At 72.0% G+C, this 220,024-nt stretch carries 222 protein-coding genes, 1 tRNA gene, 3 pseudogenes and 1 riboswitch (2 of these 227 cut by a window edge); of the genes and pseudogenes, 109 read left to right on the top strand and 117 right to left on the bottom strand.

Translation table 11 applies throughout. From position 1 onward, the window contains the following. The 4 genes in view from DEJ46_RS18270 to DEJ46_RS18255 are tightly spaced (at most 46 nt apart) and all read left to right on the top strand, a layout consistent with a single transcriptional unit that may run on beyond the window. Positions 1–1,290 carry the 3' portion of an N-6 DNA methylase gene (locus DEJ46_RS18270; RefSeq protein ID WP_190622736.1) on the top strand. The gene continues 288 nt to the left of window position 1, outside the view, so the window shows 1,290 of its 1,578 coding nt (coding positions 289–1,578); its start codon lies off the left edge, out of view; the stop codon is at positions 1,288–1,290. Continuing rightward, complete coding sequence (locus DEJ46_RS18265; RefSeq protein ID WP_150267810.1) at positions 1,287–1,949, top strand: restriction endonuclease subunit S; 663 nt, start codon at positions 1,287–1,289, stop codon at positions 1,947–1,949. Before DEJ46_RS18270 ends, DEJ46_RS18265 begins: the two co-directional genes overlap by 4 nt. Positions 1,950–1,995: 46 nt before the next feature. Further along, positions 1,996–2,487: a Fur family transcriptional regulator gene (locus tag DEJ46_RS18260; RefSeq protein ID WP_223834751.1), complete on the top strand. Its 492-nt coding sequence runs from the start codon at positions 1,996–1,998 to the stop codon at positions 2,485–2,487. Between the two features lie 32 nt (positions 2,488–2,519). Further along, a complete protein-coding gene (locus DEJ46_RS18255; RefSeq protein WP_150267808.1) occupies positions 2,520–3,485 on the top strand; it encodes a YgfZ/GcvT domain-containing protein in 966 nt (321 codons plus the stop codon). A gap of 4 nt (positions 3,486–3,489) precedes the next feature. Here the strand turns inward: DEJ46_RS18255 and dtd are convergent, their stop codons facing one another. Beyond that, the gene (dtd, locus tag DEJ46_RS18250) at positions 3,490–3,915 is read right to left on the bottom strand and encodes a D-aminoacyl-tRNA deacylase (protein WP_150267806.1); all 426 of its coding nucleotides are present in this window, start codon (positions 3,913–3,915) and stop codon (positions 3,490–3,492) included. Positions 3,916–4,044: 129 nt separating this feature from the next. Here dtd and DEJ46_RS18245 point away from each other — a divergent pair, with 129 nt between their 5' ends. From DEJ46_RS18245 to DEJ46_RS18230, 4 genes are all read left to right on the top strand, one after another. Further along, entirely contained in the window at positions 4,045–4,680 is a 636-nt protein-coding gene (locus DEJ46_RS18245) for an ABC transporter substrate-binding protein (RefSeq protein WP_150267804.1), read from the top strand. Between the two features lie 143 nt (positions 4,681–4,823). Continuing rightward, positions 4,824–6,071: a GNAT family N-acetyltransferase gene (locus tag DEJ46_RS18240; RefSeq protein ID WP_150267803.1), complete on the top strand. Its 1,248-nt coding sequence runs from the start codon at positions 4,824–4,826 to the stop codon at positions 6,069–6,071. A gap of 12 nt (positions 6,072–6,083) precedes the next feature. Next, positions 6,084–6,713, top strand: a complete 630-nt coding sequence (locus DEJ46_RS18235) for a TetR/AcrR family transcriptional regulator (protein WP_150267801.1) — start codon at positions 6,084–6,086, stop codon at positions 6,711–6,713. A gap of 69 nt (positions 6,714–6,782) precedes the next feature. Next, positions 6,783–8,858, top strand: a complete 2,076-nt coding sequence (locus DEJ46_RS18230) for a HelD family protein (RefSeq protein WP_150267799.1) — start codon at positions 6,783–6,785, stop codon at positions 8,856–8,858. A gap of 304 nt (positions 8,859–9,162) precedes the next feature. On the opposite strand, the pseudogene DEJ46_RS39965 reads toward DEJ46_RS18230, so the two are convergent. The 3 genes and pseudogenes from DEJ46_RS39965 to DEJ46_RS18215 form a co-directional block, all read right to left on the bottom strand. Beyond that, positions 9,163–9,318, bottom strand: a pseudogene (locus tag DEJ46_RS39965) (HTH domain-containing protein); the annotation flags it as partial. Next, the gene (locus tag DEJ46_RS18220) at positions 9,315–10,829 is read right to left on the bottom strand and encodes an MFS transporter (protein WP_150267796.1); all 1,515 of its coding nucleotides are present in this window, start codon (positions 10,827–10,829) and stop codon (positions 9,315–9,317) included. The pseudogene DEJ46_RS39965 and the gene DEJ46_RS18220, both read right to left, overlap by 4 nt. Positions 10,830–10,930: 101 nt before the next feature. Beyond that, positions 10,931–11,416, bottom strand: a complete 486-nt coding sequence (locus tag DEJ46_RS18215; RefSeq protein ID WP_150267793.1) for a MarR family winged helix-turn-helix transcriptional regulator — start codon at positions 11,414–11,416, stop codon at positions 10,931–10,933. Positions 11,417–11,554: 138 nt separating this feature from the next. Between DEJ46_RS18215 and DEJ46_RS18210 the strand changes: the two genes are divergently transcribed. Beyond that, the gene (locus tag DEJ46_RS18210; RefSeq protein WP_150267791.1) at positions 11,555–12,049 is read left to right on the top strand and encodes a hypothetical protein; all 495 of its coding nucleotides are present in this window, start codon (positions 11,555–11,557) and stop codon (positions 12,047–12,049) included. A 19-nt stretch (positions 12,050–12,068) separates the two neighbouring features. Here the strand turns inward: DEJ46_RS18210 and DEJ46_RS18205 are convergent, their stop codons facing one another. The 3 genes from DEJ46_RS18205 to DEJ46_RS18195 all read right to left on the bottom strand — a co-directional run bounded on the left by DEJ46_RS18205 (position 12,069) and on the right by DEJ46_RS18195 (position 13,594). Next, a complete protein-coding gene (locus DEJ46_RS18205; protein ID WP_150267789.1) occupies positions 12,069–12,659 on the bottom strand; it encodes a DinB family protein in 591 nt (196 codons plus the stop codon). 55 nt (positions 12,660–12,714) lie between these two features. Further along, a complete protein-coding gene (locus DEJ46_RS18200; protein WP_150267787.1) occupies positions 12,715–13,134 on the bottom strand; it encodes a VOC family protein in 420 nt (139 codons plus the stop codon). 67 nt (positions 13,135–13,201) lie between these two features. Next, positions 13,202–13,594 carry a helix-turn-helix transcriptional regulator gene (locus tag DEJ46_RS18195; protein WP_150267785.1) on the bottom strand — a complete coding sequence of 131 codons (393 nt, stop codon included), beginning with the start codon at positions 13,592–13,594 and terminating at the stop codon, positions 13,202–13,204. Between the two features lie 89 nt (positions 13,595–13,683). Between DEJ46_RS18195 and DEJ46_RS18190 the strand changes: the two genes are divergently transcribed. The 3 genes from DEJ46_RS18190 (at position 13,684) to DEJ46_RS18180 (ending at position 15,199) form a co-directional block, all read left to right on the top strand. After that, entirely contained in the window at positions 13,684–14,136 is a 453-nt protein-coding gene (locus DEJ46_RS18190) for a helix-turn-helix domain-containing protein (protein ID WP_150267783.1), read from the top strand. A gap of 35 nt (positions 14,137–14,171) precedes the next feature. Further along, positions 14,172–14,747 (top strand): hypothetical protein, encoded by a 576-nt coding sequence (locus DEJ46_RS18185; protein WP_150267781.1) that lies wholly within the window; start codon positions 14,172–14,174, stop codon positions 14,745–14,747. A gap of 107 nt (positions 14,748–14,854) precedes the next feature. Further along, positions 14,855–15,199, top strand: coding sequence for a DUF2516 family protein (locus DEJ46_RS18180; protein ID WP_150267779.1), 345 nt, complete (start codon positions 14,855–14,857; stop codon positions 15,197–15,199). A gap of 37 nt (positions 15,200–15,236) precedes the next feature. Here DEJ46_RS18180 and DEJ46_RS18175 read toward each other — a convergent pair whose 3' ends face one another. The 3 genes from DEJ46_RS18175 to DEJ46_RS18165 form a co-directional block, all read right to left on the bottom strand. Beyond that, complete coding sequence (locus DEJ46_RS18175) at positions 15,237–16,544, bottom strand: PP2C family protein-serine/threonine phosphatase (RefSeq protein WP_150267777.1); 1,308 nt, start codon at positions 16,542–16,544, stop codon at positions 15,237–15,239. A 322-nt stretch (positions 16,545–16,866) separates the two neighbouring features. Beyond that, positions 16,867–17,925, bottom strand: a complete 1,059-nt coding sequence (locus DEJ46_RS18170; protein ID WP_150267775.1) for a C40 family peptidase — start codon at positions 17,923–17,925, stop codon at positions 16,867–16,869. Between the two features lie 273 nt (positions 17,926–18,198). Beyond that, on the bottom strand, positions 18,199–18,993 hold the full coding sequence (locus DEJ46_RS18165; protein ID WP_150267773.1) for a class I SAM-dependent methyltransferase: 795 nt from the start codon (positions 18,991–18,993) through the stop codon (positions 18,199–18,201). 319 nt (positions 18,994–19,312) lie between these two features. Here DEJ46_RS18165 and mshA (DEJ46_RS18160) point away from each other — a divergent pair, with 319 nt between their 5' ends. The 3 genes from mshA (DEJ46_RS18160) to DEJ46_RS18150 all read left to right on the top strand — a co-directional run bounded on the left by mshA (DEJ46_RS18160) (position 19,313) and on the right by DEJ46_RS18150 (position 22,911). Beyond that, positions 19,313–20,680: a D-inositol-3-phosphate glycosyltransferase gene (gene mshA, locus DEJ46_RS18160; RefSeq protein ID WP_150267771.1), complete on the top strand. Its 1,368-nt coding sequence runs from the start codon at positions 19,313–19,315 to the stop codon at positions 20,678–20,680. Beyond that, complete coding sequence (locus DEJ46_RS18155) at positions 20,673–21,167, top strand: YbjN domain-containing protein (protein ID WP_150267769.1); 495 nt, start codon at positions 20,673–20,675, stop codon at positions 21,165–21,167. Before mshA (DEJ46_RS18160) ends, DEJ46_RS18155 begins: the two co-directional genes overlap by 8 nt. Before the next feature lie 85 nt (positions 21,168–21,252). Then, positions 21,253–22,911 carry a glycosyl hydrolase family 28-related protein gene (locus tag DEJ46_RS18150; RefSeq protein WP_150267767.1) on the top strand — a complete coding sequence of 553 codons (1,659 nt, stop codon included), beginning with the start codon at positions 21,253–21,255 and terminating at the stop codon, positions 22,909–22,911. Here DEJ46_RS18150 and DEJ46_RS18145 read toward each other — a convergent pair. Then, on the bottom strand, positions 22,898–23,857 hold the full coding sequence (locus tag DEJ46_RS18145) for an AraC family transcriptional regulator (protein ID WP_150267765.1): 960 nt from the start codon (positions 23,855–23,857) through the stop codon (positions 22,898–22,900). The two genes, DEJ46_RS18150 and DEJ46_RS18145, sit on opposite strands and share 14 nt — an antisense overlap. Before the next feature lie 106 nt (positions 23,858–23,963). Between DEJ46_RS18145 and DEJ46_RS18140 the strand changes: the two genes are divergently transcribed. Then, positions 23,964–24,911 (top strand): MBL fold metallo-hydrolase, encoded by a 948-nt coding sequence (locus DEJ46_RS18140; protein WP_150267763.1) that lies wholly within the window; start codon positions 23,964–23,966, stop codon positions 24,909–24,911. A 28-nt stretch (positions 24,912–24,939) separates the two neighbouring features. Here the strand turns inward: DEJ46_RS18140 and DEJ46_RS18135 are convergent, their stop codons facing one another. Further along, a complete protein-coding gene (locus tag DEJ46_RS18135) occupies positions 24,940–26,319 on the bottom strand; it encodes an MDR family MFS transporter (protein WP_150267761.1) in 1,380 nt (459 codons plus the stop codon). Positions 26,320–26,444: 125 nt separating this feature from the next. On the opposite strand from DEJ46_RS18135, the gene DEJ46_RS18130 reads away from it, so the two are divergent. After that, positions 26,445–27,203: a phosphoglyceromutase gene (locus DEJ46_RS18130; RefSeq protein ID WP_150267759.1), complete on the top strand. Its 759-nt coding sequence runs from the start codon at positions 26,445–26,447 to the stop codon at positions 27,201–27,203. Positions 27,204–27,398: 195 nt separating this feature from the next. On the opposite strand, the gene DEJ46_RS18125 is transcribed toward DEJ46_RS18130, so the two are convergent. Continuing rightward, complete coding sequence (locus DEJ46_RS18125) at positions 27,399–28,259, bottom strand: FG-GAP repeat domain-containing protein (protein WP_150267757.1); 861 nt, start codon at positions 28,257–28,259, stop codon at positions 27,399–27,401. 185 nt (positions 28,260–28,444) lie between these two features. Next, entirely contained in the window at positions 28,445–28,741 is a 297-nt protein-coding gene (locus tag DEJ46_RS18120) for a hypothetical protein (RefSeq protein WP_150267755.1), read from the bottom strand. A 458-nt stretch (positions 28,742–29,199) separates the two neighbouring features. On the opposite strand from DEJ46_RS18120, the gene DEJ46_RS18115 reads away from it, so the two are divergent. Continuing rightward, on the top strand, positions 29,200–29,712 hold the full coding sequence (locus DEJ46_RS18115; RefSeq protein ID WP_150267753.1) for a GNAT family N-acetyltransferase: 513 nt from the start codon (positions 29,200–29,202) through the stop codon (positions 29,710–29,712). Positions 29,713–29,777: 65 nt separating this feature from the next. On the opposite strand, the gene DEJ46_RS39190 is transcribed toward DEJ46_RS18115, so the two are convergent. Beyond that, on the bottom strand, positions 29,778–29,930 hold the full coding sequence (locus tag DEJ46_RS39190; protein ID WP_190622734.1) for a hypothetical protein: 153 nt from the start codon (positions 29,928–29,930) through the stop codon (positions 29,778–29,780). A gap of 100 nt (positions 29,931–30,030) precedes the next feature. Continuing rightward, a complete protein-coding gene (gene phoU / locus DEJ46_RS18110; RefSeq protein ID WP_024756335.1) occupies positions 30,031–30,711 on the bottom strand; it encodes a phosphate signaling complex protein PhoU in 681 nt (226 codons plus the stop codon). Between the two features lie 265 nt (positions 30,712–30,976). Between phoU and DEJ46_RS18105 the strand changes: the two genes are divergently transcribed. Both DEJ46_RS18105 and DEJ46_RS18100 read left to right on the top strand, forming a co-directional pair. Further along, complete coding sequence (locus DEJ46_RS18105; RefSeq protein ID WP_150267751.1) at positions 30,977–32,206, top strand: sensor histidine kinase; 1,230 nt, start codon at positions 30,977–30,979, stop codon at positions 32,204–32,206. Then, positions 32,203–32,883: a response regulator transcription factor gene (locus DEJ46_RS18100; protein WP_017242433.1), complete on the top strand. Its 681-nt coding sequence runs from the start codon at positions 32,203–32,205 to the stop codon at positions 32,881–32,883. Before DEJ46_RS18105 ends, DEJ46_RS18100 begins: the two co-directional genes overlap by 4 nt. A 124-nt stretch (positions 32,884–33,007) precedes the next feature. On the opposite strand, the gene DEJ46_RS18095 is transcribed toward DEJ46_RS18100, so the two are convergent. Beyond that, entirely contained in the window at positions 33,008–33,634 is a 627-nt protein-coding gene (locus tag DEJ46_RS18095) for a DUF461 domain-containing protein (protein ID WP_150267749.1), read from the bottom strand. A 658-nt stretch (positions 33,635–34,292) separates the two neighbouring features. Here DEJ46_RS18095 and DEJ46_RS18085 point away from each other — a divergent pair. The 6 genes from DEJ46_RS18085 to DEJ46_RS18060 all read left to right on the top strand — a co-directional run bounded on the left by DEJ46_RS18085 (position 34,293) and on the right by DEJ46_RS18060 (position 40,732). Further along, positions 34,293–34,775 carry a CarD family transcriptional regulator gene (locus tag DEJ46_RS18085; protein ID WP_003953493.1) on the top strand — a complete coding sequence of 161 codons (483 nt, stop codon included), beginning with the start codon at positions 34,293–34,295 and terminating at the stop codon, positions 34,773–34,775. 367 nt (positions 34,776–35,142) lie between these two features. After that, entirely contained in the window at positions 35,143–35,892 is a 750-nt protein-coding gene (ispD, locus tag DEJ46_RS18080) for a 2-C-methyl-D-erythritol 4-phosphate cytidylyltransferase (RefSeq protein ID WP_150267747.1), read from the top strand. Continuing rightward, entirely contained in the window at positions 35,882–36,400 is a 519-nt protein-coding gene (gene ispF / locus DEJ46_RS18075; RefSeq protein ID WP_150267745.1) for a 2-C-methyl-D-erythritol 2,4-cyclodiphosphate synthase, read from the top strand. Before ispD ends, ispF begins: the two co-directional genes overlap by 11 nt. A 122-nt stretch (positions 36,401–36,522) precedes the next feature. Further along, entirely contained in the window at positions 36,523–37,923 is a 1,401-nt protein-coding gene (cysS, locus tag DEJ46_RS18070; protein ID WP_150267743.1) for a cysteine--tRNA ligase, read from the top strand. An 80-nt stretch (positions 37,924–38,003) separates the two neighbouring features. Beyond that, positions 38,004–38,960: a 23S rRNA (guanosine(2251)-2'-O)-methyltransferase RlmB gene (rlmB, locus tag DEJ46_RS18065; protein WP_150267741.1), complete on the top strand. Its 957-nt coding sequence runs from the start codon at positions 38,004–38,006 to the stop codon at positions 38,958–38,960. A gap of 128 nt (positions 38,961–39,088) precedes the next feature. Next, a complete protein-coding gene (locus DEJ46_RS18060) occupies positions 39,089–40,732 on the top strand; it encodes a DoxX family membrane protein (RefSeq protein WP_150267739.1) in 1,644 nt (547 codons plus the stop codon). A gap of 120 nt (positions 40,733–40,852) precedes the next feature. Here the strand turns inward: DEJ46_RS18060 and DEJ46_RS18055 are convergent, their stop codons facing one another. The 3 genes from DEJ46_RS18055 to DEJ46_RS18045 all read right to left on the bottom strand — a co-directional run bounded on the left by DEJ46_RS18055 (position 40,853) and on the right by DEJ46_RS18045 (position 43,361). Further along, on the bottom strand, positions 40,853–41,569 hold the full coding sequence (locus DEJ46_RS18055) for an NDP-sugar synthase (protein ID WP_150267737.1): 717 nt from the start codon (positions 41,567–41,569) through the stop codon (positions 40,853–40,855). Between the two features lie 49 nt (positions 41,570–41,618). After that, entirely contained in the window at positions 41,619–42,029 is a 411-nt protein-coding gene (locus DEJ46_RS18050) for a hypothetical protein (protein WP_150267735.1), read from the bottom strand. Between the two features lie 234 nt (positions 42,030–42,263). After that, complete coding sequence (locus DEJ46_RS18045) at positions 42,264–43,361, bottom strand: ABC transporter ATP-binding protein (protein WP_150267733.1); 1,098 nt, start codon at positions 43,359–43,361, stop codon at positions 42,264–42,266. Between the two features lie 182 nt (positions 43,362–43,543). On the opposite strand from DEJ46_RS18045, the gene DEJ46_RS18040 reads away from it, so the two are divergent. Next, positions 43,544–43,617: transfer RNA gene (locus DEJ46_RS18040), tRNA-Thr, on the top strand. A 71-nt stretch (positions 43,618–43,688) separates the two neighbouring features. Here the strand turns inward: DEJ46_RS18040 and DEJ46_RS18035 are convergent. The 11 genes from DEJ46_RS18035 to DEJ46_RS17990 all read right to left on the bottom strand — a co-directional run bounded on the left by DEJ46_RS18035 (position 43,689) and on the right by DEJ46_RS17990 (position 50,644). Next, the gene (locus DEJ46_RS18035) at positions 43,689–44,825 is read right to left on the bottom strand and encodes a tyrosine-type recombinase/integrase (protein ID WP_150267731.1); all 1,137 of its coding nucleotides are present in this window, start codon (positions 44,823–44,825) and stop codon (positions 43,689–43,691) included. After that, positions 44,825–45,028 carry a helix-turn-helix domain-containing protein gene (locus tag DEJ46_RS18030; RefSeq protein ID WP_150267730.1) on the bottom strand — a complete coding sequence of 68 codons (204 nt, stop codon included), beginning with the start codon at positions 45,026–45,028 and terminating at the stop codon, positions 44,825–44,827. The genes DEJ46_RS18035 and DEJ46_RS18030 overlap by 1 nt, the downstream gene beginning before the upstream one ends. A 2-nt stretch (positions 45,029–45,030) precedes the next feature. Continuing rightward, entirely contained in the window at positions 45,031–46,434 is a 1,404-nt protein-coding gene (gene repSA / locus DEJ46_RS18025; RefSeq protein ID WP_150267728.1) for a replication initiator protein RepSA, read from the bottom strand. Between the two features lie 5 nt (positions 46,435–46,439). After that, entirely contained in the window at positions 46,440–46,607 is a 168-nt protein-coding gene (locus DEJ46_RS39185; RefSeq protein ID WP_190622731.1) for a hypothetical protein, read from the bottom strand. A 91-nt stretch (positions 46,608–46,698) separates the two neighbouring features. Beyond that, positions 46,699–47,247: a GGDEF domain-containing protein gene (locus DEJ46_RS18020; RefSeq protein ID WP_150267726.1), complete on the bottom strand. Its 549-nt coding sequence runs from the start codon at positions 47,245–47,247 to the stop codon at positions 46,699–46,701. Positions 47,248–47,601: 354 nt separating this feature from the next. Further along, positions 47,602–47,757, bottom strand: a complete 156-nt coding sequence (locus DEJ46_RS39180) for a hypothetical protein (RefSeq protein WP_099054313.1) — start codon at positions 47,755–47,757, stop codon at positions 47,602–47,604. A gap of 19 nt (positions 47,758–47,776) precedes the next feature. Further along, on the bottom strand, positions 47,777–47,965 hold the full coding sequence (locus DEJ46_RS18010) for a mobile element transfer protein (protein WP_411757760.1): 189 nt from the start codon (positions 47,963–47,965) through the stop codon (positions 47,777–47,779). Between the two features lie 20 nt (positions 47,966–47,985). After that, positions 47,986–48,663, bottom strand: a complete 678-nt coding sequence (locus DEJ46_RS18005) for a DUF2637 domain-containing protein (protein ID WP_150267724.1) — start codon at positions 48,661–48,663, stop codon at positions 47,986–47,988. 20 nt (positions 48,664–48,683) lie between these two features. After that, positions 48,684–48,878: a hypothetical protein gene (locus DEJ46_RS18000; RefSeq protein ID WP_150267722.1), complete on the bottom strand. Its 195-nt coding sequence runs from the start codon at positions 48,876–48,878 to the stop codon at positions 48,684–48,686. Positions 48,879–48,962: 84 nt separating this feature from the next. Further along, positions 48,963–50,312, bottom strand: a complete 1,350-nt coding sequence (locus DEJ46_RS17995) for an FtsK/SpoIIIE domain-containing protein (protein ID WP_150267720.1) — start codon at positions 50,310–50,312, stop codon at positions 48,963–48,965. A 2-nt stretch (positions 50,313–50,314) separates the two neighbouring features. After that, positions 50,315–50,644: a hypothetical protein gene (locus DEJ46_RS17990; RefSeq protein WP_150267719.1), complete on the bottom strand. Its 330-nt coding sequence runs from the start codon at positions 50,642–50,644 to the stop codon at positions 50,315–50,317. 155 nt (positions 50,645–50,799) lie between these two features. On the opposite strand from DEJ46_RS17990, the gene DEJ46_RS17985 reads away from it, so the two are divergent. Together DEJ46_RS17985 and DEJ46_RS17980 are read left to right on the top strand one after the other, a co-directional pair. Beyond that, positions 50,800–51,594, top strand: a complete 795-nt coding sequence (locus DEJ46_RS17985) for a GntR family transcriptional regulator (RefSeq protein ID WP_150267717.1) — start codon at positions 50,800–50,802, stop codon at positions 51,592–51,594. Further along, positions 51,591–52,274, top strand: a complete 684-nt coding sequence (locus DEJ46_RS17980; RefSeq protein ID WP_150267715.1) for a YdcF family protein — start codon at positions 51,591–51,593, stop codon at positions 52,272–52,274. The genes DEJ46_RS17985 and DEJ46_RS17980 overlap by 4 nt, the downstream gene beginning before the upstream one ends. On the opposite strand, the gene DEJ46_RS17975 is transcribed toward DEJ46_RS17980, so the two are convergent. After that, complete coding sequence (locus tag DEJ46_RS17975; protein WP_150267714.1) at positions 52,247–53,161, bottom strand: nuclease-related domain-containing protein; 915 nt, start codon at positions 53,159–53,161, stop codon at positions 52,247–52,249. The two genes, DEJ46_RS17980 and DEJ46_RS17975, sit on opposite strands and share 28 nt — an antisense overlap. A 930-nt stretch (positions 53,162–54,091) precedes the next feature. Further along, the gene (locus tag DEJ46_RS17970; protein WP_150267712.1) at positions 54,092–54,523 is read right to left on the bottom strand and encodes an SMI1/KNR4 family protein; all 432 of its coding nucleotides are present in this window, start codon (positions 54,521–54,523) and stop codon (positions 54,092–54,094) included. A gap of 475 nt (positions 54,524–54,998) precedes the next feature. Between DEJ46_RS17970 and DEJ46_RS17965 the strand changes: the two genes are divergently transcribed. Next, positions 54,999–55,451, top strand: a complete 453-nt coding sequence (locus DEJ46_RS17965; RefSeq protein WP_150267711.1) for a hypothetical protein — start codon at positions 54,999–55,001, stop codon at positions 55,449–55,451. Positions 55,452–55,508: 57 nt separating this feature from the next. Here the strand turns inward: DEJ46_RS17965 and DEJ46_RS40515 are convergent, their stop codons facing one another. The 3 genes and pseudogenes from DEJ46_RS40515 to DEJ46_RS17945 all read right to left on the bottom strand — a co-directional run bounded on the left by DEJ46_RS40515 (position 55,509) and on the right by DEJ46_RS17945 (position 57,676). Then, positions 55,509–55,919, bottom strand: a complete 411-nt coding sequence (locus DEJ46_RS40515; protein WP_263411753.1) for a tyrosine-type recombinase/integrase — start codon at positions 55,917–55,919, stop codon at positions 55,509–55,511. A gap of 773 nt (positions 55,920–56,692) precedes the next feature. Beyond that, a pseudogene (locus DEJ46_RS17950) lies at positions 56,693–56,851 on the bottom strand (FAD-dependent oxidoreductase); the annotation flags it as partial. A gap of 336 nt (positions 56,852–57,187) precedes the next feature. Further along, positions 57,188–57,676, bottom strand: a complete 489-nt coding sequence (locus DEJ46_RS17945; protein WP_150267709.1) for a hypothetical protein — start codon at positions 57,674–57,676, stop codon at positions 57,188–57,190. Between the two features lie 131 nt (positions 57,677–57,807). Here DEJ46_RS17945 and DEJ46_RS17940 point away from each other — a divergent pair, with 131 nt between their 5' ends. Beyond that, on the top strand, positions 57,808–58,290 hold the full coding sequence (locus DEJ46_RS17940) for a DUF4240 domain-containing protein (protein ID WP_190622728.1): 483 nt from the start codon (positions 57,808–57,810) through the stop codon (positions 58,288–58,290). Positions 58,291–58,306: 16 nt separating this feature from the next. Here DEJ46_RS17940 and DEJ46_RS17935 read toward each other — a convergent pair whose 3' ends face one another. Then, entirely contained in the window at positions 58,307–59,698 is a 1,392-nt protein-coding gene (locus tag DEJ46_RS17935; RefSeq protein WP_150267706.1) for an NAD(P)/FAD-dependent oxidoreductase, read from the bottom strand. 399 nt (positions 59,699–60,097) lie between these two features. Between DEJ46_RS17935 and DEJ46_RS17930 the strand changes: the two genes are divergently transcribed. The 3 genes from DEJ46_RS17930 to DEJ46_RS17920 are packed head-to-tail and all read left to right on the top strand — an operon-like array spanning position 60,098 to position 61,850. Next, positions 60,098–60,991, top strand: a complete 894-nt coding sequence (locus tag DEJ46_RS17930; RefSeq protein WP_150267704.1) for an aminoglycoside phosphotransferase family protein — start codon at positions 60,098–60,100, stop codon at positions 60,989–60,991. Between the two features lie 19 nt (positions 60,992–61,010). Then, positions 61,011–61,499, top strand: a complete 489-nt coding sequence (locus DEJ46_RS17925; protein ID WP_150267702.1) for a GNAT family N-acetyltransferase — start codon at positions 61,011–61,013, stop codon at positions 61,497–61,499. Positions 61,500–61,520: 21 nt separating this feature from the next. After that, complete coding sequence (locus DEJ46_RS17920; protein WP_056652160.1) at positions 61,521–61,850, top strand: hypothetical protein; 330 nt, start codon at positions 61,521–61,523, stop codon at positions 61,848–61,850. A 36-nt stretch (positions 61,851–61,886) separates the two neighbouring features. On the opposite strand, the gene DEJ46_RS17915 is transcribed toward DEJ46_RS17920, so the two are convergent. Together DEJ46_RS17915 and DEJ46_RS17910 are read right to left on the bottom strand one after the other, a co-directional pair. Beyond that, positions 61,887–62,891 carry a zinc-binding dehydrogenase gene (locus tag DEJ46_RS17915; protein ID WP_150267700.1) on the bottom strand — a complete coding sequence of 335 codons (1,005 nt, stop codon included), beginning with the start codon at positions 62,889–62,891 and terminating at the stop codon, positions 61,887–61,889. A 69-nt stretch (positions 62,892–62,960) separates the two neighbouring features. Further along, positions 62,961–64,124 (bottom strand): NAD(P)-binding protein, encoded by a 1,164-nt coding sequence (locus DEJ46_RS17910; protein WP_150267698.1) that lies wholly within the window; start codon positions 64,122–64,124, stop codon positions 62,961–62,963. A gap of 151 nt (positions 64,125–64,275) precedes the next feature. Between DEJ46_RS17910 and DEJ46_RS17905 the strand changes: the two genes are divergently transcribed. Further along, positions 64,276–64,944: a pentapeptide repeat-containing protein gene (locus tag DEJ46_RS17905; RefSeq protein WP_150267696.1), complete on the top strand. Its 669-nt coding sequence runs from the start codon at positions 64,276–64,278 to the stop codon at positions 64,942–64,944. 15 nt (positions 64,945–64,959) lie between these two features. Here the strand turns inward: DEJ46_RS17905 and DEJ46_RS17900 are convergent, their stop codons facing one another. The 4 genes from DEJ46_RS17900 to DEJ46_RS17885 all read right to left on the bottom strand — a co-directional run bounded on the left by DEJ46_RS17900 (position 64,960) and on the right by DEJ46_RS17885 (position 68,749). After that, on the bottom strand, positions 64,960–65,460 hold the full coding sequence (locus DEJ46_RS17900; protein WP_055642162.1) for a hypothetical protein: 501 nt from the start codon (positions 65,458–65,460) through the stop codon (positions 64,960–64,962). Positions 65,461–65,548: 88 nt separating this feature from the next. Further along, a complete protein-coding gene (locus DEJ46_RS17895) occupies positions 65,549–66,772 on the bottom strand; it encodes an FAD-dependent monooxygenase (RefSeq protein ID WP_150267695.1) in 1,224 nt (407 codons plus the stop codon). A gap of 79 nt (positions 66,773–66,851) precedes the next feature. Further along, positions 66,852–67,472 (bottom strand): response regulator, encoded by a 621-nt coding sequence (locus DEJ46_RS17890; RefSeq protein WP_024760510.1) that lies wholly within the window; start codon positions 67,470–67,472, stop codon positions 66,852–66,854. 149 nt (positions 67,473–67,621) lie between these two features. Beyond that, positions 67,622–68,749 carry a sensor histidine kinase gene (locus DEJ46_RS17885; RefSeq protein WP_223835474.1) on the bottom strand — a complete coding sequence of 376 codons (1,128 nt, stop codon included), beginning with the start codon at positions 68,747–68,749 and terminating at the stop codon, positions 67,622–67,624. 314 nt (positions 68,750–69,063) lie between these two features. On the opposite strand from DEJ46_RS17885, the gene DEJ46_RS17880 reads away from it, so the two are divergent. From DEJ46_RS17880 to DEJ46_RS17870, 3 genes are all read left to right on the top strand, one after another. Then, positions 69,064–69,603, top strand: a complete 540-nt coding sequence (locus DEJ46_RS17880) for a GlcG/HbpS family heme-binding protein (RefSeq protein ID WP_150267691.1) — start codon at positions 69,064–69,066, stop codon at positions 69,601–69,603. A gap of 158 nt (positions 69,604–69,761) precedes the next feature. Next, on the top strand, positions 69,762–71,255 hold the full coding sequence (locus tag DEJ46_RS17875) for a M1 family metallopeptidase (protein ID WP_411757759.1): 1,494 nt from the start codon (positions 69,762–69,764) through the stop codon (positions 71,253–71,255). 125 nt (positions 71,256–71,380) lie between these two features. Continuing rightward, positions 71,381–73,609, top strand: a complete 2,229-nt coding sequence (locus DEJ46_RS17870) for an FG-GAP repeat domain-containing protein (RefSeq protein ID WP_150267690.1) — start codon at positions 71,381–71,383, stop codon at positions 73,607–73,609. A gap of 17 nt (positions 73,610–73,626) precedes the next feature. Here DEJ46_RS17870 and DEJ46_RS17865 read toward each other — a convergent pair whose 3' ends face one another. Together DEJ46_RS17865 and DEJ46_RS17860 are read right to left on the bottom strand one after the other, a co-directional pair. Next, positions 73,627–74,154, bottom strand: coding sequence for a GNAT family N-acetyltransferase (locus tag DEJ46_RS17865; protein ID WP_150267688.1), 528 nt, complete (start codon positions 74,152–74,154; stop codon positions 73,627–73,629). Positions 74,155–74,252: 98 nt separating this feature from the next. Beyond that, entirely contained in the window at positions 74,253–74,828 is a 576-nt protein-coding gene (locus tag DEJ46_RS17860; RefSeq protein WP_055642156.1) for a TerD family protein, read from the bottom strand. Positions 74,829–74,943: 115 nt separating this feature from the next. Between DEJ46_RS17860 and arfB the strand changes: the two genes are divergently transcribed. Beyond that, entirely contained in the window at positions 74,944–75,384 is a 441-nt protein-coding gene (gene arfB / locus DEJ46_RS17855) for an alternative ribosome rescue aminoacyl-tRNA hydrolase ArfB (RefSeq protein WP_150267686.1), read from the top strand. Positions 75,385–75,389: 5 nt separating this feature from the next. Here the strand turns inward: arfB and DEJ46_RS17850 are convergent, their stop codons facing one another. Continuing rightward, positions 75,390–75,956: a flavin reductase family protein gene (locus DEJ46_RS17850; RefSeq protein ID WP_190622726.1), complete on the bottom strand. Its 567-nt coding sequence runs from the start codon at positions 75,954–75,956 to the stop codon at positions 75,390–75,392. 319 nt (positions 75,957–76,275) lie between these two features. Between DEJ46_RS17850 and cdgB the strand changes: the two genes are divergently transcribed. Together cdgB and DEJ46_RS17840 are read left to right on the top strand one after the other, a co-directional pair. Then, entirely contained in the window at positions 76,276–78,045 is a 1,770-nt protein-coding gene (gene cdgB, locus DEJ46_RS17845) for a diguanylate cyclase CdgB (protein WP_150267684.1), read from the top strand. A 107-nt stretch (positions 78,046–78,152) separates the two neighbouring features. Then, entirely contained in the window at positions 78,153–79,127 is a 975-nt protein-coding gene (locus DEJ46_RS17840) for a CBM35 domain-containing protein (RefSeq protein ID WP_150267682.1), read from the top strand. A gap of 4 nt (positions 79,128–79,131) precedes the next feature. Here DEJ46_RS17840 and DEJ46_RS17835 read toward each other — a convergent pair whose 3' ends face one another. From DEJ46_RS17835 to DEJ46_RS17825, 3 genes are all read right to left on the bottom strand, one after another. Next, positions 79,132–80,052: a 1-phosphofructokinase family hexose kinase gene (locus DEJ46_RS17835; protein ID WP_150267680.1), complete on the bottom strand. Its 921-nt coding sequence runs from the start codon at positions 80,050–80,052 to the stop codon at positions 79,132–79,134. A gap of 133 nt (positions 80,053–80,185) precedes the next feature. Beyond that, entirely contained in the window at positions 80,186–81,340 is a 1,155-nt protein-coding gene (gene nagA, locus DEJ46_RS17830) for an N-acetylglucosamine-6-phosphate deacetylase (RefSeq protein ID WP_150267678.1), read from the bottom strand. Further along, on the bottom strand, positions 81,340–82,290 hold the full coding sequence (locus tag DEJ46_RS17825) for an ROK family protein (RefSeq protein WP_150267676.1): 951 nt from the start codon (positions 82,288–82,290) through the stop codon (positions 81,340–81,342). The genes nagA and DEJ46_RS17825 overlap by 1 nt, the downstream gene beginning before the upstream one ends. 286 nt (positions 82,291–82,576) lie before the next feature. On the opposite strand from DEJ46_RS17825, the gene DEJ46_RS17820 reads away from it, so the two are divergent. From DEJ46_RS17820 to otsB, 3 genes are all read left to right on the top strand, one after another. Then, a complete protein-coding gene (locus tag DEJ46_RS17820; RefSeq protein ID WP_150267674.1) occupies positions 82,577–83,860 on the top strand; it encodes an extracellular solute-binding protein in 1,284 nt (427 codons plus the stop codon). A gap of 12 nt (positions 83,861–83,872) precedes the next feature. Further along, complete coding sequence (locus DEJ46_RS17815) at positions 83,873–84,139, top strand: DUF3263 domain-containing protein (RefSeq protein WP_150267672.1); 267 nt, start codon at positions 83,873–83,875, stop codon at positions 84,137–84,139. A 110-nt stretch (positions 84,140–84,249) separates the two neighbouring features. Next, positions 84,250–85,092, top strand: coding sequence for a trehalose-phosphatase (gene otsB / locus DEJ46_RS17810; RefSeq protein WP_150267670.1), 843 nt, complete (start codon positions 84,250–84,252; stop codon positions 85,090–85,092). Between the two features lie 29 nt (positions 85,093–85,121). Here the strand turns inward: otsB and DEJ46_RS17805 are convergent, their stop codons facing one another. Both DEJ46_RS17805 and DEJ46_RS17800 read right to left on the bottom strand, forming a co-directional pair. After that, on the bottom strand, positions 85,122–87,437 hold the full coding sequence (locus tag DEJ46_RS17805) for an immune inhibitor A domain-containing protein (protein WP_150267668.1): 2,316 nt from the start codon (positions 87,435–87,437) through the stop codon (positions 85,122–85,124). Between the two features lie 160 nt (positions 87,438–87,597). Continuing rightward, on the bottom strand, positions 87,598–88,479 hold the full coding sequence (locus DEJ46_RS17800; RefSeq protein ID WP_150267666.1) for an NAD(P)-dependent oxidoreductase: 882 nt from the start codon (positions 88,477–88,479) through the stop codon (positions 87,598–87,600). A 98-nt stretch (positions 88,480–88,577) separates the two neighbouring features. On the opposite strand from DEJ46_RS17800, the gene DEJ46_RS17795 reads away from it, so the two are divergent. After that, positions 88,578–88,919 (top strand): winged helix-turn-helix transcriptional regulator, encoded by a 342-nt coding sequence (locus DEJ46_RS17795; RefSeq protein WP_150267665.1) that lies wholly within the window; start codon positions 88,578–88,580, stop codon positions 88,917–88,919. Here DEJ46_RS17795 and DEJ46_RS17790 read toward each other — a convergent pair. The 3 genes from DEJ46_RS17790 to DEJ46_RS17780 all read right to left on the bottom strand — a co-directional run bounded on the left by DEJ46_RS17790 (position 88,916) and on the right by DEJ46_RS17780 (position 93,368). Further along, positions 88,916–90,364, bottom strand: a complete 1,449-nt coding sequence (locus DEJ46_RS17790; RefSeq protein WP_150267663.1) for a trehalose-6-phosphate synthase — start codon at positions 90,362–90,364, stop codon at positions 88,916–88,918. The genes DEJ46_RS17795 and DEJ46_RS17790 overlap by 4 nt on opposite strands. A 137-nt stretch (positions 90,365–90,501) precedes the next feature. Then, complete coding sequence (locus DEJ46_RS17785; protein WP_150267660.1) at positions 90,502–92,361, bottom strand: DUF11 domain-containing protein; 1,860 nt, start codon at positions 92,359–92,361, stop codon at positions 90,502–90,504. 38 nt (positions 92,362–92,399) lie between these two features. Next, a complete protein-coding gene (locus DEJ46_RS17780) occupies positions 92,400–93,368 on the bottom strand; it encodes a glucosyl-3-phosphoglycerate synthase (protein ID WP_150267658.1) in 969 nt (322 codons plus the stop codon). Positions 93,369–93,517: 149 nt separating this feature from the next. Beyond that, positions 93,518–93,664: riboswitch (SAM riboswitch) on the top strand. On the opposite strand from DEJ46_RS17780, the gene thrC reads away from it, so the two are divergent. The 4 genes from thrC to groL all read left to right on the top strand — a co-directional run bounded on the left by thrC (position 93,658) and on the right by groL (position 97,848). Then, entirely contained in the window at positions 93,658–94,968 is a 1,311-nt protein-coding gene (thrC, locus tag DEJ46_RS17775) for a threonine synthase (RefSeq protein ID WP_150267656.1), read from the top strand. Its footprint overlaps the riboswitch before it by 7 nt. A 14-nt stretch (positions 94,969–94,982) precedes the next feature. After that, complete coding sequence (locus DEJ46_RS17770) at positions 94,983–95,258, top strand: MoaD/ThiS family protein (RefSeq protein ID WP_055642141.1); 276 nt, start codon at positions 94,983–94,985, stop codon at positions 95,256–95,258. A gap of 400 nt (positions 95,259–95,658) precedes the next feature. Continuing rightward, a complete protein-coding gene (locus DEJ46_RS17765; RefSeq protein ID WP_015035246.1) occupies positions 95,659–95,862 on the top strand; it encodes a cold-shock protein in 204 nt (67 codons plus the stop codon). A 357-nt stretch (positions 95,863–96,219) separates the two neighbouring features. Next, positions 96,220–97,848 (top strand): chaperonin GroEL, encoded by a 1,629-nt coding sequence (gene groL / locus DEJ46_RS17760; RefSeq protein WP_150267654.1) that lies wholly within the window; start codon positions 96,220–96,222, stop codon positions 97,846–97,848. Positions 97,849–97,941: 93 nt separating this feature from the next. Here groL and DEJ46_RS17755 read toward each other — a convergent pair whose 3' ends face one another. Together DEJ46_RS17755 and DEJ46_RS17750 are read right to left on the bottom strand one after the other, a co-directional pair. Further along, the gene (locus tag DEJ46_RS17755; protein ID WP_150267652.1) at positions 97,942–99,636 is read right to left on the bottom strand and encodes a hypothetical protein; all 1,695 of its coding nucleotides are present in this window, start codon (positions 99,634–99,636) and stop codon (positions 97,942–97,944) included. Beyond that, the gene (locus DEJ46_RS17750) at positions 99,626–101,293 is read right to left on the bottom strand and encodes a hypothetical protein (protein ID WP_150267650.1); all 1,668 of its coding nucleotides are present in this window, start codon (positions 101,291–101,293) and stop codon (positions 99,626–99,628) included. The genes DEJ46_RS17755 and DEJ46_RS17750 overlap by 11 nt, the downstream gene beginning before the upstream one ends. A 175-nt stretch (positions 101,294–101,468) precedes the next feature. Here DEJ46_RS17750 and DEJ46_RS17745 point away from each other — a divergent pair, with 175 nt between their 5' ends. Next, complete coding sequence (locus DEJ46_RS17745; protein WP_150267649.1) at positions 101,469–101,939, top strand: SRPBCC domain-containing protein; 471 nt, start codon at positions 101,469–101,471, stop codon at positions 101,937–101,939. On the opposite strand, the gene DEJ46_RS17740 is transcribed toward DEJ46_RS17745, so the two are convergent. After that, on the bottom strand, positions 101,932–102,672 hold the full coding sequence (locus DEJ46_RS17740; protein WP_150267647.1) for a class I SAM-dependent methyltransferase: 741 nt from the start codon (positions 102,670–102,672) through the stop codon (positions 101,932–101,934). The genes DEJ46_RS17745 and DEJ46_RS17740 overlap by 8 nt on opposite strands. A gap of 381 nt (positions 102,673–103,053) precedes the next feature. Between DEJ46_RS17740 and DEJ46_RS17735 the strand changes: the two genes are divergently transcribed. Next, positions 103,054–106,164 carry an FG-GAP repeat domain-containing protein gene (locus DEJ46_RS17735; RefSeq protein ID WP_150267645.1) on the top strand — a complete coding sequence of 1,037 codons (3,111 nt, stop codon included), beginning with the start codon at positions 103,054–103,056 and terminating at the stop codon, positions 106,162–106,164. Between the two features lie 66 nt (positions 106,165–106,230). On the opposite strand, the gene DEJ46_RS17730 is transcribed toward DEJ46_RS17735, so the two are convergent. The 3 genes from DEJ46_RS17730 to DEJ46_RS17720 form a co-directional block, all read right to left on the bottom strand. Beyond that, on the bottom strand, positions 106,231–106,953 hold the full coding sequence (locus tag DEJ46_RS17730) for a transporter substrate-binding domain-containing protein (RefSeq protein ID WP_150267643.1): 723 nt from the start codon (positions 106,951–106,953) through the stop codon (positions 106,231–106,233). A 4-nt stretch (positions 106,954–106,957) separates the two neighbouring features. Next, positions 106,958–107,926, bottom strand: coding sequence for an aldo/keto reductase (locus tag DEJ46_RS17725; RefSeq protein ID WP_150267641.1), 969 nt, complete (start codon positions 107,924–107,926; stop codon positions 106,958–106,960). A 65-nt stretch (positions 107,927–107,991) separates the two neighbouring features. Continuing rightward, on the bottom strand, positions 107,992–108,468 hold the full coding sequence (locus DEJ46_RS17720) for a hypothetical protein (protein ID WP_150267639.1): 477 nt from the start codon (positions 108,466–108,468) through the stop codon (positions 107,992–107,994). 101 nt (positions 108,469–108,569) lie between these two features. Here DEJ46_RS17720 and DEJ46_RS17715 point away from each other — a divergent pair, with 101 nt between their 5' ends. After that, positions 108,570–110,102: an alpha/beta hydrolase gene (locus tag DEJ46_RS17715; protein ID WP_150267637.1), complete on the top strand. Its 1,533-nt coding sequence runs from the start codon at positions 108,570–108,572 to the stop codon at positions 110,100–110,102. A 141-nt stretch (positions 110,103–110,243) separates the two neighbouring features. Here DEJ46_RS17715 and murQ read toward each other — a convergent pair whose 3' ends face one another. Beyond that, a complete protein-coding gene (gene murQ, locus DEJ46_RS17710) occupies positions 110,244–111,182 on the bottom strand; it encodes an N-acetylmuramic acid 6-phosphate etherase (RefSeq protein ID WP_150267636.1) in 939 nt (312 codons plus the stop codon). 76 nt (positions 111,183–111,258) lie between these two features. Continuing rightward, complete coding sequence (locus DEJ46_RS17705) at positions 111,259–112,176, bottom strand: MurR/RpiR family transcriptional regulator (protein WP_150267634.1); 918 nt, start codon at positions 112,174–112,176, stop codon at positions 111,259–111,261. Between the two features lie 112 nt (positions 112,177–112,288). Between DEJ46_RS17705 and DEJ46_RS17700 the strand changes: the two genes are divergently transcribed. Both DEJ46_RS17700 and DEJ46_RS17695 read left to right on the top strand, forming a co-directional pair. Beyond that, positions 112,289–112,645 carry a hypothetical protein gene (locus tag DEJ46_RS17700; protein ID WP_150267632.1) on the top strand — a complete coding sequence of 119 codons (357 nt, stop codon included), beginning with the start codon at positions 112,289–112,291 and terminating at the stop codon, positions 112,643–112,645. A gap of 85 nt (positions 112,646–112,730) precedes the next feature. Beyond that, a complete protein-coding gene (locus DEJ46_RS17695) occupies positions 112,731–113,003 on the top strand; it encodes a DUF4031 domain-containing protein (protein ID WP_150267630.1) in 273 nt (90 codons plus the stop codon). Between the two features lie 12 nt (positions 113,004–113,015). Here the strand turns inward: DEJ46_RS17695 and DEJ46_RS17690 are convergent, their stop codons facing one another. Next, positions 113,016–113,453, bottom strand: a complete 438-nt coding sequence (locus tag DEJ46_RS17690) for a GNAT family N-acetyltransferase (RefSeq protein WP_150267628.1) — start codon at positions 113,451–113,453, stop codon at positions 113,016–113,018. 80 nt (positions 113,454–113,533) lie between these two features. Then, positions 113,534–114,766: a Cmx/CmrA family chloramphenicol efflux MFS transporter gene (locus tag DEJ46_RS17685; RefSeq protein WP_150274527.1), complete on the bottom strand. Its 1,233-nt coding sequence runs from the start codon at positions 114,764–114,766 to the stop codon at positions 113,534–113,536. Between the two features lie 312 nt (positions 114,767–115,078). Here DEJ46_RS17685 and DEJ46_RS17680 point away from each other — a divergent pair, with 312 nt between their 5' ends. Continuing rightward, positions 115,079–115,279 (top strand): hypothetical protein, encoded by a 201-nt coding sequence (locus tag DEJ46_RS17680; RefSeq protein WP_150267626.1) that lies wholly within the window; start codon positions 115,079–115,081, stop codon positions 115,277–115,279. Positions 115,280–115,314: 35 nt separating this feature from the next. Here DEJ46_RS17680 and DEJ46_RS17675 read toward each other — a convergent pair whose 3' ends face one another. Next, on the bottom strand, positions 115,315–115,989 hold the full coding sequence (locus tag DEJ46_RS17675) for a hypothetical protein (protein WP_150267624.1): 675 nt from the start codon (positions 115,987–115,989) through the stop codon (positions 115,315–115,317). 176 nt (positions 115,990–116,165) lie between these two features. Between DEJ46_RS17675 and DEJ46_RS17670 the strand changes: the two genes are divergently transcribed. From DEJ46_RS17670 to DEJ46_RS17590, 17 genes are all read left to right on the top strand, one after another. Next, entirely contained in the window at positions 116,166–117,602 is a 1,437-nt protein-coding gene (locus DEJ46_RS17670) for an MFS transporter (protein ID WP_150267623.1), read from the top strand. Positions 117,603–117,713: 111 nt separating this feature from the next. Next, positions 117,714–118,895 carry a trans-sulfuration enzyme family protein gene (locus DEJ46_RS17665; RefSeq protein WP_150267621.1) on the top strand — a complete coding sequence of 394 codons (1,182 nt, stop codon included), beginning with the start codon at positions 117,714–117,716 and terminating at the stop codon, positions 118,893–118,895. Between the two features lie 98 nt (positions 118,896–118,993). After that, positions 118,994–119,536: a MaoC/PaaZ C-terminal domain-containing protein gene (locus DEJ46_RS17660; RefSeq protein WP_150274525.1), complete on the top strand. Its 543-nt coding sequence runs from the start codon at positions 118,994–118,996 to the stop codon at positions 119,534–119,536. Positions 119,537–119,608: 72 nt separating this feature from the next. After that, the gene (locus tag DEJ46_RS17655; protein ID WP_150267619.1) at positions 119,609–120,451 is read left to right on the top strand and encodes a class I SAM-dependent methyltransferase; all 843 of its coding nucleotides are present in this window, start codon (positions 119,609–119,611) and stop codon (positions 120,449–120,451) included. Then, positions 120,448–121,491, top strand: coding sequence for a class I SAM-dependent methyltransferase (locus tag DEJ46_RS17650; RefSeq protein WP_150267618.1), 1,044 nt, complete (start codon positions 120,448–120,450; stop codon positions 121,489–121,491). The genes DEJ46_RS17655 and DEJ46_RS17650 overlap by 4 nt, the downstream gene beginning before the upstream one ends. 27 nt (positions 121,492–121,518) lie before the next feature. Next, entirely contained in the window at positions 121,519–122,412 is an 894-nt protein-coding gene (locus DEJ46_RS17645) for a diiron oxygenase (protein WP_150267616.1), read from the top strand. Positions 122,413–122,443: 31 nt separating this feature from the next. Further along, positions 122,444–123,331: a hypothetical protein gene (locus DEJ46_RS17640; RefSeq protein ID WP_150267615.1), complete on the top strand. Its 888-nt coding sequence runs from the start codon at positions 122,444–122,446 to the stop codon at positions 123,329–123,331. Position 123,332: 1 nt separating this feature from the next. Further along, the gene (gene acpS, locus DEJ46_RS17635) at positions 123,333–123,782 is read left to right on the top strand and encodes a holo-ACP synthase (protein ID WP_150267614.1); all 450 of its coding nucleotides are present in this window, start codon (positions 123,333–123,335) and stop codon (positions 123,780–123,782) included. A 19-nt stretch (positions 123,783–123,801) separates the two neighbouring features. Then, a complete protein-coding gene (locus DEJ46_RS17630; protein ID WP_150267612.1) occupies positions 123,802–124,065 on the top strand; it encodes an acyl carrier protein in 264 nt (87 codons plus the stop codon). After that, entirely contained in the window at positions 124,062–125,270 is a 1,209-nt protein-coding gene (gene metK, locus DEJ46_RS17625) for a methionine adenosyltransferase (RefSeq protein ID WP_150267610.1), read from the top strand. Before DEJ46_RS17630 ends, metK begins: the two co-directional genes overlap by 4 nt. Before the next feature lie 3 nt (positions 125,271–125,273). Next, positions 125,274–126,257, top strand: a complete 984-nt coding sequence (locus DEJ46_RS17620; RefSeq protein WP_150267608.1) for a carbohydrate kinase family protein — start codon at positions 125,274–125,276, stop codon at positions 126,255–126,257. Next, positions 126,254–129,709, top strand: a complete 3,456-nt coding sequence (gene metH, locus DEJ46_RS17615; RefSeq protein ID WP_150267606.1) for a methionine synthase — start codon at positions 126,254–126,256, stop codon at positions 129,707–129,709. Before DEJ46_RS17620 ends, metH begins: the two co-directional genes overlap by 4 nt. Further along, positions 129,706–130,584, top strand: a complete 879-nt coding sequence (gene metF / locus DEJ46_RS17610) for a methylenetetrahydrofolate reductase [NAD(P)H] (RefSeq protein ID WP_150267605.1) — start codon at positions 129,706–129,708, stop codon at positions 130,582–130,584. Before metH ends, metF begins: the two co-directional genes overlap by 4 nt. Next, positions 130,577–131,998, top strand: coding sequence for an adenosylhomocysteinase (ahcY, locus tag DEJ46_RS17605; RefSeq protein WP_150267603.1), 1,422 nt, complete (start codon positions 130,577–130,579; stop codon positions 131,996–131,998). Before metF ends, ahcY begins: the two co-directional genes overlap by 8 nt. 2 nt (positions 131,999–132,000) lie before the next feature. Further along, positions 132,001–132,672: a maleylpyruvate isomerase family mycothiol-dependent enzyme gene (locus tag DEJ46_RS17600; protein ID WP_150267601.1), complete on the top strand. Its 672-nt coding sequence runs from the start codon at positions 132,001–132,003 to the stop codon at positions 132,670–132,672. Positions 132,673–133,022: 350 nt separating this feature from the next. Beyond that, positions 133,023–136,733, top strand: coding sequence for an amino acid adenylation domain-containing protein (locus tag DEJ46_RS17595; RefSeq protein ID WP_150267599.1), 3,711 nt, complete (start codon positions 133,023–133,025; stop codon positions 136,731–136,733). A gap of 322 nt (positions 136,734–137,055) precedes the next feature. Continuing rightward, positions 137,056–137,445, top strand: a complete 390-nt coding sequence (locus DEJ46_RS17590) for a hypothetical protein (protein WP_150267597.1) — start codon at positions 137,056–137,058, stop codon at positions 137,443–137,445. A 151-nt stretch (positions 137,446–137,596) separates the two neighbouring features. Here DEJ46_RS17590 and DEJ46_RS17585 read toward each other — a convergent pair whose 3' ends face one another. Beyond that, positions 137,597–138,088: a hypothetical protein gene (locus DEJ46_RS17585; protein WP_150267595.1), complete on the bottom strand. Its 492-nt coding sequence runs from the start codon at positions 138,086–138,088 to the stop codon at positions 137,597–137,599. Between the two features lie 90 nt (positions 138,089–138,178). On the opposite strand from DEJ46_RS17585, the gene DEJ46_RS17580 reads away from it, so the two are divergent. The 5 genes from DEJ46_RS17580 to DEJ46_RS17560 all read left to right on the top strand — a co-directional run bounded on the left by DEJ46_RS17580 (position 138,179) and on the right by DEJ46_RS17560 (position 141,580). Continuing rightward, positions 138,179–138,742, top strand: coding sequence for a dihydrofolate reductase family protein (locus DEJ46_RS17580; RefSeq protein WP_150267593.1), 564 nt, complete (start codon positions 138,179–138,181; stop codon positions 138,740–138,742). Positions 138,743–138,862: 120 nt separating this feature from the next. Continuing rightward, positions 138,863–139,153, top strand: coding sequence for a hypothetical protein (locus DEJ46_RS17575; RefSeq protein ID WP_150267591.1), 291 nt, complete (start codon positions 138,863–138,865; stop codon positions 139,151–139,153). Between the two features lie 44 nt (positions 139,154–139,197). Next, the gene (locus DEJ46_RS17570; protein ID WP_150267589.1) at positions 139,198–139,506 is read left to right on the top strand and encodes a DUF2087 domain-containing protein; all 309 of its coding nucleotides are present in this window, start codon (positions 139,198–139,200) and stop codon (positions 139,504–139,506) included. Continuing rightward, positions 139,503–140,114 (top strand): LysE family transporter, encoded by a 612-nt coding sequence (locus DEJ46_RS17565; RefSeq protein WP_150267587.1) that lies wholly within the window; start codon positions 139,503–139,505, stop codon positions 140,112–140,114. Before DEJ46_RS17570 ends, DEJ46_RS17565 begins: the two co-directional genes overlap by 4 nt. Before the next feature lie 128 nt (positions 140,115–140,242). Beyond that, entirely contained in the window at positions 140,243–141,580 is a 1,338-nt protein-coding gene (locus tag DEJ46_RS17560) for an amino acid permease (RefSeq protein WP_150267585.1), read from the top strand. On the opposite strand, the gene DEJ46_RS17555 is transcribed toward DEJ46_RS17560, so the two are convergent. From DEJ46_RS17555 to DEJ46_RS17540, 4 genes are all read right to left on the bottom strand, one after another. Then, positions 141,534–142,214, bottom strand: a complete 681-nt coding sequence (locus tag DEJ46_RS17555; RefSeq protein ID WP_150267583.1) for a TetR/AcrR family transcriptional regulator — start codon at positions 142,212–142,214, stop codon at positions 141,534–141,536. The genes DEJ46_RS17560 and DEJ46_RS17555 overlap by 47 nt on opposite strands. Positions 142,215–142,366: 152 nt before the next feature. After that, positions 142,367–142,864 carry a cupin domain-containing protein gene (locus tag DEJ46_RS17550; RefSeq protein WP_150267581.1) on the bottom strand — a complete coding sequence of 166 codons (498 nt, stop codon included), beginning with the start codon at positions 142,862–142,864 and terminating at the stop codon, positions 142,367–142,369. Between the two features lie 92 nt (positions 142,865–142,956). Further along, positions 142,957–144,120, bottom strand: a complete 1,164-nt coding sequence (locus DEJ46_RS17545) for an MFS transporter (RefSeq protein ID WP_150267579.1) — start codon at positions 144,118–144,120, stop codon at positions 142,957–142,959. Further along, positions 144,117–145,019, bottom strand: coding sequence for a pirin family protein (locus tag DEJ46_RS17540; protein WP_150267578.1), 903 nt, complete (start codon positions 145,017–145,019; stop codon positions 144,117–144,119). Before DEJ46_RS17540 ends, DEJ46_RS17545 begins: the two co-directional genes overlap by 4 nt. Before the next feature lie 135 nt (positions 145,020–145,154). Here DEJ46_RS17540 and DEJ46_RS17535 point away from each other — a divergent pair, with 135 nt between their 5' ends. After that, positions 145,155–145,745, top strand: a complete 591-nt coding sequence (locus tag DEJ46_RS17535; protein WP_150267576.1) for an NADPH-dependent FMN reductase — start codon at positions 145,155–145,157, stop codon at positions 145,743–145,745. 126 nt (positions 145,746–145,871) lie between these two features. On the opposite strand, the gene DEJ46_RS17530 is transcribed toward DEJ46_RS17535, so the two are convergent. After that, positions 145,872–146,186, bottom strand: a complete 315-nt coding sequence (locus DEJ46_RS17530) for a hypothetical protein (RefSeq protein ID WP_150267574.1) — start codon at positions 146,184–146,186, stop codon at positions 145,872–145,874. Between the two features lie 193 nt (positions 146,187–146,379). Between DEJ46_RS17530 and DEJ46_RS17525 the strand changes: the two genes are divergently transcribed. Together DEJ46_RS17525 and DEJ46_RS17520 are read left to right on the top strand one after the other, a co-directional pair. Beyond that, a complete protein-coding gene (locus DEJ46_RS17525) occupies positions 146,380–146,952 on the top strand; it encodes a dihydrofolate reductase family protein (RefSeq protein WP_150267572.1) in 573 nt (190 codons plus the stop codon). Positions 146,953–146,993: 41 nt separating this feature from the next. After that, positions 146,994–147,641, top strand: coding sequence for a dihydrofolate reductase family protein (locus tag DEJ46_RS17520; protein WP_150267570.1), 648 nt, complete (start codon positions 146,994–146,996; stop codon positions 147,639–147,641). 45 nt (positions 147,642–147,686) lie between these two features. On the opposite strand, the gene DEJ46_RS17515 is transcribed toward DEJ46_RS17520, so the two are convergent. Next, positions 147,687–148,574 (bottom strand): helix-turn-helix transcriptional regulator, encoded by an 888-nt coding sequence (locus DEJ46_RS17515; RefSeq protein ID WP_150267568.1) that lies wholly within the window; start codon positions 148,572–148,574, stop codon positions 147,687–147,689. A 226-nt stretch (positions 148,575–148,800) separates the two neighbouring features. Here DEJ46_RS17515 and DEJ46_RS17510 point away from each other — a divergent pair, with 226 nt between their 5' ends. Both DEJ46_RS17510 and DEJ46_RS39950 read left to right on the top strand, forming a co-directional pair. Beyond that, positions 148,801–150,219 (top strand): MFS transporter, encoded by a 1,419-nt coding sequence (locus tag DEJ46_RS17510; RefSeq protein ID WP_411757758.1) that lies wholly within the window; start codon positions 148,801–148,803, stop codon positions 150,217–150,219. 265 nt (positions 150,220–150,484) lie between these two features. Continuing rightward, positions 150,485–150,789: pseudogene (locus tag DEJ46_RS39950) on the top strand (hypothetical protein); the annotation flags it as partial. On the opposite strand, the gene DEJ46_RS17500 reads toward DEJ46_RS39950, so the two are convergent. The 6 genes from DEJ46_RS17500 to DEJ46_RS17485 form a co-directional block, all read right to left on the bottom strand. Further along, positions 150,730–151,272, bottom strand: coding sequence for a GNAT family N-acetyltransferase (locus DEJ46_RS17500; RefSeq protein ID WP_223834747.1), 543 nt, complete (start codon positions 151,270–151,272; stop codon positions 150,730–150,732). The pseudogene DEJ46_RS39950 and the gene DEJ46_RS17500 sit on opposite strands and share 60 nt — an antisense overlap. Positions 151,273–151,396: 124 nt before the next feature. Next, on the bottom strand, positions 151,397–151,561 hold the full coding sequence (locus DEJ46_RS39175) for a hypothetical protein (protein ID WP_223834746.1): 165 nt from the start codon (positions 151,559–151,561) through the stop codon (positions 151,397–151,399). A gap of 50 nt (positions 151,562–151,611) precedes the next feature. Then, positions 151,612–152,118 (bottom strand): DinB family protein, encoded by a 507-nt coding sequence (locus tag DEJ46_RS17495; protein WP_150267563.1) that lies wholly within the window; start codon positions 152,116–152,118, stop codon positions 151,612–151,614. Positions 152,119–152,171: 53 nt separating this feature from the next. Further along, complete coding sequence (locus DEJ46_RS39170; protein WP_190622724.1) at positions 152,172–152,318, bottom strand: hypothetical protein; 147 nt, start codon at positions 152,316–152,318, stop codon at positions 152,172–152,174. A gap of 35 nt (positions 152,319–152,353) precedes the next feature. Continuing rightward, the gene (locus DEJ46_RS17490) at positions 152,354–152,548 is read right to left on the bottom strand and encodes a hypothetical protein (protein ID WP_190622722.1); all 195 of its coding nucleotides are present in this window, start codon (positions 152,546–152,548) and stop codon (positions 152,354–152,356) included. 144 nt (positions 152,549–152,692) lie between these two features. Next, entirely contained in the window at positions 152,693–153,292 is a 600-nt protein-coding gene (locus DEJ46_RS17485; RefSeq protein ID WP_150267559.1) for a TetR/AcrR family transcriptional regulator, read from the bottom strand. Positions 153,293–153,452: 160 nt separating this feature from the next. Between DEJ46_RS17485 and DEJ46_RS17480 the strand changes: the two genes are divergently transcribed. Then, complete coding sequence (locus DEJ46_RS17480; protein ID WP_150267557.1) at positions 153,453–154,373, top strand: TIGR03620 family F420-dependent LLM class oxidoreductase; 921 nt, start codon at positions 153,453–153,455, stop codon at positions 154,371–154,373. Positions 154,374–154,406: 33 nt separating this feature from the next. Here DEJ46_RS17480 and DEJ46_RS17475 read toward each other — a convergent pair whose 3' ends face one another. After that, the gene (locus DEJ46_RS17475; RefSeq protein WP_150267555.1) at positions 154,407–155,375 is read right to left on the bottom strand and encodes a hypothetical protein; all 969 of its coding nucleotides are present in this window, start codon (positions 155,373–155,375) and stop codon (positions 154,407–154,409) included. Positions 155,376–155,485: 110 nt separating this feature from the next. After that, positions 155,486–156,226 (bottom strand): PIG-L deacetylase family protein, encoded by a 741-nt coding sequence (locus tag DEJ46_RS17470; protein ID WP_223834745.1) that lies wholly within the window; start codon positions 156,224–156,226, stop codon positions 155,486–155,488. A 158-nt stretch (positions 156,227–156,384) separates the two neighbouring features. On the opposite strand from DEJ46_RS17470, the gene asnB reads away from it, so the two are divergent. The 6 genes from asnB (at position 156,385) to DEJ46_RS17440 (ending at position 163,527) form a co-directional block, all read left to right on the top strand. Continuing rightward, a complete protein-coding gene (gene asnB, locus DEJ46_RS17465; RefSeq protein WP_150267553.1) occupies positions 156,385–158,196 on the top strand; it encodes an asparagine synthase (glutamine-hydrolyzing) in 1,812 nt (603 codons plus the stop codon). A 76-nt stretch (positions 158,197–158,272) separates the two neighbouring features. Next, positions 158,273–159,142, top strand: coding sequence for a PrpF domain-containing protein (locus DEJ46_RS17460; RefSeq protein WP_190622720.1), 870 nt, complete (start codon positions 158,273–158,275; stop codon positions 159,140–159,142). Positions 159,143–159,244: 102 nt separating this feature from the next. Next, positions 159,245–159,991: an SDR family oxidoreductase gene (locus tag DEJ46_RS17455; protein ID WP_150267550.1), complete on the top strand. Its 747-nt coding sequence runs from the start codon at positions 159,245–159,247 to the stop codon at positions 159,989–159,991. 64 nt (positions 159,992–160,055) lie between these two features. Next, a complete protein-coding gene (locus tag DEJ46_RS17450) occupies positions 160,056–161,621 on the top strand; it encodes a class I tRNA ligase family protein (protein WP_150267548.1) in 1,566 nt (521 codons plus the stop codon). 139 nt (positions 161,622–161,760) lie between these two features. Then, positions 161,761–163,062, top strand: a complete 1,302-nt coding sequence (gene mshA / locus DEJ46_RS17445) for a D-inositol-3-phosphate glycosyltransferase (protein ID WP_411757827.1) — start codon at positions 161,761–161,763, stop codon at positions 163,060–163,062. Positions 163,063–163,290: 228 nt separating this feature from the next. Further along, positions 163,291–163,527 carry a hypothetical protein gene (locus DEJ46_RS17440; RefSeq protein ID WP_150267546.1) on the top strand — a complete coding sequence of 79 codons (237 nt, stop codon included), beginning with the start codon at positions 163,291–163,293 and terminating at the stop codon, positions 163,525–163,527. 93 nt (positions 163,528–163,620) lie between these two features. Here the strand turns inward: DEJ46_RS17440 and DEJ46_RS17435 are convergent, their stop codons facing one another. From DEJ46_RS17435 to DEJ46_RS17390, 10 genes are all read right to left on the bottom strand, one after another. Further along, the gene (locus DEJ46_RS17435) at positions 163,621–164,718 is read right to left on the bottom strand and encodes a helix-turn-helix transcriptional regulator (protein WP_223834743.1); all 1,098 of its coding nucleotides are present in this window, start codon (positions 164,716–164,718) and stop codon (positions 163,621–163,623) included. A gap of 153 nt (positions 164,719–164,871) precedes the next feature. Next, positions 164,872–165,906, bottom strand: a complete 1,035-nt coding sequence (locus DEJ46_RS17430; RefSeq protein WP_150267544.1) for a helix-turn-helix domain-containing protein — start codon at positions 165,904–165,906, stop codon at positions 164,872–164,874. A gap of 98 nt (positions 165,907–166,004) precedes the next feature. Next, entirely contained in the window at positions 166,005–166,445 is a 441-nt protein-coding gene (locus DEJ46_RS17425) for a Fur family transcriptional regulator (RefSeq protein ID WP_223834741.1), read from the bottom strand. Between the two features lie 80 nt (positions 166,446–166,525). Further along, a complete protein-coding gene (locus DEJ46_RS17420) occupies positions 166,526–167,380 on the bottom strand; it encodes an SAM-dependent methyltransferase (RefSeq protein WP_190622716.1) in 855 nt (284 codons plus the stop codon). Positions 167,381–167,634: 254 nt separating this feature from the next. Then, on the bottom strand, positions 167,635–168,003 hold the full coding sequence (locus DEJ46_RS17415; RefSeq protein WP_223834739.1) for a GNAT family N-acetyltransferase: 369 nt from the start codon (positions 168,001–168,003) through the stop codon (positions 167,635–167,637). A gap of 274 nt (positions 168,004–168,277) precedes the next feature. Then, positions 168,278–169,189: a M56 family metallopeptidase gene (locus DEJ46_RS17410; protein WP_150267538.1), complete on the bottom strand. Its 912-nt coding sequence runs from the start codon at positions 169,187–169,189 to the stop codon at positions 168,278–168,280. Beyond that, the gene (locus tag DEJ46_RS17405; protein WP_150267536.1) at positions 169,186–169,587 is read right to left on the bottom strand and encodes a BlaI/MecI/CopY family transcriptional regulator; all 402 of its coding nucleotides are present in this window, start codon (positions 169,585–169,587) and stop codon (positions 169,186–169,188) included. The genes DEJ46_RS17410 and DEJ46_RS17405 overlap by 4 nt, the downstream gene beginning before the upstream one ends. 296 nt (positions 169,588–169,883) lie before the next feature. Then, positions 169,884–170,165 (bottom strand): metal-sensitive transcriptional regulator, encoded by a 282-nt coding sequence (locus tag DEJ46_RS17400; RefSeq protein WP_051494446.1) that lies wholly within the window; start codon positions 170,163–170,165, stop codon positions 169,884–169,886. 38 nt (positions 170,166–170,203) lie between these two features. Continuing rightward, entirely contained in the window at positions 170,204–172,471 is a 2,268-nt protein-coding gene (locus DEJ46_RS17395; protein WP_150267535.1) for a heavy metal translocating P-type ATPase, read from the bottom strand. Between the two features lie 102 nt (positions 172,472–172,573). Continuing rightward, positions 172,574–172,858, bottom strand: a complete 285-nt coding sequence (locus tag DEJ46_RS17390; protein ID WP_150267533.1) for a heavy-metal-associated domain-containing protein — start codon at positions 172,856–172,858, stop codon at positions 172,574–172,576. 198 nt (positions 172,859–173,056) lie between these two features. Between DEJ46_RS17390 and DEJ46_RS17385 the strand changes: the two genes are divergently transcribed. From DEJ46_RS17385 to DEJ46_RS17375, 3 genes are all read left to right on the top strand, one after another. Further along, on the top strand, positions 173,057–174,061 hold the full coding sequence (locus tag DEJ46_RS17385; RefSeq protein ID WP_150267531.1) for a hypothetical protein: 1,005 nt from the start codon (positions 173,057–173,059) through the stop codon (positions 174,059–174,061). A gap of 52 nt (positions 174,062–174,113) precedes the next feature. After that, a complete protein-coding gene (locus DEJ46_RS17380; RefSeq protein ID WP_150267529.1) occupies positions 174,114–174,812 on the top strand; it encodes a copper homeostasis protein CutC in 699 nt (232 codons plus the stop codon). A 266-nt stretch (positions 174,813–175,078) separates the two neighbouring features. Then, positions 175,079–175,975, top strand: a complete 897-nt coding sequence (locus tag DEJ46_RS17375) for an aminoglycoside phosphotransferase family protein (protein WP_150267527.1) — start codon at positions 175,079–175,081, stop codon at positions 175,973–175,975. Positions 175,976–175,999: 24 nt separating this feature from the next. Here the strand turns inward: DEJ46_RS17375 and DEJ46_RS17370 are convergent, their stop codons facing one another. The 4 genes from DEJ46_RS17370 to DEJ46_RS17355 all read right to left on the bottom strand — a co-directional run bounded on the left by DEJ46_RS17370 (position 176,000) and on the right by DEJ46_RS17355 (position 180,309). Continuing rightward, entirely contained in the window at positions 176,000–176,878 is an 879-nt protein-coding gene (locus DEJ46_RS17370) for a transporter substrate-binding domain-containing protein (protein WP_223834737.1), read from the bottom strand. Positions 176,879–176,965: 87 nt separating this feature from the next. Further along, complete coding sequence (locus DEJ46_RS17365) at positions 176,966–177,670, bottom strand: hypothetical protein (protein WP_150267523.1); 705 nt, start codon at positions 177,668–177,670, stop codon at positions 176,966–176,968. A 2-nt stretch (positions 177,671–177,672) separates the two neighbouring features. After that, positions 177,673–178,158 carry a hypothetical protein gene (locus tag DEJ46_RS17360; RefSeq protein ID WP_150267521.1) on the bottom strand — a complete coding sequence of 162 codons (486 nt, stop codon included), beginning with the start codon at positions 178,156–178,158 and terminating at the stop codon, positions 177,673–177,675. A 102-nt stretch (positions 178,159–178,260) separates the two neighbouring features. Beyond that, positions 178,261–180,309, bottom strand: coding sequence for a HelD family protein (locus DEJ46_RS17355; RefSeq protein WP_150267519.1), 2,049 nt, complete (start codon positions 180,307–180,309; stop codon positions 178,261–178,263). A 228-nt stretch (positions 180,310–180,537) separates the two neighbouring features. Between DEJ46_RS17355 and DEJ46_RS17350 the strand changes: the two genes are divergently transcribed. Both DEJ46_RS17350 and DEJ46_RS17345 read left to right on the top strand, forming a co-directional pair. Continuing rightward, positions 180,538–180,726, top strand: a complete 189-nt coding sequence (locus tag DEJ46_RS17350) for a hypothetical protein (protein ID WP_017239332.1) — start codon at positions 180,538–180,540, stop codon at positions 180,724–180,726. A gap of 49 nt (positions 180,727–180,775) precedes the next feature. Continuing rightward, the gene (locus tag DEJ46_RS17345; protein ID WP_150267517.1) at positions 180,776–181,108 is read left to right on the top strand and encodes a hypothetical protein; all 333 of its coding nucleotides are present in this window, start codon (positions 180,776–180,778) and stop codon (positions 181,106–181,108) included. Between the two features lie 11 nt (positions 181,109–181,119). Here the strand turns inward: DEJ46_RS17345 and DEJ46_RS17340 are convergent, their stop codons facing one another. Together DEJ46_RS17340 and DEJ46_RS17335 are read right to left on the bottom strand one after the other, a co-directional pair. Continuing rightward, positions 181,120–182,760: a DNA repair helicase XPB gene (locus tag DEJ46_RS17340; RefSeq protein WP_150267515.1), complete on the bottom strand. Its 1,641-nt coding sequence runs from the start codon at positions 182,758–182,760 to the stop codon at positions 181,120–181,122. 122 nt (positions 182,761–182,882) lie between these two features. Then, positions 182,883–185,408: a helicase C-terminal domain-containing protein gene (locus DEJ46_RS17335; RefSeq protein WP_150267513.1), complete on the bottom strand. Its 2,526-nt coding sequence runs from the start codon at positions 185,406–185,408 to the stop codon at positions 182,883–182,885. Between the two features lie 72 nt (positions 185,409–185,480). Here DEJ46_RS17335 and DEJ46_RS17330 point away from each other — a divergent pair, with 72 nt between their 5' ends. Next, positions 185,481–186,503: a hypothetical protein gene (locus DEJ46_RS17330; RefSeq protein ID WP_150267511.1), complete on the top strand. Its 1,023-nt coding sequence runs from the start codon at positions 185,481–185,483 to the stop codon at positions 186,501–186,503. A gap of 8 nt (positions 186,504–186,511) precedes the next feature. Here DEJ46_RS17330 and DEJ46_RS17325 read toward each other — a convergent pair whose 3' ends face one another. Genes DEJ46_RS17325 through DEJ46_RS17315 form a run of 3 tightly spaced genes read right to left on the bottom strand, consistent with a single transcriptional unit; the run spans position 186,512 to position 189,368 of the window. Then, on the bottom strand, positions 186,512–187,315 hold the full coding sequence (locus DEJ46_RS17325; protein WP_150267510.1) for an ABC transporter ATP-binding protein: 804 nt from the start codon (positions 187,313–187,315) through the stop codon (positions 186,512–186,514). Next, positions 187,312–188,367: a FecCD family ABC transporter permease gene (locus DEJ46_RS17320; RefSeq protein WP_150267508.1), complete on the bottom strand. Its 1,056-nt coding sequence runs from the start codon at positions 188,365–188,367 to the stop codon at positions 187,312–187,314. Before DEJ46_RS17320 ends, DEJ46_RS17325 begins: the two co-directional genes overlap by 4 nt. Then, positions 188,364–189,368 (bottom strand): FecCD family ABC transporter permease, encoded by a 1,005-nt coding sequence (locus DEJ46_RS17315; protein WP_150267505.1) that lies wholly within the window; start codon positions 189,366–189,368, stop codon positions 188,364–188,366. Before DEJ46_RS17315 ends, DEJ46_RS17320 begins: the two co-directional genes overlap by 4 nt. Positions 189,369–189,470: 102 nt before the next feature. Between DEJ46_RS17315 and DEJ46_RS17310 the strand changes: the two genes are divergently transcribed. After that, entirely contained in the window at positions 189,471–190,118 is a 648-nt protein-coding gene (locus tag DEJ46_RS17310; protein WP_150267503.1) for an HAD family hydrolase, read from the top strand. Here the strand turns inward: DEJ46_RS17310 and DEJ46_RS17305 are convergent. Further along, a complete protein-coding gene (locus tag DEJ46_RS17305) occupies positions 190,106–190,384 on the bottom strand; it encodes a hypothetical protein (protein WP_190622714.1) in 279 nt (92 codons plus the stop codon). The genes DEJ46_RS17310 and DEJ46_RS17305 overlap by 13 nt on opposite strands. Before the next feature lie 141 nt (positions 190,385–190,525). Between DEJ46_RS17305 and DEJ46_RS40775 the strand changes: the two genes are divergently transcribed. Next, entirely contained in the window at positions 190,526–190,909 is a 384-nt protein-coding gene (locus DEJ46_RS40775) for a cold-shock protein (protein ID WP_033211384.1), read from the top strand. Between the two features lie 6 nt (positions 190,910–190,915). Here DEJ46_RS40775 and DEJ46_RS17295 read toward each other — a convergent pair whose 3' ends face one another. The 4 genes from DEJ46_RS17295 to DEJ46_RS17280 form a co-directional block, all read right to left on the bottom strand. Next, complete coding sequence (locus DEJ46_RS17295) at positions 190,916–191,761, bottom strand: 1,4-dihydroxy-6-naphthoate synthase (RefSeq protein ID WP_150267499.1); 846 nt, start codon at positions 191,759–191,761, stop codon at positions 190,916–190,918. Continuing rightward, the gene (locus DEJ46_RS17290) at positions 191,758–192,567 is read right to left on the bottom strand and encodes a futalosine hydrolase (protein ID WP_150267497.1); all 810 of its coding nucleotides are present in this window, start codon (positions 192,565–192,567) and stop codon (positions 191,758–191,760) included. The genes DEJ46_RS17295 and DEJ46_RS17290 overlap by 4 nt, the downstream gene beginning before the upstream one ends. A gap of 7 nt (positions 192,568–192,574) precedes the next feature. Further along, positions 192,575–193,057 carry a DUF2771 domain-containing protein gene (locus tag DEJ46_RS17285; protein WP_150267495.1) on the bottom strand — a complete coding sequence of 161 codons (483 nt, stop codon included), beginning with the start codon at positions 193,055–193,057 and terminating at the stop codon, positions 192,575–192,577. 87 nt (positions 193,058–193,144) lie between these two features. Beyond that, positions 193,145–194,533: an MFS transporter gene (locus DEJ46_RS17280; RefSeq protein ID WP_150267493.1), complete on the bottom strand. Its 1,389-nt coding sequence runs from the start codon at positions 194,531–194,533 to the stop codon at positions 193,145–193,147. Positions 194,534–195,046: 513 nt separating this feature from the next. Between DEJ46_RS17280 and DEJ46_RS17270 the strand changes: the two genes are divergently transcribed. Next, positions 195,047–195,976, top strand: a complete 930-nt coding sequence (locus DEJ46_RS17270; protein ID WP_150267491.1) for a DUF3027 domain-containing protein — start codon at positions 195,047–195,049, stop codon at positions 195,974–195,976. Between the two features lie 228 nt (positions 195,977–196,204). Then, a complete protein-coding gene (locus DEJ46_RS17265; RefSeq protein WP_150267489.1) occupies positions 196,205–199,348 on the top strand; it encodes a sacsin N-terminal ATP-binding-like domain-containing protein in 3,144 nt (1,047 codons plus the stop codon). Positions 199,349–199,481: 133 nt separating this feature from the next. Here the strand turns inward: DEJ46_RS17265 and DEJ46_RS17260 are convergent, their stop codons facing one another. The 5 genes from DEJ46_RS17260 to DEJ46_RS39165 all read right to left on the bottom strand — a co-directional run bounded on the left by DEJ46_RS17260 (position 199,482) and on the right by DEJ46_RS39165 (position 202,728). After that, positions 199,482–199,865, bottom strand: coding sequence for a VOC family protein (locus DEJ46_RS17260; RefSeq protein WP_150267487.1), 384 nt, complete (start codon positions 199,863–199,865; stop codon positions 199,482–199,484). Between the two features lie 61 nt (positions 199,866–199,926). Continuing rightward, positions 199,927–201,054: an ATP-grasp peptide maturase system methyltransferase gene (tgmC, locus tag DEJ46_RS17255; protein ID WP_150267486.1), complete on the bottom strand. Its 1,128-nt coding sequence runs from the start codon at positions 201,052–201,054 to the stop codon at positions 199,927–199,929. Continuing rightward, on the bottom strand, positions 201,051–202,001 hold the full coding sequence (gene tgmB / locus DEJ46_RS17250) for an ATP-grasp ribosomal peptide maturase (protein WP_190622713.1): 951 nt from the start codon (positions 201,999–202,001) through the stop codon (positions 201,051–201,053). The genes tgmC and tgmB overlap by 4 nt, the downstream gene beginning before the upstream one ends. Next, on the bottom strand, positions 201,998–202,309 hold the full coding sequence (gene tgmA, locus DEJ46_RS17245; protein WP_150274511.1) for a putative ATP-grasp-modified RiPP: 312 nt from the start codon (positions 202,307–202,309) through the stop codon (positions 201,998–202,000). Before tgmA ends, tgmB begins: the two co-directional genes overlap by 4 nt. 248 nt (positions 202,310–202,557) lie before the next feature. Beyond that, entirely contained in the window at positions 202,558–202,728 is a 171-nt protein-coding gene (locus DEJ46_RS39165; protein ID WP_190622710.1) for a hypothetical protein, read from the bottom strand. Positions 202,729–204,000: 1,272 nt separating this feature from the next. On the opposite strand from DEJ46_RS39165, the gene DEJ46_RS17230 reads away from it, so the two are divergent. From DEJ46_RS17230 to DEJ46_RS17220, 3 genes are all read left to right on the top strand, one after another. Continuing rightward, entirely contained in the window at positions 204,001–204,579 is a 579-nt protein-coding gene (locus DEJ46_RS17230) for an HD domain-containing protein (RefSeq protein ID WP_150267484.1), read from the top strand. A gap of 292 nt (positions 204,580–204,871) precedes the next feature. Next, entirely contained in the window at positions 204,872–205,693 is an 822-nt protein-coding gene (locus tag DEJ46_RS17225; RefSeq protein WP_150267482.1) for a hypothetical protein, read from the top strand. Positions 205,694–205,702: 9 nt separating this feature from the next. Next, entirely contained in the window at positions 205,703–206,506 is an 804-nt protein-coding gene (locus DEJ46_RS17220; RefSeq protein WP_150267481.1) for a class I SAM-dependent methyltransferase, read from the top strand. Between the two features lie 13 nt (positions 206,507–206,519). Here DEJ46_RS17220 and DEJ46_RS17215 read toward each other — a convergent pair whose 3' ends face one another. Then, entirely contained in the window at positions 206,520–208,928 is a 2,409-nt protein-coding gene (locus DEJ46_RS17215; RefSeq protein ID WP_150267479.1) for an HAD-IC family P-type ATPase, read from the bottom strand. A gap of 88 nt (positions 208,929–209,016) precedes the next feature. Continuing rightward, positions 209,017–209,325 (bottom strand): DUF2530 domain-containing protein, encoded by a 309-nt coding sequence (locus DEJ46_RS17210; RefSeq protein ID WP_150267477.1) that lies wholly within the window; start codon positions 209,323–209,325, stop codon positions 209,017–209,019. A gap of 146 nt (positions 209,326–209,471) precedes the next feature. Here DEJ46_RS17210 and DEJ46_RS17205 point away from each other — a divergent pair, with 146 nt between their 5' ends. Next, entirely contained in the window at positions 209,472–210,923 is a 1,452-nt protein-coding gene (locus tag DEJ46_RS17205) for an NCS2 family permease (RefSeq protein WP_150267475.1), read from the top strand. Here DEJ46_RS17205 and DEJ46_RS17200 read toward each other — a convergent pair. Next, positions 210,893–211,120, bottom strand: coding sequence for a ribbon-helix-helix protein, CopG family (locus DEJ46_RS17200; RefSeq protein WP_150267473.1), 228 nt, complete (start codon positions 211,118–211,120; stop codon positions 210,893–210,895). The two genes, DEJ46_RS17205 and DEJ46_RS17200, sit on opposite strands and share 31 nt — an antisense overlap. Before the next feature lie 287 nt (positions 211,121–211,407). On the opposite strand from DEJ46_RS17200, the gene DEJ46_RS17195 reads away from it, so the two are divergent. The 3 genes from DEJ46_RS17195 (at position 211,408) to DEJ46_RS17185 (ending at position 214,942) form a co-directional block, all read left to right on the top strand. After that, positions 211,408–211,851 carry a MarR family winged helix-turn-helix transcriptional regulator gene (locus tag DEJ46_RS17195; RefSeq protein ID WP_150267471.1) on the top strand — a complete coding sequence of 148 codons (444 nt, stop codon included), beginning with the start codon at positions 211,408–211,410 and terminating at the stop codon, positions 211,849–211,851. Between the two features lie 27 nt (positions 211,852–211,878). Then, the gene (locus DEJ46_RS17190) at positions 211,879–213,216 is read left to right on the top strand and encodes an MFS transporter (protein ID WP_150267469.1); all 1,338 of its coding nucleotides are present in this window, start codon (positions 211,879–211,881) and stop codon (positions 213,214–213,216) included. Positions 213,217–213,517: 301 nt separating this feature from the next. Continuing rightward, on the top strand, positions 213,518–214,942 hold the full coding sequence (locus DEJ46_RS17185; protein WP_223834728.1) for a signaling protein: 1,425 nt from the start codon (positions 213,518–213,520) through the stop codon (positions 214,940–214,942). 32 nt (positions 214,943–214,974) lie between these two features. Here DEJ46_RS17185 and DEJ46_RS17180 read toward each other — a convergent pair whose 3' ends face one another. After that, the gene (locus DEJ46_RS17180) at positions 214,975–215,475 is read right to left on the bottom strand and encodes a GNAT family N-acetyltransferase (protein ID WP_150267465.1); all 501 of its coding nucleotides are present in this window, start codon (positions 215,473–215,475) and stop codon (positions 214,975–214,977) included. A 39-nt stretch (positions 215,476–215,514) separates the two neighbouring features. Here DEJ46_RS17180 and thpR point away from each other — a divergent pair, with 39 nt between their 5' ends. Both thpR and DEJ46_RS17170 read left to right on the top strand, forming a co-directional pair. After that, positions 215,515–216,135, top strand: coding sequence for an RNA 2',3'-cyclic phosphodiesterase (thpR, locus tag DEJ46_RS17175; RefSeq protein ID WP_190622705.1), 621 nt, complete (start codon positions 215,515–215,517; stop codon positions 216,133–216,135). 207 nt (positions 216,136–216,342) lie between these two features. Then, complete coding sequence (locus tag DEJ46_RS17170) at positions 216,343–217,332, top strand: aldo/keto reductase (RefSeq protein WP_150267463.1); 990 nt, start codon at positions 216,343–216,345, stop codon at positions 217,330–217,332. A gap of 14 nt (positions 217,333–217,346) precedes the next feature. Here the strand turns inward: DEJ46_RS17170 and DEJ46_RS17165 are convergent, their stop codons facing one another. Then, positions 217,347–217,910 (bottom strand): MarR family winged helix-turn-helix transcriptional regulator, encoded by a 564-nt coding sequence (locus DEJ46_RS17165; RefSeq protein ID WP_150267461.1) that lies wholly within the window; start codon positions 217,908–217,910, stop codon positions 217,347–217,349. On the opposite strand from DEJ46_RS17165, the gene DEJ46_RS17160 reads away from it, so the two are divergent. Continuing rightward, complete coding sequence (locus DEJ46_RS17160; RefSeq protein ID WP_150267459.1) at positions 217,909–218,358, top strand: carboxymuconolactone decarboxylase family protein; 450 nt, start codon at positions 217,909–217,911, stop codon at positions 218,356–218,358. The two genes, DEJ46_RS17165 and DEJ46_RS17160, sit on opposite strands and share 2 nt — an antisense overlap. Positions 218,359–218,375: 17 nt before the next feature. On the opposite strand, the gene DEJ46_RS17155 is transcribed toward DEJ46_RS17160, so the two are convergent. The 3 genes in view from DEJ46_RS17155 to DEJ46_RS17145 are tightly spaced (at most 60 nt apart) and all read right to left on the bottom strand, a layout consistent with a single transcriptional unit that may run on beyond the window. After that, on the bottom strand, positions 218,376–218,822 hold the full coding sequence (locus DEJ46_RS17155) for a GNAT family N-acetyltransferase (protein ID WP_150267457.1): 447 nt from the start codon (positions 218,820–218,822) through the stop codon (positions 218,376–218,378). A gap of 21 nt (positions 218,823–218,843) precedes the next feature. Beyond that, complete coding sequence (locus DEJ46_RS17150; protein ID WP_150267456.1) at positions 218,844–219,551, bottom strand: GDSL-type esterase/lipase family protein; 708 nt, start codon at positions 219,549–219,551, stop codon at positions 218,844–218,846. A gap of 60 nt (positions 219,552–219,611) precedes the next feature. Then, on the bottom strand, positions 219,612–220,024 hold the end of the coding sequence (locus DEJ46_RS17145) for an alpha/beta fold hydrolase (RefSeq protein WP_190622703.1). 442 nt of this gene lie beyond the right edge of the window; only the last 413 of its 855 coding nucleotides appear in the window; its start codon lies off the right edge, out of view — the gene reads right to left on this strand; the stop codon is at positions 219,612–219,614.

The following is a 220,024-nucleotide window of genomic DNA, read 5'->3' as shown; positions in this document are numbered from 1 at the left end:
CGCGCCCTCGATCTGCTGATCGCCGTCACCTATGCCGTGGCGGCCCGTCCTTCCGCCGAACTGTCGCGTTCCGCCGACGTGTGGTGGACCGTGACGCGAATCCTTGCCGAGGACGGCATCGAAGGGGCACCCTTCGGAGCCACTCCGGACGAGGAGCGGTGGCAGGATCGTTCCGCCGGCTCCGTGGCACACGCGCTCGCCGCCGAAGGCTGGGACCGTGACACGGCGATCGAGGCGTTCGACTGGCTCGTCGAGCAGCGCATCGGCACCGAGGGGCGGCGCGGCAACGAGCTGGTCACGCCCAGGGCCGTGCGTCGCCTGATGGCGGAACTGCTGCCCGAGACCCACGGCAGCGGCGACCTGTCGATCCTCGACCCCTTCTGCCGCACGGGCGAGATCCTGGACACCTGCGTCGCCGTCTTGCGGAGCGGGGCACCGGAGGCGGCGCTCTCCGTGCATGGCGTGAGTGGCGGGGCGGGCGACGCCGCCCTGGCTCGTATGCGACTGAACCTCCGGGACGTGCCCCGCACAGTGGAGGCCGCCGGATCCGGGTGGCCGGAGTCCGGCGAGCGGTACGCGGCCGTGGTGAGCAACCCGCCGTTCAACCAGCGCACCGAGGACCTGTACCGCTACACCGAACACCTCCCGTACGGCATGCCTCCCCGGCACAGCGGGAACTTCGTCTGGCTCCAGCTCGCCGCCTCCGCGCTCGCTCCGGGAGGAAGAGCGGTCGTGCTGATGCCGAACATCGCCGCGCAGTCGGCCAACCCGGCCGAGCGGGCCATCCGTGCCGCCATGGTCGAGAGTGGCGCAGTGGAGGCGCTGGTCGCCCTGCCCCCTCAGTTGTTCGGCAAGGCCACGAGCATCCCGGTGACCCTGTGGTTGCTGCGCAACCCCACCGATGTCCACCGGGATGTGCTGTTCGTCGACGGGGCTTCACTCGGCACCATGACCGACCGCGTCCGGCGGGTCCTGTCGAAGGACGACGTCGACTCCATCGTGGACGTCTGCCGTCGATGGCGGTCGGCTCAGGACGACGGGCGGACCTTCTCCGGACAGGACGGATTCAGCGCCGCGGTGTCCCCGAGCAACCTGGCGGCCAGGGACTGGCTGCTCAGTCCCGTCCTGCACGTGGCCCCCGGGCCTCAGGAGGGAGCGGGTGGTTCCGCCGCGCAGATCGGCCGTTTGATCGACGACCTCGCAGAGCGGGACGAGCAGGCGCGCAAGGCGGACGTACGAGCGCGGGAGATCCTCTCCGAACTCGGTGGGGAGGGCAGGTGGAGAGCATGAACCAGGCACAGGACGCGGGAGCCGCGCGACAAGAAGGGCGTTCGGGGGAGGGCCGCAGGGTGCTCCTCGGCGAGATCTGCGACATCCAGAGCGGGATGCCGGCGCTGAAGCCGGGACAGTACGTGGCCGAGGGACTGCCCGTCGTCCATCCCGTCGACCTCGTCGGCCACCGGCTGACGGATTCACCCTCCCGTCACGTGCCCGTGGAGGACGCGGAACGGCTGGGGAGGTATGCCGTCGCCGACGGCGACCTCCTCATGACCCGGTCCGGGACGGTCGGACGGGTCGCGCGGGCCACCTCGGACGAGCAGGGGTGGCTGAACGGCCCGTCGCTCATCCGGCTGCGGGTGCGGGAGCGCGAGTATGTCGACCCGGACTACCTCCTGGCATGTCTCGCCTCGTCCGCGGGTCAGGAATGGATCCGTCGCGCCGCCGCGGGTTCGACCATCCAGCACCTCTCGATGCGCCTGCTCGCCGACCTCCCCGTCCACCTGCCGGGGGCGCCGGAACAGCGGCGGGTGGGGCGGACGCTCAAGGTGCTGGAGGAGAAGATCCGGGCGCACGAGGACGTGGTGCGTGCGACGCGGGCCCTCCGGGATGCCTTGACGGACGAGATGACGTCGGGAGGCGCCCACGGCGTCGGGGCTGTGGACCGGTGACCGGACGGCCGGCCCGATCCGGGGCGGTCACTCCTACACTGGGGGCGTGGTGACCACCGAAAGCACCGACTGGAAGAGCGACCTGCGGCAGCGCGGCTACCGGCTGACGCCGCAGCGGCAGCTTGTCCTGGAGGCCGTGGACAGGCTGGAGCACGCGACCCCGGACGACATCCTCGTCGAGGTCCGCAAGACGGCCTCCGGGGTGAACATCTCCACCGTGTACCGGACCCTGGAGCTCCTGGAGGAGCTCGGTCTGGTGAGCCACGCGCACCTGGGACACGGGGCTCCGACCTACCACCTCGCCGACCGGCACCACCATCTGCACCTGGTCTGCCGTGACTGCTCCGAGGTCATCGAGGCGGACGTCGAGGTGGCGGCCGGCTTCACCGGGAAGCTCCGCGAGACCTTCGGCTTCGAGACGGACATGAAGCACTTCGCCATCTTCGGCCGGTGCGCCGCGTGCGTACGGAAGGCGGCGGACGCCGCGGACACCGGGACGACCACGGACGCCGGGGACGCCGGGACGACCGGGGCCTAGGCCGCTGCCCGGCGAGTCGTAGGCTGGCTCCTATGAAGAGCCCTCTGCTGTCCCTGCCCGGCGCCGTCGCCGCCGAAGGCCGCGACGAAGGCGTCGCCGCCCACTACGGCGATCTGTTCCGCGAGCAGCGCGCCCTCGCCGACGGCTCCGGTTTCGTCGACCTCTCCCACCGCGGTGTCGTCGCCGTCACCGGTGACGACCGGCTGAGCTGGCTGCACCTTCTCGTCACCCAGCACATGACCGACCTGGCGCCCGGGCGGGCGACCGAGGCGCTCATCCTCTCCGCGAACGGGCACATCGAGCACGCCCTGTACCTCGTCGACGACGGCGAGACCGTGTGGGCGCACGTCGAGCCGGGGACGCGGGAGGAACTCCTCGCGTACCTGGAGTCGATGAAGTTCTTCTACCGGGTCGAGGTCGCCGACCGTACGGACGACATCGCCGTCGTCCACCTCCCGGCCGGCTCCATCGCCGAGGTCCCCGAAGGCGCCGTCGTACGGGAGACACCGCACGGCCGCGACCTGTTCCTGCCCCGCGCCGACCTGGAGTCCTTCGCGGCCTCGCACGGCCCGGCCGCCGGCGTCCTCGCGTACGAGGCGCTGCGCGTCGAGGGGCACCGGCCGCGGCTCGGCTTCGAGACCGACCACCGGACCATCCCGCACGAGGTCGGCCTCATCGGCAGCGCCGTCCACCTCCAGAAGGGCTGCTACCGGGGCCAGGAGACCGTCGCCCGCGTGCAGAACCTGGGGAAGCCGCCGCGCCGCCTGGTCTTCCTGCACCTGGACGGCAGCGAGGTGCTGCTGCCCGCCCACGGCGCGCCGGTCCGGCTGGCCGCCGACGGCGAGGAGGGCCGGCAGCTCGGCTTCGTGACGAGCGCCGTCCGCCACTACGAGCTGGGCCCGATCGCCCTGGCACTGGTGAAGCGGAACGTCCCGGTGGACGCGCCGCTGCTCGTCGGGAACACGGCGGCCGCGCAGGAGACGGTCGTCGAGCCGTAGGGCCTCAGACGTCCAGGAGTACGGTGAACGGGCCGTGGTTCGTGAGCGAGACGCGCATGTCCGCTCCGAAGCGGCCCGTCTCCACGTGCGCCCCCAGCTTCCGCAGCTGCGCGACGACCTCGTCGACGAGGGGCTCGGCGACCGGGCCGGGGGCCGCGGCGTTCCAGGTGGGCCGGCGGCCCTTGCGGGCGTCTCCGTAGAGGGTGAACTGGGAGATGACGAGCAGCGGCGCGTTCACGTCGGAGCACGACTTCTCGTCGTCGAGCACTCGGACGGACCAGAGCTTTCTGGCCAATTGGGCCGCCTTCTCGGGGGTGTCGTCATGGGTCACCCCGACCAGGACGCACAGCCCCTCGCCGACGATCTCTCCGACGGTCTCCCCTGCGACGACGACTTTCGCGCCGTCCACTCTCTGCACCACAGCTCGCATGCGTCCCAACGTACCGGCCGGGAACTGTAAGGGGCCGAACGGGTGCAGAGCGCCTGCACGTGCACGGGTGGGAGTGGCACGATGCCTGTCAGGCGGTGCGGCTCCGCACCGGTCGAGGGGACGATTCTCATGAGTGCACCTGGCACCGGGCCGACACCGTCCGGCCCCGTACCGCTGTTCCGCGCCGGAAGCGTGGGCCGAAGCCCCGGCGGAGGCACGGGCGGAAGCCCGATCTCGTCGCGTCCACCCGTGCAGCGGACCGGGGAGCCGGTCCTCGCGGACCGGGAGCGGCCGGACCTCGGCGCGCTGCGGCTGCCCGAGCTGCGCGCGCTGCGCCGCGAGGCGCAGAGCGACGAGGCCGATCTGAGTTACGTACGGCGCATGCTTCAGGGGCGGATCGACATCCTGCGGGCCGAGCTGGCGCGGCGGACCGATCCGGAGGCCCCGGTCCTCGACCGGCTCTCCGAGATCCTCGCCGACGTGCCCTCGCGGCACCGCAGCTCGGCCCGGCACGTGACGATGTCGACGCCGCGCGGCGACGAGTACAGGCGGCTGGCGGCCGAGATGCTGTCGGAGGTCGAGCTGTCGGACCTGACGGCCCGGACGGACGAGGAGCTGCACACGGCGATGGGGCGGCTCGCGGGGTACGAGCAGCAGATCTCGCGCCGACGCCAGCACCTCCAGCGGACCGCCGACGACTGCAGCGGCGAGATCGCCCGCCGCTACCGCGAGGGCGAGGCGCAGGTCGACGACCTGCTGGCCTGAGGGTCCGCAGGCCGGCGATCTGCCGGCCTGCGGGGCCGGTGGACACCCCTCGGGGCCGGTGGGTTCCTGAGGGGTGACCCGGTGCGGGCGGCGGCCGGGAAACCCGGGTGCGGTTGCGGTGGTGCGCTGCGTAGGGTCGGGGGATGAGTGTCGACGTGCGCGCGGTGACGGAATCCGACTTCCCCGGCTGGCTCCTCGCCCTGAAGACAGGGTTCCTCCGGCCGCCCCGCGTCACCGACGAACTGGTCGCCGACCGCCTCGCGAACGCGGACCTCGCGCGGACGCTGGGTGTGTTCGACCGCGACCGGATCGTCGCCACCTTCCGGTCGTTCCGGCAGGAGGTCAGCACGGTCGGCGGCGGCAGCCTGACCGCCGACGCCGTCACGCAGGTCACCGTCTCCCCGACGCACCGGCGCCAGGGGCTGCTCAGCCGCATGATGGCCGCCGATCTCGCCGCTGCGAAGGAGCGGGGCGACGCGATCGCCACGCTGATCGCCGCCGAGTACCCGATCTACGGACGGTACGGCTTCGGCCCGGCGAGCTGGACCACCGAGTGGAGCGTGGACGTGCGGCGGGCCGGGCTCGACCCGCGGCGCACGGGGCGCCCGGACGGCGGCGGCCGGATCGACCTGGCCGACGGCGAGGAGATCCGCAAGATCGGTCCCGAGGTGTACCGCCGGCTCGCCGGGGTCCGCGCCGGGGTCACCGACCGCACGACGCGCGGCTGGGAGCAGGGCACCGGTCTCGGGTACCAGCTCGATCCGTGGACCGAGCCGTTCTACGCGGTCTACCGCTCCGACTCCGGTGAGGTGGAGGGGTACGTCGCCTACACCGCCGACGACAAGTGGGACGACGCCAAGCAGCCCGTGAACACCGCGTCCGTGCGGGACCTGATCGCCGTCACCCCGGCCGCCGAGCGCGCCCTCTGGCAGTACGTCTGCTCCATCGACTGGATCACCACGGTCCGCTCCGGCTACCGGGCGCCCGACGACCTGCTGCCGCTGATCCTGCCGGACCCGCGGGCGGCGAAGACGCTGACGTACGTGGACATGCTGTGGGTCCGGGTCCTGGACGTCGTCAAGGTCCTGGAGAGCCGGACGTATCCGGTGGAGGGGAGCCTCGTCCTCGACCTGCGGGACGCGGACGGCCTGGCGGGCGGGCGCTATCGCCTCGACGCCTCCCCGGCGGGCGCGAGCTGTGTCCGTACCACCACCGACTCCGCCGACCTCGCCTTCGACATAGCGGAGTTGGGGACGCTGGCCTTCGGTGACGAGTCGGCGGTACGGCTCGCCCGCCTCGGCCGTGTCGACGAGCTCGCCCCCGGCGCCGCGGCCCGCGCCGACCTGCTGTTCCGCACGCCGCTGCGGCCGTTCTCGCCCGACATCTTCTGAAAGGCAGTGCTCATGACCTCGGACGCTCCGGAGCCGTCCGGGCTGCGCGAACGGAAGAAGGAGCGCACCCGGCAGGCCTTGTCGGAGGCCGCCGTCGCGCTCTTCCTGGAGAAGGGGTTCGACGCGGTCTCGGTCGCGGAGGTGGCCGCCGCCGCCGAGGTGTCGAAGCCGACCCTCTTCCGGTACTTCCCGGCCAAGGAGGACCTCGTCCTCCACCGGTTCGCGGACCACGAGGACGAGGCCGCCCGGGTGGTGGTGGCGGGGCGGCGCGCCGGTGTCGCGCCGCTGGACGCGCTGTACGCGCACGTGCTCGACGGGCTCGGCAGGCAGGACCCGGTGACCGGTCTCTGTGATCACCCGGCGGTGCTGGCGTACCACCGGCTCCTGTACGGCACGCCCGCCCTGGTCGCCCGCCTCCACGCGTACCGCGCGCGGTCGGAGGCGGCCCTCGCGGACGCGCTCGGCGGCGATCGGCTGGACGCGCGGATCGCGGCCGGGCAGATCGTGGCCGTGCTGCGGGTCCTCGCCGAGGAGAACACGGCCCGGATCGCGGGCGGCGAGTCGGCCGGGGAGGTGGCGGCGGACGCGGTGGCCGCGGCGGGGCGGGCGTTCCGGGCGCTGCGGGAGGGCCTGCCGTACTGACCCGCCCGAGCTCATGTGTAGACAAGTAAAAAATGTAACTCAGTAACGTTTTCCGCTAGCCTTGTCGGAATGACGTCACTGGACCTTGAGCTCGCCCGCGAACGCGCCCACCACGACGCCTGCCGCGCCGCCCTGACCCGGATGACCGAGGACGTCGCCGAACAGGTCGTGACCGGCGAGGACGTCGCCGCGTCCGGCGCCGACGCCGAGGCCCTCGGCTTCCACCTCCGCAGCCGCGCCAAGGAGATGGGGGAACAGCCGCCGGGCCCGCTGTTCTTCGGACGCCTCGACCGGGAAGACGGCCAGACCCACCACATCGGCCGCCGCCGGATCGCCGAGGACCCCGCCGCACCGCCGCTCGTCGTCGACTGGCGCGCCCCCGTCTCCCGCGCCTACTACCAGGCCGGCGCGCATGACCCGCAGGGCGTCCTCCGGCGCCGGCGCTTCGGCTGGGCCCCGAACAGCCGGGGCGCCACCGAGGACCTCACCGCCCTGGAGGACGAACGCCTCGGCGACGGCGGGACGGGGACGGTGAGTGCGCTCGTCGCCGGGGAGATCGAGCGTCCCAGGGTCGGCCCCATGCGGGACATCGCCGCCACCATCCAGCCCGAACAGGACGACCTCGTGCGCTCCGACCCGGCCGCCTCGCTGTGCGTGCAGGGCGCGCCCGGCACCGGCAAGACCGCGGTCGGTCTGCACCGGGCCGCGTACCTCCTCTACAGCCATCCGCAGCGGATCCGCCGTTCCGGGCTCCTCGTCCTCGGTCCGCACCGCGCCTTCCTGTCGTACATCGCCGAGGTGCTGCCCTCGCTCGGCGAGACCGGCGTCCGGCAGGCCACCCTCGACGACGAGCTCGCCCGCCATCCGGTCCGGGCCGAGGACGGGGAGGCGGCGGCCCGGATCAAGCACGACGCCCGGATGGCCGGGGTGCTGCACCGCGCGCTGTACGGCAGGGTCGACCCGGTCCCTCCCGGGGACCTGGCCGTCCCCGACGGCTCGTACCACTGGCGGCTGCCCGCCGCCGAGCTCGTCGCGATCGTCGAGGCGGTACGGGAGGAGGCGCCGCCCTACGCCACGGGACGCGAGCGGGTCCGCGCCCGTGTCGTCCGGGCCCTCCAGCTCCGGGCCGAACGCCGGTCGGGGGCGGTGGGTGCGGCCTGGGTGCGGCGCGTCGAACGGGCCCGGGCCGTGACCGCCTTCCTCGACGCGTGCTGGCCGAGGACGACCCCGGAGGAGGTGCTCGCCGAGGTCCTCACGGATCCGGCGGGGGCCGCCGCGCCGGAGGCGGGCGGGGCGTCGGAAGGCGGGCGTGCGATGGGCGCGCTGACGGAGGCGGAGGCGGCGGCGATCCGCTGGGAGCGGCCGCCTCGGTCGCACCGCTCGGCGCGGTGGACCGCCGCCGATCTCGTCCTCCTCGACGAGCTGGCGGGCCTGATCGAACGCCCGGAGAGCTACGGCCATGTCGTCGTCGACGAGGCCCAGGACCTCTCGCCCATGCAGTGCCGGGCGATCGCCCGCCGTACCGCTTTCGGCTCGCTCACCGTCCTCGGGGACCTCGCCCAGGGCACCACGCCGTGGGCGGCCCGCGACTGGCGTGAGCAACTGGCCCACCTGGGCAGGGGCGAGGCGCCGGTGGTGCCGCTGACCCTCGGCTACCGCGTACCGGAGGCGATCGTGGAGCTCGCCAACCGGCTCCTGCCGCACCTGGGCGCCGACGTGCCGGCGGGCCGGTCGGTCCGTACGGACGGAGAGGTGACGGTCCACCGGACCACGGACCTGTCGGCCGCGACCCGCCGGGCCGTGCTCGCCGCGCTCGCCGCGGAGGGATCGGTGGGGGTGATCACGGCCGAAGGCCTCGTCGGCCGGGTGGAGGAGGCGGTGCGCGGGTGCGGGGCGGGGGAGCGGGTGACCGTGCTGCCCGCGACGGCCGTCAAGGGCCTGGAGTTCGACCATGTCGTCGTGGTCGAACCCGCCGCGATCGTGGCGGCCGAGGCACGCGGTCCGAACCGGCTGTACGTGGTGCTCACCCGGGCCGTGTCGCGGCTGGCACTGGTGCACGCGGAGGAGCTTCCGGAGTGTCTGTCGCCGGTGCCGGTGCCGGTGCCGGTGTCAATGCCGGGTTCCGCTGCCCGTGCAGCGCGGTGAGTTCGCCGCCGATGCGGGCGAGGGCCGTACGGGCCTCCCGGGGGTCGAGGAGCTCCACGCGGGCTCCCAGCCCCGCCAGCCGGGCGGCGACGGCCTCGGGGCAGGGGCCGTCGATCTCGACGGGGGTCCAGCCGTCCGGGGCGGCTTCCCCGTACCGTATCCGCGCGCCCAGGAGGCCTTCGAGGGGCGGCTCGGTGCCGGGGGCGGCGCGGCCCCGCACCGTCGCGGCGATCTCGGGGGCGGTGAGGCCGGTCAGGTCGGTGCGGGCGCTGCCGACCAAGGCCCAGCCGCCGCCCTTGCCGGCCTGCGAATGGACCGGGACCCCGGCGCTCGCGAGCTCTTCGAGGTCCCGGCGGGCGGCCCGTTCGGACACGTCCAGTTCGGCGGCGAGTTCGGCGGCGGTGACGCGTTGCCTGGTCTGGAGGAAGAGCGGGGCGGCGACGAGTCGGTCGGCTCTCATGCGGCCATGGTCATCCGGGGGGTCTTCTCGGAGTCGGAGTCGGAGTCGGAGTCGGAGTCGGAGTCGGAGCCGGAGTCGGAGTCGGGGGTGTCGGCGTTGCCGGCGGTCGGGCGCAGGACCGTGAAGGCGACCGCCAGGGCGGCGAGGACGAGCGCGGTGCCGAGGGCGAAGGCCAGGTGGTAGCCGCCGGTCAGGGCCTCGGCGGTGGGCCGGCCGGCCGCCGTGAGGGACTCGGTGCGGGAGGCGGCCAGGGTGGAGAGGACCGCGACGCCGAGGGCCATGCCGATCTGCTGGGTCGTGTTGAAGAGGCCGGAGGCGAGGCCCGCGTCCTTCTCCTCGGCGCCGGACATGGCGAGCGAGGTGAGGGCGGGGAGCGCGAGGCCGAAGCCGGCGGCGAGCAGCATCACGGGGAGCAGGTCGGTGGCGTAGTCGGCGTCGACGGGGAGGCGGGTCAGCAGGCCGAGGACGCCGACGAGCAGGAGGAGGCCGGTGAGGAGGATGTTCCGCTCGCCGAAGCGGGCGATGAGGCGGGCCGAGACACCGAGGGAGACGACACCGATGACGACGGCGGCGGGCAGCATCGCGAGGCCGGTCTCGGCGGCTCCGTAGCCGCGGACCTTCTGGAGGTAGAGGGCGACGAGGATCTGGAAGGAGAAGAGCGCGGCGACCATCAGCATCTGGACGAGGTTGGCGCCGGAGACGCTGCGCGAGCGGAGGATCCGCAGGGGCATGAGCGGGGTGGCGGCCTTCGTCTGGCGGACGAGGAAGCCGGCCAGGAGGGTGGCGGCGAGGGCGCCGAAGCCGAGGGTGTGCGCCGAACCGGCCCCGTACTCCTCGATGGTGACGACCGCGTAGATCCCGGTCATCAGGCCGGAGGTGACGAGCAGCGCGCCGAGGACGTCCGCGCCGGCCTTCAGGCCGAGGCCGCGGTCGGCGGGCAGGGCGGGGAGGGCGAGGAGGAGGGCGGCGACGCCGATGGGGAGGTTGATGAAGAAGATCCAGTTCCAGGCGAGGGCGTCGGTGAGGACTCCGCCAAGGACCTGGCCGAGGGAGGCGCCGGCGGCGCCGGTGAAGCTGAACACGGCGATGGCCCTGGCGCGTTCGCGGGGTTCGGCGAAGAGGGTGACGAGGATGCCGAGGCCGACGGCGGCGGACATCGCGCTGCCGATGCCCTGGAGGAAGCGGGCGGCGATCAGGACCTCGGGAGAGGCGGCGGCGCCGGCGAGGAGCGAGGCGGCGGTGAAGAGGCCCGTGCCGAGGAGGAACATCCGCTTGCGGCCGATGAGGTCGCCGAGGCGGCCGGCGAGGAGGAGGAGCGAGCCGAAGGCGATGAGGTACGCGTTGACGACCCAGCTGAGGCCGACGGGGGTGAAGCCGAGGTCGCTCTGGATGGCGGGCATCGCGACGGTGACGATGCTGCCGTCGAGGACGGTCATCAGCATGCTCGTGGCGAGGACGCCGAGGGCGAGGTGTCGGGAGGTGCGGGGGCGGGTGGCGGCAGGCGCGGACATGGCTCTCTCTCCTGTTCGGTGGAGGCAACAGGAGAGACGTTAGCAGATGGTTTTGTTGCAGACTATTTTTTACGGGAGTACTTGCGCGGTCCCGGCGGGGCTCAGCCGCGCTGGCGCGCCCGGCGGGCGGTCCCCGGGCCCTCGACGGGGGTCTCCAGGTGGCCGGTGGCCAGGCGGTTCAGCGCGCGCAGCAGGACCTCGCGCTCCTCGTCGGGCAGAGAGTCGAGAGCCTTCTCGTGGACCCCGTCGACGATCTTCTGGCTCTCCTGGGCGACCTTCGCCCCCTCCGCGGTCACGGCGATGATGCGGGCCCGCCGGTCGGTGCTCGACGGCTTCCGCTCGGCGAGCCCGGCCTTCTCCAGGGCGTCGACGGTCACGACCATGGTGGTCTTGTCCATGTCCCCGATCTCGGCGAGCTGCGCCTGTGTGCGCTCCTCCTCCAGGGCGTGGACGAGGACGCAGTGCATCCGGGGAGTGAGTCCGATCGCGCCGAGCTCTGCGGTCATGCGGGTGCGCAGGACGTGGCTGGTGTGGTCGAGGAGGTAGGAGAGGTCGGGCTCGGTGCGGGTGGGCGCCATGGCTGTCATGCCTGCCAGGGTAACGAAACTCGATCTGTGGCGGATTGTAAGGAAGCGGACGAGTTCGGGGGTGGGGGCTGCGGGAGCCGCGGGGCTGCGGAGGCTGGGGTGGCTGTGGGGGCTGCGGTGGCTGTGCAGGATGGTGGCGTGACCACACCTCTGCTCTTCCTGGACGTGGACGGGCCGCTGATCCCCTTCGGCGCGCGGGAAGGGGCGTACCCGACGTATCCGCCCGTCCCGCCCCCGTCCGTGAGCCCGCTCCTCGCACGGCTCGACCCGGCGCACGGGGCGCGGCTCGCGGCGCTCCCGTACGAGCTGGTCTGGGCGACGACCTGGGAGGAGGCCGCCAACGCATGGGTCGCCCCGCGCCTCGGGCTGCCTGATCTGCCCCTCGTCCCCTGGCCGGACGCTCCGGGCGAGGAGGAGCGGGTGCCGGGGCTTCACTGGAAGACCCCGGCCTTGGTGGCGTGGGCGGCGGGGCGGGCGTTCGCGTGGGTGGACGACGAGATCGGGGCCGCCGACCGGGCGTGGGTCGCCGACCGGCATTCCGCGCCGGCGTTCCTCCACCGGGTGGATCCCCGGCGCGGGCTCGGCGATGCCGACTACGCGGCGCTCGCGGCCTGGGTCGCCGGCGCGGGGTGACCGCCGCCCACTCGGCCGGTCACATGCCGGTCGTGCCGTCGAGCTGTTCGCGGAGGAGGTCGGCGTGGCCGTTGTGGCGGGCGTACTCCTCGATCATGTGGATGAGGACCCAGCGCAGGGAGACCGTCCCGCGCCAGGCGTCGTGGGCCGAGATGTCGAGGTCCGGGGCCTCGGCCGTGAAGCGTTCGGCGAAGGCCACGGCCGCGTGCCAAGCGTCCCAGGCCGCCGTGACGGCCGCCGGGTCGGGGGTCGCGCCGTCGAAGTCCCCGTCCGGATCGGCGGGGGAGGAGAAGAGCGGGGCCGCGTCGGCCTGGCCGGCGAGGATCTGGCGGAACCAGCGGCGCTCGACGTCGGCGAGGTGCCGGACCAGGCCGAGGAGGGAGAGCGTGGACGGTGCGACGGCACGGTGGGCCAGGCCCTCCGTGACGCCCGCGCACTTCAGCACCAGGGTCGCGCGCTGGTCCGCCAGGAACCCGACGAGCATCTGCCGCTCGTCCCCGGTCGCCGGACCGGTGAAACGGCGGGGCCCCGGGTGCGCGGTCTCGTCGAGGACGTCCGCGCGGCGCCGGGGGTCGTCCGCGGTGTCCGGGGTGTGCGTATCGACCGTCATGGCAGCCCTCCCTGTCGACCTCCGGGAATGCTGCCATGAGGGGAGGGGCCGGCGGTCAGCCGGTGCGGGGCTGGGAGAAGCGGAGCATGTTGCCCGCCGGGTCGCGGAAGGCGCAGTCGCGGACGCCGTACGGCTGGTCGACCGGCTCCTGCAGCACCTCGCCGCCGGCCGCCCTGACGTGCTCGAAGGTGGCGTCGACGTCGTCCGTGGAGAAGATCACGCCGCGCAGCATGCCCTTGGCCAGCAGTTCCGCCATGGCCTGGCGGTCGGCGGCCGAGGCGTTGGGGTCGGCCAGCGGGGGTTCGAGGACGATCTCCACGTCCGGCTGCGCGGGCGAACCGACGGTCACCCAGCGCATCCCCTCGAACCCGACGTCGTTGCGGACCTCCAGGCCGAGGGCGTCGCGGTAGAAGGCGAGCGCCTTGTCGTGGTCGTCGACGGCGATGAAGCACTGCGAGAGTCTGACGTTGTTCATGACTTCGACGCTACGGCGGCGGCCCGGAATCCGCTTCTCCGATCGTGACCGCTTGGACGCCGCTCCCTCAGCTCTTGCTCGGGCGGGTGAGGACCTTCGCCACGCATGCCGGGATCGCCGCGCCCGCCTCGTGACACCGGGCCCGGTACGCGCTCGGGCTCTCGCCCACCAGCTCCGTGAAGCGCGAGCTGAACGAGCCGAGCGAGGTGCAGCCGACCGCGAAGCAGACCTCGGTCACGCTCAGGTCGCCCCGCCGCAGCAGTGCCTTCGCCCGCTCCACGCGCCGGGTCATCAGATAGCCGTACGGCGTCTCCCCGTACGCCGCCCGGAAGCTGCGGGAGAAGTGCCCGGCCGACATGAGCGCGACCCTGGCCAGCGCCGGTACGTCGAGCGGCAGCGCGTAGTCGCGGTCCATCACGTCCCGCGCGCGCCGCAACCTCACCAGGTCCTCCAGCTTCACGCTCCCAGCATCGCACGGCCCCGCGCGGCCGCCGACACTCTTGCAAGCGCCTGCTTGCAATAGTTAGCGCGGGCTGGCATGGTCGGGGCATGGCATCGCTCAACGTCGGCAATCTCGGTGAGTACCTCCGCGAGCAGCGGAGGACCGCGCAGCTGTCCCTGCGGCAGCTCGCCGACGCGGCCGGCGTGTCGAATCCGTACCTGAGTCAGATCGAGCGGGGGCTGCGGAAGCCCAGCGCGGAGGTCCTCCAGCAGGTCGCCAAGGCCCTGCGGATCTCCGCCGAGACGCTCTACGTGCGGGCCGGGATCCTCGACGAGAAGGAGCGGGAGGAGCTGGAGACGCGCGCCGTCATCCTGGCCGATCCCTCGATCAACGAGCGGCAGAAGCAGGTGCTGCTCCAGATCTACGACTCCTTCCGCAAGGAGAACGCCGCCGAGGCCGCCGAGGCCGCGGAGGCCGCCGCCCAGGCGGCGGACGCCGGTGCCGGTGCCGACGCGGACACCCCCGACCCCACGCCCGATGCCGAATCGCCTTCGCGCTAGTCCGTACGTACGTCACACCCGGGAGGACCACCAGCATGGCCATCATCGACGAACTGCGTACCCCCCTCTACTTCGCCGCCGGCACCGCCGACCTCGCCGTGCGGCAGGCCAGGAAGGTCCCCGGCCTGATCGAGCAGCTCGCCGCCGAGGCGCCCGCCCGGATCGAGGCCGTGCGGAAGACCGACCCGAAGGCCGTGCAGGAGCGGGTGACCGCGCAGGCCAAGGAGGCCCAGGTCACCGTGCAGTCGAAGTTCGCCGAGGTCGTCGGCGGTCTCGACACGGACCTCAAGAAGTTCGGCGAGACGGCGCAGGACCTCGCCCTCCGCGGTGTGGGCGTGGCCGCCGAGTACGCGGTCAAGGCGCGCGAGAAGTACGAGGAGGTCGCCGCCCGCGGCGAGGAGGCCGTCAAGGTCTGGCGTGGAGAGGCCGCCGAGGAGATCACGGAGATCGCCGTCGTCGTCGAGCCGGAGACGGAGCCGGAGACGAAGGCGGAGGCGAAGTCGGACGAGAGCCCGGTCGCCGAGGCCGAGGCCGAGAAGGCGCCTGCCAGGAAGGCCGCCGCCCGCAAGTCCCCCGCCAAGAAGGCGGCCGTCGCCGCCGAGACGGAGTAAGGGAGCGGGCCGAACAGGGCGGGCACCAATGCGGGTAGCCGGTGCGTTGTAACGGGTACCTTGACCGCGAGGCGCTTTCTCCACATCACCACTAGGCGGTGCTCAGCATGTTGCGCGCGGGATTCGATTCCCTTCTCTCTCTGGTGATCTTCCTGGTCTTCACCGGCTTCGCCGTCGCCGCGCTCGTCTTCGCCGCCATGGCGCGCGAGGACGCCTACCGCGCCGCCGAGAAGCAGACGAAGAAGTTCTGGCTGATCATCCTGGCCGTCAATCTCGTTCTGAACCTGCTGCTGCCCATGCTGTTCCTGCAGATCGCCGGGCTGATCGCCGCCATCGTCTTCATGGTGGACGTGCGCCCCGCGCTCGCGCAGGTCTCCGGCGGAGGCCGTGGCCGCCGCGGTGGCGGCTCCAGCAGCGACGGACCGTACGGCCCCTACAACGGCGGCCGGTAGCGGATCGTAGGAAATACGTGCAAGGCAGGGCCTGGGGCTATCCCCGGGCCCTGTCCCTTTCCAGGGCCAGGACGGCGACGTCGTCCGTCAGCTCGCCGCCGTTCAGCGCCCGCACCTCGGTCACCGCCGCCTCCAGGAGCTCCTCGCCCCGAAGGCCCTCGGACAGCTGCCGGTTGATCATCTCGACCATCCCGTCCTGCCCGAGCCGCGGCGAGCCGGGGCCGGCCGAGCGGCCCTCGATCAGCCCGTCCGTGTACATGAGCAGGCTCCACGCCCCGCCCAGCTCCACCTGACGCCGCGGCCAGCGGGCGCGCGGCAGCAGCCCCAGGGCCGGGCCGCCGTCCTCGTACGGGAGCAGCCGGGCCGCCCGTCCCTGCCGGGCGATCAGCGGTGACGGGTGGCCGGCGAGGCAGAGGCCCGCCCGGCGGCCGTCGGGTGCGATGTCGACGGTGCAGAGGGTCGCGAAGATCTCGTCGCTCTCCCGCTCGTGCTCCAGGACCTGCTGCATCGTCGAGAGCAGCTCGTCCCCGCACAGCCCCGCGAAGGTCAGCGCCCGCCACGCGATCCGCAGCTCGACGCCGAGGGCCGCCTCGTCGGGACCGTGCCCGCAGACGTCGCCGATCATGGCGTGGACGGTGCCGTCGGGCGTGCGCACGGTGTCGTAGAAGTCGCCGCCGAGGAGCGCGCGGGAGCGGCCGGGGCGGTAGTGGGCCGCGAACCGCAGGTCCGAGCCCTCCAGGAGCGGGGTCGGGAGCAGGCCGCGCTCCAGGCGGGCGTTCTCCTGGGCCCGCAGCCGGGACTCGGCCAGCTTCACCTGGACGGCGTCGGCGCGCTTGCGCTCGACCGCGTACCGGATGGCCCGGCTGAGCAGCCGCCCGTCGAGCTCCTCGCGGAAGAGGTGGTCCTGGGCCCCGACCCGTACGGCCTCGGCCGCCAGCTCCGCGTCGGCGGAGGCGGCGAGGGCGAGGACGGCGTGGCGCGGCGCGAGCCGCAGGATGTGGCGCAGCGGGGCGAGCGGGTCGTCCCCGGCGGCGGCGCGGGGGCCGGGCAGGGAGAGGTCGACGAGGACGCAGTGGACGTCGTCGGTGAGGAGCCGCTCGGCCTCGGTGAGGTTGCGGGCGGTACGGATGCGTACGCGGGTGCCGGCGGCGTCCGCCGCGTCCAGGAGTTCGGGCACGGCGAGGACACCCGCCGGGTCGTCCTCGACGACCAGAAGGGTGAGATCGGTGCGATCGCGGTCGGTTCCTGTGCCTGTGCCTGTCATAGCGGTGGCGTCCATAGCGGTGGCGTCGCCGGGTTCCGCATCAGCAGAGACGATTCTCTGGCGCGGTACGGATACGGGCATCGGTCCGGAGCTTCCTTCCCTCCCCCCGAGGGTGCGCAGGGCGCCGGGTGGCGCCCCGCCCGTCCCGGACCCTAGCGGTAGGTCGGTGCGCAGCGGAATGGTGATCAGCGGGGGAGTGACCTCCCCCGCCTTGGCATATGCCGCGGATGGGGAGGTAGTTGTCGCGGGAAAGGCCGCGGGCCGCCGTGGAAGGGGCCCGGCGGCAATGAGAAAGGTCACGCCGGGTCGGGGACGTCCGTCAAGTCGGGGGCGAGATCCGGTCAGAAGGGCGGGATCCGGTCAAAGGGGTTGTCCGGACCCGTCGTGCGCCCGGGGGCGCGCCCTAGCCGGGTCGGACCACTCCCAGGATCTCCATCGAGCCCGCGCCCGCGATGGTCACGTTCCGGCCCGGGCGCGGTGCGTGCACCATCGCGCCCTTGCCGATGTACATCCCGATGTGGCTCGCGTCCTTGAAGTAGACGATCAGGTCGCCCGGGCGCATGTCCTTGACGTCCACACGCGGCAGCAGCCGCCACTGCTCCTGCGAGGTGCGCGGGATCGGGGCGCCCGCCTTGGCCCAGGCGAGCTGGGTCAGGCCGGAGCAGTCGAAGGAGTCCGGTCCCTCCGCCCCCCACACGTACGGCTTGCCGATCTGCGCCGTCGCGAACTCGACCGCCTTCTTGCCCTCCGGGGTCGCCCCCGTCTTGAGGTCGCCGAGGATGCCGGTGTCGAGCCAGCTCGTCTGGGCCCGGTACTGCTCCTGCTCCTCCAGGCGGCGCAGTCGCTCGCGCTCCTCGGCGGCGAGCTCGGACTCCAGCTTCCTGGCCGCGGCGATCTTGTCGTTGATCTCCTTCTTCGCCTGCGCCTGCTTGACCCGGTGGGCCTCCAGCTTGGTCCAGTTGGCGCCGGCGTCCTTGGCGTAGACGCCCAACTCGGCTTGGGTGCGGGTCATCTCGCCGAGGAGGTCGGTGGTGGCCTTCGCACCGGCCTTGAGGCGGCCCGCGGCGTCGAGGAAGAGCTGCGGGTCGTCGGTGAGGACGAGCTGCGCGCCCTCCGGGAGCCCGCCGTTGCGGTACTGGGCGCGCGCGGCGGCGCCCGCCTTGGCCTTGAGGTCCTCGACCTTCTCGCGGCCCTCGACGATCATCCGGGCGAGCCGGACGATCTCGGCGGACTGCTCCTTGGTCTTCTCCTCGGCGAGGTTGTACGCGTCGGTGGCGACGGCGGCCTGCCGGTACAGGCCGTCTATCTCCTTGCGTACCTCCTCCAGGCTCTTCTCGGGGGCCGTCGGAGGGGTCGGGGGGAACGGCGCGGCGGCGGCCTGGAGGGTCAGTGCCGGTGAGGCCAGTACCGCCAGGGCGCAGATCACGGTGATCGCGGCGGTGGTGTGGCGACGTCGGTTCACAAGCTCCCCCTCGTGTGCGGCCCGCATCCATCTGATTTACCGTCAGTAACTTGGCGGCGGCCTTGGCGATAGTGCCATGCGAAACCGGAAAACAACAGGGGAAACCAGGGCCTGTCGGGCCGGTTCTCCTAAGGGGACGAGTGATGCGCGGGTGGCGTTCCCGACGTACGCGAAATTCAGCGGGAGTTGGGGAGACGGAGGGCCGGGGGAGTGGCGGCGGGCTTCTTCGGGGGTGCGGCGGGCGGCCGAGGCGGGCCGCGACGGCGGGGATCGTCAGGGCCGCGGGGCCAGTGCCTCCCAGCGCACCGTCACTTCGCCCTGCCGCCACCGCCGCGGACCGTCCGTCAGCGGCCAGTCCGCCGCCAGTTCGCGTACGGAGCGGATCCAGCGCTGCCGCGCGCCGAGCGAGGCGTACGGGGCGGCCGCCGCCCACGCCCGGTCGAAGTCCCGCAGGAAGGCGTGCACCGGCTCGCCCGGCACGTTGCGGTGGATCAGTGCCTTCGGGAGCCGCTCCGCCAGGTCCGAGGGGCGCTCCAGGGAGCCGAGCCGGGTCGCGAAGGTCACCGTGCGCGGACCGCTCCGGTCGAGGGCCACCCACACGTGCCGCCGTCCGATCTCGTCGCAGGTGCCCTCGACGAGCAGCCCTCCGGGCGCGAGCCGCCCGCACAGCCGGGCCCACACGGCAGCGACCTGCTCCTCGTCGTACTGGCGCAGCACGTTCGCCGCCCGGATCAGGGCGACCGTGCCGGGCACCGGCACTTCGAAGCCGCCGTGCAGGAAGGAGAGGCCCTCGTGCTCGTACGGCCTCGCGGCCTCGACGCGGGCGGGCTCGATCTCGATGCCGTAGAGCCGGGTGCGGGGCTCGGCGGTGCGCAGCCGGGCGAGGAGTTCGACGGCGGTCCAGGGGGCGGCCCCGTACCCGAGGTCGACGGCGAGCGGCGGTTCGGGGGAGCGGCGCAGGGCGGGGCCGTGCGCGGCGGCGATCCAGCGGTCCATGCGGCGCAGGCGGTTCGGGTTGGTGGTCCCGCGGGTCGGGGTGCCGACGGGGCGGGTGGTGCGCGGGGCCATGACACGAGCGTAAGGGGTACGGGAGCGGGGTCGAGGGGGCCCCGTCCCGGCAACGAATTGGCAAAACGCTTCCGCGGGCGGAAATGAAAGGAGCCATTCCGGTGTTGTCGGGGCTGGAGGACGTACGCGCCCTCCGAGAGTCATGCCCGACACGACGCAGCACGGCCGGGCACGACTCGGCACGCCCGACGCAGTTCCGTACGCCCGACCCGGTTCAGTACGCCGGACACAGCACAGCAAGCCCCACCCAGCTCAGCAAGCCCGACACAGCTCAGCCCCGAGGCCGCCCTCGGGATCCCCGAGCGGAAGGACCGCCGACGTGAGCCAGTACGTGTCCCGGTTCGCCGGTACCCGGCACAGGCATCAGGCGCCGACCCGGCTCCGGCTCCCCGGCCGGAACCGCACCCCGCGCCGGGTGGCCATGCTCAGCGTCCACACCTCCCCCCTGCACCAGCCGGGCACGGGCGACGCGGGCGGCATGAACGTCTACATCGTCGAGCTGGCCAAGCGCCTCGCGGCCATCGACATCGAGGTGGAGATCTTCACCCGGGCCACCACCGGCGGCCTCCCCCCGGTCGTCGAGCTCACCCCCGGCGTCCTCGTCCGGCACGTCGACGCGGGCCCCTACGAGGGCCTGGCCAAGGAGGAGCTGCCGGCCCAGCTCTGCGCCTTCACGCACGGCGTCATGCAGGCGTGGGCGGGCCACCGGCCCGGCCACTACGACCTGGTCCACTCCCACTACTGGCTCTCCGGCCACGTCGGCTGGCTGGCCGCCGAGCGCTGGGGCGTCCCGCTCGTCCACGCGATGCACACCATGGCGAAGGTCAAGAACGCGGCGCTCGCCGAGGGCGACACCCCCGAGCCCGCCGCCCGCGTCATCGGCGAGACCCAGATCGTCTCCGCCGCCGACCGGCTCATCGCCAACACGGCCGAGGAGGCCGACGAGCTCGCCCGCTTCTACGAGGCGGACCCCGGCAAGATCGCGGTCGTCCACCCGGGCGTGAACCTCGACCACTTCCGCCCCGCCGACGGACGCGCCGCCGCCCGGGCGCGCCTCGGGCTCCCCCAGGACGCCTTCATCCCGGTCTTCGCCGGCCGCATCCAGCCCCTCAAGGCCCCGGACATCCTCCTGCACGCCGCCGCCCGGCTCCTGGAGCAGGACCCATCGCTGCGCTCGCGCATGGTCGTCCCCGTCGTCGGCGGCCCGAGCGGCAGCGGCCTGGCCAAGCCGGAGGGCCTGCAGAAGCTCGCCGCCCGGCTCGGGATCGCGGACATCGTGCGCTTCCACCCGCCGGTGGGACAGGACCGGCTCGCGGACTGGTTCCGCGCGGCCAGCGTCCTCGTCATGCCCTCGTACAGCGAGTCCTTCGGCCTGGTCGCCATCGAGGCGCAGGCGGCCGGCACCCCGGTCGTCGCGGCGGCGGTGGGCGGTCTGCCCGTCGCCGTGCGGGACGACGTGACCGGCTTCCTCGTCCAGGGGCACGACCCGGCGGACTACGCCCGCGCGCTCGGCCGCTTCGTCGCCGACCCGGCCCTCTCGGACCGGATGGGCGCGGCGGCGGCCCTGCACGCCGGGTCGTTCGGCTGGGACACGGCGGCCTCGGGCACGGCCGACGTGTACACGGCCGCCATGCACGACCACCGGGTCCGCGAGAACCGCCGTCGCGTACGCTCGCACCATGGCTGAGGACGTTCGGCGGATCATCGAGGACACCTTCAACGACGCGGAGCTGGACTGGGAGTCCCCGGAGCCCGGCTCGTACGTCGTGAAGCTCCCGGGCACGCGCAAGCTGTTCACCACCCTGTCGCTCCGGGCGGGCCGCCACTCCCTCTCCCTCAACGCCTTCGTCATCCGGCACCCCGACGAGAACGAGTCGGGCGTCCACCGCTGGCTCCTGGAGCGCAACCTCAAGCTGTACGGGGTGAGTTACGCGGTCGACGGCCTCGGCGACGTCTACCTCGCCGGGAAGCTCCCGCTCTCCGCCGTCACGCCCGAGGAGCTGGACCGGCTGCTCGGCTCCGTCCTGGAGGCGGCGGACGGCGACTTCAACACGCTCCTGGAGCTGGGCTTCGCCTCGGCGATCCGGCGGGAGTACGAGTGGCGGGTCTCGCGCGGCGAGTCGACGCGGAACCTCGACGCGTTCAAGAACCTGACCCAGAAACCCACGCACTGACCTCTTCCGGCAAGGGCCTTCTCCTGCCATGCTCGCGCCCGGCGCAGATCTGAACACCGTTCATATACATGAAAGGTTCAGGGGTATGGCACTCAGCAGAAGGCAGTTCGTCGGCGGCGCGGTGACCGTGGCGGGAGTCGCGACGGCCGGCCTCGGCACCACCGGGTTCACCCCGGCTCCCCGCCCCGCCGGCCTCTGGCGGGAGTTCGAGGCCGCCCCCTACACCCACCCGCAGATCCCTTACGTGGGCCGGGCCGGCGCCCACGCCGGCGCCCGCCGCGCACCTCGCCCGCGGGTCGTGGCGAACGCCGTCACCCACGGGGCGGCCCCCGACGGCTCGCGGGACTCCGCCCCCGCGATCAACCGTGCCCTGGCCGAGGCCGGGGAGCGCGGCGGCGGCACGGTGCTGCTGCCACCGGGCACGTACCGGATCGACGACTACCTGCGGATCGGACACAGCGGGGTCGTCCTGCGCGGCGCGGGCTCCGGCCGTACGACCCTGCTCGCGACCCGGCACCTCACCGAGCTCGTCGGCCCGTACGGCTCCCGCTACGGCGGCGACAAGTCCTCCTGGTCCTGGGCCGGCGGCCTCGTCTGGCTCTCCCCGCACGCCCGGCACGCCTCGCTCGTCGCCGCGATACGGGACCGCGCCTGGCCCTTCGAGGGCTGGACCGGCAACCGCCGCGACGAGTGGACCACGCTCACCGCCCTCCGCCCGGCCCGCCGGGGCGACCGCTCGGTGACCGTCGAGGACCCGTCCGGCCTGGCCCGGGGGCAGCTGGTCCTCCTCCGGCTCGCCGACGACCCCGGCCACACGCTCCTGGAGCACATGGCGGGCGGCGGGCCCGGCCCGGAGGCGTACACCTGGGACGACAAGACCAAGCTGACCTCGTACGTCCCCTTCGAGTGGCCCGTACGGATCACCGGGATCGCGGGCCGCCGCGTCACCCTCGAACGGCCCCTCCCGCTCGACCTCCGCCCCGAGTGGGACCCCCGACTCGTCTCGGGGGCGGACCCGCTCACCGACTCGGGGGTGGTCGGCCTGACCCTGGAGGCACCGCTGCTCGCGCAGTCCCCCCACCTCCTCGACAAGGGCTTCAACGGCGTCACCTTCCAGTGTGCGTACGACTGCTGGGCGGAGGACGTGGTCGTCCGGCACGTCGACAACGGCTTCGGGCTCGTCGCCGCCTCCGCCTGCACCCTGCGCCGCACGCGCGTCGAGGGGCGCGGCTCCCACCACCCGTACTTCTGCCGGGAGGGCGCGCACGACAACCTCGTCGAGGACTTCCGCGTCGCCGCCCGCACGGTCCCCGCCCCGGCGGGCACGCAGCTCCACGGCATCAACGTCGAGGGCCTGTCCAGCCACAACGTCTGGTCGCGCGGGGTCATGGAGACGGGCACCTTCGACACCCACCGGGGCATGCCCTTCGCGAACGTACGGACCGGGATCACCGTCGAGAACGACGGCCGGCACGGCGGCGACGCCTCCGCCGGACCGCTCTACGGCGCCCGGTTCGCCCACTGGAACGTGACGGTGACGAACGGCCGGGCGGGCCTCGTGAAGCTCGACACCGTCGCCCCGTACAGCGCCACGGTCGGCATCAGCGAGGTGCGCGAGTTCGATCAGATCGACGTCCCGGACTTCGCCGGCGAGCTGCACGCGCGCGTGGAGGCGTACGGAAGCCCGGAGTCGGTGCGTCCGCGGAATCTGTACGAGGCCCAGCGGGCACTCAGGGACCGGTGACGGGCACCGGCTCCTTCCGCGCCGCCCGGTACCGGCCCGGTGTCGTGCCGAACTCCCGGCGGAAGGCGTGCGAGAAGGCGTACGGCGAGCCGTAGCCGACCCGGCGGGCGACCGTGGCCAGCGGATCCGGGGTGTCCCGGAGCAGCGCGGCGCCGCGCGTCAGCCGCCACCAGGTCAGGTACGCCATCGGGGGCCGGCCGATCAGCGCGGAGAAGCGGCGGGCCAGGGTGGGCCGGGAGACACCCGCCTCGGCCGCGAGCAGGTCGTTGGTCCACGGGGCGGCCGGGTCGGCGTGCAGCGCCCGCAGGGCGGCGGCGGTCACCGGGTCGCCGAGGGCGCCCGGCCAGGCTCCGTCCGTGGTCTCGGCCAGCCAGGAACGGATCATGTAGACGAGCAGCAGGTCGAGCAGGCTGGGCAGCGCGACGGCCGAACCGGGCCGCCGCTCGTGCGGCTCGCCGCCCAGCTCGCGGCCCAGCAGGTCGACGGCGGCACGGAGTTCGGGGTGGCGGCCGGCGCGGTTCGGGAGGTGGACGAGCGGGGGGAGCTCCGCGAGGAGCGGGTGCGCGTGGCTGCGGTCGAGCCGGTACTTGCCGCAGAGCATCTCCACCTCGCGCGCACGCGTGTCGAAGGCGGGCAGGAGCGGCTGCGGCAGGGTCCGGTCGGCCCATCGGGCGAACGGCACGGCACGCGCCACGGTCGCCGCGTCTGCGGGCGAGTCGGCGACGACGTGCCCCGTACCGTGCGGGAGCAGCACGGCGTCCCCCGCGCCGAGCGCGACCGGTTCGCCGCCGTCGGGCAGGAGCCAGCAGCTGCCCTTCAGGACGACGTGGAACCCGGCCCCGTCGTACGGGTCCAGCCGGGCGCACCAGTCGCCGCCGACCCGTACGCGGTCGGAGGAGGGCCGCCCGACGCGTACGGCGGAGATCGCGTCGCTCACCACGTCCATGGGGGCAGCGTACGGCCACGACCCTCAACAGCGGTGAGACGTACGCATATCCAGGGGAGCGGGCGGAGCATTGAGGGGCTCACGGGCGCTTCCTAGGCTCGACGACATGAACAGGGAGAGCACGGAGAGCGCGGAGAGCGCGGAGAACCGGCAGAGCCTCGTCCTGGGAGACGTCGAGATCATCCGGGTCGTCGAGTGGAAGGGGCCGTTCGGTCCGGCCCGCGGCATCGTTCCGGAGGCCGGGGCCGAGGTGTGGAAGGACAACGAGGAGTGGCTGGCGCCGGACCACTGGGCGCCGGAGAGCGACAGCGCGGTCATGGCGCTGCAGAGCTGGGTGCTGCGCAGCGGTGGCCGGACGATCCTGGTCGACACCGGTGTGGGCGACGGGCGCGAGCGGCCGCACTCGCCGCAGTTCCACCGGCGGCGGGACGACCTCCTGGGCCGGCTGGAACGGGCCGGCGTCCGCCCCGAGGACGTCGACGTCGTCGTCAACACCCACCTGCACGCCGACCACGTCGGCTGGAACACCCGGGCCGGCGAGGGGGACGGGGAGTGGGTGCCGGCCTTCCCGAACGCCGAGTACCTCGTACCGGCCGCCGACGACTTCCACTACGGCCCGGCGAACGGCTACGGCAACGGCCTCCAGGAGGAGGACCGGATCGTCTACGAGGACAGCGTGGCGCCCGTCCACCGGGCCGGGCAGGTCAGGCTGTGGGACGGCGAGCACCGCGTCGACGGGAACCTGACCCTGGAGTCGGCGCCCGGCCACACGCCCGGCTCGGCGGTGCTGCGGCTGGCGTCCGGGGGAGACAGGGCGGTCTTCGTCGGCGACCTGGTGCACAGCCCCGTACAGCTTCTCGAACCGTCCTGCGCCAGCTGCTTCTGCCTCGACCCGGGCCGGGCGGCGGTGAGCCGCCGCCGGATCCTCGAACGGGCCGCCGACGAGCGGGAGCTGGTCGTCCCCGCGCACTTCGGCGGGGCAGGAGCCGTCGAAGTGCGCAGGGAGGGAGAGGGGTTCGGACTCGTGCGGTGGGCGGCGTACGGGACGGGGTGAGGGGGGAGCGGGGAAGGGGGCCGGCGGCTCAGGCGCTGACGGAGGCCTGCTCCGAAGCGCCGTCCCCGGCCTCGGCGTCCTGCCTCTTGACCGCCTTGCCGCCGTGCACGGCCTTGACGGCCTTGACCGCCTTCACGGCCTCGGCGACCGTGACGGCCTCGGTGGTGCCGGCGTCCTGCTGCGTGGGGGTGTCCTCGTCCGCGAGGGCCTTCCGCAGCCGGGTGTAGTAGCCGACGGCGGCGGCGACCCCGATGGCGGCGGTCGCCGTCCACAGGAAATCGGGGCCGGGCCCGCCGACGATCGCGCCGGCCGCGATGGGGGCGACGAACCCGGCGACGGCCCAGGACATGCCCATGACGCCCTGATAGCGGCCGCGGGCGTGCTCGGGGGCGAGCCGGGCGGTGGCGGCGGCGTTCGTCGGGACGTGGATCATCTCGCCGACGGTCCAGACGATCACGGTCGCGGCGAAGGCCACGGGGGAGCCGGCGAGGGCGGTGGCACCGGTGCCGAGGGCGAAGAGGAGGGAGGAGAGGGTCAGCAGGAGGACGGGGGAGCGCTTGTCGGTCAGCTTGTTGACGAGGAGCTGGAAGCCGACGATCACGATGCCGTTGACGGCGATGACCATGCCGTAGGAGGACGGGGCCAGACCCTGGCCCGCCATGGTCAGGGGAAGGCCGATCCAGGGGGCGGTGAAGACGAGGCAGACGAGCAGGTTGAGAAGGACGAGCCTCCGGAAGGGGGCGTCGCGGAGCACGGTCAGCACGCTGACCTTGTCCTCGGCGACGGGCGCGCCCTGCTTGTCGACGCGGGCCTCGGGGCGGGTCTCGGGGAGCCGCAGGAAGACGATGACGGCGCACAGGGTGGTGGCGAAGGCTTCGACGACGAAGAGGGTGCGGTAGCCGAGGAAGGCCGCGGCGCCGCCGCCGATGGAGGCGATGGCGAAGCCGAGGTTGAGGGCCCAGTAGTTGAGGGCGTACGCCCGGCGCACGTCGTGGGCGGGGACGGTGTCGGCGATCGTGGCGTTGATCGCCGGCCGGACGGCCTGCATGGCGACGCCCATGAGGAGGACGACGGTGGCGATGGCCCAGGCGCTGGTGACGACGGCGAGGGCGGCGGCGCAGGCGGCGGCGGCCAGGTGCATCGCGACCATGGTGGGGCGGCGGCCCCAGCGGTCGGTGAGCATGCCGCCGAGCGGCGAGCCGGCGACGCCGCCGAGGCCGTGGAGGGCGACGACGAGTCCGGCGAACCAGGCGGAGTGCCCGAGCTCCTGCGTCAGGTAGAGGGAGAGGAACGTGAGGACGAAGGCCCCGGTCCGGTTGACCAGCGTCGACAGCCAGAGCCACCAGAAACCCGGGGGGAAGCCGGAGACCGTCGCGTGAGCTGATCGTCTGAGCGAGTCGATGGACATGTGTGGCCGGCCCCTTGCTGTTGTAAGCCCCTATCTCGGCATCCGTAACTTACGTATCTCAGGTGCCGGACGCCAGTGAATTGACGACGCGCGTCAATCGTCGGCGGTCGATTAGGCTCGTCCGCATGGCCGACGCACCGTACAAGCTGATCCTCCTCCGCCACGGCGAGAGCGAGTGGAACGAGAAGAATCTGTTCACCGGTTGGGTGGACGTGAACCTCACCGCGAAGGGTGAGAAGGAGGCGACGCGCGGCGGAGAGCTGCTCAAGGACGCCGGCCTGCTCCCCGACGTGCTGCACACCTCCCTCCAGAAGCGCGCCATCCGCACGGCGCAGCTCGCCCTCGAGTCGGCTGACCGCCACTGGATCCCGGTCAACCGCTCGTGGCGCCTCAACGAGCGCCACTACGGCGCGCTCCAGGGCAAGGACAAGGCCCAGACGCTCGCCGAGTTCGGCGAGGAGCAGTTCATGCTGTGGCGCCGCTCCTACGACACCCCGCCGCCGGCGCTCGCCGACGACAACGAGTACTCGCAGGCGCACGACGCCCGCTACGCGACGATCCCGCCGGAGCTGCGCCCGCAGACCGAGTGCCTCAAGGACGTCGTCGAGCGGATGCTCCCGTACTGGTACGACAACATCGTCCCGGACCTCCTCGCCGGCCACACGGTCCTGGTCGCGGCCCACGGCAACAGCCTCCGCGCCCTGGTCAAGCACCTGGACGGCATCTCGGACGCGGACATCGCGGGCCTGAACATCCCGACGGGCATCCCCCTGTCGTACGAGCTCGACGAGAACTTCAAGCCCCTCAACCCGGGCGGCACGTACCTCGACCCGGACGCGGCGGCGGCGGCGATCGAGGCCGTGAAGAACCAGGGCAAGAAGTAGCCCAACGCGTGATCATGGCCCCCACCTGCGGTTTCTCTGCGAGTGGGGGCCATTCCCATGCCTGTGGGCCGTCTGTGGGCCGTCTGTGGGCCGGGTACTCCGCGAGGGAATGGTGACGGGCGGCGGCCCCGACAGGGGGCGGCCCCGGACCCGAAATGCCGGGAACGGGGCCGCCTCGCACGAAGGGCCTAACGTCTAGAGCAGGTTGTACTCCTTCATGTGGCTGTCCTTGATCTGCACCGGCGCCGTGAACGGCCGCGCCGCGTTACCCGTGCCCGAGTACCGGAGCAGCTCGCCCGTCGTCTTCCGGGCCAGCAGGTCCACCTTGCCGTCGGCGTCGATGTCGCCGACCGACAGCAGCCGGTCGTAGACGTTCCACCCGCCGCCGATCTTCGTACGGCCCGCGAACGGCGCCTTGTAGTCGCCCGTGCCCTTGTAGAGCCAGAGGACGCCGGCCTTGTCGCGGGCGGTGATGTCGGCCCTGCCGTCACCGGTCAGATCGCCCTGGCCGGCCAGCTCGGTGTACTGGCCCCAGCCGCCGCCGACCCGCGTACGGGTGGTGAGGCGGCCGTCCGGGTAACCCAGGTAGCTCCACAGCACACCGGCCCTGTCGAGGCCGATCAGGTCGGCCTCCTTGGCTCCGCCGAGAGTGCCGGGCGAGAGGACCGTGCGGTAGATGTCCCAGCCCCGGCCGACGGTCTTGGTCGACAGCCACGGGTTGCCGACCAAGCCGCGGAAGTCCAGCCGGCCGTTCTTGTAGAGGATCCACGTGCCGTAGCCGTACCCGCCATCGTGGCTGTTGTCGACGGGGATGAGGTCGGCGAGGTCCGAGTGATCGATCCCGTCGCCCCCGTCGGTGACGAGGAGCGGCCCTTGGCGGTACCACTCCCACATCTCGTGGGTCTGCTTGTGGATGCCGAACAGGTGGAAGGCGGGCACCGCCACCGGGTCGGCGGCCGGGGCGGCGACGGCGGAGGCAGCGCCGGTAGCCGTCGCCACCGCGACGGCGGTGACGACGAGCGCCGTCCTCAGCCCGGGCCTGCGTTGTTCGAACATGATCGGTTCCCCCCTGCGTCTGTTTCGTTCTCACCCTTCCGACCGGCGAAAGCCCCCCGGGGGTGTCCGGAACCGCGCGCTTTTTCTCCTCCCGACCGTCAGATCATCAGCACGATCCTGGCTCAACGAATAATCACGTCATAAGAAACGACTTCTTACACGTTGTCCGGTGGGCCGCCGTGCGGTCAGCCGACCCGCTGGTATGTCTCCTTCGAGCCCTGGCCCTCGTCGTTGATGAGGATCAGCCGCTCCTCGCCGTCCACCTCGCCGAGGCGCAGCGGGGCCGTCTGCTCGCCGGCCCAGCCGCAGTCCACCTGCGCGAGGAAGTGGCGCCAGGTCTTGTCCGCCTCCGACTGCACGGCCTCCACGCCGCCCTCGCAGGTGTCGCTCCCGTCGCTGGTCCAGAGCTTCCCGTCCGCGGAGATCCGCAGCGTCCAGGGGTTGCCCCCCTTGCCCGTCTCCTTCCACTCACCGACGACCATGGCAAGGGTGGTGACGCCCGGCTTAGCGGCCAGTTCTGCCGGGTTCTGCGGATTCGCGTCTGCCGGATTCGCCGAGAGATCCGAGGTCTCACAGCCCGTCAGGAGAAGTATCGCTCCCAGGGCGGCCCCCGCCGCACCTCGTGTCCATCTATTCATGGGGCCCTACCGTACCCACCCCAAGTCGGCGGTCCGGCAGAGGCATTGGCGCCCGGAGCTACGCCGCGGGTGCCCAGAGTCTCCGGTCGAAGGTGCACCCGGCAGGGCGGTCCTTCTTGCTCTTCGCCCTGACGCATGGCCGGCGGCCGGAGCCGGGCTGTCCCTGGGCCGTCAAAGGGTTCCCGGGGCCCACCCATGCCCTCAGCCACGAAAGAGCCCCCTACCTGCGGCTTCTCCGCCGGGAGGGGGCTCCTTCGATAATCGTGGGCGGGGGCTGTGTCGACTCGTTAGCGTTCTGGACCATGAGCACGTCAGAGATCAGCACGTCACAGGTCAGCACGTCAGAGACCAGCACGTCACTCCGCCTGGAGCGGGTCACCCCCGAGAACGTGGACGCCGCCCTCGCGCTGCGCGTCCACCCCCATCAGGAGCGCAACGTCTCCCCCGTCGTGCGCTCCCTCGCCGAGGCGTACGCCTTCGGGGAGACCGCCTGGCCCCGGCTGATCTTCGACGGGGACGAGCTCGTCGGCTTCCTCATGGCCTTCCTCGACATCCCGTGGGACGAGAAGAAGGACCCCGCCGACCGCCGCAGCGGCCTCTGGCGGCTCAACATCGCCGCCACGGGCCAGGGCAAGGGGTACGGGCGCTTCGCCGTCGAGGCGGTGCGCGACGAGCTCCGGAGGCGCGGCGCGACACAGCTGTACGTGACCTGGGAGCCCGGCGAGGACGGTCCCGGCGAGTTCTACCGCAGGCTCGGCTTCCGTACGACCGGCGAGCTCAGCGGCGATCAGACCGTCGGCGTCCTCGACATCTGAGCCCGGCACCTGTGCACGGGACGGTGAGGGGGCGGGGCACAGGCCCCGGCCCCTCACCGCTCCGGTCAGCCCGAGCAGCCCCCGCACTGGCACGGCGAGCCCGACTGGCAGCCGCAGCCGCAGCCCGAGCCGCAGCCGCAGGCGCCGAGGACGGGCAGGAACTCCGTCCCACGCGGAGCCTCCTGCGGGGAATCGGTCGTCACAGGGGATTCGGCCATGGGGTCCCTCCCTTTCGAGGCGCGCGTCGCCTCCCCCCATTGCATGCCCACTCGGACCGGCGCATCAACGGCGCACAGGCGCCCGCGCCGCCCGACAGGCCTACGCGCCCTCCACCGGCGCGTCCGCCGCCTGCAGCTCGTCCGCGTGCTCACCCGTCACCAGGTACACGACGCGCTTGGCCACCGACACCGCGTGGTCCGCGAACCGCTCGTAGTACCGGCCGAGCAGCGTCACGTCCACGGCCGTCTCGATGCCGTGCCTCCAGCGGTCGTCCATCAGGTGCTGGAAGAGCGTCCGGTGCAGCAGGTCCATCTCGTCGTCGTCCTGCTCCAGCTGGAGCGCCAGGTCGACGTCCTTCGTGATGATGACCTCCGCCGCCTTCGCCATCAGGCGCTGCGCCAGCTGCCCCATCTCCAGGATGGTCGCGTGCAGGTCCCGCGGCACCGCCGTGTCCGGGAACCGCAGCCGTGCCAGCTTCGCCACGTGCTGCGCCAGGTCGCCCGAGCGCTCCAGGTCCGCGCTCATCCGCAGCGAGGTCACCACGATCCGCAGGTCCGTCGCCACCGGCTGCTGCCGGGCGAGCAGCGCTATCGCCCGGGCCTCCAGGTCGTGCTGGAGGTCGTCGACCTTCTGGTCCGCCGCGATCACGCTCTCCGCGAGCTTCAGGTCCGCGTCGAGCATCGCCGTCGTGGCGCGCCCGATCGCCGATCCGACGAGTCGAGCCATCTCGACCAGGCTCTCGCCGATCGAATCCAGTTCCTCGTGGTACGCGTCCCGCATGGATGTCCCTCTCTACGCAAAGCTCCGGGGTCCGGGTGGGGCTTCGGACCCCCACGCTCCCACGTTCGGCTCTCTACGCGTCCGGTTCCACCCCCTCGCGTGAATCACCACTTTCCTCCAGGTGAACTCTGGGCGACACGCGCCACTGCCGCCGTCGCAGCAAATGAACCAACCCCGTCTCCACGGTGAACTCTGAGCGACGACTGTTCGAGGAGCCACTCGGACGGCTGGGAGAGTGTCCTTCGCCCCGCATAACCTGGAGGGCATGGACGTGAACGCGGCGGTCGCCGCATTGGCAGCGATCGCCGGCGTGTGCACCGGCGTGATCGCCATGCTGGCGTTCCGCTGGAGCGAGCGCGACCAGGCGCGACCCACCCGGACCTCCCTGCACACCGACGCCGTGCTCCCGCCCGGCGTCGACACCGTGCTGTCCGTACTGCGCTCGTCCGCGGTCGTCCTCGACGACAGCGACTCCGTGGTGAAGGCCAGCTCGGCGGCGTACGCCCTCGGCCTGGTCCGGGGCGGCAAACTGGCCGTGGAACCCATGCTCAACATGGCCCGCGACACCCGCCGCGACGGGGAGATACGACAGGTCGAGCTGGACCTGGCCCGGCGCGGCACCGGACGCGGCGAGGCCCTCGCCGTCTCCGCCCGCGTCGCCCCGCTGGGCTCGCGGCTCGTGCTGCTCCTGGTCGAGGACCTCACCGAGGCCCGGCGCATCGAGGCGGTACGGCGCGACTTCGTCGCCAACGTGAGCCATGAGCTCAAGACGCCCACGGGCGCGCTCTCCCTGCTCTCCGAGGCGGTCATGGACGCCTCGGACGACCCCGAGGCGGTCACCCGCTTCGCCGGCCGCATGCAGATCGAGGCGACCCGCCTCACCAACCTCGTACAGGAGCTCATCGACCTCTCCCGCGTGCAGAACGACGACCCGCTGGAGGACTCCGAGCCGGTGTCCGTGGACGAACTCGTCGCCGAGGCGATCGACCGCTCCCGGCACACCGCCTCCACCAAGCAGATCGCCATGATCTCCGGCGGCGCCGCCGACCTGCGCGTCTGGGGGAGCCGCGGCCAGCTCGCCGCCGCCCTCGGCAACCTCGTCGAGAACGCGGTCAACTACTCACCGGCCCACACCCGCGTCGGCATCGCGGCACGCAAGATCGCCGCGCCCGGCGGCGACCTGATCGAGATAGCCGTCACCGACCAGGGCATCGGCATCCCCGACAAGGACAAGGAGCGCGTCTTCGAGCGCTTCTACCGAGTCGACCCGGCCCGCTCCCGTGCCACCGGCGGTACGGGGCTCGGCCTCGCCATCGTCAAGCACGTGGCCGCCTCGCACGGCGGCGAGGTCACCGTATGGAGCACCGAGGGTCAGGGCTCCACCTTCACCCTGCGGCTGCCCGAGGCGGGCTCCGCACGGGACCGCCGGCCCGTCTCTTCTCCCACCCCAGATCTCATGACCGAACCGCTTCCCTCCCCGGAGGTCCTTCCGTGACCCGAGTGCTCGTCGTCGAGGATGAGGAATCCTTCAGCGACGCCCTGTCGTACATGCTCCGCAAGGAGGGCTTCGAGGTCGCCGTGGCGGCGACCGGGCCCGACGGCCTCGACGAGTTCGAGCGCAACGGAGCCGACCTCGTCCTCCTCGACCTGATGCTTCCGGGGCTGCCCGGTACCGAGGTGTGCCGCCAGCTGCGCGGCCGCTCGAACGTCCCGGTGATCATGGTGACCGCCAAGGACAGCGAGATCGACAAGGTCGTCGGCCTGGAAATAGGAGCCGACGACTACGTGACGAAGCCCTTCTCCTCGCGGGAGCTGGTCGCCCGCATCCGCGCGGTGCTCCGCCGCCGCGGCGAGCCGGAGGAGGTCACCCCGGCGGCCCTGGAGGCCGGCCCGGTCCGCATGGACGTCGACCGCCACGTGGTGACGGTCTCGGGCGGCAAGGTCGACCTGCCGCTGAAGGAGTTCGACCTCCTGGAGATGCTGCTGCGCAACGCGGGCCGCGTGCTGACCCGTATGCAGCTCATCGACCGGGTGTGGGGCGCGGACTACGTCGGCGACACGAAGACCCTCGACGTCCACGTGAAGCGCCTCCGCGCCAAGATCGAGCCGGACCCGGGAGCCCCGCGCTACCTGGTGACGGTCCGAGGCCTGGGCTACAAATTCGAGCCGTAGACACACCCTCGGCCGGCCATGGAGGCCGGACGCCTGCTCCACGAGTCGCTGTACGTGTGAGCCGTACGCGTGAAGGGGCGCCCCCGACCGGGGGGCGCCCCTTCACGTATGTCCTGCCGCGCGGTCAGTGACCGGCGGTCGTGGCCTCGCCCGAGGGCTCGGCGCCGTGCTCGCCGCCGTGCTCGCCCTCTGCGGGGGCCGAGGCGGTCGGGGAGGAGCCCGGGGGAGCCGGGACGATCGACGGGCCGTAGTCCTTGAAGTAGCTCGTCGCCGGGACGACGAAGGCGTCCAGGCCGACCTGGCCGGTCTTGCTCAGCTTGAAGACGACCTTCTGCGCGTCGCCGTTCCGGGTCGCCTCGGTGCCGTTCTCGATGACGGCGGTGGCGTTGCCCTCGCCGCCGATCACGACGGAGCCGAGCGGCGGCACGGTGATCGGACCGGTGGCGCCGGCGGCGGCCGTCAGCTTCACCGTCGCGCTCGTACCCGGCAGGGTGATCGCGTCGATGGTCTGCGGCGTGCGGCCGTTGTTGAAGACGGTCGCCGAGACGACGGCCGGGCCCTTCACTCCTTGGTGGGGCTGGGTGATGACGAGCGCGTTCTGGATCTTGACGTCGTCCACGGTGACGGCCGCGTTGTCAGGCTTGACGCCGAGCGTCTGCGCGTCGTTGCCCGCACCACAGGCGGACAGCGCGGCGATCGAGAACACGATGGCAGTGGCGGCGAGGGCGCCGCGTCGAAGGCTGCGGCTCACGGCGGCGGCATCTCCTAGGACGAACGGACAGGCTTGAGGACTGAGGACTAAGGAACAGCTAAAGGTGTGTCAGCGCGCTTAGGTTACCGAGCCGCACTCTCCGTCCCGCACCCGACCCGCCCCTAACCGGCCCGCGGCACTCGCGGCGACTCCACCGGGGTGGCTCCGAGGGCCGCTCAAGGGGCCGTCCGGGGAGGTCTCCGCCCGCCGCCGTGAGCAACCCTCCGTGGCCGGATCGCGACCCATTGACCTGTTGTTCACATAACCGCCTTGATCAATTCGGCGGTCGCCCCGCATTCCCGGCGGCCCGCTCCGGAAAATCACGGACCGTCGTCGACCTGATCAATTCCGGAATCACCCCGGCATGCATCCGTACGAGTGGTCGATCCTCGAACGGAGTACGCGAAGATGGGTACTCTGAACCCGACAAACCGGGACATCGCCCCTCCCTGAAGGGGCTCCAGGTGCGTGTAACGTGCGCGTTTCTCTCCGTCCGCACAGCCGCTCCGACCTGCGAATACCGCCTTCCGGAAGCCCTCCGCAGCACGTTCGTGATGCTGTTGTCAAGCCCCGAGATATGCTCTGACCTGCGAAAACGCCATTCAGAAGAAGCCGTATCCGTGTTACCCTGGATAGCCACGGAAGGGGTACCTGTCACATGACGTTCAAGGTTGGCGACACCGTGGTCTATCCCCATCACGGGGCCGCGCTGATCGAGGCCATCGAAACTCGCCAGATCAAAGGCGTGGACAAGACCTACTTGGTGCTCAAGGTCGCGCAGGGCGACCTGACGGTTCGTGTACCGGCGGACAATGCGGAGTTCGTCGGAGTTCGCGACGTGGTCGGTCAGGACGGGCTGGACCGGGTCTTCGAGGTGCTGCGCGCGCCGTACGCCGAAGAGCCGACGAACTGGTCCCGTCGCTACAAGGCAAATCTCGAGAAGCTCGCCTCCGGCGATGTCATCAAGGTCGCCGAAGTAGTTCGCGACCTGTGGCGCCGGGAGCGCGAGCGCGGGCTGTCCGCCGGTGAGAAGCGGATGCTTGCCAAGGCTCGGCAGATCCTGGTGAGCGAGCTGGCTCTCGCGGAGAACACGAACGAGGACAAGGCCGAGGCTCTCCTCGACGAGGTCCTCGCGTCCTGAGTGAGCGCGCTCTGAATCGCCTCCGGGTGATTCGCTCCGAGCGTGCTTCCAAGTGAAGCGATGCCGCGGTGCCCGCTGGCGCGCTGTGAACCACACAGCGCTGTCGTCGGGCGCTGCGGCATGTTCGCGTACGCATGCGGAGCGTACGCACGGCCGTACGCACCCGGCTCGACCGCTCCCTGAAAAAGCCGTCGTCCCCTGCGTACCGCTGAAGAGAACCCGCACCCCCTGTTACGTCCGAACCCCTGTGCTCACGCGCTGACGCCTCGACCGTCGTCACGGAAAGGGCCCGGTCAAGGCGTCGCGTCCGGCACGGTGAGGCCATACCCATGTCGGCCGCGGAAACAAACCTGCCGGAGTGCAACCGATGTCAGACGAAGCGCGTCCTTCTCGTACCGCCGTGGTGATCCCGGCGGCCGGACGGGGCGTACGCCTCGGCCCGGGCGCCCCCAAGGCGCTCCGCGCGCTGAACGGCACCCCCATGCTGATCCACGCCGTCCGCGCGATGGCCGCCTCCCGCGCGGTCTCGCTCGTCGTCGTGGTCGCCCCTTCCGACGGCGCCGCCGAGGTCAAGCACCTCCTCGACGCCCACGCCCTCCCCGAGCGGACCGACTACCTCGTCGTCCCCGGCGGCGACACCCGCCAGGAGTCCGTCCACCTCGGACTCCAGGCGCTGCCGGAGGGCATCACCACCGTCCTCGTCCACGACGCGGCCCGCCCCCTGGTCCCCGTCGACACCGTGGACGCCGTCATCGAGGCCGTACGGGACGGGGCCGTGGCCGTCGTCCCCGCGCTGCCCGTCGCGGACACCGTCAAGGAGGTCGAGCCGGCCGAGAAGCCGGGCGACCCCGAGCAGGTCGTCGCCACGCCGGTCCGCGCCCGCCTCCGCGCCGTCCAGACCCCGCAGGGCTTCGACCACGACACACTGGTCAACGCCCACGCCACGATCGCCCTCACCGGCGAGGGCGCCACCGACGACGCCGGCATGGTCGAGCGGCTCGGCGCGCCCGTCGTCGTCGTGCCCGGCCACGAAGAGGCCTTCAAGGTGACCCGCCCCCTCGACCTCGTCCTCGCCGAGGCCGTACTCGCCCGCAGGAGGGCCAACGATGGCTTCTGAGCTCCCCCCGAACACCCCCGCACTGCCCCGGACCGGCATCGGCACCGACGTCCACGCCTTCGAGAAGGGCCGCGAACTCTGGTGTGCGGGCCTGCTCTGGGAGGGCGAGGAGTACGGGCTCGCCGGGCACTCCGACGGTGACGTCGCCGCCCACGCCGCGTGCGACGCCCTCTTCTCCGCCGCCGGCATCGGCGACCTCGGCGCCCACTTCGGCACCTCGCGCCCCGAGTGGTCCGGCGCCTCCGGCGGCACCCTCCTCGCCGAGGCCGCCCGGATCGTCCGCGCCGAGGGCTACGAGATCGGCAACATCGCCGTCCAGGTCGTCGGCGTCCGCCCCAAGGTCGGCAAGCGCCGCGACGAGGCCCAGAAGGCACTGAGCGAGGCGGCCGGCGCGCCGGTCTCCGTCTCCGGCACGACCACCGACGGGCTCGGTCTGACGGGCCGCGCCGAGGGCCTGGCCGCCCTCGCGACCGCCCTCGTCTACCCCGTGACGCGCCGGGACCACTGAGTCCCAGGGGGGGGTGATCCCGGGCGAATCCGGGGGAACCCGGGGGAATCCGGGAAAGAATCGTGCCCCGCGAATCGTCGACAGGTCGCGGGGCACTACCACACGCCCACTACCCTGGAGTGGTGACTATTCGCCTGTACGACACCAGCGCCCGGCAGATCCGTGACTTCACCCCGCTCACACCGGGCTGCGTCTCGATCTACCTCTGTGGCGCGACCGTGCAGGCCGCCCCGCACATCGGCCACATCCGGTCGGGGCTGAACTTCGACATCATGCGCCGCTGGTTCGCCTACCGCGGCTACGACGTCACGTTCATCCGGAACGTCACCGACATCGACGACAAGATCATCGCCAAGGGTGCGGACCAGGGCCGCCCCTGGTGGTCGATCGGCTACGAGAACGAGCGTGCGTTCAACTCCGGTTACGACGCGCTCGGTTGCCTGCCGCCCACCTACGAGCCCCGCGCCACCGGGCACGTACCCGAGATGATCGAGATGATGCGGGGCCTCATCGAGCGCGGTCACGCGTACGAGGCCGACGGCAGCGTCTACTTCGACGTGCGCTCCTTCCCGGGCTACCTGGAGCTGTCCAACCAGGACATCGACGACCTGCGGCAGCCCGCCGAGGACGGCATCACCGGCAAGCGCGACCCGCGAGACTTCGCGATGTGGAAGGCGACCAAGCCGGGCGAGCCCGACTGGGAGACGCCGTGGGGCCGCGGCCGCCCCGGCTGGCACCTGGAGTGCTCGGCCATGGCCCACAAGTACCTGGGCTCCGCCTTCGACATCCACGGCGGCGGCCTCGACCTGATCTTCCCGCACCACGAGAACGAGATCGCCCAGGCCAAGGCCTACGGCGACGACTTCGCGAAGTACTGGGTGCACAACGCCTGGGTCACCATGGCCGGCGAGAAGATGTCGAAGTCGCTCGGCAACAGCGTGCTGGTGTCGGAGATGGTCAAGAACTGGCGTCCCATCGTCCTCCGCTACTACCTGGGCACCCCGCACTACCGCTCGATGATCGAGTACAGCGAGGAGTCCCTGCGCGAGGCCGAGTCGGCGTTCGCCCGTATCGAGGGCTTCGTCCAGCGCGCCACCGAGAAGGCCGGGACGACCGTCGCCCCCGCCGCCGAGGTGCCGCCGGCCTTCGCCGAGGCCATGGACGACGACCTGGGCGTGCCGCACGCGCTCGCGATCATCCACACCACCGTCCGCCAGGGCAACAGCGCCCTCGCCGCGGACGACAAGGACGAGGCCATCGCCCGCCTCGCCGAGGTCCGCGCCATGCTCGGCGTCCTCGGCCTGGACCCGCTCGACCCGCAGTGGGCCGAGGAGTCCGGTGGCGGCGAGGAGCTCCACGGCGTCGTCGACACCCTCGTACGGCTCGTGCTCCAGCAGCGCGAGTCGGCCCGCGAGCGGAAGGACTGGGCGACCGCGGACGCGATCCGCGACCAGCTGAGCCACTCCGGTCTCGCGATCGAGGACAGCCCCGACGGCCCCCGCTGGACGCTGGGCAACCGTTAGAAGACGTGCCGCTCGGGGCTCCGGGCGGCACACTTCAGTTAAAGACTTGTGTACGCAGGCAATAGAGGAAACAGGTAGTCATGGCCGGGAACAGCCAGCGCAGGAACCGTCGCACGTCCAACAAGAAGGGTGCGACGGTCGGCAGCGGTGGCCAGCGGCGCAAGGGCCTCGAAGGCAAGGGCCCGACCCCCAAGGCCGAGGACCGCAAGGGCCACAAGGCGTTCCGCGTCTCCAACGCGATGGCCCGGCAGGCGGCCAAGCGCAAGCCCGTCGCGCGCCGCGGCGGCAAGGGGACGTCCGAGATGGTCGTCGGCCGCAACCCGGTCTTCGAGGCGCTGCGTGACGGCGTGCCCGCCACGACCCTGTACGTGCAGCAGTTCATCGACAACGACGAGCGCGTGCGCGAGGCCCTGAACCTCGCCACCGGCCGCGGCAACATCCACATCATGGAGGCGCCGCGCCCCGAGCTCGACCGCATGACGAACAACCTGAACCACCAGGGTCTCGTCCTCCAGGTCCCGCCGTACGAGTACGCGCACCCCGAGGACCTCGCCGCGGCGGCCTACGACGCCCACGAGGACCCGCTGATCGTCGCCCTCGACGGCATCACCGACCCGCGGAACCTCGGCGCCGTCGTCCGCTCCGTCGCGGCCTTCGGCGGCCACGGTGTGGTCGTCCCCGAGCGCCGTGCCGCCGGCATGACGGCCGGTGCGTGGAAGACCTCGGCCGGTACCGCCGCCCGCACCCCGGTCGCCCGCGCGACCAACCTGACCCGCTGCCTGGAGCAGTACCAGAAGGCCGGCCTGACGGTCGTCGGCCTCGCCGCCGACGGCGACCACGAGGTCCACGAGCTGGAGGCGCTGTCCGGCCCGGTCGTCATCGTCGTCGGCTCCGAGGGCAAGGGCCTGTCCCGCCTCGTCGGCGAGACCTGCGACTTCCTCGTCCGCATCCCGATGCCGGGCGGCGCCGAGTCGCTCAACGCCGGTGTCGCCGCGGGTGTCGTGCTGTACGAGGCGGCTCGCCGCCGTATGGCGTAACACCGGGCGCGACGCCCGACGTCGCACCCCTTCGTACGACCCGGCCCCGGCCGCGGCGTTGATCTTGACGGGTCTCGGACATTTGCGAGCTGTCAAGGCAGTGTCCTAAACCCAGATCACTCGGTTAGATGAGTGTGGACACCAGAACGCCCCGGCCGGGGTTCGACGATCAGCCCGCGCTGAGCATGGTCAAAGTGGACTCCGATCCCGCCCAGGTGATCGTGAACCACGCCAGCTTCCGTGTGCGGCTCGCGCCGGCCAAGGCGCCGACGTTCGCCGGGAACCCGCGCGTCGCCGCCTTCGCGGGAGCCGCAGCCGCCGCCGGAGCCGCGGGAGGGGGCGCGCCGCGCCGCCGTCCCGTCGTGTGGACGGGGAAGTCCGCGCCGGGCGCGACCGGACTCCTCCAGGCCGTCCGCGAGTCCTCCGTCTCCACGCTCGACCCGGCGACCGCCGGACACGCCGGGCTCGACACGGGCGTCACGCAGGCCATCCCGCGCATCGACGACACCATGCCCACCCCGGTGGTGCCCGCCGAGGCAGCCGGCCCGCTCCTGCCGCCGATGCGCCGCGCCGAGGGCGCCTACGACGACGTGTACGAGCTCCGGCCCGAGACCCCCGGGCCGTACGGGGACGACACGGCGGACGGCAGGGACGCCAGGGCCGGTCACGAGGGCCGCGACGGCCGCCGCCAGACCCACGACCCGGTCCGGCACGCGTACTACCCCGGCCGCCGGATGAACCTCGGTGTCGTCCTCCTCCCGCTCCGCGTCTTCCTCGGCTTCATCTCCATCTACGCGGGCATGGGCAAGCTCTGCGACCCCGTCTACTTCGACGGCGGCGAGCGGGGCTCCATGGTGAAGTGGCTCAACTCGCTGCACCCGTGGCCCCTCGCCGAACCGCTCCGCGACTTCGCCCTCCAGCACCCCGTGGGCGCCGGACTCACCGTCGCGTTCCTCCAGGTCGTCGTCGGCGTCCTGACCGTCCTCGGCCTCTGGCAGCGGGTGGCGGCCGTCGTCGGCGCCCTGCTCTCCGCCGCGCTCCTCCTGACCGTCAGCTGGAAGACCGTCCCGGTCTACGACTCCGCCGACATCATCTACCTCGCCGCCTGGTCCCCGCTGATCATCGCCGGCGCCCCCGTCTACTCGCTCGACGGCCGCCTGGCCGGAGAGGCCTGGCGCACCCTCGGGCCGCGCGCGGAACTCTGGGCCCTCCGCCGCCGCGTCACGCGCCGCAGCACGCTCCTCGCCTCGGTCGTCGTCGGCCTCACCCTCCTCATCGGCTCCGTCCTCGGCGGCGCGGTCCGCTCGACCGAGATGGTCACCGTCCCGGGCCCCAACGACGACCCGATCAACCACCTCCCCGGCCAGCCGCTCCCCACGGAGCCGACGCGCCGCGCCCCCTCCAGGAGCACCACGACGGCGCCCGAGCCGTCCGCGACCTCCGAGACGACGGAGGCCACGGCGGGGCGCGAGGAGACCGAGGAGGCGACCCGGCCGACCGAGACGACCCGGGAGGCCACCCGCACCCAGGAGCAGCGCCCGACGGCCACGCGGGGCACCGGCAGCACGGGCTCGGCCACGACGACCCGCCCGCCCACGCAGTCGGACCCGGCGCCCCCGCCGACCACCAGCGACACCCCCACGAGCACGGGCGGCACGTCGAGCGGCGGCTCCACCGGTTCGACGGGCTCGACGGGCGGCAGCAGCACGCCGTCGGAGAGCGGCTCGACGTCGGGCGGCGCGAGGAACCCGATCGGCGGCCTGCTGGGCTGAGCGGAGTACATACGGCGAAGGGCGGCACCGCGGAGGCGGCGCCGCCCTTCGGCGTACGTACGAGGGCGAGGGTTCTCAGGTCACTCAGTCACTCAGGCGACTGAGGCCGACTCAGCCCACTCAGGCCCTCTGGGCGGCGAGCTCCTTGGCTGCCTCGGTGAGGTCCTTGGCGGTGTCGATGGCCCGCCAGTACGCCCCGTGGGGCAGCGGGAAGCCCGCCAGGCGGCGCTCGCGGGCGAGCCGGGGGAAGGTGGTCCGCTCGTGGTCGCCGAGGTCCGGGAGGAGCTCGGTGAAGGCGGCGGAGAAGACGTACACGCCGGCGTTGATGAGGAACGGCGACGGCGGCGACTCGACGAAGTCGGTGATGTGCCCGAAGTTGTCGGTCTCGACGGCGCCCCAGGGGATGCGGGGGCGGGCCAGGGCGAGGGTGGCGAGGGCGTCGCGCTCGGCGTGGAAGGCGGCCATCTCGCGGAGCGAGAAGCGGGTCCAGATGTCGCCGTTGGTCGCGTACCAGGGCTGGTCCGGCGAGGGCAGGTGCGTGGCGGCGTACTTGAGACCGCCACCGCGGCCCAGGGGCTCGGACTCGACGACCGTCGTCACCTTGAGGGGGAGGTCGGCGGTTTCCAGCCATTCCTGGAGGACCTCGGCGAGGTGGCCGCAGGAGACGACCGCGTCGGTCACGCCCTCGGCGGCGAGCCAGGACAGCTGATGGCCGATGATCGGGGTCCCGGTGCCCGGGATCTCGACCATCGGCTTGGGGCGGTCGTCGGTGTAGGGGCGCAGCCGCGAGCCCTGGCCGCCCGCCAGGACCACGGCCTGCGTCGGGTTGGTGTGCATACGGGGAACGATAGGCGCCCCGCACGCGTCGAGCCGTTCAGCTCGCGGCTCAGCTCGCGCGCATGACGCCGGTCGCGTACGCGGTGTCGCAGACGGGGCGGGAGTAGGACTGGGCCCGGGAGGGGCCGTAGTGCTTCACGGCGGCGCGGCCGAGGGCGCGGGCGATGGACATGCAGTGGTCGGCGAGCGACGGCCGGTTCTCGACCTCGCGCTGGAGGTGCGTCAGGGCCGTGCCGGGGTCCTTCTGCTGAAGCTCTGCGAGGAGCTGGTCGCGGAGAATATCCTGCGGGGCACGGGACTTGGCGCGGACGGAGACGTCCGTGGAGGAAGCCGTCAGCTGGGTGGTGGAGTCCTGGCCGGCCCACGGAACGGCGGACACCGCGAGCGTTCCCGAGAGCACCAGGACGACGGGCAGGACGAGGGCGAGAGAGCGGCCGATTCGGCGGGCAGTGTGCGTCACGCAGGCGAGCGTAGCGGCCGGTAGTGATATGGCGACATTTAGTCACTCTCGCGGGGGATGGTTCGAGGCGGCTTTTCGAATTCCGTGTTGACGCGGGGGTCGGAGACGGGCCCTGAATGCCGGGGTTTTCCGCGATAAACCACGACTTGCGCCTCCTTGGACCTCTTAGGCGAACGGCCCCGCATCTGCAAGAGATGCGGGGCCGTTCAGCAAGGCATGCGCCTCGGCTGCGGGTCAGTCGCTGAGGCGAGCACCCGTGGAGGTGGAGAAGACGTGCAGCTCGGCCGCGCGCGGGACGACGTGCAGCGTGGAGCCCTTGGCGGGGACGTCGCGGCCGCCGACGCGGACGACCAGGTCCTTGTCCTCGCCGCCGACGCGGGTGGAGCCGTAGATGAAGCCGTCCGAGCCGAGCTCCTCGACGACGTTGACCGTGACGGCCAGGCCCTCGCCGCTCTCCGAGCCCTGCACGTCGAAGTGCTCGGGGCGGATGCCGACGGTGACGGTGGTGTCGCCGGCGGCCGAGGCGGCGGCGATGGCGTCACGGGTGACCGGGACGACGCTGTTGCCGAACTTCACGCCGCCGTCGGTGATCGGGACCTCGACCAGGTTCATGGCGGGGGAGCCGATGAAGCCGGCGACGAAGAGGTTGGCGGGCCGGTCGTACATGTTGCGCGGGGAGTCGACCTGCTGGAGCAGACCGTCCTTCAGCACGGCGACGCGGTCGCCCATGGTGAGGGCCTCGGTCTGGTCGTGGGTGACGTAGACCGTGGTGATGCCCAGACGGCGCTGGAGGCCGGCGATCTGCGTACGGGTCGAGACACGGAGCTTCGCGTCGAGGTTCGACAGCGGCTCGTCCATGAGGAAGACCTGCGGCTCGCGCACGATGGCGCGACCCATGGCGACACGCTGGCGCTGACCGCCGGAGAGCGCCTTCGGCTTGCGGTCCAGGTACTCGGTGAGGTCGAGGATCTTCGCGGCCTCTTCGACCTTGGCGCGGATCTCCGACTTGTTGACGCCGGCGATCTTGAGCGCGAAGCCCATGTTGTCGGCGACGGTCATGTGCGGGTACAGCGCGTAGTTCTGGAACACCATCGCGATGTCCCGGTCCTTCGGCGGCAGGTGCGTGACGTCGCGGTCACCGATGCGGATGGAGCCGGCGTTGACGTCCTCGAGCCCCGCGAGCATGCGGAGCGAGGTCGACTTGCCACAGCCGGAGGGTCCGACGAGGACGAGGAACTCGCCGTCGGCGATCTCGATGTCGAGCTGGTCGACGGAGGGCTTGGTGGCACCGGGGTACACCCGGGTCGCCTTGTCGAAAGTGACGGAAGCCATGGTGATGTGTCCCTTCACCGGCAGGAACGTGCCGGACGATCCGAGTAAAGGAAGGATTGAGGTCTAGTCCACCTGAGTGAACCGTAGGTGACGCTACCTGGCGATGCCCGATCTGTCAGCACTCCGGAGGACCAGAGATTTCCGGCCGCGGCCCGTGCGGGGTTGGTTACACTGCACTGGCTGCCTCCTTAGCTCAGCTGGCCAGAGCACCGCTCTTGTAAAGCGGGGGTCGTCGGTTCGAACCCGACAGGGGGCTCAAGGCAAAGGGCCAGCGCAGGGGCATGTTTCCCCGGCGCTGGCCCTTTCGCATGATCACGGCCGTGCCACCTACGTGCCAGAAGGCCCCTCCTGGCGGGCCTGCCGGATCATCTCTCCGAGCTTCCCGGCGATGTGCTGATCACGGTCGCTCGTCATGTGCTGGTAGATCAGCGCGGCCCGGGTCGTGCTGTGCCCCATCCGCGTCATGAGCTCGCGCGTGCTGGCCCCGGCGCTGGAGGCGAGGGTGTTCCCGGTGTGGCGGAGGTCGTGGAAGTGGACGTCCCCGGAGATGCCGGCCTTGGTACGGGCGGCGGTCCAGTCGTCCCGGAAGTTGCTCCGTCGGAGAAGCCCGCCGCGGGGACCCTGAAACAGATGGCCGTCCTGCCCGGCCCCGGCGAAGTGCTCCAGGTGGTGAGCGAGCTCGGGGACGAGTTCGGCCGGGAAGGCGACGGGCCGGACGCCGGCGGCGGACTTCGGTGCCTTGTCGGCGAGCGTGCCGTTCTGCAGCTCGGCCTGTGCACGGCGGACCATGACCACGGAGCGGGTCAGGTCGAGGTCCCGGCGGCGGAGCGAGGCCAGCTCGCCGAAGCGGAGCGTGGTGAAGGCGGCGAGGAGGACGAGCACTCTGTGGTGCGGCTGGATGGCGTCGGCCACGGCGTACACCTCGGCCACGGTGAGGACGGGCCGCTCCGGGACGTCGTAGCGGTCGGCGCCCTTGATGCGGCACGGGTTGCGGCGGATCAGCTCGTCGTCGACGGCCGTGTTCAGGATCGCGCGGAGGAGTTGGTACGCCTTGACGACGGTCGGCTCGCCGATGCCGTCCTCCAGGAGGGCGGTCCGCCAGGCTCGTACGCGGGGAGTGGTGATCGCGGCGAGCGTCCCGGCGCCGAAGGTCGGCTTGATGTGCAGCCGGATCACGCTCTCGCTCCGCTCCCGGGTCCGGTCCTCCAGCTTGCGGTGCTTCAACCAGTCGTCGGCGTACGGCCCGAAGGCAACCTTGCCGGCGTCGGGGGCCTGGTAGGTGCCCCGGATGATTTCCGCCTCGATGGCGGTCAGCCATACGAGCGCATCGGTCTTGGTGTCGAAGGTGTGCGGCGCGGACTTGGTCTCGCCCGACAGCGGGTCGCGGTAGCGAGCCTGCCAGCGGCCGGACGCGAGCTGCCGCACGGTGCCGAACCGACGGCGCTGGCCCTTGCGGTTCGCCATCAGGCCACCTTCCCGTAGCGACGCTCGACAGGCTGCACGGTGTGCGTCGCGATGAAAGCCTCGACGGCGGGCTCCGGGATGCGGACGTGACGGCCGACCTTGACGAAGGTGATGCGCCGTTCCTCGATCAGCCGCCGAGGGAAGCGGACGGTGGTGCCGAGGAGTTCGGCGACCTGGTCGACGGTGAGCAGACGGGCGGACATGGTCACCACTCCTCTTCGGCGGACGCTTCGAGCTGGGCGCGGATCTCGCGGGCGGTTTCGCGGTTGTGCTGCATGTCCCGACGGACGTTGGCGGCGAGCCAGGACTCGCCAGGGGTGGAGCCATGGCCCGCGTAGGTCCAGTGGGCGACGACGAGGACGGTGGCCTCCGGGTGTTCGTCCGGGTCGGGCAGGCCGAGGGCGGTGCGCTGTTGAGCGGCGCGGTAGTCGGCGCGGACCTGGCGTAAGGCGCCGAGGGTGGTCGAGTAGCTGCGGGATTTGGTGGAGAAGTGGCCGCGGAAGCCGAGCATGTGGGCCCAGGCTCGGAGCCGTCGGCCCGGGTAGGCCGGGTCGAGGTCCATGCAAGCTTCCATGAGGCGCCGGGGGTGGTCGGGGACGCCGAGGAGGACGAGCGCTTCCTTGTTGCCGACGGGGTGGTCGACGGTGCCGGTGGTCTCGGCGGCTTTGGTGGCGTACTTGGCGACGTAGGCGGCGACGGCCTGTTCGGTGAGTTCTTCGCCTTGGCCGAAGGCGCCGATGGGCTGGACGTCGATCTGCTCGCCCCACTGGAGCACCCAATCGGTGTCGATGCCGTACTGCGGGTTGGCGGGGACGACGACTTGGACGCGGGCGGCGGCGGCCCGGATGGCGTCGGTGAGCAGGTCGAGGGTGGCCCAGGCGGGCGGGGCGGTGTCGGGGCCGTCGGGTCCATCGAAGCGGATGACTGCGTGGAAGTGGACGGCCCCACGCTTCTGGTACTCGGCGACCTTGCCGAAGGAGACGCGGGACTGTTCGCGGGCAGCCTTCTGCGTGAGGCCGGCGCGGGCGGCGATCTCTCGGCGGAGGTAGATCGTGAAGTAGCGCCACAGCTCGGAGGCGTGGTTGTTCCACAGCACCGCACCCGCGTACTCGTACGTTCCCGGGTCGAGCGGGGTGCCGAGTTCGTGCGCGTCCTCGGGGTGGTGGGTGCCGCAGCGGCAGGGGCGGGTGCCGGGGCGGTTGTGGACGGGGCCGAAGGAGGGGGCGGTGAGGGTGGCGAAGACGCGGGGGTGGTCGCGGATGGTGTCGGGGGTGCCCTTGTCGGGGGAGCCGACGAGTCCGGCGCGGATCAGGTGGTAGGTGTCGCCTGCGTAGGTCCAGGCGCAGGCGGGGCAGCGGGAGGCGCGGCGGTTGCCGCAGGCGACGCGGAGGACTCCGCCGGGTTCGGCGTCGGTGTTGTAGGCGTGGAGCAGGGTCTTGGTGGCGGGGTCGAGGGTCTTGGTGCCGCCGGTGAGGCGGATGGGGGCGGTGCAGCCGCCGGTGCGGCGGATCTGTTCGTTGAGGCGGTCGAAGCCGGGGGACCCGGCCATCCGGAGCAGGTCGCTCAGGGTGGCCGGGTCCAGGCCCGCCGCAGTGGCGGTGTCGGTCAAGGCGGTCACTTCCCGGCGCGGACGAGGAAGGCCGGGGCGGTGCGGGTGCCGGTGCCCTTGCAGACGGGACAGGCGGCGGGGAGGGTGCGGCGCTGCCCGTCGGGGGAGAGGCTGCCGGTGGTGATGTGTACGACGGGGAAGCCGTCGCAGTGGGAGCAGACGCGGGGCATCATGAGGTTTCCCTTTCGGGTCCGGCGGATCTGGAAGGTGTTCAGGCGCCCGGGGCGGCGGAAGTTTGGCGACCGAGGCCGTCCCGGGTGCCGCTCAGCGTGTGTTGCGCCTGCCGTGGCCCTTGGCCGCGTACATCGGGGAGTCGGCGGTCGAGAGAGCGTCGGTGAGGAGCGGGACCGGAAGGTGGTCGCGGTGGCAGTGGCCGACCGAGACCGAGACCGGCAGGACGTGACCGTTGTGCGTGACCGGCTTATCCAGAGCGGTCCGGAGGGCGAACAGGCCTGCGGTGTGGCTGGGGTCGGTGACGATGGCGGCGAACTCATCTCCGCCGAGGCGGGCGGCGATGCCGTGGCGTCCGCACCAGCCGGTCAGCCGTTGAGCGGTGGCGGTGAGGACCGCGTCACCGGCGGCGTGGCCGTGGGTGTCGTTGATGGCCTTGAAGTCGTCCAGGTCGACCAGGAGCACGAGAGCGTTGGCGTTCCTCGCCATCAGGTGTTCGGCGCGGGTGGTCCATCCGGCGCGGGTGTGGAGCCCGGTCAGGGGGTCGCGGCGGGCGGTGGCCAGGCGGCGCAGGAGCAGTCCGCCGTGGAGGGCCCAGCCGAGGGCCGGTAAGCCAGCCGCTGCGATCGTCTGCGTGTCCATGACGTTCACCGGCCCTTCTGCATGTCGCGGATGAGGAGGCGCAGGACGACCGCGATGACGGCGACGGAGACGCCGGTGATGGCGACGGCGAGGAGCATGGAGACGAGGACGGTGCCGACGACCAGGACGACCGCGCCACCGCCGGCGGCGAGGGCGACCGCGCTGCCGGGGGTGAGCTGGACGGTGGTTCGGGGCGAGGTGACCGGCGTCGGTGCCGGGGTGTGGTCGTGGTTGCACGGCGCAGGGGTGATGTCGTGGTGGGGCTCGGTCGTGGCGGGGGCTGGGCGAGCGGGGTGAGGGTGCCGGTCGGGAGCGGGTTGACCGGGATGCGCGGTCGGAGCACGGCGGTTCTCCCTACTTGGTGATCGGGTCGACGAGCGGGGCGAAGAGGCTGTCGGCGAGGAGGTAGCCGCCGAGGAGGATCACGGCGACGAGCCACCAGGGCGGGCGGATGAGCTTGATGCCGAGGCCGCCGACAACGATCAGGGCGAGCCAGAGCGGGACGTCCACGACGTGGATCTCCTTCGGGTCAGCGCGCGGTGCAACGGTGGGTATGGGCGGCGAGTTCGGCGCCTGCGCGGGTGGAGTAGTCGGCGGAGAAGTCGCAGCCGGGGGCCGTGCAGACGGCGGTGTGCTTGGCGCGGCCCCGGATGTCGTAGCGGGTGGCGACCTGCACCGGCCCGAAGCGGACGACGTAGTAGAAACGGTTCGGACGCATCAGCTCAATTTCCTTTCCTGTCACGTGAGTTGAAGGGCGATCGAGTCCGCCAGTGCGGCAGGGACGCCGAGGCGGCCGCGCAGGGTCGTGGCGTCGATCGGGGTACCGGTCTGGGCGTGGTGGGCGTCCGCGATCTTCCGGGCGTGGTCGAGCAGTGCGGGCGGAACGGGCACGGTGGGGACCGGGGGAACAGGCTCCGGCGGTGTTTCTTCCGGGAGCGGCACGGCCGGCGGCAGCTCAGGTACCGGTTCCGGGGCGCGTTCCACGATCACGTCCGGCTCGGGGGCGAGGCCGAGCTCTTCGGCAGGCTCCGGGTCCGGATCGGGGCTCGGTGTCGGGGCAGGTGAGTGGGCGAGGAGCGTGCCGCCGAGGAAGGCGAGGGCAGGCCATCCGGCGACGAGGATGCGCAGCCAGTCCGGGACGTCGTTCATGTCGAGGAGTCCGGCGGTGGCGACGTTGGCGCCGAGCGACGCGATCAGGGCGATCGCGAACCAGAGCCAGGCGTCGCGGTTGCCTGAGTCGGTGCGCATCCGGCGCCAGGCGGCGACAAGGAGCAGGTCGACGCTGACCGGGTAGGCCCAGGCTTTCCAGCCGTCCTGTCCGGCCGCAGCGGCCAGGTCGTGCAGGTGGGCGAAGGACAGGGCCCCGGCAATGACGGCCTGGATGAGTACGGGGTCGAGGCGGAGGGTGCGGAACACGGGTCACCTCCTATCTGGGGTCAGGTGGTGCCGGTGCCGAAGCAGTCGGGGCAGAGCCCGGTCTGCGTGGCGTCGATCGCCCTGCCCTTGCGGCCGACGCGGACGGCCGTCGTGGTCTCCCCGGTCCCGGCGCAGGTCTCGCAGGGCGGCGGGACGGGAGCGGGCTTGGGTGTGCGGCGGCGCGAGGCCGGGGGCTTCTTCTTGACGGTGCTCATGGCGGTTCCCTTCGGTTTCGGGCATGGGTCGGGTAGGGACCTGGCGCGAGACGGTCACGCCGACCGAGAGAGGAGAGGGGACTGCTAGTCCGTCGCCAGGATCGGCTTCGCGAGCGGCACGGGCTCGGCGGACGGCGCTTGGGCGGGGATCTCCGGCCGGTACGGGGCCAGGCGCGGGAGGTCCGGGGTCAGGTGCGCGTACCCGGCGCAGATCTCGGCGGCCTTGGCCGCACTCAACTCAGGGGTACGGATGCGGGACCAGCCGCCGGAGGAGTCACCGGCCACGGCGACACCGGGCCGGTCGGGCGGGATCGACGTCACGGCCACGACCGCGTCCGGGGCGATGTCGCCCAGGCCCATGTCGGCGGTCTGCTTGTCGTTGACCCGGTGGACGACGCGTCCGGTGAGCTGGGCGCGGAGTGCCGTGGCGCCCTTGCCGAGCTCGGAGCCGAACCGCTGGCCGCAGACCTCCAGGAAGATGCCGGCCGCGCGGGCCATCTGCCCGAGGCGGATCATCTGCGTGACCATCCGGTCCCGACGTTCCTCGTCCTTTCTGGTCGCTACGAGGAACAGCTCGGCCACCTCGTCTACCAGCAGCACGACCGGCACGGGACGAACGCCCTCGGGCAGGTCCCAGACGTCGGAGGCGCCGTGCTCGCTCAGCAGGTCGAAGCGGGCTTCCATCTCGTCTACCAGCGCGTCCAGGACCCCGGACGCTTCATCGGGCGTCACGGCCAGGGCGGAGAGCCGGGGCGCGTATCCCCGCTGCTCGACACCGCGCTTGCAGTCGATCCCGACCAGAGCGACCCGGCGCAGGCGAGCCAGCCCCGCGACCAGGTTCCTCTGGTACATCGACTTGCCCGACTGGTTGGCGCCGAGCGTCAGCGCGTGCGGGACCTTGAGGTAGTCCCGGACGAAAGCGGTCCCGTCCTCCCGCAGCGCGACCGGAACCGTCATCGGACCGGAGGGGACGCGGCGAGGCATCTTCACCCGCCGCAGCACGTCGTAGCCGGTCATCCTCAGCTCCACGAACCCCGGCTTCGTCTCGACGACGATGACCGAGTGGACGCCCCAGGCGTGCCGCAGCCGCTCAGAGGCCGCGACCACGTCAGTGGGCTCCAAACCGGCGGGGAGACGGAGCGTGACCCGCATCCCGGTCGAGGAACCCCGCACCCGGCGGACCTTCGGCGGCACCGGCTGCACGTCACTGCGGCGAGCGACGTTGCGGACCACGAACGCCCGCACGCGGGACGGCTGAACCGTCAGCCCGCACACGTCCATCGTGGAGCGGTACGTCACCGCGAACCGCACGCGAGCAATCGGCAGTCCGACCAGCGACCAGAACACGCGCGGGGCGCGGACCTTCGCGTAGCCGAGGCCGCCCGCACTGGCCAGCGGGACGCCGACCTCCCATAACGTCGACAGATCCGTCATGGTCAGGCACCAGCCGTGAGGGCGACCGCGCGGAACGAGATGCCGTGACGGGTCTGCCCGTTGAACGTGTTCTCCCAGTCCCGAGCCTTGAGCCCGATCACCGACACCGGCATGCCCGGGGCGAGGCCCGCGGGGATCCCGGTCTCCGGAACGGTCACCTGGTAGAGGTTGCCCTCACCCTCATCCGAGATCAGCAGCCCCACCGTGGACAGCCCCGCACCGGTCTCCCGGTCCACGGCACGCTCACCGGTCTGCTTGCTCACGAGCTTCGGCGTGGGAGCGGTCGCGACAAACACGACGGCGGTAGAAAGGTCGATCTTGAAGGACGGCATCAGCACTCCTACGTTGTTGGGCAGCCCGAACGGGTACTGCCAGGGCCCGCTGTCCTAGGACTGCGAGCGACTGAGTAGATAGTGCGCCCGTAGTCCTAGGACTGTCAACAGTCCTAGGACTGTGTTTGACTGGTTCTCGTTGAGAGGGGTACGAGATGGCGCCCAAGTGGCGGGAGCTGGCAGACAAGCTGGCCGAGCAAATCAAGAGGGGTGACTACGAGCCGGGCCAGCGATTGCCGCAGATCAGAGAGCTGGTCGAGGCAGGTGAAGGCTCCAAGGCCACCGTCAACGCCGCATACAAGGCCCTGGAAGCGGAAGGGCTGGTCACCTCTACACGCGGCCACGGGACTGTCGTACGGCAGCAGGTGCCGCTCAAGCGGCTCGGTATCGCCCGGTACGACAAGGTGAAGTGGCGCGACGGCGACGAGGTGGCGTTCATCGCGGATCGCGTGGCGTCAGGACGGTCGTACCGCCGCAACGAGCAGACGCAGACAATCAGCCTCGTAGACGCCCCGACAGCGGTAGCAACTGCCCATGGCCTTGAAGCCGGAGCTCCCGTATACGCCCGCGCCCGGCTGGTGAAGGAAGGCGACCAGCCGACGCACACGCTGACCAGCTACTACCGCCCCGAACACGTCGAGGGCACCCGCCTGGTCGATCCCACACCCGGTCCGGCCGGCCGAGGCGGTGGTTACCGCGTCCTGTACGACGCGGGTTACGAGATCGACCACATGAAGGAGTCGCTCTTCGCCCGCACGCCGACAGCAGACGAGGTGAAGCTCCTACAGCTCCCGCCGGGCGAACCCGTGGTCGAGCTGCACCGGACGACGTACACGGCAGACGGAACAGTGGTTGAGTTCGCCATTGGAGTGCATGCCGCTTCCCGCTTCGCCTGGGAGTACGACTTCAAGGTCCCGGACTCGGCGAAGGACAGGAACAGCCAGCAGTGATCTCCACCCAGGACTGGGCCGACACACAGCGCCTGTGGGGCTACCACCAGATGGGCCACACGCCCCGGCCGTGCTCAGTGGCGATCGGGCTTGGCAGTCACGACCTGGGGGTAGCCGACGCCGCAGTCGACCTCTACAAGCGCGGCATGGCCCCACTCCTCGTTTTCACCGGGGCGACCAGCCCGACGACACGGGAACGGATGCCCCGCGGTGAAGCCGTCCACTACCGAGAGCGGGCGCTTGAGCTCGGGGTCCCTAGCTCGGCCGTGCTTGTGGAGCCGCGGGCCCGGAACACGGGCGAGAACATTCGCTTCTCCCGAGAGCTACTCCTGGAGGCCGGCATCCACGTGTCCTCCGTGCTGCTGATCAGCAAGCCGTACGAGGAGCGGCGCGCATACGCCACGGCGCGGCAGCTCTGGCCCGAAGTGGAGATTGTCAGCGCCTCCAGCCCTATGACGCTGAACGAGTACGTCGACTCCGTCGGTGACGCTCGTCTGGTGATCGACATGCTGGTGGGGGCCTTGCAGCGACTTCTGATTTACCCGGACCAGGGCTTCATGATCAGTCAGCAGGTGCCGGATGACGTGATCGACGCGTACGAACGACTCTGCCGACAGGGCTTCGCGAGCCGCCTCCTGAGGGACGAGCAAGGTCAAGTTCGGAGCCAGGCGCGCCGGTGACGGGCAGCGGCGTACACGCTCTCCACCTGCTCTGAGGTGAGCCTGCCGGTGAGAGGCCCGAGAGCCGCCACCTCTCGCTCCTGGTAGACGCGAACGGCGCCCTGCGCATTTGCGCGATGCAGGGAGACCACGCCGACGAACACCAGGACTGGCTCGACGGGCACGTCGAAGGCGCAGTACCGGCCCAGCACCTTTCGCACGTAGTCGGCCTCGGCCTTGCTTGCCGCACCGTAGGGCTGGGGCGGTCCACCATTGACCTTGGCCATCGCGTCGCCGACCCAGACCGAGGCGCCCTGGTGGGCCTTGGTGTTGATGCTGAACACACCTCCAGGGCCGATCAGCAAGTGGTCGATGTCGCCGCCGTTGCTCTTCTCGATGCCGTGGAGGATCCGCCAACCAAGCGGCGACAGGCGTTCCAGCTCCCGACCTACCCGCCGCTCTCCCGCAAGCCCGGCGTACCAGTTGTCCCATTCCGAGGGCTGCCGCAGTAACTTCGCCCGTAGCCGCTGAGCCGTTGACGGGCCTCGCTCGGCGATCGTCCCAAGGAGTCGGGCGCCGGGGCGGTTCCTCGCCAGGTCCTCACTTGGGCTGAGGGGTGGGAGAGGTGCCGGCCGTCCGGCCGGGTGGTTCGTGGCTGAGGGGCCAGGATGGCGAGGGGGCGGGGCAGGGGCCGCTCCCTGAGTGCGCGAAGGAGAGGAGCCAACGGTGAGTCCATCCCCAAGGTGACGTCGGAGCAGGACCAACGCCTCATCCTGGTACTGCCGAACCTTGATCGTCACGGTCTTCGTCGCTCGATCCGCCCAGGCGACTGATGTTCCGTCCGGGAGGTTCACGTAGAGCCGATCCTTGCCGTGCCTCTTCCACGGATTCACCGTGAGATCGCTCATCAGCCCCCCAGCTATGCCGTCCCCACATCTATGCCAGCAGCTGTTGCCTGTATCGACAAGACCGCCTGGGGCAGAGCGAGTTGTTACAGGTTTCTCTACCTCATCAAGGCACCCGCCGCGCACGGCGCGGCGCGCGCGGCCCGTCGCCCGGGCCTGCGCTCCTGTCTACGCCCCGCTCCAGCCCGGGCGCCGTCCGCACGCCTGACAGCTTGGGTTGATGGGCGACGAACCAGGGACGGCCACAACACTCGGGCCAAGACGATGCCTCCGGCGGGGGCGCTCAGGCTCCGGGATGGCGGGGGATCCGTACGCGGGTGCCGGCCGTGAAGGGGCTGAGGCGGGGAACTCCCATCCCGTCTGCCATCGACCCAGGCAAGCCGAGCAGACACGGCGCCGGGCGTCCAGGTCGTTCGTACAGTGGCGCGCTCCACCTGGACGCCCGGCACCGCGTCCGCTCCACATACGTGTGGGTCGACGGCAGACGGGATGGGAGTTGGGGGTGAGTGGTGGGCGGGGCGGGGAGCTCATGGCAGCTCCACCGGCCATGTGTCATCGGCCGGCGGGGTCAGCCAGAGCACGCCTCACGCGAATCCGTGTCTCCTCGGGGAAGTCCGAGGCCAGATCGAGCACCCGTGCGCGGTTGGCAGGCGTGACGAGCGTGGGGTCTTCCAGATCCCCGATCCAGTCGGCGAGTGTCTCGATAGCGAGTCCGTGCTCACCGGCCCTGAGGAAGTCGAGAACGTGCCCGCGCAGAGGCTCCGAGTCGGGACCAATGAGGGCCTCGGCCAGGCCTCGTACGTGCTTCTCCCACGCGGCATGTGATTGCACCATCCCGGCATCCTGGCACGTGTGCCTCTTGCGTGACCGATCAGGCGGGAGCGAGGGGGAGGAGCCACAGAAGAACGCCCAAACTAGGGACATAGAGGGTGGCTACCGGTACCAGTCTCCACCGCCCGAGAGGGAACGGTGCAGGTAGTCCTCCAGCTCGTTTGCGGCCCACAGCCGACTGTCATCCTCGTGGTCCCAGACGAAGATATCCGGGCGCTCTGGCGTTAGCACGAAGGCGAACTGGTCGCCCCCACCGTTGTCGCCGAAGAACAGCAACGGGTCGAAGGGCATGTACAGGCCCGGGAAGGTGTCGGGGGACCAGAACAGCAGGTTCTGCTCCACAATCCGATCCAGGGACCAGACGACGTCCTTCCTATACCCGCCGACTATCCCGTCTGTCTCCATCAGTAGAGCGGTCAGTTGCGTTGGCAAGCCGCGGCCAAGGCGCCGCTCTGCCTCGGCTAGAGCCGCTGCATCGACGGGTGCCCTGAATTCGACGTCGGGCAAGGCTTCGACAGCGGCTTCCTTCCACATAGGCGCAGCTTAGGCCGAAGGGCTGACCGTCCCGACAACGGGCGCTGTGCCGCGCCCTCGTACCGCAAACCTCAGCAACCGCCCCCCAGTCCGGTAGCGTCCCTCGGAATGGACGTTGCTGACCGGTCTGGCTAGAGCTGCGGATCAGAACGCGGCCGTGCCACTTCCGTGCCAGAAGTGGCGGGGAGCCACGGGGAATCGGGAGCAACGGCGGTGCGTGCCCGGGGCGTTTCCCAGGCAGCGAGTTTGCAGGTCACACCGGTGATCGCCCTCCCTCTCTTGTAAAGCGGGGGTCGTCGGTTCGAACCCGACAGGGGGCTCCAGGTAGGAACGTCGAAGACCCCCAACCGATCATGGTTGGGGGTCTTTGACATCTACGGCTGACATCTACGGCGACGGTCGGCCGGGGACGGTCCGCAGCACGTGGAGCGAAAAGCGGATGCCGGCTCCCGGGCCTGGCAGGCAGGATCACGCCATGTCGACCGATGTCAGTGGAATGATCGAGTGCCGGCCAGGGGCCCGGCTGTGGGGTCCGGACGACGAGGACGCCGTCTGGGAACTCGGCATCGACCTCTTCCTGCTCAACAGGGGCAACGCCTACGACGGCCTGGCTTGTCTCTTCGGCATCCGCAACTCCTTCGGCTTCCGCCCGCTTGCCGAAGGCCGCGGCCTTCCGGACGACGCGTCGGATGGGCTGCATAGTGAGTTCGCAGGTTACGGCGGTCCTCACTCCGTACACGGGACGACATGGGTGACCTGGGCTGAGCTGGCGGCTACCGACTGGCAGGAGACGGACGCCTCCGGTGCACGAAGCCGCGCGTCAGCCGCAGGGACCGACACCGACTGGGGCCGAGTCTGGAGCGTCATGCGCATCCTCAGCGAGGTTCACGGCGCGGAGAACGTGCGTCTCGTCGTCTGGTTTCACTGACTCGACCCCATGCTCTGAGCAGAGCATGGGGTCGAGTCAGACCGGCATTCAGCACACTCAGCCGCAGTCGGGGCGGAGCTCCGGACGCCTTCGTTCGAGGAGCCGGTCCACGTGGCTGATGGCCTCGCGCTGCGTGTCCTGGACGACGTGTGTGTAGACGTCCATGGTCAGGCTGATCTGGCTGTGCCCGAGGATCTCCATGACGACGCGCGGCGCGACGCCGGCGGCGGTGAGGAGCGTCGCGCAGCCGTGGCGGGCGTCGTGGAGGCGGATGAGCCGGAGGCCGACGGTCTCGCCCCCAAGGCGGCGCCGGAGCAAGGCCAACGCCTCATCCTGGTACTGCCGAGCTTTGATCGTCACGGTCTTCCTCGCTCGATCCCCCCAGGCGACGGATGTTCCGTCCGGGACGTTCACGTAGAGCCGATCCTTGCCGTGCCTCTTCCACGGATTCACCGTGAGATCGCTCATCAGCCGGCCTCAGCTGTGCCGTCCCCACACCCGTGCCAGCAGCTGTTGGCCGTAGCGACAAGACCGCCTGGGGCAGAGCGAGTTGTTACAGGTTTCTCTACCTCATCAAGGCACCCGCCGCGCACGGCGCGGCGCGCGCGGCCCGGCGTCCGGGCCTGCGCTCCTGTCTACGCCCCTCCAGCCCGGCCGCCGTCCGCCCGCCTGACAGCTCGGGTTGATGGGTGACGAACCACGAAGCGGCCGAGGCGAACCGGGGATCAGAACGATGCCTCCGGCGGGGCGCTCAGGCTTCGGGATGGCGGGGTTTCCGTACGCGGGTGCCGGCCGTGAAGGGGCTGAGGCGGGGAACTCCCGTCCCGTCTGCCATCGACCCAGGCAAGCCGAGCAGACACGGCGCCGGGCGTCACCGCGCCCGCTCCACATACGTGTGGATCGGCGGCAGACGGGATGGGGCCTGGGGGCGACTGTGGCCGAGGCGGTCGGTAGCCAGCAGCGGGCGGGAACGCCTACATGCCGATGACGCAGCCCAGGGCGATAGAGAGTGACGCGCTGGTCAAGAATCGCCACGTTCCGGCGACGGGCCGGCGGCAACTGGGACTTCGTCCTCGGGGGGAAGGGGTACCAGGGCGGTCTCGAGGAGTTGGTGGGGGACTTCGGGATTCAGGTGGAGTGAGCGACGACGCGGCCGTCGGCGGGGCGTAGAGGAAAGGGGCAGGGCGCTTGCGGCCTGCCCCCTTCCCTCTCTTCCTTCGGTGGCTGCCCGCTGCCCGCTGCCAGCGCAGCGCTTCCGGTTCCCGCTTGCGGACCTTGTGGTTCACCCAGGGCAGTGCCGTGAGGTCCGTGGGGCCGGACTGGCCCGAGTCCTGCTGGATCAGGTCGCGGAGGGCGCGGGCCGCCAGGTTGGGCGTGGTGAAGCCCGAGCCGACGTAGCCGTCGAGCTGGAGACCTGGACGGTCTCCTCCGTCATGCCGGATGGGGGAGGCTTGGTTCGCCAACTCAGGTGTCGGCATCATCAGTCCCCCATGCAACTGCCCGAGTTGCACGAATCCAACAGGGATGGGCCTGGGTCGCCCGTGTCACAACCGTGCCAGATGGAGCGGGGACCCACGGGGAACCCCGGTGCCAGCAGGGCCTGCCGGCCTGAGCTTGCTTGCAGTGCGCGGGTCGTCGGTTCGAACCCGACAGGGGGCTCCAGGTAGGAAACGGCGAAGACCCCCGACCGATCTTGGTTGGGGGTCTTCGCCGTCCACGGCCCCGTCGTCCTCCGGTCAGGAAGGGACGGAGGCGACCCGCCATGCCACCATGCCGGTCGCTCCTGATGTGGCGGTGATGTCGATCGGGAGGTGTGCCGGGGCGTTCTCGATGTGGTGGGTCGCGGGGACTCCGTTGCACGCCACGGGCTGTCGGGGTTTGTCGGCGAGGGTGACCTTCACTGTTCCTGTGCCTACGCAGGCCATGGAGATCCTGTAGGTCTTGCCCTTTTTCACGGGGGAGAGGCTGTGTACGCCGTCCTGGGCCCGCTCCAGGCCGGACTCCACGAAGTCGGGGTCCTCGTCGGTCCGCGAGGGTGGTTCCAGTGCGGCCTTGGCGCGGTTGCCCTGGGCTTCCTCGGATTCGGCCCGGGGTGACTGTGTTGTCGGCTGCGGGGTGTTCGACGGCTTCGGGTCGGCGGTGGTGGTGGTGCTGGTGGTGCAGCCGGTTGCCGCTAGGCATACGAGGGTCAGGGCCGCGGTCAGTGGCCTCTGGTGCTTCGTCACGTGCTTGTCTCCCCCGGTGGTGAGTGGGCGGTTCGCCCGGAGGAACGTAACCGGGTGCGTGGGGCCGACGGTGGTCATATGAGCAGGAATTGAGGAAGCGGCACGTGCGGTCGTGGGCCTGGGAGGGGACGTTGGACGAGTCGGAGTTCTGGGAGATCGTCGAGGCGTCGGCACGTGGCGGTGCCGGTGCCGGTGGTGATGTCTCGAACCGTTGCGGGATGATTGCGGCACAGCTGGCCGAACGCACCCCGGACCAGGTCACCGGATTCGCCGACGTGCTGGCCGAATCGCTTTTCCGGCTCGATCTCAGGGTCCTCGCCGACACCCCGGTCAAGGGGGCCGTTTCCCGGTCGGGACGTCCTGTGCCGCTGTCCGAGGACGGGTTCCTCTACGCGCGTTGCGCCGTGATTCTGGCGGGCAGACGAGCGTACGGGGAGGTGCTCGCGAATCCTTCGGGCGCCGATTTCTCTCCGTACACGAGTGACGAGGCGGCTGTGGCGGAAGAGCTGCTCGAAGCCGCCCCGACCGCCTTCAGGCGGGTCACCGGGGCGGAGTGGGAGCATGTCGAACCGTTCGATTGCGAGACCGGTAGCAATGAGGATGGCTGGTCGTAGGCGTCGGTCGTAGGCCTCAGTGGCGGCCCGTCACCTTGTCCGCCAAAGTCGCCACGCGGTCCGTCTCCGCGCTGTGGCCCGTGAGTTCGCGGCGGTCCGCGCCGCGGAAGGCCGCGTACATCGTCTGGACCGCGAGCCAGCGCAGCGGTTCCGGTTCCCACTTGCGGACCTTGTGGTTCACCCAGGGCAGTGCCGTGAGGTCCGTGGGGCCGGACTGGCCCGAGTCCTGCTGGATCAGGTCGCGGAGGGTGCGGGCCGCCAGGTTGGCCGTGGCGACGCCCGAGCCGACGTAGCCGCCCGCCCAGCCGAGGCCGGTGGAGCGGTCGAGAGTCACCGTGGCGCACCAGTCGCGGGGGACGCCCAGGACGCCGGACCAGGCGTGGTCCACCCGTACGCCCGCAAGCTGGGGGAAGAAGCGGACCAGGATGTCGCGGAGCGCCTCGATGGTCTGTGGCTGGGTGCGGCCGTCGTTGTCCGTCTTCGAGCCGTAGCGGTACGGGACTCCCCGGCCGCCCAGCGCGATCCGGCCGTCCGCCGTGCGCTGCGCGTACATGTAGGCGTGCGCCATGTCGCCGAGCGTCTCGCGGCCCTCCCAGCCGATGGACTCCCACTGGGCGTCGGTGAGCGGTTCGGTGGCGATCATCGAGGAGTTCATCGGCAGCCAGGTGCGGCGCTGGCCGGCGAGGGAGGCCGTGAAGCCCTCGGTGCAGCGCAGGACGTACGGGGCGCGGACCGTGCCGTACGGGGTGATCGCGTGCTTCGGCTTGATCTCCGTGACCGGGGTCGACTCGTGGATCCTGACGCCGAGCGCCTCGACGGCCGCCGCGAGGCCCTTGACCAGCTTCACCGGGTGCAGGCGCGCGCCGTGCGGCGTCCAGGACGAGCCGACGGCGCCGGTGACGCGGATGCGGGCCGCCGTCTCGCGGGCGCCGTACAGCTCGCGGTCGGTCTCGCCGAAGGCCGCCTCGGTCGCGTGGAAGTCCTTCAGACGGGACAGCTGCGCGGGGGAGAGGGCCACTTCGAGGACGCCTCCGCGGTGCTGGTCCGCCTCGATCTTCTCCGTCTCGCAGACGTCGAGGACCTCCTCGACGGTCGCGTTCATCGCCTGCTGGAGGCGGACGGCGGCCTCGTGGCCGTGGAGCTTGGCGTAGCGGGCGCGCCCCGCGATGCCGTTGTAGAGCCAGCCGCCGTTGCGCCCGGAGGCGCCGTAGCCGCAGAACTTCGCTTCGAGGACCGTGATGTTGAGGAAGGGGACGGCCTTCTTGAGGTAGTAGGCGGTCCACAGGCCGGTGTAGCCGCCGCCGACGATGCAGACGTCGGCGGTCGTGTCGCCGGGGAGCGGTTCGCGGGGCGCGGGGGCGCCCTCCTGCCCGTACCAGAACGAGATGCCGCCGTTGACCGTGCTCATGTGTATCCCTCTTCCGCGTGCGTGGGCGGGACGTTACAGGGGCCTTGGGCCTGTGGATACGGGTCTTTCGGCGAGGGTTTCCGGGCGGGGAGCGGTCTACGTTCGAGGAGGTGGATCCGACGCGGACTTCGTGCGGATTTCGTTGTTCCGGAAGGGCTCTCCCATGGTCGTACGCAGGACCCGGCGCGAGGGCCTGCGGGGCGACGCCTTCGACCGGGCGTCCGGGAGGACGCGTACCAGCAGTGGGTCGCGGACGCGGAGAAGGCCTTCGAGGACGCGGGCGTCGGCGGCACACCCACCGTGCTGGTCGACGGGGCCGCGCTCCCGGGCGGGAACGCGCTCTACGGCGCGGCCGCATTCTCGAAGGCGCTGCGCGACGCCGGTGTCTAGGCTCGGTACGTGATTCACGTACCCGAGGAACTCGCGCTGTCCCAGGCCAAGTACAACGGTGAGGCGGGACGGGCGTTCGTCGCCGGGCTGCCCGCGCGGGCCGAGGAGTTCCTCGGCAGATGGGGGCTGGAGGTCACCGGGCCCTCGATGTACGGCGTGGCCTCGCTCGTGCTGCCCGTCGAGCGGATCGCCGACGGCACCCGCGCCGCGCTGAAGATGCAGATCCTCGACGACGAGACCGAGGGCGAGCCCGTCGGTCTGCGGGTGTGGGACGGGGCGGGCTCCGTGCGCCTGCTCGACCATGACGCCGGGACGGGGACGATGCTCTTGGAGTGGCTCGACGCCGCCCGGCCGCTCTCCACGGTCGAGGACACCCGCGAGGCGCTGCGGATCGTGGCGGAGCTCCTCGGCCGGCTCGTGGCGCTCCCGGCGCCCGCCGGGCTGCGGACCCTCGGCGACATCGCCGCCGGGATGCTCGCGGACGTACCCGGTGCGGCCGCACAGCTCGGCGCGGCGGACGCGGCGGTCCTGCGGGACTGCGCGGCGGCCGTACGGGACGTGGCGGGCGAGCCGGGGGACCGCCTCCTCCACTGGGACCTCCACCTGGACAACGTCCTCGCGGCCGAGCGCGAGCCCTGGCTCGCCATCGACCCGAAGCCTCTCGCCGGAGACCCCGGCTTCGACCTCCTGCCCGCCCTGACGGACCGCTTCGATCCCCACCCGGACGAACTGCTGTGGCGCTTCGACCTGCTCGCCGAGGTCGTCGGCGACCGGCGTCGGGCCGCGGCCTGGACCCTCGGCCGCGTCCTGCAGAACGGTCTCTGGGACGTCGAGGACGGCGCGACCGAGCTGGACGAGGAGCAGGTGGCGCTCGCGCGGATCCTGCTGGCCAGGAGGGCCTGACGCGAGGCAGGCTGGGGGCATGATCCGTACCGCCACGCCCGCAGACGTCCCCGTCGTCTTCGCCATGATCCGCGACCTCGCGGAGTACGAGAAGGCCCTCCACGAGGTCCGCACGACCCCGGACCAGCTCCACGAGGCCCTCTTCGGCGACCGCCCCGCCGCCTTCGCCCACATCGCCGAGACGGAGTCCGGGGAGATCGCCGGCTTCGCGCTCTGGTTCCTCAACTTCTCGACGTGGCGCGGTGTCCACGGCATCTACCTGGAGGACCTGTACGTCCGCCCGGAGGTCCGCGGCGGCGGCCACGGCAAGGCCCTGCTGACCGAGCTGGCCCGCATCTGCGTGGACCGCGGCTACGAGCGCCTGGAGTGGTCCGTCCTGAACTGGAACAAGCCGTCGATCGACTTCTACGAGTCCCTGGGCGCCCGCCCGCAGGACGAGTGGACGGTCTACCGCCTCACGGACAAGGCGCTGGCCGAGCTCGGCGGTGGTGGGGCGGGAGCGCTGTAGGACGTGATGTAGGAAAGGGGCATGGATATCGAGCAGCGGTTTCAGCGGATCACCGACTTCATCGAGGCGCGCCTGACGCCCCTCTTCGACCCCGCCAACGGCAAGGACCACGGCTTCGGGATGGACGACACGTCCCGCGCGCTGCGCGCCCTGCGCTACACCGTGCAGGCCGCCTCGGCCGTCAAGGGCCTCGTGGAGAAGCGGGAGTCGGCGCCTGAGCTGCGGCCCGTGGTCGACCAGGCCCTTGAGCACAACTGGGACGTGCTGCGCTCCGCCGCCCGGATGTGGGAGGACCACGCCGACTTCCAGAAGGAGTTCAAGGCGCACTCCTGGGACGTCATCGGGGTCTGAATCGGGGTCCGAGACCTCTGTCGGCCGGGGCGTCCTCTAAGGGATCAGGACCACCTTGCCCGTCGTGCCCCGGGTCTCCAGGGCGCGGTGGGCCTCCGCCGCCTTCTCCAGCGGGAAGCGGTGGACCGCCGGGCGGAGCGAGCCGTCGGCCGCGGCGGCGAGGGCGGCGAGTTCGAGGTTGCGGACATCGCCGCCCGCCTTCTGGATCATGACGGGGCCGAGGACGGACTCCGAGGTGATCCCGCGCTCCGCCAGCTCCTCCGGCGTGAACGTCAGCGGCTCGCCGTCGTGCAGGCCCGCGCCCGACCAGCCGAACACGACGTGCTGCCCGCCCTCGCCGAGGAGGTCGACGGCGGCGCGGCCGGTGTCGCCGCCGACCGAGTCGAAGACGACGGTCGCGGAGAGCCCGAGCTCCTCGAGGTACGCGCGGACCTTCTCCTGCCAGTCCGGCTCCTTGTAGTCGACGGCGAGGTCGGCGCCGTTCGCCTCGACGAGCGTGACCTTCGCGGGGCCGCCGGCGAGGCCGACGACGGTGGCGCCGGCGTTCTTCGCGTACTGGACGAGCAGGGTGCCGATGCCGCCCGCGGCGGCCGGGACGATCGCGACCGAGTCGGGGCCGAGCTCGGTGAACTGGAGGATGCCCAGGGTCGTGCGGCCGGTGCCGATCATGGCGACGGCCTCCGCCTCGCCGAGGTGGTCGGGGAGGGCGTGCAGGCGGGCCGCGTCGGTGACGGCGAGCTCCGCGTATCCGCCCGGGGCCATGCCGAGGTGGGCGACGACCCGCTTGCCGAGCCAGGACGGGTCGGTGCCCTCGCCGAGCGCGTCGACGGTGCCGGCGACCTCGCGGCCGGGGATCGTGGGGAGCTCGGCGGGGGCGGGGAAGGGGCCCGTCTGGCCGAGCCGCAGCGCCGTGTCGAGGAGGTGCACGCCGGCGGCCGCTACACGGATGCGGACCTGGCCGGGGGCCGGCACGGGGTCGGCCGTCTCCTCGTGGGTGAGGTTCTCGGCGGGGCCGAAGGCGTGGAGGCGGATGGCGTGCATGACGTTCCCCTGTCGTCGTCGCTGACACTGCAGCGGGATCTCTCGGTGACAGGTCCCGAGCCTCCGCCCTCAAGTGCGCTTGAGGTCAAGCAGTTCCGTGCGGACGGCCAGCGACACCGCCTCGATCGCGCTCGTGAACGACACCTCCGACAGCACCCCGGGCGCGGCCACCTGGTCGCCCACCAGGTAGACGCCGTCGCCCCGGTCGACCGCGGGACGGTCGCGCCAGGTGGTGCCCGGCCGGTCCACCGCTCCCGTACGGCCCTGGGAAACGGCCTCCCGGCGCCACACCGTCCGCTCGCGCCAGCCGGGGAAGGCGCGGTCGAGGAGGCGCTCGCCGTGGGCGATGCCGTCCGCCTTGGACTCCTCGGGGCCGATGGGCAGCTGGGCCTGGACGAGTTGCTGCCCGGCGGGGGCGAGCGAGCGGTCCTGCGCGGTGAACCGCTCGACCCAGCCGGGCGCGTCCAGGTCCGAGACGGCGAACGGGTCCCCCTTCCGGGTCCGCAGCGCCAGGTCGAGCAGGACCGTGCGACCGCTGTCCCAGGTCAGCGACGGGTCGCCGAGGAGCCGGGCGGCGGCGGGCAGAGCGGTGGCGACGACCACGGGTCCCTCGCCGAGCGGCAGGCTGTCGACGCGGGACGAGGTCTCGATCCGTACGCCCATCTCCCAGGCGCGCGCGACCATCCGCTCGATCAACTGGCCCCAGCCGCCCCGGATGTAGTGGGCCTCGGGCGGCAGGGAGCCGGCCCGGTGCAGGCGCTCCTGGACGAAGCGGGCGGAGAGCGAGCCCGGGTCGTGGTGGAAGAGGGCGACCGCGCTGTAGGCGGCGGCGTCGTGGGCGGTCCGCTCGCCCGCGAGGCCGGTGACCCAGGTGCGGAAGTCCAGGTCGACGGGGGCCTGGGCGGCGCCGCGGAGGGTCTGGCGCAGCAGGCCGAGCGGCGGGGTGCGGCGCAGGGCGCCGTCGCGGTGGAAGCGGAGCCGGAGGGCTTCGGCGGGCGGGAGCGGGGCGAGCGGGCCGAGGAGGCCGCGCTGCTTCAGCCAGGTCCAGTGGGGGCCGCCGGAGTAGAGGGCGTGCGGGCCTTCGTTGGTGCGGTACGGGCCTTCGGCGGTGCGGGCCCGGCCGCCGGGCGTGCGGTGGGCCTCGTGCAGGGTCACCTTGGCGCCGGCCTCGGCCGCGGTGATCGCCGCGGTGAGCCCGGCGAAGCCGCCGCCGATGACGGTGAGCTTGCGCATGTCCTTCTCCCTCGTGTCCGGGTGCCGTGGCCGGGTGCGGTGGCCGGGCGCCGTGTCCGGGTCCCGTTTCCGGTCTCGTGTGGGGGACGGGTGGAGGGCGTTCGTTCGTGACATCCGGGGCGTTGTCAGTGGCGTACATCACCATGGGGTCATGGCGACGGCACGGAAGAAGAAGGTGGCGGGGGCGCGGCGGCCGGAGGTGCGGCTGCCTCCCCTGGTGGCTTACGAGGGCGGGATCGAGGCGGACGGGGACTACGACGGGCTCGAACTGGCCGGGCTCGACCTGACCGGCCAGTCGGGGGCGGGGGCCCGGTTCCTGGACTGCGCGCTGCGCGACTGCGGGCTCGACGAGGCGCGGCTCACGGGCGCGCGGTTCCTCGACTCGGTGCTGACGGGGGTACGGGGAGTGGGCACGGACCTCTCGGGGGCGCAGCTGCGGGACGTGGAGGTCGTGGAGGCGCGGCTCGGCGGGGCGCAGCTGCACGGGGCGGTGCTGGAGAGAGTCGTGGTGCGGGGCGGGAAGAGCGACTACCTGAACCTGCGGGCGGCGAAGCTGAAGGACGTCGTCTTCGAGGGGTGCGTCCTGAGCGAGCCGGACTTCGGGGGCGCGGTCCTCGAGCGGGTCGAGTTCGTGGACTGTGTGCTGACCGGGGTGGACTTCTCCGGGGCGCGGCTGAAGGACGTGGACCTGCGCGGGGTGCAGCGGCTGGAGATCGCGCGCGGGGTGGAGTCGCTGGCCGGGGCCGTCATCTCGACGGTCCAGCTCTTCGACCTGGCGCCGGTGCTCGCGGCGCGGCTGGGGGTGCGGGTGGAGGGGTGATCCGTCGGGGCGTCGTCAGGCCACGCGGGGGAAGCGGGCCTGGAGGGACCAGACGGCCGGGTTGTCGGCGAGGCCCTCGTGCATGTCGGTGAGGTCGGCGATCAGGTCGTGCAGGAAGTCGCGGGCCTCGCGGCGCAGTTCGGCGTGGTTGAAGGTGACCGGCGGCTCGTCGCCCGGCATCCAGTCGGCCTCGACGTCGACCCAGCCGAAGCGGCGCTCGAAGAGCATCCGGTCCGAGGACTCGGTGAAATCGAGCTCCGCGTACTGCGGCTGCGCGGCGCGGCTGCCGCGCGGGTCCTGGTCGAGCTGCTCGACGATGTCGCACAGCGCCCAGGCGAAGTCGAGGACCGGCACCCATCCCCAGGCTGTGGACACTTCGCGGTCCGCCTCGGTGTCGGCGAGGTAGACGTCCCCGCAGAAGAGGTCGTGGCGCAGGGAGTGGACGTCCGCGTGGCGGTAGTCGGTCTGCGGCGGGTCGGGGAAGCGACGCGAGAGGGAGTAGCCGATGTCGAGCACGGACCGATGGTGTCACGGCGCGGGGCCCGCCTCGTACGCGAGGACGGGGTGGCCGCCCCTCCCCGGGTCGGCCACCGGCTTCCGTGGCTCAGCGCCGGCCGTGGACCGCCCGGGCCACGCGCGGGCCCAGCCAGCGCTTGAGGCGGCGCAGGGGCTCCAGCTGCCCGGCGGCCCGGTCGATCCGGTAGTACAGCTGCGGCGGGACGTGCGGGAGCAGCGGCGAGTGGCGCTGGCCGAGGAGGGCGAACATGTGGGCCGGCTCCAGGCGCATGTAGCGGGGGAGGTTCTCGTACCACTGGGCGCTGTAGCGGGCCGCGCTCTGGGCCGAGACGAGCTCGGCGCGCCGGCGCTTCCCGTACGTGGTGAGGGCCGCGTCGAGGCCGGCGGGGGTGCGCGTCGCCTCGGGGGCGCGCAGGGCGTCCGCGAGGGCGAGCGCGTCCTCCAGGGCCAGGGTGGTGCCCGCGCCGATCGAGTAGTGCGTGGTGTGGGCGGCGTCGCCCAGGAGGACCACGTTGCCCCTGTGCCAGACGCGGTTGGTGAGCGTGCGGAAGGTGAGCCACTGGGCCGCGTCGTCGGACCGCTCCCGCCCGATCAGCTCGTGGCCGTCGAGGAGGTCGTGGAAGAGCTTCTCCAGGAGGCGCAGGCTGTCGGTCTCACCGCTCGTGTCGAGGCCGAGGCCGGTCCAGGTCTCGCGGGAGCACTCGACGACGCAGGTGGAGCGCTCGCCGCTGAAGCCGTAGGCGTAGCACCAGATCCAGCCGTGCTCGGTCTCCTTGAAGGCGAAGCTGAAGGAGTCGAAGACCTTGGTGGTGCCGAGCCAGATGTACTGGTTGCGGCCGGCGGTGACCTCGCTGCCGAAGTGGCCCGGGTGCGCCTCGCGCAGCACGCTGTTGACGCCGTCGGCGGCGACGACCAGGTCCGCGCCGGCGAGTTCGGGCGCGTCCGGGCCGGTCACGTCGTGCTCGAAGTCGACCCGTACGCCGAGCTCCTCGGCCCGGTCGGCGAGGAGCGCGAGCATCCGCCGCCGCCCGATGCCGAAGCCGGCGTCGCCGCGGTGGACGGTCCGCTCGTCGCGGACGATCGCCACGCCGTCGTTCCAGGTGACGGAGGCCTCGGCGACGGCCGCGGCGGACTCGGGGTCGCCCGCGCGCAGCTTGTCGAGGAGCCCGGCCCAGTAGGTGACGCCCCAGCCGTACGTGGAGCCCTCGGGGTTCCGTTCGTACACGGTGATGTCGTGGGACGGGTCCTGCCGCTTCAGCAGGATCGAGAGGTAGAGGCCGGCGGGGCCGCCGCCGACGATGGCGAGCTTCACGTGCGCTCCCACGGAGACTGAGACCGCGACATGACGGCGTGCGGTCGGACAGCCACGCACGGTAGCAGCCGTGGGGGCTCTACGGCAGCAGGCGGCGTTCCTTCGCGACGGCCACGGCGCCCGCGCGCGTGTCGACGCCGAGCTTGGCGTAGATCCGGCCCAGGTGGGTCTTCACCGTCGCCTCGCTGATGAACAGCGCCCGCGCGATCTCGCGGTTGCCGAGGCCGCGTCCGAGCTGGCCGAGGATGTCCCGCTCCCGGTCGGTGAGGCTCGGGCCCGCCGCGCCCCGCATCCGGTCCATGACCCGGCTCGCGACCGGCGGCGAGAGGGCGGTGCGGCCTTGTGCCGCGGAGTGGATGGCGGCGAAGAGCTCCTCGGGCCGTTCGGCCTTGAGGAGATAGCCGGTGGCGCCGGCCTCGATGGCCCGGGTGATGTCGGCGTCGGTGTCGTACGTGGTGAGGACGAGGACGTGGACGCCGGTGGGCGCGATCTGCCGGGTCGCCTCGACGCCGTCGATGCCCGGGCCGAGCTGGAGGTCCATCAGGACGACGTCGGGCTTCAGCTTGGCCGCCATGGCGACGGCCTCCTCGCCGCTGCCGGCCTCGCCGACGACCTCGATGTCGGGAGTGCTGCCGAGCAGGGCGAGCAGCCCGGCGCGGACGACGACGTGGTCGTCGCAGAGGAGGATCCGTACGGACATCACGACTCCAGGGACGGGGGAGGGGACGAGGGGGGGCAAGGGGTCACGGGGCAGGCGGGGGGCAGAGGGGCACGGGGGTCACGGGGGCCGGCGGGGCAGGCGTGGCACGGGGTTCAGGGGGCAGGCGGCGGGGGCAGAGGGCACGGGGGTCACGGGGCCAGAGGGGTCAAGGGGATCGCGGCCGAGAGCACCGTGCCCTCGCCGGGGGCGGACTCGACCGTCAGGGTGCCGCCGAGCTGCTGGGCCCGCACCCGCATCGCGGGCAGCCCGTGGCCCCGGTCGCCGCGCTCGCCCGGGTCGCGCGCGAGTACCGGGTCAAAGCCGTGGCCGTCGTCGGCGATGTCCAGGACCACCTGGTCGTCGAGGTAGGTGAGGGTCAGGGCGGCGGAGTCGGCGCCCGCGTGCTCGCGGATGTTCGCGAGGGCGCCCTGCGCGATCCGCAGCAGCGCCGACTGCGTCCGGTCGGGCAGCGGCACCGCCGTCCCGTCCACGTGGAACTCCGCCGACTCGCGGGCGGCCAGTCCGCGCAGGGCCTCTTCGAGCCCGCCGCCCTCGGCGAGGTCGGCGGGCGCGAGGTCGTGGACGAAGCGGCGGGCCTCGGCGAGGTTGCGCTCGGCGATGGACTCGGCGGTACGGACGTGGCGCCGGGCGGTCCCGGGGTCGCTGTCCCAGGTGCGGTCCGCGGCCTGGAGCAGCATCTGCTGGCTGGACAGGCCCTGCGCGAGGGTGTCGTGGATCTCCATGGAGAGCCGCTGGCGCTCGGCGAGGGTGCCCTCGCGGCGCTCGATGGCGGCCAGTTCGCGCCGGGTGCGGATGAGGTCGTGGATGAGCGCCCGCTGCCGTGCGGCCTGCCGGTCGGAGTACACGAACACCCCGGTGGCGATGGCGGCGACGGCCGGCGGCGCGACGATCAGGTTCGGGTCCCAGCCGCCGTGCGCGAGCTGCACCTGCGCGAAGACGACGAAGGCGGTGAGCAGGACGACGAGGCCGAGCGCGGCGCGCGGAGGGAGGGTGCGCAGGCCCGTGTAGAAGAGCGGGACCGCGCACCAGGCGAAGCTCGGCGCGAGGACGACGAGGACGATCCAGACGGCGACGACCGTGCTCAGCCAGGCGATCCGGCGCGGGGCCACGCGGGTGCCGACGACGGGGCCGAGGAGGTAGAGGGAGGCGAGGGCGCCGGACAGGGCGACGATCCAGGGGCTGCGGTCCTCCCAGGGGTGGCGCAGCAGGAAGCGGGCGAGGGAGGCGCCGAGGAGGAGGAAGAACGCGATGTGCATGACGCGCGCGAGCCAGGGGGCGTCCGGATCCTGCTCGGTGGGCGGCGGCTGTGTCACCTGCCTGCCTCCCTTCTCGATTCCGTTCTGACCTGGGGATATCTGTCCATCCTGACCCGGAGGGACCAGACCGGCATCAGCCGATCGGCTGACCCGGGTGTCCACCAGTGTGCGCGAGGAGGACAGCCGGACCGTGGACCGAAAGGCCCCGGCTCCGGCCACAGGATGGATTGCAGAGCGAACGGACGAACGAACGAAACGCCCTCTTCCGCTTCCCCTCCTCCTCACCTCGCACCTCACACCTCACGGAGTTCCTCATGAAGAAGATCCTCTTCGGTGCCACTGCCGCCGCTGTCGTCGCCGCCGGCACCTTCGGCGCGGTCTCCGCGAACGCCTCCGCCCCGGCCGCCGCCCCCGCCGCCGTCGTCCGGGCCGACGTCGGCAACGACAACCTCCAGCAGTCGACGCACCTGACGATCGAGGCCGCCACCAAGGCCGCGCAGGCGACGCTGGACGCCGCCGAGAGCGAGAACCAGCGCGTCTCCGTCGCCGTCGTCGACCGCAACGGCAACACCATCGTCACCCTGCGCGGCGACGGTGCCGGCCCGCAGTCCTACGAGTCCGCCGAGCGCAAGGCCTTCACCGCCGTCTCGTGGAACGCCCCGACCTCCGTCCTCGCCGGCCGCCTCGCCCAGGCGCCGAACCTGAAGGACATCCCCGGCACCCTCTTCCTCGCGGGCGGCGCGCCGGTCACCGCCAAGGGCGCGCCCATCGCGGGCATCGGCGTCGCGGGCGCCCCGTCCGGCGACCTGGACGAGAAGTTCGCCCAGGCGGGCGTGGCCGCGCTCGCCAACTGAGCTCGCGCTCAGCGGCAGTAGCCCCCCCAGCTGGTGGTGGCGCCCGGATCCCCCGCCGGGCGCCACCACCGTTTCTGTACCTGGCCGTCCGTACCCGGTCGTCCGTACCCGGTCCTTCGTATCCGGTCCTTCGCATCCGTCCTGCTTAGGATCGATACGTGTATGTGTACGAGGACGAGTACGTGACCCGGCGACGCACCCCGCGACCCACCCGGGCCGGAGCCGCAGCGGCGCTCCTCGCCCTCGCGCTCCTCGCGGGCGGCTGTACGGAGGCCGGCGGCGGGGTCCGGGGCACCCCCGGGGCCGCCGGGCTGCGCGACCCGTACTTCCCGAAGCTCGGCAACGGCGGCTACGACGTGCGGCACTACGCCCTGTCCCTCGCCTACGACCCCGGCACAGGACGCCTCGACGGCACCGCCGAGATCACCGCCCGCGCGACCCAGGACCTCAGCGCCTTCAACCTCGACCTGGCCGGCCTCACGGTGTCGGGAGCGACCGTCGACGGCGACCCCGCCGCGCACAACAGGGCGGGGGACGAGCTGACGCTCCGCCCGCGCGAGGACATCCGCGACGGGGCGGAGTTCAAGGCCACCGTCACCTATACGGGGGTGCCGGAGCCGATCACGGACGCGGACGGCTCCGAGGAGGGCTGGCTGCGCACCGACGGCGGGGCGGTCGCGGTCGGCGAACCGGAGGGCTCCATGACCTGGTTCCCCGGCAACCACCACCCCGCCGACAAGGCCTCGTACGACATCACGCTGACCGTCCCGGCCGGGCTCGAAGCGCTCTCCAACGGCGTCAGGACCGAGCGGCGGACGGAGGGGGACGGCCGCGTCACGACCGTGTGGCGCTCGGCGGAGCCGATGGCGAGCTATCTGGCGACGGTCGCGATCGGCCGATACGAGGCGGCGACGGCGACGGCGACCGAACCGGCGACAGGGAAGGCGACGAGCAAGGCGCCGGCGTCCGGGTCGGCGACCGCCCCCCGCTCCCTCCCCGTCCTCACCGCCGCCGAGCCCTCCGTCGCGGCGGGCAGCGCGGCGCTGCGTGCCGAGATCCCCGGGATCCTCGCCCGCCAGGCCGAGCGCTTCGGCCCGTACCCCTTCTCGGCCGCCGGCGCGATCGTCACCGAGGACGGGACCCTCGGCTACGCCCTGGAGACCCAGACCCGGCCCGTCTTCCCGGCCGCCGCCTTCGACCGGACGACCCTCGTCCACGAACTGGCCCACCAGTGGTTCGGGAACTCGGTCACCCCCGCCACCTGGCGCGACCTGTGGCTGAACGAGGGCTTCGCCACGTACGCCGAGTGGCTGTACACGGAGGAGTACGAGAACGTCCCCGCGCGGACGCATTTCGAGCGGGCCTTCGCCCAGGACACCAACTGGGCCTTCCCGCCGGCCGCCCCGCCCGCCGCCGAGAACCTCTTCGACCCGCCGGTCTACCAGCGCGGAGCGATGGTCCTCCACAAACTGCGCGAGACGGTCGGGGACGCCACGTTCGACGAGATCCTGCGCGGCTGGCCCGCGAAGTACCGCCACGCCAACGCCTCCACGGACGACTTCACCGCCTACGCGGAGAGCGTGGCCGGGAAGGAGCTCGACGGGCTGTGGAACGTCTGGCTCTACGGCGACGGGAAGCCGGACAAGCCCTAGGGACGGCGCGACCCCCGACCTGACGGAGTCGAGGATCGTCGAAGATCCCGTACAACCAGGCGGTCGGATCACGAGTCTGATCGTGCACGGCACTTCCGTGCCCGATCTTCTCGTGGGGGTTCACCTTGCAGCTCCGCTCCACCGGCACCCGCCTCGCGACGGCCGTCGCGATCACCTTCGCGGTGACCGCCCCCGCGATCGCTGTCACCCCGGCCGTCGCTTCCGCCCCGGCCGTCGCCTCGGCAGCCGTGGCGGAGGAGGCGACCGGTCCCGCTGTCGTCAGCCGTGACTCCGTGCTGCTGGGCGGGGGGCCGACCGGCTTCCTGAGCCGTGTCGCCGAGGGCGAGCGGCGGACCTACTCCTGGACCCGGTACGACGGCGGGGCCACGACGGTGCTGCCCGCGGCCCCGTACTACCGGGGCAACGCCGACAGCGACGTGGTCGTCGCCGTGGACGGCGGCACCTACCGGGTGTACGACATGGCGGCGGGCGGCGGACCCGTCGTCATCGACACCGCCTTCCTGGGGCCGACGGCCACCCTCCTCCATCCCGTGGGCGACGCCCTCCTCCTGCAGACCGCCGAGGGCACGGCCGAGGCCCTGCACCTGGTGTCCCGGCCGCAGGGCGAGGTGGTGCACCGGAAGATCACCGGTCTCCCCGCCGACGCGAGGATCGCGGCCTCGAGGATCACCGCTCCCGGCCTCTGCGCCGTCAGCTACACCGGGACGGTCGGGGGAAGGGTCGGGGAGCGGCTCGCCGTCGTGGACCTCGCTGCGGCGAAGGTCGTGGACGACCGGGCCGTGCCCGTCGCCATCGACCCCATGTCCGGCGTCGCCGCCACCGCCACGCACCTGGCCTGGGTGGAGCGGCTCGCCGACAACCGGGCGGTCGTGGTGACCGCGCGCCGGGGCTCGGCCATCATGAGCCGGTATGTGCTGCCGGCGCACGACGGCAGGGTCGTGATCGGTCTGATGGACGGCTGGGTCACGTACACCGTGCCCGGCGGCGCCGCGGCCGGCGTGCCGAACCCGCTCCACCCGCTGACCGCCCTCTCCCTCCAGGACAACAGGACCACCGTCAAACTGCTCGACAGCGTCGTGAGGGTCGACGGGCGCGCGAAGGGCGCTCTCGCGCAGGGCGGGACGCTCGCGAAGGGGGAGGGGTTCTACCGGATCGCCCTCGGGGCGGACGGGTGGCCGGCCGCGACCATGGTGGCCACGAGCAAGGTCTCCACGGCGCTCACCGAGCTGAGCCGGAAGGTCCCCGCGTCGATGGACTTCCGCGTGGGCGGCAGCCGGGCCGACGTCGACTGGGGGCTCAGCCGGCCCGGTGCCCGGGCGGACGTCGAGCTCGTGCACAAGCGGACCGGGAAGCGCTGGAGCGGTTCCATGGGTCCGTACGACGGGACAGGGGGCTTCACCGCCGAGTGGAACGGGGAGTTCCGAAACTACTCCGCTGCGCTGAACGGCGAGTACACCTGGACCCTCACGGCCCGTCCGGACAACGGCATCGGTCCCGTCCTGAAGCGGACCGGGACCCTGCGCGTCGACAGCGGGACGGCCCCGCACGACTACTCGGACAAGGGCTCCCCCGACCTCCTCGCCCGGACCGGCGACGGACGGCTGATCTCCTACGACGTGCGCCAGCTCCGCACCCCGTGGATCACCGACTGGGAGCTGACGGACCGGGGCGGCGGCTGGAACGCGTACGACCGGCTCGTCGCCACCGGCGACCTGGCCGGTTCGAAGTACGCCGACCTGGTCGCACGCGACCGCTCCGGCGTCCTCTGGCTCTACCAGGGCACGGGCCCCTCCCTCGCCAAGCGCATCGGCGTGGGCGGCGGCTGGAACGCGTACGACCAGCTCACCGCCGGTTCCGACCTCACGGGCGACGGCCGGCCCGACCTCGTCGCGACCGACAGGTCTGGCGTCCTGTGGCTCTACAAGGCGACCGGCGACACCGCCGAGCCCTTCGCCCCGCGCAAGCGGATCGGCGGCGGCTGGGGCGGCTACGACAAGCTCGTCGCCACCGGGAACATCGGCGGCGGCCCCGCGGGTGACCTGCTCGCCCGGGATCGCGCCGGGGTGCCCTGGCTCCACCTCGGCAAGGGCGACGGCACCTTCGCGCCCCGGACGAGGATCGGCGGTGGCTGGCAGCGGTACTCCGACATCGTGGCCGTCGGCGACGGGAACAAGGACGGACGCCCCGACCTCCTGGTCGACGACGCCCTGAGCGTGGGGCCGGACTCCCTCGGCTTCTACCGGGGCACGGGCGACTGGAAGGCCCCGCTGACCTCACGCACCCAGCTGTACACCCAGGGCCCCTTCGGCGAGCTGAAGCCGACGCTCTTCTGAGCCCGCGCGGACAGGCCCTAGGCGGCCAGGCTCTTGCGCAGGACGACGCACGGGCGGCCGTGTGCGAGGTCGGGGCGGCGGGCGGTCTCCTCGTAGCCGAGGGAGGTCCAGAAGGCGAGCGCCTTCGGGTTGTTCTCCAGGACGGCGAGCCGCAGGCCCGTGCGGCCCTCGGCGCGGAAGCGGTCCTCGACGTATGAGGCGAGCCGGCGTCCGTGGCCCGCGCGCCGCTCGGCCGCGTGGACCATGAGCAGGCCGAGCCACGGGTCCGGTTCGGCCGGGTCGGGGTGGCGGCCGAGGGTCACGGCGACGGCGACGAGCCGGCCTTCGGAGCGGGCGAGGAGGACCTCGGCGGTGGGCTGCGCGAGCTCGTCGGCGAGGGCCGCCGCGACCTGCTCGGTGCGGATGTCGGAGGGGTCCGGGAAGTCGCCGCTGAGCTGCTGGAACTCCTCGTTCGACGCGTAGAGCGCGGTGAGCTCGGTGAGCAGCGGGCCGGGGAGGGCGGCGCCGTCCTCCAGGGCCCCGGGGGTGAGGGCTTCGACGATCACGCGGCAAGGTTAGAGCCCCGGCGCGCGGAATCGTGCCGGGGCTCCAACGGCATTTCCCGGGGGCCCCGCAAGGGACCTGCCGGGGTCTTGCCGGGGTCTTAGAGGTTGACGCCGAAGTCGCGGGCGATGCCCTCGAGGCCCGAGGCGTAGCCCTGGCCGACCGCGCGGAACTTCCACTCGGCGCCGTTGCGGTAGAGCTCGCCGAAGACCATGGCGGTCTCGACGGCAGCGTCCTCGGAGAGGTCGTAGCGGGCGAGCTCGGCGCCGCCGGCCTGGTTGACGATGCGGATGTAGGCATTCCGCACCTGGCCGAAGTTCTGCGAGCGGGAGACCGCGTCGTAGATCGAGACCGGGAAGACGATCTTGTCGACGTTCGCCGGGAGACCCGCGAGGTTGACGTTGATCTGCTCGTCGTCGCCGCCGCCCTCGCCCGTGCGGTTGTCACCGGTGTGGACGATGGTCTGGTCCGGCGTCGACTTGTTGTTGAAGAAGACGAAGTGGGCGTCGGACGCGACCTTGCCGGCGGCGTCCACACCGATCGCGGACGCGTCGAGGTCGAAGTCGGTGCCGGTGGTGGTGCGGACGTCCCAGCCGAGGCCCACGGTGACGGCGGCGAGGCCCGGGGCCTCCTTGGTCAGGGAGACGTTGCCGCCCTTGGACAGGCTCACAGCCATGGAAAGTCCCTTTCATCGTGGTGTCTTCGCCTGGAGAAACGCGCACGGGCCCCCAGCGGTTCCCGACGGGTTCCCGACGAAAACAGGATGACTCCAACAGCCCACTGCGGGGAACATGGAGGGCATGTCCGGTCCCTATCCCATCCGCGGCTCCGTCTCGCTCCCCGAGGCCGAGCTCCAGTGGCGTTTCTCGCGGTCGTCGGGGCCGGGCGGGCAGCACGTGAACACCAGCGACTCGCAGGTGGAGCTCCGCTTCGACCTCGCGGCCACCCGCGCGCTCCCCGAGGTGTGGAAGGCGCGCGCCCTGGAGCGCCTCGCCTCCCGCCTGGTCGACGGCGTCGTGACGGTCCGCGCCTCGGAGCACCGCTCCCAGTGGCGCAACCGCGAGACGGCAGCGGTGCGCCTCGCCGCCCTCCTCGCCGAGGCGACGGCCCCGCCGCCGAAGCCCCGCAGACCGACGAAGATCCCGCGCGGCATCAACGAACGCCGGCTGCGCGAGAAGAAGCAGCGCTCGGAGACCAAGAGGACCCGGCAGTCCCGGGGCGACTGGGGCTGAGGCGGTCAGCTCAGGTGCCGGTACTTCCCCTGGAAGTACGTCAGCGGGCCGGAGCCGTCCGCCGAGGGCAGGCCGACCGTCAGGACCCGGCCGACGACGAGGGTGTGGTCCCCGGCCACGACACGGCTCTCCGTCCGGCACTCCAGGACCGAGAGCGCCCCGCCGAGCAGCGGCGCGCCGCTCTCCTCGCCGCGCGTGTACGGAAGGTCGGCGAAGAGCAGCCGGTCGCTGACCCGGTTCTTCATCGCGAAGCGCCCGGCGATCTGCCGCTGGCCCTCGGAGAGGATCGACACGGCCCAGACCGGGACCTCGGCGAGCAGGTCGTCCATGCGGGAGCCGTTGCGGAGGCTGACGAGGACCAGGGGAGGATCGAGGGAGACCGACATGAAGGCGGTGGCCGTCATGCCGACGTCCTCGCCGCGCGGACCCTCGTCGGGGTCGTGCGCCGTCACCAGGACCACGCCCGCGGCGAGGCGGGACATCGCCGCCCGGAACTCGTCGTTGCTCACCCCCTCAGCATGAGGGATGGCCAGATCGGAGACGGGGGGCGGGGCGGGAGTCTTCTGCAGCACACCCGCACGCTAGACCGGGCCCGCAGGCGGCCGCATCGGGCCGGGGGACCAGCCGGCCACCCCCGGGGGTCCTAGGACCCGTGGCCGGGCGGGACCGGAGGGCTCCGGCCGGAACGGCCGAAAACCCACTAGGACCGGACCACCCCGAGAGGTTGTGCGCGACCCGCCATGACCTGCTGTGACTTGAGTCACAGACGGCAGTATTTGCTGACCCTGTGTACCGGGTGCGCAGCTCGCTGTGATTCAGTGGCAAGGACAGTGCAACACGAAGCCGATGAGAACCCTGGAGTTGCTGTCGAGGTCTCGGGGAGAGCGAGCGATGGAGACCGAGTCGGAGCCGTACGTCCGTCTCTCGACCCTGCGGCAGCTGCATCAGGTCGTGGCGGACCTCAACACAGCACGCAGCCTGGCGGACACCCTGCAGACCGTCGCCGACGGTGTCGTCGCCGGCCTCAACTACGAGCTGGCCTGCGTCAACCTCGTACGCCCCGACGGTGACCTCGTCGTCGCCGCCTTCGCCGGAAGCACCGCCGCCGAGGCCCTGATCACCGGCCGCGTCGGCTCCCGGGCCTCCTGGGACCGCCGTCTCTCCATGGGCTCCAGCTGGGGCGACCTCCGCTTCATCCCGCACACCGAGGGCTGGGTGCTGATGGACGACGACGTCCCCCAGTGGCACACCGACGGCCCCGCGCCCCGCTTCGAGGACGAGTGGCACCCCCACGACCGCCTCTACGCCCCCATGTACGCCTCCGGCTCCGGGCGTGAACTCCTCGGCGTCATATCCGTCGACCGCCCGCGCAACGGCCGGCACCCCGGCCCCTGGGGCCAGGAGGCGCTCCAGATGTACGCCTCGCAGTCGGCCATCGCGATCAGCAACGCCCGCCTCCGCTCCAACATGCAGCGGGCCCTCGTCCGGCTGGAGCGCGAGCAGCAGGCCCTGCGCGCCAGCGAGGAGTCCTTCCGGCAGGCCTTCGAGTACGCCCCCTCCGGCATGGCCATCGCCGAGATGGGCGGCGACCAGCACGGCAGGCTGCTCCGCACCAACGACGCCCTGTGCCGGCTCCTCGGCCGGCCCGCCTCCGTCATGCGGCGCTACTCCTTCGCCGACCTCGTCCACCCCGAGGACATAGGCACCCTGCTCCGGACCTCCGCCGAGGGCGGCCGCGCCGAGCTGCGCCTCGGGCGGCGCGACGGCACCTACGTCTGGGTGTCCCTGCGCAACTCGGTCGTCGCCGACACCGCCGACGGCCCCCGCTTCCTCCTCACCCACGTCGAGGACATCGAGGAGCGCAAGCGCCACGAGCTCCAGCTCGCCCACCGCGCCTCGCACGACGCGCTCACCGGACTCCCCAACAGTGCCGAGCTGCGCTCCCGGCTCTCCGCCCGCCTCTGCGAGCGCCCCGCGCAGGCGGCGGGCACCGGCATCGCCGCCGGGTACACCGGCTACGAGAGCGGCGGGCACGACGGCGGCTACGACTCCGCGAGGGACGGCGGCTACGGCCCCGGCGCCGGCTACGACCCCGGTCACGACTCCGGCTACGACTCCGGTCGCGGCCCCGGCCACGACTCCGGCTACGAGTCGCCGTACGAGCACGAGCACGGCTTCGGTTTCGAGCCGGCGAACGGCGCCGGACCCTACGACCACCACGTCCACATCGTCGCCCCGTCCACCGGCGAGGTCGACGACGGCACGAAGGGGCTCGCCGTCCTCTTCTGCGACCTCGACGGCTTCAAGTCGATCAACGACCGCTTCGGGCACCACACCGGCGACGCCGTGCTCATCGAGGTCGCCCGCCGGCTGACCACCGGCGTCCGCGACGGGGACACCGTCGCCCGGCTCGGCGGTGACGAGTTCGTCGTCCTCGCCGACGGCCTCGGCGCGGCCGACGCCGCCGACCTGGCCGTACGCCTCCGGAACGCGATCATTCCGCCGATCCGGGTGGACGGCCGGGCGGTCCGTGTCGGGGCGAGTTTCGGCATCGGATGGGCCGAGTGCGGGATGACCGTCGAAGAGGTCCTGAACTCCGCCGACCAGCGGATGTACATCGAGAAGCGCTCCCGCGCCAAGGTCCACCGCCGGGCCGGCTGAGGCCGCCGCCACCCGTCCGCCTGTCAAGCCCCGCACCCCGCGCTGGTCCGTTCGGGGTAGGCTCGGCCGGTCGGCGACGGCTGGCGAGCATGGAGAGGATGGCCCGGATGGCTGCCGGTAACGACGGCGGGAACAAGCCCGAGGACGACGATCCGTTCGGCTACCTGTACGAGGACGGACAGGCAGCGGGCGCCCGGGCACCGCAGGGCGGTGGCTACGGCTACCCCGGGCCCGCCCCCGCTCAGCCCGGTGTGCCCCGGACCTCGTACAACCAGGTCAGGACGGTCGGCGAGCGCCAGTACGGCCAGCCGCAGCAGCAGCCCTACGTGCCGCCGCAGCAGCAGGCCCCCTACGGCCAGCCGCACGCGCAGTACGCCGCCCCCGAGACGTACGGCGGCCCGCCCACCCGGCAGGTCCCGCCGCAGCCCCCGCGCGGCGGCGGCTCCGGCCGCGGCCCCAACACCCGGGGCCTCCTGATCGGCGCGGTCGCGGTCGTCGCGGTCGTCGTGGTCGGCATCGCCGCCGCGGTGATCAGCAACTCGGGCGACAAGGACGACAAGAACAGCCAGGCCAACGGCAGCGGTACGCCCTCGACCGCGCCCTCCCAGGTCTCCGAAGAGCCGAGCACCGAGCCGAGCACGGAGCCGACCCCGGCCGAACTCCCCAAGCAGGACGCGGCGACGCTGAAGCTGGGTGGGACGGCCGGCACGGAGAAGACCGTCAAGGGCGCCGAGGGTGTCGAAGGCACCTATGTCTCGGGCTTCAACCAGGTCGGCGCCTCGGTGACCTGGAAGGCGAACATGCCGACGGCGGGCGGGTACCGCCTGACCGTGCGCTACGCCATTCCCGCGGTCGACGCCAACGCCACCCTGACGGTCAACGGCAAGGCGAACTCCTCGCCGCTCGGTCTGAAGAACTTCATCAAGTCCTCGGACCCGAACCTGGAGAAGAACTGGCAGACCACTTGGGCGCCGGTCACCCTCCAGAAGGGCGACAACGAGATCAAGATCTCGTGCGAGACGGGCAATCAGTGCAATGTGCTGCTCGACTGGCTGGAAGTCACGCCGGGCGGACCGAACTGACCGCTCAGGCGGGCTCCTCCGTCACCTTCACGCGGGGCAGCAGCTCCTCGTAGGCCGACGGGTCGTACTCGCCGGCCACCGGGGAGAGGACCGTGGCCGCCGAGAGGGCGACCGCGCGGGTGAGGCGTTCGGGCCAGGGGGCTTCGTCCACCAGGCCCGAGAGCAGGCCCGCGACGGCCGAGTCGCCTGCGCCCGTGGGGTTTCCCTTGACGGCCGCGGGCGGGGCCGCGCGCCAGAGGCCTTCCGGGGTGGCGGCGAGCAGGCCCTCCGGGCCGAGGGACGAGACCACCGTGTGGGCGCCCCGGCGGCGTGCGTCGCGGGTGGCCCGGTGGGGTTCGCGGGAGCCGGTGAGCTGGGCGAGCTCGTCGGCGTTCGGCTTGACCAGGTCGGGGCGGGCGGCGATGCCCCGGCGGAGGGGTTCGCCGCTGGTGTCGAGGAGGACCGGGACGGCGGCGGCGCGGGCCAGGCGGATCAGTTCCGCGTACGCGCCGACGTGGATGCCCGGCGGGAGGCTGCCGCAGAGGGCCACCGCCCGGGCCCCGTCGAGGAGTTCGGTGAAGCGGGTGCGGAAACCGGCCCACTCGGCGGGGGTGATGGCGGGCCCGGGTTCGTTGAGCTGGGTGGTGTCGCCGGTCGCGGTGTCGACGACGGCGACCGTACGGCGGGTGGGGCCCGCGGTCGTCACGAGCTCGTCGCGGACCGGGGTCGTGGCCAGGAGGTCCCGCAGCATGGCGCCGGTGGCGCCGCCCGCGAAGCCGGTGGCGACGGTCTCGTGGCCGAGCGCGGCGAGCACGCGGGCGACGTTGAGGCCCTTGCCGCCGGGGCGTTCGATGACCTGGGTGACGCGGTGGGTGGCGTGCGGGGTGAGGGCCGGGACCCGGTAGGTCAGGTCCAGTGCCGTGTTGAGGGTGACCGTCAGGATCACCTTTGCACCCCCGTAGTCGGTGTGAAGTCCTGTGGAACGCGCGTTCCGACGGGCACCGATCATGCCAAAGGAACGGCGGTTGGCCCAGAGCTCCGGCCGACCGCCCTTCCGTTTGACGCCGTATGACCCCTGATCAGACCGCCGTGGCCGCCGTCGGGTCGACGATCCACTGGCCCTTGCGCATGACGCCCTTGAGGTTGAACTCGGCGTCGAGGACGACGATGTCGGCGTCCTTGCCGGGCTCCAGGGAGCCGACCCGGTCGTAGACGCCGAGGAGGCGGGCGGGGTTGGCGGAGATGGCCTGGACGACCGACTCGACGGGGAGGCCGTCGATGGTGACGGCGCGCTTGAAGGCGCGGTCCAGGGTGAGGGTGGAGCCGGCGATGGAGCCGCCCTCGACGAGGCGGGCGACGCTGTCCTTCACCTCGACCGCCAGCGGGCCGAGCATGTAGTGGCCGTCGCCGAAGCCGGCCGCGTCCATGGCGTCGGTGATGAAGGCGACCCGCTCGGGGCCCGCGCGGTGGAAGGCGAGCTCCAGGGCGGCGGGGTGGAGGTGCGTGCCGTCGTTGATGAGCTCGACGGTGATCCGCTCGTCCTCCAGGAGCGCGGCGATCGGGCCGGGCGCGCGGTGGCCGAGGGCGGGCATCGCGTTGTAGAGGTGCGTGGCGACGGTGGCGCCCGCATCGATGGCGGCGACGGTCTGCTCGTACGTCGCGTCGGTGTGGCCGATCGCGGCGATCACGCCGTGCTCGGCGAGGAGGCGTACGGAGTCGATGCCGCCGGGCAGCTCGGTGGCGAGGGTGACCATCTTGGCCTGGCCACGGCCGGCGTCGATCAGCTTGCGAACCTCGGCCGGGTCGGGGTCGCGGAGCAGCGTCTCGTCGTGGGCGCCCTTGCGGCAGGGGGAGATGAACGGGCCCTCGAAGTGGAGGCCGGCGATCTCGCCCTGCTCGGCGAGCTCGGAGAGCAGGCCGGCCCGCTGGGTGAGGAAGGCCGTCTCGCCGGTGACGAAGGAGGCGACGACGGTGGTGGTGCCGTGCAGGCGGTGGGTGTGGACGCCGGTGAGGACGTCGTCGACGGTGCCGGAGGTGAAGGAGGCGCCGCCGCCGCCGTGGTTGTGCATGTCGACGAAGCCGGGGACGAGCCAGTGCCCGGTGAGGTCGACGACGGGGGCGTTCTCGGGTGCGGAGCCCGCGATGCGGTCGCCGTCGACGATCACTCGTCCGTTCTCGACCGCTCCGGTGGGCAGCACGACGTGTGCGCCGGCGAGAACCTGGTGATCGGCCATCAGGCGGAAACCTCCGAGTCGGTGGGGTGCTGGTCGGCGAGCAGGTCCCAGGCGAGGAGGCCCGCGCCCAGGCATCCGGCGGTGTCCCCGAGGGCCGCCGGGACGATGGCGGGCAGCTTCTGGAACGTGACTCGCTCCTCCACCGCGGCCCGAAGTGGTGTGAACAAGGTTTCCCCGGCCTCGGCGAGACCGCCACCGATGATCAGTGTGCGGGGGTCCAGCAGGGTGAGCGCGGTGACGAGGCCGTCGGCGAGGGCGTCGACGGCCTCCTGCCAGACCCGTACGGCGGTGGCGTCGCCGGACTCGACGGCCTTGGCGCAGTCGGCGGCGTCGGCCTTCGGGTCACCGCTCGCCTCGGCCCAGGCCTGGGAGACGGCGGAGGCGGAGGCGTACCGTTCCAGGCAGCCGCGCTGGCCGCAGCCGCAGTCGGTGCCGCCGGGGCGGACGACGATGTGGCCGATCTCGCCGGCGTAGCCGTGGGCGCCGGCCTCGATGCGGTCGCCGATGCCGATGGCGCCGGCGATGCCGGTGCCGAGGGGCACGAAGAGGAAGCGGTCGGCGCCGTTGCCCGCGCCGATGCGGCCTTCGGCGAGGCCGCCGGTGCGGACGTCGTGGCCGAGGGCGACGGGGATGCCGTCGAGCCGCTCGCTGAGGAGTTCGCGCATGGGAACGTCGCGCCAGCCGAGGTTGGCGGCGTAGACGGCGATGCCGTTCTCGGCGTCGACGATGCCGGGGACGGCGACTCCGGCGGCCGCGGCGGGCTCGCCGTACCGCTCCTGGCCGAGGGCGCGGAGGTCCTCCGCGAAGCCGAGGATGGTCTCGACCACCGCCTCGGGGCCGCGCTCGCGCCCGGTGGCGCGGCGGGCCTCGTGGAGCAGGGTGCCGTCCGCCCCGACGAGGGCGGCCTTCATGCCGGTGCCGCCCACATCCAGGGCGATGACGTGTCTCACGGGGGACAGTTTGGCGCGCGGGGACCCAAAAGGTCTAGTCCACTGCCGAGGATTGTTGCGTACGGATACAAATTCGGGACCCGTCATGGGCCCATGGTCCCGGCTGCGTTGCGGAAGTGATACCCAAGTGGTGTAGACCTCATGCCCGGCCGCGGGGGAGACTTGCGGGCCTGCGGAGAGCGAACATGCAGCTCACAGCAGTGCGAATAGCGTGCGAAAACCGCGCGAATGCAGAGCAAATCCCGCGCGAAACCCGCGCACAAGCAGCTCAACGACGAGCGAAGGGGTGGATGAGGCCGTGCAGCGGCGACGATTCCTGGGACTGACTGCGGCTGCCGCCGCCCTCGGACTGACCGCCACGGTCACCGGATGCGGCGTCCTGGGAGGCGAGTCCGGCGACGTGACCCTCCGGCTGGTCGCCGCCGACTACGACCTGACCGGCGGGGACACGACCAAGAAGTACTGGGCCGACCTCGTCACCGCCTTCGAGGCGAAGCACCCCGGTGTGAAGGTCGAGGTGCAGATCGAGTCCTGGGACGACGTCGACCGCAAGGTCGCCGAGATGGTCAAGGCCGACGAGGCCCCCGACGTCGCCCAGATCGGCGCCTACGCCGACTATGCGGCCGCCGGCGAGCTCTACGCCGCCGACGAGGTCCTCTCCATCCCCGTCCAGGCCAACTTCCTCGCGCCGCTCGCCGCCGCCGGGGAGACCAAGCGCACCCAGTACGGGCTGCCCTTCGTGGCCTCCACCCGGCCGCTCTTCTACAACAAGGCCCTCTTCGAGGAGGCCGGCGCCGAGGCCCCCACCACCTGGGACGAGCTGGCCGCCGCCGCCGAGAAGCTCAAGGCCAAGGGCGTCCGCACCCCCTTCGCGCTGCCGCTCGGCCCCGAGGAGGCCCAGGCCGAGGCCCTGATGTGGCTCCTCAGCGGAGGCGGCGGCTGGACCGACGCCTCCGACCACTACGCCGTCGATTCCGAGGCGAACGTCCGCACCTTCGACTGGCTGAAGAAGAACCTCGTCGGCAAGGGCCTCACCGGGCCCGTCGCCCCCGGCAAGCTCAACCGCAAGGCCGCCTTCGCCGCCTTCGCGAGCGGCGAGGTCGGCATGCTCAACGGCCACCCCTCGCTGGTCAAGGAGGCCGAGAAGAAGGGCGTCGAGGTCGGTCAGGTGCCGCTGCCCGGCGTCGACGGCAAGGCCAAGAGCTCCATGGGCGTCGCCGACTGGATCATGGGTTTCAAGCAGAACGGTCACCGCAAGGAGATCGGCGACTTCCTGAACTTCGTCTTCAGCGACGAGAACGTCCTGAAGTTCGCCGGGGACAACGACCTGCTGCCGGTCACCGTCAGCGCCTCCACGATCATGGAGACCGACCCCGAGCACGCGAACCTCCGCGAGTTCCTCAAGGGCCTCCCGGACGCCCAGCTCCCGCCCGTAGGCAAGACCTCGTGGGCCACGGTCAGCGAGAACGTCAAGCAGAACATCGGCAAGGCCGTCACCCCCGCGGGCCGGCCCTCCGAGGTCCTGGGCACGATCGGACGGGCGGCGACGACGGCCGAGAACGCCGAGTAATAGGTTGGTCGTATGACCGAAGAGCAGGGAGCAGCAGGCAGCGACGGCGGTGGAGACGGGCTCGGTGAGCGCGAGCGGGCCCTCCTCGCCGTCGAGCGCCGCTCCTGGCCCGGCCCCGGCGCCAAGGAGCGGGCCGTCCGCGAGGGCCTCGGCCTCTCCCCGACCCGCTACTACCAGTTGCTCAACGCCCTCCTCGACGACCCGCGCGCCCTCGCCCACGACCCGGTGACGGTCAACCGGCTGCGCCGGGTGAGGGCCGAGAAGCAGCTGAGGCGGTAGCGGGCGGGGACACGAGCGGGGGCGGGCGAGGGGCGGCTGCGCGCCAGGGCCCGGCACCGGTGACGCCGGCCACGCTGACGCGGACGCCCCGCGTCGGTAGGGTCGTGAACATGGTCAGCAGCCTTCCGCACCCGACCACCTCCGCCGGCCGCGACGGTCTGGCCGCGCTCCTCGCGCGGCCCGCGAAAGCCGTCGTCGCCCTCGATTTCGACGGGACGCTCGCCGAGATCGTCCCCGACCCCGAACAGGCCCGCGCCCACTCCGGTGCCGTGCCCGCCCTCGCCGCCCTCGCGCCCCAGGTCGCCTCCGTCGCCGTCGTGACCGGCCGCCCCGCCGGGGTCGCCGTCCGCTACGGCGGCTTCGCGGGAGTCCCCGGCCTCGAACACCTCGTCGTCCTCGGCCACTACGGCGCCGAACGCTGGGACGCCGTCAGCGGCACCGTCCGGGCCGTCGCCCCGCACCCGGGCGTGGCCTCCGTCCGCGCCGAGCTCCCCGGCTTCCTCGACCGGGCCGGCGCCTGGCCGGGCGTCTGGATCGAGGAGAAGGGCCGGGCGGTCGCCGTCCACACCCGCCGCGCCCTCGACCCGGAGGGCGCCTTCGAGGCCCTCAAGGGCCCGCTCGGCGACCTCGCCACCCATCACGGCCTCGTCCTGGAGCCCGGCCGCATGGTCCTGGAGCTGCGGCCCCCGGGCATGGACAAGGGCGTCGCGCTCGCCGAGTACGTACGGGAGGTGGGCGCCGGTTCCGTGCTGTACGCGGGCGACGACCTCGGTGACCTGCCCGCCTTCGCCGCCGTGGAGAAGCTCCGCTCCGACGGCACCCCCGGGCTCCTGGTCTGCAGCGGCTCCTCCGAGGTCCCGGAGCTCGCCGAGCGCGCGGACCTCTCGGTCCAGGGGCCGCCGGGCGTGGTCGCGTTCCTCGCGGAACTGGCGAGGGCGGTACGGGAGGGCTGAGCCCCTCCGTACCGCCCCCGTCGGGTCGGTCAGTGCGCGGCCGGGTTGGTCACGCTGATCGTCAGGTCGTCGCCGGCGTCGCCGGTGACGGTGACCCGGACACCGTGGCCCGCGACCTTGACGCTGGCCTGCGGGGCCGAGGTGTCGTAGTACGCGTTCGGGTCGGTGTCGTCGAAGACCGGGATGCCCGGGACGGAGGGGGCACAGGCCGCCTGCGTCTCGACGGTCTTGTTGCCGCCCTTGCCCACCAGGACCTCACGGTGGAGGCAGGTCGCGTCCGTGGCCTCCAGGCCGAAGGTCGCGTCGAAGGGCTGGCGCCGGTTGGTGGGCGCGGTCCCGTCCGGGTAGGTGAACGGGGCCGGGCGGGCGTCGACGGCCATGGCCTGGCCGCCGCCGGGGTGGTTGCTGACGTTGTTGTCGTCGAAGGACCGGTCGACGTACCAGACGAGCAGGCCGTTCTGGTAGCGGAACCACTCCACCCAGTCCGGCGCCGTGACGCCCTTGCTGAACTGGTACGGACCCTCGGCGAGGAGTGCGTCGGCGCCGACGTACTCGCGGTTCTCCAGGAGGTAGTAGCGCGGGGTGGTGGCGGTCTCGGTGCCGGTGGAGATCTTCCAGCGGCCCGTGGACGTCCAGCCGCCGGCGCCCTGTTCGACGTCGTCGGTCGCCAGGCTCGTACCGCCCGAGGTCAGGGTGATGTCGTCGATGAACGCGCCGGCGAAGTGGATGCCGCCGTCGGTCTGGTAGCGGAACCGGAAGAGGGACGGCTTGCCGGCGGAGTCGTACGTGTACCGCAGGGTCGTCCACTTGCCGGCCGAGGAGCCGTCGACGGCCTCGCCCGCGCGGGCCCAGGTGGTCCCGCCGTCGAGGGAGTACTCGGCGAACAGGTAGTCGTACTCGGCCTCGATCTCGTACCAGGCGCTCGCCTTGACGGTGACGCGCGGGGCGGCCGGCACGGAGCGGGTGAGGGACTGGTTGAGCCCGTCGGCCGAGCCGGTCCACCACGCGTGGGTGCCCGAGGTGGGGACGGCGTAGGGGGTGCTGGTCGTCTTGTCCGGGAGCGGGACGCGGACCGCCTGGTCCTTGCCCGTGACCGTGAGCTGGGCCGGGTTGAGGGTGTACGTGCCGGAGGCGCCGAGCGGGGCGTCGGTGTAGTCCAGCCAGCCGAGGAAGAGCTTCTCCTCGGCGCCCATCAGACCGGGGTGGGTGCCGATGCCCGCGTCGGCGGCTGCGCCGTGGCTCAGCCACGAGCCGGAGCTCATCAGGGTCCAGAAGGCGGTGGAGTTCTCGCCGCCGTCGGTGTCGTAGTAGTCCGGCAGGCCGAGGTCGTGGCCGAACTCGTGGCAGAAGACGCCGAGTCCGCCGTTCTCGCCCTCGGTGGTGTAGTCGCCGAGCCAGTACTTGGACTGGCCGATGCGGGCGCCGCCGGCCTTGTTCTGGACGCCGCTGACGTCCGGGCCCGTCAGACCGTAGTCGTCGCCGTTCACGTACCAGCGGTGGGACCAGATGGCGTCCTCGCCCTGCGCGCCGCCGCCGGCGTCCTCGCCCATGCCGGCGTGGACGGCCTGGAAGTGGTCGATGTAGCCGTCGGCCTCGTCGAAGTTCCCGTCGTGGTCCCAGTCGTTGCGGTCCCAGACGTCGAACTGGGCGAGGTGGGCGTCGATCTCGGCGGGGGTCTTGCCGGCGGCGAGCTGCGCGTTCCACCAGGCGTCGCCGGTGTCCTGGACGAAGGCCCACGAACCGCCGGTGTCCTCGACGGCGTTGTCGCCGTAGAAGGAGGCGTTGTGGGGGACCTTGACCCAGTCCTCGACGACGTTGGTGACCGAGTAGCGGCCGCCCGACAGCTTCTCGTAGTACGTCTTCATGGACTCGCCGGAGCCGTTGAAGAGGTTCTCGTAGTACGCCTTGTCGAAGTCGGCCGTCCAGGCGTTGGAGTTGTCCACGCTCCGGTCCGGTTGCGCTATCTCGTTGTGCAGGGGGCCGGGGACGGTGCCGAGCTTGCCGGAGCCGTCCGTGCCGAACTCGGAGAGGATCGTGAAGATCTTCTCCTGGCGGTCGGCGGTCGTGGTCACGGTCTCCACGAACTTGCCGTCGGCCACCTCGACGACGCCGTCGGCGTTCGCCCTCGCCTTCCCCTTGGCGATCTTGTCGATCGCCTGTTCGCGCAGCTCGGTGCGCTGCTTGGTGAGCGGGCCCGGACGGTTGTCGGGCCGGTGCGCGGCCGCTCCCGTGCCCGCAGGTGCCGTGTCCTGGATCTCCTGCGCGGCGGCGACGGGGGTGAGCCCCGCCGCGAGGAGTGCGGTGAGCGCCGACCCGAGGGTCATGCCCACGACAATCTTCTTCACTTGCGATCCCTTCGCTCACATGCGGGTGTGCCGCATGGTTCGCGTGGTTCCGTTTGAGGGTGACGGATCGCCTGGGGGAACGATCGCGGCAGAGTCTGACACGGGAGGGGCCGCGAGGAGGAGGGGTCGGACCGAGTAAAATTTCACTGCTTCCCGGACATCAGCGAACCAGCAGGTCCACCACGCCCGTCAGGTCCTCGTCGCCGCCCGCCTCGGCCAGGCGGCGGGCCATCAGGTCGAAGTACGGGCGGAGCAGTTCGGTGCTGACGCCCTGCTGCTCGGCGGTGGCGAGGAAGGTGGGCGTGCCGGCGACCTGCATGCCGAGGTTGGAGACGACACCCTTCGTGTAGTCGCCGCTCCGCAGCTGGTCGGCGGTGAGGTGGACGCCCTGCGCCATCGCGGCGAGCCAGTCCGCGAGCAGCGGGGCGAACTCGACCGGATCGATGTCCTCCTTGCGGATCAGGGCGAAGGCGTGGTGGACCCCGGCGAACATCCCGTACATCCCGCTGAGCAGGGCCACGTCGTGCAGGGCCGCGTGGCCCGCGTCCGCGCCGACGTACCGGGTGCCGACGGGCACGGCCAGGGTCTCCCGGTGCTGCTCGAACAGCTCCGCCGAGCCGCTGTAGAAGACGTACCCGCCGGCCTCCGGGACACCGACCATCGGCGGTACGGCCATGATCCCGCCGTCCAGGTAGCGGGCGCCGCGCTCCTCGGCCCACACGGCACGGGTCCGGGCCTGGGCGGGCGTCGTGGTGGTCAGGTTGACGAGGTCCTTGCCGGTCAGGTCGACACCGTCCAGGGTGGCCTCCACCGAGGCGTCGTCGAGGAGGCAGACGATGACGAGGGTGCTCGCCGCGACCGCCTCGGCCGCGCTGTCCACGGCCTTCGCGCCCTCGGGCGCCAGCGCCTCCGCGCGGGCAGGGGTGCGGTTCCAGACGGTGAGCGGATGCCCGGCGGCGAGCCAGGTACGGGCGAGCGCGGTCCCCATGGCGCCGAGGCCGAGGAGGGTGACGGGGGTCTTCTCAATCGTGTTCGCTGTCATGACCACAAGGCTGCTCCAGGGCTCTGACCTGCTCAAGTACCCACTTGGAAGTGGGTGGTTACCCTGAGGTGAGTGAACAGGTCAGGAGGGTGGGGCACATGGCGACGCTGAACCGGCCCGGAGCCGAGGACGGACACGTCTGCGGCATCGACGCCGCGATGGAGGTGATCGGCGGCAAGTGGAAGGTGCTCATCCTGTGGGCGCTGCACGAACACCCGCGGCGCCGCTTCGGCGAGCTGCGGCGCATCGTCCCGGGCATCACCGAGAAGGTCCTCGCCTCCCATCTGCGGGAGATGGAGGCCGACGGCATCGTCGAGCGCTTCTCGTACGACGAGGTCCCGCCCCGCGTCGAGTACGGCCTGACGAAGGACGGCATGCGCCTCAACGACGCCCTGGAACCGCTGGCGGCGTGGGGCAGGGAGCGGAGCCGGTCCGCTTAGCGCCGCAGCGCCTCCAGCTGGTCCAGGAACCAGCGCTGCGGGGGCAGGGCCGTTGCCGCTGCCGCGAGGCGCTTTGTGCGGTCGGCGCGTTCGGTCGGGGGCATCGACAAGGCCGTGTGCAGGGCCTCCGCGGTCTCCGACACGTCGAAGGGGTTCACCGTGAGGGCGTCGTTGCCCAGCTCGCGGTGGGCGCCCGCGCCCGTCGACAGGACCAGTGCGCATCCCGCCTCCGAGACCACCGGTATCTCCTTCGCGACCAGGTTCATGCCGTCGCGCACCGGGTTCACCAGTGCCACGTCGGCGATGCGGTAGGCCGCCAGGGAGCGGGTGAAGTCGTCCTCCACCGAGACCAGGACCGGCGTCCACCCGGGCGTGCCGAACTCGGTGTTGATCTCCTCCGCGAGCTCCACCACCGAGGCCGTGTACGCCCGGTACGACTCCAGGTCCTGCCGTGACGGGTACGCGGAGGCCAGGTGGACCACCCGGTCGCGCCACTCGGGGTGGACGGTCAGCAGCTCCCGGTAGGCGAGCAGGCCGCGCAGGATGTTCTTCGACAGTTCGGTGCGGTCGACGCGGACGACGGTCTGACGGTCGCCGACCTCCTCGCGGAGCAGGGCGACCCGCTCGTCCACCTCGGGCCGGTACGCGAGCGCGCGCAGCTCGTCGCCGTCCACTCCCAGCGGGAACGCCCGGACCCGGGTGCGGCCCTTCCCCGAACCGTGGCGCCGGTACTCCACTCCGTGCCAGGGGTCGCCGCTCGGCCAGACGCCCTGGGCCATGCCCGTCGCGTCGTCCCGCTGGGAGCAGCAGCTGATGAAGAGCGAGGCCCATCCCCAGGTGTGGAAGCCCAGCTCGTCGGCGCCGAGCATCCCCCACAACAGCTCCTCGACGATGTCGTCCGGCACCATCCGCAGGTACTCGGGGGAGACCCACGGGGTGTGCGTGAAGTGCCCGATCCGCAGATCGGGGCGGAGCTCCCGGAGCATCCAGGGGACCAGCGCCAGGTGGTAGTCCTGCACCAGGACCGCCGCGCCCTGGTCCGCCTCCGCCGCCAGGGCCTCGGCGAAGGCGCGGTTGTAGGCGCGGTACGACTCCCAGCGGCGCCGGAACTCCGCGTCGAAGACCGGCTCGCGCGAGATGTCGTACAGGTGGTGGTGGAGGAACCACAGGACCGAGTTCGCGATGCCGTTGTACGCGTCGGCGTACACGTCCGGGGGGATGTCCAGCATCCGTACACCCGGCTCGGCGATCCCGCGCCGGACCGCCTCCCGGTCGCCCTCGCCGAGCGCCGCGCACACCCACAGGCTCTCCTGCGAGTCGTCCGCCGAGACGGCGCTGAGGCCTGAGACCAGGCCTCCTCCGCCCCTGCGGGGCGTGAGCGAGCCGTCCTCGCCGAGCTTGTACGAGACAGGTCCCCGATTGGATGCCACGAGCACAGTAGCCATGGGGCGAACCTAGCCCGTCCCGTAAACGCTCAAACGTACGTATACGAGACGGGCCGATCCGGCCACGGAGAGTCAGTGCAGGTCAGCGCGGTTCAGGCTCGCGCGGTTCAGGCCCGCGCAGGTCAGGTCGGCGCGGGTCAGCGTTCGTGGCGGTCGCGCATCGCCGCCTTCGCCACCAGGCCCGTCGCCGCGAGGGCCACGCCGAGCGCGCCGAGCAGCCACAGCCGCTCACCGCTGCTGCCCGTGTCGGCCATCGAGCCGGAGCCGCCCTGCGGGCCCGGTGCCGGCGGGGCCGGGGAGGTCGGGGCGGGCGCGCTCGCCGTGGGGGAGGCGGGGGCGGAGGGCGAGGCGGACGGGTCCTCGGATGCGGCCGGCGGAGTCGGCTGCGTCGGGCTCGTCGACGGCTCGCCCGGCGTCGGGGTCGGCGTCGGGGGTGCCGGGGTCGTCGGAGTCGGGCTCGGGCTCTGCGGCCTGTCAAGGACCGGGGCCACCGCGCAGGACGGGTCCTCGCTGCCGTCGCCGCAGTTGGAGCGGGGTGACGTGACCTCGACGCTGTTGCGGAGCCTGCCGTCCCCGGTCGCCGGGTCCTTGATCTTCACCGAGTACGTGACGGTCGCCGACTTCCCGGCCGGGATGTTCCCCACGTACCCGATCCTCGGCTTCTCGTACGACACCGTGCCGAGGTCCGCCTTCGCGTCGCCGTTGTAGTCGGCGTCGTCGAGGTTCCCGGTCAGGTCGTCGGCGAACTTGGCGTTCGGGTAGTCGAGCGGGCCGATGTTCTTCGCGGTGATCGTGTACGTGAGGGTGTCGCCCGGCTTCACCGTCCGCGGGCTCGCCGTCTTGGTGATCTCCAGGTCGGGCACCGGCACGGAGAAGGCCAGCCCGGACGGGACGTACGTGTCGCCGTTCGTGGAGAAGGTCAGGTCGGCCGAGGTCGCGCCCTGCGGGACGGCGCCGTCCGGGAGGGCGAAGGCCTTGGCGTCGATGCTCAGGTTGTTGGTCAGCTTCGGGGCGACGGCGCCGTCGTCCTCGCTGACGAAGAAGTTGTCGGTGTTGCCGGTGCGGGCCTCGGTGACGTTCCTGCCGTCCACGAGGAACTTGTCGCCCGGGGTGTTCCAGTCGCCCTCGTACGCCGTCACGCTCGCCCGTACCGTGCCGGGGCCGCGGTGGAAGCCGTCGACGGTGACGGTGGTCGCGGGGGAGGTCGAGCGCTGGAGGACGTGGCCGCCGTACACGTACACGTTCCGCCGCTCCGGGGCGCGGACCGGGTCCGGGCCGGGGAACCTGTGGACGACGGTCAGGGACCAGCCCGCCACACAGCCCTTGCCGTTCGGCGCCCAGACGTTGCCCACCGAGACCTGCGCGTCCGTCCCCGAGACGCCCGCGAAGGCGGCCGTCACGTCCGACTCGCCCGTGTAGTAGTGCGGGCCGCCGGTGTCGGCCGGGTCGGCGACCATGCTGTCGATCGTGACCGGCTTCGCCGCCCCCGTCCCGACCCTGAGCACCGGGGCGGTCGTCGCCGGGTCGCCGGGCGAGGGCGTGACATCGGAGCCCGAGATGTCGCAGCGCCGGAGCTGCGCCCCGCTCGGCCCCTTGTACGTGCCGTCGTTGCCGCCCCAGAACAGCCGGGCGTACGCGACCTCGGCGCCCGCCGGGATCTTCACGTGACCGGTGCTGGAGCCGAAGGCGGGCGCCCCGCCCCCGGTCGCCAGGCCGGCGGCGTCGATCTTCTGCATCACGAACGTGTTGTTGTTGTCGGAGCCCTCCCCCTTCGACGCGGTCGCGCAGCGCGCGGCCATGTCGGCGAGCTCCGTGGGACACCCCATGACCGTGTTGCCGGTCGTGGTGAAGTCGCCGTACAGCGACTCGTCGTACCGCTTGCCGAAGGGCTCGACCACGTCAGCCGTGGCCGGACCGGCCGCCGCGAACGCGAGCGTGCCCGCGGTGAGGCCGATGGCCGCCAGGACCCTGCCCAGGTGATGTTGTCTGAAGCGCATAAAAGGGCAATGTAGGCAAAGCGGATCATCTGGCGGCGTTACGCCACGCGGCGGCGCGCGTACTCCGTGATGTCGGCCATCGGCGGCCGCTCCTCCGTGTCCACCGCGTAGGTCCGGGGGGTGAACCCGTCCTCGCCCCGCTCGAACTGCGTCAGCCGGGGCCGCACCAGGTGTCCGCGCGAGAGCCGCAGCTGCGCCGTCCGGTAGATCGCCGCGGCCATCCGGCCCAGCGCCCGCTCGTCCTGGTGGCGGTGTTTGCGAACGCCCACGTCCACCTGCGCGAGTGCGTCCAGGCCCACCGTGTGGAGGGCGTCGACGAGCAGCCCCAGTTCCACTCCGTATCCGACCGGGAAGGGGAGGCGTTCGAGGAGCGAGCGGCGTGCCGCGTACTCGCCGCCGAGCGGCTGGACGAAGCCGGCCAGCTGCGGCCAGTGCAGATTGAGCAGCGGGCGCGCCACCAGCTCGGTGACGCGACCGCCCTGGCCAGGCGTCTTGCCGGAGGCGGGCTCGTCGTGTCCGGTGTCGAAGGGACGGTCGTAGGTCGCCTTGACGAAGTCGATGTCGGGGTCCGTGAGCAGCGGGCCCACGATCCCCGTCACGAAGTCCGCGGAGAAGTCCCGCAGGTCCGCGTCCACGAAGCACACGACGTCCCCGCTCGTCACCATGAGCGACCGCCACAGGACCTCGCCCTTGCCGGGGACGGCCGGTATCCGGGGCAGGATCGCGTCCCGCGCGACCACCCGCGCTCCGGCCGCCGCCGCGACCTCCGCCGTACGGTCGGTGGAGCCCGAGTCGATCACCACGAGCTCGTCCACGAGGGGCACGGCCTCGCTCATCAGCTCGCGGCGGATCACGGCGACGATGTCCCCGACCGTCGCCTCCTCGTTCAGCGCGGGAAGCACCACGCTGACCCTCGTGTTCCGCTTGGCGGCGAGGATCCGCTCCATCGGCCGGTCGGCCACGGACCAGGACCGCCGGTCCAGCCAGCGCTCCACCTCTTCCAGCACGTGATCTCCATCTCGCGGTACGGACGGCCCGTCCAAGCTCAGGGGCCTTCGGTTACAGTCTTGAACAACGCGGATGCCCGATGCACGTCGGGGTGCCGCCCGCGTCGGAGCGCAGGAACGAAAGTCCACCGCGCTTCACAATCGAATACCGCTCATCCAGAGGGGCAGAGGGAAACGGCCCGTTGAAGCCCCGGCAACCCTCCAGTCGGTTTGTCTCGTCCTCCAGCGAGGTCCCCGGCTAGGGAAGGTGCCAAATCCGTCTCATGGCGAAAAGTTCGTCATGGGAAAGATGAGGAGAAAGGGCCTCGCCTCCATGGCTGTACAGACGGTTACCCCCGCTACTTCGGTCGACCTCGGTCCCGCTTCCGGGCTTTCCTGTCGCGAATGCGGTGAAGTCTTCGCACTCGGCCCGATCTTCGCCTGCGAACTCTGTTTCGGACCGCTCGAAGTCGCGTACGACCTCCCCACCGGCGACCCCGAGGCACTGCGCAAGCAGATCGAGGCCGGCCCCGCCAACATCTGGCGCTACGCCCCCCTGCTGCCCGTCCCCGCCGACGTCGCCGAGAAGCCGAACCTGAACCCGGGCTGGACCAAGCTCGTCCAGGCCGACAACCTCGCCCGCGAGCTCGGCGTCGCCCCCGGCAAGCTCTTCGTCAAGGACGACTCCGGCAACCCGACCCACTCCTTCAAGGACCGGGTCGTCGCCCAGGCCCTCGAAGCCGCCCGCGCCTTCGGTTTCACCACCCTCTCCTGCTCCTCCACCGGCAACCTGGCCGGCGCCGTGGGCGCCGCCGCCGCCCGCGCCGGCTTCCGCTCCTGCGTCTTCATCCCGCACGACCTGGAGCAGGGCAAGGTCGTCATGGCCGCCGTCTACGGCGGTGACCTCGTCGGCATCGAGGGCAACTACGACGACGTCAACCGCTTCTGCTCGGAGCTCATCGGCGACCCGCTCGGCGAGGGCTGGGGCTTCGTGAACGTCAACCTCCGCCCGTACTACGGCGAGGGCTCCAAGACGCTCGCGTACGAGATCTGCGAGCAGCTCGGCTGGGTCATCCCCGACCAGCTCGTCATCCCGATCGCCTCCGGCTCGCAGCTCACGAAGATCGACAAGGGTCTCCAGGAGCTCATCAAGCTGGGCCTCGTCGAGGACAAGCCGTACAAGATCTTCGGCGCGCAGGCCGAGGGCTGCTCCCCGGTGTCGGCCGCCTTCAAGGCCGGCCACGACGTCGTCCGCCCGCAGAAGCCGAACACCATCGCCAAGTCGCTGGCGATCGGCAACCCGGCCGACGGCCCGTACGTCCTCGACATCGCCCGCCGGACGGGCGGCGCCGTGGAGGACGTCGATGACGAGCAGGTCGTGGACGCGATCAAGCTGCTCGCCCAGACCGAGGGCATCTTCGCCGAGACCGCGGGCGGCGTGACCGTCGGCGTCACGAAGAAGCTCGTCGAGGCGGGCCTGATCGACCCGAACCTCACCACCGTCGTGCTGAACACCGGCGACGGGCTCAAGACCCTGGACGCCGTGGCCGATACCTCGCAGGCGACCGCCACCATCCGCCCGAGCCTGGACGCGTTCCGCGACGCCGGCCTGGCCCACTGAAAGGTTACGAAGACATGGCCGTGAACGTCCGCATCCCCACCATCCTCCGCACCTACACCGGCGGGCAGTCCGAGGTCCAGGCCGAGGGCGCGACCCTCGCCGAGGTCATCGCGGACCTGGAGAAGAACCACACGGGCATCGCCGCCCGCGTCCTGGACGACCAGGGCAAGCTGCGCCGCTTCGTCAACGTCTACGTGAACGACGACGACGTGCGCTTCGAGCAGGGTCTGGAGACGGCCACCCCGGCCGGCGCGGGCGTCTCGATCATCCCGGCGGTCGCGGGAGGCTGACGCTTCCTCCGCTGTCCCGTCTTTCTTGAATTGCCCCTTCCGCGCCATAAAGCGGAGGGGGCAATTCTGCATGGTTGAGCGGGGTAGAGTTGGGGAAGTCCCCTCCGCTGCTCATGCCGAGTGCATATGAGAATGCGCCGCCGCGCGTCTGGAAGCAGCCAAAGTGCGTGTGCGTTGTGTACGTTCTGCGCGGTTTGCCGGGCCCGACTTGCCCCGGAACTCCGGGGATTCTCCCTAATTCCCCTTTCCGGCGTGCCCAGAATTCTCGGTCGAATGACCTGTTGCAGAGGGCAGTTGGGCAGATACATTCAGCGGCGGTCGACGCGTTCCGGCGCAGGGTCTGACCCGGGTTCCGCGAAGTGCGGGTCCCGCGCAAGGGCCAGTAATAGGGGAGTTAGGCATGGCTCAGGGCACCGTCAAGTGGTTCAACGCGGAGAAGGGCTACGGCTTCATCGCGGTCGACGGTGGTGCGGATGTTTTCGTCCACTACAGCGCGATCCAGATGGATGGCTACCGCAGCCTCGAAGAGGGGCAGCGGGTCGAGTTCGAGATTTCGCAGGGCCAGAAGGGTCCGCAGGCGGACATGGTCAAGCTCGCCGTCTGAGCGCGGCGCGATCGGCCACCGACGCAACGCCGTCGAGGGGCCCGCATCCCTGAGGGGACGCGGGCCCCTCGCGTGTTCCCGGGCGAGGTCGCGGGCACGGCCTCGGACGCGGGCCCGGGCCGGGTTCCGGGCATGGCGGAGAGGTGCCCGAAACCCGAGAGTCGCTTGCACTCTCCTAGGGCGAGTGCTAATCATTGGCGTTAGCACTCTGAAGGTGAGAGTGCTACTACGAGGATCGGGCAGATGAGGCCCGCGGCCAGGTGGGGCAAGGAACCGCCGGGCTCGCAGGCCGTCCGTCGCGGGCATCGGCGCGGTCCTGGAGCGTTATCCACCCCATGTCCGGGAGGACCACTTCACATGGCCAAGATCATCGCGTTCGACGAGGAGGCCCGGCGCGGTCTCGAGCGCGGCATGAACCAGCTCGCTGACGCCGTCAAGGTCACCCTCGGCCCCAAGGGTCGCAACGTCGTCCTCGAGAAGAAGTGGGGCGCCCCCACGATCACCAACGATGGTGTCTCCATCGCCAAGGAGATCGAGCTCGAGGACCCGTACGAGAAGATCGGCGCCGAGCTGGTCAAGGAAGTCGCCAAGAAGACGGACGACGTCGCCGGCGACGGTACGACCACCGCCACCGTTCTCGCCCAGGCGCTCGTCCGCGAGGGCCTCCGCAACGTCGCCGCCGGTGCCAACCCCATGGCCCTCAAGCGCGGCATCGAGAAGGCCGTCGAGGCCGTCTCCGGCGCCCTCCTCGAGCAGGCGAAGGATGTCGAGACCAAGGAGCAGATCGCTTCGACGGCCTCCATCTCCGCCGCCGACACCCAGATCGGCGAGCTCATCGCCGAGGCGATGGACAAGGTCGGCAAGGAAGGCGTCATCACCGTCGAGGAGTCCCAGACCTTCGGTCTGGAGCTGGAGCTCACCGAGGGTATGCGCTTCGACAAGGGCTACATCTCGGCGTACTTCGCCACCGACATGGAGCGCATGGAGGCGTCGCTCGACGACCCCTACCTCCTGATCGTCAACTCCAAGATCTCCTCCGTGAAGGACCTGCTCCCGCTCCTGGAGAAGGTCATGCAGTCGGGCAAGCCCCTGCTGATCATCGCCGAGGACGTCGAGGGCGAGGCCCTGTCGACCCTGGTCGTCAACAAGATCCGCGGCACCTTCAAGTCCGTCGCGGTCAAGGCCCCGGGCTTCGGCGACCGTCGCAAGGCCATGCTGAACGACATCGCCATCCTCACCGGCGGCACGGTCATCTCCGAGGAGGTCGGCCTCAAGCTGGAGTCGGCCGGTCTCGACCTGCTGGGCCGCGCCCGCAAGGTCGTCATCACCAAGGACGAGACCACCATCGTCGACGGTGCCGGTGACAGCGAGCAGGTCGCCGGTCGCGTGAACCAGATCCGCGCCGAGATCGAGAACTCGGACAGCGACTACGACCGCGAGAAGCTGCAGGAGCGCCTGGCGAAGCTCGCCGGCGGTGTTGCGGTCATCAAGGCCGGTGCCGCGACCGAGGTCGAGCTCAAGGAGCGCAAGCACCGCATCGAGGACGCCGTTCGCAACGCGAAGGCGGCCGTCGAGGAGGGCATCGTCGCCGGCGGTGGCGTGGCCCTGCTCCAGGCGTCGAACGTCTTCGAGAAGCTCGAGGCCGACCTCACGGGTGACGAGGCCACGGGTGCGAACATCGTGAAGCTGGCCCTCGAGGCCCCGCTGAAGCAGATCGCCGTCAACGCCGGCCTCGAGGGTGGCGTCGTCGCGGAGAAGGTTCGCAACCTGCCCGTCGGCCACGGCCTGAACGCCGCGACCAACGAGTACGTCGACCTCATCGCCGAGGGCATCATCGACCCGGCGAAGGTCACGCGCTCCGCGCTGCAGAACGCCGCGTCGATCGCCGCGCTGTTCCTCACCACCGAGGCCGTCATCGCCGACAAGCCGGAGAAGGCGTCCGCGCCGGCCGGCGGCGGCATGCCGGGCGGTGACATGGACTTCTGATCCTCCGGGATCGGTGGTTCATCGCTGAACGCGACCGAGGGCGGCACTCCCCAGCCGGGGGGTGCCGCCCTCGGGCGTTGTGGTGTGCCGCGGTCAGCGCATGTCGACGTAGTCACCGCCGGCCGAGGCCGGGGTGTCGAAGTGCTTGCTGTCGCCGTAGTGGCGGATGCGCCAGGTGCCGTCCCCGGTGACCTTCGCCTTCAGGGAGACGTTGCCGCTCGCGTTCGACCGGCCGGTCGCCATCTGCTTCCAGGCCGTGGAGCCCCGCGGCTGGAACTGCAGGACGACGGGGGCGTTGGCGTACGCGCGCCAGTTCCAGTCCGCGTAGTGCTGGAGCCCGCCGGTGACCGTCACGTACCCGCCCTTGGCGACCGGCTCGGGGCCGGCGTTCAGGGACACGATCCGGGTGTCGAGGCGGGTGAGCCGCAGCGTGCCGGTGCGGGACTCGGCGAACTGGTCGGTGGTGAGGTGCCGGACGCGGAAGTAGCCGCCCCGGCTCGCCGCCGAGAGCGTGAACTCGTTGTAGTAGGCCGAGTTCACGCTCGCCCAGGCGATCGCCTTCCAGCCGCCGTCGACGAGCTGCTCCAGCCGGACGAACTGGGGCGTCGGGAAGTTCGGGTCCGTCTCGTAGCGGGCGCGGAAGGTGCCCGAGACCTTGACCCGGCCGTCGGCGGAGAGCTGCCAGGAGGTGAGGTCGGTGCGGGAGTCCAGGGGGATGGCGAGCGGGCCCTTGATCTCCTGGAAGCTCAGGTACCGGTCGGGGGAGTCGACCGTCCATCCGCCCGTGTACTGGCCCGCGGCGGCGACGAGGCGCGCGGTGAACCGGCCGTCCGCACGCGTGAGTACGGTCGCGGGCTTGTCGATTCCGTAGGGGCCGACGACCCGCACGCGGACCGGGTGGTTCGCGACCGGCGCGTTCGCCGCCGCCGGGTCGGTCATCCGGCCGCTGATGGTGACGGTCTGGCCGTCGAGCGCCCGCTTCTTGTCGGCGGTGGCGGTGACGGCCACCTTGCGCGGCACCCACTCGAAGACCTGATGCTGCTGCTCCGCGGTGCCGTGGACCGTGGCGGAGTCACCCGTGAACAGTGCCTGGAAGTTGCTCCCGGCGTCGATGTCCGCCCCGGGCATCGGGTACGGCTCCGAGACGAACCGGCCTGCCGCGTCGGTGACCGCCTGCCGCGCGTCGCCCCGCACCGGGGTGAGCCGCGTGATCGAGACGGACTCGCCGGCCAGCGGCACGCGGTCCCCGGAGCCGGGCTGGATGCCGACGAGGGTTCCCGAGGGGCGGACGTTGCGGTCGGCGTAGGTGGGCTTGCCCGCGGCGAAGGTGAGTTCCGGGCGGAGCCGGAAGTCGAGCTGTCCGGCGTCGGTCCGGGTCTGCTTGTTGCCGAGGGAGTCGGTGGCGGTGACGTCGATGGCGTACGTGCCGAGGGCCGGGATGCGGCCGCCGTCCTCGACGAGCTTCAGCTTGGCGGTGTCCGGCAGCCGGAAGAGGTGGGCGACCGTCGGGTCCCAGGGGTCGGGCACCACGGGAAGCGTCGGGATGTCGACTAGGACGGTGTCGCCCTGCCGGATCTTGGCCGAGACGCGGGTGATCTTCGCCTGCCGGGCGTCGGTCCAGGCGGTCACCTGGAAGAGGCCGCGCTGGGCGTCGTCGGTGACGGCCCGGCCGATGCCGACGAGCGGGTCGGCCGCCGTGGCGGGCGCGGCCGTGACGGCCAGGGTCGTCGCGGCGAGGGCGACCGTGGTGACGGTCGCTGCCAGGGAACGGCGGAGGTCAGCGCGCATCGATGTACTTCGCATTCGTCTCGCTGTAGAAGTAGCTTCCCGTGGTGTTGAGGAGCAGGGCCCAGGAGCCGTCCTTGTACGCGGTGGCGCGGTAGCTGAAGCCGCCGCTGCTGTTGGTGGTGATGCTCTTGGTCACCCAGTACCACTGGTTCTCGCCCTTGGGCTTGAAGACCAGGGTCAGCTTGGCGCCGGCGAGCGGCTTCCAGACGCCGGACACCTTGCGCTGGACGGTCCCGGAGACGGTCATCTTGCCGTTCACGGTGGGTCGGGTGGGGCTGATGGAGAAGGCGGAGAAGCGGGTGTAGGTGCGGGCCCGCTTCAGGGACGTACCGGCCTTGGCGACGAACTGGTTCGTCTCCGGGTGGTAGACGCGGTAGAGGGCGCTCTCGTAGCCCTGCGCGGTGAGCTTGTAGTCGCAGTACGTGCCGTTCGTCCCGGAGCGGAGGACGCGCCAGGTACGGCCGTTGTCCAGGGAGGCCTGGAGCTGCACGGGCTGCGTGACGGTGCAGTAGCCGTTGAACCCGCCCGTGGCGGTGACCGTCCCGTGCTCGTCCAGGGTGATCGTGTACGGGTTGAACGAGAACTGCTGCGGGACGATGATGTCGCTCCGGTCGAACGCCCGGGAGTTCTGGATGTACGCCGAGGGCCGCAGCGAGGTGTACACGAAGTCGGTGCTGTACTGGGCCTTCGCGCCGAAGGAGAAGGTGCCGGTCGCGGAGGAGGTGGCGCCGCCCAGGACGTTCACCGCGGTCGCGTCGTTGTAGCCCGGCTCCGTGCCGGTGCCGACGACGGGGGCACCCGCGAAGGGCTTCCAGCCGTTCGGGGTGTACCGCTCCACATGCCCGGTGACCTGCACGTTCGTACCGGCGAGCACGCGGTACTTGTTCACGTCGGCGCTGATCCGGTAGACGAGCGGGTCGACGCCCAGGGCAGGGACGTAGGTTTCGGCGTCCGGGTCGTTGACGGTGCCGGCGGTGACCACGGTCGCGGTGCCGCCCTGTACCGAGCCGTTCGGGGTGACAGGCAGCGAGAAGGTGCCGTCCGCGCGGGTGGTGGCCGTGGCGGTGACGGTGCCGTAGGTCTGGGTGGCGTACGTGCTGAGCTTGAGCGCCACCTTCGTGCCCTGGGGCGCGGCGGTTCGGGCGCCGGTGGCCGGGTTCCAGAGCGTCGTCTTCCCGGAGAGAACGGCCTGGCGCTGGTCGTAGCTGGTGGTGGCGCGGTTCCAGGACAGCTCGGAGACACCGATGTGCGGTCGGAACGCGTAGGTGCCGCCCGTCCACGTCTTCGTGGTCTCGCCGGGCAGTCGGTAGTCGACCCGTACCGGGTAGTCGCCGAAGGCGGTGCCTTCCGGGAGCGTGAAGGGAGTGTCGGTCTCCCAGGCGTACGAGTCCGCAGTGACCGCGAGCGCCTCCGTGGAGGCGAGGACGGCGGCGCCCGGGGCGGTGGAGGCAAGGACGCTGACCTTGATCCACAGTGCGTTCGTCGGCATGTACAGGCGGTAGCGCCCGTCGTCCCGCGTCATGCCGGACGCGCCCGTCCAGTCCGCGTACGCGGCCGGGGCGTGGACGACGGCGGGCACGGTGACGCCCGCCGAGAGAGCGAAGACGGCTGCGGCACGCGCAAGGGCGTGCGGAAGCCTGCGCGTTGAGCGCGGCAAAGGGACCCCCCACAGGTCTGAGATGGCGGCGTCGCCCGTGATCGGGGGCGGCCGCGTGGCAGAACTTTAGCGCTCACCTGTTGAACGTGTTCACTCCCTTTACGGGAGTGGCTGGACGGGCGTCCCCGAGTGATCCTGGAAGGGACCGCAAGGACACGGTGGAAAGGCCGAGGCCATGGTCACCCTGCTGACGACACCCGCCGATCGCGAACTGGTCATCACCAGGACCTTCGACGCCCCGCCGGGCCGGCTGTGGGAGGCCTGGACGCGCCCCGAGCACGTACGCGAGTGGTACGGGGTCTCGGCGCTGACCACGACGGTCGTCGACGTCGACCTGCGGGTGGGCGGCGCGTGGCGCTGGGGCCAGACCGCGCCGGACGGCCAGGAGATCGTCTTCTCCGGCACGTACGAGGAGATCGTCCCGGCGGAGCGGCTCGACTACACGGAGGTCTTCGAGCAGATGCCGGACGCCGACCCGGTCCGCGTCACCCTCACCTTCGACGCGACCCCGGACGGCGGCACGGCCCTGACCAGCACCTCGATGTGGCCCTCGAACGAGATCCGGGACCAGGCGCTGGCGGCGGGCATGGAGGCGGGCGTACGGGAGCAGTACGACCGCCTCGCGGAGCACCTGCGGACTATGTGAGGCGGAAGAGGGCCGTCCAGAGGAAGGGCTCGCCGAAGGTGGGGGAGGTGGGGGGCTCGTCGCGCATGCGGCGGAGGTCGATCTCCGTCAGGTCGGCGAAGAGCGTGCGCAACTCCGTGTCGGTGTAGGCGAGTCCGCCTTCCAGGCCGCCCCGTCGGTAGAACTCGGCGTCCGGCAGCTCCGAGCCCATGCCGCCCTCCCCGGCGGCGAACGCGGTGAGCGCGAAGTGCCCGCCGGGGGCGAGGACGCGGTCGAGGAGCGCGAGGTAGCTGACGCGGCGGTGCGGGGGCAGGTGGTGGAAGCAGCCGGAGTCGTAGACGAGGTCGTACGGGCCGTCCAGGCCGACGGCGAAGGCGTCGCCGTTCACGAACCTGACATTCTCGGTGCCGGCCTCCCGGGCACGTTCCTCCGCCCAGGCGATGGCGGTGGGCGAGAGGTCGACCGCGGTCACGTCGAAGCCCAGTGACGCGAGGTGCAGGGCGTTCCGCCCGGGCCCGCAGCCGAGGTCGAGGGCCTTGCCGCCGGCCGGCAGCAGGCCTCGCTCGACGTACGAGACGAGGTTCTCGTCAGGCTTGGCGACGAAGAACGGCACCGGCTTGTCGCGGTCCGCGTAGAAGCCGTCCCACCAGTCGGCGCCCCCTTCCGTCCACCGGTCGGCACCGGGCGCGAAGAGGCCGTCGAGCAGGCGCAGGACGTCCTCGACCGTGCGGATGTCACGGTTGTTCAGGTCCATCGGGATCCCCCTCCGAATCGATCTCCAGGGTAGGGGAATGGAGGGTAAAAGCCCAGGTCAGAGGCGGTCTAGTGATCGGCTGTGCGGGTCGCACGCGCCCCGTCTCCCGGTGCCCGGACCCGGGGGTGCGGGGGTACCGTCCGGGCCCGGGGAGGCGGCCTCCAGGCCCGGGAAGAGGCCTTCGCGGGTGGCCCCCAGGAAACTTTCCGAACTCCTGTCCCGCGTGAATGTACGATCCGACTGCCGACAGGGGGGGTCCCGCCGGCCCCGGCCGAGCGGCCCGCTCCGTCCTGCCGTCCTGCCCGTGCTGCATGTTCTGCCGTCGCGCCGACCCTCCCGTGTCGTACCCGTCTTCACATCCGTACGAGGGGACACAGGGACTTGTCCGTACGAAGAGCCGTCGCGCTCGCTCTGAGCGCCACGCTCGGCTTCACCGGCCTGGCGGCCGTAGCGCCGTCCGCCGCAGCGGCATCGAACGCGCCGTACGAGGTGACGATCGCCGCACCGCCGAGCGTCACCCCGCCGCCCCAGGCCCTCTTCGGCGCGGGCACCGGTCTGCAGACCACCGACCCTGCCAAGGGCCTGCGCTGGCAGAGCCTCGCGGACGGGCGGGTCGCCTTCCGCAGTGCCTGCGACTCGACCGACAGGATCGCCTTCCACGGCGACCGGTTCGGCTGCGTCGGCTACCACGGCGACGCGGTCGAAGCCACGGTCCACGACTGGACCACCGGCACCACCCTGACCCGCACGCGTCCCGAGGGCCACACGTGGCTGCGTGCCTTCGGCACGAACCGGCTGCTCAGCTACAGCGCCGATGCCGAAGGTGCCGTGACGCTCCATCTGCCGGGCCTCGGCGAGGGTGCACCGGCGGACGTCGACGTCACGACGACCGAGCGGATCACCGGCCGCCCCGAGGTCCTGGCCTTCGACGCCGACGGCGCCGTCGTCCACTACACCCGGGCGTCCGGCGGTCAGGCCGCCGGGCTCGTCGACTTCGCCACCGGGGTGCTCGTCCCGCTGCCGGCCGGGACCGGTCTTCCCGCCTACCCGAAGGCCGCGCTCAGCGACGACCGCATCGCCGTCTACGGCGAGTACAGCACGGCGGAGGCGTTCGTCGTCCCCCGCGCCACTCCCGCGGGCCCCGGTGCCACCGTCAAGCTGCCGAACGCCGGCTCCGGTGACGGCCGCCTCGCTCTCCTCGGCGACTGGGTCGTCGGCCACTACGGCGACCGGTACGCGCCCCGCCGGCTCAAGGCCACCTCGCTCACCAGCGGCACGACCCGCGACCTGGGCGTCTCCGCCGCCGTGGACTCCGACGTCAGGACCGGCGCGGACGGCACTCTCTACTTCGTGGGCGGCACCGACTCCACCCACTGGGGAGTCCGGCGCGTCACTCCCGATGCCACCGGAGCGCCGGTTACCGCTCAGGTCCTGAGCACCCCGCCCCAGCCGGTCCGGCGGACGGGGCTGTCCCTGGCGAACGGCCGGGTCACGACCGAGCACGAGGACGGCTACCGCAGCCTACGGGGATACGACGTGTCGCTCACCGAACCGCGCACGGCCGCCTCGGTCTGGAGCTGTGCCGTGACCTCCGCCGGTGCCTCGCCGTGCGCCGAGCCCTACGGCCCGGGGACCGTCGGTGCCCGTTGGGCCGACACCGGGGATGGCCGCCTTGTCATGCTCGGGGCGGACGACCTTCCACCGTCTCGCGGGGAGGCGCCTTGCGGCTGGTGCGTCCCGACGATGTACGTGACGACGGCGGCGCCGGGCGCGACCACCCGCAAAATCACGCTGAACACCACGCGCAAGCTCGACCCCACCCGGTTCTTCAGTGCCTCGGGCCGCTACGTGCACTACCTCGCCCGTGAGAACTACGAGACCGTTTCGGTCGTCGCGGACATCGATACCGGCAAGGTCCTCTCGGTTTCCCGCGACACGATGCAGTCCCTGTGGGGCACCTGGCTCTGGACGGCGTCGACGGCGAACGACACCGTCTCGGCGGTCGACCTGCGCACCGGTTCCACCGTCGCGACGGTGGACCTCGGGACGAACTGCGGCACCTTCGACTTCGATGTCGTCGGCAAGTGGATCTACGCCCGGTGCCAGGACGAAACGTCCGCCGTCGTGTACGACCGGGAGAAGAAGGTCTCGGTCCGTTTCAAGACCCCGCGCGTCCGGCCGCAGCTCGGCGACGGCTTCATCGCGTACACGGAAAACGGCAGCGACGGCGACCCGCTGAGCGTGATCGACGTCCGCTCCGGCACGCCGGTGGTGCGCACCGTCGGTGTCGTCGCGCTCGGCGTGCCCAACTACAACCAGGGATGGACGATCGACCGCTTCGGCGGTGGCGTCGCCTTCATCGACCCGCAGCAGAAGATCCACGTCGTCGGTCTCGGCGGAGCCACCAGCCGCCTCGCGGCGGTCGACTCCGCGGTGCCGGCATCGGTGAACCTGAAGTCCGCTGCCTGGAAGCCGCGTTGGAACCTGTCCAAGCCCGGCAAGTGGTCTCTCGCGCTCAAGCGCAAGGCGACCGGCGCGACCGTCCGCACCCTCACCGGTGAGGGCCGTGGCCTCGTCGCTCCCGTCTGGGACGGGAAGGACGCGGCCGGGAAGTTCGTCGCGAACGGTGCGCACACCTGGACCCTGACGGTGAAGCCGGCCGACGGCCACGGCGCCGATCTCGTCCAGTCCGGAGCCCTGTCCGTGACCGGTGGAGCCGCCGTGCGGCGGGACCTCGCCGGGGACGACGGCTTCGGTGACCTGCTGGTGATGGACACGGCCGGACTCGTGTCGATGTACCGGGGGACCGGTACGGGCGCGGTGTCGGCGCGGATCGCCGGTACGGGGACCAAGTTCGCGACCTCGTCTGTGTTCGTGCCGACGGGTGATCTGAACGGCGACCGGTGTGCGGATGTGTACGTCCGCGTGGGCGACCAGCTGCGGGCCTACAGGCCCGGCTGCGGCAAGGTGCTGTCCGCCTCCTCGCCGTACACCTCGGTCGGTTCCGGCTGGGGGCAGTACGACGTGCTGACCTCGCCGGGCGACGTGAACGGTGACGGGTTCGCCGATCTCGTCGCGCGCCAGGCGGCCACCGGTGACGTGTACTTCTACGGCGGCACGGCCGACCACCGGGTGAAGCCCCGGGTCCGGATCGGCACCAACTGGAAGCTGTACAAGAAGCTCGTCGGCGCCGGTGACCTCGACGGCGACGGGCGCGGCGACCTGCTCGGCATCGACGCGGCGGGCGTGCTGTGGCGGTACTACGGCACGGCGGCCGGCGGTGTGGCGCCGCGGGTCAAGGTCGGTGGCGGCTGGGGCGGGTACACGTCCCTGGTCGGCGTCGGCGACCTGTCCGGCGACGGCCGTGCGGATCTCGTCGCACGTGACGGCGCGGGCAAGTTGTACGGCTACAAGGGCACCGGGACCGGGCTCTACGCCGCCCGGACGGTGATCGGAACCAGCGGCTGGAGCGGCTTCAAGGGGCTGTACTAGTACGCGCGCGTGCCCGAGGAGGGCCCGGCCGGCAGGGAAGTCCTGCGGCCGGGCCCTTCCGCTTGCCTACGGGGCCACGAGTGCCGGGTCCTGGCCCGCGCGGTGGAGGGAGGCGGTGACGAAGCCGTTCGTCTTCAGGGTCTCGATCGTCTCGCGGAGGAACGCGATCGTCTCGGGGCGGCGGCCGACGGTCGTCCCGACCGCTTGGCGGATCTCCATGAAGCGGCCTTCGATCAGCCGGACGTCCGGGTGCGCGGCGGCGTACGCGGTCATCGGCTGCCGGATGCCCGCGCCCGCCTCCAGGCCCTCGGCGCGGAACACGTCGACGCCCTCGTCGCCGCGTACGACCGTCGCGTGCGCGAGGGAGCGGGAGAGGAACAGGTCGTACGCCGAGCCCTGCTTGACGCCGATCCGGACGCCGGGGGCGTCCACCTCCTCGACGGTGGTGAGGCCGGAGTCGCGCGGGACCGCGTACACGCCCTCGATGACGACGTACGGCGCGGTGAAGGCGACCTCCTTCTCGCGCGCCGGGTCGACGGCGAGGAAGCAGAGGTCGGCGCGCCCCTCCGCCATCGCCTCGAACGACTTGCGCGCCGCGTCGAAGCAGAGCAGCTCCACGGGCAGGCCGAGCCGCGCCCCGAACTCCCGGGCCAGGTCGACCGTGATGCCCGAGGGGGCGTCGGGCGTGCCCTGCGCGAGGACCGGGTTCCCGAGGTTGATCGAGGCGCGCAGGGTGCCGGTGGGGGCCAGGTCGGCGGCGATGTGCGGGGAGTTCGGTGAGGTCGTCATGGGGTCAGCCTGCCTCAGGCGCGTGGTGGAGGTCGTTCAGCAGGGTCAGGTCCTCCGGAGTCAGGCGGAGGGCGCCCGCCTCGACGTTGGCGGCGAGGTGGGCGGGGTCGCCGGTGCCGGGGATGGCGAGCATGTGGGGCCCCTGGTGGAGGGTCCAGGCGATGCGGACCTGGGCGGCGCTCGCCCCGTGGGCCTCGGCGACGGCGAGCACCTCGGGGCTCTCGGGGGCGGTGGCGCCGCCCTGCCGGCCGGCCGCGGCGATCGCGTAGAAGGGCACGAAGGCGATGCCCTGTTCGCCGCAGAGACGGACGAAGTCCTCGTACTCGGGGCGGACGCCGATCCCGTACATGTTCTGGACGCAGACGACGGGGGCGACGGCCTGCGCCTCGGCGAGCTGCTCGGGGGTGATGTTGGAGACGCCGAGATGGCGGATGAGACCCGCCTCGCGGAGCTCGGCGAGGGCGCCGAAGCGCTCGGCGATCGAATCGGTGCCGACGATACGGAGGTTGACGACGTCGAGGTGGTCGCGGCCGAGCTGGCGCAGGTTCTCCTCGACCTGGCCGCGCAGGGCGGCGGGGGTGCGCGCGTGCGTGCTCCAGGCGCCGGAGGCGTCGCGGCAGGGGCCGACCTTGGTGGCGATGACGAGGTCGTCGGGGTAGGCGCCGCCGAAGGCGCTGTTGATCAGCTCGTTCGCGGAGCGGAGCGGCGAGAAGTAGAAGGCGGCCGTGTCGATGTGGTTCACCCCGAGCTCGACGGCCTTGCGCAGGACGGCGATCGCGCTGTCGCGGTCCCTCGGTACGGCGTTCTCGACGAGGGCCTCGCCGCGCTGGGGCAGCCGCATGGCGCCGAAGCCGATCCGGTTGACGGTGAGATCACCGCCGAGGGTCCAGGTGCCGGAGGCGGATGCGTGGGGCGTGGTGGTCGAGCCGGTGGTGGCGGTCGAGCCGGTCGTGGTGGCGGTGGTGGTGGTCATGGCGGGGATGATCTCCCGGCGGCGGTGCCGGCGCCACCGGGTTCCCCGTGTCGGCGGGGTGTGCGTCAGCCGGTGGCCTCGCCGGTCCCGTCAGTCCCACCAGGCCCGTCGGCCGGTGGCCTTCCCGCCGTCAGGCCTTCTCCGTCCTGGAACTCGATCACCATCCCGCTGTCCGTGAGGAGGAACCAGCAGGCGTAGCCCACCCAGAGGATCGCCTCGGCGTGCCGCGCCGCCAGGGATGCCGGCAGGGCGATCGAGGGGACCGCGAGGTCGTCCCAGAAGACGACCACGAGTTCGTCGGGTCCGGCGTGGGCACCGAGGAGGGAAGCCAGTGCCTCCCCGTCGAAACCGTCGTGCCGCTCGACGACGTCCGCCCCGTGCCAGTCCAGCCGGGCGGAGCCGATGGCCCCGAACCGGTTGAGGCTCACCGAGGCGAACCGCCGCTGCTCCTCGTACGAGAGGAGCAGGACGTCCTCTCCCAGGAGGCCCAGGACCTCGGCGATGTCCTCCGGGCGGGTCCCGTACACGTCACGCGCGCTCATGGCTCGAGCCAACCAGACGCGGACACCCGGGGGTTGGCCCCACCCCGGACCCGCCGGTCTCCCGGATGGGGGCCGCGGGGCCGTTCCGCGAGGCTGTGCGCATGACAACGAACCGTGGACGCAAGGCCCTGCTGCTCGCCCTCTCCGCCGCCGCCGTCGCCGGTGCCGCCCTCACCGGGGGCGGCGCCACCGCCGCTGCCGCCGAGGCCGGGGCCGGGCTGGTCTGGGGAGACTGCTCGCCGGCGGTGAAGCCGCTGCCCGGGCAGCGGTGCGCCACGCTCTCCGTGCCCCTGGACTACGCCGATCCCCACGGCGAGCAGATCGGGCTCGCCGTCTCCCGGCTGCCCGGCACGCGGCCCGAGGCGCGGCGCGGGACCCTGATGGTGATCCCCGGCGGGCCCGGCAGCTCCGGGGTGCAGCGGCTGGCGCAGAAGGGTGCCGCGCTGGCGAAGGAGACGGCCGGGGCGTACGACCTCGTGGCCTTCGACCCGCGGGGGATCGGCGGCTCCGCCAAGGCCTCGTGCGGGCTCGACGAGGGCGACCGGTGGATGATGACGCTGCGCTCGTGGCCCGGTGCCGACGGCGCGATCGACGAGAACGTCGCCCGCTCGAAGCGGATCGCCGAGGCCTGCGCCCGCAACGGCGGCGCCATGCTGCGCGGGCTGACGACGGCGAACCAGGTGCGGGACCTGGAGCGGCTGCGGCAGGCGCTCGGCGAGCGGAAGCTGTCGGCGTGGAGCGTGTCGTACGGGACGTACGTGGCGGCCGCCTACGCGGAGAAGTACCCGCACCGGACCGACCGTTGGGTGCTCGACAGCAGCAACGACCCCGACCCGAAGCGGGTGGCCCGGGGCTGGCTGGAGGGCATGGCGCAGGGTGCCGAGGACCGGCTCCCGGACTTCGCCGCCTGGGCGGCCCACCCGGACCGGGCGGACGAGGGGCTGCGGCTCGCGGAGCGCCCCGAGGACGTACGGGGTGTGCTCATGGATCTGGCGGCCCGGCTCGACCGCGAGCCGCACGCCTCGGTGATCCCCGGGGCGCCGGGCGAGCCCGTGAAGGCCGGGCCTCCGCTGACGGGAGCGATGCTGCTCCAGGCGTTCCACCTCGCCCTCTATTCCGACGCGTTCTTCCCGGCCTTCGGGCAGCTCGTGACGGAGGCGCTCGACCCGGAGGGCCGGCCGCTGCTGCCGCGTGAGCTGGCGGGCGCGCTGCCGGACGACGCCGCGGCCATCACCGTCGGCGTGATCTGCAACGACGTGAACTGGCCCGCGTCCGTGCCGGCGTACGAGCGGGCCGTGGCGAAGGACCGGGCGCGGTTCCCGCTGACGGCCGGGATGCCGGCGAACATCACGCCCTGCTCCTTCTGGAAGGGCGGGGCCGTGGAGAAGCCGGTCCGGATCACCGACCGGGGGCCTTCCAACATCCTCATGATCCAGAACCTCCGCGACCCCTCGACGCCCTACGCCAACGGACTGAGGATGCGGGCGGCGCTCGGCGACCGGGCCCGTCTCGTCTCGGTCGACCACGGCGGGCACGGGGTCTACCTCGGCAACGGCAACGCCTGCGGTGACGCGGCGGTGACCCGCTATCTGACCGAGGGCGTGCGGCCGTCCGGGGACGTGCTCTGCCGCTGACGGTACGGGGAGGGCCCGGGTGCCTGTCGCCGCCCGGGCCCTTCTCGTACGTCAGGGCTTCCGTGTCCACGCCGAACTCCTCCAGGAGCTCCTGTGCTCATGGTGCGGTGGGCCTTGCTGTGCGGGGATCCCGGGGACGGATTACGCGGTGGGCTCGGTCGCGTGCAGCGCCGCACGCAGGTGGCCCTGGGAGACCGTGAGCCGGCGCGCGGCGGTGGGGGCGTCGACGTCGGCGAGGATCATGAGGATCGCGTTCTTCACCTCGCCGTCGGCGGCGGTGAGGGCGGCCTCGATCTGCTCGTCCGGGGCGCCGGTGGCCAGGGCGACGATCCGCCGCGAGCGGGCCTGGAGCTTGTCGTTGGAGGCGCGGACGTCGACCATCAGGTTTCCGTAGGTCTTGCCGAGGCGGATCATCGTGATGGTCGAGATCATGTTGAGGACGAGCTTCTGGGCGGTGCCGGCCTTGAGGCGGGTGGAGCCGGTGAGGAGCTCGGGGCCGGGGACGACCTCGATGCCGTGCTCGGCGGCGGCGGCGAGCGCGCTGCCCGCGTTGCAGGACAGGCCGATGGTCAACGCCCCGAGCGCGCGGGCGTGTTCGACGGCGCCGATGGCGTACGGCGTGCGGCCGGAGGCGGAGATGCCGACCACGGTGTCGTTCCCGGTGAGGCCGAGCGCGGTGAGGTCCTCCACCGCGAGTTCCTTGGAGTCCTCGGCGCCCTCGACGGCCTGGACCATCGCGGCGGGGCCGCCCGCGATCAGGCCGAGGACCTGGGAGGGGTCGGTGTTGAAGGTGGGCGGGCACTCGCTGGCGTCGAGGACGCCGAGGCGGCCCGCGGTGCCGGCGCCCAGGTAGATCAGCCGGCCGCCGCGGGCCATGCGCTCGGCCGTCGCGTCGATCGCGGCGGCGATGGCGGGGAGCTCGCGGGCGACGGCGGCGGGGACGGTCCGGTCCTCGCCGTTCATGGTCCGGGCGATCTCCAGCGTCGGGAGCCGGTCGATCTCCGCGAGCTCGGGACGGAACGCCTCGGTGGTGAGGGTGGCCAGCTGGGCGCGGAGCTCGGAGTACGTGGAAGTGGGCATGGGCTGCTCTTTCGGTGCGTGGACGTCGTCGGCGTCGTTGGCGGTCGACGTGTGACGCTCGGCTGACCGGGGGGTGTCAGCGGGTCCGGGGCGAGTGGCGGTGGGCGAGGGCTTCGTACGAGGCGGCGAGGGCAGGGGCCGCCGTCTCGTACGTACGCTGGGTGACACAGGTGAACAGACAGTCCACGACCAGGAGTTGGCTGGTGCGGGACGACATGGCCGCGGGGCGCAGTTCGCTCTCGCGGGCGGTGGAGGTGGTCAGGACGTGGTCGGCGTACTGCGTGACCGGGCCGTCCGGGCGGCCGGTGATCGCGACCGTGGTGGCGCCGTGGTCGAAGGCGACCCGCAGCGGTTCTATGACGTCGCCGGTGGAGCCGGAGTGCGTGATCGCGATGGCGACGTCGCCGGAGCGGAGCTGCACGGCGTTGGTGACGGCGAGGTGCGGGTCGCTGTGGGCGTGGGCGATCAGGCCGATGCGGAGCAGTTTCTGGGCGAGGTCCTGGGCGACGAGGCCGGAGGCGCCGACGCCGTAGATGTCGACGCGGCGGGCGGCGGCGAGGGCGGTGACGGCGGCGCCGAGCTGGACGGTGTCGAGTCCGGCGGCGGTGTCGGCGAGGGTCTGCTGCTCGTCGTAGGCCAGCTTGGCGACGACGTCGGCCACCGGGTCGTCGACTGCGATGTCGGCGGTGACGGCGGGTGCGCGGCCGGACTGCTGCTGCGCGGCGAGGCCGGCGAGGGCGAGGCGCAGGTCGCGGTAGCCGGGGTAGCCGAGGAGCCGGGCGGTGCGGACGACGGTCGCCTCACTGGTGCCGGTGAGCTCGGCGAGGCCGGTGACCGTGAGGGCGGCGCAGCCGGCCGGGTCGCCGGCGACGGCTTCGGCGACCCGCTGCATCGAGCGGGTCATGGAGGGTGCGAGGGTCCGCACCTTGGCCGCGAGGGCGGCGGGCGCGGGGGGCGCGTCGCTCGTGAAACTTTCCTTCACTTCATTGGTCACATCTGAAAGATACTTTCGGGTGGGTGGGTCGACAAGACCCCTTCGGTCCCGGGTCGGTCCCGGAAACGGACGGGACCTTCGTCCTTCCGCGGTGCCGGGTGACAATGAGTGCATGGACGAGATCGACCCGGTGGAGCAGGCGCTGCACACTGCTCGCGCGCTGGTGATGGCCGACCTGGTGGCCCGAGAGGTGGCCGCCGCCGAGGTCGTGTCGATGGTGGAGGAGTCGGTGACCCACCGTCGCTGGTGGGTCGAGCAGTGGCCCGAAGGGGTGGAGTACGTCGCGGGGCTCGTCGCGCAGGACGTCCAGGACGCCCTGCTCGAACGGTACGGGCGCTGGCCGCTCTGCCCGGTCTGCTCCTCGGGCGACCCGCACGCCCTCGACGTGGAACCGGAACTGGGCCCGGACCCGCACTGGGTCTGCGGCAAGCAGGGAGTGGTGGTCGCGCGGGTGGGCGGTCTGACGTGAGCCTGCCGGCCGGAGGGAGCCTCCGCCCGAGCCTGCCGGCCGGAGGGCGTCCCCGTGTGAGCCGCCGACCCGAAGGAGACCCCGCGTGAGCCTCTACATCGACCCGCCGACCTGGCCGGGCCACGGCCGCATGTGGTCGCACCTGGTCAGCGACGTCTCCTTCGAGGAGCTGCACGCCTTCGCCGCCTCGATCGGCGCCCCGCCCCGCGCCTTCGAACGCGACCACTACGACATCCCGTCCGAGCGGTACGCGGACGCGGTGGCGGGCGGCGCGGTCGAGGTCGGCTCCAAGGAGCTCCTCCGCCGCCTCACGGAGGCGGGCCTGCGGCGGCCGAAGGGCCGGCCCCCGACCGCGTAACCCTCAGGGGTGTCAGCCCACGGGGTAGTCGTAGCGAATGAACCCCTTGAAGCTCGCCACCTTGTCGTACAGCGCGCGGGCGGTGGTGTTGCCCTCCTGGGTGGTCCAGTAGAAGCGGGCCGCCCCCCGCTCCCGCGAGGTGTCGGCCACCTTCTCGATCAGCATCCGCGCCACGCCCCGGCCGCGTGCCGCCTCGTCGACGAAGAGGTCCTGGAGGTAGCAGCTGTCCTCCATCCAGAACGTCGGGTGGAAGAAGTAGTGCGCGATGCCGACCAGCTTCCCTTGCGACCAGGCGCCGATGCCGTGGAACTCGGTGCCGCCCCGCAGTCGCTGCCACGTCTGCTCGTAGCCCTCGTCCGGCACCTCGGTGCGGTAGAAAGCCTTGTAACCGCGCGCCAGCACTTCCCAGGCGGCGCGGTCCTCCTCGCGCAACGAACCAATGGTGATCACGACTGCCCGTCCTCACTTTCGCGTCCCTCGACTGAACTGAACTGTGCCGATTCTGCGGGATGCGGTCCGGGGCGCAGCGTTCAGTGGATCATGCTGCCCGCTGCTTCGTCCTGCGCGTGCCCGCTGGAACCCGTCGCCGATCCCCTGGCTACGACGCGGTCGCGGGACGTGCGCTTCGTGACCTTCAGTGCCAGGGCCGTCGCGGCGAGGGCCGTTGCCGTCATCGTCGCGCCCGCCCAGGCCGGGGAGGCGAAGCCGAGGCCGGCGTTGATGACCGTGCCGCCGAGCCAGGGGCCGCCCGTGTTGCCGAGGTTGAAGGCCGCGGTGGTGGTGGCTCCCGCGAGGGTGGGGGCGGCGCCGGCGACGTTGAACATGCGGGCGTTGAGGGCGGGGGCCGTGTAGAAGGCGGAGACGCCGAGGAGGAAGGAGAGGGCGATCGCGGCGACCGGGCTGGACGCGAGGAAGGTCAGGGCGACCAGGAAGACGGTGGAGGCGGCGATGCCGGTGAGCAGGACGCCGAAGAGGTGGGCGTCGGCGACGCGGCCGCCGATCGCCGTGCCGATCAGGGCGCCGATGCCGAAGAGGGCGAGGACGCCCGAGACCCAGCCGTCGGCGAGGCCGGCGACGTTCGTGAGGAGCGGGGCCAGGTAGGAGAAGGCGCAGAAGACGCCGCCGGCCGCGAGCGCGACGATCGCGACCTGGAGGAGGACCTGCGGGTCGCGGTAGATGGCCAGCTCCCGCTTGAGGCGCGGCTTCGTCTCGGGGAGGGGGATGCGGGGGATGCGGGTCACCACGCCGACGAGGGCGATGGCGGAGGCGGCGGCGACCGCCCAGAAGGCGGAGCGCCAGCCGAGGTGTTCGCCGAGGAAGGCGCCGGCGGGGACGCCGAGGACGTTGGCGATGGACAGGCCGCCGATCATGACCGCCATGGCGCGGGCGCGCGAGTTCACCGGGACCATCGCGATGGCGACGGCCGCGCCGACCGCCCAGAATCCGGCGCAGGCGAGGGCACTGATGATCCGCGAGGCGAAGAGGACCTCGTAGGTGGGGGCGAGCGCGCCGGCTATCTGGCCGAGGCCGAAGACGGTGATGAGGGCGATCAGGGTCGTCTTGCGGGGGAGCCGGAGGGTGGCGACGGCGAGCAGGGGGGCGCCGACGACCATGCCGATCGCGAAGGCGGAGATGAGGAGCCCGGCGCGGGGGATGGAGACGTGCATGTCCTCCGCGATGGCCTCGAGCAGTCCCGTGAGCATGAACTCGCTCGTGCCGAGCGCGAAGACGGAGAGGCCGAGGACGTAGACGGCCAGGGGCATCCGGGTGGGTGCGGGTGCGGGGGTCGCGGCTTCGGCGGAGAGGGAGGGCATGACATGGGTGAACACGGATTTTGTGCCTGTCATTCCATGCGCGGGCAATGTCTCGTGATGCGAGACGCGTGACTCCTGTGGCGCCGACTTACGGTCGGTAACAACATGATCAACTGTCGGTTGCGTTGTCCCCTCTGTCGCTCGTGCGGGGCTTTGGCGAGGATGAATTGATCTTCACGTGAGGGTGCCGTGCGTTGGCAACGTCACGGAGCAAGCGTTAGTGCCGGTTCGTGGGGGGTGCTGCGCGTCGGCGGTCCCCTCGTGAAGGCCAAGGCCATCGAGGGCCTGACCGGCACGGAGCAGCAGCTCAGAGACGTCGCCGTGGCCGTCGAATGGTTCTACGGCAGCCCGCTGGTCGCGGCCTCCGAGGCTGACAGGCGGGCGGCGTGCGTCTACCGCAACATGGTCACCGAGCGCAATGACGCGCTCGGCACCGCCAACCAGGCCGCGTACCGGCGGTAGGGGGGGGTCGGTTCCCATGACGTTTTGACGTCGGATCAGTTCGTATCCGTCGACTCCTTGAGTTCCTTGAGTTCCTTCTCCATGTTGGCCCTCGCCTTCTCCTCCCACACCGCCGCCCCGTACGGCGTGTGGAAGAGGCGAGGGAGAGAGAGGAGCTGCCGGAGGACCGCCGCGCGGCCCTTCCGGAAGTCGTCCTCGGGGACGAAGGCGTACTCCTCGCGGACCGCCGCCACATACCCCCCGTACGTATCGGGCGCGGTGGCCAGGATCGCGAGGTCCGCGTCGCAGAGGGTCTCGCCGTTCAGGTCGCCCGCGGCGGGGTCGTGGGCGATCGTCAGGCGGACGAGCCGGGCCACCTCGTGCACCTCGTGCTCCGTCAGACCCGCCTCTGTCAGGGCCCGTTCGGCCAATGCGGCCGAGCGTTCCTCGTTCTCCGAGCGGTCCGGGCGGTAGACCGCGTCGTGGAACCAGGCGGCGAGCCGTACGAGCTCCAACTCGCCGCCCTCGCCGCCCTGGTCGGCCAGTTCGTCGATGCGGTCCAGGACCGCCCGCAGGTGGTCGACCGTGTGGTAGCGGCGCTGCGGCTCGGCCCAGCGGGCGAGCAGGTTCCGGCCGTACGGGGCGGGGTCCGGGCCCTCGCGCCCGGCGCGGGCGGCGAGCAGGGTGGCGTTCCAGCGCTGGAGCAGCTCGGGGTGTTCCTCGGCGGTCATGGGGGCATTCTGCCCGGCGGGCAAGCCGGAAGCCCCGATTCCCTGGCGCTCCAGCCGCGCCCTCATCTCCCTCTTACATACCCCCCATGGGTATGCTACGGTGCTCCGCGAAGGTACCCCCCAGGGGTATGCCTCGGGGGTAACTCGGGGCTCGTCGCGAGCGAAGGGTCAGGGCAATGTCAACCGTCAATCCCCGGCGCTGGTGGGCACTTGTCGTGCTCGCCGCCGCCCAGTTCATGGTCATCATGGACACCTCGATCATCGGGGTCGCACTCCCCGAGATGCAGAAGGACCTGGGCTTCACGCAGGGCGAGCTCCAGTGGGTCTTCAACGCCTACGTCATCGTCTTCGGCGGCCTGCTGCTCCTCGGCGGACGCCTCTCCGACCTCATCGGGGCCCGGAAGATCTTCGTCACCGGCTGGGCGATCATGATCGTCGGATCGATCCTCGCCGCCGCCGCGCAGACCGCCTGGGTCGAGATCGCCGGCCGTGCCGTCCAGGGCGTCGGCGGTGCGCTCATCGCGCCCGCCGCGATGACCCTGCTGATGATGCTCTTCATGCACGACCCGAAGGAGCTCGGCAAGGCCATGGCGCTCTACGGCGCCGCGGCTCCCGCCGGCGGCACCGCGGGCGTCTTCCTCGGCGGTGTCTTCACCGAGTGGGCCGCCTGGCAGTGGGTCTTCATCATCTACATCCCGATCGGCCTCGCGACCCTCGCCGCGACCAAGCTCCTCCCGGACGTCGCGTCCCGCCGCGGCTCCGTCGACGTCCTCGGCGCCGTCGCCGTCACCGCCGGTCTCGCGCTCGCCGTCTTCGCGCTCGTCCGCGCCCCCGAGGTCGGCTGGGGCGCCACCGCCACGATCGTCCAGCTGGCCGGCGCCGCCGTCCTGCTCGTCCTCTTCCTCGTGATCCAGAAGAGCGTCCGCGAGCCGCTCATGCCGCTCAGCGTCTGGCGGGTCCCGCGCCTCGGCTCGGCCAACCTCGCGATGACGCTGCTCGGCGCCGCCTGGATCCCGATGTGGTACTTCCTCAACCTCTACCTCCAGCAGGTCCTGGGTTACGGCGCCTTCGCCTCCGGCGCCGCGCTCCTCCCGATGACCGTGCTCCTCATGATCTTCATGACGGCCATCACCGCCCGGCTCATGATGAAGGTCGGGGCCAAGCCGCTCATCGGCATCGGCCTCCTCGTCCTCGCGGCCGGCCTGGTCTGGCTCGCGGCCGTCCCGCCGACCGGCACCTTCCTCGTCGACGTCCTGCCGGCCTCGCTCGTCGCCGCGCTCGGCATGTCCCTCGCCTACATCCCGGCGATGATCGCCGCGATGTCCGGCGCCCCGCAGGAGCAGGCCGGTCTCGCCTCCGGCATCGTCAACACCACCTACAACGTGGGCTCCGCGCTCGGTCTCGCCGCGCTGACCGCCGTCGCCATGTCCCAGGGCGCCGACCGGCTGGGCGACCTGCCCGCCCTCACCGACGGGTTCTCGTCCGCCTTCATCGGCGCCGCGATCATCGCCGCCGTCGGCGGTGTGATCACGCTCCTCGTCATGAAGAGCGACAAGGCCGTCGCCGCCGAGGCCGCCGCTCCCGCCCCCGAGGGCGAGAAGGTCTCGGCCTGAACCGCCCCGAAGGGGCCGCCCGATGTCCGTCCCCGGACGTCGGGCGGCCCCTTTTCCGTATCCGCCCCCTTTTTTCGTATCCGCCCCCTTTTCCCTCCGGAAAGGAAAGCCGTGGAACTGAACACCCGCGCCGTGCACGTCTTCAACGAACCCTTTCCCAGCGGGAGTCGGCCGCTCTCCGTGCCTCTCGTGCAGTCCTCCGCCTTCGCCTTCGACTCCGCCGCCGAGCTCGCCGACGCGATGGCAGGACCCGACGGGCGGTACGTCTACAGCCGCCGCGGCAATCCGACCGTACGGGCCCTGGAGCAGACCCTCGCCGGCCTGGAGGGCGGCGCCGGGGCCATCGCCTTCGCCTCCGGGATGGGCGCGATCAGCGGCGTACTGCTCGCGCTCCTGCGGCCCGGCGACCGGGTCGTGGCCCAGCGATGCCTGTACGGGGGCACCCACGCGGTCCTGTCCGACCTGGCCGGGCGGTACGGGATCGAGGTCGTCCGGATCTCCGGCGACGACCCGGCCGAGCTGGAGGAGGCGGCCGTCCACCCCGCCACCCGGCTCCTCGTCCTGGAGACCATCGCCAACCCCACGGGCCAGGTCCCCGACCTGCCGGGGCTGCTCGCCGTCGCCCGCGCGGCCGGTGTGACGAGCCTCGTCGACAACTCGCTCGCCTCGCCCGTGCTGTGCCGCCCCCTGGAGCTCGGCGCCGACATCGTCGTCCACTCGACGACCAAGTACCTCTCCGGGCACTCCGACGTCCTCGGCGGCGCCGCCGTCTTCGCCGACGACGAGCTGCGCCGGCGCGTGTGGCCGCGGACCGTGGAACTCGGCGCCTGCGCCGACCCGTTCGCCGCCTGGCTGACCCTGCGCGGGATACCCACCCTGCCCCTGCGGATGCGCGAGCACTGCGCCAACGCCGTCTCGCTCGCGGCGGCGCTCGCCGAGCGCGCCGAGGCCCGCGGCGACGTCACGGCCGTCCACTACCCGTGGCTGGCGGGCCACCCCTCGCGCGAGAACGCCCGCAAGGTCCTCTCGGGCGGTGGCGGGCTCCTCTCCTTCGAGCTGGCCGGCGGCCGCGCGGCGGGCCGGGCCTTCGTCGAGCGCGTACGCCTCGCGAAGCTCGCGCTCTCCCTCGGAGGGGTGGAGACCCTCGTGACGCACCCCGCCTCCACCTCCCACCGGGAGCTGGACGAGGCGGCGCTGGAGGCCGCCGGGATAGGCGCCGGCCTGGTGCGGATGTCCGTCGGGATCGAGGACGCCGAGGACCTCTGGTCCGACCTCCAACAGGCCCTCGCCTGAACGGATTCCAGCCTTCTTTTGGGTTGACAAAATAAACGAATGATTCGTAGATTGGATGTCGCCAGGGAAAGACACTCCTAGGTCAAGGGGGGCGCGTGATGCGCTACTTCGAGGACTTCCGGCCCGGCGACGTCCACGAGCTGGGCGCCGTCACCGTCACGGTGGAGGAGGTGCTGGAGTTCGGCAGGCGCTTCGACCCGCAGCCCTTCCACACGGACCCCGAGCTCGCGGCGGGTTCGCAGTTCGGCGGTCTGATCGCGAGCGGCTTCCACACGCAGTCGATGTTCATGCGGCGGTACGTGGACGGCCTGCTCGCCTACAGCGCCTGTATGGGCTCGCCCGGCATCGACGAGGTCCGCTACCTGCGGCCCGTCCGCCCGGGTGACGTCCTCACCGCGCGCGTCGAGATCCTCGGCTCCACCCCGTCGCCGTTCAACCGCACCACCGGCACCGTCAAACCCCGGTGCACCCTGGTGGCCGCAGACGGGACGGCCGTGTTCAGCATGATCCTGCACAGCATCTTCCGCCGGCGCCCCGCCGACTCCGAGGCCGACCATCTGTCGTCGATGCCCGCGGCCGAGGACCCCGTCGCCTGTGTGCGACCGGCGGCGAAGAGCGCTGTTCCGGCCATGAGCTCCTGACGGACCGTCCTTCGCCAGGCGCCCGAACACGGCCGTCCGTATCTCCGTAACCCAACCGAAGGGGGACCTCCTGTGGAGGCCGTATCCCGCACCGCCCAGTGGACCGCCGCCGCGCGCGCCCTGGAGACCGAGCGCGAGGACCGGCTGTTCGCCGATCCCTACGCGCGGACGGTCGCCGACCAGATCGGCTTCGAACTGCTCGACCGCTACGACGGGGGCGGCATCGTGCCGTTCCTCGCCATCCGCACCACCTACCTCGACCGGGCCATCGTCAAGGCGGTGGAGGAGCGCGGCATCCGCCAGGTCGTCTTCCTCGCCGCCGGCATGGACACCCGCTTCTTCCGGCTCCCCTGGCCCGACGGCGTCACCGTCTACGAGCTGGACCGTCCCGCGCTCCTCGCCGCCAAGGCCGAGATGCTGGCGGACGAGCCGCAGCCCGCGGGCCGCACCCGCGTCACCGTCCCGGTCGACCTGACCCAGGACTGGACCGGCTTCCTGAAGGAGGCCGGCTGGAAGAGCGAGGAGCCCGTCCTCTGGGTCGTCGAGGGCCTGCTGTTCTTCCTGCCCGAGCAGGCCGTACGCGGCCTCATCTCGACGCTCTCCGCGCACTCCGCGCCCGGCTCCGTGCTGCTCGGCGACGTCATCTCCCGGGCCGCCCTGGTCAACCCGCTGGCCCGGACCTTCCTCCAGGCCCTGAAGGACGACGGCAACCCGTGGCTCTTCGGCACCGAGGAGCCCGAGGCGCTGCTCGACGACTGCGGCTGGGCCGTACGCGAGGTCAAGCAGCCCGGTGAGGAAGGCGCCGACTTCGAGCGCTGGCCCTACCAGGTGGCGCCGCGCGCCCTCCCGGGCGTCCCGAGGTCGTTCCTCTTCACGTGCGACACGCCCGGCCACAACGAAGAGGAGGCGGCATGAGCGCCCACGAATTCCACCAGCGGGTCATCACCGACGCCGGCGCGGCCGTCCGCGGTCTGACCGTCGCCATCGGCCAGCGGCTCGGCCTCTACAAGGCCCTGGCCGAGCGGGGCCCCCTCACCGCCGGGCAGCTCGCGGAGACGACCGGAACGAACGAGCGGTACATCGAGGAGTGGCTGCACGCCCAGCTCTCCGCCGGGTACGTCGAGCGGCACCCCAGCTCGCTCACGTACACCCTCCCCGCCGCCCACGTCGAGGTCCTCGCCGACCCGAAGGCCGTCACCTACGCCGCCGGGTTCTTCACCGCCCTCAAGGCGCTGTACGCCACCGAGGACCTGCTCGTCGAGGCGTACCGCACCGGTGACGGCGTCGGCTGGGCCGAGCACGACGCGGCCCTCGACACCGGCATGGGCTCCTTCTTCCAGCCCACGTACGAGCACAAGCTCGTCCCGGACTGGCTGCCCGCCCTCCACCAGGTCACCGACAAGCTCGCCGCCGGCGGCACCGTCGCCGACGTCGGCTGCGGCGTCGGCCACACCACCCTCCTCATCGCCAAGGCGTTCCCGCAGGCCACGGTCCACGGCTTCGACTACTCCGAGGAGGCCGTCTCGATCGCCCGCCAGCTCGCCGAGGAGGCCGGCCTCTCCGACCGTGTTGTCTTCGAGGTCGCCTCGGCCGACGACTACCCGGGCTCCGGCTACGACCTGGTGTGCTTCTTCAACGCCCTGCACGACATGGGCGACCCGGTCGCCGCCGCCCAGCACGTCCACAAGTCCCTGGACGCGGACGGCACCTGGATGCTCGTCGAGTCGAACGTGTCCCCGCAGGACATCGACACGCAGACCCCCGCCGCCCGCATGTTCATGGCCCTGTCGGCCGTGATGTGCCTGCCGGTCGCGGTCGCGCAGCGCGGCCCGCACGCCCTCGGCAACCACTCCGGCGAGAAGGCCTTCCGGGCCATCGCGGAGGAGGCCGGCTTCACCCGCTGGCGGCGCGCCACGGAGACCGCGGTCAACGCGGTGTACGAGGTCCGGCCGTAACCCCCCCTTCGTCAGAGGAGCAACACCATGGGCGTGACCGCCCCCCTGCCCGTCACCGACCGGTTCATGGAGGTCCTGGAGCGGCTCAGCGAGCGCTCCGTGGAGGACTACTACAACCCGTACCAGACCTTCCAGTGGCCCGAGACGCTGGAGGAGAACCGTTTCTGGATGACTCCCGAGCTGCTCACCGTCTACGGCACCGAGCACTACGACACCCTCGGTGAGGAAACGCTTCAGCGCCTGTCGAAGTGGGAGTCCATCAACTTCTACAGCCTGAACGTGCACGGCATCCGCGAACTCCTCATCGAGGTCGTCGGCCGCATCCACATGCCGGGCTTCGAGGTCCCCTCGGACTTCTTCCACCACTTCATCGGTGAGGAGAACGAACACATGTGGTTCTTCTCCGAGTTCTGCCGCCGCTACGGCCACAAGATCTACGGCTCCACCGCGATGCGCGCCGACGCCGCCTGGGAGCCCGAGGTCGAGAACTTCCTGGTCTTCACCCGCATCCTCTTCTTCGAGGAGCTGGTCGACCACTACAACTCCCGGATGGCGAAGGACGACTCCCTCTGCCACACCATCCGCGAGGTCAACCGCATCCACCACCAGGACGAGTCCCGCCACATCGCCTTCGGCCGTGAACTGGTCTCGCTCCTCCACACCCGGATGTGCCAGGCGGTCAGCGCCGAGCGGGTGCGGGAGGTGGAGGCGTACCTCAAGCGGTACGTCGTCTACAGCACCAACTCCCTCTACAACCCGCACGTCTACCGCGACGCCGGCATCCCCGACCCGCTGGCCCTGCGCAACTCGCTGGTCGCCGACGAACGCCGCCGCCCGCACGAGCGCAAGGCCATCCGCAAGCCGCTCGCCTTCTTCCTGAAGACCGGGATCTTCTCCGACGACACCCTGCCCGTCGTCTGAGCGACGCCCTCACCCGAGAGGTGCACTGACCATGACCGTGACGACCCCCGAGACAGTCGGGGACACGAGGGGCCTCCCCTCGCTCGGCCCGGAGGGGACCCGCCTCCTGCGGCTCCTCGACGACACCTTCGAAGGCTGGGGCACGACCGCGGGCGCCCGCCCGATGACGATGCCCCCGCTCCTGCCGGCCGCCGACCTGGCCAAGCTGGACTACTACGACAACTTCCCGCACCAGGCCGTCGTCGCCGCCCCGCTCGACCTGGAGCGCCGCGCGGCCACGCCCTTCTCCGCGGACACCGGCTGCTTCCCGAGCGACGCCCTCGAACCGGCCGCGCTCGGACTGCCCTCGGCGTCCTGCTACGCGGTCTACCTCGACCACCAGGGCACCCGGGTCGCCGACGACACCCTCGTCACGATCTGCTCCTGGTGCTTCCGCAAGGAGACCCATTACGAAGGCATGCGGCGCCAGCTCGGCTTCCGTATGCGCGAGATCGTCGCCATCGGCGCGCGCGAGCACGCCGAGACGCACCTCGCCGACTTCACCACCCGCATCCAGGCCTTCGCGACGGCGCTCGACCTGCCGCTGCGCAAGGAGGCCGCCTGTGACCCCTTCTTCGACAAGGGCAGCTCCAAGGCGGTCCTCCAGCGGCTCACCCCCGTCAAGTACGAGTTCCTGTACGAGGACCTGGCGATCGCCTCGGTCAACACGCACCGGAACTTCTTCGGCGACCGCTGCGACATCACCCTGGAGTCGACCGGCGGACCGGCCTTCACCAGCTGTGTCGCCTTCGGCCTGGAGCGCTGGCTGTCCGCACTGACCCGGCGGCACGGCAGCTGGGAGTCCGCCACCCGGGCGGTGCTCGACGCGAACGCCCGTATGCGGGCCGGTGCGAGCGGCACGGCCGGGCCGGTGATCTGACGTGCCGGCCCGTCCCGCCGCCCCGCCGGCGGGCGGCCTGGGGTGGGCGAACCTCGGCATGGACATCGTGTCCGTCAACCGTGTCCGCAGGCTTCTCGCCGAGTACGGCGAGCGGTTCTTCGAGCGGATGCTCACCCCCGGCGAGCTCGCCGACTGCCGTACCTCCTCCGGGCTCGACGTCCTGAGCCTGTGCGGGCGGATCGCGGCCAAGGAAGCGGCCTTCAAGACCTTACGGGTCAGGGGCAGGTTCCTGCCCTGGCCGGACATCGTCGTACGGCGCTCCGAGGGCGGCTGGCCGCTCGTGGAGCTGCACCGGGCCGCCGCCGAGATGGCCGCCGAGTCCGGGATCACCGAGATCACCGTGTCCATCAGCCACGACGTGGACTACGCGGTGGCGGTGGCCGCCCCGATCATCGCCCCCGCTCCCGCCCCCGCCACACCCATCCAGTAGCAGCTAAAGGAGATCAACCATGGCCGACGGCCTGCAGACGGTGAAGAACTGGATCCTCGACCGTCACCCCGAGCGCGACGACATCGCCTCCGACCTCGACCTGATCGAGAACCGGCTCATCGACTCGCTGTCCTTCGTCGAGTTCGTCTTCCTCCTGGAGCAGGAGAGCGGCACCTCCATCCAGATGGAGACCCTGGAGGTCGAGTCGATCCGCACCCTCGGCGCGATCGAGCAGCACTTCTTCCACGCCCCGGCGCAGGCTCCGGTGGAGGTCCAGGCATGAGCCGCCGCCTCTTCACCTCGGAGTCCGTCACCGAGGGACACCCCGACAAGATCGCCGACCGGATCAGCGACACCATCCTCGACGCGCTGCTCACCGAGGACCCCTCCTCGCGCGTCGCCGTGGAGACCCTGATCACCACCGGTCTCGTGCACATCGCCGGCGAGGTCACCACCACGGCCTACGCGCCGATAGCGAAGCTGGTGCGCGAGGCGATCCTCGACATCGGCTACGACTCCTCCGCGAAGGGCTTCGACGGCGCCTCCTGCGGCGTCTCGGTGTCCATCGGCGCCCAGTCCCCGGACATCGCGCAGGGCGTCGACACGGCGTACGAGTCCCGGGTGGAAGGCACGGGCGACGAACTGGCGGCGCAGGGCGCCGGCGACCAGGGCCTGATGTTCGGCTACGCCTGCGACGACACCGCGGAGCTGATGCCGCTGCCGATCGCGCTGGCCCACCGTCTCTCGCGCCGCCTGACCGAGGTCCGCAAGAACGGCACCGTGCCGTACCTGCGGCCCGACGGCAAGACGCAGGTCACCATCGAGTACGACGGGGACCGCCCGGTCCGCCTCGACACGGTGGTCGTCTCCTCGCAGCACGCCGCCGACATCTCCGTCGAGGGCCTGCTCACCCCGGACGTCCGCGAGTACGTCGTCGAGCACGTCCTCAAGGAGCTCGTCGAGGAGGGCGTCACCCTGGAGTCCGACGGCTACCGGCTCCTGGTCAACCCGACCGGGCGCTTCGAGGTCGGCGGCCCGATGGGCGACGCCGGCCTCACCGGCCGGAAGATCATCATCGACACGTACGGCGGGATGGCCCGCCACGGCGGCGGCGCCTTCTCCGGCAAGGACCCGTCGAAGGTCGACCGGTCCGCGGCGTACGCGATGCGCTGGGTCGCGAAGAACGTCGTCGCGGCCGGACTCGCCCGGCGCTGCGAGGTGCAGGTCGCGTACGCGATCGGCAAGGCCGAGCCGGTCGGTCTCTTCGTGGAGACCTTCGGCACGGGCACCCTGCCGGACGAGCGGATCCAGGAGGCCGTCGGCGAGGTCTTCGACCTCCGCCCGGCCGCGATCATCCGCGACCTGGACCTCAAGCGCCCGATCTACGCGAAGACGGCGGCGTACGGCCACTTCGGCCGCGAGCTCCCCGAGTTCACCTGGGAGCGCACGGACCGCGTGGAGGCCCTGAAGAAGGCAGCGGGGGTCTGACCCATGCGTATCGCTGTCACGGGATCCATCGCGACCGACCATCTGATGACCTTTCCCGGCTGGTTCAGCGAGCAGCTGCTCGCCGACCGGCTGGACCGGGTCTCCCTGTCGTTCCTCGCCGACAACCTGGAGGTCAGGCGCGGCGGAGTGGCAGCGAACATCGCCTTCGGGCTCGGCGTCCTCGGGCTGCGGCCCGCCCTCGTGGGCGCGGTCGGGGCCGACTTCGAGCCGTACCGGGTCTGGCTGAAGGACCACGGCGTGGACACCGACTCGGTGCGCGTCAGCGAGAAGCTCCACACTGCCCGCTTCGTCTGTACCACCGACCGGGCCCAGAACCAGATCGCCACCTTCTACGCGGGGGCGATGGCCGAGGCGCGCGAGATCGACCTGCGGGACGTCGTGGCGCGCACCGGCCGGCTGGAACTGGTCCTGGTCTCCCCGGACGACCCCCAGGCCATGCTCCGGCACACCCGCACCTGCCGTGACCTGGGGATTCCCTTCGCCGCCGATCCGTCGCAGCAGCTGGCGCGGCTGGACGGCGCGGAGGTGCGGGAGCTGGTGGACGGGGCACGTTTCCTCTTCACCAACGAGTACGAGACGGCCCTGCTCCTGGAGAAGTCCGGCTGGAGCGAGGACGAGGTGCTGCGCAGGGTCGGCGCCTGGGTCACGACGCACGGCGAGGCGGGCGTCCGCATCCACGGCGCCGACCGCGACACGCTCGCCGTCCCGGCCGTGCAGACCGCCGGGGTCGTCGACCCGACCGGCGTCGGCGACGCCTTCCGGGCGGGCTTCCTCGCCGGGACGCTGTGGGGCGTGCCCGAGCGGTGCGCGGCGCAGCTGGGCTGCGCGGTCGCGGCGACCGTCCTCGACTACGTGGGGACGCAGGAGTACCGGCTGCACCGGGATTCCCTCCTGGACCGGATCAGGACGACGTACGGAGTGGGCTGCACGGCCACGCTCGTCACGCATCTGAGGGGGCTGACATGAGGCGTTCCCTCCGAGAGGAGCTCGCGACCCGGGTCGTGGTGGCCGACGGGGCGATGGGCACGATGCTCCAGGCAGCCGACCCGACGATGGAGGACTTCCGGCAACTGGAGGGCTGCAACGAGATCCTCAACCTCACGCGCCCCGACATCGTCGCCTCCGTCCACGACGCCTACTTCTCGGTCGGCGTGGACTGCGTCGAGACCAACACCTTCGGGGCGAACCTCGCCGCGCTCGCCGAGTACGGCATCGAGAACCAGGTGTACGAGCTGTCGGAGGCCGGCGCCCGGATCGCCCGTACGACCGCCGACGCGCACACGGCCACGGACGGCCGCCCCCGCTGGGTCCTCGGCTCCATGGGACCCGGTACGAAGCTGCCGACCCTCGGCCACGTCACGTACGAGCCCCTCCGGGACGCCTTCCAGCAGAACGCGGAGGGCCTGATCCGGGGCGGCGCGGACGCCCTCCTCATCGAGACCTCGCAGGACCTGCTCCAGACGAAGGCGGCCGTCATCGGCGCCCGCCGCGCCCTGGACTGGGTCGGCGCGGACCTGCCGGTGATCGTGCAGGTCACGGTGGAGACGACGGGCACGATGCTGCTCGGCTCGGAGATCGGCGCGGCGCTGACCGCGCTCGAACCGCTCGGCATCGACATGATCGGTCTGAACTGCGCCACGGGCCCCGCCGAGATGGCCGAGCACCTGCGGCACCTCTCCCGTCACGCCCGCATCCCGATCTCCGTCATGCCCAACGCGGGCCTGCCCGTCCTCACCTCCGACGGCGCGCACTACCCGCTGTCCCCGGCCGAACTGGCCGACGCCCAGGAGGCGTTCGTACGGGACTACGGCCCGTCCCTGGTCGGCGGCTGCTGCGGTACGACCCCGGAGCACCTGCGGGAGATCGTGGAGCGGGTGCGGGGCGCGGCGGTCCTCGACCGGAGCCCGGCGCCGGAGCCCGGCGCCTCCTCCCTCTACAGCCACGTGCCGTTCCGGCAGGACACGGCGTACCTGGCGATCGGCGAGCGGACGAACGCCAACGGGTCGAAGAAGTTCCGCGAGGCCATGCTGGAGGGCCGCTGGGACGACTGCGTCGAGATGGCGCGGGACCAGATCCGCGAGGGCGCGCACATGCTCGACCTGTGCGTGGACTACGTGGGCCGGGACGGCACGGCGGACATGGCGGAGCTGGCGGGCCGGTTCGCGACGGCCTCCACGCTGCCGATCGTCCTCGACTCGACCGAGATCGGGGTGCTGCGGGCCGGTCTGGAGAAGCTCGGCGGCCGGGCGGTCGTCAACTCGGTGAACTACGAGGACGGTGACGGCCCCGAGTCGCGGTTCGCTCAGGTCACGGCCCTCGCGAAGGAGCACGGCGCGGCGCTGATGGCGCTGACGATCGACGAGGAGGGCCAGGCCCGGACGGTCGACGCGAAGGTGGCGATCGCCGAGCGGCTGATCGACGACCTCACCGGGAACTGGGGGATCAGGGAGTCGGACATCCTGATCGACACCCTCACCTTCACCATCTGCACAGGCCAGGAGGAGTCGCGGGGCGACGGCATCGCGACGATCGAGGCGATCCGCGAGCTGAAGCGGCGCCACCCGGACGTGCAGACGACCCTGGGTCTGTCGAACATCTCCTTCGGCCTCAACCCGGCCGCGCGCATCGTCCTCAACTCGGTCTTCCTCGACGAGTGCGTCAAGGCAGGCCTGGACTCGGCGATCGTGCACGCCTCGAAGATCCTGCCGATCGCCCGCCTGGAGCGGGAGCAGGTGGAGGTGGCGCTCGACCTGATCCACGACCGGCGCCGGGACGGCTACGACCCGCTCCAGCGCTTCCTGGAGATGTTCGAGGGCGCGACGGCGCAGTCGCTCAAGGCCGGCAAGGCGGAGGAGCTCCTCGCGCTGCCGCTCGACGAGCGGCTCAAGCGCCGGATCATCGACGGCGAGAAGAACGGCCTGGAGGCGGACCTCGACGAGGCCCTCGCGCTCCGCCCTGCGCTGGAGATCGTCAACGAGATCCTCCTCGACGGCATGAAGACGGTCGGCGAGCTCTTCGGCTCGGGCCAGATGCAGCTGCCGTTCGTGCTCCAGTCCGCCGAGGTCATGAAGACGGCGGTGGCGTACCTGGAGCCGCACATGGAGAAGTCGGACGCTGAGGGGAAGGGCACCATCGTCCTCGCGACCGTCCGAGGCGACGTCCACGACATCGGCAAGAACCTCGTCGACATCATCCTCTCCAACAACGGCTACAACGTCGTCAACATCGGCATCAAGCAGCCCGTCTCCGCGATCCTGGAAGCCGCCGAGGAGCACCGGGCCGACGTCATCGGCATGTCCGGCCTGCTGGTGAAATCCACGGTCATCATGAAGGAGAACCTCCAGGAGCTGAACGGCCGCGGCCTCGCCGCCACCTACCCCGTGATCCTCGGTGGCGCGGCCCTGACCAGGGCCTACGTCGAGCAGGACCTCCACGAGCTGTACGAGGGCGAGGTGCGGTACGCCCGCGACGCCTTCGAGGGCCTGCGCCTCATGGACGCGCTCATGGGCGTGAAGCGCGGTGTCCCCGGAGCAGTACTCCCGCCGCTCAAACAGCGCCGGGTGCCGAAACGTACGGCGCCCGTGACGGAGGTACGGGAGCCCGAGCCGGCCGGCCGCTCCGACGTCGCCGCCGACAACCCCGTGCCCGAGCCCCCCTTCCTCGGGACCAGGGTCGTCACGGGCATCCCCCTCGCCGAGTACGCCCCCTGGCTCGACGAGACGGCCCTCTTCAAGGGCCAGTGGGGCCTGAAGGACGCCGGGACGATCGAGACGGAGGGCCGGCCGAGACTGCGGGCGCTCCTCGACCGGATCGAGCGCGAGGGCCTCGTCGAAGCAGCCGTCGTCCACGGCTGGTTCCCCTGTGTGTCCAAGGGCGACGACCTGATCGTCCTGGACGAGGACGGAGGCGAGCGGACCCGCTTCTCCTTCCCCCGCCAGCAGCGGGGCCGCCGCCTCTGCCTGGCCGACTTCCACCGCGCCGAGGACTCCGGCGAGGTCGACGCGGTCGCCCTCCAGGTCGTCACCGTCGGCTCCCGCATCGGCGAGGAGACGGCCCGGCTCTTCGCCGCCGACCGCTACCGCGAATACCTCGAACTCCACGGCCTCTCCGTCCAGCTGGCGGAGGCCCTCGCCGAGTACTGGCACGCGAGGGTACGCGCCGACTGGGGCATCGGCGCCGCCGACCCCAGCGGCCTGGACGGCATGCTCCGCACCGAGTACCAGGGCTGCCGGTACTCGCTCGGCTACCCGGCCTGCCCGGACCTGGAGGACCGGGCGAAGATCGCCGCGCTCCTGCGCCCCGAGCGGATCGGGGTCGAGCTGTCGGAGGAGTACCAGCTGCACCCCGAGCAGTCGACGGACGCGATCGTCGTCCACCACCCGGAGGCGAGCTACTTCAACGCGGGAGGGCGGCGATGAGTGCGACGTGCGTGAACCCCACCTTCTCGTTCGAGTTCTTCCCGCCGAAGACGGACAAGGGCGAACGGACCCTGTGGGACGCGATCCGCCGGGTCGAGGCCCTGTCGCCGGACTTCGTCTCGGTCACGTACGGCGCGGGCGGCTCGTCCCGCGACCGGACCATCGAGGTCACGAAGCGGATCGCGGCCGAGACGACCCTGCGGCCGGTCGCGCACCTGACGGCCGTCGGGCACTCGGTCGCCGAACTGCGGGCGATCATCGGTGCGTACGCGGACGCGGGCGTGCGGGACGTGCTCGTGCTGCGCGGGGACCCGCCGGGTGATCCGCGCGGCGCGTGGACACCGCACCCGCAGGGCTTCACGTACGCGTACGAACTGGTGGAGCTGGTCCGCTCGTTGGGCGACTTCCGGATCGGGGTGGCCGCCTTTCCCGAGGGCCACCCGAGGTCGGCGGGTCCGGCCGACGACCTGGCGCACTTCGTCGCCAAGTGCCGGGCGGGCGCGGACTACGCCATCACGCAGATGTTCTTCGACCCGGAGGACTACCTGCGGCTGCGGGACCGGGTGGCGGCCGCAGGCTGTGACACCCCGATCATCCCGGAGATCATGCCGGCGACGGACGTACGCCAGATCCGGCGCTTCGCCGAGCTGAGCGACGCCGCGTTCCCCGAGGACCTGGCGCACCGCCTGGAGGCGGCGAAGGACGACCCGGCGTCGGCGTACCGCATCGGCGTCGAGCACGCGACCGCGATGGGTCTGCGGCTGCTCGACGAGGGCGCGCCGGGCCTGCACTACATCACGCTGAACAAGTCGACGGCCGCCCTGGAAATCCACCGAACCGTCCTGAGCGCAAGGAGAGTTGCCGCACATGTCTGACGCATTCGACTTCAACGACTTCCACGACTACAAGGTCGCCGACATCTCGCTCGCCGCCTTCGGCCGCAAGGAGATCACCCTCGCCGAGCACGAGATGCCCGGCCTGATGGCGATCCGCCGCGAGTACGCGGAGGCACAGCCGCTGGCGGGGGCGCGGATCACCGGCTCGCTCCACATGACCGTGCAGACCGCGGTCCTCATCGAGACGCTCGTCGCGCTCGGTGCCGAGGTGCGCTGGGTGTCCTGCAACATCTACTCCACGCAGGACCACGCGGCCGCCGCGGTCGCCGCCGCCGGGATCCCGGTCTTCGCCTGGAAGGGCGAGACCCTGGAGGAGTACTGGTGGTGCACGGAGCAGGCGCTGACCTGGCCCGGCGCCGACGGCCCCAACATGATCCTCGACGACGGCGGTGACGCCACCGTCCTCGTCCACAAGGGTGTGGAGTACCAGAAGGCCGGCGAGGTCCCGGACCCGTCGACCGCCGAGAACGACGAGCACCGCGTCATCCTGGAGCTCCTGCGGAGCACCACCCTGGACTGGGGCACGATCGCGGCGGGGATCCGGGGCGTGACGGAGGAGACGACGACGGGCGTCCACCGCCTGTACGAGATGCACCGCGAGGGCGCGCTGCTCTTCCCGGCGATCAATGTGAACGACGCCGTGACGAAGTCGAAGTTCGACAACAAGTACGGCTGCCGCCACTCCCTCATCGACGGCATCAACCGCGCCACCGACGTCCTCATCGGCGGCAAGACCGCCGTCGTCTGCGGCTACGGCGACGTCGGCAAGGGCAGCGCCGAGTCGCTCCGCGGCCAGGGCGCGCGCGTCATCGTCACCGAGATCGACCCGATCTGCGCGCTCCAGGCGGCCATGGACGGCTACCAGGTGGCGACGCTGGAGGACGTGGTGGAGACGGCGGACATCTTCATCACCACGACCGGCAACAAGGACATCATCATGGCGTCCGACATCGCCCGCATGAAGCACCAGGCGATCGTCGGGAACATCGGCCACTTCGACAACGAGATCGACATGGCCGGCCTGGCGCGGATCCCCGGGATCGTGAAGGACGAGGTGAAGCCGCAGGTCCACACGTGGACGTTCGAGGACGGCAAGGTCGTCATCGTCCTCTCGGAAGGCCGCCTCCTCAACCTCGGCAACGCGACGGGCCACCCCTCCTTCGTGATGTCGAACTCCTTCGCGGACCAGACGCTCGCCCAGATCGAGCTCTTCACGAAGCCGGAGGAGTACCCGGTGGACGTCTACACGCTCCCGAAGCACCTGGACGAGAAGGTGGCGCGCCTGCACCTGGACGCCCTGGGCGTACGCCTCACGACCCTCCGCCCCGAGCAGGCGTCGTACATCGGGGTCCCGGTGGAGGGCCCGTACAAGCCGGACCACTACCGCTACTGATGATGTGTACGAACGATGACGGGCGCGACCCGTGGCTTCCCGACCGGCTCCTCCGCACGGAGCGGGACCTGCTGATGCCGCTGCTCCGCCGGACACCGGAGGAGGCGTACGAGCTCCGGACGGCGTGCCCCGGGTGGACGGCGAGGCAGGTCCTGGCCCACTGCGGGGCGGCCCTCGTCAGGATCGTCGAGGACCGTCTGGAGGAGGGCGTGTTCCTGCCGGAGGCGAACGCGTGCGACGTGGCCGAGCGTGAGGGCTGGCCGCTGGGCCGGATCCTCGACGAACTGGAACGCGGCCTGACCGAGGCCGGGCCGGTCATCGCCGAGCGCGAGGACGGCCGGCTCGACGCGGTCGCGCTCGGCGAGTGGGTCCACGCCGGAGACGTACGGGAGGCCTTCGGCGAACCCGGCGCGTACTGCGGCGAGAGCCTGGACCTCGCCCTCCCGCTCCTCTCGGTGACGAGCCGCCGGCGGGAGACCCCGCGCCTGGTGGGCGTCCTCGCGGACCGCGAGGACCGCCCGGTGGCGCTCGGCAACGCGATCGAGGGCCGCCCGGAGGCCCGCTTCCACGGCGACGCGGCGACCCTGATCCGCATCTACGCGGGCCGCCCCCTGGTCCGCACCCGCTACGAACTCACCGGCGCGACGGAACACGAATTGCTCATCTACCGCTAGAGCTCGCGCGCTGAAGGGCGCGGGCGCGGGGACGCCAGCCCAGCCCGTGCGTGCCCCGCTCTCCGCCCCGTGCACGCCCGTGCCCCGCCCCCTGCGTGTCCTCCGCCCCGCTCACCTCCGTGTGCCCACCCGCACCACCACGGCGGCGCGGCTCCCGGTGCGGGTCCAGGCGCGGAAGCCTAGGCCCGGAAAGGGGCGCCGTCCGTTGTGCCCACCCTCCCCCAGAGGGGGGACCCCCAGCCCCGGCGGAACGCATGCCCACAACGGGGGGCGACGGGGCGCATGCCCACAACGAGACGGCGGGCGGCACCCTGCGCGGAACCGGCGCGCCTGCAGACGAAGGGAACCCCATGCCCAGCACGCTCGACCGGCTCCTGCACGCCCAGGCGGCGACCCGCCCCGACGCCACAGCCGTCGTCTTCGACGACGAGACGCTCACCTTCCGCGAGCTGGCGGAAGGCGCCGGTGTCCTCGCCGCCCACCTCCGCACCCTCGGCGTCACCGCCGACACCCGCGTGGGCGTCCACGTCGACCCGTCACTCGAACTGGTGATCGGCGCCTGGGGTGTCGTCTGCTCCGGTGCCGCCTACGTCCCGCTCTCCCCGGAGTACCCCGAGGAGCGCCTCCGCTACATGATCGAGGACAGCGGCGCCCGCATCGTCTTCACGCAGGAGCGCTTCAGCGCCCGCGTCGCGGAGCTCGCCCCGCCCGGCACGACCGTCGTCACGCTCAAGGACGCCGTCCGGCACGCCTGGTGCGCGGCGGGCGAGGCGCCTCCGGCGTACGACGAGGTCGACGACCACGACCTCGCCTACGTCATCTACACCTCCGGCTCCACCGGCCGGCCCAAGGGCGTCATGATCGAGCACCGCTCGATCGTCGCCCAGATGCGCTGGATGGCCGCCGAGCACCGACTCGGCCCGGGGGAGACCGTCTTGCAGAAGACCCCGATGAGCTTCGACGCCGCCCAGTGGGAGATCCTCGCCCCCGCCGTCGGCGCCCGCGTCGCCGTCGGTCCGCCCGGTGTCTACCGCGACCCCGAGGCCCTGATCGACGCCGTCCGCGCGCACGGCGCGACCATGCTCCAGGGCGTGCCCACGCTCCTCCAGGCCCTGGTCGACACGGAGCGCCTCGCCACCTGCTCGACGCTCCGCCGCGTCTACTCCGGCGGCGAGATCCTCTCCCGCAACCTGGCCGCGCAGCTCCTCGCCGAGCTCCCGGACGCGGAGCTGATCAACCTCTACGGCCCCACCGAGTGCACGATCAACGCCTCCTCGCACACCGTGGACCGTGCCGCCCTCACGGCCGAGGGCGCGCCCGCCGCGATACCCATCGGCAGACCGGCGTACGACACGACCTTCCACATACGCGACGGCGAGCTGTGCATCGGCGGGATCCAGGTGGCGCGGGGGTACCTGGACCGACCCGAGCTCACGGCGGAACGGTTCATCACCACGGACACCGGCGAGCGCCTCTACCGCACCGGGGACCTGGCCCACCGGAACGACGACGGCACCGTCCAGTTCGCCGGCCGCGCCGACAACCAGATCAAGCTGCGCGGCTTCCGCGTCGAGCTGGACGAGATCGCCCTCGCGATCGAGAACCACGACTGGGTGAGGAACGCGGCGGTCATCGTCAAGAACGAGCCCCGCACCGGCTTCCAGAACCTCGTCGCCTGCGTCGAGCTCTCCCCGAAGGAAGCCGCCCTGATGGACCAGGGAAACCACGGCGCCCACCACCAGTCCAAGGAGTCCAAGCTCCAGGTCAAGGCCCAGCTCTCGAACGCCGGCACCCGCGACGACGCCGACCTGGCCGGCCGCCCGGCCGTCGCCCTCCCGGGCCGCACCCCGACCGCCCGCATGCGCCGCACGGTCTTCGCCCGCAAGACGTACCGCTTCTACGAGGGCGGCGAGGTCACCCGCGCCGATGTCCTCACGGCCCTGGCCCGTCGCCCGGAGGGCATCGGCTCCCGCGCGGTCGGCAGCCTGACCGCGGCGGACCTGGGTGAACTCCTGCGCTGGTTCGGCCAGTTCACGAGTGAGGAGCGCCTGCTCCCGAAGTACGGCTACGCCTCGCCGGGCGCGCTGTACGCCACCCAGCTGTACGTGGAGGCGCGCGGCGTCGCGGGTCTGGACCCGGGCACGTACTACTACCACCCGGTGCGCCACCAGCTGTACCTGACGGGCGAGCTCCCGGCCTCCGGCGGCCCCGTGCTCCGCTTCTCCTTCCAGGGGAAGCGCTCCGCCGTGGAGCCGGTCTACAGGAACAACATCCAGGAGGTCCTGGAGATCGAGACGGGCCACATGGTGGGCCTTTTCGAGGAGATCCTGCCGGGCTACGGCCTCGGCATACGCCCGAGCGGGGACGGCACGTTCGAGGTGGTGCCGTACGACGCGGAGGCCCCGGACCGGGACCCGGAGGTGGACGTCTACGTCCAGTCGCACCCGGACGGCGTCGCGGACCTCCCGCCGGCCCAATACGCCTACGAGAACGGCGACTTGACGCCACTGTCCCCCTCCCTCGTCGAGAAGAAGCACGTGATCGCCATCAATCAGGCGGTCTACGAGAGGGCCTCGCTCGGCATCACGGTGATCAGCCGGACGCGGGACGCGGCGCGCGCGTACATCGACCTGGGCCGGGCGCTCCAGCGTCTCCAGCTCGGCGACCACGGCCTCGGGTTCATGTCCTCCGGCTACAGCTCGAAGTCGGGCCATCCGCTCCCCGCGGCCCGCCGCATCGACGAGATCCTCGCCGGGGCGGGCAGGCCGACGGGCCCGTCGTACTTCTTCGTCGGGGGCCGGGTCGGCGAGGCGCAGCGGCTCAGCGAGGGCATGTACGAGGACACCGTCCACATGAAGGGCCCGGCGGAGATGATCCGCGACGACCTCGTCCACCACCTGCCGGACTACATGATCCCCAACCGGGTCGTCGTCCTGGACCGGCTGCCGCTCTCCGCGAACGGCAAGGTGGACGCGAAGGCGCTCGGCGAACTGGCCGTGGTCAGCGCCGGCCTGCACGGCCGCCCGCACGTCGCGCCGAGGACACGCACGGAGAGCAGGCTGACGGAGATCTGGGCGGCGGCGCTCAGGCACGAGGACGTCGAGGCGGTCTCCGTCCTCGACGACTTCTTCGAGTCGGGCGGCAACTCGCTCATCGCCGTCGCCCTGATCACCCGCGTCAACCGCGAGTTCGGCGCCGGGCTCCCGCTCCAGGTCCTCTTCGAGTGCCCGACGATCGAGAAGCTCGCCCACCGGGTGGACGGCGCCGCCGCGACCCCGGCCTCCCGGCTCGTACGCCTGCACGCGGCCGGCGCCCAGTCGCCCGTCTACTGCTGGCCGGGCCTCGGCGGCTACACGATGAACCTGCGGCACCTGGCCGAGGAGATCGGCATCGACCGCCCGTTCTACGGGGTGCAGGCGTACGGCATCAACCGGGGCGAGGAGCCGTACACCACGATCCGCGAGATGGCGGCGGCCGACGTCGCCGCGATCCGCCGCCGTCAGCCCAAGGGCCCCTACACGCTGTGGGGTTACTCCTTCGGTGCCCGGGTGGCCTTCGAGTCGGCGCACCTGCTGGAAGCGGCCGGAGAGCAGGTGGAGAATCTCTTCCTCATCGCCCCCGGCTCCCCGAAGGTCCGCTCCTCGGAGACGGGCGGCGCGTCGTACGACAACCCGGCCTTCGTCACGATCCTCTACTCGGTCTTCGCCGGCGAGATCGACCCGACGGCGACGGCGGAGGCGCACGACCGCGACTCCTTCGTCGCCCTGGTCGCGGACCGGATCCCGGCCCTGGACCCGGACCTGATCAGGCGGATCGTCGCGATCGTCGAGGAGACCTTCGAGTTCACGTACACCTTCAAGGAGCTCACGGAACGCCAAGTGGCCTGCCCGGTGACCCTCTTCAAGGCGGAGGGCGACGACTACTCCTTCCTGGAGGGCGCGGACGGCTGGTCGACGCACCCGCCGACGCTGGTGGAGCTCGACGCGGACCACTACAGCCTTCTGCGCCGGCCCGACCTGAAGGAACTCGCCAAGAAGATCCGCTACCGACTGGGGGTGTAGCGGCGCAGACTGTCGCGAGGCGGCGAGGCGGCGAGGCGGCCAGGACCGTGGCCCTCGGCGCCATCTGCGCAAACACCCGCTCGGCCCCGGCGCACGGCATACGCCCGACGTGTGCGGGCGGACCGCCGGCCTGCTCGCCCCGATGGGGGCTTGAACATGTTCAAAATCCGTGCCAGGGTGCGGGCGCGGGTTCCTGAGCCCATCGGTCGCACACGCGGCCTGCGGAATCCGCTAGGGGTGGAGTGTGTTGCGTCGCTGTAGTACTGCGCTGGTTCCGGCCGCCATGGCTTTCGCCCTGGCGGCCTGCGGCAGGTTCACCGTCATGCCGCCGCCCGACGGCGAGCCGGTCGTTCTGAAGCCGGCCGAACTTGCGACCACGTGGACCGATGACGACGGCGGTACCATCACGCTGAAGCGGGACGGGACGTTCGCCGCCGACAAAGTCTGCGTCGCCGTCGAGTGGTACGACGGTTTGACCTGGTCCGGAACGGGGACCTGGAAGCACAACTCCTACGAGAAGCAGAGCATCGTCGCTGTCACCTTCGACGACGCTCACCCCGTGGGGTTCGACATCGCCGACCCCACGGCGTACGAGCGGAAGCCCGACTCCTACGCCGCCCTGAGGCAAGGCGAGGTCCTGATGCTCTGGACCGCCGTCGGCGACCCGGACGACGACTACCCGCACTGCGAGCTGACCAGCACTGCGAGCTGACCAGCACTGCGAGCTGACCAGCACTGCGAGCTGACCAGCACTGCGAGCTGACCAGCCCGGCGAGCTGACCCGGCGGGCGACTCGGCCCGGATCGGCGACCGATCCGAACCTCATCGACGCCAGGGCCCCTGCCGCACGCAGCGGTCAGCGGTCAGCGTTCGTGACGGCGGCGCTTGCGGTTCGGGCGGTGGGGGCGGGCGAGGGTGTCGAGGGCGCCGATGGCCGCGCGGACGTGCGCCGGTTCGTGGGGGGATCTCCTGCCCGCGCACCACCAGCCGACGTGCCCGTCCTCCTCGCGCAGATGCATGCCGATGGCGTGCTCGCCGCACACGGGCCAGGCCTGCCAGAGGAGTTCGGAGACGGTCTCCTGTGCGGCATCGGCGACGGCGGCCAAGGCGTGGGCGGGCGAGTCGGCCGAACTCGGCTCCAGACAGTTGCCCTGCCACTCGCCGTTGGCCATGGCCACGTAGACGTCCTCGGCCCTTCCCTCGTCCCACGAGGGAAGCGCAAGCAGTCGCAGCGGCTCCACGTCCGGCAGGGTCGCCGCGAGGTCCCGGTTGACCAGGGCGAGCGCCTCCTCCAACAGCGGGTACTCGCCGGGCAGGACCCGGCGGGGGCCGGGGGAGTCGAAGATGCCGCTCATGGGGCCATCCTGCCTCATCGCCCGGCCACGTGAGGAGCCTGCGGCGGACGGCGGTCGTACTGTCGGTCCCGTCACCGAGGAGGACTTCCGATGCGCAGAGTGACCTATTCGATGGGCATGTCGCTCGACGGCTTCATCGTCGGGCCGGACGGCGGTTTCGACTGGACGGACCCCGACGACGAGGTCTTCCGCTTCTGGATCGACGACATTCGGCATGTCGGCGTCCACCTGATGGGGCGCCGGCTGTACGAGACGATGCTGTACTGGGAGACCGCCGACCAGGATCCGACGCTCGACGAGGCCAACCGCGAGTGGACCGCGCTCTGGAAGCCGCTCCCGAAGGTGGTGTTCTCCACCACGCTGACGGAGGTGCAGGGCAATGCCCGCCTGCTCTCCGGTGGCCTGGCGGAGGAGATCGAGCGGTTGCGGGCCGAGCCGGGGGAGGGCGACATCGCGATCGGCGGTGCGACGCTCGCCGCCGGGGCGGCCGAGGCGGGTCTGATCGACGAGTACCAGGTCATGGTCTATCCGGTGCTGGTCGGCGGCGGTATTCCGTTCTTCGCCCGGAACGAGCGCCGGGTGGACCTCGAACTCGTCGAGACCCGCACCTTTCCCTCGAAGGTCGTCCACCTCCGCTACCAAGTGGCGCGCTAGCCCCCTGCCGCGGTCCTGATCGGCTCATTCGCTCGTTCGGGGCCCGCTGCCGTGCGGGGCGGGGGACGGGCTGGTCAGCTGGTCGGGACCCGACCCCGCACGACCCAGGAGAGCAGCGCCATGGCCGTCATCGTCACCGTCGAGATCCCCGGTCGTACCCAGGCCGAGTACGAAGAGACCCACGCGCAGCTCATGGAAGCCGAGTGGTGGCCGCCCCAGGGCTTCATCGCCCACGCTGCCGGGCCCGACGGGACCGGGGGGTGGCGGGTCGTCGACTTCTGGGACTCCGAGGACGACTTCCTCGCCTTCGTGGAGAAGGCGCGGCCGATCTTCGAGGGGACCGGCATGCCGCCGGTCCTGCCGAAGGTGCAGGAGGCGGTGAAGGTCGTGGTGCGGCCCGAGCCGAAGTGAAAACCCTTTGCGGGGCGAGGACCGGGGCCGCCAGGCTTCGGTCCATGACCAGTCATTCCCTCCGCCCCGTCGCGGACCTGTTCTCCGCCGACGGGCGCCTCAAGGCGATCCCGCGCAGGCCCGCGCGCCGAGAGGCGCTCCTCGCGCACCTCGCCGAGACGCTGTTCGAGGCCGACCGTGAGTACCGCGAGCCCGAGGTCAACGAGGCCCTGCTCACCGTGCACGAGGACTTCTCCGCCCTGCGCCGGTATCTCGTGATCGGCGGCTTCCTCGGCCGTACCAAGGACGGCTCGGCCTACCACCGACAGCAGCAGCCCTGCTCCCCCGGAGGCGCGATCCCCGCCGTCGCGTGACGGCCGCTGTGGTGGCCGGCCTGCTGGCCGGCTACGGCATCGCGATCCCGGTCGGCGCCGTCGGCGCCCACCTCGTGGCGGTCGCGGCGCGTTCGCCCTGGCGTACGGGGGCGGGCGCGGCGCTCGGCATCGCCGCCGCGGACGGGCTGTACGCCCTGCTCGCGGTCCTCGGGGGCGCGGCCCTCGTCCCCCTCCTCGCCCCCGTGGCGACCCCGCTGCGCTGGGTCTCGGCCGTGGTCCTCGTGATCCTGGCGGCCCACTCGACCCGGACGGCCGTCCGCGCGTACCGCGCGGGACCGATGAGCGCCGAGGCCCCGCCCCCGGCTCCCCGGCGCGCGTTCCTCACCTTCCTGGGGATCACGGTCCTCAACCCCATGACGGTCGTCTACTTCACGGCCCTCGTGCTCGGCGGCCACTCCACGACGGGCGCGACGGAGGCATCGGTCTTCGTCGCGGCCGCCTTCGCGGCCTCGGCGAGCTGGCAACTCCTCCTCGCCACCGGCGGCACCCTCCTGGGCCACCTCGTCACGGGCCCCCGAGGCCGCCTGACGACCGCCCTCGCCTCGGGCGTCCTGATCGCGGCCCTGGCGGTGGGGCTCGTGATGTGAGGAAGGAGCACTGATGCCGTGGGGCTGTCCGGCCCGCTCCGGACGTCTCAGCGGCCGGGCCCGGTTTGCCCTCGGGGGGGATCAGCAGGGAAGCTCCTGCGCTGATCATCTGAATTTCGGGGGGAATCATGACCGGGCAGGTACTGGGCGCGGGGCTGCGGCAGCGGCATCTGGCCATGATCGCGATGGGCGGGGCCATCGGGGCCGGGCTCTTCGTGGGGTCCGGCTTCGGCATCGCGGCGGCCGGGCCCGGGATCCTCGTCTCGTACGCCCTCGCCGGCTTCCTGACCGTCCTGGTGATGCGGATGCTCGGCGAGATGTCCGCCGCCCGCCCGGTGACCGGCTCCTTCGCGGAGCACGCGCGGTCCGCCCTCGGGCCGTGGGCCGGGCTCCTCTCCGGGTGGATGTACTGGGCGCTGCTCGTCGTCAGTGTCGCCGCCGAGGCCGTCGGCGCGGCGCACATCGTCGAGGGCTGGGTCCCCGCCGTGCCGGGCTGGGTGTGGGTCGCCGTCTTCATGAGTGTGTTCACCCTGAGCAACCTCGCCGGGGTACGGCACTTCGGCGAGCTGGAGTTCTGGTTCGCCGGCCTCAAGATCGCCGCGATCGTCGGCTTCCTCGTCCTCGGCGCGGTCGTGCTGGCCGGTCTGCTGCCGGGGCAGCCCTCACCGGGCGCCGCGCACCTCACCGGCGACGGCGGCTTCCTCCCGCACGGCTGGTACGGCGTCGCCGTCGGCATGGTCGCGGCCGTCTTCGCCTTCGGCGGCCTGGAGACCGTCACCATCGCCGCCGCCGAGTGCGACGACCCGGCCCGCGCGGTCCGCACCGGCGTACGGGCCGTCATGTGGCGGGTCGCCGTCTGCTACCTCGGCTCGATGGCCGTGATCGTCGCCCTCGTCCCGTGGAACGACCCCGCCGTCGCCGACGGGCCGTACGCCGCCGTCATGGCCCGCATCGGCGTCCCCGGTGCCGCCGACGTCATGAAGGCCGTCGTCCTCGTCGCGCTCCTGTCCGCGATGAACGCCAACATCTACGGCTCCTCGCGCATGCTGTACGCCCTCGTCGGGCGCGGCGACGCGCCCCGCGCGCTGGGCCGCCGGCGGAACGGGACGGGAGTCCCGTACGCGGCCGTCCTCGCTTCCGCCGCCTTCGGCTTCGTCTCGGTCGTCCTCAGCCTGCTCTGGCCGCGCACGGTCTTCCCGTTCCTGCTCAACTCCATCGGTGCCGCGATCCTCGTCGTCTGGGCGCTGATCGCCGCCTCCCACCTGCGCCTGCACGGCCCGTCCGTACGGTCGGTGGTGGCCCTCACGGGGATCGGCGGAGTCCTGCTCTTCATGCTGGGCGACGAGGCGAGCCGTATCCAGATCCTCACCACGGGCGCGTGGGCGGCGGCGCTCCTGGTGGGGGCCCGGATCAGGACCGTCAGGCGCGCGCGTACCGCGCCAGGAACAGATCCACTCCCGAGCTGATCACCCGCGTCAGCTCCGCGTCCTCGATCACCGCGTCGGGCGAGAACGTCCGCACGAGCTGCGGCACCCCCACCGTCACCGCCACGAGCTGCTGCACGGCGAGCTTCGGGTCCGGCGCGTCCAGGGAGCCGCGCGCGTGCAGCTCGGTGAACGCCTCGACGAGCGGGCCGTTGTTCATGTCGTAGCTCACCCGGTACCAGAGCTGCCCGAGCTGCGGGAAACGGTCTATCTCGCCGATCACCAGCCGCCGCAGCGACATGATGTCGGGCCGCAGCAGGATCCGCGCCCAGTCCGTCGTGAGCCGGACGAGCGCGGCCCGCAGGTCGGGGGCGTCGGCGATGGTGGAGTTGGACGGCTCCAGATCGGCGTACGTCTTCGGCAGGACGCCTCCGATGACGGCGAGGAACAGGCGCTCCTTGCTGCCGAAGTGCTTGTAGATCGTTGCCTTGGACACCCCGGAACCACGGGTGATCGCGTCCATCGACGCCGCCGAGTAGCCCTCGGCGAGGAACTCGGCGAGCGCGGCGTCGATGATCGCCTGGCGCTTGCGCGAGGCCGCGTCGGCGGGGTCCGGGATGATCGGGATGCCGTACTCGTCGGTGGCGCCCTGGGCGTCCTGTGTTTCGGCTCCCATGGGACGTGTCCTTAACTGTGGTGACGGGGGTGAAGGGGGACGGGGTGACTGGGTCGTCCAGTATATGAACTGAACGGTTTGGTCTGCAAAGGTCGAGGGGGCGGGGGTGCTGCCTCTCGGACCTCTCGGGCCTCTCGGACCTCTGGGACCTCTCAGACGAAGAAGCTGTCGTGGCGCTCGCAGAACTCCACCCTTTCCGCGTCGCTGAGGTCCGCCAGCCGGCTGATCGACTCGAAGTACTCCTCGCGGGGCGCGCCCGGGGCGAACAGCATCAGCATCGAGGCCGGCTCGGCGGAGTCGTTGCGGAAGGCGTGCAGCCCGCCGACGGGGACGTAGAGGTGGTCGCCGGAGCGCGCGGTGATCCACCGCTCCCCGTCGAAGAGCCGGACGCTGCCGGCGAGCACGAAGAACGCCTCCGACATCGCCTTGTGGAAGTGCGTGCTCGGACCGCCGGCCTCGGGGCCCATCTCCACGCGGTACAGCCCGTACTCGCCGTCGGTGGCCTGGGTGGTGGACAGGTAGTGGTACGCGGTGCCGCCGGGCTCCGACACGAACTCGGGCTCGGAGTCGGCGGGCCGGAAGCGCGCGGTGACCTCGCCCTTCTCGCCGAAGTAGCGGGGGGCGGGGTAGGAGGGGTGGATGAGGGACATGGGGAGCTCCTGCGAGAGGTGAAGGGGGGGAGGGGGCTTCGGGGGGGGGATGGGGTGCGGGGCTTGCCCCGCCGGCGTCGGTCCGGCGTCCGTCAGGTGGCCGTCAGCGCCTCCGCCACGGCCGGGCCCGTCGCCACCCCTATCAGGAACGCGAGGTTGAACAGCCCGATCGCCGTCCCGTGCCGCGCCTCCGGGAGCCGCCCGGTCGCCGCGCCGGTGAGCAGGCCCTGACCGCCGGCCGTCACGAGCGAGCTGGTCGCCGAGCCGATCAGGACCACCACCGCCCAGGGCGCGAACGAGGCCAGGGCGGCCGCCGCCAGGGAGCCGGCGGCGAGGAGCAGCCGCATCCGGTGCATGCCCAGGGCCGGAGCCGCGCGGATCAGCTGCCAGGACAGCAGGGCGCCCACGAGGGTCGCGATCGAGGCCGCGGCGCCGGTCTCCACGCCGTTCCAGCCGGTGAGGGCGGCGACGCGGCGCGGAGCCGCGTACAGCAGGGCGAAGTTGACGGTCGAGAGCGCCAGCATGAGCCCGGCAGCGGTGCGGAAGCCGGGGTCGCGCAGGACGTCGAGGGGGAGCGGGAGGGATCGCCGCGTCGCGGTGGCGGCGGTACGGGGCTCGGGTCCGGGCCGCGGCGCCGTGCGGGCCGCGAGGCGCAGGGCCGGTACGAGGGCGAGCAGGCTGAGGAGCGGGAGCGCCAGGGTCGCGCGCCAGCCGAGCGTCCCGGCGACGGCCGCGCCGATGAAGAGGCCCGTCGTGCCGCCGACCGCGCTGCCGATCGCGACGAGTCCGGGCGCCCGGCCCGAGCCGTCCCGTCCTGCGATCTGGAAGGCCGCGACGTTGAGGCCGGCCGCGCCCGCCGCTTCCAGAGCGCGGCCGGCGACGGCCAGCGGCAGGTTCGGGGCGACGAGGGTGAGGGCCGCGCCGAGGACGAGCGCGGCCGCGCCGGCCCGGACGGTCCCGGCGGGGCCGCGCCGCCCGCCGGCCGCGGTCAGCAGGGGCGTACCGACCGCCATGCCGATCCCGTAGGCGGTCAGCAGCCAGGACACCGCCCCGGGGGAGACGGCTAATCCGCGGGCGGCCTCGGACAGGGCCAGGGTCGGGCCGGACACGCCCATCGCGGCGGGTGCGGCGAGCAGCGCGAGGACAGGGCCGCCAGGGGTCTGCCGGGGGGTGCTCTTCGCGGGGGCGGGGGTGGAGGCCGGGGTCGTGTCCGTGTCTGCTTCCGTGTCCGCGCCCGTACGGATCTCCGCAGTCATATCGGCATCCGGCCCATGAGTCCGCGCGCGAAGTCCTCCTCCGCCTGGCGGAGTTCGGCATCGGTGTTCATCACGAACGGGCCGCTGCGGGCGATCGGCTCCCCGATGGGCTCGCCCGCGAGGACCAGCACGTCGGCCGCCGCCCCCGGTCCCGCCGTCTCCACGGTGAACCGGTCGCCGTCCCGGGTGAGGACGGCCAGGTGCCCGTCGGGCAGCGGTTCGCCGTTGACGGTGGAGGCACCCTCCACGGCGTACACGGCGGCGTTGTGGCCGGCGGGGACGGTGAACTCGGTGCGGCCGCCGGGCGTGAGGCGGACGTGGGCGACGAGTACCGGCGTACGGGTGGTGAAGGGGCCGATCACACCGTGGCTGCCGCCGGCGAGGACGGTGACGGTGGTGCCGTCCGGGGCGGTGGCCACAGGGAGTTCGGAGGCCTCGGCGGTCTGGCTGTAGGGCGGGAGGCCCTTGAAGCGGGCGGGCAGGTTCACCCAGATCTGGAACATGTGCTGGCGGCCGCCCGAGGCGAGGAACTCGGGGGTGGGCAGGGACTCGTGGACGAGCCCGGACCCGGCGGTGAGCCACTGGACGCCGCCCGCGCGGACGACGGTGCTGTCGCCGCGGGAGTCGGTGTTCGCGATGGCGCCGTCGAGGACGTACTCGATGGTCTCGAAGCCGCGGTGGGGGTGGGCGGGTGCGCCCTTGGCCTCGCCGGGTCCGAGCTCGGCCGGACCGACCTGATCGAGCATCAGGAAGGGGTCGAGGAGGGGGAGTTCCTCGGTGGGGAAGGGGCGGCGGACGGGGAATCCGGCGCCTTCGTAGGTGTGCAGGGGGCGGATGACGCGGGCGACGGTCCGTGTCGCGGAGGTGTCCGCGGCGGCGGCGGTCGTGGGTGTGGGCATGCGAAGAATGAACTACACCATTCAGTTCACTGTCAAGACTGAACCGTTCCGTTGACAGACTGAACCGATCGGTTTAGCTTCTTGCTCGTCGAGCTGCGGCACCCGCCGCACCCCCGCCGCCCCCGAGGAGTCACCATGACCACGTCCGCGCCCACCTCCACGGTCCTCGCCATCTCCGGCTCGATCCGCACCGACTCGCACAACACCCGGCTCCTGCGCGCCGCCCAGAAGTTCAACACCGGCCAGGAGATCGAGATCTACGAGGGCCTGCGCGACATCCCGCCGTACGACCAGGACCTCGACACCCCCGAGCTGCGGCCGGCCGTCGTCACCGAGCTCCGCCGCCGCGTCATGGAGGCGGACGGGCTGCTCATCTCCACCCCGGAGTTCAACTACTCCATCCCCGGAGTCCTCAAGAACGCCCTCGACTGGCTGAGCACCGACTGGACCCGCACCGAGGGGCTTCCGATGCACCGCAAGCCCACCGCGATCCTCGGCGCCGCGCCGACCAACTTCGGCACCGTCCGCGCGCAGCTCGCCCTGCGCCAGGTCTTCGTCTGGACGGACAACGACGTCGTGGTGAAGCCGGAGGTGCACGTCTTCCGCTCGCACGAGCGCTTCGACGCCGAGGGCAACCTCACGGACGAGGTCACCATCGAGCTCCTCCAGCTCCTCCTGACCAACCTCCAGGCCAAGATCGACGAGGCGAAGTCGCCCCAGGAGTGACGGTGGGCAGCGGACACGCCTTGATCCGCCGTTCGCAACCTGTGATCACCGTCCCCGAGTTCCGGCAGAATGCCGCTACTTGGGGGGCCGGCCTCCCCGTCCTGCACGGAGGAGGCCGGACGTGTTTCAGTTGCCCCGCCGGGCCGCGGACGTCAGGGCGACGGCACCCGCGACCGTGCCCGCGACCGCGAGGACCGCGCCCGTGGCGAGGACTCCCCGCCGGGAGCAGTAGGAGAGGACCGACCAGCACGAGCGGGCGGACAGCAGTGAGCCGAGGCTCGCCCAGGAGCCGACGGAGCCTGCCGACAGTGCGGAGCCGACCGAACCGACGGAGAGGAAGGATCCGACGGATCCGACCGAGAGGACCGATCCCACCGACCCGACGGACAGGAGCGAGTCACGCGACCACAGGGACAGGGTTGAATTGCACTGATTCGCCATACTTCGATCCTAGGCTCGGAAAGCGACCGGAGCCCGACCGATGAGTTTCTCCGCGGCCCACGGTCATAGTTCACAGAACACGCGGCACCGAGACACCGAAACGCCCCGAGACACCCCGAGACACCCGAGACACCCGAGACACCCCGAGACACCCGAGACACAGCGAGTCTCACCGAGCGATCGAGGATCCGACATGCGCACTCTCATCACCTCCGCCTTCATCTCCCTCGACGGCGTCGTGGAGGGCCCGGGCGGCGAGCCCGGCTACCGGAACTCCGGCTGGACCTTCAAGGACATCGAGTTCCTCCCCGAGGCCTACGAGATCAAGGGCCGGGAGCAGAAGGAGGCGAGCGCGATCCTGCTGGGCCGGACCAGCTACGAGGCGTTCAGCCCGGTGTGGCCCGACATGGAGGACTTCGCGGACTACAGGACGATGCCGAAGTACGTCGTCTCCACGACGCTCACCGAGGACGACCTGGTGTCGAACTGGGGCGAGACGACGATCCTGCGCACGCTCGACGAGGTCGCCGCGCTGAAGGAGACCGAGGGCGGCCCGATCATCGTCCACGGCAGCGCCACCCTGAACCAGGCCCTCTCGGACGCCGGCCTGATCGACCGCTACCACCTGCTCGTCTTCCCGCTCCTCCTCGGCGCCGGAAAGCGGCTCTTCAGCGCCACCGACAAGGACACCCAGAAGCTGAAGCTCGTCGAGCACGAGGTCTACGCCAACGGTCTGCAGAAGCAGATCTTCGACGTCGTCCGCTGACGGCACCGGCAGAAGGAAGAGAGGGAGAAGGAAGAGAGCGCATGGTCCAACTGCTGCGGGTGCAGAACTTCATGGTGTCGAGCGACGGCTACGGCACCGGCGAGGGCCAGAGCCCGGAGAAGCCGTTCGGGCACGCGGATCCGGGGGACCTGTTCGCCTGGGCCGGCGCCACGGCGAGCTGGCCGATGCGTACCGACCCCGGGGGAAGCCGCGGCCTCGACGACTACTTCACCCGCTCCTACCGGTTCGGCATGGGCGCCGAGATCATGGGCCGCAACAAGTTCGGACCCCTTCGGGGGCCCTGGCCCGACGAGGAGTGGAAGGGCTGGTGGGGCGACGAACCGCCTTTCCACACGCCGGTGTTCGTCATGACCCACCACAAGCGTCCGTCGTTCACGCTCTCCGACACCACCTTCCAATTCGTCGACGACGACCCGGCGACGGTCCTCGCCATGGCGCGGGAGGCGGCGCGGGGGAAGGACGTCCGGCTCGGCGGCGGTCCCACCACGATCCGGGAATTCCTCGACGCGGACCTCGTCGACACGCTGCACGTGGCCGTCTCGCCGGTGCGGATCGGTGCCGGGGTACGGCTCTGGGAGTCGCCCGACGAGCTGAACGACCGGTTCCACCACGAGACCGTCCCCAGCCCGAGCGGCGGGGTGACGCACCACCTGTTCTGGCGGCGCTGAAAAAGAAGCCGAAACGAACCGGCCGCCCGTCGGCAGGCGAGCTTCCTATCCGACCGGCCCGGGAGCCGGCACTCCGGCAGACGCCCGTTCGGCGACCTGGTCGGCCAGCAGGCGCAGGGCGTCGGCCGAGGCGGTGTCGTTGGGGGTGTAGACCTCAAGGCGGTGGTCGGGGCTCTCGGGCTGGAGCCACACCTGGTAGTCGACGTCGACCCCGCCGACGGTCGGGTGCCGCAGGCGCATGGTGCCGACCGTGCAGTCAGCGACCTCGCCCTTGGCCCAGAGCCTCGCGAAGTCGCGGCTGCGCATGGCGAGTTCGCCGATCAGCTCGGCCAGCCGGGCGTCGGTGGGGTACCGGCCGGCGGTGAGGCGCAGGTAGGCGACATGGGTGCGGGCGAGCTGCTCCCAGTTCCGGTGCAGGTCCTGGGCGAGGGGGTCGAGGAAGAACATCCGGGGGACGGACGGCCGTCGTGCGGGATCGTCGGGCGCGTCGAAGCCGACGTGTTCCGCGACGAGGGCGTGTCCGGTGCGGTTCCAGGCGAGGACGTCGCCGCGGCGGCCGAGCACGACGGCGGGCGTGGACTCGCCGAGGGACGCGAGGAGCGCCAGGACGCGCGGGTGCGGCTTCTCGGGGCGGGGGCGGGTCAGACGGGGTGCGGCGGGCCGGCGGGCGAGGTTGTGCAGGTGGGCGGTCTCGGCCGGGTCGAGCCGGAGTACGCCGGCGAGGGCGTCGAGCACCTGCTGGGAGGCGGTGCCGGCCTGGCCCTGCTCCAGCCGCGTGTAGTAACCGGCGCTCACTCCGGCGAGGTGGGCGAGCTCCTCACGGCGCAGGCCCGGTACGCGGCGGGTCGTACCGTACGTACGCAGCCCGACGTCGGCCGGTGTGACCCGGTCGCGGCGGGCCTTGAGGTAGGCCCCGAGGCTCTCCAGTTCCATGGCTTCGAGCGTAGGCGCCGGGGCCGGTGCGAGGGTGCCCCTGTCAGGTGTACCCATGAGGCGGGGATGGCTGCGGGGGAGGCCGGCGCAGCACTGTCGGCGCATGAACGAACAGCGCGATGTGTACGTGTCCGCCCCGGACTCTGCTCCGAAATCTCCCCCGGACTCCGCTTCGGACTCTTCCCCGGACTCCGCCCCGGACCGGCGGGCGTGGCTGGGACTCCTGGTGGTACTCGGCCCGGTCCTGCTGGTGGCGATGGACGGTTCGGTTCTCTTCCTGGCGATGGCCAAGGTCTCCGAGGCGCTGTCGCCGACCGCCGATCAGGCCTTGTGGATCCTGGACGTCTACGGCTTCGCCGTCGGGTCCCTGCTCATCGCCTTCGGGAACATCGGCGACCGGTACGGCCGGCTGAGGCTGCTGATGACCGGTGCGGCGGTGTTCGGCGCGGCCTCGGCGGGAGCGGCGTTCGCTCCGGGGCCGGAGTGGCTGGTCGCCTTCCGGGCGCTGATGGGCGTGGCCGGTGCCACGCTGCTGCCTTCGGCGCTGGCGGTGCTCGGCGAACTGTTCACCGACCCGCGCCGGCGGGCGAAGGCGATCGGCGTCTTCGCCGCCACCTTCGCGGCGGGCTTCGCGATCGGCCCGGTCGTCGGAGGGCAGCTCCTGAACACCTTCTGGTGGGGGTCGGTCTTCCTGATCAACCTGCCCGTCGTCGCCCTGTTCCTGCTCCTGGCGCCGGTCCTGCTCCGCGAGGTGCGCGCGACCCGCCCGGGCCGCGTCGACGTCCTGAGCGTGCTGCTCTCCGCCGGGGGCATCCTGTCGACGGTCTACGCGATCAAGCACGCGGCCACGGAGGGGCCGACGGTCACGGCACTGGCCGCGGGTGTCGCGGGCGTCGCCGCCCTGGCCTGGTTCGTGAGACGCCAACTCCACCTGGCACAGCCGCTCATGGACTTCCGTCTCTTCCGGGACCGCGTGTTCACGATCGCGGCCGTCACCGGGCTGCTGCCCCTGGCCGCCTGGTCGGCGACGGCCTATCTGGGCGGCATCTACCTCCAGTCCGTCCTCGGACTGACCGTCCTGGACGCGGCGCTCGTGGCGCTCCCCGGCGCCGCCGTGCTCACGGTCACCTGCGTCGTCACGCCGTCCGCGGTGGCGCGTATCGGCACCCGGGCGGCACTCGTCACCTGCCACTTCCTCATCGCCGCGGGGATGCTTCTGCTCCTCGCCACGGCCGTGTCCGACGGCCTCGGCTGGTACGTGGCGTCCACCGTCGTCGCCGGCATCGGCTACGGCATCTCCTTCAGCGTGGTCGCCGACACCGCCGTCGCGGCGGTCCCCCCGGAGCGCGTCGGGGCGGCGGCGGCGATCGCCGAGACGAGCAACGAGATCGGCAACGCCCTCGGCATCGCCCTCCTCGGCTCGCTGGCGGCCCTGGTCTTCCGGCTCCAGGGCCCCGACGCCGCAGGCACCCTCGCCGAGACGCTACGGGTCCCGGGCCTCGCGGCCACGACGATCACCGAGGCGAAGTCGGCGTTCGTCACCGGCCTGCACACGGCGGCAGCCGTGGCGGCCACGCTCCACGCGGCCCTGGGAGCCTTCTCCCTGCGCCACCTGCCGAAGGCGGCCCTCGGGGACGCTCCCTAGGGGTCGGCCTGCCGATCAGGCCGGACAACCCCTGGTGCTCCGACCGGAAACGATCACCGGGTCGGTGCCGACTGACCTTGCGCCGACTGGATGTGACGACACGTCCGATTGGCGCGGGGAGGCGGCATGGCAGAGCCGGTCGGGGTTCGCAGGCTGACTGAGCAGGAGGGGGCAGAAGGTGCAGCGGATCGTGCGGCGGGGCAGCACCAGCACGGTGCGGTTCCGCAGGGCGATGATGTTGCTGGCAGGCACCGTCCCGTCCCTGGCCGCGCTGCAATCGATCCGGGCCGCCCGACCGGACGGTGCCCCGATCTACGTGATCCTGGACAACCTGTCCGCCCACAAGGGCAGCAAGATCCGCCGGTGGGCCCGGACGAACAAGGTCGAGCTGTGCTTCACCCTGACGTCCTGGCCGCCCAGCGCCGCGAACGAGCCCGCGTCCGCAGCGAGAAGGGCATCCGCTGGGGTGGACGCCCCCTCCCGGCAGCAGCCTGCCCGCCTGCCGCAGGATCAGATGTCGCCCCGGACGAGAGCGTGCAGGTGCTCGTCGTGCCATCCGTCCGCGTGTAGCAGGGCGCTGCGCATGGTGCCTTCGAGGGAATAACCGGCCTTGTCCGCTACACGGCAGGATGCCGGGTTGGCCACCGAGTGACACAGCCGCAGGCGATGCAGACCAAGGTCGTTCAGGGCCCATGCGCTGACGCGCTTCGTGGCCTCGACCACCACACCGCCCCCGCGCGCTGGAGGAAGGATCCAGTAGACGATCTCGGCGCTTCCGCCGGTGAGGTCGATATCGCCCCATCCGATCAGTCCCACGGCATCGCCGTCCGGTCGTGCGATGGCCCAGATCGCGCTCAGCTCGGCCTGCCACCGCTCGCTCATGCGTTCAATCCGGCGGCGCGCGTCTTCCGATGTCTCTACCAGCAGGCGATTCCACCGGCGAACCCCGGGATCCTGGCTGGCGGCGACCAAGACGTCGGCGTCGGAGAGACGCCAGGGACGCAGCTCCAGGCCGCCCGGAAGGCCGAGCACCGGCTGATCCATCTTGGCCATCCGACCTGCGGGAACGACTGCTGGTATGGGTGAGCTGGAGATCATCGCGGCATCCTGCCACAGCCGCCGGCCGCGAAACCTCTCACCCCAACCATCAACCCGGCGAACCTGTGTGGTCACAGCACTAGCCACCGCAGGCGGGCAGGAACTCCAGCCCCTCCGGCGTACCGAAGCGGACGACCGCGAGGTACGCCTCCGGGTAGTCGCAGCCCAGGTCGGTCCACTGGAGCGCGAAGACGGTCCAGACGACGAACCCGGCCAGAAGAAACCAACGCCAGCCCTTTGACATGCCCGCCATGTACCCGACGGCGCACCGGAAGAACCGCTTCTCCGTGCCGGCTAGTCGCCGGTCGTGCCGTCGAGCAGCTCGCGCAGGATGTCCAAGTGGCCGTTGTGGCGGGCGGTTTCCTCGGTGAGGTGGAGGAGGATCCAGCGCAGGTCGACGTGGAGGCCGCCGCGGACGGGGCGCTTGGCCTTCTCGTCCAGGCTGCTCGCGGCGGCCAGTTCGCGGTAGGCGGCGCTCTGTTCGGCGTACTCGTCGAGCAGCTGCGTGATCGGGAAGTCGACGGCGATGCGCATCTCGCGGTCGGGGTCCTCATCGGTCCAGGGACCCAGGTCCTCCTCGCCGAGGAAGACCACCTGGAACCAGTAGTACTCGACCCAGCGGAGGTGGTTGATCAGTCCGCTCAGGGTCATCAGCGGCGAGCCGGGCAGGAGCGCCTTCCGGGCGTTCTCCGCGGAGACGCCGTCGCATTTGGCGCGGGCGGTGTCGCGTGCGTAGTCGAGGAACGTGGTGAGCTGGGTGCGCTCGTCCCACGCGGGCGGTGTGTCGTCGATTCTGGTCATCGCGCGAAGCGTCCCCGATCGGCCGGACCGGTGTCGAGGGATTTGATTGCGGCTCAGGAGCGGAGGACGGCGTCCGCGAGTGCGATCACGACGCCGTCGGGATTGCAGAAGGCGCCCTCGCTGATGTCGATGCTGGAGCCGAGTGTGACCACGCCGGTGAGATCCACCGTGACGGTCTGCGGGCGGTTGATCTCCAGCATCACGCTCTTGAGCGGGCTCCCGTCACCGGTGACGGTCAGCTTGCCCGGTTTGCCAGGCCGTTGCCATCGAGACCCGTGGTGAAAGTGAGGCTCTTGTAGAGCTCGCCGCGTCCGGGCTTCCCGTCTCCGGCGACGGCGACGGTGACGGCGGACATGAGCGCGGCGACCTCGCCCAGCCGCCGGGGCCGGGGCGGCGCCTGATCCGGGGCGGCCGGCACCGCTGCCGGCACTGCTGCTGCTGGTGGCTGATCGGGCGGCGGAGGCGGCGCCTGCGGCGGAACCCGGTCATGGGACGGCGGTAGCTCGGTCACGTCTGGCCCCTGCTCGTCGACGGAAGGGCATTGAGCCGGATCACTGCCCCACACACCAGAGTTCTAGCCGCGCGGTGGCGCGTGTGCGGCGTCCAGGATCAGGGCGAGGAGGCGGGCGGGCCGTTCCTCGTCGTCGCGGTGGGCCGTGGACAGGGCGACGCCCACGGTGAGTTGGACGAGGTCGTCGGCGGTCAGGTCGGGTCGGGCCGAGCCCTGGCGCTGGGCCCGGGTGAGGACGGCCGCCGCCGCGTCCAGGATCAGCCGGTGGCAGTCCGTCGTCTCCGGTGCGCCGTCCTGGTCCTCGGTGAGCAGCGCGCCGGCCATGGCCTGGCTGGCGCGGGCGTGGTCCAGGAAGGCGTGGAGCCAGTGCGCGAGCGCCTCGTCGGGCGCGGCCGTGGCGGTCAGGTGCTCCGCCTGTCCGCACAGTGCCTCGATCCGGTCCATGAGGACCGCCGCCAGGAGTGCCGAGCGGTTCGGGAAGTGGCGGTAGAGGGTGCCGGGGCCCACCCCGGCGCGGCGGGCGATCTCGTTCAGGGACGCCTGTGGTCCCGCCTCGGCGAACACGTCCCGCGCCGCGGCGACGAGCCGCTCCCGGTTGAGGCGCGCGTCGACGCGCCGGCCCGGGCGGGTGGCGGCCGGGTCGTCGCTTCCGGTCGTCGTCATCGTGCTGTCCGCCCTTCGTCCCATGCCGTCCTGTGCCGTCCTGCGCCGCGTGTCGCGCACCTCCCGCGATGGCCAAACGGAGAGGTTCTCCGTATCGTAGCGTCGTCCAGTAAACGGAGAACCTCTCCGTTTACCTGTTCGACTTGTCCGAGGGGGACTCATGACCGACCGCGACGCTGTACGTGACGGACTCGGGAAGGTGGGGATCTGGACCTTCGCCTTCGAAGGGCAGCCCGCCGGGCGCGTACGGGAAGTGGCGGCCGAGATCGAGGAGTTGGGCTACGGGGCCATCTGGTACGGGGAGGCCTTCGGCCGCGACGCCGTCGGCCAGGCGTGGCTGCTCCTGTCCGCGACCCGGCGGATCCGCGTCGCCTCCGGCATCGCGAACATCGGCTTCCGGGACCCCATCGCCACCGCCACCGCGACCCGTACCCTCGGGGAGGCCTTCCCCGGGCGTTATCTGCTCGGCCTGGGCGGGCACCGCGTCGACGACGCCGTGCACGACGTCGACGGCTATCCCGTACGGTCCCTCGGCAAGGCCGTGGCCACGATGCGCGCCTATCTCGACGCGATGGACGCCGTACCCGCCCACGGGCCCGTCCCCGACCCCGCGCCGCCCCGCGTACTGGCCGCCCTCGGCCCGAAGATGCTCGGACTGGCCGCCGAGCGGGCCTCGGGTGCGCACCCGTACTTCGTCCCCGTCGAGCACACCGCGCGGGCCCGCCGGATCATGGGGCCGGACGCCTTCCTGGGCGTCGAGCAGGCCGTCGTCCTCGACACCGACCCGGCCAGGGCGCGGAAGGTCGCCACGGCGCACGTCGCCATGTACCTCGCCGCGGCGGCGCACCAGGAGGCGAACGTCCGGCGGCTCGGCTTCGGCGACGCGGACATCGTCGGGGGCCCGAGCCGCCGCCTGGTGGACGCGATCGTCGCCCACGGGGACGCGGAGTCGATCCGCCGCCGCGTCCGGGAGCACCTCGCCGCGGGCGCCGACCACGTCTGCGTACAGGTACTCAACCCCGACCCCGCGGCCCTCCCGGACCGCGAGTGGCGCGAGCTCGCACCCGCGCTCGTGGCCTGACCCCTGAGAACTCCGGCCCCCGGCCTTCGGGCGTCAGTGGTCCAGCTGGGACATCCGCTGCTTGTTGTCGTCGTCCGTGGCCCGCTGGCTGGTGGAGATCAGCAGGACGGCGTCCGGGAGCGAGCCGTTCAGGTGGTCGCCGAAGGCGGAGTTGACCTTGGAGAGCCCATCCAGGACCGCGTTGCCCTGCGGTGCCAGCGCCGCGCCGAGGGATCCGCTCGCCGCGGCGGTGGCGTGGTGGCCGGCGGCCTGGGAGAGGGCGCCCGCGGTCGTCCCGAGGACGGCGGTGGCGACCTCCCTGAGCTTCCCGGCCGCGAGCCGGTGCTCGGCGTGGTCGACGTGGACGCCCCCGGCGATGGCCCGCCCGGTGCCGGACGGGGCGCCCCAGCCCCGGCCGGCCCCCGCCCCGCCGCCGACGCCGCCCGCCACTCCGCCCGCCGCGCCGCCGACGCCCGCCGCGAGGTCGGCGGCGATGCCTTCGAGCGCGGCCACGGACGGGTCCTTCTGCAGGCGGACCAGCTGCTGGTAGGTGTCCTGGAGGCAATCGTCGACGGCCATCTGCGCACGCGTCCGGCTCTCCGTGACGGCCGCCGCCACTACGGCCTGGCTGGCCCCGAAGGTCAGCGGGCCGGATGCGGTCCCGGCGCCGGTGGCCACGGCGAGTTCGGCCGCGATCGACACGACCGTCAGCTTCGCCGCCTCGACGCGGTCGGCGATCGCGGCCATGGTCGTGGCCGAGCCCGTCGCCGCTGCCTCGATGGAGGTGGCGTGCTGGTCCTTGACCTTGCTCCAGTGCTGCCCCAGCGCGTCCATCGCCTCTCCGCTGCCGGAGGACAGCAGGCGCTCGATGTGCTTGTGCGCGGCCCAGGTGTCGTCCCCGGTGAGCCGGATGTACTCGTTCAGGCTCACCGCCACCGATCTGTACGCGCCCTCGTCGGCCTCCGGCCATGCGAGGTACTGCGCGATCAGGGCTCGGTAGAGATCCGGTACTTCTAAGGCCATTGCGTGAACTCCCCCTCGTCACGCGCGTGTTGGTTGCACGCGCCCCCACGTGTGCCGCTCACCGTCTCACGCACCCCGTGCCGCCACAAGGACTCCGCGGAGGAGGTGGCTCAGTCGATGTGCACGATCTGGAAGGCCTCCGCCATCCGCCCGGGCGGCAGCCCGCCCGCCGTCGCGTGCTCGCCGAGCCAGTCGCGGAGCAGGCCGGCCAGGTCGTCGAAGTGGGCCGTCTGGGAGGTGTGGATGCGCAGCGCCTGGACCTTGCGGTCGAAGACCGGGGTGACGTCCACGTACTGGTTCGGGGTGGGGCCCGTCATCAGCCACAGCTCGTGGACCGTCCACGGCTCCAGGCCCTCCTCCTTGAGGAGCTGGGCGTGCGCGAAGGGGTTGCGGGCCTCGGGGTAGATCGCGCGCAGGCAGGCGTCCCCGACCGCGCGGTGGTCGGGGTGGAGGTCGGCGACGCGGGCCCAGTTGATCTCGGGGGACGGGATGATGGCCCGCTGCGGGCGTACCTCGCGGATGACCCGGCAGAGATCGCGCCGCAGCTCCACGGACGGCTCGACGAAGCTGTCGGGGTAGCCGAGGAAGCGGACGTCGGCGACGCCGCTGAGCTTCGCGGAGTGGACCTGCTCGGCGCGGCGCAGGTCCGCCATCGCCTGCCGGGGGAGCTGTTCGTCGTAACCGCCGGCGCCGCCGTCCGTGACGATGCAGTACGTGACGCGGGTGCCGCGCTCGATCCACTGCATGACGGTGCCGCTGACGCAGAACTCGATGTCGTCCGGGTGCGCGGCCACGACCAGCAGTGACGCGGGCGCGCCGCGGTCCTTCGCGACTTCCTCCATGTCCCTCATGAGGCCAGCCTGTTGGGGCGGCGGAGGCGTCGCAAGGCCAGGCCGTGGCGTGAACTGGACATGGCACTTACGCGCCATTCAAAAACTTGGTAGATTCAAATCATTGGGTGCGACCAGTGTGAGCCGGACAGTGACTTCGGATTTCGGAGGCGACCGCCATGTGCAGGATTCTCGGCACCATCGCCGCGGGGGCGGACCGCCCGGACCCCGCCGAGCTCGCGGCGGTCTCCGCCCGCCAGCGCCACGGCGGCCCCGACGAGCACCACGTGCTCAGCGGGCCCGGCTGGTCGCTCGGCTGCGACCGGCTCGCCGTGACCGACCCGTGCGGCGGGCAGCAGCCCTACCGGCTGCCGCACCTCCCCGGCATACTCGCCGTGCTCAACGGCGAGATCTACAACCACGCCGAGCTGCGCCGCACGCTCGCCGCCCGGGGCCACCGCTTCCCCGACCGCTGCGACGGCACCGTGCTCCCCGCGCTCTACGCCGAGTACGGCCCGGCCTTCGCCGAGCACCTCGACGGCATGTTCGCCGTCGCGATACTCGACCTTCGCCCCGGCTCCACCCGACTCGTCCTCGCCGTCGACGACATGGGCATGAAGCCGGTCTACTTCCACCACGAGCCGTACGACGGCTCCACCCGCTTCGCCTCCGAGATCCCCGCCCTCCTCGCCTTCGAGGGGGTACGGATCTCCCCGCGCGACGACGCACTCGACACGGTCCTCGCCACCCGTACGTCCTTCTCCACGCACACCGCGCTCGACGGCGTCAGCGTCCTGCCACCCGGCGCCACCGCAGTCGTACGCCCGGGGACGGCCCCCGTCGTACGGCGCCGCGGCCCCAGGGTGCCGGCAGGGCCCGGGGAGGCGGACACCCAGGACCTCCTCCGCCACGAGGTCCGGCGGCTCGCCCACGCCGAGCTGCCCGTCTGCGCGATCACCAGCGGCGGCCTCGACTCCGGGCTCGTCACCGCGCTCGCCGCCGAACACGCCCGCGAGACCGGCGCCCCGCAGCTCCACACCTTCCACCTCACCTACCGGGGCAAGTGGCCGGACTCCGAGGCGGCCTACGCCCGTTCGGTCGCCCGCCGGGCGCGAACCGTCCACCACGAGGTCTCCGTCGACCCCGACGAGCTCTCCTCTCTCCTCACCAGGACCGTCCGCCACCTCGGCCAGCCCAACGCCGACCCCATCACCCTCTCCACGTACGCGCTCTTCCGCGCCGTCCGTCAGAACGGCTTCACCGTCGCGCTCACCGGCGACGGAGCCGACGAGCTCTTCGGCGGCTACGACCGGATGCGCGCCGCGCTCGCGGCCCCCGCCGGGGCCGACTGGGCCGGGGCGTACGCGGACGCCCTCTCCGCCGCCCCGCGGCTCCTCCGCGACCACCTCTACACCCCCAACTACCGCGCTCACATAGCCGATCAGGGCTCCGCGGCCGACCGCATCGAGCAGGAGCTGCGCTCGGCCGAGGCCGTCGGCGCGGACCGGCTCACGGCGATGACGGCCTTCGAGACGCGCTGGCGGCTGCCCGCGTACCACCTGCGGCGCGTCGACCACCTGTCCATGGCGTGGGCGGTCGAGGCCCGCATGCCCTTCTGCCAGCCGTCCGTCGTCGCCCACGCCCGCGCCCTGCCGGCGGCGGCGCGGACGGGCAAGCGGGCGCTGTACGAAGCCGGGACCGAGCTGCTTCCCGCAGGCGTCCTCCGCCGCCCCAAGCAGCCCTTCACGCTCCCGCTCGCGGCCATGCTCGCCCCCGGGAGCCCGCTCCTCGACACCGTCCGCGACCTGCTGTCGCCGGCCCGGCTCGTCCTCGGCGGCAAGGTCCGCGCCGACCGGGTGCAGAAGCTCCTGGCCCGCCAGCTCGAACGCCCCTCGCACCACGACGCGCTGGCCCTCTGGGGCCTGGCCGTCCACGAGCTGTGGACGGAGGTCGTACAGGGCATGCGAATCCCGGTGGGCTGTGCGGCCTGAGCCCCCGGGACCTCCCGCGGGCGTCGTTCGTGCTGCCCTCGTCCGGGCCGAGGACGCCCCCGGGCCCACCCTCGTCGTGCGGCTCGACCAGCTGCCCGTCGGGGCGCTCGCGCTCGGCGCCGAACTGGCGCGGTTGCGCCACGCGCTCTCCGGGACGGAGTACGCCGACCTCCGCAAGATCGCCCTGTACGGCCCCGGGGGCCCCGGCCGGGACCTCGACTACCGCTTCGTCCAGGCCCTCCCCGACGGCGGTTTCGACTTCCGGGCCGGCTGCGGTCACTCCCTCCTGGCCGCCGTCGTCGCCGACGGCCCCCGCTCCGGCCCCGTCACCGTCCGTGCCGTGACCACCGGCGACACCGTCCTGTGTGAGCCGTACGGCGACGCGTACACCCTCAGTTTCCTCAAGGCCCCGACCGCCCCCGGCACCCTCCCCACCGGCCGTCCCGTCGACGTCCTCTCCGGTGTGCCCGTCTCCCTCGTGCGGTACGGCAATCCGTACGTCTTCGTCGACGCCCGCCACCTCCCTGAGGCCGACGACGAGAACGAGGACGAGGGCGAGGGCGAGGACGAGGGCGAGGGCGAGGACGAGGACGCCCTCCGCGACCGGCTCCTCGCCCTCCGCTCCGAGGCCGCCCGGCTCCTCGGGTACGCGCCCCGCTCCGCGCTCCCCAAGATCGCCGCCTTCACCGCCGGCCCCGAGGGGCTCTCCGTCCGGGCCCTCACCGTCGGCGGCTGGCACCCCCGCCTCGCGCTCACCGGCGCCGCCGCCCTCGCCGCCGCCGGCGCGCTCGACGGCACCGTCGTCCCCGCGCCGACCGGCCCCGTCCGCACCCCCGGCGGCACCGTTACCGTCTCCGCCGGGGCCGACCGCGTCCGGGTCCACCACAAGCGCGCGCAGGTCCTCGGGAGCCTGGAACTGCCGTGGCGTATCCACGCAACGGCGTGAACGCGCACCCCTCTCGGCGGGCCCCCGGTGTCCTTTCTCTGCCACGCTGAAATGGACCGGCAATCGGTATCGGTATCCGTTCCGTGGGGAGAGCAGACGCACATGAAATTCGAGAATCTGCGTGTCGTCGTGACCGGAGCGTCCCGCTATTTCGGTCGCGCGCTCGCCGTCGGATTCGCGCATCTCGGCGCCGAGGTCTACGTCTCGGCGCGGACCGTCGAAGCCGCCGAGCGCGCCCGTACCGAAGTCATGGGCTCGGCCCGTGACCGCATCCACGCCTTCGGCTGCGACCTCAGCAGGCCCGCCGAGATCCGGGAGTTCGCCGCCCGCGTCGGCGAACACACCGACCGGGTCGACCTGTTGGTCAACAACGGCGCGCGCTGGCTCGACGGCATGGACCTGGAGGCCGCCAGCGACGCCGAGATCGTCGAGACGATCGAGTCGACCGCCGGCGGCACCGTCCTCATGGTGAAGCACTTCCTGCCGTTGCTGCGCGGCTCGCTCCGCCCCGACATCGTCAACATGGTCGCCGTCCGCGACGCCGAGGGCGCCTCCGCGGCGACCGCCGGCGCCGCCCACGAGGCCTTCTGGGCGGCGAAGAGCGCGCAGGCCGGATTCGCCGACATCCTCTCGCGCCGGCTGCGGCCCTCAGGGGTCCGCGTCTTCTCGCTCTTCCCGCCGGATTTCTCGACCTCGGATCCGCGCTTCGCGGAATGGGACGGATCGAATCCGGACGGAATAGCACCCGACGAGAAGCTGACCACCCAGGCCCTTTTCGAATGCATCGTCTATGCGGTCGAGCAGCCCCGCGACTGCTTCATCCGCTCCTTCCACTTCGAACCCCGCTGACCCGCTGACCGCTGACCCGCTCACTTCGCTGAAGCCCACCGCACCACAGCGTCAAGGAGGTCCCATGAGCACCCCCGTCTGGATCACCGCGACCCCTCCCGCCACCCACGGCGAACTCCACATCGGCCACCTCGCCGGGCCGTACGTCGCCGCCGACGTCCTCACCCGCTATCTGCGGGCCGAGGGGGAGGCGGTCCGGTTCACCACCGGCACCGCCGACCACGCCAGCTCCGTCGAGGTCCGCGCGCTGCGCCACAACCGCAAGCCCGAGGAGGTCGCGGAGGGATACCGCGCCGCGATCACCGCCGACTGGCTCCGCTCGGGCGTCGAGTTCGACCACATCGTGCGCCCACGGCGCGACAAGGGCTACGGACGCTGGGTGCAGGACCTCTTCAGCAGACTGTTCGCCCAGGGGGTCATCGCCCCGCGCACCCGTCTCCTGCCCTACTGCGAGCCCTGCGACCGCTGGCTGTACGGGGCGCACGCCACCGGCAGCTGCCCGCACTGCGGCGCGGACAGCGACGGCGGCATGTGTCACGAGTGCGCCCGCCCCAACGACGGCGGCGACCTCATCTCGGCGCGCTGCGCGGTCTGCGACACCCCGGCGGTCGCCCGCCGCTGCCGCCGGCTGTACGTGCCCCTGGAGCCGTTCCGGGAGACGCTCGCCGAGTACTGGGCGACGGCAGGGCTCCCGCCCCGGCTCGCCGCCCTGTGCGAGTCGCTCGTCGAGGACGGGCTGCCGGACATCGCCGTCGGCCACCCCGCCGAGTGGGGCCTGCCGGTCCCGGTCGACGGCTTCCCCGAGCACCGGATCGACGGCTGCTTCGAGGCCGCGGCGATGCACCTCTTCGGCTACGACACGAAGGGCCCGCTGCCCCGCCGCGCCATCCACTTCTGCGGCTTCGGGCACGCCTTCTGCCATGCGGTGCTCCTGCCGGTGCTGCTGCTCGCGCAGGACATCAAGCTGCCGCAGGACTTCAACGTCAACGAGTCGTACGTGATCGAGGAAGGCGTCCAGGAGGGCAACGTCTGGGCGCTCGACCTCCTCACCGAGTACGGCTCCGACACCCTGCGCCGGCACGTCCTCCAGGCCCGCCCGCTGGGCCGCAGGACCGTCTTCCACCGGGAGCGCCTCGCGGCCGCCCGCCGGGAGCTGGACGAGAGCTGGAACAGCTGGCTCGCGCGGCTCTTCGCCTCCGTACGGGAGGAGTGCGGCGGTCGCGCGCCGCAGGCGCTGCCCGGCGGCACCGGCTGGGAGATCCTGGAGCGGCGGCTCCACCGGGGCGTTGACGACCTGCGCGAGGCGTACGGCCCCGACGCCTTCGACCCGCGCCGGGCGGTCGCCGTCCTCGACGAGATGGTCCGCTCGGTGGCCGACTTCGGCCATGTCAACGCCCACGAGCGGTGCAGGCCCAGCACCTCCTGCCGTCATCTCCCGGCGCTGGCGGCCCAGTTGGCGGTGGCTTCGGCGCTGTCCGCGTGGGCGCGGCCGGTGATGCCGGAGGGTGCGGACCGGCTCGCGGCGGCGCTCCACGTGGAGACGGGCCGGCCGGTCGACTGGCACGCGCTGACGGGACCCCTCCCGGGGACCCGGCTTGCTCCGCCGTCCGGCCCGGTCTTCGGTTTCTGATCGCGCCGACCCCGCCCCCCTCTACTACTAATCAACTAAGTACTCCAGTACGTCAGTGCCCAGCACTGCCCAGCACTGCCCAGCACGCACGCTCGCCCCCTCCCCGCCGCGTGACCGTGCGCGCGAGCGACGCGCAGGGATACGTGGCCCCACTCCACAGGAGCCCCACGTGTCCCTGCGCGTCGCCATGCTCAGCGTCCACACCTCCCCGCTCCACCAGCCCGGGACGGGGGACGCCGGCGGCATGAACGTCTACATGGTCGAACTCTCCCGGGCCCTCGCCGAACTGGGCGTGGAGGTCGACCTGTTCACCCGCTGCCGGGGCGAGGGCCTGCCCCCGCTCGTCGAGCTCGCCCCGGGGGTCCGGGTCCGCCATCTGCACGCCGGGCCGCGCGGCCCGCTGCCCAAGGAGGCCATGCCGGACCTCGTCGTGCCCTTCTCGCTGGCCCTGCTGAAGGAGGACCGGCGCTACGACCTGGTCCACTCGCACTACTGGCTCTCCGGGCAGGCGGGCCGGATCGCCTCGGTCGGCTGGCGCATCCCGCTCGTGCACACCGCCCACACCCTGGCCCGGGTGAAGAACGCCTCGCTCGCCGAGGGCGACACCCCCGAACCCGAGCTCCGCGTCCGCGGCGAGCTCCAGGTCGTCGGCTCCGCCGACCGGCTGATCGCCAACACCACCGACGAGGCGGAGGCGCTGCGCACGCTGTACGGGGCGCCGGGGGAGCGGACCGAGGTCGTCCGCCCGGGGGTCGACCTGCGGACCTTCCGCCCCGCCGGAGGCAGGGCTGCCGCCCGGGCCCGCCTCGGCCTGCCGGCCGACGCCTTCGTCCCGCTCTACGCCGGCCGCATACAGCCCCTGAAGGGCCCGGACGTGCTCGTACGGGCCGTCGCCGAGCTGCTGCGCCTGGAGCCGGGGCTGCGCCGTCGCCTCCTGGTGCCGGTGGTGGGCGGCCACTCGGGCGCGACCCGTGAGGGGACGGTCTGGAAGCTGGCGGGGGAGCTGGGCGTCACCGACGTGCTGCGGGCCTGCCCTCCCGTACCGCAGGAGCAGCTGGCGGACTGGTACCGGGCGGCGGACGTGCTGGTGGTGCCGTCGCGCAGCGAGTCCTTCGGCCTGGTGGCCCTGGAGGCACAGGCCTGCGGGACCCCGGTGCTCGCGGCGGCGGTCGGCGGCCTGCCGACGGCGGTACGGGACGGGGTGACGGGGCTTCTGGTGCACGGCCACGACCCGGTGGAGTACGCGCGGCGGCTGCGGTGGCTCGCGGCGCACCCGGAGGAGGCGCGGGCGATGGGGGAGGGGGCGGTCCGCCACGCGCGGGGGATGAGCTGGCGCGCGTCCGCAGGCCGGACCGTCGACGTCTACCGGGGGTGGGGCAGGGGCGGCGGCACGCCCCTGCCCCGACGGCCCCTCTCTCCTGGAGGAACGAGAAGGCCGTAGCTCAAGTCTAGCACCTCTTTTGGTTCGACCAAAGGTATGGCGAGCTCCGGATGCCCCAATTCCGTTGCGCAGAAGGCGCATTGACGCATCCACGCCATGGCGGGTCCACGCCCGGGGAATCCCTGGATCGGATTCCGGGGCGGGGACAGAATGGAGATGTCTTCAGGGAACGCCCGGCGGCACGGGCCCCCGGAAGGCGGAATTCACATTCCAACTCCTGGAGGAATCATGTCTGCTGAGCACGCCACGGGGATCCGCAAGGCCGTCCGTCAGTTCGCCCTCGCCGCGGCCGCGTGTCTCGCCGTCGCCGGCGGCGCGGCCCTGGCGACGGCCCCGGGCGCGGACTCGGCCCCCCAGCACGTGGTGGCCGACGGTGCGGCCACCGCCACCCCGACCCCCACGCCGTCCCCGTCCAACGGAAACGAGTGGAACAAGGTCACCCCGGCGCCGATACCTGCCAATTGAGCGTCAGGGAATCCGAAAAGGCTCCGTAATCGCCCCCGGTCGGGCGAGCGCGGAGCCTTTTCCGTATTTCCGCCCGGCAATTGGCGGGCTTTCTCAGTCGACCCAGCCGAGCCGGTGCGCCCGGACCCCGGCCTCGAACCGGCTCGTCGCGCCCATCTCCTGCATGAGCTCGGACAGCATGCGGCTGACCGTCCGCAGCGACACCCCGAGACCCCGCGCGATCTTCTCGTCCTTCATCCCCGAGGCCAGCATCGTCAGCGCCGCCCGCTGCTGCTCCGAGAGCCCGTCGCCGCCCTGCTCGGGCGTGGTGCCGTCCCCGTACGGCGAGGCCGTGTGCCAGCAGTGCTCGTACAGCGCGATGTACGAGCGGACCAGGGCCGGCCCCCGGGCCAGTACCGCACCCGCCATCGGCTCCGCCGGATCGACCGGGACCATCGCGAACTGCGCGTCGGCGATGATCATCGTCATCGGGACGGCGGGGGTGATCCGCACCTCCACCCCCGTCTCGACCCGGCGCCGCAGCAGCTCCGCCACCTCCGGCACGGAGACGACCCGCTCGCTGTACATGGCGCGGACCCGCACCCCGTTCTCGATCTGCCGCCGGTCCCGGCTCAGTACGCGCTCCGCCACCTCCCGGACGAGCGACGTCGGGTGCATCGAGGCCAGGCTGTGCTGGATGACGTCCGTGATGTCCTCGAGGACCTGCTGGATCCGGCGGTAGTCGCTCAGGAGCTCCACATCGGCGTCCGAGCGGGTGAGGGAACCGGCCCGCAGGAAGGCCCCCGCCAAGGTCTCCAGCGTGCCGTACGCGCGGTCCGCCTCGTCGAGGTGCTCGCGCAGCTGCTCACGTTCCCGGTGCAGCAGCCGCAGCAGCGCTATCTCCGGGTCGATCACCGCGACCGTGTCGCCGTCCTGCTGCCGGCCGCCCTCGCCCTCCCGGAGTCCCGTCCGGAGCTCGGCGCGGGGGCCGTGCTGGGCCGGGTTGGTCGGCACGATCAGCCCGAGGTCCGTCAGTTCGCATCGACATCGCTCGTACTCCTCGGGCGAGAGGCGGAGTTGGGCCCCCACTTCGCCGAGGCTGGACACCCCGCGCCTGCGCAGCTCCTGGTAGAGGTTCACCACGGCATCGGGTGAGCCTTCCGAGCGCTCGGTGCCGTTCTCCGTGCCCGTGCCGCCGCCGGTGGTGATCAAGGCGAAGTGACCCCCTGTTCCTTCGAGTCGCGCCGCCATCACCCTGTCACACGGCTGGGCGGCCGTCCGTCATACCGATCCGGCCGGTCCGGCCGATCAGGCGTCCATCGTGCGTCATCCGAACTCCTCGGTGGTATCCCGCCCTTGTGCCCCCTACGGGGCTTCGCCGTCGAGCAGACCGAGCCGGGACGCCTTCACGCCCGCCTCGAAACGGCTCGCCGCCCCCAGCTCCTGCATCACCTCGGACAGCAGCCGGCTCACCGTCCGCAGCGAGACCCCGAGGTTCTTCGCGATCTGCTCGTCCTTGATGCCGGAGGCGAGCATCAGAAGCGCCGCCCGCTGCTGCTCGGAGAGCCCGTCGCCGCCCTTCTCCGTCGCCTCCTCCTCGCCGTACGGGGCCGCGGCCGTCCAGCAGTACTCGTACAGGGCGAGGTAGGAGCGGACGAGACCCGGGCCGCGCGCGAGGATCGCGGCGGACGACAGGTCGTGCGGATCGGTCGGCAGGAGCGCGAAGTTCTCATCGGCGAGGACCATGTTCATCGGGACGACGGAGGCGAACCGGACTTCCACGCCCAGCGCGGCCCGCTCCTCCAGGTGCTGCGCCATCTCCGGCACCGAGGCGGCCCGCCGGCTGTACATCGCCCGGATGCGGACCCCGCGCTCGGCCCACAGCCGGTCCTGGGCCAGCTCGCCCGGCAGCTCCTCGCGGCGGACGGAGCCGGTGTGCATGAAGTGCGCCGCCGTCCGGACCGAGTCCGTCAGGTCCGCGAGGCTCCGCCGTACGCGCTCGGGATCGGCGACGATCTCGACCTCGATCTCCCCGCGCGGGGTGGCCCCGGCCCGCAGAAACGGTCCGGCGAGGGCTTCGAGCGCGGTGTGCGCGCGACTGGTGGCGGCGAGGCGTTCCTGCAGCCGGTCGCGCTCGCGGCGCAGCAGCCGCAGCAGGGCGACGTCGGGGTCGACGACGCTCGTCGTGGGAGAGGGCGCGGCCGGTTCCGGCGAGGCGGCTGGAGGTGCGGTCAGTCCTAAGGAGACGAGTTCCTCACGGCACCGCTCCCGCTCCTCGGCGGAGAGTTCCAGCCGGTCGGCGACCTCGTCGAAGGTCGTCCCCGGGCGGGCGCGAAGCTGCTGGTAGACGGCGAGAGCCTGTTCGCTGCCCGTACGGGCAGCGGCGGCGTTTCTGGACACGGCGCAGCAGACTCCCCTCGGATCCCCGTGGATCCTCATGAATCGCCCCGCTAGACCCTGCCATACATTCGAACGACACGCACGGGGTTCACCGCAGCTCAGGCGGCGGGTGCGCTCGCCCGGCAGTCGGGGCACAGGCCCTTGAAGACGATCTCCGCGTCCTCGACCTGCCACTCCGTCAGCGCGCCCCGGGGCGGCTTCGGCGCGGTCGCCTCGACGTTCTCGACCCCGCCGCAGACGACGCACAGCGCGTGCTGGTGCGCGGGGCCGGAGATCTCGAAGACGGCGGGCAGGCCGGGCCGGTCGAACTTGCTGACCAGGCCGGTCTCCTGGAAGTGCCGCAGCATCTCGTACACGGCCTGGCTGGTCAGCGTGCCGAGCCGCTCGCGCGCGGTCGTGGTGATCGCCTCGACGTCGAGATGGCCGCCGGCGGCGAGCACCGTGAGCACCTCCAGGCGCGGGCCCGTGACCCGCAGCCCGACGTCGCGCAGGCGCTGGATCACCGCCTCGCGGCCCGTCAGCTCTTCCACGACTGCCATCTTCTCCGCCCGCCACCTGGTCGGCTCAAACGTTTGTGGGCATCGTACCTCTTGCTCGTCAACCTCGTCAGGCGTCCGGGTCAGTCGTCCGTCCTGCACACCAGCAGGACGGACTCGGTCCGGTCGTCGATCCGGTGGCGCCGACGGCCCTCGATGTGGAGGCCGGCCGAGTGCAGTTCGGCCGCGAGCCGCTCGGGATCCACGATCCACTTGTCGGTGGTCAGCACGACCCGCTCGGTGGAGAGCTTGCCGGTACGGGCCGTGTAGTACGTGATCCGCTCGCTCATCGACGGCAGATCGAAGACCTGCCGGGCCACCACCCACTCGTCGATCCCGTCGAAGCGCGGCACCTGGAAGGCCCAGGTCCGGCGCGGCTCCGCGATGAGTCCGGGGAGCTGGTGCGCGGTGTAGTCGAGGGCGAGCGCCCCGCCCGTCTCCAGGTGGGAGGCGACCTCGCGCAGCAGCTCCGGCCGGTGCGCGGGCGGGACGGCCGTGACCATCGCGCCCGCGAGGAGCGCCAGCCGGTAACTCCCTTCGAGGCGCAGCTCGGTGAGGTCGGCGCGGTGGGTGACGAGGAGCCCGGCGACCTGCGGGCCGATCCGGCGGGCCCAGCCTTCGAGGCGCTCGAGGGCCGAGGCGTCCCGGTCCACGGCTTCCACGGCGAAGCCGTGCCGGGCGAAGGGGACGGCGAGCCGTCCGGCGCCGGAGCCGAGGTCCAGGACGGGTCCGCCGGTGGAGCGGGCGAGGCTGAGGTACCGGACGATGTCCGCGCTGTGCGGGCCGAGCAGGGCGTCGTGGAGCCAGACCGAGCCCTCGTCGACGGCGGAGACCGATTCGAGTCCCGGCAGGGTGTCGGACTTGATCCGGATGCCGGCCCCGCGGGCGGGCTCCCGGTCGTACCGGGACGGCAGGACCGGAGCGAACGCTGCGGGCACGACGGGCAGGGAAAGGCCGCTCGGTGTGTGCATCCGCTCCTCCAGGGGCTCGCTCGGTCCATGCCGTCCGGACGAGGTACCCGTGCCGCCGGGACCGCGCCGCTGAACCCATCCTGACCTGGCGGGGGAGCGCCGATCCACCGGATCGGGCTGCGTGAACACGCGATGGCGTGGATCTGCCACGACCGCCTGTTCGAGGGTCGTGAGCGGTGCCGGGAGTGCCGGGAGCGACGGGGGCGGGGCGGGGCGGAGCCTCAGACCGTTCGGCTCCAGCGGGTGGGGCCCAGGGAGTCGAAGCCCATCCGGGTGTAGAAGGGGAGCGCCGGGTCCTTCTCCGCCGGGAGTTCGACCCGCTGGTCGTGGGCGCCGTAGCTCCGCATCCGGTCCGTGGCCGCGACCAGCAGGGCCGTACCCACTCCCCGGCGGCGGGACCCGGACGCGACGGCCAGCGCGTACACCTCGCCCTCGCCCGGTACGGGGACGCCGCCCGCGGCGACGCCGACGACCGCGCCCTCGGGGTCGGTCGCGACGAGCCAGCCGAGCCAGCCGGGCGCGCCACCCGGAATTTCAATTTCCGCGCGGATGCGGGGGAGCGCGCATTGCGCCGAGATCAGCCGCCGCATCGGGATTTCGTCCAGTATTCCCTCGTAGCTGCTCCGAATGGCATCCGCGAGCAGCCTGGATATCGTCGTCGCATCGCCGGCCGCGGCCGTTCGAACGCCAGCCAGCTGCATAGGTTTTGTACCCTTCGACGTGCCGAGCCAGAGCCCCAACATACCCACAATAGCGGTGAATTAAGTTGCCCGTGACCGATGCGAAATCTACGAATTCGCTTAGTAAATAACGGCGTTCGGGGGGCCGGACGGGGATGCGGGCCGAGAGGGTGAAGCGAGTCAATTAGTTGGGGAAGGAACAGCAGGCGATGACCAGCGGTGCCATCGCGAGCGCCCCGGACGCGACGGTGAACAGCCCGCGCAGTACGGGGTGTCCCGCGCTGTACGGGGTGAGGATGCGCCGCATCCGCAGCGCCGCCGAGGGGCCGCCCGCCGCGAAGGCGGACCGCGGCGCCCGGCCCGAGGCCAGCGCGTACAGCGCCGTCGCGAGCGCGTCGCGGGTGCATCGCCGCAACGCCCGGTCGTCGGCGGCCATTTCGAGGAGCAGTGGTACGGACGTCCCGCCGTACCGGGCGAGCGGGAGGCGCGGGAAGACGGCCGCGAAGGCCTCCGTTGCCGCGACGAGGAGGTGGTGCCGGCCCGTGATGTGCGCCCGCTCGTGCGCGAGGGCCGCCGCGAGCTGCGCGGGGGTCAGGGTGCCGACCGCCCCGGAGGTGACGACCACGCGGCGCGAGCGGCCCGGCAGGCAGTAGACGGCGGGCCGGTCGTCGTCGAGGACGGTGGCCCGCAGGCCGGGGTCGTACCGCCCGACGAGCCGCAGCACCCCCGCGTGCCGCACCCGCACGCGCCGGGCCCGCGCCAGCCTCCGTAAGAAGGCGGTGGCGGGGAAGGAGACGACGCCGAGGGCGATCGCGAGGGCCAGCCGCTCGCGCCCTTCGAGGGCGAACAACTGCTCGGGGGTGGGGGGCCGGAGCGTGAGCACCATGTCGGTGAGGCGGTGGCTGCTCTCGCCGGGGAGCACCAGCTGGGCGGGGAGCAGGGCGGCCGCGGTGGTGAAGACGGCGCCGCACGCCGCCCATACGGCGAGCGCGAGGCGGGGCACCTGCTGGGCCCAGCGGGCCCGGACGACGAGCCACGGCACGAGGAAGCCGGCGACCAGGACGAGCCCGAGGGGGACGAGGGCGTGGTGGTTCACACGCCACCGCCCCCGGGGTCGGCGCCGGCTTCTCCCGACTGGCCGCCCCGGGCCGCCCGGAGGGCCGCGTCCAGGGCGGCCATGTCCTCGTCCGAGATGACCTCGACGAACCGCAGGAGGGCGGCCGGCCGGTCCTGGCTGTCGCCGAGGGCGTCCCGCATCAGTCCGGCGGTGTACTCCTCGCGGCTGCGGACGGGCTCGTACAGCCAGGCCCGGCCCGCCTTCTCGCGGCGCAGCCAGTCCTTGCGGTGCAGGATGTCCGCCACCGTCATCACGGTCGTGTAGGCGACCCGGCGTCCCCGATTGATGTCGTCGACGATCTCGCGGACCGTGGCGGGCCGCTGCCAGGCCCACAACCGGTCCATGATCTCGGCCTCCAGCTCTCCCAGCCGGCGCACGTGGATCCCCTTCCCCCTGGGCGGCTCATCGTACGGGCCGCCTCCCCCGTCCAGGTATACCCCCCAGGGGTACAATGGCGGGATGTCGACCCTCATGAGGAACCGCCCCTGCGTGCAGCTCTGCGGCCCTGGCCTGCCCGTTTCGGCGGAGCTGGTGCTCCTCCGGCAGGTGCTCGGGCTCTGTCTCCGCCTGAGCGTCAGGCTGTCCGTCGAGTGCCCTTCACGCAAGGGCGGTTGATACCGCGTACCACTGCTTCGGTGTCCCGGAGTACCCGGGCGGCGTCCGGGGTACTCCGTCAGGTCCGGATGAGCCGGGCGATCGCCTTCGACGCCTCGCCCACCTTCACCTTGGCCTGGTCCCCGCCCTGGGCGATGGCCTCCGTGACGCAGCAGCTGAGGTGCTCGTCCAGGAGGGCCACCGCGCAGGACTGGAGGGCCGCGTTGATCGCGGAGACCTGGGTGAGGACGTCGATGCAGTAGGTGTCCTCGTCGACCATCCGCTGCACCCCCCTGACCTGGCCTTCGATGCGGCGCAGGCGTCTGATGATGTCTTCCTTGTGCTGTCCGTAACCGGCCACGACGGGCTCCTCGGGGGATCGGCGGGGTGGGGAGTTCGTCAGCGGTCGGCGGCCTGGAAGCCGCGCAGGCGCAGGCTGTTGCCGACGACGAAGACCGAGGAGAAGGCCATCGCGGCCCCCGCGATCATCGGGTTGAGCAGTCCGGCCGCGGCGAGCGGCAGGGCGGCCACGTTGTAGGCGAAGGCCCAGAAGAGGTTCGAGCGGATCGTGCCGAGCGTCTTGCGGGAGAGCCGGATCGCGTCGGCCGCGGCCCGCAGGTCGCCCCGTACGAGGGTCAGGTCGCCGGCCTCGATGGCGGCGTCCGTGCCGGTGCCCATCGCGAGGCCCAGGTCGGCCTGGGCGAGCGCGGCGGCGTCGTTCACGCCGTCGCCGACCATCGCGACCGAACGGCCCTCCGCCTGGAGCTTCTTGACGACGTCGACCTTGTCCTGCGGCATGACCTCCGCGATGACCTCGTCGATGCCGACCTCGGCGGCGACGGCCTCGGCGACGGCCTTGTTGTCACCGGTGAGCAGGATCGGGGTGAGCCCGAGGGCCCGCAGCCGCCGGATGGCCTCCGGGCTGGTCTCCTTGACGGCGTCGGCGACCTCCAGGACCGCGCGGGCCTCGCCGTCCCAGGCCACGGCGATCGCGGTCTTGCCGGCCTTCTCGGCCGTGTCCTTGGCGGCCTTCAGGTCCGCCGGGAGGGCCATGGCCCACTCGTCGAGGAGCTTCTCGCGGCCGACGAGGACGGCGTGTCCTTCGACGACGCCCTGGACGCCGAGGCCGGGGATGTTGGCGAAGTCCTCGGGAGTGGGGAGCGTCCCCACCTTGGCGGCGGCGCCGGTGGCGACGGCCTGGGCGATCGGGTGCTCGGAGGAGTGCTCCAGGGCGCCCGCGAGCCGCAGGACGTCCTTCTCGTCGGTGCCTTCGACGGTGTGGACCTTGATGAGGGTCATGCGTCCGGTGGTGACGGTGCCGGTCTTGTCGAGGACGATCGTGTCGACCTTGCGGGTGGTCTCCAGGACCTCGGGGCCCTTGATGAGGATGCCGAGCTGGGCGCCGCGGCCGGTGCCGACCATGAGGGCGGTCGGGGTGGCCAGGCCGAGGGCGCAGGGGCAGGCGATGATCAGGACGGCGACCGCTGCGGTGAAGGCGGCGGTGAGTCCCTGGCCGGTGCCGAGCCAGAAGCCGAGGGTGCCGAGCGCGAGCGCGATGACGATCGGGACGAAGACGGCCGAGATCCTGTCGGCGAGGCGCTGGGCGGCGGCCTTGCCGTTCTGCGCGTCCTCGACGAGCTTGGCCATCCGGGCGAGCTGGGTGTCGGAGCCGACGCGGGTGGCCTCGACGACGAGGCGGCCGCCGGCGTTCAGGGTGGCGCCGGTGACGGAGTCGCCGACGGAGACCTCGACCGGGACGGACTCGCCGGTCAGCATGGAGGCGTCCACGGCGGAGGAGCCCTCGACGACGGTGCCGTCGGTGGCGATCTTCTCGCCCGGGCGGACCAGGAAGCGGTCCCCGACCTGGAGGTCGGCGGTCGGTACGGTGACCTCCTGGCCGCCCCGCAGGACGGTGACCTCCTTGGCGCCCAGCTGCATCAGCGCCTTGAGCGCGGCGCCCGCCTTGCGCTTCGAGCGGGCCTCGAAGTACCGGCCGGCCAGGATGAAGGCGGTGACGCCGGCGGCGGCCTCCAGGTAGATGTTCCCGGCGCCGTCGGTGCGGGCGATGGTGAACTCGAAGGGGTGCGTCATCCCCGGTGTGCCGGCGGTCCCGAAGAACAGCGCCCACAGCGACCAGAGGAACGCGGCGATCGTGCCGACCGAGATCAGGGTGTCCATGGTGGCCGCGCCGTGCCTGGCGTTGGTCCAGGCGGCCTTGTGGAAGGGCCAGGCGGCGTAGACGACGACCGGCGCGGCGAGCGTGAGGCTCAGCCACTGCCAGTACTCGATCTGGAGGGCCGGGATCATCGCCATCGCGATGACGGGCACGGCGAGCGAGACGGCGGTGACGAGCCGCTGCTTGAGGGGGCGCAGCTCCTCGTCGGCCTTCTCCTCGTCGGAGGGCCCTTCGGGGGCGCCGGGGGCCGCGCTCTTCGGCGGCTCGGGCTCGGCGGCGGTGTAGCCGGTGGCCTCGACGGTCGCGATCAGGGCGGCGACGTCGATGTCGGCGTCGAAGGTGACCTTGGCCTTCTCGGTGGCGTAGTTGACGGTGGCCTCGACCCCGTCCATGCGGTTGAGCTTCTTCTCGATGCGGGCCGCGCACGAGGCGCAGGTCATGCCGCCGATGGCGAGCTCGACCTGAGCCGTGCCGGGTGTCGTCGTTGTCATGAGTACTGCTCCTCGTGAGGTACGGGGCGGGGGCCGGGACCCGGGCGTGGTGGGCGGGTCCCGGCGGCCGGGGTGGGGCGGCGGCTCAGGGCCGGACAGGCCTCAGGCGCGGCCGGTCAGCTCGTAGCCCGCGTCGTCGACGGCGGCGGCGACGGCGGCGTCGTCCGGCTCGCCGCCGGTGGTGACGGTCACCAGGCCGCCGTTGACGTCGACGTCCACGGAGATGACGCCGTCCAGCGCGCCGACGGACTTGGTGATCGCGGTCCTGCAGTGGCCGCAGGTCATGCCGGAGACGGTGTAGACGGTCGCGGTGCTCTCGGCGACGGCGACCGCGGTGGTCTCCGTGGTGGTCGAGCAGCTGTTGTCGGGGGTGCAGCAGGAGCCCATGGCTTCTCCTCGGTCGGTTCGTCCGGGACCGAGATACCCTCGGGGGGTATCCGGTTGTGAGTCCATGTATACCCCCCTCCCGTATCCGGCGCAAGCAGATCCCGGACTTGACTTGATACCCCCCAGGGGTATGGTGAAGTGCATCGAACGGTTACCGCGCCACCCCGCGCGCCCACCCCACGTATCGGGAGAGCAGCCATGAACACCGGTGTGAAGATCACTGCCTATGCCGCCGCGCTCGCCGCGACCTTCGGGGCCGCGTACGGGGTCGGCAAGGGCGTCGGCCCCGTCGAGGAGCCGAAGAAGGCGGAGCACGGCGAGCACGCGGCCGCGCCGGCCCCCTCGAAGAGCGCCGCGGCGGACGGTCACGCCGGCCACGGCGAGGCGGCGGGCGCGGACGCCCCGGCCGCCGCCGCGAACCTCCCCGGCGGACTCCAGGTCTCCGACGGCGGCTACACCCTCGCCCTGGAGACCCCGACGCCCGCCGCCGGCAAGAGCGTCCTGAAGTTCTCGATCAAGGACGCGGCCGGCCGGAAGGTCACCGCCTTCACCACCGAGCACGGCAAGGAACTGCACTTCATCGTCGCCTCGCGCGACCTCAACACCTTCCGCCACCTGCACCCGGTGAAGGCCGCGGACGGCACCTGGACGACCCCCGTCGACCTGCCCGCCGCAGGCGGCTACAAGGCCTTCGCCGACTTCAAGCCCGCCGCGAAGGGCGCCAAGGGCATCACGCTCGGCGCCGACCTGTCCGTACCGGGCGCGTACGCCCCCCGGGCCATGCCGGCCGTCGCCCCGACCGCGAACGTCGACGGCTACCAGGTCCGCCTCGGCGGCACCCTCGACCCGGGCAAGGCCGGCGAGCTCAAGCTCACCGTCACCAAGGCCGGCAGGCCCGTCACCGACCTGGAGCCCTACCTCGGTGCGTACGGACACCTCGTCGCCCTGCGCGACGGCGACCTCGCCTACCTCCACGTGCACCCGAACGAGGGCGGCCCCGGCCCGGACGTCTCCTTCACCGCGACGGCGCCCAGTGCGGGGACGTACCGTCTCTTCCTCGACTTCCAGCACGAGGGCAAGGTCCGGACGGCTGCCTTCACGGTCACCGCGGGAGCCGCGAAGGCGACCGCACCGGCCCCTGAGGCCGCCGTCCCGGCGGCGGGTGAGGCCACGGACGATGCGGGAGAGCACACGCACGGCTAGTCTGGTCATTGGACTAGACCTGTAGCCGTCATTCATGGAGGAATGGGCCGCGATGAGCAACCGTGCAGTCCTTGAGGTGATCGCCCTCGACGAGGAGGACGCGGTCGCTGCCCAGACCGGTGGAGCCGACCGGCTCGAACTCGTCACCGACATGGCGGCGGACGGGCTCACTCCGTCCCGGGCCGGCTTCGCCGCCATCCGCGCCGCCGTCGACATCCCGCTGCGCGTGATGCTCAGGCTCACCGACGGCTTCTCGGCCGGCGGCCCCGAGGGCATCGACGCCCTCGCGGCCCGGGCCGCGGAGCTCCGCGAGGCCGGAGCGGACGAGTTCGTCCTCGGCTTCCTCACCTCCGACGGCGAACCGGACCTCGTCGCCGTCGAACGGCTCATCGCCGTCCTCGACGGCTGCCGCTGGACCTTCCACCGGGCGATCGACCGCACCGCCGACCGCGACGGCCTCCGCAAGCGCCTCGCCGACCTCCCGGGCCTCGACACCTACCTCACGGCGGGCTCCGCCACCGGGGTCGACGACGGCATCGCCACCCTCAAGGCCGAGGCCGCCCGCGCGGGCGAGCCGGGGTACGAGGCCCGGATCCTCGTCGGCGGCGGCCTGCGCCTCGACCACCTCCCCGAGCTCCGCGCGGCCGGCCTCGACGCCTTCCACATCGGCGGCGCGGCCCGCCCCCAGGGCTGGACCGCCCCCGTCTCGGCGGACGCGGTACGGGCCTGGCGCGAGGCCGTGGACGCGTAGGACGCGTTCGGCGGCCTCCCGGGCTCACCGCCGCTCGCAGGCTCAGCGCCGCCCGAGACGGTCCAGGCCGGGGAGGCCGGCCGGGCGCCCCGCGGACGCGGGCGCCGAGGCCGTCCTCGCCGATCTCGTGGTCGGCCACGGGGAACGACAGCGCGGGCGGCTTCCGCCGGCCGGTACCGCCGCCGCCCGAAGAAGGCCCGCGCCCGGCGGTAGGGGGCGGAAAACCCCTGGCCGCAGGGGACGGACGCCGACTAGCGTCACGGTTCATGACCGTGACCGCCCATGAAGGCCCCTCCGCCCCCGTCGACGCGGACCTCGTGGCGCGCCTGATCGCCGCGCAGTTCCCCGAATGGGCGGGACTTCCCGTACGGGAGGTGGCATCGGCCGGCACGGACAACCTGATGTTCCGCCTGGGCGACGACTTCGCCGTACGGCTGCCGAAGGCCGACTGGGCCACCGGGCAGACCGTGAAGGAGCAGCGCTGGCTCCCGCACCTCGCACCGCACCTGCCGCTCCCGATCCCCGTGCCCCTGGGACTCGGCGTGCCGGGGGAGGGCTTCGGCCTCGCCTGGGCCGTGTACGGATGGCTCGACGGCGCCGACGCCTTCACCGCCCCGATCACCGATCTCGCCCATGCCGCCGTGGAGCTGGGCCGCTTCGGCGCCGCCCTGCGCGCGGTCGACGCGACCGGCGGCCCGGCCTCCTTCCGGGGCGGGCCGGTCACGGAGTGGGAGGAGGGCGCGATGCCGGGGGCGATCCGCGACCTCGGCGCCGACGGCACGGTCGATCCCGAACTGGCCACCAAGGCCTGGGAATCGGTCCTCGCCCTGCCGCAGTGGGAGGGTGCCCCGGTCTGGATCCACGGCGACCTGCTCCCCGGCAACGTCCTCACCCGCGACGGCCGGCTCAGTGCCGTCATCGACTTCGGCGGCCTCGGCGTGGGCGACCCCGCCTGCGACATGATGCCCGGCTGGTCGCTCCTCACCGCCGAGACCCGTCCCCTCTTCCGTGAGGCGGCCCGGGTCGACGACGCCACCTGGGCACGCGGCCGGGGCTGGGCCCTGTGCTGGGGCCTGGTGACCGAGCACTACTACCGCGTGAAGAACCCGGTCCTGGCGGCCGTGGCCCACCGCACCTGGTCCGAGGCGCTCGCGGACAGCTGAGCCGGCCCGGCGGCCGGCCCCCGCTCAGTCCACCTTCGCGTTGGCCGGCCGCTCCCGGCAGGACAGGGCGTCGATCTCCGCGGTCGTGGGCTTCGCCTCGTTGCGCGCGGCCACCGGGACCCGGGGCAGGTCGTTCGCGAGATCGCGGTCCCAGTCGTTCCCGGAGACGTACTTCTTCAGCGCCTCCCGCAGCCTCTCGCACTCCTTCCGGTGTGCCGGGGTCCTGTGCATGGCGATGCCGTAGTCGTTGATCACCCCGAACGCGATCCCCGGCACGACGGCGAGCGTGGGCTCCGCCTCCATGAACCCGTAGAGGATCAGCTGGTCGGTGGAGACCGCGTCCACCTCCCCGGCCTTCAGGGCCTTGACGCAGTACCCCGCGTCCTTCTCCTCGCGCAGCCTGATCAGCTGGTACGCGGGCTTGCTGAGTTCGGTCAGCGAGGTCGTGCCCTTCCAGACGCAGACCTGCCGGCCGTCGAGGTCGGAGAGGCCGCGGTAGCGGTCCTTGTCCGCGGCCCTGACCAGGACGCCCTGCGGGGTGGAGGCGTACGGGCCCACGAAGTCGAGTCCCTCGCCGCCTTCCTCGACCGGCAGGGTCCGCTGCAGGGTGATCGAGTAGGTCGCGACCACCAGGTCGAAGTCCCCCTCCCGCAGGCTCTTGGCCCGGTTCTTGGAGAGGACGCCGTCGAACCGGATGGAGGCGGCGTCGATTCCGAGCCTCCCGAGGACCTCCTGCGTCACCGTGATGTCGAAGCCCTCGAACTCCCCGTCGTGCGGTTCGAATCCGGTCCCGGGCTGGTCGCCCTTCGCGGCGACCCGGATCTTCTTCCCCGCACCGAGCAGCGTCGGCTCCGGGGCAGCGGTGGTGCAGGCCGTGGCGAGGGCCGTCAGCACGGCGAGCACCCCGATCCACGGTCCGGCCGCTCGGCCTGGACGGCGTCGAACGCTCCGCATCACGTACGTTCCCCCGATCGATTCGCTTGCTGCCCGTCAGCGGTTGTGCAGGGTTCCCCGTGCCTTCGCGAGGCGCATGACGCAGTTCGGCTCGGTGTGCAGGACGAAGGCGAGGGTGACCTCGCCGCGGTGTCCGCCGAGGTCGAAATCGACGACGGAGTCGGCAGGGACCCGGCGCGAGGCCGGGGTGACACCCCGGGTGGTCGCCGTCAGCGTCGCGGTCGTCTTGTGGACACAGGTGGGTGTGGACGGATCGTCGTCGGAGACCGTCAGCGCGAGCCGCAGGCGGTCGCGCGCGTCACCGTCCGCCGGAGCGGGCATCACGAGCGTCAGGCGCCCGACGGCCGAGCCCTGCAGTGGCTGCCCGCCCCGGACGTCGATCGCGACGGGCACGTCGCTGTTGCGTGCGGCCGACCCGAACAGGCCGAGGCCGAGGAGGGAGCAGGCCAGCGCCAGGGCGAGCAGCGGCCAGCCCTTCCCCTGGACGGCGTACGCGACGGAGAAGGCGAAGCCCGTCCCGAGGGACGCGTAGAACAGGACGTACTGGCTGTGCGGCCCGCCGGGCCAGGCCAGGGCCGCGTAGACGGCGACGGCCACGGCGAGGAGGAGCGGCAGGACCTCCAACAGCCGCCGTCGCGAGGCCTGATGAAGGTTGAAGGTGGCGCCCGAACCGATGGTGTCCGCCGAGACCGAGTGGGACCCGTGGGTCTCGACGTGGCTGTCCCGCCGCTGCCCGTCCATGGTCATGACCGTCGTCTCGGCCGGTCGTCGCCGCTGCCGCCCAGGTTGAAGGTGGCGTTGTCACCGATCGTCTGGACAGCCACCGAGTAGTCGCCGTGAGCGGTGACCTGGGTCGTCGACGGAGCGGCGGGCGGCGCGGGAGTCGTCGCCCGTACGAGTTCCACGAGCCGCTCGGGAGCGGGCGCGTCCCCCTCGGCATCTGCAAGCCAGGCAGTCAACGCCTCGGCCAGCCGCCGCAGTTCGTCCTCGTCGAGGCGGGCCAGCTCCTCGTTCGCCCGCCGCTCGGTCTCGTCGTCGACGCCCAGGGCGGCTGCGGGACCGGTGCCGTCGCCCCGTCGGAAGATCCTGCGGAGGAAACTCTCGCCCGTGTCCACGGTCCCGTCGGCGAACCGCTGGACCGCGGCGCCCGCCACGGCCGAGCCCAGGGTGCCGGCGACGGCGGCGAACACGGGAGCGACTCCGGCGGTGACAGTGAGAAGTTCTGACACGGGTCCCCCAGTGGTTCCGGAAACGCACGGAAAGCTCGGTGAACACCGCGATGGTAAGCGATGGCCCGGCGCCCGCGCATCGGCCGCATCACGGCACTTGCGTCACACCGCGCCCAACTGCGGTGGAACCGGGGCAGAGTGAAGGACCGTCAGGCCCGACACGGCGCGGGTCAGCGCCACGTACAGGCGCCGCAGGCCCGTCCGCTCGTCCGGTTCGCCGTCGACGACCGCCGCCGGCTCGTCCAGGACCACGTAGTCGTACTCCAGGCCCTTCGCGAGCGAGGCGGGGACGAGCGTCAGCCGGGACTCGGCGGTGGTCTCCTCGCCGGGGGAGAGGTACGCCATCCCGGCCGCCGTCAGGGCCTCCGCCAGCGGGGCGATCCGCGCGTCGGCGGCGATCAGGCCGACCGAGCCCTCGTGCCCCAGGGACTCGACGCAGGCCGCGACGACGTCGGCGTCGAGGTCGCCGGCGGCGCGGACGACCAGCGAGCCCGGGTTCTCCCGGACCGACTCCACCGCCGCGAGCCCCGGCGACATGTGCGGCAGCAGCCGCGAGGCGTACGCGATGACCTCGCGCGGCACACGGAAGCCGGCGGTCAGCTCCTCCACGACCGCCTCCGGCTTGCCCAGGTGCCCGAGCGCCTGCGCCCAGCTCTCCGTGGCCCAGGGCGTCGTCCCCTGCGCCAGGTCGCCCAGGACCGTCGCCGAACCCGTCGTGCACCGGCGCCCCACCGCCCGGTACTGCATCGGGGACAGGTCCTGCGCCTCGTCGAGGACCACGTGCCCGAGCGAGTGCGTCCGCTCGACCAGGTCCCTCGTCTCGTCGATCAGCACCGCGTCCGCCGCCGACCACTTCGCCGACCTCACGCTCCGCGCCGGCTTCGCCCACAGCAGCAGCTTCTGCTCGTCCTCGGTGAGCAGCCCCTCCGCGTGCTCCGCCAGGAAGTCGGCGTCGCCCAGGAGCCGCAGCACCAGCTTCGCGGGCTCGACGAGCGGCCAGCACTCCTTCACGACGGCCTTCACCGCGGGGTTCCGCGCGACGGCGTTCTGCACACGGTCGTCGGGCGCCTCGCCGGCCTCCTCCATCCGCACCAGGACCGCGTGCGCGATCCGCTGCGGCAGCGCGTCGCGGGCAGCCCCGTACCGGATGTCCCGGTCCAGCAACTCCTGGACCATCTCCTCCAGTTCGTACGCGGGCACCCGCCACCGGCGCGAGCCGCGCACCACCATCAAAGGCTCCTTCGGCAGCGAGACGTGCGAACGGACCGCGCGCCGCAGCACCTCCGCCATCCGGGCGTCGCCCTTGACGACCGCCGTCGCCGCGTCGTCCGTCCCCCGCACCTCGACGTGCGCCACGAGGTCGTCGACGGTCGCCTGCTGGACCTCCAACTCGCCGAGGGCGGGCAGCACTTGCTCGATGTAGTGGAGGAAGGAACGGTTCGGCCCGATGACCAGGGTGCCGGTGCGGGCCAGCCGCTCCCGGTGCGCGTACAGCAGATAGGCGACACGGTGCAGACCGACGGCGGTCTTTCCGGTGCCGGGGCCTCCCTGCACGCACACCGTCCCCGACAGGTCGGAGCGGACGATGCCGTCCTGCTCCGGCTGGATCGTCGCCACGATGTCCCGCATGGGGCCGACGCGGGGCCGCTCGATCTCCGCCTGGAGCAGCCGGCTCGTCGTCTCCAGCTCCGCCGGGTCGGAGAGGTGCTCGTCCTCGTACGCGGTGAGCTCCCCGCCCGTGTACCCGAAGCGCCGCCGCAGCCCCACGTCCTGCGGGTCCTTCTTCGACGCCTGGTAGTACGGCTGCGACACCGGGGCACGCCAGTCGATCACCATCGGGTCGCCGTCGGCGTCGTGGACGTGCCGCCGGCCGATGTAGAAGCGCTGCCCCTCCTGCGTGGTGTGCAGGTAGTCGAGCCGCCCGAAGAACAGCGGGGTGTCGGCGAGGTCCGCGAGCGCTTTGATCCGGTCCTCGATCTGGCGCCCCAGGACGAGGGAGTTGACCCAGTTCGCCGTGACGTCCTTGATGTCGAGCGCCTCGACGTCCTCGCGCATCGCGCGGAGCGCGGAGCGGGACTCGGTCAGATGGGCGCGCTCACGCGCGAGCGGATCGAGCGGACCGGAAACGGGCGCGGGTACGGACGCGGGCACGGTGAAGCCTCCGAGCAGGTGGATACACGGACACGACGAGGTGGCCGCCGGTTTCCGGCCGGGCGGCGGCTCTCCACGGAGGGAGGCGGGGAAGCTGGCGAGTGTAACTCCGGCCGGGCGCACGGGGCGAATCCTTTTCCCCCTAAGGGACGGGGTCCGTCGTGAGGCGGACCCCGGTTCCACCCCCAGGCCGATGTGTTCGGAATGTCCGGATTCCATGATGGAAGCATGACCGCGACGACCTTCACCCTCGTGACCACCGTCCCCCGGCCCCGTACCCGCCCCCTCGCCACCGCGTTCCGCGCGATACGCGCCTTCGGCGGCGCGGCGGCCGGCGTCGTCCTCCTCGGCGACTACGGCCCGCCCGAGGCGGGCGTCAGGAACCCGCGACCTGAGTACGCACCCGGCCCCGACTGAGTACGCGAACGCCTGTCGAGGGCGGGCCGCCGACTGATGTGATCAGTACATGACGCCGACCACGCCCACGCCCGCCAACACGGCCGACGACCTCGCCCGCACCACCAGGACCCTGCGCTTCACGGCCCTCGGCGGCTTCCTCGTCCTCGCCGCGCTCCTGGTCCTCACCGCGATCCTGGCCATGGGCGACGCCATCAGCGGCGACGGCGTGGGCGGAGGCTTCACCGACGCCGCCTTCTGGATGTTCCCCTTCGCCGCGGCGGCCGGCCTCGTCGCCCTCGTCACTCCTCGGGACCTGATGCCGACCACCCCGCGCCGGGCCCTCGTCATCGCCCAGTACGCCCTCGGGATCGCCGGAGTCTTCCTCCAGACCCTGGACTGAGGGGCCCGGCGCTACGGCGCCAGCAGCTCGTCCGCGTCGACGATCCGGTACGCGTACCCCTGCTCGGCCAGGAACCGCTGCCGGTGCGCCGCGAAGTCCTGGTCGATCGTGTCGCGCGCGACGACGGAGTAGAAGTGCGCCTGGTGCCCGTCGGACTTCGGCCGCAGGACCCGGCCGAGGCGCTGCGCCTCCTCCTGGCGCGAGCCGAAGGTGCCCGAGACCTGGATCGCGACCGTCGCCTCCGGCAGGTCGATCGAGAAGTTCGCGACCTTCGAGACGACGAGCACGCTGATCTCGCCCGTACGGAACGCGTCGAAGAGCTTCTCCCGCTGTGCGTTCGGCGTCTCGCCCTTGATGACCGGCGCGTCCAGGTGCTCGCCGAGCTCGTCGAGCTGGTCGATGTACTGCCCGATGACGAGGATCTGCTGCCCCTCGAACTTCTTCACCAGGGCCTCGGTCACCTTCCGCTTCGTCGCGGTCGTCGCACAGAAGCGGTACTTCTCCTCCGGCTCGGCCGTCGCGTAGGCGAGCCGCTCGGAGTCGGTGAGGTTGACCCGGACCTCGACGCAGTCGGCGGGCGCGATGTAGCCCTGCGCCTCGATCTCCTTCCACGGCGCGTCGAACCGCTTGGGCCCGATCAGCGAGAAGACGTCGGACTCGCGCCCGTCCTCCCGGACGAGGGTCGCGGTCAGCCCCAGCCGGCGCCGCGCCTGGAGGTCGGCGGTGAACTTGAAGACGGGAGCGGGCAGCAGGTGCACCTCGTCGTAGACGACGAGGCCCCAGTCGCGCGAGTCGAAGAGCTCCAGGTGCGGGTAGATGCCCTTCCGCTTGGTCGTGAGGACCTGGTAGGTGGCGATGGTGACGGGCCGGATCTCCTTCTTCGTCCCGCTGTACTCGCCGATCTCGTCCTCGGTGAGCGAGGTCCGCTTGACCAGCTCGCTCTTCCACTGGCGGGCCGAGACGGTGTTGGTCACCAGGATCAGCGTGGTCGCCTTGGCCTCGGCCATCGCCCCGGCCCCGACCAGCGTCTTCCCGGCGCCGCAAGGCAGCACGACGACCCCGGAACCGCCGTGCCAGAAGCCGTCGACGGCCTGCCGCTGGTACGGCCGCAGCGTCCAGCCGTCCTCGGCGAGCTCGATCGGGTGGGCCTCCCCGTCGACGTACCCCGCGAGGTCCTCGGCGGGCCAGCCGAGCTTCAGCAGCGTCTGCTTGATCTGCCCGCGCTCGGAGGGGTGCACGGCGACGGTGTCCTCGTCGATCCGCGCGCCGACCAGCGGCTGCACCTTCTTCGACCGGAGGATCTCCTCCAGGACGGGCCGGTCGGTGCTGGTCAGGACGAGCCCGTGCGTGGGGTGCTTGGAGAGCGTGAGCCGCCCGTACCGGTCCATCGTCTCGGCGATGTCGACGAGCAGTGCGTGCGGCACGGGGTAGCGGGAGTACTCGACGAGCGCGTCGACGACCTGCTCGGCGTCGTGCCCGGCGGCACGCGCGTTCCACAGACCCAGCGGCGTCAGCCGGTAGGTGTGGATGTGCTCGGGCGCCCGCTCCAGCTCCGCGAAGGGCGCGATGGCCCGTCGGCACGCCTCGGCGAGCTCATGGTCGACCTCCAGGAGCAGCGTCTTGTCGCTCTGGACGATGAGAGGCCCATTCACGCGCGATCAGTCCTTCCCGGGCCGCTCCCGACGACGGCGGCCAATCCTCCAGTCTGCCTGATGAGGGGTGGTCGGCGCGATGCCGGCGTCGCGAGGCGGGAGTCGGACCCGGCTGTCGGACGTCAGACCTGGTCGTCCGCCAGCTCCGCGACGCCCGTGATCCGGTGCAGGGGGTACGTGCGGACCTCGTCGGCCGTGTGGTCGTAGCCCGTCACGAAACCGCCCTCCACGCGGACCGGGGCGATGACCCGCTGGCTCGCCGCGCCCTCCGCGTTGACATAGCCGATCCAGACCGCCGAGCCGGTCATCGCGGCCGCCTGGACCGTCGCCAGGGTCTCGGCCGCCGACGTCCGGGGCAGGGCGCCGGCGGCAGTCGGCGTCGAGGGCTCCTTGCGGACCGCCGTCGCCGCCCGGTCGCCGGCCCGGATGGCCCTGACCGCCGCGGTGAGGAGGGTGTCGTCGGGGGACGGCGGCCCGTCGGGGACGGGGACCGGGGCCGTACGGGCCGGAGTGCGGTACGCGTCGGCGCGAGCGATCAGGACATCGCCCTCGGCCGACTCCGCCGCCGGGGCGTACCCCATCGCCCGCAGCCCGTCGAGCAGCGACACCGGGTCGGTCTGCGCCGCGAGCACGGTCGGCGCGAGGCGGCGCAGCCCCAGGGGCTGCGACCGGCGGTCGGCCAGGATCTCGCCGAGGACCGTGTCGTCGTCGCAGCGCACGTACGCCGACGCCGCCCCGACCTTGAGGTGGCCGTGGCGTCTCGCGACGTCGTCGATCAGATAGGCGAGCGGCTGCGGGACGGGCGTGCGGGAGTGCGCGGCGAGGAACGCGTGCAGGTCGGTCGCCGTCTGCCCGGAGTCGAGCGCGCGCCGCACGGAGCCCGGCGTGAACCGGTAGACCGTCGCACCACCCTTCGATTCCACGTCCGCGAGGACGCCCAGCGCGTCGGCGAGGGGCCGCCGCAGCGGGCCCGGCGCCACGGCCGTCAGGTCGGCCTGGAGAAGCACGTGGTCGACGGCCTCGGGGAGCAGCGGCGCGAGCAGCGTCGCCGCCCGGGTCGCGGCCACCGACAGCTCCACCCCGCCGCCCGGCTCCGCGGCGGTCGCGGCCTCCGCGAGCGGCAGGTTGAGGAGTGCGCGGGCCGGGCCGGACAGCGCGCCGCGCCCGGTCAGCCCGAGCAGCTCGGCCTCCTCGAGGGTCCAGCTCGCGATCCGGGAGCGCACGGTCGCGGCCCCCGCGGACGCCGAGCCGTCGGCGCCCCGCAGCGGGCGCTCCCAGCGCAGCCGGGCCAGCAGCGACTCGGGGTCGGCGGCGGCGCCCGGCGGAAGCGTCGCGAGCAGGAAGAGGACCCGGTGCCGCACCTCGGGGGCGGCCGAGCGGTCCAGGTCCGGGCCGAGCGCCGACAGCGTCCGGCCCTTCGCGTCCTGCCCGCCGACCAGACCCGGCGTGCGGGTCGCGCCCAGCCACGGCGTGACGAGCCGCGCCCACCGCTCGGCGGGCGGCAGGTCCAGCCAGTCGTCGTAGGCGGGCGTCGGCGCGTACCGCTCGTCGGCCTCGCCGTCCGAGGCGAGCAGCCCCGCCGCGTAGGCGAGCTCCAGCCAGAAGCAGGCGATCTGCTCGGAGACGTCCAGGGTCGCGGCGATCCGCTTGAGGTCCCGCACGGCCAGCCCGCCGGCGCGCAGGACCGGCGGCCCGCCCCGGTCCCAGGCCTTCAGCAGCTCCTCGACCGTCGCGAGCGCCACGTACGCCTGCCCGGCGGCGGCACTGTCCACAACCTGTGGACGGTAGTCGCGCCGCACCACCGGCTCCGGTGCCACGGGCTCCGGCGCCCGGTGCGCCCGGCCGCCCCGCAGGTGCAGCGCCACCTCGCGCGGCAGCACCATCGTCCGCGCCGACACCGGAAGCAGCAGCCCCCGGTCGCGCAGCCAGCGCACGGGCGGCGCCGGATTCGCCGTCACCTCGCCGTACGGCGGACCCCACACCAGCCGGTCCAGGACGGCGAGCGCCTCCGGCGGCGCCGTGTCGAGCAGCTCGCCCATCCGCGTCCGGTCGGTGAAGAGCCCCGTCAGCGCGGCCACCGCCGACACCGGGTCGTGCGTCGGCGTCAGACCGGCCGCCGTGATGATCTCCTGCACCCGGCCCGGCGACATCCCGGACGTGGCCTCGGCGACCGTCGGCCCGAGCCCGGTCGGCGACGGATGCTGCGCCGAGGGCGCCAGCAGCTCCCGCGCGGTCCGGACGAGCCGCAGCCGCTCGTCCTCGCCCCACACCAGCGCCTGCTCGCGCAGCAGGGCGACCGCGCCGGGCAGCGCCGCCTCGATCTCCGGGTCGCCCTCGTCGCCGGCGAGCAGCCCGAGGAGTACGGGATACGGGGTCGGGTCCGGGCCCACCGCGAGCGCTTCCGCCGTCTGGAGGGCGAAGCGGTCGAGCCGCTCGATCGCCCGGATCACGGAACCGCGCGTGCCGGCGCGGGTCGCCAGCTGCGTCAGGTCGTTCGGCACGGGCCCCAGGAGGTCAGGCCGGGCGCGCAGCAGCGCGGCCAGGCCGTCGTCGCCCCGCGCGCGCAGCGCTTCCGCGAGCGTGCGCGGCGCCGCGGCGCCAGATGCTTCGGCCACGTGCGCCTCCCGGTCGAGCTCACCGATCCCCATCCGCCCCACGTTAGCCCCTGCCCGCGCGCTACCGTCGGGTCGTACCGGGCGAACCGGCCGTGGAGGGGCACCGTGGGGATCGAGAGCGACCAGTTGGTCTACGACTATCTGAGCAGGGTCGGCGATCTGGCACAGCAGCGGCAGCTGCCGGCGAGCGACCGGATGCGGCTGGTGTCGACGCTGCGGAACGAGATCGACCGGCGCCGAGCGACGTACGGCGAGGAGAGCCCGGCTGCGGTCCGGGGGATCCTGGGCGCGCTGGGTACGCCGGACGAGGTCGTGGAACGGGCGGAGGACGGCCCGGGCGCGGCGGGCGGGCCGCCGGTCCCGGCGCCGCGGTCCAAGGCCCCCAAGGCCCCCAAGGCTCCCAAGGCCCCGAAGAAGGCGGGGAAGACCCCCGCGAAACCGTCCACGCCCCCGTCCCCCACCCCCTCCCCGTCCTCCCCCTCCGTCCCGCCGCCCCGCGACGGCGACATGGACCCCGACTGGTGGCGTACGGACGTCACCAGCGCCACCGAGATCGACGTGACCGAGGGTCTGCCGGGCTTCGTCGGCGGCATCGAGCGGCCTGACCTCTTCTTCGAGCCCCCGTCCCCCGGGACCGACGACGAGGAGTCCGAGGACGAGGAGGCCGCCCCCGGCCGGTGGCGCCGCGCCGTCCGCTTCGTCCTGCGCCGCAAGACCGCCCCCGCCCACGACCCCGACCTCGACGTGGAGGAGGAGACCGAGGAGACGGTGGCGGCCCCCGCCCGCCCGCGCCTCGCGAACCCCTTCGTCCTGCTCGCCGCGCTGCTCCTGATCGGCGGCGCCGTCTTCGGCTCGCTGCTCGCGCTCGCCGTCGGCTGGCTCCTCGCGTACGCCTCCCGCCGGCTGACCCCCGGCGAGGTCAAGGGCGCCGTCCTCGTCATCCCCGGCCTCGCCGCCGCGACCGGCACCGTCTGGCTGTGGGGCCGCGTCGAGGGCCGCTGGGGCGAGGCCGTGGCCCCGGGAGGCGAGGCGATGGGCGCGGCGGTCTCCGAGACCTGGCCCTGGGTGCTGCGCGGCGCGGCGATCGCCTCGGCGCTGTTCCTGCTCTGGCGCTCGCGCAGGCACTGAAGCCGGTACTACGCCACGACCTCGGCGTGCCACGGCGCCCCCGGGACCACCAGCGGCGAGCCCGTGACCGGGTCCGGGACGACGACCGACTCCAGCCCGAAGACGTCCCGTACGAGCTCCGCCGTCACGACCTCCTCCGGCGGGCCCTCCGCGACCACCCGCCCGGCCTTCATGGCGACGAGGTGGTCGGCGTACCGCGCGGCCTGGTTGAGGTCGTGCAGGACGAGGACGACGGTCCGGCCGCGCAGCCGGTTGAGGCGGCGCACCAGGTCGAGTACCTCCACCTGGTGGGAGATGTCCAGGTAGGTCGTGGGCTCGTCGAGGAGCAGCAGGTCGGTCTCCTGCGCGAGCGCCATCGCGATCCACACCCGCTGCCGCTGGCCGCCCGAGAGCGCGTCGACGGACCGGTCGGCGAGCGCGGCCACGTCCGTGCGCTCCATGGCGTCCGTGACGGCCCGCTCGTCCTCCTCCGACCACTGCTTCCACCAGGCCTGGTGCGGCTGGCGGCCCCGGGAGACCAGGTCCCCGACGGTGATGGCCTCCGGCGCGACCGGCGTCTGCGGAAGGAGCCCGATGGAGCGGGCGATCCGCTTCGTGGGCAGCTTTGCCAGCTCCTCGCCGTCGAGGAGGACGGCGCCGCCGGCCGGCCTGAGGAGCCGGCCGAGCGCCCGGAGGGTGGTCGACTTGCCGCAGGCGTTGGGGCCGACGATCACCGTGACCTTGCCGTCGGGGATCGCGAGGTCGAGCTCGTGGACGACGGTCCGGTCCTCGTAGGCGAGCGTCAGCCCGCGCGCGGTCAGCCTGCTGCTCACGCGTTACCTCCTGCGGTACGGCTCCGGACGATGAGCCAGATCAGATACGGGGCGCCGACCGCCGCCGTGAGGACGCCCACGGGCAGTTCGACGGGGGAGAGGAGCCGCCGGGCGAGCAGGTCCGCGACGACCACGATCACCGCGCCGGCGAGCGCGGAGCAGAGCAGCGGGATCTGCGCGGTCCGCGTCATGCGGCGGGCGATCTGCGGGGCGAGCAGGGCGACGAAGTCGACCGGCCCCGCGACGCCCGTCGCCACCGACGCGAGGACGACCCCGACGGCGACGAGCCCGAGGCGGACCCGGCCGAGCCGGACCCCGAGGGCGGTCGCCGTGTCGTCGTCGAGGGAGACCGTCCGCTGGGCGCGGGCGGCCCACAGCGCGGCGGGCAGCATCAGGAGCAGCGTCCACCGGATCGGCGCCGACTCCTCCCAGCCCCGCCCGTTGAGGGAGCCGGTCATCCAGATCTGGGCCTGCTGGGCGACGAGGTAGTCGCCCTTCGTCATGAAGAGCGTGGTGAGGGACCGCAGCGCGATCGCGAAGCCGATGCCGATGAGCACGAAACGCGTCGCGTGCAGCCCGCCGCGCCAGGCGAAGACGTACACGAGCGCGGCGGCCAGGATCCCGCCCGCGATCGAGAGGTACGGCAGCACGGCGTACGAGCCGATGCCGAAGGTCATCGCGGCGACGGTGACCGCGCCCGCGCCCTGGCTGATGCCGATGATGTCGGGGCTGGCGAGGGGGTTGCGGGCGACGGTCTGGATGAGGGCGCCGCCGATCCCGAAGGCGGCGCCGACGGCGAGCGCGACGACGAGCCGCGGCTCGCGCAGCTCCTCCACGACGAACGCCGACGGCGAGGACTCGCCGAGGAGGATCCGTACGACCTCCGAGGGGCCGACGAACCGCTCGCCCACGCAGAGGTACGCGACGGAGGCGGCGGCCAGGAGCAGCAGGAGGCCCAGGGCGACGAGGGCCGAGCGCCGGTGGACGAGGAAGGATCCCCGCCCGGCGCGCACGACCCCGTACCCGGCGGGCCGCACAGCGGAGGTCGTCACGCGGGCACCGCCTTCCGCCGCACCAGGGTGACCAGGAACGGCACCCCGATGAGGGCGGTCATCACCCCGGCGGGCACCTCGCCCGGCGGGAAGACGACCCGCCCGGCGACATCGGCCACGAGCAGCATCACGGGCCCGATCAGCGCGGCCATGGGCAGGACCCAGCGGTGGTCGGAGCCGACGACGGCCCGCGCGATGTGCGGGACGGCCAGGCCGACGAAGGCGACGGGCCCGGCGGCGGCCACGGCGGCGCCGGTCAGGACGGTCGCGCCGAGACCCCCGACGATCCGCACGGTCGCGACCCGCTGCCCCAGACCCTTGGCCACGTCCTCGCCGAGCGCGAGCGCGTCGAGGCCGCGGGCCACGGAGAGCACGAGGACCGCGCCGAGCAGCAGGAAGGGCCAGATCTGGCCGACGATCTCGGCGTCACGCCCGTCGAGGGAGCCGATCTGCCAGAACCGGAACTCGTCGAGGGCCGAGGCCCGGGTCGTGAGGACTCCGGTGGTGACGGACAGCAGCAGCGCGTTGATCGCGGCGCCGCCGAGCGCCAGCTTCACGGGCGTGGCCCCGCCGCGCCCGCCGGAGGCGATGGCGTAGACGGCGACGGAGGCGAGCGCGGCGCCCGCGAAGGCGAACCACACGTACCCACCCAGGCTGTGCACCCCGAAGAAGGCGATGGCGAGAACGACGGCCACCGACGAGCCCTGGCTGATGCCGAGGATGCCGGGGTCGGCGATCGGGTTGCGGGTGATGCCCTGGAGCGCGGTGCCGGCGAGGGCGAGCGCGGTGCCGACCATGAGCCCGATCAGGGTGCGCGGGACGCGGAGCTGCCGGACGACCTCGGCGTCGTCGCTCGTCCCGCCGTGCAGCAGGGCGTCGAGGACGGCGGCGGGAGCGATGGCGCGGGCCCCCACGGCGAGGCTCAGGAGGACGGCGAGGAGCAGGGCGACGACAGCCGCCGAGGTCGCGAGGACCCGTCTGGAAGGGAAAGCGGCTGGCATGGGGACCCATCGGCGGAGTGCGGGGTTCGGTAAGGCTCGCCTCAGTGTAAGCAGCACGGATTATTCGAACGCCGGGGCCCGCGCCTCCCGCAGAATGGCTCCATGACGACGACGAACCAGCCCCACCGGCCCCCCGCCTCCCCGTCCCCGCTCACCGTCGGTTTCGACCTCGACCTGACGCTGATCGACAGCCGCCCGGGCATCAAGGCCGCCTGGGAGGCCTTCGCCGCGGAGACCGGCGCCGAGATCGACGCCGACCTCGTCGTCACCCGCCTCGGCCCGCCGCTCGAACACGAGATGGCGTACTGGTTCCCCCAGGAGCAGGTCGAGGAGATGGTGGCCCGCTACCGCGCGCTCTACCCGGCGTACGCGATCGAGCCCTCGCCCCCGATGCCGGGCGCCCGGGACGCGATCCAGGCCGTGCGCGACGCGGGCGGCCGCACGATCGTCGTCACCGCCAAGAACGGCCCGCACGCCGAGCTGCACCTCGCGCACCTCGGCATCGAGCCGGACGCCGTCGTGGGCGGCCTGTGGGCCGAGGGCAAGGCCGAGGCCCTGCGCGCCCACGACGCCCAGGTGTACGTCGGCGACCACGTCGGCGACGTCCGCGGCGCCGCCACGGCGGGCGCCCTCGCGGTGGCCGTCGCGACCGGCCCCTGCGCCCCCGAGGAGCTCCGCGCGGCCGGCGCGGACGTGGTCCTCACGGACCTGACGGACTTCCGCCCGTGGCTGGAGACCTACCGCGCCTGAACGCCCGCGGCCGCACCCTCCCGGGCCTGCCGCCGCTGCGCCGCGATCGACCGGAGCACCCCGGCGGCGGCGACGGCGAATCCGACCCCCATGAGCATGGAGACGGTGTACGCGACGGTGGGAAACGGTTCGGTCCCGAGGAACAGCGGAGCCACCGTGACCAGCGTGGCCACCGCGCCGATGCCGAAGAGCACGACACCGGCTTTGACGAGGCCGTCACCCGGCGCGCTGTCGTTCACCGGTCCGGCAGGGGTTTCACTAGGCATCCAGACAGGGTAGTTCCCAGGCCGTACGAACACTTCGGCGGCGTCTTGTGAGCGGCCACCGGAGCACTAGCCTTGGTGCCGGCGGGTCGGTCGACCCGCCGTTTGCCATCCCCAGCGACGAGTACGAGGACGAGGACAGACGTGCCTACCGGCAAGGTCAAATGGTTCAACAGCGAGAAGGGCTTCGGCTTTCTCTCCCGCGACGACGGCGGCGACGTCTTCGTGCACTCGTCGGTGCTCCCTGCCGGAGTCGACGCACTGAAGCCGGGCCAGCGGGTCGAGTTCGGAGTCGTCGCAGGTCAGCGTGGTGACCAGGCGCTCTCCGTGGCGATCCTCGATCCGACGCCGTCCGTCGCCGCCGCGCAGCGCCGCAAGCCCGACGAACTGGCGTCCATCGTGCAGGACCTGACGACGCTCCTGGAGAACATCACTCCGGCACTGGAGCGCGGGCGCTACCCCGAGAAGACCCAGGGCAAGAAGATCGCCGGGCTGCTCCGCGCGGTGGCGGACCAGCTCGACGTGTAGCGGCGCTTACGGGAACGACAGCGCGTCCGGGCCGAGGGGCGGTACGAGTCCCTCGGCCGCGGCGCGGGTGAGCAGGCCGCGGACCGCCGCGTAGCCGTGTTCGCCCAGGTCGGCCGTGAATTCGTTGACGTAGAGGCCGATGTGCTGGTCGGCCACCTTCGGGTCCATCTCCTGGGCGTGCTCCAGGACGTACGGCCGGGAGGCCACCGGGTCGTCCCAGGCCATCCGTACGGATGTACGGGCCGACTCGGCCAGCAGCCGCAGCGCCTCCTCGCCCAGGGAGCGGCGGGCGACGATCGCGCCGAGCGGGATCGGCAGCCCGGTCGTGGCCTCCCAGTGCTCGCCCATGTCGGCGAGGCAGTGCAGGCCGTAGTTCTGGTACGTGAAGCGGGCCTCGTGGATGACGAGTCCCGCGTCGACCTTGCCGTCGCGGACGGCGGGCATGATCTCGTGGAACGGCATGACGACGACGTTCCCGACGCCTCCCGGCACGGTCTCGGCCGCCCAGAGGCGGAAGAGGAGGTACGCGGTCGAGCGCTCGCTCGGCACCGCGACCGTCTTCCCCGTCAGGTCCATATCACCCTCGCGCGTGAGGACGAGAGGCCCGCAGCCCCGGCCGAGCGCGCCGCCGCAGGGCAGCAGCGCGTACTCGTCGAGGATCCACGGCAGCACGGCGTACGAGACCTTCAGGACGTCGTGGTCGTCGGTGCCGCTCTCCGCCCAGCCGTTGGTGACGTCGATGTCGGCGAAGGTCACGTCGAGGCGCGGAGCGCCGGGGACGCGGCCGTGGGCCCAGGCGTCGAAGACGAAGGTGTCGTTCGGGCAGGGCGAGTAGGCGATCTTCAGTTTCACTTCGCCTCCACGGAGGGGGTGGGGTTCGCGAGGGTGGTGGGGTTTGCGAGGGTGGTGGGGTTCGTGAGGAGCGGCGGGCTCAGCAGGGCGAAGGCCTGCCTCAGCGCGTCCAGCGCCTCCCCGATGCGCCAGGCCGCGCGGTCGCGCGGACCGACGGCGTTCGACACGGCCCGGATCTCGACGACGGGCACGCCGTACGCGGCGGCGGCCTCGGCGACGCCGAAGCCCTCCATCGCCTCGGCGGCGGCCGTCGGGTGGCGCCCGGCCAGCTCGGCGGCGCGTCCGGCCGTGCCGGTGACGGTGGAGACGGTGAGGACGGGCGCGACGGTGTGCGGCCGGCCGCCGGCGCGCAGGGCGTCGGCGAGGGGGCCGGTGAGGGAGTGCGGTACGGGGTGGGCGGAGCGCCCGAACCCCAGCTCCTCGACGGCCAGGTACCCGTCGGGGGTCTCCGCGCCGAGGTCGGCGGCGACGATCGCCTCGGAGACGACGACGGTGCCGATCGGGGCGTGGGGTGCGAACCCGCCGGCGATCCCGGCGGAGACGACGAGGTCGTACGGAGCGCCGGTGTCCGCCAGGGAGGCATGTGCCAGCGCGGTTCCGGTCGCCGCGGCCACGGCCGCGGGCCCGACGCCGCCGACGAGGAGATCCACTCCGTCGGCGTGGCGGCGCAGGGTGAGGCCGCCCGGGAGCGGTACGGGCTCCCGGACGGGGTCCCCGGAGGTCTCCGGGGCGTCGTGACCGAGGCCGGCGGCGACGGAGTCGGCCTCCGCCGCCACGGCCGTCACGATCAGGATCCGGTGGACCACCGGCGGATCAGGATTCCTTCTTCAGCTGGAAGTGCCAGATGCCGGTGAGCTTCTTGCCGGTGTTCTCGACGATGGTCACCTGGGTGTTGTCGGTGGCCTCGCCGGTCGTCTGGCTGGAGAAGAAGGCGCTGGCCGGAATGGTCCGGTACGTCTTCTTGTACGGCTCGGGTTCGGCCTGCTGGCCGCCGAGGAAGATCGTCCAGCCGTTGTCCGCGATCTCGGGGTCGACCCCGAAGCGGATCTTGTCGTCCATCGCCACGGTGATGGACTTCTCGGCCTTCTTGTTGAGGCACTGCTGGATCTGCGACTCCTTGATGGCGTCGCCGTCGTTGTAGCAGGCGGCCTCGGAGTGGATCGAGTCGGACCCGACCGTGACGGTCGCGATCGGAGTCGGCTTGTCGCAGGCGGAGAGAACGAGGAGCCCGGCGGAGACGGCCCCGAGGGCGACGGCGGCCCGGCGGCGCGAGCCGGAGAAGAACGCAACGGTCATGAGCCGAAGGCTATCGGGCCGCCGCGCCCGCGCCACGCGGGGGTACGGCGCGCCGCCGCTCCGTGACCTCGGGAGAGTTCCGCGGCCCTACGCCACTCGCGCCTTGTGCCGGCCCTGCGGGCCCGGCGGACCCGGGTTCCGGCGGGCGGCGGCGAGCAGGCCGCGGACGGCGAGGAGCGCGCCCAGTGCCAGGATCCCGGCCGCCACGGCCATGCCCAGCTGTCCGTTCAGCGGCAGCGCGATGCCGATCCCGCCGCCCACCACCCACGCCATCTGCAGCGCCGTCTCCGAGCGGGCGAACGCGGAGGTCCGCACCGACTCGGGCACGTCCCGCTGGATCAGGGCGTCCAGGGACAGCTTCGACAGGGCCTGCGTGAGGCCCGCGACCGCGCCGAGGACGGCGACCATCAGGCCGCCGAAGAAGATGGCCGCGCAGATCGCCGTACCGCACACCACGGTGATCATCGTGGCGATGATCACCTCGGGCCCGTGGCCCCGGTCGCGCAGGAGCGAGCCGGCGGCCGTGCCGCACGCGTTCCCGACGCCCGCCGCGACGCCCACGATCGCCAGGGAGACGGCGGCGCTCTGCCCCGACAGCGGATGATCGCGCAGCAGGAACGCCAGGAAGAAGATCAGGAAACCCGACAGCATGCGCTGCGCCGCGTTCGCCTCCAGGCCGTGCAGGACGGACGGGCCGACCGTCCGCAGGCTCGGCTTCTTCTCGCCGTGCGTCAGCAGGTGCGCCCGCCGTTCACCCTTCGCCGAGTCCACCTTGTGCGGCATCCGGAGCGCCCAGAACGTCCCGAGCAGGAACAGCGCGCACGCCCCGTACAGCGGATAGCGCGGCCCGATCGTCTGGAGCCCCGCCCCGATGGGCGCGGCGATGCCGGTGGCGAGCAGTCCCGCGAGGGTGACCCGGGAGTTCGCCTTCACGAGCGAGAACTTGGGTGGGAGCAGGCGCGGGACGACCGCGCTGCGCACCACCCCGTACGCCTTCGAGGCGACCAGGACGCCCAGCGCCGCCGGGTACAGCTCCAGGCCGCCGGTGGCGACCGCGCCCGACATCATGATCGCGAGGACGGCGCGGGTCAGCATCGCGCCCGCCATGGCCGCGCGCCTGCCGTGCGGGATGCGGTCCAGGAGCGGGCCGATCACGGGGGCGAGGAGCGTGAAGGGCAACATCGTGACGGCGAGGTAGAGGGCGACGCGGCCGCGGGCCTCGTCCGTGGGCACCGAGAAGAAGACCGTCGACGCGAGGGCGACGGTGATCATGACGTCCCCGGCGCCGTTCACGGCGTGGAGCTCGATCAGTTTGCCGAGTCCCGACTCGCCCGCGCCGTGGGCGTGGGTGGCTTTGCGGATGCCTCTCGCGGTCCCGGTGAAGGGCAGGTGCAGGGCGCGTCCGACCGACCGGCCCGCTCGGCGGAGCGGTCCGGCATGATCTTCGGATCGTGCGGGAGACCGTGCGGCTGCCACTCCGTCATAGTGCCCCACCGGCGCGCCGGACGAACCGTGGCGCGGCGAACGGCGGCGGTACGAAGGCCGTACGGAGCCTGTACGGAGGCGGTTCGCAGGCAGTACGGGGCCGTGCGGAGGCGTTCGAAGACCTGCGCGAAGGTCCTGTGCAGGTTCCGTACGGAGGCGTCTCCGGGGTGGCGGCAGGGCAGCCGCGCGGCTGCTGCAGAGCGGTCCCGGAGCGGCGCCGACGCGGTCCCGGCCGTCCGCGATCCGGGCCACTTGAGACGGGCAGGTGGGCGGAGGCCCGCGAACGGGGTAGCGTGCGTAGCGCGTCACCGGCGGAAGTTCTCGGCCGCGCGCCTCTTCGGCATCCCGCAGAATGGATGGCGATAGGTGTGCCCGAGACACGCGAGACAAGTCGGGTGCGGACGTCGATGCGGCCCTCAGGTCCGCTCCGCCCGCCGCCCGTGGCTTCGCTTTCGCCCCTCGGCCGGCGCACCCGTGAGACGGCGTAGGAGAGAAGCGAGACCTGTGAGTGCTGCGACGACGCGAAGCGGTGCCCCGCGTACCCCGCGAGCCACGCGTACCCCCGACCGCCTGTGCGTCGAGGCGGTAGACCTCGCGCGGGAGGCCGCCGAGGAGGCGGCCGCGCCCGGCATCGTCGGCCCACACGTCGAGGTCGTCGCGGAGGGCGACCGGGTCGTCACGCACTTCTTCGAGTGCCGGGAGCCGGGCTACCGCGGCTGGCGCTGGGCGGTGACGGTCACCCGCGCCTCCCGCGCCAAGAACGTCACGCTTGACGAAACCGTCCTGCTGCCCGGTGCCGACGCCCTCCTCGCCCCCGAATGGGTGCCGTGGAGCGAGCGCCTGCGCCCCGGCGACATGGGCCCGGGCGACCTGCTGCCGACCGAGCAGGACGACCTGCGTCTGGAGCCCGGGTACTCGGGCGAGGACGCGCCGCCGCCGAACTCGGCGGTCTCGGAGGAGCTGGCGGACCACCTCGACGCCGAGGACGCCGAGATCGTCTCCCGTACGCCCTCCCGGGGTGCGATCGCCTCGGTCGCCGAGGAGCTCGGCATGCGCCGGGCCCGGGTCCTGTCCCGGTACGGGCTGCACGTGGCCGCGGACCGCTGGGACGAGAGCTTCGGCGCCAAGACGCCGATGGCGCAGGCGGCGCCCGCGTCCTGTGAGTCCTGTGCGTTCCTGGTGCCGCTCGCCGGCTCCCTGAAGCAGGCGTTCGGCGTGTGCGCCAACGAGTTCTCCCCGGCGGACGGCCGGGTCGTCTCCCTCGCGTACGGCTGCGGGGGCCACTCGGAGGCCGCGGTCATGCCGAAGCCCCCGCGCCCGGCGCCCCCGGTCCTCGACTCGATGGCCGCGGACGTCTTCCCGCTCCGCCCGGCCAAGGACTCCGGCTCGACGACGGAGCCCGACGACTCCTCCGAGGACCTGGGCCACTCGTAGGCCCTGTCCGGCGGATCAGGGCCGGGTCCGAGGCGTCCGGCCGCCGGGACAGGCCCTGACCCTCCCCCCGCCCCCGGGATGTGCTTCCGCGCGCCCCGGGGCCGGGTCGTGCCCCGGCGGCCGGGGCAGGGCGGAGCGCGGTACCTTTCGGGCCCCGGACCTTCGGGTCCGGCAGTGTCACCGCCCGGGTGATCGCTCAGGTCACCGCCCAGATCACCGCCCCGCAGAGTGGAGTCAGACGTGAGCGTCAGCGTCCGGACGACGACCGACGGAACCGATCCCTTCGGCACCGCACGGCTGCGGCGGGGAGTGCTCGACGCCTGGGGCGCCTCGCCCGCCCGGTTCCGGGAGGACGCCAACGCCGAGGAGGACCTCGCGCTCGGCGGCTACCGCGACCGGCTCGTCGTCGAGCTCGCCCAGAACGCCGCCGACGCCGCCCACCGCGCCGGTGTCACGGGCCGCCTCCGCCTCACCCTCCACCCCGCGGACCACGAGGGCCCCGCAGTCCTGGCCGCCGCCAACACCGGCGCGCCGCTGGACGCCACGGGCGCCGAGTCGCTGTCCACGCTCCGCGCCTCCGCCAAGCGGGAGCAAGGCGCCGGCGCCGTCGGCCGCTTCGGCGTCGGCTTCGCCGCCGTTCTCGCCGTCTCCGACGAGCCGGCCGTCCTCGGCCGCCACGGCGGCGTCCGCTGGTCCCTCGCGGAGGCCCGCGAACTGGCCGCCGAGTCCGCCCGGTACAGCCCGGGCCTGGGCGACGAACTCCGCCGCCGGGACGGCCACGTACCCCTCCTGCGTCTCCCGCTGCCCGCCGAGGGCACCGCGCCCGACGGCTACGACACGGTCGTCGTCCTCCCGCTGCGGGACTCCGCGGCCCAGGACCTCGCCGAGCGTCTCCTCGCATCGGTGGACGACGCCCTGCTCCTCACGCTCCCCGGCCTCGCGGAGATCGTCGTCGAGACGGCCGAAGGGGTACGGACCCTCCGCCGCTCCGAGGACGACGGCTATGTCCGCATCGACGACACCGCGACCGGCACCCACCGCTGGCGGACCGTCTCCCACGCCGGGCCCCTCGACGCCGAACTCCTCAAGGACCGCCCGGTGGAGGAGCGCCTCCGCCCGCACTGGTCCGTGACCTGGGCCGTACCCGTCGACGGCGAGGGCGCCCCGCGTCACCCCGGCACGGAACCCGTCGTCCACGCCCCCACCCCCACCGACGAGCCCCTCGGCATCCCCGCCCTGCTCATCGCCTCCCTGCCGCTGGACACCGCGCGGCGCCACCCGGCGCCCGGCCCGCTCACCGACTTCCTGGTGCAGCGCGCGGCCGACGCGTACGCCGAACTCCTCGCCGACTGGCACCCGGTGACGACCGCGACCCTCGACCTCGTGCCCGGCCCGCTCGGCAAGGGGCCGCTCGACGGGGCACTGCGCGAGGCGATCCTCGACCGGCTGCCGAGGGTCGCGTTCCTGGCACCGGCCGCCCCGACCGAGGAGCTGCCCGCGCTCCGCCCCATCGAGGCCGAGGTCGCGGAGGGCGCGGGTGCGGACACGGTCGACGTCCTCGCGGAGGTCTTCCCGACGCTCCTCCCGGCGGGCCTGGAGCGCCGCCCCGAGCTCCGCACCCTCGGCGTGGGCCGGGTCCCCCTCACCGAGGCCATCGACCGCCTCGCCGGGGTCGACAGGGCTCCGACGTGGTGGTGGCGGCTCTACGACTCCCTCGCCGGCGTCGACCCGGACCGCCTGACCGGCCTTCCGGTGCCGCTCGCGGACGACGCCGAGGCCCTCCGCGTCCGCACGACGATCGGCCCCCGCCAGGTCCTCCTCCCGCAGGACAGGACCCCCGCCGAGCTGACCCGGCTCGGCCTGAAGGTGGCGCACCCGGAAGCGGCGCACCCGCTCCTGGAGAAGCTGGGCGCCCTGCCCGCCACGCCCCGCGCGGTCCTGACGACCCCGCAGGTGCGGGCGGCGGTCGCGGCCTCCCTCGACGCGGGGGAGATCTGGGACGAGGACGCCGACACGCTCGACGCGGAGGAACTGGCCGACACGGTCCTCGCCCTGGTCCGGGACGCCGAACTCGACCCGGGCGACGAGCCCTGGCTCGGCGCGCTCGCTCTCCCCGATGAGGACGGCGAACTCTCCCCGGCGGGCGAGCTGGTGCTCCCGGGGTCGGCCTTCGCGGCGGTGATGCGCGAGGACGAACTGCCCTTCGTGGACGCCGAACTCGCCGCCCGCTGGGGTGAACGCCCCCTGGCGGCCTGCGGAGTCCTGTCCAACTTCGCCCTGGTCCGGGCGACGGACCTGGTCCTCGACCCGGACGAGGTCGAGCCGCGGGAGGGTGACTACCCGGAGCCGGACGACGCCGGGCTCCTCGACGCGGTCGACGTGTGGTGCGAGGACGTCCTGGACCGCCTGCCGGAGTCGCCGGTGCCGCCGGTGGCGACGGAGATCGTGGCGGTACGGGACCTGGACCTGGTCGACGACGAGGCCTGGCCGCAGGCCCTCGCCCTGCTGGCGCAGCCCCCGCTCCGGGACGCGCTCACCCAGCCCGTGCGGATCCTCCTGCCCGACGGGACGACGGAGACGGTCCGCTCGTACACGGCGTGGTGGCTCCGGGACCACCCGGTCCTGGACGGCCGCCGCCCGGCGGGCCTCCGGGCCGAGGGCTCGGACCCCCTCCTCGCCGGCCTGTACGACTCCGCCGACGCGACCGGCTTCGACGACGAGCAGGTCCTGCGGGCGCTGGGCGTCCGCACGTCGGTGGCGGCGCTGCTGGAGGAACCGGGAGGCGCGGCGGAACTCCTGACCCGCCTGGCGGACCCGGAGCGCGAGGTCACGGCCCCCCAACTCCACGCCCTCTACACGGCGCTGGCGGACCTGGACCCGGAGCAGGTGACGCTCCCGGACGAGCTGCGCGCGGTGGTGGACGGGGAACTGGTCGTCGTGGACGCGGCGGAAGCCCTGGTGGCGGACGCCCCGGACCTCCTCCCGCTCACCGGCGACACCCCGCTCCTGCCCGTGGCCCCGTCCCGCGCGGCCGACCTGGCGGAACTGTTCCAGGTCCGCCGCCTGAGCGAGGCGTTCGAGGCCGAAGTGACGACGGTCGGCGAGGAACACGAGGTTCCGCCCTCGGTCCACGCCCTTCTGGGCCCGTCGACCCCGTCCTCGTACATCGAGCACGAGGAACTCCGCGCGGCGGGCGTGGAACTGGACTGGCGCGTCACCCCCGACGGCGTACTCCACGCCGCGACCCTGGAGGGCGTGGCGGCGGGCCTGGCCTGGTCGGCGGGCCAGTGGCCGCGCCGCTTCGAGGTGGCGGCCCTCCTGGAGGACCCGTCCCGCACGGCGGAACTGGCGCGGGACCGCTGGTTCGACTGAGCCGGGCCCGGTCCCTGGCAGCCGGGACCAATGCGTCAGGGCAGGGCCTCACATGGTGGTGAGGCCCTGCCCTGTCAGCACGCCGGCCCGGCCCCGCGCGCGTTTCCGAGGCGCGAGGGCCGGCGCCCTGCGCTCAGTCCAGGCAGAACTCGTTCCCCTCGGGGTCGCCCATCACGATGATCCCCTCGTTCTCGCTGTCGGATTCGAGCCGGTACAGCCGCTTGGCCCCCAGCCCCTCCAGCCTGGCGGCCTCCACCTCCAGCGCGTCCATCCGCTCGTCGCCGGTCAGACCGGGGGCCGAGCGCACGTCCAGGTGCAGACGGTTCTTCACCGTCTTGCCCTCGGGGACCGTCTGGAAGTACATCCGCGGCCCCTTGCCGTCCGGATCCGTGATGGCCGCCCAGTCGGTGAAGCCCTCCGGCGGGGGCTGGAAGCGGTAGCCCAGCACCTCGGCCCAGAAGGCCGCGACCATGCCCGGATCGGCACAGTCGTACGTCACCTGAAATTCCTTTGCCATGGCGGCATCCTCGCACCGCAGTCCGATTTTCCGCTCGCCAATTTTTTCGGCGCCCCGTCATTCAGTTCGGCCAGGTGACCGCCTGCGCGTCAGGCGTCACGGTGATCCGGAAGCGGTCGAGGTCCGGTGATCCGTTCCGCTGCCAGTGGGCCACGTGGTCCTCGATCCGATCCCACATTCGGTCCGGACCGCCTTGGCGGACGATCCAGCGACCACCGTCTCGGTGAAGGGCCGCCCATGACCCGGCGTCGACGTCCAGGAGCACGGAACGCGGTTCGCCGTCGTCGAGGGACATCCGGACGAGCTGAGCGCGAGGCGCGGCGAGTTGGGCGACGAACCGGGCGGTCCAGTCCTCCAGGGTGTCGGGGCCGATAACGGCCTCGCGTTCCTCGCCGTCGGCGAGGTCGGGCAGCGTCCCGAGGGGCGGCGGGAGGTGGGGGCGGGCGAGCATGAAGGAGATCCGCCCGCCCAGGAGCCCGCCGTGGGCGGTGCCGTCGTCATCGACGGTGAGGCGGGCGAGTTCGGAGGAGTACATCCATCCGCACACGGTGGCGAGGATCCGGCCACCGGGCCTGGTCTGGGCGAGCCAGGCCGGCGGGATTCCCAGGACGCCGCAGGTCGCCACGATCCGGTCGTACGGTCCGCCGCCAGGGTCCCCGGCGAGGCCGTCCCCGACGACCAGCCGGGGCAGGTGGCCGACGGCACCGAGGGCTGTGCGGGCCTGCGTGGACACGTCCGCGTCGACCTCGATCGAGGTCACGAGGCCGTCGCCGAGTCGGTGACAGAGGAGGGCGGTCGAGTAGCCCGTGCCGGTGCCGATCTCCAGGACGCGCATTCCGTCGTCGACCTGGAGCTCTTCGAGCATCCGGACGACGAGGCTCGGCATGGTGCTGGAGCTGGTCGGGGACCGGAGGATCCGTCCTTGGATGTCGCGGGGGGCGATGGTTCCGGCGACCTGGGTCACGAGCGAGTCGTCGGTGTACGTGGAGGGGAGCCAGTCCGGGTCGCCTGGCAGGACCGGTTCCCACCCGGTGAGGCCGTTGCTGTCCACCCGCCGGAAGTAGCCGCCGCGGAGGAACTCGTGGCGGGGCGTGTCGAGCACCGCCTGACGCCACCGGGGCGAACGCAGGTGGCCGCCGGCCGCCAGCCGGTCGGCCATGGCCTCGCGGAGGGCTTCGTCGTCGCTCATGCCGTCTTCCGCTCCAGGAGGTCGGCCATGGCCGCGACCATGGGCAGTCCGGTTTCCGGTTCCATCCACGCCCACTGGCCGGACGGATTGCATTCGAGGAACCACCATGCCGCCGCATGGTCCACCGCGAAGTCGAATGCGCCGAAGACCAGCCCGAAGTGGTCCAGGTAGCGGTGCAGGGCGTCGGTGATCCCGGGCGGTGGTTCGACGACGGTGTAGGTGAGCCGGTCGTAGTCCGTTCGCCAGTCGAGCAGTCCGGAGTCGATCCGTACGCCGAACACCTTCCGGCCGATGACCGTCACGCGGACGTCGGCGACCTTGTCGACCCGGTGCTGGAACAGGTGGGCGGTGCCCGCCACCCGCTCGTCGATCTGGTCCACGGTGACCTCGCCGACCTCGACCGTGCAGGACACCCCGGCGATTCGGTAGAGGGGCGTCGACAGCGGTTTGTAGATGGCGGGCCCATGGATCCTGACGAACGCGCGGGCGGCCTCGGGCTCCGAGGTGACCAGGGTCGGCGGGACCCGGAAGCCGCATCGGACGGCGGCGGCGAGACCGGAGGGCTTGAACTCGGCGTCCCCGATGCGATGGGGGTGGTTCACGTACAGGCAGTCGGGGAGCGAGGCCAGGACGCCGCCGAGGCCGTAGCGGGCCTGGGTGACGGCGAAGCGGGCGTTCTGCTCGTCGAGGTGGGTGAAGGTGAAGCCGGACGGGCGCCGGTAGTACAGCGACCGTACGCGGGACAGGTCGGCGGTCCGGGTGGGCGTGGACAGCGTTCCTTCGATGCCGTGAGGCGTGAGCGTGGCCGCGAACGACAGGGTGGCGGGGAAGTCCCCGGAGTCGAGCCGCACGACCGGGACGCCCCGGTCGTGCAGCTCGCCGATCACCAGGTCGGCCGTGGGGTCGTCGATCATGGTGACGACCAGCACCGGGCCGATGTCGGTCACTGGTCGGTGTCGTTCCCCGTGTCGCTGTCCCCGCCGCCCGTGCCGCCACCGCTGGACCCGTCGGACGGATTGCCGGTGTTCGTAGCCGGGTTGGTACCGGTACTGGTGCCGTGTCCGGGCATCTCCATGACCTGGCCGGCGGCGTCGAAGTAGCGGGCGGTCTGGGTCCCCGGGTCGATCTCGGCCCGGGCGTAGGCGGGGGCCATGGCCGGGTACGGGGCCATGCGCTGAACGCCCCAGGGCGCGGCGGTGACCCTGCCCATGGGCAGGGGCGTACCGGTCGGGAGTCGGTCGGTGTGGTGGAACACGGTTCCTCCAAGGGTCGGTTCGGGGGTGGTGGGTGGTCTGGCGGGTCGGAGGGCCGCCCGGACGTTGTCGGCGGAGGTCGTCCACTCGATGCCGTTCGCGGGCCGGATGTGGGCGACCCGGACGAGGCGGCCGGGGCCGTGCACTTCGTGGGTGACCGCGGTCAGCTCTCCCTCGCCCCGGCTGGCGATGTCGCGGACACGTGTGTGGAGCAGCGGGTGTTCCTCGTAGCCGTCGTGGCCGACCGCGTTCACGTCTTCGCCTCCCGCGGTGACTCCGCCTCGGCCCGCCGCATGAACCTCGCCCAGCCGCCGGCCGCGCGCATCCGGAGGGCCCGGCTCGGGGCGCCGGGGGCGGGCTCGGGGTTGCGCCGTCGCCCGCTGGAGCCGGGTGCCCTACGGGGGAGTTCGGGGGTGGTCACGTGGTCGCTCCTCACTGTCGGGATGCGGTGGGCGTCAACCTCCATGACCCGTACGGGTGCTGGTTGTTGGCGCATCTTGAACGTACGGTCGGCGCTGACGCGGTAGGACTGACCGGTGGTACGTGTTGAGGGGCGGAGAGCTCTCGGGGAGCCGACATGGTGAAGCCGCCCGTACGAGGCCGCGCGGTCGCTGGGACTGTTGCGGGGTTCGTGCTGCGCCTGGCACGGGAGAGCGTCCCGCGAACGCAGGCGTCCATGGCGGAAGTCTTGGGGGTGGATCTGGGCACGATGCAGGGATGGGAAACGGGCCGCAGGCCACTCGCCAATGTGAAGGCCGGAGCGCTGCTGAACCTGCGACGCCGGCTGGGAGCGCTGGGTGCGGATCCAGGGGTGGTGGGACTCCTGGACGCGGCGATGGATGCCGATCAGATCATCGGCGCCGCGCTGGAGCCTCCGGACGACATCGGGATACACCCCGCTCGCGTCATGGGTGCACACCCGGGACACCGCCCACATGCTGGCTTGGGCCTTGACCGGAGTGGCGCCTCCGGCGCTGGCCGGACGAATTCCGGCTCCCCGGCGGGGGCCTGCGGCGGTAGCTCCGCTGCTGGGTGCATCCGACCGGGCTCTGTTCTTCGACCGCCTCCGTCGGACTGCCGAGGTCGCGCGGCGACCTGGTGGCGGCACCCTGCTGCACCGACAGGCTCTCTACCTCGCTTCGTACGACCGGGGGTCGGAAGCGGTCTCGTGGACGGCACACGCCCTGCACGCGCGGCGGGGAGTTCTCGCACGGAAGGGTTGGTCAGTGCACTGGGCGGAGGCTCGGTCGACTGCAACAGCGCTGGCCCGACTGGGAGATCCACAGCCGCTCCTCGACTTCATCGATCGATCCCTGGTCGGTGATGACGCCGCAGAGGCCGCGAATCTCAACTACTGGGCGTACTGGCTGGGAGGAGTACGACTTCCCCAGTCCGATGACCAATTCATGCAGGACCGGGACCTGACCGGCTGGGACCCTGTCACGCTGCTCCGTGGGCTCACGTACGGGATGCACCACGCTCCTGGGTACGTCGATCTGTACGCCCACACCTTGTGGGCCCTGCTGACGGCCCACCCGTGGCTGCCCCAGGCATCGGCTTCGCTGGCGAGAGATCTGGCAGAGCGTATGGGCCAGCTACTGGACAGTGGCGTCACGTCCGGAAGATCCCGTCATGAACTCGGCACTGTGTATTACGTTTTGCGCGATCACACCTGAGAACCGGAGGTCACCACATGGCAGACGAGACGGCAAACGCCCAGGGCACCGCCGGGTTCATCTTCGAGATGGGGGTGCTCAAGAACGCCAAGCGCACCGGATGGTGGTTCACCGGGAACAACAACCCCGAGTCGATCGCCGAGCACTCGTTCCGCGTTGGTGTTATTGGGGCCGTGCTCGCCATGATGGAGGGTGTGGACCCGGCCAAAGTCGCTTTGATGTGTCTCTTCCACGACACGCAGGAGACCAGGATCGGGGATATCCCGCACATCGGCCGCCGCTATATCGACGCCGCGACGAACCAGACGGTCACCGCGGATCAGGTGTCCGCCGCGCATCCGGCGGTGAAGGCCGGGGTCCAGCGGGTCGTGGATGAGTACGAGGCCAACGACACCCCTGAGGCGATCGTCGCCAAGGACGCGGACAAGCTGGAGTGCCTCGTGCAGGCCGTGGAGTACCGGGCGCAGGGCAACACGCTGGTCCAGGACTGGATCGACACCTCCCTGAACAGTCTCAAGACGGCGTCCGCGCAGGCTCTCGCCGAGGCCGCGCTCACCATGTCGCCGCTGGAGTGGCGCAAGACGTTCCTGAGCTGAACCCGACGTCCCACCGGGGCGCGCTCGGCCGCGCCCCGGTGGGGCACGTCGCCCCTTTAAGTAACGGGAAGAGAAATTCCTAACCCACCCCTCCCGCCTCCCCAACTGGCTTTGCCACACGATCGAGTGACGGGGCGTCCGGAGTGCGGACGGATGCGGTACGGTCGGCCGCAACAACGGCATATGCAACGGCACATGCAACTCGGCCCCCGGCAGGACTGGCATCCTGACGAGGGCCTGACCAATCAGGAAGCAGTCTTTCCCTATGGCTTGTCCGCAGTCTAACGCGGCCGTGTCCGCGTTCCCTGTTCCGTTCGAGATTCCCGCCGACGCGCCCCGCTCCGGGGTGATCCGGGTCCGGTTCCGGCACACCGACCGGTTCACGATCATCGGCAATCACCTCGCCCAGCATCCGTCCCTGTCGGCCGTGGCGATCGGGCTCGGCGTGTACATCCAGTCGCTGCCCGAGGGCGCCGACGTCACCGTGAAGACGCTCACGAACCGCTTCACGGAGGGCGAGATCACCGTCCGACGAGCCCTCAACGAGCTGGTCGTGGAAGGTTATTTGGAGCGCCATCGGGTGCCGCTCGGGGGTGGGCGGTTCGCCACCCGGATCGTCTCGTACGACAAGCCGGGGTGCGGTCTGCCGGTACGGCGGGCGGAAGCACCCGGCCCGCCCGAGCCGGAACCGGAGCCCGAGACCGTACAGGCAGCGGTCGAACCGGAACCCGCCGACCTCCCCGGGCCCGCCGCCGACCTGCTCGCGCGGCTGCGGACCGTCGACACCAGGCTGCTGCTGCCCTGGCGGGAGGTCCTGCGGCTCGCCCCCGCCGTCGACGAGTGGCTGGCCAGGGCCGCGACCCCGGCCCAGATCGTCCGCACGCTCACGGCCGCGCTGCCGCCCGCCCACGTACCCATCCACCACCCGGGCAGATTCCTGGAGTACCGCCTCTCCGCCCTCCAGCCGCCCCGGCTGCCCGCCGGTCCACCGCCGTCGGTCGTCGAGGGGCCCGCGCCGCTGATCACCTGCGACGGGTGCGACCGGGCGTTCCGCAGTCGTGACACCGAGGCCGTCTGCGGCGACTGCCGTGTCGAGTCCTCGCCGCCCGGGTAGCGTGCCCGCGTGGAAAAGGATGAACGGCTCCTTCACAGCTCGTCGTTCGGAGCGGCGGCAGCCGCGTACGCCGCGCACCGCCCCGACTACGCGCAGGCCGCGGTCCGCTGGGCGCTGGCGGCCGCGCCGGGGGTGCGGGTGCTCGACCTCGGTGCCGGAACAGGCAAGCTGACCGCCACGCTGGTCGCGCTGGACGTCGACGTCGTCGCGGTCGAGCCCGACTCGGCGATGCTGGCCGAACTCCGCCGCGCGGCGCCGACCGTCCGTGCCCTGCCGGGCAGCGCCGAGTCGATCCCGCTGCCGGACGCGTCCTTCGACGCCGTACTGGCCGGGAACGCCATGCACTGGTTCGACATGGCCGTCGCGGGGCCGGAGATCGCCAGGGTCCTCGTGCCCGGCGGGGTTCTGGCCGGCCTGTGGAACGTCATGGACGACCAGGTCGAGTGGGTCGCCGGGCTCGCGTCGGTCAGCGGGAGCGCGGCCGTCGGCCCGCGTGACACGCCGGCCGCCTGGCGCGCCGAGACGGCGGACATGCACCTCCCCAAGGGCGGCGAGGAAGCCCGGTTCGGCTCGCCCGAGCAGGCCGAGTTCCCGCACGGGCAGCGCCGTACCGCCGACTCCCTCGTCGCGACCCTCGCGACGCGCGCGGGCATGCTCGTCATGCCGGACCCGGAACGCGAGGCCGCGCTCGCCCGCATCCGCACGTACCTCGCGAGCCGCCCGGAGACCGCCGACGGCGAGTTCACCCTCCCGATGCTGACCGCCGCACTGCGCGTGCGGCGGCTGGGCGAGACGCCGACCAGCGGGGACTGACCCCCGCCCGCGCCTACGCCGGGAACCTCCGGTCCACCCAGCGGTACGCCACCTCCAGGAGGACCCCGCCCGCCGCCGCGATCACGACCGCCGCCCACGGCATCGTCGTGCCGACCAGTCTCAGGGCGAAGAAGTCCTGGAGCCAGGGGACGACGAGGACGAGGAGGAAGGCGCCGGCCATCGTGGCGACCAGGGTGAGGCGCCACCAGGTGTAGGGGCGGGCGATGATCGCCAGGACCCACATGGAGACCAGGAAGAGCGTGAGGGTGGCCGCGCTGGTCTCCGCCTCCAGGGCGCCTTCGCCGGTGTAGTGGTGGCGGGCGAGGAGGTACGTGGTGAAGGTGGCCGCCGCCGCGATGACGCCGCCGGGGATCGCGTACCGCATCACGCGGCGGACGAAGTTCGGCTTCGCGCGTTCCTTGTTGGGGGCGAGCGCGAGGAAGAAGGCCGGGACGCCGATCGTGAGGGTGGAGAGGAGGGTGAGGTGGCGGGGGAGGAAGGGGTACTCCACCTGCGAGCAGACCACCAGGACCGCCAGAAGGACCGAGTAGACCGTCTTCGTCAGGAAGAGGGTGGCCACTCGGGTGATGTTGCCGATGACCCTGCGGCCCTCCGCCACCACCGACGGGAGCGTCGCGAAGCTGTTGTTCAGGAGGACGATCTGGGCCACCGCCCTCGTCGCCTCCGAGCCCGAGCCCATCGAGACGCCGATGTCGGCGTCCTTCAGGGCCAGGACGTCGTTGACGCCGTCGCCCGTCATCGCGACCGTGTGGCCGTGGGACTGGAGGGCCGCCACCATGTCCCGCTTCTGCTGCGGGGAGACCCGGCCGAAGACGCCGTTCGCGTCCAGGACCTTCGCCATCTCCTCCCTGTCGGTGGGGAGGGTGCGGGCGTCCACCGTGTTCGCGGCGCCGGGCATGTCGAGTTTTCCGGCCACCGCGCCGACCGAGACCGCGTTGTCACCCGAGATGATCTTCGTGGCGACGTTCTGGTCGGCGAAGTACGCGAGGGTGTCGGCCGCGTCGGGGCGCAGCCGCTGTTCCAGGACGACGAGGGCGGTCGGCCGGGCGTCGGTGGCGACACCGGGGTCGTCGAGCTCGTGGGTCGTGCGGGCGAGGAGGAGGACCCGCAGGCCCTGTTCGTTGAGGTGGTCGATCTCGGTGAGGGTCGGGTCGCCGGCACGGAGGAGGACGTCGGGGGCGCCGAGCAGCCAGGTCGAGTCCTCGCCGTTGCCCTCGCTGAACGCCGCGCCGCTGTACTTGCGCGCCGAGGAGAAGGGGAGCGACTCCGTGCAGCGCCAGTCCACGGAGTCGGGGTAGGCGTCGATGATCGCCTGGAGGGAGGCGTTCGGGCGGGGGTCGGACTCCCCGAGGGCGCCGAGCACCTTCCGTACGTACGCCTCGTCGCTGCCGTTGAGGGGACGCAGCTCCGTGACGTCCATGCCGCCCTCGGTGAGCGTGCCCGTCTTGTCGAGGCAGACGACGTCGACGCGGGCCAGGCCCTCGATGGCGGGGAGCTCCTGGACGAGGCACTGCTTGCGGCCGAGGCGGATCACGCCGATCGCGAAGGCCACGGAGGTGAGGAGCACGAGGCCCTCGGGGATCATCGGGACGATGCCGCCGACCGTGCGGGCGATCGAGTTCTTGAGGTCGTTGTCCTTGACGACGAGCTGGCTGATGATCAGCCCGATCGCGGTCGGGACCATCATCCACGTCACGTACTTGAGGATCGTGGAGATGCCGCTGCGCAGCTCGGAGTGGACGAGGGTGAAGCGGGAGGCCTCCTCGGCGAGCTGGGCCGCGTAGGCCTCGCGGCCGACCTTGGTCGCGGTGAACGCGCCGCCGCCGGCCACCACGAAGGAGCCGGACATCACCGGGGCGCCGGGCTGTTTCACGACCGGGTCGGCCTCGCCGGTGAGGAGCGACTCGTCGATCTCCAGGTTGTCGGCCTCGGCGACGACGCCGTCGACGACGACCTTGTCGCCCGGACCGAGCTCGATCAGGTCGCCGAGGACGATCTCGGAGGTGGAGAGTTCGGCGGCGACCCCGTCGCGGCGGACGGTCGGTTTCGCCTCGCCGATGAGCGCGAGCCCGTCGAGGGTCTTCTTGGCTCGGAGCTCCTGGATGATGCCGATGCCGGTGTTGGCGATGATCACGAAGCCGAAGAGGCTGTCCTGGATCGGCGCGACGAAGAACATGATCACCCAGAGCACGCCGATGATGGCGTTGAAGCGGGTGAAGACGTTCGCGCGGACGATGTCGGTGGTGGAGCGGGAGCTGCGCAGGGGTACGTCGTTGACCTCGCCGCGCGCGACCCGTTCGGCGACCTCGGCGGAGGTGAGTCCGGCCGGGCGGTGCACGACGGGGGGTTCCACCGCCTCGGTCTCGCTGCCGCCGGTGTCGATCTTCGCCCGCTGAGTCATGTTTTCGACGGTACGACCGGAACGGGTCGTTCACCCGCCGAGAAGCGCGAAGATCCGACCGTGGGAGGAGGGGAATCGTCCCCTGGTGCTACGCGCCCGGGTGTGTCTCGGGGGTGCGGGGCTCCGCGGCATCCGCCGCACCCGCTTCCCGCTCCGCCGCGTGCCGCTTGAGCGCCGCGTCCCGGCCCCGTACGTACCAGATGCCGATCAGGCCGAGCCCGGCGCCCGCGAGGCAGGTCCACACCCACCAGGTCAGGTCCCGGTCGTCGAACCAGCCGTAGAAGGGGACCTGGACGAGGAAGAGGACGAACCAGAGGATCGTGCCGCCGGTGATGGTGGCGACGACGGGCCCTTCGAGGGGCTCGGGTGCCTCGTGCTTCGGTGTCCACTTCGCCATGGGACTCAGTCTAGGCGGCGGGAATCGGGGTCTACGCGCGGAGATAGACGCTCACTCGTTCATGTGTTCATACTGAAACGGTTTGCCTCTGGCGGGTTTCCCTCGTATGAACCGCCAAAAAGGACGTCTTCCGAAGAGGAACCCCCATGAGCACCACGGCCACCGCCAAGGCCATGTCCCCCGAGCCCGCGGGTGCCCCGCAGCCGAACTCGGGTATCGACCGCTTCTTCCGGATCTCGGAGCGCGGGTCGACCGTCGCCCGCGAGGTCCGGGGCGGTTTCGCCACCTTCTTCGCGATGGCCTACATCATCGTGCTGAACCCGATCATCCTCGGCAGCGCCAAGGACATGTACGGGAACCAGCTCGACAGCGGTCAGCTCGTCACGGCGACCGTCCTCACGGCCGCCTTCTCGACGCTCCTCATGGGCGTCATCGGCAATGTCCCGATCGCCCTCGCCGCCGGCCTCGGCGTCAACACGGTCGTCGCGCTCCAGCTCGCGCCCAAGATGTCCTGGCCCGACGCCATGGGCATGGTCGTCCTCGCCGGCATCGTCGTGATGCTGCTCGTCGCGACCGGTCTGCGCGAGCGCGTCATGAACGCCGTCCCGGTCGGCCTGCGCAAGGGCATCGCGATCGGCATCGGCCTCTTCATCATGCTCATCGGCCTCGTCGACTCGGGCTTCGTCTCCCGCATCCCCGACGCCGCGCACACCACCGTCCCGCTCCAGCTCGGCGGCGACGGGCACCTCACCGGCTGGCCGGTCCTCGTCTTCGTCCTGGGCACTCTGCTCACCCTCGCCCTGATCATCCGCAAGGTGCCGGGCGCGATCCTCATCTCGATCGTCGTCATGACGATCGTGGCCATGGTGATCAACGCCGTCGCGACCGTCCCCTCCTGGGGTCTCACCACCCCGAAGTGGCCGGGCAACCCCGTCGCCTCGCCCGACTTCGGCCTGGTCGGCGAGGTCAGCCTCTTCGGCGGCTTCGAGAAGGTCGGTCTGCTGACCGGCGTCCTCTTCGTCTTCACCGTGCTGCTGTCCTGCTTCTTCGACGCGATGGGCACGATCCTCGGCGTCGGCGACGAGGCCAAGCTGATCGACCGGGACGGCAACTTCCCGGGCATCAACAAGGTCCTGCTCGTGGACGGCCTGGCCGTCGCCTCCGGCGGCGCGACCTCGTCCTCCGCCACCACCTGCTTCGTGGAGTCCACGGCGGGCGTCGGCGAGGGCGCGCGGACGGGCCTCGCCTCGGTCGTGACCGGCGGTCTCTTCTCGGTCGCGCTGTTCCTCACGCCGCTGGCGACGATGGTCCCGTCCCAGGCGGCCACGCCCGCGCTGCTCGCGGTCGGCTTCCTGATCCTGGCCGGTTCGATCAAGGACATCGACTGGAGCGACTACACCATCGCGGTGCCGGCGTTCCTGGCCATGGTGATGATGCCGTTCACGTACTCGATCACGAACGGCATCGGCATCGGCTTCATCGCGTTCAGCGTGCTGCGCCTGGCGGCCGGCCGGGGCCGTGAGGTCCCGGCGGCCATGTACGTCGTGTCCGCGGTCTTCGTCTTCTACTACGCGATGCCGGCGCTCGGCCTCACGTGATCCCCGGGGTCCGACGACCCCGGTCCGTAGAACCTCTCCGTCTCGTCGACGGCGGTCTTGAACCGCTCGTCGAAATCCTCCCGAATGAGCGTCCGGACGACATAGTCCTGGACGCTCATTCCTCTTTTCGCGGCGTGACTCCTGAGCCGGTCGAGCAGCTCACCGTCGATGCGCAGGCTGAGCACTGTCGATCCCATGCCGTTCAGGGTCGGGGCACCCGGCGCCTCTTTGCGTCACTTTCTGGATCCGGCTCACTCATTTGGGTGATACATGGATGCCGAAGCGTGACCTTCCCGCGCCTGTGTTGCCGAGTGGGGCGGGTGCTGCCGCGTGTTGCCGAGCGGGCCGGGTGTTGCCGCGTACTGCAGGGCGCTGTGGGCGCTGTGGGCGCTGTGGGCGTTGCGGGGGGCTGCGGGTGTGATCCGTGCGACGTCGGCGCGTTCCTGTTGGTATTTAGACAGAGTAATGAGTTAGGCTAACAAACATGCCAGACCTGTCCCACGGCACCGCCGACGACGCCGCGGCCGTGAACGCGCTCCGCTCCTCCGTCATGCGACTGAGCCGACGACTCAAGCACCAGCGCGTCGACGAGTCGCTGAGCCCGACCGAGATGTCGGTGCTCGGCACCCTGAAGCTCTGCGGCTCCGCCACCCCCGGTGAGCTGGCCCGCAAGGAGCACGTCCAGCCACCGTCGATGACCCGCATCGTCGCGCTGCTCGAAGCCAAGGGACTGGTCCGGCTGGAGCCGCACCCCGACGACCGCCGCCAGAAGGTGGTCCGCCAGACCGAGCAGGCCGAGGCCATGCTCGAAGAGTCCCGCCGCAAGCGGAACGCCTGGCTGGCCACCCTCGCCGAGGGTCTGGACGAGGACGAATGGGCCAAGCTGCGCGCGGCCGCCCCGGTCCTGGAGAAGCTCGCCCATCTGTAGACCCGCAGCCGAGGAGGCGAACGCACTTTGAGTACGGGACCCGGAGCAGACTCCGCACCCGTCCATCAACCCACCCTCAAGACCCGCGGGCGGGGGGAAACCTTCTCCTCGCTCAGAATCCGCAACTACCGGCTGTTCTTCACCGGAGCGATCGTCTCCAACACCGGTACGTGGATGGCCCGCATCACCCAGGACTGGCTGGTCCTGAGCCTCACCGGCTCGGCCGCCGCCGTCGGCATCACCACAGCCCTGCAGTTCCTGCCGATGCTGCTCTTCGGCCTGTACGGCGGTGTCATCGCCGACCGCTACCCGAAGCGGAACCTGCTCCTCGTCAGCCAGGCCGCCCTCGGCCTCTGCGGCCTCGCGCTCGCCGTCCTCACGCTCTCCGGCTCCGTCCAGGTCTGGCACGTCTACCTGATCGCCTTCCTCCTCGGCATGGTGACCGTCGTCGACAACCCGGCCCGGCAGGCGTACGTCGCCGAGATGGTCGGCCCGAAGCAGCTCCGTAACGCCGTCTCGCTCAACTCCGCGAACTTCCAGTCCGCGCGGCTCGTCGGCCCCGCCGTCGCCGGTGTGCTGATCGCCGGGGTCGGCAGCGGCTGGGCCTTCCTCCTCAACGGCCTGTCCTTCATCGCCCCCCTCGTGAGCCTCCTGCTCATGCGGACCGGCGAGCTCCACAAGGTGGAGCGCGCCCCGCGCGGCAAGGGCCAGCTGCGGGAAGGCCTGCGGTACGTGGCCGGGCGGCCCGACCTGATCTGGCCGATCGTCCTCGTGGGCTTCATCGGCACCTTCGGGTTCAACTTCCCGATCTGGCTGACGGCCTTCGCGGAGGAGGTCTTCCACGTCGGCGCCGGTACGTACGGCTTCCTGAACACCCTGATGGCGGCCGGCTCCCTCGTGGGCGCCCTCGCCGCGGCCCGCCGGGGCTCGACCCGGCTGCGGATGCTGGTGATCGCGGCGGCGGTCTTCGGCGTCCTGGAGATCGCGGCGGCGCTGTCGCCGGCGTTCTGGATGTTCGCGCTGCTGCTCGTGCCGATCGGCATGATCGGCCTCACGGTCAACATCACCGCGAACTCGGCCGTCCAGATGGCGACCGACCCGGCCATGCGGGGCCGGGTGATGAGCCTCTACATGATGGTCTTCGCCGGCGGCACCCCGATCGGGGCGCCCCTCCTCGGCTGGGTCACCGACACGTACGGCGCCCGCGTCGGCTTCGCGACGGGCGGCGTGATCTCGCTGGCCGCGGCGGGCGTCATCGGCCTGATCCTGGCGAGGGTCGGCGGCCTGAAGATGGCCTTCGGCTGGCGCCACGGCCACCCGCAGGTCCGCTTCGTGGCGCGCGAACGGCTGGCGACGGCGGCCTGACGGTAGGGGGCGGGGCGGAGGTTCTGCCTCCCCCCTTCCGGGGTGGCGGGCGGAGTGTCTGCCTCCCCCCTTCCGGGGTGGCGGGCGGAGTCTCTGCCTCCCCCTCCCGGGGCGGTGAGCGGAGTCTCTGTCTCCGCCCCGGGCCTCCGTCAGGCCCCCGAAATCCCCCTTGACCCCTCGCACCCGTGTGCGAAGATCGCGACACCGTGCAGGTGATTGATCTTGAAAGGGGGGCTTGCACGCCCATGTACACACGTTCTACCCGCAGGCCGTCTCCGCGAGGAAACGGAGCCGTTCCGTCATGCCGCTGAGCCGTCGTAACGTCCTGACCGCGCTGGCCGTCGCCCCGGTCCTCTCCCCCGTCGGCGCCGCCCACGCGGCCGCCCCGCAGTCGACCGTCCCGCAGTCGGCCGTTCCCGGGACGGCCGTCCCGCAGGCCGTGCCCGCCGTCTGGCCCGCCGCCGTGACCCTGCCCGCCGGGCACAGGTTCGACCTGAAGGCCGAGCCCGTCGACCTGTTCGGCAGGGAGATCCTCCTCAACCAGACCCGGGTGCACCAGCAGGTCGCCTTCGACCCGGTGACCGGTCTGGCCTACGCCGTGCAGCTCATCAGCAACGGCCGCCGACTCGCCGACGAGACCGTGACCCCGCCCGACGACGAGCGCGGACGCCGGGGAGACCTCTGCGTCAACCAGGTGGCGCCCGACGGCACCGTCCTCGCCGTCATGTACCTGCGGGGCTTCGGCCACGGCGGCGGACTCGGCGTCGAGCACGTCGACGGCACCCCCTGGCTCTGGCTGGAGACCGACGCGGTCCACGTCCCCAGCGACGGGAACCCCGCGACCAACGAATTCGCCTACGGCAGGCACATCGGCCGCGTCGCGTTCACGCCCGACGCCATCGTCGACGCCGGGAGCCCCCTCGTCGAGGTCTTCGACCCCGTCCCCGGAGCCACCGCGGTCACCCCGTCCCTGGACATCGACCACGGCCGTATCGCGGTACGGCACGTGTCGTCCGGCACCGCGGAGTACCGCGTCTACGACCTCGGCGCCTTCAAGAACCGCGCCTTCACCCCGGAGCGCAGCTTCCCGGCCAAGTACCGCACCCAGGCCTGGTGCCTGTACGGGAACCTCGTCTACCAGAACGAGGGCAGCGCCTACGACGACGTCACCAACCCGAGCCCGGGCAACTCCTGGTGGACCGTCTACGACGTCCTCACGGGCGAGGTGGTCGAGCGGACCTTCAACGCCACCGCTCTCGACCTGGTCCACCGCGAGACCGAAGCCATCACCGTCCGCCGAACGCCTGCCGGGCCGCAGCTCGTGTTCGGCTTCGCCACCACTCGGGAGAACAAACGACACATGGCTCTCTACGGCATCAGCAGCACCACCGTCCCGTGGACGCCCTTGGACCTTGACCCCGTCTACCACGCCACCGACAGCTACCGCCCTCAGTACCGCCAGTCGGGCGACCGCGTCGACCTCCGCCTCCGGGTGACGCGTGCCGACGGCAAGGCATGGACCAGCGGCGAGACGATCCTCACGCTCCCGCCGCACCTCCGCCCCGGCCGCACCCAGGGCATGGTGGGCACGGCGACCGGCGCCGGCACGATCACCGGCCCTCTCACCACCCGCTGGGAGCTCAACTCCGAAGGGCAGCTGCGCATCTACGACGAGCGCGCGTTCATCGGCTGGATCGCGCTGGACGCCGGGTACTTCACGAGCTGAGTACCGGCCGGCCGCGTACGAGCGGCGGGTCCTCAGACCCGCCGCTCCAGGATCTGGCCCTGCCACTCGCCCACCGCGAAGGGGTCCGTCCGGGTGAAGCCCTGGCCCTCGTAGTACGCGACGAGGCGGCCCTCGCTGCCCGCGAAGCAGTCCACCCGCAGCAGCGACACCCCCTGCCGACGGGTCTCCTCGGCCGCGTGGGCGAGGAGCGCCGCCCCCACGCCGTGTCCGTGGAACCGCGCGTCGGTCGCCAGCATGCGCACATAGACCTCGGGCTCGTCCGCCGGCGGCACGTGCCTGCCCGGGTGCGGGGTCAGCGTCATCGTGCCCGCCGGGACGCCGTCGATCTCGGCGATCCACAGATCGCCCTCGGACACGGTGTCCGTGACCTGCTGCACCGCCGCCGGGCGGGCCGAGTACGGCTCGGTGCCCCACTGGGCGGTGATGCCCTTGCCGTTGAGCCACACCACGGCGCTGTCGAGCACGGAGATTATCGCGGGGAGGTCCTCCACCCCGCCCTTTCTGATCTTCATCTCCCAGAGGCTAGCCCTCGGGCCTGCCAGACTCTTCCCATGAGGCTTTTCGCCGCCGTCCTGCCGCCCGCGGAGCAGCTCGCGGAGCTCGGACACGCCACCGACCGACTGCACCGGCTGCCCGGGGCCGACCGGCTGCGCTGGACCTCGCGGCCCGCCTGGCACCTCACGCTCGCCTTCATGGGCGAGGTCGACGAGGAGCTGCTGCCCGAGCTGCGGGTCCGGCTCGCCCGGGCCGCGCACCGCACCGCGCCCTTCCCGCTCCGCCTCCACGGCGGCGGCCACTTCGGCCGCCGTGCCCTGTGGACGGGTGTCGCCGGGGACCTGGACGAGCTGCGGCTGCTCGCCGAGCGGGCCGACGCCGCGGCGCGCCGGGCCGGGGTCGCGATGGAGGAGCACCGCCGCTACCAGGCGCATCTGACGCTCGCCCGCGCGCGGACGGACGAGACCGACCTCCGCCCGTTCCTCGACGAGCTCCACACCTTCGAGGGCGCCCGCTGGCAGGTGGCCGACCTGGCCCTCGTCCGCTCGAACCTGCCGGTGAGCGGGGTGGCGGGCGAGCAGCCCCGGTACGAGACGCTCGACGCCTGGCCCCTGGAGGGCGCCGGGGGAGAGCGGGGCACGGGAGCCGGGGGAGGGGCGGCCGGGCGGGCGGGTTAACCTCGATGCGTGGACCCGAAGACCCGTAACCGCATCATGGCCGGCGTGCTCGTACTGATGTTCGCGATCATCGCGGTGGCATCGGTGACCGGCCAGTAGGCCTCGGGCGCCCCGCCGGCGCCCTTCCCGCGCCTCGCCGTCGCGGCTCCGTGACCCCGTGCGAATCCCCTTGCTTCGAGCGGACTCGAAGCAGTTGGCTTGACCCTCATGGAGTACACGCAGCTCGGACGCACCGGACTCAAGGTCAGCCGACTCGTCCTCGGCACGATGAACTTCGGCCCGCAGACGGACGAAGCCACCAGTCACGCCATCATGGACGCCGCGCTCGACGCGGGTCTCAACTTCTTCGACACCGCCAACGTCTACGGCTGGGCCGAGAACAAGGGGCGGACGGAGTCGATCATCGGCTCCTGGTTCGCCAAGGGCGACGGCCGCCGCGACAGGACCGTCCTCGCCACCAAGGTGTACGGGAACATGGCCGCCGACGGCGACGCCTGGCCCAACCACGACAAGCTCTCGGCGCTCAACATCCGCCGTGCCGTCGAGGCCAGCCTCAAGCGGCTCGGCACCGACTACATCGACGTCTACCAGTTCCACCACATCGACCGCGCGACCCCCTTCGAGGAGGTCTGGCAGGCGGTCGACGTCCTGATCCAGCAGGGCAAGGTCCTGTACGCCGGCTCCTCCAACTTCCCCGGCTACAAGATCGCCCAGGCCAACGAGACCGCCGCCCGGCGCGGCTCGGTCGGGCTCGTCAGCGAGCAGTGCCTCTACAACCTCTTCGAGCGGCGCGCCGAGATGGAGGTGATCCCGGCCGCGCAGGAGTACGGCCTCGGGGTCATCCCGTGGTCGCCGCTCCACGGAGGCCTGCTCGGCGGGGTGCTGAGGAAGGAGGCGCAGGGCAAGCGCAGGACGGAGGGCCGCGCGGCCGCCACGCTCGCCGACCCGGCGTCCCGGGCGAAGCTCCAGGCCTACGAGGACCTGCTCGACAAGCACGGCCTGGAGCCGGGCGAGGCGGCGCTCGCGTGGCTGCTCACCCGGCCCGGGGTGACGGGCCCGATCGTCGGCCCGCGCACGCCCGAGCAGCTGGCCAGCGCGCTGCGTGCCCTGGAGGTGGAGCTGAGCGAGGAGGTCCTGTCCGGCCTGGATGAGATCTTCCCCGGCCCGGGCCCGTCCCCGGAGGCCTTCGCCTGGTGACGCCCTTCAAGGGCTCAGGGCGCGCCGAGCCAGCTCGTGGCGTCCAGGCGGAACGCCGTCTCCGCGGGGACGACGTTCCGCAGGGCCGTCTCCATGTCGCGGACCCGGTCCGCGCCGAGGAGCGCGGCCCACTCCGCTCGTAGTTCGTCGAAGATCGCGGCGGACCGGGCGAGGGCCTCGTACCCCCGTGGGGTGAGGTGGACGAGTTTGCGGCGCGCGTCGGCGGGGTCGTCGGCGCGCTCCGCGTAGCCGAGGGCGAGCAGGCGGTCGACGGTCTTGCCGGCGGCCTGCTTGGAGACACCGAGGCGCCGCCCGATGTCGCTGGCGGTGGCGCCCCGCGCGCCGATGGCCTGCATGGCGAAGCCGTGGGCCGGGCGGAGGTCGGGGTGCCCCTCGGCGGCGAGACGGGCGTGGAGCCGGTCGATGAGGGTGCGGAAGCCGCCGAAGAGGAGCAGGGGCAGCTCGAAACCGGGGCCGGGACCAGGACCGGGCCCGGGATCAGGGACGGGTTTCTCTGTTTCCCCCTTGCCCTGATCGACAACCTGGTTTACGTTTCTCTCCTCGACATGGTCAACCATGTTGTCGATTCTACTCGAATTCCCAGGAGACGCCTTGCCCGCAGACCTTTCCGTCCGTACCGCCGACGCCGTCGCGCTCCTCAAGGAGTCGCCGGAGACCCTGAACGGCTTCCTGAAGCTCAGCGAGATCTTCGAGTCCACCACCCTCGACCCGCACTCCCGCGAGACCGTGATCCTCACCGTCGCCGCCCGCAACCAGTGCCATCTGTGCGTCGACATACACGAGGCCAAGATGGCCGCCCTCGGTCCCACCCCGGATCCCGAACGCCTCGACGCCGTACGGACGTTCACCCTCCAGGTGCTCGCCGCGTCCGGCGCCGTCGGCGACGCGGACCTGGCGGCCTTCGAGAAGGCCGGCTACACCCGCCGGAACGCCCTGGAGGTCGTCCTCGGCATCGGTACGTACACGCTCTCGACGTTCGCGAACCGCCTCACCCGCGCCGCCTGACAGCGCCAAGGCCTGTCTCAGGTCAGCGACTTGTGGAAGTGGACGTCCTCGGCGCCGCCGGGGATGCCCAGCGTCCGGCCCGTCTCGACGTACCCCTGGCGCCGGTAGAAGTCCGGAGCCTGGAAGGTGAACGACGACACGGAGGCGCGGTCGCAGCCGCGCCGCCGTGCCTCCTCCTCCGCGGCGAGGAGGAGCTTGGCGCCCCAGCCGTCCCGGCGGCTGTCCTCGCGGACCCAGAGCATCTCGATGCCGAGGAGCCCGCCCCAGGTCCAGCCGGACAGGCCCCCGATGAGCTCGCCGGCCTCGTCGACGGCCTTCACCGACAGGGAGCCCTGATCGGCGGCGGTGGTCCCCGTGGCGGGGAAGTTGATCTCGTCGAGGCCCTTGGACAGCCGCGCGTCGAGCTCGGCGTCCTGGTGGCCGACGCTCAGCGCCGGGCCGGTGTGTGCGTGCTGGTCCTGCATGTCGTCCTCAGGTCGGTCGGATCAGTGGGATCGGTCGGATCGGTCGGATCGGTAAGGGCCGCCCAGCCCCCAGGCCTGATGCATCGCCGTGGCGAAGGCGGCGGCCAGTTTGTGCTCGCCGGTCACGCCCGGGTGGGTGCCGTCGTAGGTGTCCGTGTGGATGTCGTACGACTCCGGGACGGTCGCCAGGAGCAGCGGCGAGGCCGGCGTGTCCAGGTCGGCGACGGCCTTCCCGAGGAGCTCGTTGAAGCGCTCGCACTCGGCGGCGAAGGGGGCGTCGTACTCGGCGCGGACGTTCGGGATGACCGGCAGGAGCACGGCCCGCACGTGCGGGTTCGCGGCGCGGGCCGCCGCGACGAACGCGCGGACGTTCTCCTCGGTCTGGTCGCTGTTCGTGTAGAAGCCGAGGTCGATCAGACCGAGGGAGATCAGCAGGACGTCCGCCCCCGTGGCCGTGACGGTCTCGCCGATGACGGGCGCCATGTGCAGCCAGCCCTCGCCCCAGCCGGCCAGATGCCGCCGGGCGGGGGCGGGGAAGGCGGGGTCGGCGTAAGCCTCGACACCGTCGGGCTCGTCGGGCGCCGTCGGGTCGTAGAGCCCGGTGCGCGGGCCCACGATCTCGTACCCGCCCGGGAGCGTCGCCTCCAGGTGCTGCCACATCCGGTGACGCCAGGTCCAGTCGCCGACGCGTCCGATGGTCATGCTGTCGCCGACGAACAGAAAACGCATGGTCGTATCATCGCGGACCGCTCGCGGGAGCGGCGACGTGATCCCGGACACGGATCTTCTTCAGGCGCCCGGGGACAGGAAGGAGCCGACGGTCTCCACGAGCCACTCCGCGTCGTCGTGCCAGGGGAAGTGCCCGCCCCCGGCCAGGACCGCGAGCATGGCGTTCGGGAACAGCTCCGCGTACGCGGTGGCCGTCGGCACCGGAGTGTTCGCGTCGCCCTCGCCGGCGACGACCAGCACGGGCTGCCCGAACTCCGCCAGCGCCGCGCGGGTCGCCTCCGGGCGGAACGCGCCCTCGCTCCCGTAGACCCCCGCCGCCTCCCCGTTCCGCTGCCGGTGACCCTCGGCATGGCGCTCGCGCGCCGCGTCGTCCCACGTCCCGTGGAAGAACGGCGCGACCGCCGCGAAGGTCTCCGCCGACCCGCGCCCCGCCGCGAGCTCCTCCAGAGCCGCGTACGCCTCCGCGAACCACG

The organism is Streptomyces venezuelae (assembly GCF_008642375.1).
Classification (GTDB): domain Bacteria; phylum Actinomycetota; class Actinomycetes; order Streptomycetales; family Streptomycetaceae; genus Streptomyces; species Streptomyces venezuelae_G.
This window is presented reverse-complemented; position numbering and strand designations above follow the sequence as displayed.

What these genes read in the sequence shown, in the direction of transcription:
- DEJ46_RS18265 (WP_150267810.1), top strand. Translation starts at nt 1,287, where the DNA reads ATGAACCAGGCACAGGACGCGGGAGCCGCGCGACAAGAAGGGCGTTCG.
- DEJ46_RS18255 (WP_150267808.1), top strand. Translation starts at nt 2,520, where the DNA reads ATGAAGAGCCCTCTGCTGTCCCTGCCCGGCGCCGTCGCCGCCGAAGGC.
- dtd (WP_150267806.1), bottom strand. Translation starts at nt 3,915, where the DNA reads ATGCGAGCTGTGGTGCAGAGAGTGGACGGCGCGAAAGTCGTCGTCGCA.
- DEJ46_RS18245 (WP_150267804.1), top strand. Translation starts at nt 4,045, where the DNA reads ATGAGTGCACCTGGCACCGGGCCGACACCGTCCGGCCCCGTACCGCTG.
- DEJ46_RS18240 (WP_150267803.1), top strand. Translation starts at nt 4,824, where the DNA reads ATGAGTGTCGACGTGCGCGCGGTGACGGAATCCGACTTCCCCGGCTGG.
- DEJ46_RS18235 (WP_150267801.1), top strand. Translation starts at nt 6,084, where the DNA reads ATGACCTCGGACGCTCCGGAGCCGTCCGGGCTGCGCGAACGGAAGAAG.
- DEJ46_RS18230 (WP_150267799.1), top strand. Translation starts at nt 6,783, where the DNA reads ATGACGTCACTGGACCTTGAGCTCGCCCGCGAACGCGCCCACCACGAC.
- DEJ46_RS18220 (WP_150267796.1), bottom strand. Translation starts at nt 10,829, where the DNA reads ATGTCCGCGCCTGCCGCCACCCGCCCCCGCACCTCCCGACACCTCGCC.
- DEJ46_RS18215 (WP_150267793.1), bottom strand. Translation starts at nt 11,416, where the DNA reads ATGACAGCCATGGCGCCCACCCGCACCGAGCCCGACCTCTCCTACCTC.
- DEJ46_RS18205 (WP_150267789.1), bottom strand. Translation starts at nt 12,659, where the DNA reads ATGACGGTCGATACGCACACCCCGGACACCGCGGACGACCCCCGGCGC.
- DEJ46_RS18200 (WP_150267787.1), bottom strand. Translation starts at nt 13,134, where the DNA reads ATGAACAACGTCAGACTCTCGCAGTGCTTCATCGCCGTCGACGACCAC.
- DEJ46_RS18190 (WP_150267783.1), top strand. Translation starts at nt 13,684, where the DNA reads ATGGCATCGCTCAACGTCGGCAATCTCGGTGAGTACCTCCGCGAGCAG.
- DEJ46_RS18185 (WP_150267781.1), top strand. Translation starts at nt 14,172, where the DNA reads ATGGCCATCATCGACGAACTGCGTACCCCCCTCTACTTCGCCGCCGGC.
- DEJ46_RS18180 (WP_150267779.1), top strand. Translation starts at nt 14,855, where the DNA reads ATGTTGCGCGCGGGATTCGATTCCCTTCTCTCTCTGGTGATCTTCCTG.
- DEJ46_RS18175 (WP_150267777.1), bottom strand. Translation starts at nt 16,544, where the DNA reads ATGCCCGTATCCGTACCGCGCCAGAGAATCGTCTCTGCTGATGCGGAA.
- DEJ46_RS18165 (WP_150267773.1), bottom strand. Translation starts at nt 18,993, where the DNA reads ATGGCCCCGCGCACCACCCGCCCCGTCGGCACCCCGACCCGCGGGACC.
- DEJ46_RS18155 (WP_150267769.1), top strand. Translation starts at nt 20,673, where the DNA reads ATGGCTGAGGACGTTCGGCGGATCATCGAGGACACCTTCAACGACGCG.
- DEJ46_RS18150 (WP_150267767.1), top strand. Translation starts at nt 21,253, where the DNA reads ATGGCACTCAGCAGAAGGCAGTTCGTCGGCGGCGCGGTGACCGTGGCG.
- DEJ46_RS18145 (WP_150267765.1), bottom strand. Translation starts at nt 23,857, where the DNA reads ATGGACGTGGTGAGCGACGCGATCTCCGCCGTACGCGTCGGGCGGCCC.
- DEJ46_RS18140 (WP_150267763.1), top strand. Translation starts at nt 23,964, where the DNA reads ATGAACAGGGAGAGCACGGAGAGCGCGGAGAGCGCGGAGAACCGGCAG.
- DEJ46_RS18135 (WP_150267761.1), bottom strand. Translation starts at nt 26,319, where the DNA reads ATGTCCATCGACTCGCTCAGACGATCAGCTCACGCGACGGTCTCCGGC.
- DEJ46_RS18130 (WP_150267759.1), top strand. Translation starts at nt 26,445, where the DNA reads ATGGCCGACGCACCGTACAAGCTGATCCTCCTCCGCCACGGCGAGAGC.
- DEJ46_RS18125 (WP_150267757.1), bottom strand. Translation starts at nt 28,259, where the DNA reads ATGTTCGAACAACGCAGGCCCGGGCTGAGGACGGCGCTCGTCGTCACC.
- DEJ46_RS18120 (WP_150267755.1), bottom strand. Translation starts at nt 28,741, where the DNA reads ATGGTCGTCGGTGAGTGGAAGGAGACGGGCAAGGGGGGCAACCCCTGG.
- DEJ46_RS18115 (WP_150267753.1), top strand. Translation starts at nt 29,200, where the DNA reads ATGAGCACGTCAGAGATCAGCACGTCACAGGTCAGCACGTCAGAGACC.
- DEJ46_RS39190 (WP_190622734.1), bottom strand. Translation starts at nt 29,930, where the DNA reads ATGGCCGAATCCCCTGTGACGACCGATTCCCCGCAGGAGGCTCCGCGT.
- phoU (WP_024756335.1), bottom strand. Translation starts at nt 30,711, where the DNA reads ATGCGGGACGCGTACCACGAGGAACTGGATTCGATCGGCGAGAGCCTG.
- DEJ46_RS18105 (WP_150267751.1), top strand. Translation starts at nt 30,977, where the DNA reads ATGGACGTGAACGCGGCGGTCGCCGCATTGGCAGCGATCGCCGGCGTG.
- DEJ46_RS18085 (WP_003953493.1), top strand. Translation starts at nt 34,293, where the DNA reads ATGACGTTCAAGGTTGGCGACACCGTGGTCTATCCCCATCACGGGGCC.
- ispD (WP_150267747.1), top strand. Translation starts at nt 35,143, where the DNA reads ATGTCAGACGAAGCGCGTCCTTCTCGTACCGCCGTGGTGATCCCGGCG.
- ispF (WP_150267745.1), top strand. Translation starts at nt 35,882, where the DNA reads ATGGCTTCTGAGCTCCCCCCGAACACCCCCGCACTGCCCCGGACCGGC.
- rlmB (WP_150267741.1), top strand. Translation starts at nt 38,004, where the DNA reads ATGGCCGGGAACAGCCAGCGCAGGAACCGTCGCACGTCCAACAAGAAG.
- DEJ46_RS18060 (WP_150267739.1), top strand. Translation starts at nt 39,089, where the DNA reads ATGAGTGTGGACACCAGAACGCCCCGGCCGGGGTTCGACGATCAGCCC.
- DEJ46_RS18055 (WP_150267737.1), bottom strand. Translation starts at nt 41,569, where the DNA reads ATGCACACCAACCCGACGCAGGCCGTGGTCCTGGCGGGCGGCCAGGGC.
- DEJ46_RS18045 (WP_150267733.1), bottom strand. Translation starts at nt 43,361, where the DNA reads ATGGCTTCCGTCACTTTCGACAAGGCGACCCGGGTGTACCCCGGTGCC.
- DEJ46_RS18035 (WP_150267731.1), bottom strand. Translation starts at nt 44,825, where the DNA reads ATGGCGAACCGCAAGGGCCAGCGCCGTCGGTTCGGCACCGTGCGGCAG.
- DEJ46_RS18030 (WP_150267730.1), bottom strand. Translation starts at nt 45,028, where the DNA reads ATGTCCGCCCGTCTGCTCACCGTCGACCAGGTCGCCGAACTCCTCGGC.
- DEJ46_RS39185 (WP_190622731.1), bottom strand. Translation starts at nt 46,607, where the DNA reads ATGATGCCCCGCGTCTGCTCCCACTGCGACGGCTTCCCCGTCGTACAC.
- DEJ46_RS18020 (WP_150267726.1), bottom strand. Translation starts at nt 47,247, where the DNA reads ATGGACACGCAGACGATCGCAGCGGCTGGCTTACCGGCCCTCGGCTGG.
- DEJ46_RS18010 (WP_411757760.1), bottom strand. Translation starts at nt 47,965, where the DNA reads ATGCGTCCGAACCGTTTCTACTACGTCGTCCGCTTCGGGCCGGTGCAG.
- DEJ46_RS18000 (WP_150267722.1), bottom strand. Translation starts at nt 48,878, where the DNA reads ATGAGCACCGTCAAGAAGAAGCCCCCGGCCTCGCGCCGCCGCACACCC.
- DEJ46_RS17995 (WP_150267720.1), bottom strand. Translation starts at nt 50,312, where the DNA reads ATGACGGATCTGTCGACGTTATGGGAGGTCGGCGTCCCGCTGGCCAGT.
- DEJ46_RS17990 (WP_150267719.1), bottom strand. Translation starts at nt 50,644, where the DNA reads ATGCCGTCCTTCAAGATCGACCTTTCTACCGCCGTCGTGTTTGTCGCG.
- DEJ46_RS17985 (WP_150267717.1), top strand. Translation starts at nt 50,800, where the DNA reads ATGGCGCCCAAGTGGCGGGAGCTGGCAGACAAGCTGGCCGAGCAAATC.
- DEJ46_RS17975 (WP_150267714.1), bottom strand. Translation starts at nt 53,161, where the DNA reads ATGAGCGATCTCACGGTGAATCCGTGGAAGAGGCACGGCAAGGATCGG.
- DEJ46_RS17970 (WP_150267712.1), bottom strand. Translation starts at nt 54,523, where the DNA reads ATGTGGAAGGAAGCCGCTGTCGAAGCCTTGCCCGACGTCGAATTCAGG.
- DEJ46_RS17965 (WP_150267711.1), top strand. Translation starts at nt 54,999, where the DNA reads ATGTCGACCGATGTCAGTGGAATGATCGAGTGCCGGCCAGGGGCCCGG.
- DEJ46_RS40515 (WP_263411753.1), bottom strand. Translation starts at nt 55,919, where the DNA reads ATGAGCGATCTCACGGTGAATCCGTGGAAGAGGCACGGCAAGGATCGG.
- DEJ46_RS17935 (WP_150267706.1), bottom strand. Translation starts at nt 59,698, where the DNA reads ATGAGCACGGTCAACGGCGGCATCTCGTTCTGGTACGGGCAGGAGGGC.
- DEJ46_RS17925 (WP_150267702.1), top strand. Translation starts at nt 61,011, where the DNA reads ATGATCCGTACCGCCACGCCCGCAGACGTCCCCGTCGTCTTCGCCATG.
- DEJ46_RS17920 (WP_056652160.1), top strand. Translation starts at nt 61,521, where the DNA reads ATGGATATCGAGCAGCGGTTTCAGCGGATCACCGACTTCATCGAGGCG.
- DEJ46_RS17915 (WP_150267700.1), bottom strand. Translation starts at nt 62,891, where the DNA reads ATGCACGCCATCCGCCTCCACGCCTTCGGCCCCGCCGAGAACCTCACC.
- DEJ46_RS17910 (WP_150267698.1), bottom strand. Translation starts at nt 64,124, where the DNA reads ATGCGCAAGCTCACCGTCATCGGCGGCGGCTTCGCCGGGCTCACCGCG.
- DEJ46_RS17905 (WP_150267696.1), top strand. Translation starts at nt 64,276, where the DNA reads ATGGCGACGGCACGGAAGAAGAAGGTGGCGGGGGCGCGGCGGCCGGAG.
- DEJ46_RS17890 (WP_024760510.1), bottom strand. Translation starts at nt 67,472, where the DNA reads ATGTCCGTACGGATCCTCCTCTGCGACGACCACGTCGTCGTCCGCGCC.
- DEJ46_RS17885 (WP_223835474.1), bottom strand. Translation starts at nt 68,749, where the DNA reads ATGCACATCGCGTTCTTCCTCCTCCTCGGCGCCTCCCTCGCCCGCTTC.
- DEJ46_RS17880 (WP_150267691.1), top strand. Translation starts at nt 69,064, where the DNA reads ATGAAGAAGATCCTCTTCGGTGCCACTGCCGCCGCTGTCGTCGCCGCC.
- DEJ46_RS17860 (WP_055642156.1), bottom strand. Translation starts at nt 74,828, where the DNA reads ATGGCTGTGAGCCTGTCCAAGGGCGGCAACGTCTCCCTGACCAAGGAG.
- arfB (WP_150267686.1), top strand. Translation starts at nt 74,944, where the DNA reads ATGGAGGGCATGTCCGGTCCCTATCCCATCCGCGGCTCCGTCTCGCTC.
- cdgB (WP_150267684.1), top strand. Translation starts at nt 76,276, where the DNA reads ATGGAGACCGAGTCGGAGCCGTACGTCCGTCTCTCGACCCTGCGGCAG.
- DEJ46_RS17840 (WP_150267682.1), top strand. Translation starts at nt 78,153, where the DNA reads ATGGCTGCCGGTAACGACGGCGGGAACAAGCCCGAGGACGACGATCCG.
- nagA (WP_150267678.1), bottom strand. Translation starts at nt 81,340, where the DNA reads ATGGCCGATCACCAGGTTCTCGCCGGCGCACACGTCGTGCTGCCCACC.
- DEJ46_RS17815 (WP_150267672.1), top strand. Translation starts at nt 83,873, where the DNA reads ATGACCGAAGAGCAGGGAGCAGCAGGCAGCGACGGCGGTGGAGACGGG.
- otsB (WP_150267670.1), top strand. Translation starts at nt 84,250, where the DNA reads ATGGTCAGCAGCCTTCCGCACCCGACCACCTCCGCCGGCCGCGACGGT.
- DEJ46_RS17800 (WP_150267666.1), bottom strand. Translation starts at nt 88,479, where the DNA reads ATGACAGCGAACACGATTGAGAAGACCCCCGTCACCCTCCTCGGCCTC.
- DEJ46_RS17795 (WP_150267665.1), top strand. Translation starts at nt 88,578, where the DNA reads ATGGCGACGCTGAACCGGCCCGGAGCCGAGGACGGACACGTCTGCGGC.
- DEJ46_RS17790 (WP_150267663.1), bottom strand. Translation starts at nt 90,364, where the DNA reads ATGGCTACTGTGCTCGTGGCATCCAATCGGGGACCTGTCTCGTACAAG.
- DEJ46_RS17785 (WP_150267660.1), bottom strand. Translation starts at nt 92,361, where the DNA reads ATGCGCTTCAGACAACATCACCTGGGCAGGGTCCTGGCGGCCATCGGC.
- thrC (WP_150267656.1), top strand. Translation starts at nt 93,658, where the DNA reads ATGAGGAGAAAGGGCCTCGCCTCCATGGCTGTACAGACGGTTACCCCC.
- DEJ46_RS17770 (WP_055642141.1), top strand. Translation starts at nt 94,983, where the DNA reads ATGGCCGTGAACGTCCGCATCCCCACCATCCTCCGCACCTACACCGGC.
- DEJ46_RS17765 (WP_015035246.1), top strand. Translation starts at nt 95,659, where the DNA reads ATGGCTCAGGGCACCGTCAAGTGGTTCAACGCGGAGAAGGGCTACGGC.
- groL (WP_150267654.1), top strand. Translation starts at nt 96,220, where the DNA reads ATGGCCAAGATCATCGCGTTCGACGAGGAGGCCCGGCGCGGTCTCGAG.
- DEJ46_RS17755 (WP_150267652.1), bottom strand. Translation starts at nt 99,636, where the DNA reads ATGCGCGCTGACCTCCGCCGTTCCCTGGCAGCGACCGTCACCACGGTC.
- DEJ46_RS17745 (WP_150267649.1), top strand. Translation starts at nt 101,469, where the DNA reads ATGGTCACCCTGCTGACGACACCCGCCGATCGCGAACTGGTCATCACC.
- DEJ46_RS17740 (WP_150267647.1), bottom strand. Translation starts at nt 102,672, where the DNA reads ATGGACCTGAACAACCGTGACATCCGCACGGTCGAGGACGTCCTGCGC.
- DEJ46_RS17730 (WP_150267643.1), bottom strand. Translation starts at nt 106,953, where the DNA reads ATGACGACCTCACCGAACTCCCCGCACATCGCCGCCGACCTGGCCCCC.
- DEJ46_RS17725 (WP_150267641.1), bottom strand. Translation starts at nt 107,926, where the DNA reads ATGACCACCACCACCGCCACCACGACCGGCTCGACCGCCACCACCGGC.
- DEJ46_RS17720 (WP_150267639.1), bottom strand. Translation starts at nt 108,468, where the DNA reads ATGAGCGCGCGTGACGTGTACGGGACCCGCCCGGAGGACATCGCCGAG.
- DEJ46_RS17715 (WP_150267637.1), top strand. Translation starts at nt 108,570, where the DNA reads ATGACAACGAACCGTGGACGCAAGGCCCTGCTGCTCGCCCTCTCCGCC.
- murQ (WP_150267636.1), bottom strand. Translation starts at nt 111,182, where the DNA reads ATGCCCACTTCCACGTACTCCGAGCTCCGCGCCCAGCTGGCCACCCTC.
- DEJ46_RS17700 (WP_150267632.1), top strand. Translation starts at nt 112,289, where the DNA reads ATGGACGAGATCGACCCGGTGGAGCAGGCGCTGCACACTGCTCGCGCG.
- DEJ46_RS17685 (WP_150274527.1), bottom strand. Translation starts at nt 114,766, where the DNA reads ATGCCCCTGGCCGTCTACGTCCTCGGCCTCTCCGTCTTCGCGCTCGGC.
- DEJ46_RS17675 (WP_150267624.1), bottom strand. Translation starts at nt 115,989, where the DNA reads ATGACCGCCGAGGAACACCCCGAGCTGCTCCAGCGCTGGAACGCCACC.
- DEJ46_RS17670 (WP_150267623.1), top strand. Translation starts at nt 116,166, where the DNA reads ATGTCAACCGTCAATCCCCGGCGCTGGTGGGCACTTGTCGTGCTCGCC.
- DEJ46_RS17660 (WP_150274525.1), top strand. Translation starts at nt 118,994, where the DNA reads ATGCGCTACTTCGAGGACTTCCGGCCCGGCGACGTCCACGAGCTGGGC.
- DEJ46_RS17650 (WP_150267618.1), top strand. Translation starts at nt 120,448, where the DNA reads ATGAGCGCCCACGAATTCCACCAGCGGGTCATCACCGACGCCGGCGCG.
- DEJ46_RS17645 (WP_150267616.1), top strand. Translation starts at nt 121,519, where the DNA reads ATGGGCGTGACCGCCCCCCTGCCCGTCACCGACCGGTTCATGGAGGTC.
- DEJ46_RS17640 (WP_150267615.1), top strand. Translation starts at nt 122,444, where the DNA reads ATGACCGTGACGACCCCCGAGACAGTCGGGGACACGAGGGGCCTCCCC.
- DEJ46_RS17630 (WP_150267612.1), top strand. Translation starts at nt 123,802, where the DNA reads ATGGCCGACGGCCTGCAGACGGTGAAGAACTGGATCCTCGACCGTCAC.
- metK (WP_150267610.1), top strand. Translation starts at nt 124,062, where the DNA reads ATGAGCCGCCGCCTCTTCACCTCGGAGTCCGTCACCGAGGGACACCCC.
- DEJ46_RS17620 (WP_150267608.1), top strand. Translation starts at nt 125,274, where the DNA reads ATGCGTATCGCTGTCACGGGATCCATCGCGACCGACCATCTGATGACC.
- metH (WP_150267606.1), top strand. Translation starts at nt 126,254, where the DNA reads ATGAGGCGTTCCCTCCGAGAGGAGCTCGCGACCCGGGTCGTGGTGGCC.
- metF (WP_150267605.1), top strand. Translation starts at nt 129,706, where the DNA reads ATGAGTGCGACGTGCGTGAACCCCACCTTCTCGTTCGAGTTCTTCCCG.
- ahcY (WP_150267603.1), top strand. Translation starts at nt 130,577, where the DNA reads ATGTCTGACGCATTCGACTTCAACGACTTCCACGACTACAAGGTCGCC.
- DEJ46_RS17600 (WP_150267601.1), top strand. Translation starts at nt 132,001, where the DNA reads ATGTGTACGAACGATGACGGGCGCGACCCGTGGCTTCCCGACCGGCTC.
- DEJ46_RS17595 (WP_150267599.1), top strand. Translation starts at nt 133,023, where the DNA reads ATGCCCAGCACGCTCGACCGGCTCCTGCACGCCCAGGCGGCGACCCGC.
- DEJ46_RS17590 (WP_150267597.1), top strand. Translation starts at nt 137,056, where the DNA reads ATGCCGCCGCCCGACGGCGAGCCGGTCGTTCTGAAGCCGGCCGAACTT.
- DEJ46_RS17585 (WP_150267595.1), bottom strand. Translation starts at nt 138,088, where the DNA reads ATGAGCGGCATCTTCGACTCCCCCGGCCCCCGCCGGGTCCTGCCCGGC.
- DEJ46_RS17580 (WP_150267593.1), top strand. Translation starts at nt 138,179, where the DNA reads ATGCGCAGAGTGACCTATTCGATGGGCATGTCGCTCGACGGCTTCATC.
- DEJ46_RS17575 (WP_150267591.1), top strand. Translation starts at nt 138,863, where the DNA reads ATGGCCGTCATCGTCACCGTCGAGATCCCCGGTCGTACCCAGGCCGAG.
- DEJ46_RS17570 (WP_150267589.1), top strand. Translation starts at nt 139,198, where the DNA reads ATGACCAGTCATTCCCTCCGCCCCGTCGCGGACCTGTTCTCCGCCGAC.
- DEJ46_RS17560 (WP_150267585.1), top strand. Translation starts at nt 140,243, where the DNA reads ATGACCGGGCAGGTACTGGGCGCGGGGCTGCGGCAGCGGCATCTGGCC.
- DEJ46_RS17555 (WP_150267583.1), bottom strand. Translation starts at nt 142,214, where the DNA reads ATGGGAGCCGAAACACAGGACGCCCAGGGCGCCACCGACGAGTACGGC.
- DEJ46_RS17550 (WP_150267581.1), bottom strand. Translation starts at nt 142,864, where the DNA reads ATGTCCCTCATCCACCCCTCCTACCCCGCCCCCCGCTACTTCGGCGAG.
- DEJ46_RS17545 (WP_150267579.1), bottom strand. Translation starts at nt 144,120, where the DNA reads ATGACTGCGGAGATCCGTACGGGCGCGGACACGGAAGCAGACACGGAC.
- DEJ46_RS17540 (WP_150267578.1), bottom strand. Translation starts at nt 145,019, where the DNA reads ATGCCCACACCCACGACCGCCGCCGCCGCGGACACCTCCGCGACACGG.
- DEJ46_RS17535 (WP_150267576.1), top strand. Translation starts at nt 145,155, where the DNA reads ATGACCACGTCCGCGCCCACCTCCACGGTCCTCGCCATCTCCGGCTCG.
- DEJ46_RS17530 (WP_150267574.1), bottom strand. Translation starts at nt 146,186, where the DNA reads ATGGCGAATCAGTGCAATTCAACCCTGTCCCTGTGGTCGCGTGACTCG.
- DEJ46_RS17525 (WP_150267572.1), top strand. Translation starts at nt 146,380, where the DNA reads ATGCGCACTCTCATCACCTCCGCCTTCATCTCCCTCGACGGCGTCGTG.
- DEJ46_RS17520 (WP_150267570.1), top strand. Translation starts at nt 146,994, where the DNA reads ATGGTCCAACTGCTGCGGGTGCAGAACTTCATGGTGTCGAGCGACGGC.
- DEJ46_RS17515 (WP_150267568.1), bottom strand. Translation starts at nt 148,574, where the DNA reads ATGGAACTGGAGAGCCTCGGGGCCTACCTCAAGGCCCGCCGCGACCGG.
- DEJ46_RS17500 (WP_223834747.1), bottom strand. Translation starts at nt 151,272, where the DNA reads ATGGCCAAGATGGATCAGCCGGTGCTCGGCCTTCCGGGCGGCCTGGAG.
- DEJ46_RS39175 (WP_223834746.1), bottom strand. Translation starts at nt 151,561, where the DNA reads ATGTCAAAGGGCTGGCGTTGGTTTCTTCTGGCCGGGTTCGTCGTCTGG.
- DEJ46_RS17495 (WP_150267563.1), bottom strand. Translation starts at nt 152,118, where the DNA reads ATGACCAGAATCGACGACACACCGCCCGCGTGGGACGAGCGCACCCAG.
- DEJ46_RS39170 (WP_190622724.1), bottom strand. Translation starts at nt 152,318, where the DNA reads ATGCTGGAGATCAACCGCCCGCAGACCGTCACGGTGGATCTCACCGGC.
- DEJ46_RS17485 (WP_150267559.1), bottom strand. Translation starts at nt 153,292, where the DNA reads ATGACGACGACCGGAAGCGACGACCCGGCCGCCACCCGCCCGGGCCGG.
- DEJ46_RS17480 (WP_150267557.1), top strand. Translation starts at nt 153,453, where the DNA reads ATGACCGACCGCGACGCTGTACGTGACGGACTCGGGAAGGTGGGGATC.
- DEJ46_RS17475 (WP_150267555.1), bottom strand. Translation starts at nt 155,375, where the DNA reads ATGGCCTTAGAAGTACCGGATCTCTACCGAGCCCTGATCGCGCAGTAC.
- DEJ46_RS17470 (WP_223834745.1), bottom strand. Translation starts at nt 156,226, where the DNA reads ATGAGGGACATGGAGGAAGTCGCGAAGGACCGCGGCGCGCCCGCGTCA.
- asnB (WP_150267553.1), top strand. Translation starts at nt 156,385, where the DNA reads ATGTGCAGGATTCTCGGCACCATCGCCGCGGGGGCGGACCGCCCGGAC.
- DEJ46_RS17455 (WP_150267550.1), top strand. Translation starts at nt 159,245, where the DNA reads ATGAAATTCGAGAATCTGCGTGTCGTCGTGACCGGAGCGTCCCGCTAT.
- DEJ46_RS17450 (WP_150267548.1), top strand. Translation starts at nt 160,056, where the DNA reads ATGAGCACCCCCGTCTGGATCACCGCGACCCCTCCCGCCACCCACGGC.
- DEJ46_RS17440 (WP_150267546.1), top strand. Translation starts at nt 163,291, where the DNA reads ATGTCTGCTGAGCACGCCACGGGGATCCGCAAGGCCGTCCGTCAGTTC.
- DEJ46_RS17425 (WP_223834741.1), bottom strand. Translation starts at nt 166,445, where the DNA reads ATGGCAGTCGTGGAAGAGCTGACGGGCCGCGAGGCGGTGATCCAGCGC.
- DEJ46_RS17415 (WP_223834739.1), bottom strand. Translation starts at nt 168,003, where the DNA reads ATGCGGCGGCTGATCTCGGCGCAATGCGCGCTCCCCCGCATCCGCGCG.
- DEJ46_RS17395 (WP_150267535.1), bottom strand. Translation starts at nt 172,471, where the DNA reads ATGACAACGACGACACCCGGCACGGCTCAGGTCGAGCTCGCCATCGGC.
- DEJ46_RS17390 (WP_150267533.1), bottom strand. Translation starts at nt 172,858, where the DNA reads ATGGGCTCCTGCTGCACCCCCGACAACAGCTGCTCGACCACCACGGAG.
- DEJ46_RS17385 (WP_150267531.1), top strand. Translation starts at nt 173,057, where the DNA reads ATGAACACCGGTGTGAAGATCACTGCCTATGCCGCCGCGCTCGCCGCG.
- DEJ46_RS17380 (WP_150267529.1), top strand. Translation starts at nt 174,114, where the DNA reads ATGAGCAACCGTGCAGTCCTTGAGGTGATCGCCCTCGACGAGGAGGAC.
- DEJ46_RS17375 (WP_150267527.1), top strand. Translation starts at nt 175,079, where the DNA reads ATGACCGTGACCGCCCATGAAGGCCCCTCCGCCCCCGTCGACGCGGAC.
- DEJ46_RS17365 (WP_150267523.1), bottom strand. Translation starts at nt 177,670, where the DNA reads ATGGACGGGCAGCGGCGGGACAGCCACGTCGAGACCCACGGGTCCCAC.
- DEJ46_RS17350 (WP_017239332.1), top strand. Translation starts at nt 180,538, where the DNA reads ATGACCGCGACGACCTTCACCCTCGTGACCACCGTCCCCCGGCCCCGT.
- DEJ46_RS17345 (WP_150267517.1), top strand. Translation starts at nt 180,776, where the DNA reads ATGACGCCGACCACGCCCACGCCCGCCAACACGGCCGACGACCTCGCC.
- DEJ46_RS17335 (WP_150267513.1), bottom strand. Translation starts at nt 185,408, where the DNA reads ATGGGGATCGGTGAGCTCGACCGGGAGGCGCACGTGGCCGAAGCATCT.
- DEJ46_RS17315 (WP_150267505.1), bottom strand. Translation starts at nt 189,368, where the DNA reads ATGCCAGCCGCTTTCCCTTCCAGACGGGTCCTCGCGACCTCGGCGGCT.
- DEJ46_RS17310 (WP_150267503.1), top strand. Translation starts at nt 189,471, where the DNA reads ATGACGACGACGAACCAGCCCCACCGGCCCCCCGCCTCCCCGTCCCCG.
- DEJ46_RS17305 (WP_190622714.1), bottom strand. Translation starts at nt 190,384, where the DNA reads ATGCCTAGTGAAACCCCTGCCGGACCGGTGAACGACAGCGCGCCGGGT.
- DEJ46_RS17285 (WP_150267495.1), bottom strand. Translation starts at nt 193,057, where the DNA reads ATGACCGTTGCGTTCTTCTCCGGCTCGCGCCGCCGGGCCGCCGTCGCC.
- DEJ46_RS17260 (WP_150267487.1), bottom strand. Translation starts at nt 199,865, where the DNA reads ATGGCAAAGGAATTTCAGGTGACGTACGACTGTGCCGATCCGGGCATG.
- tgmC (WP_150267486.1), bottom strand. Translation starts at nt 201,054, where the DNA reads ATGAGCGACGACGAAGCCCTCCGCGAGGCCATGGCCGACCGGCTGGCG.
- DEJ46_RS17230 (WP_150267484.1), top strand. Translation starts at nt 204,001, where the DNA reads ATGGCAGACGAGACGGCAAACGCCCAGGGCACCGCCGGGTTCATCTTC.
- DEJ46_RS17215 (WP_150267479.1), bottom strand. Translation starts at nt 208,928, where the DNA reads ATGACTCAGCGGGCGAAGATCGACACCGGCGGCAGCGAGACCGAGGCG.
- DEJ46_RS17210 (WP_150267477.1), bottom strand. Translation starts at nt 209,325, where the DNA reads ATGGCGAAGTGGACACCGAAGCACGAGGCACCCGAGCCCCTCGAAGGG.
- DEJ46_RS17205 (WP_150267475.1), top strand. Translation starts at nt 209,472, where the DNA reads ATGAGCACCACGGCCACCGCCAAGGCCATGTCCCCCGAGCCCGCGGGT.
- DEJ46_RS17200 (WP_150267473.1), bottom strand. Translation starts at nt 211,120, where the DNA reads ATGGGATCGACAGTGCTCAGCCTGCGCATCGACGGTGAGCTGCTCGAC.
- DEJ46_RS17195 (WP_150267471.1), top strand. Translation starts at nt 211,408, where the DNA reads ATGCCAGACCTGTCCCACGGCACCGCCGACGACGCCGCGGCCGTGAAC.
- DEJ46_RS17185 (WP_223834728.1), top strand. Translation starts at nt 213,518, where the DNA reads ATGCCGCTGAGCCGTCGTAACGTCCTGACCGCGCTGGCCGTCGCCCCG.
- DEJ46_RS17180 (WP_150267465.1), bottom strand. Translation starts at nt 215,475, where the DNA reads ATGAAGATCAGAAAGGGCGGGGTGGAGGACCTCCCCGCGATAATCTCC.
- thpR (WP_190622705.1), top strand. Translation starts at nt 215,515, where the DNA reads ATGAGGCTTTTCGCCGCCGTCCTGCCGCCCGCGGAGCAGCTCGCGGAG.
- DEJ46_RS17170 (WP_150267463.1), top strand. Translation starts at nt 216,343, where the DNA reads ATGGAGTACACGCAGCTCGGACGCACCGGACTCAAGGTCAGCCGACTC.
- DEJ46_RS17160 (WP_150267459.1), top strand. Translation starts at nt 217,909, where the DNA reads ATGTTGTCGATTCTACTCGAATTCCCAGGAGACGCCTTGCCCGCAGAC.
- DEJ46_RS17165 (WP_150267461.1), bottom strand. Translation starts at nt 217,910, where the DNA reads ATGGTTGACCATGTCGAGGAGAGAAACGTAAACCAGGTTGTCGATCAG.
- DEJ46_RS17155 (WP_150267457.1), bottom strand. Translation starts at nt 218,822, where the DNA reads ATGCAGGACCAGCACGCACACACCGGCCCGGCGCTGAGCGTCGGCCAC.
- DEJ46_RS17150 (WP_150267456.1), bottom strand. Translation starts at nt 219,551, where the DNA reads ATGCGTTTTCTGTTCGTCGGCGACAGCATGACCATCGGACGCGTCGGC.